Annotated in this window: 205 protein-coding genes, 6 tRNA genes and 1 riboswitch (2 of these 212 cut by a window edge); of the genes, 119 read left to right on the top strand and 92 right to left on the bottom strand. The window is 66.4% G+C overall.

What is annotated here, in order from left to right:
- On the bottom strand, positions 1–697 hold the 5' portion of the coding sequence (locus IP91_RS05905) for a hypothetical protein (protein WP_145647788.1). The gene continues 299 nt to the left of window position 1, outside the view; the window shows 697 of its 996 coding nt (coding positions 1–697); its start codon is at positions 695–697; its stop codon lies off the left edge, out of view.
- Positions 698–836: 139 nt separating this feature from the next.
- Between IP91_RS05905 and IP91_RS05900 the strand changes: the two genes are divergently transcribed.
- Positions 837–1,538, top strand: a complete 702-nt coding sequence (locus tag IP91_RS05900) for a YjjG family noncanonical pyrimidine nucleotidase (protein ID WP_145647787.1) — start codon at positions 837–839, stop codon at positions 1,536–1,538.
- Positions 1,539–1,568: 30 nt separating this feature from the next.
- Here IP91_RS05900 and IP91_RS05895 read toward each other — a convergent pair whose 3' ends face one another.
- The 5 genes from IP91_RS05895 to ppc form a co-directional block, all read right to left on the bottom strand.
- Positions 1,569–2,129 carry a sugar O-acetyltransferase gene (locus IP91_RS05895; RefSeq protein ID WP_145647786.1) on the bottom strand — a complete coding sequence of 187 codons (561 nt, stop codon included), beginning with the start codon at positions 2,127–2,129 and terminating at the stop codon, positions 1,569–1,571.
- A gap of 27 nt (positions 2,130–2,156) precedes the next feature.
- Positions 2,157–2,495, bottom strand: coding sequence for a zinc ribbon domain-containing protein YjdM (locus tag IP91_RS05890; RefSeq protein WP_145647785.1), 339 nt, complete (start codon positions 2,493–2,495; stop codon positions 2,157–2,159).
- A gap of 105 nt (positions 2,496–2,600) precedes the next feature.
- The gene (locus IP91_RS05885; protein WP_145647784.1) at positions 2,601–3,536 is read right to left on the bottom strand and encodes an SMP-30/gluconolactonase/LRE family protein; all 936 of its coding nucleotides are present in this window, start codon (positions 3,534–3,536) and stop codon (positions 2,601–2,603) included.
- 40 nt (positions 3,537–3,576) lie between these two features.
- Entirely contained in the window at positions 3,577–4,218 is a 642-nt protein-coding gene (locus IP91_RS05880; protein ID WP_145647783.1) for a GIN domain-containing protein, read from the bottom strand.
- Between the two features lie 184 nt (positions 4,219–4,402).
- Positions 4,403–7,255 (bottom strand): phosphoenolpyruvate carboxylase, encoded by a 2,853-nt coding sequence (ppc, locus tag IP91_RS05875; RefSeq protein WP_145647782.1) that lies wholly within the window; start codon positions 7,253–7,255, stop codon positions 4,403–4,405.
- 194 nt (positions 7,256–7,449) lie between these two features.
- On the opposite strand from ppc, the gene hemC reads away from it, so the two are divergent.
- The 8 genes from hemC to IP91_RS05835 all read left to right on the top strand — a co-directional run bounded on the left by hemC (position 7,450) and on the right by IP91_RS05835 (position 16,348).
- The gene (gene hemC, locus IP91_RS05870) at positions 7,450–8,412 is read left to right on the top strand and encodes a hydroxymethylbilane synthase (protein ID WP_145648046.1); all 963 of its coding nucleotides are present in this window, start codon (positions 7,450–7,452) and stop codon (positions 8,410–8,412) included.
- A 28-nt stretch (positions 8,413–8,440) separates the two neighbouring features.
- A complete protein-coding gene (locus IP91_RS05865; RefSeq protein ID WP_145647781.1) occupies positions 8,441–9,217 on the top strand; it encodes a uroporphyrinogen-III synthase in 777 nt (258 codons plus the stop codon).
- Entirely contained in the window at positions 9,214–10,386 is a 1,173-nt protein-coding gene (locus tag IP91_RS05860; RefSeq protein WP_145647780.1) for a uroporphyrinogen-III C-methyltransferase, read from the top strand. The genes IP91_RS05865 and IP91_RS05860 overlap by 4 nt, the downstream gene beginning before the upstream one ends.
- Positions 10,386–11,582, top strand: a complete 1,197-nt coding sequence (locus IP91_RS05855) for a heme biosynthesis protein HemY (protein WP_145647779.1) — start codon at positions 10,386–10,388, stop codon at positions 11,580–11,582. The genes IP91_RS05860 and IP91_RS05855 overlap by 1 nt, the downstream gene beginning before the upstream one ends.
- Positions 11,583–12,002: 420 nt before the next feature.
- Positions 12,003–12,536 (top strand): inorganic diphosphatase, encoded by a 534-nt coding sequence (gene ppa / locus IP91_RS05850; RefSeq protein WP_145647778.1) that lies wholly within the window; start codon positions 12,003–12,005, stop codon positions 12,534–12,536.
- Positions 12,537–12,715: 179 nt separating this feature from the next.
- Positions 12,716–14,800 (top strand): DUF3500 domain-containing protein, encoded by a 2,085-nt coding sequence (locus tag IP91_RS05845; protein ID WP_145647777.1) that lies wholly within the window; start codon positions 12,716–12,718, stop codon positions 14,798–14,800.
- 44 nt (positions 14,801–14,844) lie between these two features.
- Positions 14,845–15,963 (top strand): HupE/UreJ family protein, encoded by a 1,119-nt coding sequence (locus tag IP91_RS05840; RefSeq protein WP_145647776.1) that lies wholly within the window; start codon positions 14,845–14,847, stop codon positions 15,961–15,963.
- A 76-nt stretch (positions 15,964–16,039) separates the two neighbouring features.
- Entirely contained in the window at positions 16,040–16,348 is a 309-nt protein-coding gene (locus IP91_RS05835; RefSeq protein WP_145647775.1) for a hypothetical protein, read from the top strand.
- Here the strand turns inward: IP91_RS05835 and IP91_RS05830 are convergent.
- Entirely contained in the window at positions 16,317–16,982 is a 666-nt protein-coding gene (locus tag IP91_RS05830) for a hypothetical protein (protein WP_145647774.1), read from the bottom strand. The two genes, IP91_RS05835 and IP91_RS05830, sit on opposite strands and share 32 nt — an antisense overlap.
- Before the next feature lie 172 nt (positions 16,983–17,154).
- Positions 17,155–18,297 carry a GNAT family N-acetyltransferase gene (locus IP91_RS05825; protein ID WP_145647773.1) on the bottom strand — a complete coding sequence of 381 codons (1,143 nt, stop codon included), beginning with the start codon at positions 18,295–18,297 and terminating at the stop codon, positions 17,155–17,157.
- 229 nt (positions 18,298–18,526) lie between these two features.
- On the opposite strand from IP91_RS05825, the gene IP91_RS05820 reads away from it, so the two are divergent.
- The 3 genes from IP91_RS05820 (at position 18,527) to IP91_RS05810 (ending at position 23,222) form a co-directional block, all read left to right on the top strand.
- Complete coding sequence (locus IP91_RS05820) at positions 18,527–20,698, top strand: TonB-dependent receptor plug domain-containing protein (RefSeq protein ID WP_145647772.1); 2,172 nt, start codon at positions 18,527–18,529, stop codon at positions 20,696–20,698.
- Positions 20,699–20,805: 107 nt separating this feature from the next.
- Complete coding sequence (locus IP91_RS05815; protein WP_145647771.1) at positions 20,806–22,857, top strand: NAD(+) synthase; 2,052 nt, start codon at positions 20,806–20,808, stop codon at positions 22,855–22,857.
- Positions 22,858–22,883: 26 nt separating this feature from the next.
- Positions 22,884–23,222: a P-II family nitrogen regulator gene (locus IP91_RS05810; RefSeq protein WP_145647770.1), complete on the top strand. Its 339-nt coding sequence runs from the start codon at positions 22,884–22,886 to the stop codon at positions 23,220–23,222.
- Between the two features lie 182 nt (positions 23,223–23,404).
- Here IP91_RS05810 and IP91_RS05805 read toward each other — a convergent pair whose 3' ends face one another.
- From IP91_RS05805 to trxB, 3 genes are all read right to left on the bottom strand, one after another.
- Positions 23,405–24,037: a trimeric intracellular cation channel family protein gene (locus IP91_RS05805; RefSeq protein WP_145647769.1), complete on the bottom strand. Its 633-nt coding sequence runs from the start codon at positions 24,035–24,037 to the stop codon at positions 23,405–23,407.
- A 440-nt stretch (positions 24,038–24,477) separates the two neighbouring features.
- Complete coding sequence (locus tag IP91_RS05800) at positions 24,478–25,182, bottom strand: Smr/MutS family protein (RefSeq protein ID WP_145647768.1); 705 nt, start codon at positions 25,180–25,182, stop codon at positions 24,478–24,480.
- An 18-nt stretch (positions 25,183–25,200) separates the two neighbouring features.
- Positions 25,201–26,151, bottom strand: coding sequence for a thioredoxin-disulfide reductase (trxB, locus tag IP91_RS05795; protein WP_145647767.1), 951 nt, complete (start codon positions 26,149–26,151; stop codon positions 25,201–25,203).
- Between the two features lie 207 nt (positions 26,152–26,358).
- On the opposite strand from trxB, the gene IP91_RS05790 reads away from it, so the two are divergent.
- The 7 genes from IP91_RS05790 (at position 26,359) to IP91_RS05760 (ending at position 32,800) form a co-directional block, all read left to right on the top strand.
- Entirely contained in the window at positions 26,359–28,752 is a 2,394-nt protein-coding gene (locus IP91_RS05790) for a DNA translocase FtsK (protein ID WP_145647766.1), read from the top strand.
- Between the two features lie 11 nt (positions 28,753–28,763).
- On the top strand, positions 28,764–29,387 hold the full coding sequence (gene lolA, locus IP91_RS05785) for an outer membrane lipoprotein chaperone LolA (RefSeq protein ID WP_145647765.1): 624 nt from the start codon (positions 28,764–28,766) through the stop codon (positions 29,385–29,387).
- The gene (locus tag IP91_RS05780; RefSeq protein ID WP_145647764.1) at positions 29,387–30,694 is read left to right on the top strand and encodes a replication-associated recombination protein A; all 1,308 of its coding nucleotides are present in this window, start codon (positions 29,387–29,389) and stop codon (positions 30,692–30,694) included. Before lolA ends, IP91_RS05780 begins: the two co-directional genes overlap by 1 nt.
- A 221-nt stretch (positions 30,695–30,915) precedes the next feature.
- Complete coding sequence (locus tag IP91_RS05775) at positions 30,916–31,749, top strand: alpha/beta fold hydrolase (RefSeq protein ID WP_145647763.1); 834 nt, start codon at positions 30,916–30,918, stop codon at positions 31,747–31,749.
- Positions 31,715–32,023, top strand: a complete 309-nt coding sequence (locus IP91_RS05770; RefSeq protein WP_145647762.1) for a YciI-like protein — start codon at positions 31,715–31,717, stop codon at positions 32,021–32,023. The genes IP91_RS05775 and IP91_RS05770 overlap by 35 nt, the downstream gene beginning before the upstream one ends.
- A 148-nt stretch (positions 32,024–32,171) precedes the next feature.
- Positions 32,172–32,384 carry a hypothetical protein gene (locus IP91_RS05765; RefSeq protein ID WP_145647761.1) on the top strand — a complete coding sequence of 71 codons (213 nt, stop codon included), beginning with the start codon at positions 32,172–32,174 and terminating at the stop codon, positions 32,382–32,384.
- Positions 32,385–32,599: 215 nt separating this feature from the next.
- Complete coding sequence (locus tag IP91_RS05760) at positions 32,600–32,800, top strand: hypothetical protein (RefSeq protein ID WP_145647760.1); 201 nt, start codon at positions 32,600–32,602, stop codon at positions 32,798–32,800.
- Between the two features lie 43 nt (positions 32,801–32,843).
- Here the strand turns inward: IP91_RS05760 and IP91_RS05755 are convergent, their stop codons facing one another.
- Positions 32,844–33,683, bottom strand: coding sequence for a hypothetical protein (locus tag IP91_RS05755; RefSeq protein ID WP_145647759.1), 840 nt, complete (start codon positions 33,681–33,683; stop codon positions 32,844–32,846).
- Positions 33,684–33,914: 231 nt separating this feature from the next.
- Here IP91_RS05755 and IP91_RS05750 point away from each other — a divergent pair, with 231 nt between their 5' ends.
- The 4 genes from IP91_RS05750 (at position 33,915) to IP91_RS05735 (ending at position 35,798) form a co-directional block, all read left to right on the top strand.
- Positions 33,915–34,115, top strand: coding sequence for a hypothetical protein (locus IP91_RS05750; RefSeq protein ID WP_145647758.1), 201 nt, complete (start codon positions 33,915–33,917; stop codon positions 34,113–34,115).
- A 99-nt stretch (positions 34,116–34,214) separates the two neighbouring features.
- On the top strand, positions 34,215–35,504 hold the full coding sequence (gene serS, locus IP91_RS05745; protein ID WP_145647757.1) for a serine--tRNA ligase: 1,290 nt from the start codon (positions 34,215–34,217) through the stop codon (positions 35,502–35,504).
- Between the two features lie 64 nt (positions 35,505–35,568).
- Positions 35,569–35,658: transfer RNA gene (locus IP91_RS05740), tRNA-Ser, on the top strand.
- Between the two features lie 50 nt (positions 35,659–35,708).
- Positions 35,709–35,798 (top strand) — tRNA-Ser (locus tag IP91_RS05735).
- Between the two features lie 532 nt (positions 35,799–36,330).
- On the opposite strand, the gene IP91_RS05730 is transcribed toward IP91_RS05735, so the two are convergent.
- Entirely contained in the window at positions 36,331–36,783 is a 453-nt protein-coding gene (locus IP91_RS05730) for an Lrp/AsnC family transcriptional regulator (RefSeq protein WP_145647756.1), read from the bottom strand.
- Between the two features lie 109 nt (positions 36,784–36,892).
- Between IP91_RS05730 and IP91_RS05725 the strand changes: the two genes are divergently transcribed.
- Positions 36,893–37,408, top strand: coding sequence for a YbaK/EbsC family protein (locus IP91_RS05725; protein WP_145647755.1), 516 nt, complete (start codon positions 36,893–36,895; stop codon positions 37,406–37,408).
- Positions 37,409–37,422: 14 nt separating this feature from the next.
- Complete coding sequence (locus IP91_RS05720) at positions 37,423–37,587, top strand: hypothetical protein (protein ID WP_199754495.1); 165 nt, start codon at positions 37,423–37,425, stop codon at positions 37,585–37,587.
- Between the two features lie 48 nt (positions 37,588–37,635).
- Here the strand turns inward: IP91_RS05720 and IP91_RS05715 are convergent, their stop codons facing one another.
- On the bottom strand, positions 37,636–38,538 hold the full coding sequence (locus IP91_RS05715; protein WP_145647754.1) for an AraC family transcriptional regulator: 903 nt from the start codon (positions 38,536–38,538) through the stop codon (positions 37,636–37,638).
- Between the two features lie 196 nt (positions 38,539–38,734).
- Here IP91_RS05715 and IP91_RS05710 point away from each other — a divergent pair, with 196 nt between their 5' ends.
- The 3 genes from IP91_RS05710 to IP91_RS05700 are packed head-to-tail and all read left to right on the top strand — an operon-like array spanning position 38,735 to position 41,619.
- The gene (locus tag IP91_RS05710) at positions 38,735–39,859 is read left to right on the top strand and encodes a zinc-binding alcohol dehydrogenase family protein (protein ID WP_145647753.1); all 1,125 of its coding nucleotides are present in this window, start codon (positions 38,735–38,737) and stop codon (positions 39,857–39,859) included.
- Positions 39,860–39,862: 3 nt separating this feature from the next.
- On the top strand, positions 39,863–40,948 hold the full coding sequence (locus tag IP91_RS05705) for an MBL fold metallo-hydrolase (RefSeq protein ID WP_145647752.1): 1,086 nt from the start codon (positions 39,863–39,865) through the stop codon (positions 40,946–40,948).
- Positions 40,945–41,619, top strand: a complete 675-nt coding sequence (locus tag IP91_RS05700; RefSeq protein ID WP_199754494.1) for a DUF2306 domain-containing protein — start codon at positions 40,945–40,947, stop codon at positions 41,617–41,619. The genes IP91_RS05705 and IP91_RS05700 overlap by 4 nt, the downstream gene beginning before the upstream one ends.
- Positions 41,620–41,668: 49 nt before the next feature.
- Here IP91_RS05700 and arsH read toward each other — a convergent pair whose 3' ends face one another.
- From arsH to IP91_RS05675, 5 genes are all read right to left on the bottom strand, one after another.
- The gene (gene arsH, locus IP91_RS05695; protein WP_145647751.1) at positions 41,669–42,394 is read right to left on the bottom strand and encodes an arsenical resistance protein ArsH; all 726 of its coding nucleotides are present in this window, start codon (positions 42,392–42,394) and stop codon (positions 41,669–41,671) included.
- Positions 42,387–42,815 (bottom strand): arsenate reductase (glutaredoxin), encoded by a 429-nt coding sequence (gene arsC / locus IP91_RS05690; protein ID WP_145647750.1) that lies wholly within the window; start codon positions 42,813–42,815, stop codon positions 42,387–42,389. The genes arsH and arsC overlap by 8 nt, the downstream gene beginning before the upstream one ends.
- Positions 42,816–42,824: 9 nt before the next feature.
- Complete coding sequence (locus tag IP91_RS05685; protein WP_145647749.1) at positions 42,825–44,105, bottom strand: arsenic transporter; 1,281 nt, start codon at positions 44,103–44,105, stop codon at positions 42,825–42,827.
- Entirely contained in the window at positions 44,099–44,413 is a 315-nt protein-coding gene (locus IP91_RS05680; protein ID WP_145647748.1) for an ArsR/SmtB family transcription factor, read from the bottom strand. Before IP91_RS05680 ends, IP91_RS05685 begins: the two co-directional genes overlap by 7 nt.
- 525 nt (positions 44,414–44,938) lie before the next feature.
- On the bottom strand, positions 44,939–45,934 hold the full coding sequence (locus IP91_RS05675; protein ID WP_145647747.1) for an alpha/beta hydrolase: 996 nt from the start codon (positions 45,932–45,934) through the stop codon (positions 44,939–44,941).
- 244 nt (positions 45,935–46,178) lie between these two features.
- Here IP91_RS05675 and paoC point away from each other — a divergent pair, with 244 nt between their 5' ends.
- The gene (gene paoC / locus IP91_RS05670) at positions 46,179–48,383 is read left to right on the top strand and encodes an aldehyde oxidoreductase molybdenum-binding subunit PaoC (RefSeq protein WP_145647746.1); all 2,205 of its coding nucleotides are present in this window, start codon (positions 46,179–46,181) and stop codon (positions 48,381–48,383) included.
- 79 nt (positions 48,384–48,462) lie between these two features.
- On the opposite strand, the gene IP91_RS05665 is transcribed toward paoC, so the two are convergent.
- Positions 48,463–49,356, bottom strand: coding sequence for a LysR family transcriptional regulator (locus IP91_RS05665; protein ID WP_145647745.1), 894 nt, complete (start codon positions 49,354–49,356; stop codon positions 48,463–48,465).
- 68 nt (positions 49,357–49,424) lie between these two features.
- On the opposite strand from IP91_RS05665, the gene IP91_RS26390 reads away from it, so the two are divergent.
- Positions 49,425–49,706, top strand: coding sequence for a carboxymuconolactone decarboxylase family protein (locus IP91_RS26390; RefSeq protein WP_229473907.1), 282 nt, complete (start codon positions 49,425–49,427; stop codon positions 49,704–49,706).
- Between the two features lie 317 nt (positions 49,707–50,023).
- Entirely contained in the window at positions 50,024–51,172 is a 1,149-nt protein-coding gene (locus IP91_RS05655; RefSeq protein ID WP_145647744.1) for a glutathione-independent formaldehyde dehydrogenase, read from the top strand.
- A gap of 265 nt (positions 51,173–51,437) precedes the next feature.
- Here the strand turns inward: IP91_RS05655 and IP91_RS05650 are convergent, their stop codons facing one another.
- Entirely contained in the window at positions 51,438–51,677 is a 240-nt protein-coding gene (locus IP91_RS05650) for a hypothetical protein (protein ID WP_145647743.1), read from the bottom strand.
- A 180-nt stretch (positions 51,678–51,857) separates the two neighbouring features.
- Between IP91_RS05650 and IP91_RS05645 the strand changes: the two genes are divergently transcribed.
- The 3 genes from IP91_RS05645 (at position 51,858) to IP91_RS05635 (ending at position 54,490) form a co-directional block, all read left to right on the top strand.
- Positions 51,858–53,258 (top strand): aminotransferase-like domain-containing protein, encoded by a 1,401-nt coding sequence (locus IP91_RS05645; RefSeq protein WP_199754493.1) that lies wholly within the window; start codon positions 51,858–51,860, stop codon positions 53,256–53,258.
- A 305-nt stretch (positions 53,259–53,563) separates the two neighbouring features.
- Positions 53,564–54,028, top strand: coding sequence for a hypothetical protein (locus IP91_RS05640; RefSeq protein ID WP_145647742.1), 465 nt, complete (start codon positions 53,564–53,566; stop codon positions 54,026–54,028).
- A 141-nt stretch (positions 54,029–54,169) separates the two neighbouring features.
- Entirely contained in the window at positions 54,170–54,490 is a 321-nt protein-coding gene (locus IP91_RS05635) for a hypothetical protein (protein ID WP_145647741.1), read from the top strand.
- Here the strand turns inward: IP91_RS05635 and IP91_RS05630 are convergent.
- Positions 54,476–55,183 (bottom strand): hypothetical protein, encoded by a 708-nt coding sequence (locus tag IP91_RS05630; protein WP_145647740.1) that lies wholly within the window; start codon positions 55,181–55,183, stop codon positions 54,476–54,478. The two genes, IP91_RS05635 and IP91_RS05630, sit on opposite strands and share 15 nt — an antisense overlap.
- Positions 55,184–55,303: 120 nt before the next feature.
- Positions 55,304–55,675: a winged helix-turn-helix transcriptional regulator gene (locus IP91_RS05625; protein WP_145647739.1), complete on the bottom strand. Its 372-nt coding sequence runs from the start codon at positions 55,673–55,675 to the stop codon at positions 55,304–55,306.
- A gap of 150 nt (positions 55,676–55,825) precedes the next feature.
- Between IP91_RS05625 and IP91_RS05620 the strand changes: the two genes are divergently transcribed.
- Positions 55,826–56,560: an SDR family NAD(P)-dependent oxidoreductase gene (locus tag IP91_RS05620; RefSeq protein WP_145647738.1), complete on the top strand. Its 735-nt coding sequence runs from the start codon at positions 55,826–55,828 to the stop codon at positions 56,558–56,560.
- Positions 56,561–56,585: 25 nt separating this feature from the next.
- Positions 56,586–57,185 (top strand): NADPH-dependent F420 reductase, encoded by a 600-nt coding sequence (locus IP91_RS05615; protein WP_145647737.1) that lies wholly within the window; start codon positions 56,586–56,588, stop codon positions 57,183–57,185.
- A gap of 33 nt (positions 57,186–57,218) precedes the next feature.
- Here IP91_RS05615 and IP91_RS05610 read toward each other — a convergent pair whose 3' ends face one another.
- The 3 genes from IP91_RS05610 to IP91_RS05600 form a co-directional block, all read right to left on the bottom strand.
- Entirely contained in the window at positions 57,219–59,198 is a 1,980-nt protein-coding gene (locus IP91_RS05610; RefSeq protein ID WP_145647736.1) for a ferritin-like domain-containing protein, read from the bottom strand.
- A gap of 270 nt (positions 59,199–59,468) precedes the next feature.
- Positions 59,469–59,999, bottom strand: a complete 531-nt coding sequence (locus IP91_RS05605) for a cytochrome b (RefSeq protein WP_145647735.1) — start codon at positions 59,997–59,999, stop codon at positions 59,469–59,471.
- The gene (locus IP91_RS05600) at positions 59,996–61,063 is read right to left on the bottom strand and encodes a catalase family peroxidase (protein WP_145647734.1); all 1,068 of its coding nucleotides are present in this window, start codon (positions 61,061–61,063) and stop codon (positions 59,996–59,998) included. Before IP91_RS05600 ends, IP91_RS05605 begins: the two co-directional genes overlap by 4 nt.
- 214 nt (positions 61,064–61,277) lie before the next feature.
- Here IP91_RS05600 and IP91_RS26620 point away from each other — a divergent pair, with 214 nt between their 5' ends.
- Both IP91_RS26620 and IP91_RS25955 read left to right on the top strand, forming a co-directional pair.
- Positions 61,278–61,403, top strand: a complete 126-nt coding sequence (locus tag IP91_RS26620; protein ID WP_259772440.1) for a hypothetical protein — start codon at positions 61,278–61,280, stop codon at positions 61,401–61,403.
- Between the two features lie 250 nt (positions 61,404–61,653).
- Complete coding sequence (locus tag IP91_RS25955) at positions 61,654–61,812, top strand: hypothetical protein (protein WP_158643093.1); 159 nt, start codon at positions 61,654–61,656, stop codon at positions 61,810–61,812.
- Positions 61,813–61,854: 42 nt separating this feature from the next.
- On the opposite strand, the gene IP91_RS05595 is transcribed toward IP91_RS25955, so the two are convergent.
- From IP91_RS05595 to IP91_RS05580, 4 genes are all read right to left on the bottom strand, one after another.
- The gene (locus tag IP91_RS05595) at positions 61,855–62,514 is read right to left on the bottom strand and encodes a hypothetical protein (RefSeq protein WP_145647733.1); all 660 of its coding nucleotides are present in this window, start codon (positions 62,512–62,514) and stop codon (positions 61,855–61,857) included.
- Positions 62,515–62,606: 92 nt separating this feature from the next.
- The gene (locus tag IP91_RS05590) at positions 62,607–63,935 is read right to left on the bottom strand and encodes a PQQ-dependent sugar dehydrogenase (RefSeq protein ID WP_199754492.1); all 1,329 of its coding nucleotides are present in this window, start codon (positions 63,933–63,935) and stop codon (positions 62,607–62,609) included.
- Complete coding sequence (locus tag IP91_RS05585) at positions 63,922–64,371, bottom strand: DUF2231 domain-containing protein (protein ID WP_145647732.1); 450 nt, start codon at positions 64,369–64,371, stop codon at positions 63,922–63,924. The genes IP91_RS05590 and IP91_RS05585 overlap by 14 nt, the downstream gene beginning before the upstream one ends.
- A 237-nt stretch (positions 64,372–64,608) precedes the next feature.
- Positions 64,609–65,316 carry a DUF2059 domain-containing protein gene (locus tag IP91_RS05580; RefSeq protein ID WP_145647731.1) on the bottom strand — a complete coding sequence of 236 codons (708 nt, stop codon included), beginning with the start codon at positions 65,314–65,316 and terminating at the stop codon, positions 64,609–64,611.
- 126 nt (positions 65,317–65,442) lie between these two features.
- Between IP91_RS05580 and IP91_RS05575 the strand changes: the two genes are divergently transcribed.
- Positions 65,443–66,219 carry a nuclear transport factor 2 family protein gene (locus IP91_RS05575; RefSeq protein ID WP_145647730.1) on the top strand — a complete coding sequence of 259 codons (777 nt, stop codon included), beginning with the start codon at positions 65,443–65,445 and terminating at the stop codon, positions 66,217–66,219.
- Positions 66,220–66,249: 30 nt separating this feature from the next.
- Here IP91_RS05575 and IP91_RS05570 read toward each other — a convergent pair whose 3' ends face one another.
- Positions 66,250–66,498, bottom strand: a complete 249-nt coding sequence (locus IP91_RS05570; protein ID WP_145647729.1) for a hypothetical protein — start codon at positions 66,496–66,498, stop codon at positions 66,250–66,252.
- Positions 66,499–66,692: 194 nt separating this feature from the next.
- Between IP91_RS05570 and IP91_RS05565 the strand changes: the two genes are divergently transcribed.
- From IP91_RS05565 to IP91_RS05550, 4 genes are read left to right on the top strand one after another with little or no spacing between them, the layout of a single operon-like run.
- Positions 66,693–67,301 (top strand): DUF2239 family protein, encoded by a 609-nt coding sequence (locus IP91_RS05565; RefSeq protein ID WP_145648042.1) that lies wholly within the window; start codon positions 66,693–66,695, stop codon positions 67,299–67,301.
- Between the two features lie 22 nt (positions 67,302–67,323).
- Positions 67,324–67,686 carry a GIY-YIG nuclease family protein gene (locus tag IP91_RS05560; RefSeq protein WP_145647728.1) on the top strand — a complete coding sequence of 121 codons (363 nt, stop codon included), beginning with the start codon at positions 67,324–67,326 and terminating at the stop codon, positions 67,684–67,686.
- Entirely contained in the window at positions 67,683–68,063 is a 381-nt protein-coding gene (locus IP91_RS05555; RefSeq protein ID WP_145647727.1) for a MarR family winged helix-turn-helix transcriptional regulator, read from the top strand. Before IP91_RS05560 ends, IP91_RS05555 begins: the two co-directional genes overlap by 4 nt.
- 39 nt (positions 68,064–68,102) lie before the next feature.
- Positions 68,103–70,304: an OsmC domain/YcaO domain-containing protein gene (locus IP91_RS05550; protein ID WP_145647726.1), complete on the top strand. Its 2,202-nt coding sequence runs from the start codon at positions 68,103–68,105 to the stop codon at positions 70,302–70,304.
- A gap of 24 nt (positions 70,305–70,328) precedes the next feature.
- Here the strand turns inward: IP91_RS05550 and IP91_RS05545 are convergent, their stop codons facing one another.
- Positions 70,329–70,874, bottom strand: coding sequence for a hypothetical protein (locus tag IP91_RS05545; RefSeq protein ID WP_145647725.1), 546 nt, complete (start codon positions 70,872–70,874; stop codon positions 70,329–70,331).
- A gap of 132 nt (positions 70,875–71,006) precedes the next feature.
- On the opposite strand from IP91_RS05545, the gene IP91_RS05540 reads away from it, so the two are divergent.
- From IP91_RS05540 to IP91_RS05530, 3 genes are all read left to right on the top strand, one after another.
- Positions 71,007–71,474 (top strand): hypothetical protein, encoded by a 468-nt coding sequence (locus IP91_RS05540; protein ID WP_145647724.1) that lies wholly within the window; start codon positions 71,007–71,009, stop codon positions 71,472–71,474.
- A gap of 215 nt (positions 71,475–71,689) precedes the next feature.
- Positions 71,690–73,603 (top strand): ligand-binding sensor domain-containing protein, encoded by a 1,914-nt coding sequence (locus tag IP91_RS05535; protein WP_145647723.1) that lies wholly within the window; start codon positions 71,690–71,692, stop codon positions 73,601–73,603.
- 39 nt (positions 73,604–73,642) lie between these two features.
- Positions 73,643–74,710 carry an ATP-binding protein gene (locus IP91_RS05530; protein ID WP_145647722.1) on the top strand — a complete coding sequence of 356 codons (1,068 nt, stop codon included), beginning with the start codon at positions 73,643–73,645 and terminating at the stop codon, positions 74,708–74,710.
- Positions 74,711–74,904: 194 nt separating this feature from the next.
- Here IP91_RS05530 and IP91_RS05525 read toward each other — a convergent pair whose 3' ends face one another.
- Entirely contained in the window at positions 74,905–75,399 is a 495-nt protein-coding gene (locus tag IP91_RS05525) for a PEPxxWA-CTERM sorting domain-containing protein (protein ID WP_145647721.1), read from the bottom strand.
- Between the two features lie 271 nt (positions 75,400–75,670).
- Here IP91_RS05525 and IP91_RS05520 point away from each other — a divergent pair, with 271 nt between their 5' ends.
- Positions 75,671–76,777 carry a branched-chain amino acid aminotransferase gene (locus tag IP91_RS05520; protein WP_145647720.1) on the top strand — a complete coding sequence of 369 codons (1,107 nt, stop codon included), beginning with the start codon at positions 75,671–75,673 and terminating at the stop codon, positions 76,775–76,777.
- Between the two features lie 117 nt (positions 76,778–76,894).
- Here the strand turns inward: IP91_RS05520 and IP91_RS05515 are convergent, their stop codons facing one another.
- Positions 76,895–77,173 carry a hypothetical protein gene (locus IP91_RS05515; protein ID WP_145647719.1) on the bottom strand — a complete coding sequence of 93 codons (279 nt, stop codon included), beginning with the start codon at positions 77,171–77,173 and terminating at the stop codon, positions 76,895–76,897.
- A gap of 129 nt (positions 77,174–77,302) precedes the next feature.
- Here IP91_RS05515 and IP91_RS05510 point away from each other — a divergent pair, with 129 nt between their 5' ends.
- Positions 77,303–78,571, top strand: a complete 1,269-nt coding sequence (locus IP91_RS05510; protein ID WP_145647718.1) for a homocitrate synthase — start codon at positions 77,303–77,305, stop codon at positions 78,569–78,571.
- A gap of 88 nt (positions 78,572–78,659) precedes the next feature.
- On the opposite strand, the gene IP91_RS05505 is transcribed toward IP91_RS05510, so the two are convergent.
- Entirely contained in the window at positions 78,660–79,904 is a 1,245-nt protein-coding gene (locus IP91_RS05505) for a Gfo/Idh/MocA family protein (RefSeq protein ID WP_145647717.1), read from the bottom strand.
- Between the two features lie 181 nt (positions 79,905–80,085).
- Here IP91_RS05505 and IP91_RS05500 point away from each other — a divergent pair, with 181 nt between their 5' ends.
- From IP91_RS05500 to IP91_RS05490, 3 genes are all read left to right on the top strand, one after another.
- Positions 80,086–81,162 carry a PKD domain-containing protein gene (locus tag IP91_RS05500; protein ID WP_145647716.1) on the top strand — a complete coding sequence of 359 codons (1,077 nt, stop codon included), beginning with the start codon at positions 80,086–80,088 and terminating at the stop codon, positions 81,160–81,162.
- A 129-nt stretch (positions 81,163–81,291) separates the two neighbouring features.
- On the top strand, positions 81,292–82,674 hold the full coding sequence (locus tag IP91_RS05495) for an oligogalacturonate lyase family protein (protein ID WP_145647715.1): 1,383 nt from the start codon (positions 81,292–81,294) through the stop codon (positions 82,672–82,674).
- 87 nt (positions 82,675–82,761) lie between these two features.
- Positions 82,762–84,510, top strand: a complete 1,749-nt coding sequence (locus IP91_RS05490) for an FAD-dependent oxidoreductase (RefSeq protein WP_145647714.1) — start codon at positions 82,762–82,764, stop codon at positions 84,508–84,510.
- A gap of 16 nt (positions 84,511–84,526) precedes the next feature.
- Here IP91_RS05490 and IP91_RS05485 read toward each other — a convergent pair whose 3' ends face one another.
- Entirely contained in the window at positions 84,527–84,925 is a 399-nt protein-coding gene (locus tag IP91_RS05485) for a RidA family protein (RefSeq protein ID WP_145647713.1), read from the bottom strand.
- 112 nt (positions 84,926–85,037) lie between these two features.
- Between IP91_RS05485 and IP91_RS05480 the strand changes: the two genes are divergently transcribed.
- From IP91_RS05480 to IP91_RS05465, 4 genes are all read left to right on the top strand, one after another.
- A complete protein-coding gene (locus IP91_RS05480) occupies positions 85,038–85,961 on the top strand; it encodes a LysR family transcriptional regulator (protein WP_145647712.1) in 924 nt (307 codons plus the stop codon).
- A gap of 177 nt (positions 85,962–86,138) precedes the next feature.
- Positions 86,139–86,347: riboswitch (cobalamin riboswitch) on the top strand.
- Between the two features lie 107 nt (positions 86,348–86,454).
- Positions 86,455–90,777 carry a cobaltochelatase subunit CobN gene (locus IP91_RS05475; RefSeq protein WP_229473905.1) on the top strand — a complete coding sequence of 1,441 codons (4,323 nt, stop codon included), beginning with the start codon at positions 86,455–86,457 and terminating at the stop codon, positions 90,775–90,777.
- Entirely contained in the window at positions 90,774–91,217 is a 444-nt protein-coding gene (locus IP91_RS05470; protein WP_145647710.1) for a MotA/TolQ/ExbB proton channel family protein, read from the top strand. The genes IP91_RS05475 and IP91_RS05470 overlap by 4 nt, the downstream gene beginning before the upstream one ends.
- Positions 91,214–91,618, top strand: coding sequence for a DUF2149 domain-containing protein (locus IP91_RS05465; RefSeq protein ID WP_229473902.1), 405 nt, complete (start codon positions 91,214–91,216; stop codon positions 91,616–91,618). Before IP91_RS05470 ends, IP91_RS05465 begins: the two co-directional genes overlap by 4 nt.
- A 172-nt stretch (positions 91,619–91,790) precedes the next feature.
- Here IP91_RS05465 and IP91_RS05460 read toward each other — a convergent pair whose 3' ends face one another.
- The 5 genes from IP91_RS05460 to IP91_RS05440 all read right to left on the bottom strand — a co-directional run bounded on the left by IP91_RS05460 (position 91,791) and on the right by IP91_RS05440 (position 98,682).
- Positions 91,791–93,296 carry a DUF3526 domain-containing protein gene (locus IP91_RS05460; RefSeq protein WP_158643092.1) on the bottom strand — a complete coding sequence of 502 codons (1,506 nt, stop codon included), beginning with the start codon at positions 93,294–93,296 and terminating at the stop codon, positions 91,791–91,793.
- The gene (locus IP91_RS05455; protein WP_158643091.1) at positions 93,293–94,741 is read right to left on the bottom strand and encodes a DUF3526 domain-containing protein; all 1,449 of its coding nucleotides are present in this window, start codon (positions 94,739–94,741) and stop codon (positions 93,293–93,295) included. Before IP91_RS05455 ends, IP91_RS05460 begins: the two co-directional genes overlap by 4 nt.
- Positions 94,725–95,429, bottom strand: coding sequence for an ABC transporter ATP-binding protein (locus IP91_RS05450; RefSeq protein WP_145647707.1), 705 nt, complete (start codon positions 95,427–95,429; stop codon positions 94,725–94,727). Before IP91_RS05450 ends, IP91_RS05455 begins: the two co-directional genes overlap by 17 nt.
- A 27-nt stretch (positions 95,430–95,456) precedes the next feature.
- Positions 95,457–97,766, bottom strand: a complete 2,310-nt coding sequence (locus IP91_RS05445) for a TonB-dependent receptor (RefSeq protein ID WP_158643090.1) — start codon at positions 97,764–97,766, stop codon at positions 95,457–95,459.
- A 532-nt stretch (positions 97,767–98,298) separates the two neighbouring features.
- Positions 98,299–98,682, bottom strand: a complete 384-nt coding sequence (locus IP91_RS05440; RefSeq protein WP_145647705.1) for a hypothetical protein — start codon at positions 98,680–98,682, stop codon at positions 98,299–98,301.
- A gap of 301 nt (positions 98,683–98,983) precedes the next feature.
- On the opposite strand from IP91_RS05440, the gene IP91_RS05435 reads away from it, so the two are divergent.
- The gene (locus IP91_RS05435) at positions 98,984–100,261 is read left to right on the top strand and encodes an aminotransferase class V-fold PLP-dependent enzyme (RefSeq protein ID WP_145647704.1); all 1,278 of its coding nucleotides are present in this window, start codon (positions 98,984–98,986) and stop codon (positions 100,259–100,261) included.
- A 232-nt stretch (positions 100,262–100,493) separates the two neighbouring features.
- Here the strand turns inward: IP91_RS05435 and IP91_RS05430 are convergent, their stop codons facing one another.
- Positions 100,494–101,978, bottom strand: coding sequence for a PepSY-associated TM helix domain-containing protein (locus IP91_RS05430; RefSeq protein WP_145647703.1), 1,485 nt, complete (start codon positions 101,976–101,978; stop codon positions 100,494–100,496).
- 53 nt (positions 101,979–102,031) lie between these two features.
- Positions 102,032–102,793: a transposase gene (locus tag IP91_RS05425; protein ID WP_145647702.1), complete on the bottom strand. Its 762-nt coding sequence runs from the start codon at positions 102,791–102,793 to the stop codon at positions 102,032–102,034.
- A 326-nt stretch (positions 102,794–103,119) separates the two neighbouring features.
- Here IP91_RS05425 and IP91_RS05420 point away from each other — a divergent pair, with 326 nt between their 5' ends.
- From IP91_RS05420 to IP91_RS05395, 6 genes are all read left to right on the top strand, one after another.
- Complete coding sequence (locus IP91_RS05420; protein ID WP_145647701.1) at positions 103,120–103,569, top strand: MarR family winged helix-turn-helix transcriptional regulator; 450 nt, start codon at positions 103,120–103,122, stop codon at positions 103,567–103,569.
- Positions 103,570–103,579: 10 nt separating this feature from the next.
- Entirely contained in the window at positions 103,580–105,622 is a 2,043-nt protein-coding gene (locus tag IP91_RS05415; RefSeq protein WP_145647700.1) for an FUSC family protein, read from the top strand.
- Positions 105,619–105,828 (top strand): DUF1656 domain-containing protein, encoded by a 210-nt coding sequence (locus tag IP91_RS05410; RefSeq protein WP_145647699.1) that lies wholly within the window; start codon positions 105,619–105,621, stop codon positions 105,826–105,828. Before IP91_RS05415 ends, IP91_RS05410 begins: the two co-directional genes overlap by 4 nt.
- Positions 105,818–106,762, top strand: a complete 945-nt coding sequence (locus tag IP91_RS05405; RefSeq protein ID WP_145647698.1) for an efflux RND transporter periplasmic adaptor subunit — start codon at positions 105,818–105,820, stop codon at positions 106,760–106,762. The genes IP91_RS05410 and IP91_RS05405 overlap by 11 nt, the downstream gene beginning before the upstream one ends.
- 3 nt (positions 106,763–106,765) lie before the next feature.
- Positions 106,766–108,199 (top strand): efflux transporter outer membrane subunit, encoded by a 1,434-nt coding sequence (locus IP91_RS05400; RefSeq protein ID WP_145647697.1) that lies wholly within the window; start codon positions 106,766–106,768, stop codon positions 108,197–108,199.
- Positions 108,200–108,460: 261 nt separating this feature from the next.
- Entirely contained in the window at positions 108,461–108,658 is a 198-nt protein-coding gene (locus IP91_RS05395) for a hypothetical protein (protein ID WP_145647696.1), read from the top strand.
- A gap of 54 nt (positions 108,659–108,712) precedes the next feature.
- On the opposite strand, the gene IP91_RS05390 is transcribed toward IP91_RS05395, so the two are convergent.
- The gene (locus IP91_RS05390) at positions 108,713–109,573 is read right to left on the bottom strand and encodes a 2OG-Fe(II) oxygenase (protein ID WP_145647695.1); all 861 of its coding nucleotides are present in this window, start codon (positions 109,571–109,573) and stop codon (positions 108,713–108,715) included.
- A 127-nt stretch (positions 109,574–109,700) separates the two neighbouring features.
- On the opposite strand from IP91_RS05390, the gene IP91_RS05385 reads away from it, so the two are divergent.
- Genes IP91_RS05385 through IP91_RS05375 form a run of 3 tightly spaced genes read left to right on the top strand, consistent with a single transcriptional unit; the run spans position 109,701 to position 114,230 of the window.
- Positions 109,701–111,734, top strand: coding sequence for a TonB-dependent receptor plug domain-containing protein (locus tag IP91_RS05385; RefSeq protein ID WP_158643089.1), 2,034 nt, complete (start codon positions 109,701–109,703; stop codon positions 111,732–111,734).
- Between the two features lies 1 nt (position 111,735).
- On the top strand, positions 111,736–112,320 hold the full coding sequence (locus IP91_RS05380) for a TOL_0243 family YfiR-like periplasmic protein (RefSeq protein WP_145647693.1): 585 nt from the start codon (positions 111,736–111,738) through the stop codon (positions 112,318–112,320).
- Positions 112,320–114,230, top strand: a complete 1,911-nt coding sequence (locus IP91_RS05375) for a sensor histidine kinase, YfiR-like protein-associated (RefSeq protein ID WP_145647692.1) — start codon at positions 112,320–112,322, stop codon at positions 114,228–114,230. Before IP91_RS05380 ends, IP91_RS05375 begins: the two co-directional genes overlap by 1 nt.
- A gap of 18 nt (positions 114,231–114,248) precedes the next feature.
- Here IP91_RS05375 and IP91_RS05370 read toward each other — a convergent pair whose 3' ends face one another.
- Together IP91_RS05370 and IP91_RS05365 are read right to left on the bottom strand one after the other, a co-directional pair.
- The gene (locus IP91_RS05370; protein ID WP_145647691.1) at positions 114,249–114,992 is read right to left on the bottom strand and encodes an FAD-binding oxidoreductase; all 744 of its coding nucleotides are present in this window, start codon (positions 114,990–114,992) and stop codon (positions 114,249–114,251) included.
- Positions 114,989–115,597, bottom strand: coding sequence for a sulfite oxidase-like oxidoreductase (locus IP91_RS05365; protein ID WP_145647690.1), 609 nt, complete (start codon positions 115,595–115,597; stop codon positions 114,989–114,991). Before IP91_RS05365 ends, IP91_RS05370 begins: the two co-directional genes overlap by 4 nt.
- Before the next feature lie 117 nt (positions 115,598–115,714).
- Between IP91_RS05365 and IP91_RS25950 the strand changes: the two genes are divergently transcribed.
- The gene (locus tag IP91_RS25950; RefSeq protein ID WP_158643088.1) at positions 115,715–115,888 is read left to right on the top strand and encodes a hypothetical protein; all 174 of its coding nucleotides are present in this window, start codon (positions 115,715–115,717) and stop codon (positions 115,886–115,888) included.
- A 60-nt stretch (positions 115,889–115,948) separates the two neighbouring features.
- On the opposite strand, the gene IP91_RS25945 is transcribed toward IP91_RS25950, so the two are convergent.
- Positions 115,949–116,116 (bottom strand): hypothetical protein, encoded by a 168-nt coding sequence (locus IP91_RS25945; RefSeq protein ID WP_158643087.1) that lies wholly within the window; start codon positions 116,114–116,116, stop codon positions 115,949–115,951.
- 200 nt (positions 116,117–116,316) lie between these two features.
- Between IP91_RS25945 and IP91_RS26615 the strand changes: the two genes are divergently transcribed.
- Positions 116,317–116,439, top strand: a complete 123-nt coding sequence (locus IP91_RS26615) for a hypothetical protein (protein WP_259772439.1) — start codon at positions 116,317–116,319, stop codon at positions 116,437–116,439.
- Between the two features lie 102 nt (positions 116,440–116,541).
- The gene (locus tag IP91_RS05360; RefSeq protein ID WP_145647689.1) at positions 116,542–116,901 is read left to right on the top strand and encodes a hypothetical protein; all 360 of its coding nucleotides are present in this window, start codon (positions 116,542–116,544) and stop codon (positions 116,899–116,901) included.
- 304 nt (positions 116,902–117,205) lie between these two features.
- On the opposite strand, the gene IP91_RS05355 is transcribed toward IP91_RS05360, so the two are convergent.
- Entirely contained in the window at positions 117,206–118,609 is a 1,404-nt protein-coding gene (locus IP91_RS05355) for a M16 family metallopeptidase (RefSeq protein ID WP_145647688.1), read from the bottom strand.
- Positions 118,609–119,943: a M16 family metallopeptidase gene (locus IP91_RS05350; protein WP_229473899.1), complete on the bottom strand. Its 1,335-nt coding sequence runs from the start codon at positions 119,941–119,943 to the stop codon at positions 118,609–118,611. The genes IP91_RS05355 and IP91_RS05350 overlap by 1 nt, the downstream gene beginning before the upstream one ends.
- Positions 119,944–120,040: 97 nt before the next feature.
- Between IP91_RS05350 and IP91_RS05345 the strand changes: the two genes are divergently transcribed.
- Positions 120,041–120,529: an acyl-CoA thioesterase gene (locus IP91_RS05345; RefSeq protein ID WP_371860587.1), complete on the top strand. Its 489-nt coding sequence runs from the start codon at positions 120,041–120,043 to the stop codon at positions 120,527–120,529.
- Between the two features lie 10 nt (positions 120,530–120,539).
- Here IP91_RS05345 and IP91_RS05340 read toward each other — a convergent pair whose 3' ends face one another.
- Both IP91_RS05340 and IP91_RS05335 read right to left on the bottom strand, forming a co-directional pair.
- The gene (locus IP91_RS05340) at positions 120,540–123,443 is read right to left on the bottom strand and encodes a bifunctional diguanylate cyclase/phosphodiesterase (protein ID WP_145647687.1); all 2,904 of its coding nucleotides are present in this window, start codon (positions 123,441–123,443) and stop codon (positions 120,540–120,542) included.
- 153 nt (positions 123,444–123,596) lie between these two features.
- Complete coding sequence (locus IP91_RS05335; RefSeq protein WP_145647686.1) at positions 123,597–124,367, bottom strand: spermine/spermidine synthase domain-containing protein; 771 nt, start codon at positions 124,365–124,367, stop codon at positions 123,597–123,599.
- Between the two features lie 190 nt (positions 124,368–124,557).
- Between IP91_RS05335 and IP91_RS05330 the strand changes: the two genes are divergently transcribed.
- From IP91_RS05330 to IP91_RS05310, 5 genes are all read left to right on the top strand, one after another.
- Entirely contained in the window at positions 124,558–124,833 is a 276-nt protein-coding gene (locus IP91_RS05330; RefSeq protein WP_145647685.1) for a hypothetical protein, read from the top strand.
- A gap of 1 nt (position 124,834) precedes the next feature.
- Complete coding sequence (locus tag IP91_RS05325; protein WP_145647684.1) at positions 124,835–126,046, top strand: GGDEF domain-containing protein; 1,212 nt, start codon at positions 124,835–124,837, stop codon at positions 126,044–126,046.
- A gap of 147 nt (positions 126,047–126,193) precedes the next feature.
- Positions 126,194–127,648, top strand: coding sequence for a Ppx/GppA phosphatase family protein (locus IP91_RS05320; RefSeq protein ID WP_145648038.1), 1,455 nt, complete (start codon positions 126,194–126,196; stop codon positions 127,646–127,648).
- Positions 127,649–127,725: 77 nt separating this feature from the next.
- Positions 127,726–128,562: a substrate-binding periplasmic protein gene (locus IP91_RS05315; protein ID WP_145647683.1), complete on the top strand. Its 837-nt coding sequence runs from the start codon at positions 127,726–127,728 to the stop codon at positions 128,560–128,562.
- A 31-nt stretch (positions 128,563–128,593) separates the two neighbouring features.
- Positions 128,594–129,808 carry a PAS domain S-box protein gene (locus IP91_RS05310; protein WP_158643086.1) on the top strand — a complete coding sequence of 405 codons (1,215 nt, stop codon included), beginning with the start codon at positions 128,594–128,596 and terminating at the stop codon, positions 129,806–129,808.
- A 94-nt stretch (positions 129,809–129,902) separates the two neighbouring features.
- Here the strand turns inward: IP91_RS05310 and IP91_RS05305 are convergent, their stop codons facing one another.
- Positions 129,903–130,613, bottom strand: coding sequence for a hypothetical protein (locus tag IP91_RS05305; RefSeq protein WP_199754490.1), 711 nt, complete (start codon positions 130,611–130,613; stop codon positions 129,903–129,905).
- Between the two features lie 10 nt (positions 130,614–130,623).
- Here IP91_RS05305 and IP91_RS26175 point away from each other — a divergent pair, with 10 nt between their 5' ends.
- Positions 130,624–130,830 (top strand): hypothetical protein, encoded by a 207-nt coding sequence (locus IP91_RS26175; RefSeq protein ID WP_199754489.1) that lies wholly within the window; start codon positions 130,624–130,626, stop codon positions 130,828–130,830.
- 134 nt (positions 130,831–130,964) lie between these two features.
- Positions 130,965–131,735, top strand: coding sequence for a GNAT family N-acetyltransferase (locus tag IP91_RS05300; protein WP_145647680.1), 771 nt, complete (start codon positions 130,965–130,967; stop codon positions 131,733–131,735).
- Positions 131,736–131,827: 92 nt separating this feature from the next.
- On the opposite strand, the gene IP91_RS05295 is transcribed toward IP91_RS05300, so the two are convergent.
- The 6 genes from IP91_RS05295 to IP91_RS05270 form a co-directional block, all read right to left on the bottom strand.
- Positions 131,828–132,115, bottom strand: a complete 288-nt coding sequence (locus IP91_RS05295; RefSeq protein WP_145647679.1) for a hypothetical protein — start codon at positions 132,113–132,115, stop codon at positions 131,828–131,830.
- Positions 132,116–132,253: 138 nt separating this feature from the next.
- Entirely contained in the window at positions 132,254–132,934 is a 681-nt protein-coding gene (locus IP91_RS05290) for an ABC transporter ATP-binding protein (RefSeq protein WP_145648037.1), read from the bottom strand.
- 25 nt (positions 132,935–132,959) lie between these two features.
- A complete protein-coding gene (gene phnE, locus IP91_RS05285; RefSeq protein ID WP_229473896.1) occupies positions 132,960–133,739 on the bottom strand; it encodes a phosphonate ABC transporter, permease protein PhnE in 780 nt (259 codons plus the stop codon).
- Positions 133,740–133,741: 2 nt separating this feature from the next.
- Positions 133,742–134,587, bottom strand: a complete 846-nt coding sequence (locus tag IP91_RS05280; protein WP_145647677.1) for a PhnE/PtxC family ABC transporter permease — start codon at positions 134,585–134,587, stop codon at positions 133,742–133,744.
- Positions 134,587–135,435: a phosphonate ABC transporter ATP-binding protein gene (locus tag IP91_RS05275; RefSeq protein WP_145647676.1), complete on the bottom strand. Its 849-nt coding sequence runs from the start codon at positions 135,433–135,435 to the stop codon at positions 134,587–134,589. Before IP91_RS05275 ends, IP91_RS05280 begins: the two co-directional genes overlap by 1 nt.
- Before the next feature lie 25 nt (positions 135,436–135,460).
- Positions 135,461–136,321 carry a putative selenate ABC transporter substrate-binding protein gene (locus IP91_RS05270; protein WP_145647675.1) on the bottom strand — a complete coding sequence of 287 codons (861 nt, stop codon included), beginning with the start codon at positions 136,319–136,321 and terminating at the stop codon, positions 135,461–135,463.
- 150 nt (positions 136,322–136,471) lie between these two features.
- On the opposite strand from IP91_RS05270, the gene egtD reads away from it, so the two are divergent.
- Both egtD and egtB read left to right on the top strand, forming a co-directional pair.
- On the top strand, positions 136,472–137,482 hold the full coding sequence (gene egtD / locus IP91_RS05265; RefSeq protein ID WP_145647674.1) for an L-histidine N(alpha)-methyltransferase: 1,011 nt from the start codon (positions 136,472–136,474) through the stop codon (positions 137,480–137,482).
- Between the two features lie 9 nt (positions 137,483–137,491).
- A complete protein-coding gene (gene egtB, locus IP91_RS05260) occupies positions 137,492–138,829 on the top strand; it encodes an ergothioneine biosynthesis protein EgtB (RefSeq protein ID WP_145647673.1) in 1,338 nt (445 codons plus the stop codon).
- A gap of 304 nt (positions 138,830–139,133) precedes the next feature.
- On the opposite strand, the gene leuA is transcribed toward egtB, so the two are convergent.
- The 3 genes from leuA to senB form a co-directional block, all read right to left on the bottom strand.
- A complete protein-coding gene (gene leuA, locus IP91_RS05255; protein ID WP_145647672.1) occupies positions 139,134–140,831 on the bottom strand; it encodes a 2-isopropylmalate synthase in 1,698 nt (565 codons plus the stop codon).
- A 579-nt stretch (positions 140,832–141,410) separates the two neighbouring features.
- Positions 141,411–142,460 (bottom strand): selenide, water dikinase SelD, encoded by a 1,050-nt coding sequence (gene selD / locus IP91_RS05250; protein WP_145647671.1) that lies wholly within the window; start codon positions 142,458–142,460, stop codon positions 141,411–141,413.
- A gap of 4 nt (positions 142,461–142,464) precedes the next feature.
- Positions 142,465–143,445: a selenoneine biosynthesis selenosugar synthase SenB gene (senB, locus tag IP91_RS05245; protein ID WP_145647670.1), complete on the bottom strand. Its 981-nt coding sequence runs from the start codon at positions 143,443–143,445 to the stop codon at positions 142,465–142,467.
- Positions 143,446–143,471: 26 nt separating this feature from the next.
- Between senB and senA the strand changes: the two genes are divergently transcribed.
- Positions 143,472–144,674 (top strand): selenoneine synthase SenA, encoded by a 1,203-nt coding sequence (gene senA / locus IP91_RS05240; RefSeq protein ID WP_229473894.1) that lies wholly within the window; start codon positions 143,472–143,474, stop codon positions 144,672–144,674.
- A gap of 36 nt (positions 144,675–144,710) precedes the next feature.
- On the opposite strand, the gene IP91_RS05235 is transcribed toward senA, so the two are convergent.
- From IP91_RS05235 to IP91_RS05215, 5 genes are all read right to left on the bottom strand, one after another.
- Positions 144,711–146,609 carry a GmrSD restriction endonuclease domain-containing protein gene (locus IP91_RS05235; RefSeq protein ID WP_145647669.1) on the bottom strand — a complete coding sequence of 633 codons (1,899 nt, stop codon included), beginning with the start codon at positions 146,607–146,609 and terminating at the stop codon, positions 144,711–144,713.
- A gap of 201 nt (positions 146,610–146,810) precedes the next feature.
- On the bottom strand, positions 146,811–148,865 hold the full coding sequence (locus tag IP91_RS05230) for a S9 family peptidase (RefSeq protein ID WP_145647668.1): 2,055 nt from the start codon (positions 148,863–148,865) through the stop codon (positions 146,811–146,813).
- Between the two features lie 82 nt (positions 148,866–148,947).
- The gene (locus tag IP91_RS05225; RefSeq protein WP_145647667.1) at positions 148,948–150,036 is read right to left on the bottom strand and encodes a catalase family protein; all 1,089 of its coding nucleotides are present in this window, start codon (positions 150,034–150,036) and stop codon (positions 148,948–148,950) included.
- 176 nt (positions 150,037–150,212) lie between these two features.
- Positions 150,213–151,544: a Glu/Leu/Phe/Val family dehydrogenase gene (locus IP91_RS05220; RefSeq protein WP_145647666.1), complete on the bottom strand. Its 1,332-nt coding sequence runs from the start codon at positions 151,542–151,544 to the stop codon at positions 150,213–150,215.
- Between the two features lie 137 nt (positions 151,545–151,681).
- Positions 151,682–152,638 carry a LysR family transcriptional regulator gene (locus IP91_RS05215; RefSeq protein ID WP_145647665.1) on the bottom strand — a complete coding sequence of 319 codons (957 nt, stop codon included), beginning with the start codon at positions 152,636–152,638 and terminating at the stop codon, positions 151,682–151,684.
- A gap of 271 nt (positions 152,639–152,909) precedes the next feature.
- Here IP91_RS05215 and mepK point away from each other — a divergent pair, with 271 nt between their 5' ends.
- Positions 152,910–153,458: a peptidoglycan L,D-endopeptidase MepK gene (gene mepK / locus IP91_RS05210; RefSeq protein ID WP_145647664.1), complete on the top strand. Its 549-nt coding sequence runs from the start codon at positions 152,910–152,912 to the stop codon at positions 153,456–153,458.
- A 6-nt stretch (positions 153,459–153,464) separates the two neighbouring features.
- Here mepK and IP91_RS05205 read toward each other — a convergent pair whose 3' ends face one another.
- The 5 genes from IP91_RS05205 to IP91_RS05185 all read right to left on the bottom strand — a co-directional run bounded on the left by IP91_RS05205 (position 153,465) and on the right by IP91_RS05185 (position 159,863).
- A complete protein-coding gene (locus IP91_RS05205) occupies positions 153,465–154,169 on the bottom strand; it encodes a M23 family metallopeptidase (RefSeq protein ID WP_145647663.1) in 705 nt (234 codons plus the stop codon).
- A 21-nt stretch (positions 154,170–154,190) separates the two neighbouring features.
- Complete coding sequence (locus IP91_RS05200; RefSeq protein WP_145647662.1) at positions 154,191–155,141, bottom strand: L,D-transpeptidase family protein; 951 nt, start codon at positions 155,139–155,141, stop codon at positions 154,191–154,193.
- 284 nt (positions 155,142–155,425) lie between these two features.
- The gene (locus IP91_RS05195; protein WP_145647661.1) at positions 155,426–156,922 is read right to left on the bottom strand and encodes a DEAD/DEAH box helicase; all 1,497 of its coding nucleotides are present in this window, start codon (positions 156,920–156,922) and stop codon (positions 155,426–155,428) included.
- Positions 156,923–157,341: 419 nt separating this feature from the next.
- Positions 157,342–158,133: an enoyl-ACP reductase FabI gene (fabI, locus tag IP91_RS05190; RefSeq protein WP_145647660.1), complete on the bottom strand. Its 792-nt coding sequence runs from the start codon at positions 158,131–158,133 to the stop codon at positions 157,342–157,344.
- A gap of 365 nt (positions 158,134–158,498) precedes the next feature.
- Positions 158,499–159,863: a transglycosylase SLT domain-containing protein gene (locus IP91_RS05185; RefSeq protein WP_145647659.1), complete on the bottom strand. Its 1,365-nt coding sequence runs from the start codon at positions 159,861–159,863 to the stop codon at positions 158,499–158,501.
- A 253-nt stretch (positions 159,864–160,116) separates the two neighbouring features.
- Here IP91_RS05185 and IP91_RS05180 point away from each other — a divergent pair, with 253 nt between their 5' ends.
- Entirely contained in the window at positions 160,117–160,674 is a 558-nt protein-coding gene (locus IP91_RS05180) for a DUF1415 domain-containing protein (RefSeq protein WP_145647658.1), read from the top strand.
- On the top strand, positions 160,667–160,876 hold the full coding sequence (locus IP91_RS05175) for a DUF1289 domain-containing protein (RefSeq protein WP_145647657.1): 210 nt from the start codon (positions 160,667–160,669) through the stop codon (positions 160,874–160,876). Before IP91_RS05180 ends, IP91_RS05175 begins: the two co-directional genes overlap by 8 nt.
- Positions 160,877–160,975: 99 nt before the next feature.
- Here IP91_RS05175 and IP91_RS05170 read toward each other — a convergent pair whose 3' ends face one another.
- On the bottom strand, positions 160,976–161,488 hold the full coding sequence (locus IP91_RS05170) for a DUF1993 domain-containing protein (RefSeq protein ID WP_145647656.1): 513 nt from the start codon (positions 161,486–161,488) through the stop codon (positions 160,976–160,978).
- A gap of 192 nt (positions 161,489–161,680) precedes the next feature.
- On the opposite strand from IP91_RS05170, the gene IP91_RS05165 reads away from it, so the two are divergent.
- Together IP91_RS05165 and IP91_RS05160 are read left to right on the top strand one after the other, a co-directional pair.
- Positions 161,681–164,833, top strand: a complete 3,153-nt coding sequence (locus IP91_RS05165; RefSeq protein WP_145647655.1) for an EAL domain-containing protein — start codon at positions 161,681–161,683, stop codon at positions 164,831–164,833.
- A gap of 13 nt (positions 164,834–164,846) precedes the next feature.
- Positions 164,847–167,102: a xanthine dehydrogenase family protein molybdopterin-binding subunit gene (locus tag IP91_RS05160; RefSeq protein WP_145647654.1), complete on the top strand. Its 2,256-nt coding sequence runs from the start codon at positions 164,847–164,849 to the stop codon at positions 167,100–167,102.
- A gap of 109 nt (positions 167,103–167,211) precedes the next feature.
- Here the strand turns inward: IP91_RS05160 and IP91_RS05155 are convergent, their stop codons facing one another.
- Entirely contained in the window at positions 167,212–167,634 is a 423-nt protein-coding gene (locus IP91_RS05155; protein ID WP_145647653.1) for a thioredoxin family protein, read from the bottom strand.
- Positions 167,635–167,800: 166 nt separating this feature from the next.
- Between IP91_RS05155 and tsaB the strand changes: the two genes are divergently transcribed.
- From tsaB to IP91_RS05135, 4 genes are read left to right on the top strand one after another with little or no spacing between them, the layout of a single operon-like run.
- Positions 167,801–168,514, top strand: coding sequence for a tRNA (adenosine(37)-N6)-threonylcarbamoyltransferase complex dimerization subunit type 1 TsaB (gene tsaB / locus IP91_RS05150; RefSeq protein WP_145647652.1), 714 nt, complete (start codon positions 167,801–167,803; stop codon positions 168,512–168,514).
- The gene (gene rimI, locus IP91_RS05145; RefSeq protein ID WP_145647651.1) at positions 168,511–168,993 is read left to right on the top strand and encodes a ribosomal protein S18-alanine N-acetyltransferase; all 483 of its coding nucleotides are present in this window, start codon (positions 168,511–168,513) and stop codon (positions 168,991–168,993) included. Before tsaB ends, rimI begins: the two co-directional genes overlap by 4 nt.
- Positions 168,990–169,994 (top strand): uracil-DNA glycosylase, encoded by a 1,005-nt coding sequence (locus IP91_RS05140; RefSeq protein ID WP_145647650.1) that lies wholly within the window; start codon positions 168,990–168,992, stop codon positions 169,992–169,994. Before rimI ends, IP91_RS05140 begins: the two co-directional genes overlap by 4 nt.
- Entirely contained in the window at positions 169,978–171,000 is a 1,023-nt protein-coding gene (locus IP91_RS05135) for a DUF1853 family protein (protein WP_145647649.1), read from the top strand. The genes IP91_RS05140 and IP91_RS05135 overlap by 17 nt, the downstream gene beginning before the upstream one ends.
- Here the strand turns inward: IP91_RS05135 and lplT are convergent.
- Positions 170,997–172,244 carry a lysophospholipid transporter LplT gene (gene lplT, locus IP91_RS05130; RefSeq protein WP_145647648.1) on the bottom strand — a complete coding sequence of 416 codons (1,248 nt, stop codon included), beginning with the start codon at positions 172,242–172,244 and terminating at the stop codon, positions 170,997–170,999. The two genes, IP91_RS05135 and lplT, sit on opposite strands and share 4 nt — an antisense overlap.
- Before the next feature lie 245 nt (positions 172,245–172,489).
- On the opposite strand from lplT, the gene alr reads away from it, so the two are divergent.
- The 4 genes from alr to fliD all read left to right on the top strand — a co-directional run bounded on the left by alr (position 172,490) and on the right by fliD (position 176,934).
- Positions 172,490–173,578, top strand: coding sequence for an alanine racemase (alr, locus tag IP91_RS05125; protein ID WP_145647647.1), 1,089 nt, complete (start codon positions 172,490–172,492; stop codon positions 173,576–173,578).
- A 6-nt stretch (positions 173,579–173,584) separates the two neighbouring features.
- The gene (radA, locus tag IP91_RS05120) at positions 173,585–174,958 is read left to right on the top strand and encodes a DNA repair protein RadA (protein WP_145647646.1); all 1,374 of its coding nucleotides are present in this window, start codon (positions 173,585–173,587) and stop codon (positions 174,956–174,958) included.
- A 171-nt stretch (positions 174,959–175,129) separates the two neighbouring features.
- Positions 175,130–175,426 carry a PilZ domain-containing protein gene (locus IP91_RS05115; protein ID WP_229473889.1) on the top strand — a complete coding sequence of 99 codons (297 nt, stop codon included), beginning with the start codon at positions 175,130–175,132 and terminating at the stop codon, positions 175,424–175,426.
- 122 nt (positions 175,427–175,548) lie between these two features.
- Entirely contained in the window at positions 175,549–176,934 is a 1,386-nt protein-coding gene (gene fliD / locus IP91_RS05110; protein ID WP_145647644.1) for a flagellar filament capping protein FliD, read from the top strand.
- A 646-nt stretch (positions 176,935–177,580) separates the two neighbouring features.
- Here the strand turns inward: fliD and sixA are convergent.
- Together sixA and ppk1 are read right to left on the bottom strand one after the other, a co-directional pair.
- Positions 177,581–178,042 (bottom strand): phosphohistidine phosphatase SixA, encoded by a 462-nt coding sequence (gene sixA, locus IP91_RS05105; RefSeq protein ID WP_145647643.1) that lies wholly within the window; start codon positions 178,040–178,042, stop codon positions 177,581–177,583.
- Between the two features lie 41 nt (positions 178,043–178,083).
- Positions 178,084–180,189, bottom strand: a complete 2,106-nt coding sequence (gene ppk1, locus IP91_RS05100; RefSeq protein ID WP_145647642.1) for a polyphosphate kinase 1 — start codon at positions 180,187–180,189, stop codon at positions 178,084–178,086.
- A gap of 291 nt (positions 180,190–180,480) precedes the next feature.
- Between ppk1 and pstS the strand changes: the two genes are divergently transcribed.
- From pstS to IP91_RS05025, 15 genes are all read left to right on the top strand, one after another.
- A complete protein-coding gene (gene pstS, locus IP91_RS05095) occupies positions 180,481–181,524 on the top strand; it encodes a phosphate ABC transporter substrate-binding protein PstS (RefSeq protein ID WP_145647641.1) in 1,044 nt (347 codons plus the stop codon).
- Positions 181,525–181,636: 112 nt separating this feature from the next.
- Entirely contained in the window at positions 181,637–182,650 is a 1,014-nt protein-coding gene (gene pstC / locus IP91_RS05090; RefSeq protein ID WP_145647640.1) for a phosphate ABC transporter permease subunit PstC, read from the top strand.
- Entirely contained in the window at positions 182,647–183,501 is an 855-nt protein-coding gene (gene pstA, locus IP91_RS05085; protein WP_145647639.1) for a phosphate ABC transporter permease PstA, read from the top strand. The genes pstC and pstA overlap by 4 nt, the downstream gene beginning before the upstream one ends.
- Before the next feature lie 62 nt (positions 183,502–183,563).
- Positions 183,564–184,355, top strand: a complete 792-nt coding sequence (pstB, locus tag IP91_RS05080; RefSeq protein ID WP_145647638.1) for a phosphate ABC transporter ATP-binding protein PstB — start codon at positions 183,564–183,566, stop codon at positions 184,353–184,355.
- 26 nt (positions 184,356–184,381) lie between these two features.
- Positions 184,382–185,092 carry a phosphate signaling complex protein PhoU gene (gene phoU, locus IP91_RS05075; protein WP_145647637.1) on the top strand — a complete coding sequence of 237 codons (711 nt, stop codon included), beginning with the start codon at positions 184,382–184,384 and terminating at the stop codon, positions 185,090–185,092.
- Positions 185,093–185,108: 16 nt separating this feature from the next.
- A complete protein-coding gene (gene phoB, locus IP91_RS05070) occupies positions 185,109–185,801 on the top strand; it encodes a phosphate regulon transcriptional regulator PhoB (protein WP_145647636.1) in 693 nt (230 codons plus the stop codon).
- A gap of 6 nt (positions 185,802–185,807) precedes the next feature.
- On the top strand, positions 185,808–187,127 hold the full coding sequence (gene phoR, locus IP91_RS05065) for a phosphate regulon sensor histidine kinase PhoR (RefSeq protein ID WP_145647635.1): 1,320 nt from the start codon (positions 185,808–185,810) through the stop codon (positions 187,125–187,127).
- Positions 187,128–187,184: 57 nt separating this feature from the next.
- Positions 187,185–188,207: a patatin-like phospholipase family protein gene (locus tag IP91_RS05060; RefSeq protein WP_145647634.1), complete on the top strand. Its 1,023-nt coding sequence runs from the start codon at positions 187,185–187,187 to the stop codon at positions 188,205–188,207.
- Positions 188,208–188,237: 30 nt separating this feature from the next.
- On the top strand, positions 188,238–188,642 hold the full coding sequence (locus IP91_RS05055) for a GlcG/HbpS family heme-binding protein (RefSeq protein WP_145647633.1): 405 nt from the start codon (positions 188,238–188,240) through the stop codon (positions 188,640–188,642).
- 157 nt (positions 188,643–188,799) lie between these two features.
- Positions 188,800–189,525 carry a PEP-CTERM sorting domain-containing protein gene (locus IP91_RS05050; protein WP_229473887.1) on the top strand — a complete coding sequence of 242 codons (726 nt, stop codon included), beginning with the start codon at positions 188,800–188,802 and terminating at the stop codon, positions 189,523–189,525.
- Positions 189,522–190,277 carry a PEP-CTERM sorting domain-containing protein gene (locus IP91_RS05045; protein ID WP_229473885.1) on the top strand — a complete coding sequence of 252 codons (756 nt, stop codon included), beginning with the start codon at positions 189,522–189,524 and terminating at the stop codon, positions 190,275–190,277. The genes IP91_RS05050 and IP91_RS05045 overlap by 4 nt, the downstream gene beginning before the upstream one ends.
- Before the next feature lie 292 nt (positions 190,278–190,569).
- Positions 190,570–191,733: a glutamine-hydrolyzing carbamoyl-phosphate synthase small subunit gene (carA, locus tag IP91_RS05040; protein ID WP_145647632.1), complete on the top strand. Its 1,164-nt coding sequence runs from the start codon at positions 190,570–190,572 to the stop codon at positions 191,731–191,733.
- On the top strand, positions 191,734–194,964 hold the full coding sequence (gene carB / locus IP91_RS05035; protein ID WP_145647631.1) for a carbamoyl-phosphate synthase large subunit: 3,231 nt from the start codon (positions 191,734–191,736) through the stop codon (positions 194,962–194,964). It abuts the gene before it with no gap.
- 126 nt (positions 194,965–195,090) lie between these two features.
- A complete protein-coding gene (gene greA / locus IP91_RS05030) occupies positions 195,091–195,567 on the top strand; it encodes a transcription elongation factor GreA (RefSeq protein ID WP_145647630.1) in 477 nt (158 codons plus the stop codon).
- Positions 195,568–195,578: 11 nt separating this feature from the next.
- A complete protein-coding gene (locus IP91_RS05025) occupies positions 195,579–196,040 on the top strand; it encodes a DUF4149 domain-containing protein (protein ID WP_145647629.1) in 462 nt (153 codons plus the stop codon).
- A gap of 82 nt (positions 196,041–196,122) precedes the next feature.
- Here IP91_RS05025 and yhbY read toward each other — a convergent pair whose 3' ends face one another.
- Positions 196,123–196,587, bottom strand: a complete 465-nt coding sequence (gene yhbY / locus IP91_RS05020; protein ID WP_145647628.1) for a ribosome assembly RNA-binding protein YhbY — start codon at positions 196,585–196,587, stop codon at positions 196,123–196,125.
- Positions 196,588–196,630: 43 nt separating this feature from the next.
- Between yhbY and IP91_RS05015 the strand changes: the two genes are divergently transcribed.
- From IP91_RS05015 to IP91_RS04995, 5 genes are all read left to right on the top strand, one after another.
- Positions 196,631–197,308 carry an RlmE family RNA methyltransferase gene (locus IP91_RS05015; protein ID WP_145647627.1) on the top strand — a complete coding sequence of 226 codons (678 nt, stop codon included), beginning with the start codon at positions 196,631–196,633 and terminating at the stop codon, positions 197,306–197,308.
- Between the two features lie 241 nt (positions 197,309–197,549).
- Positions 197,550–199,430, top strand: a complete 1,881-nt coding sequence (ftsH, locus tag IP91_RS05010; protein WP_145647626.1) for an ATP-dependent zinc metalloprotease FtsH — start codon at positions 197,550–197,552, stop codon at positions 199,428–199,430.
- Between the two features lie 88 nt (positions 199,431–199,518).
- On the top strand, positions 199,519–200,361 hold the full coding sequence (gene folP, locus IP91_RS05005) for a dihydropteroate synthase (RefSeq protein WP_229473883.1): 843 nt from the start codon (positions 199,519–199,521) through the stop codon (positions 200,359–200,361).
- A 24-nt stretch (positions 200,362–200,385) separates the two neighbouring features.
- The gene (gene glmM, locus IP91_RS05000) at positions 200,386–201,747 is read left to right on the top strand and encodes a phosphoglucosamine mutase (protein ID WP_145647625.1); all 1,362 of its coding nucleotides are present in this window, start codon (positions 200,386–200,388) and stop codon (positions 201,745–201,747) included.
- Between the two features lie 202 nt (positions 201,748–201,949).
- Positions 201,950–202,026 (top strand) — tRNA-Arg (locus tag IP91_RS04995).
- A gap of 41 nt (positions 202,027–202,067) precedes the next feature.
- On the opposite strand, the gene IP91_RS04990 is transcribed toward IP91_RS04995, so the two are convergent.
- The 3 genes from IP91_RS04990 to IP91_RS04980 are packed head-to-tail and all read right to left on the bottom strand — an operon-like array spanning position 202,068 to position 205,906.
- The gene (locus tag IP91_RS04990; RefSeq protein WP_145647624.1) at positions 202,068–204,389 is read right to left on the bottom strand and encodes a xanthine dehydrogenase family protein molybdopterin-binding subunit; all 2,322 of its coding nucleotides are present in this window, start codon (positions 204,387–204,389) and stop codon (positions 202,068–202,070) included.
- Positions 204,390–204,398: 9 nt separating this feature from the next.
- The gene (locus IP91_RS04985; RefSeq protein WP_145647623.1) at positions 204,399–205,382 is read right to left on the bottom strand and encodes an FAD binding domain-containing protein; all 984 of its coding nucleotides are present in this window, start codon (positions 205,380–205,382) and stop codon (positions 204,399–204,401) included.
- Complete coding sequence (locus tag IP91_RS04980) at positions 205,379–205,906, bottom strand: 2Fe-2S iron-sulfur cluster-binding protein (protein ID WP_145647622.1); 528 nt, start codon at positions 205,904–205,906, stop codon at positions 205,379–205,381. The genes IP91_RS04985 and IP91_RS04980 overlap by 4 nt, the downstream gene beginning before the upstream one ends.
- A gap of 342 nt (positions 205,907–206,248) precedes the next feature.
- Between IP91_RS04980 and IP91_RS04975 the strand changes: the two genes are divergently transcribed.
- Complete coding sequence (locus IP91_RS04975) at positions 206,249–206,431, top strand: hypothetical protein (protein ID WP_145647621.1); 183 nt, start codon at positions 206,249–206,251, stop codon at positions 206,429–206,431.
- A gap of 83 nt (positions 206,432–206,514) precedes the next feature.
- Positions 206,515–207,165, top strand: coding sequence for a zinc ribbon domain-containing protein (locus IP91_RS04970; protein WP_145647620.1), 651 nt, complete (start codon positions 206,515–206,517; stop codon positions 207,163–207,165).
- 3 nt (positions 207,166–207,168) lie between these two features.
- Here IP91_RS04970 and IP91_RS04965 read toward each other — a convergent pair whose 3' ends face one another.
- Positions 207,169–207,774: a LysE/ArgO family amino acid transporter gene (locus IP91_RS04965; protein ID WP_307724397.1), complete on the bottom strand. Its 606-nt coding sequence runs from the start codon at positions 207,772–207,774 to the stop codon at positions 207,169–207,171.
- 120 nt (positions 207,775–207,894) lie between these two features.
- Here IP91_RS04965 and IP91_RS04960 point away from each other — a divergent pair, with 120 nt between their 5' ends.
- The gene (locus IP91_RS04960) at positions 207,895–208,788 is read left to right on the top strand and encodes a LysR family transcriptional regulator ArgP (protein ID WP_145647619.1); all 894 of its coding nucleotides are present in this window, start codon (positions 207,895–207,897) and stop codon (positions 208,786–208,788) included.
- Between the two features lie 120 nt (positions 208,789–208,908).
- Here IP91_RS04960 and IP91_RS04955 read toward each other — a convergent pair whose 3' ends face one another.
- The gene (locus IP91_RS04955) at positions 208,909–209,979 is read right to left on the bottom strand and encodes a type II asparaginase (RefSeq protein WP_145647618.1); all 1,071 of its coding nucleotides are present in this window, start codon (positions 209,977–209,979) and stop codon (positions 208,909–208,911) included.
- Between the two features lie 125 nt (positions 209,980–210,104).
- Between IP91_RS04955 and IP91_RS04950 the strand changes: the two genes are divergently transcribed.
- Positions 210,105–211,082 (top strand): IS1595 family transposase, encoded by a 978-nt coding sequence (locus IP91_RS04950; protein ID WP_145647617.1) that lies wholly within the window; start codon positions 210,105–210,107, stop codon positions 211,080–211,082.
- Positions 211,083–211,218: 136 nt separating this feature from the next.
- On the opposite strand, the gene IP91_RS04945 is transcribed toward IP91_RS04950, so the two are convergent.
- Entirely contained in the window at positions 211,219–211,749 is a 531-nt protein-coding gene (locus tag IP91_RS04945; protein WP_158643085.1) for an FxDxF family PEP-CTERM protein, read from the bottom strand.
- A 347-nt stretch (positions 211,750–212,096) separates the two neighbouring features.
- On the opposite strand from IP91_RS04945, the gene IP91_RS04940 reads away from it, so the two are divergent.
- Together IP91_RS04940 and IP91_RS26170 are read left to right on the top strand one after the other, a co-directional pair.
- Positions 212,097–212,978, top strand: coding sequence for a LysR family transcriptional regulator (locus tag IP91_RS04940; protein WP_145647615.1), 882 nt, complete (start codon positions 212,097–212,099; stop codon positions 212,976–212,978).
- Between the two features lie 446 nt (positions 212,979–213,424).
- The gene (locus IP91_RS26170) at positions 213,425–213,598 is read left to right on the top strand and encodes a hypothetical protein (RefSeq protein WP_199754486.1); all 174 of its coding nucleotides are present in this window, start codon (positions 213,425–213,427) and stop codon (positions 213,596–213,598) included.
- 208 nt (positions 213,599–213,806) lie between these two features.
- Here the strand turns inward: IP91_RS26170 and IP91_RS04935 are convergent, their stop codons facing one another.
- The 9 genes from IP91_RS04935 to IP91_RS04895 form a co-directional block, all read right to left on the bottom strand.
- The gene (locus tag IP91_RS04935; protein ID WP_145647614.1) at positions 213,807–216,086 is read right to left on the bottom strand and encodes an ATP-dependent DNA helicase; all 2,280 of its coding nucleotides are present in this window, start codon (positions 216,084–216,086) and stop codon (positions 213,807–213,809) included.
- The gene (locus IP91_RS04930) at positions 216,083–217,714 is read right to left on the bottom strand and encodes a VRR-NUC domain-containing protein (RefSeq protein ID WP_145647613.1); all 1,632 of its coding nucleotides are present in this window, start codon (positions 217,712–217,714) and stop codon (positions 216,083–216,085) included. Before IP91_RS04930 ends, IP91_RS04935 begins: the two co-directional genes overlap by 4 nt.
- A gap of 108 nt (positions 217,715–217,822) precedes the next feature.
- Positions 217,823–218,383: a phasin family protein gene (locus IP91_RS04925; RefSeq protein ID WP_145647612.1), complete on the bottom strand. Its 561-nt coding sequence runs from the start codon at positions 218,381–218,383 to the stop codon at positions 217,823–217,825.
- 85 nt (positions 218,384–218,468) lie between these two features.
- Complete coding sequence (locus tag IP91_RS04920) at positions 218,469–218,666, bottom strand: hypothetical protein (RefSeq protein WP_145647611.1); 198 nt, start codon at positions 218,664–218,666, stop codon at positions 218,469–218,471.
- 3 nt (positions 218,667–218,669) lie between these two features.
- A complete protein-coding gene (locus IP91_RS04915; protein ID WP_145647610.1) occupies positions 218,670–220,979 on the bottom strand; it encodes an ATP-binding protein in 2,310 nt (769 codons plus the stop codon).
- Positions 220,980–221,147: 168 nt separating this feature from the next.
- Positions 221,148–221,232: transfer RNA gene (locus tag IP91_RS04910), tRNA-Leu, on the bottom strand.
- A 44-nt stretch (positions 221,233–221,276) separates the two neighbouring features.
- Positions 221,277–221,361 (bottom strand) — tRNA-Leu (locus IP91_RS04905).
- A gap of 113 nt (positions 221,362–221,474) precedes the next feature.
- A complete protein-coding gene (locus IP91_RS04900) occupies positions 221,475–222,566 on the bottom strand; it encodes an NF038122 family metalloprotease (protein WP_145647609.1) in 1,092 nt (363 codons plus the stop codon).
- A gap of 202 nt (positions 222,567–222,768) precedes the next feature.
- Positions 222,769–222,853: transfer RNA gene (locus IP91_RS04895), tRNA-Leu, on the bottom strand.
- Between the two features lie 315 nt (positions 222,854–223,168).
- Here IP91_RS04895 and rnr point away from each other — a divergent pair.
- On the top strand, positions 223,169–224,852 hold the 5' portion of the coding sequence (rnr, locus tag IP91_RS04890; protein ID WP_145647608.1) for a ribonuclease R. Its footprint extends 1,001 nt past the window's final position; 1,684 of the gene's 2,685 nt are visible here — the first part of the coding sequence; it begins with the start codon at positions 223,169–223,171; its stop codon lies off the right edge, out of view.

Here is a 224,852-nt window from a genome sequence, read left to right as displayed (position 1 = left end):
TGAGTGGCCGGAGAATGCCGCGGCGGACGGCCTCCTGCAGGCCCGGGGTCCCGGCCAGCGGGGCTTTCCGGTCGTGGAACGATTCGACGGGCGTATCCGCTGACGTGACATAACCCGTTCGTGGCCGGGTTGATTCCACGATCTCGATCGCTCCATTGGTGGCCTTGTCATACAGGCGGATTGCCGGCGCCCCGAAGATCTCGCGCGCCGCCGGATTGACCCATTCGGCGTGACCGCCGCCGCTGATGTAGCGATGTCCGCAAGGGCCCTTTTCCTGATAGCTGCTGGTGATCACTGGCGTGCCTTTCGGCAGACCCGCCACGGCTTGCCGATGGTAGCCGCTGGCAAAGACGGCCACCACGCGGGTACCCTTGCTCCAGCCAATGGCCCAGACGGTCGGTTCATAGGCCCCCAGCAGCAGTGCGACGGGCTGGTCCGCATGCACCGCAACGCTGATCGTGGTTGCCTGGTGGCCGCTCTGGTCGATCGCGAACGGCAGCTCCCGGCCCCGGTAGCTGCCAGCCGCGACAACGATCGTGTCCTTGGGCAGATTGGCGGCGGCAAAAGTGCAGGTTCCGGATGCTACATCGGGAAATTCGAAAGGGACGGTGGTCTGCGCCGCAGCCGGGCTGCCGAAGGTGCATGGGATGATCAAACAGGCGGCCAGGGAGGCGAGACGGGCGGCAGGCGAAGTCATGAGATTGAGCTGTGTGAATAAATGTTTCCAATTTTCACTATACAGCAGGCCAGGCCCGCAAAATTGCGCACATTGTCACAACGTGTCGATCGGCCAGCCGGATGCTAAGCTCCGGTCTCATCCATCCCTCACGAGCCACATGAAGCACACGCTTTTCCTGTTCGACCTCGACGATACCCTGCTCGATTTCCGCGCCTCCGAACAGCTCTCGTTTGCCCGCACGATGGCGACGCTGGGCGTGACGGCCGATGCCGGTGCGCTGTTCGCCCACTACCAGCCGGTCAACCTGGCGCTGTGGCGGCGCTTCGAGCGCGGCGAGGTGTCGAAGGAGTTCCTGAAAGTGGAGCGCTTCCGGCACACGTTCGCGGACCACGGCTTCGACGCTGATCCTGCCGCGGCCAGTGGCCTGTACCTGGAATCGCTGGCCGAGTCGGTGGTGCTGGTCGATGGTGCCGTGCAGCTGTGCGAGACGCTCGCTGCCATCGGCGAGGTGGGCATTGTCACGAACGGTATCGACCATATCCAGCAGCGCCGCATTGCCAGTTCCGGACTTGGTGCCTACGTGTCGTTCGTGTCGACATCGGAAGTGTGCGGCCATGCCAAGCCGGACTCGCGCTTCTTCGATTACGCAGCCGGCATGGCGCGCCGTTTCGCGAAGCACGAGGCCATCGTGATCGGCGACCGGCTCGATGCCGACATCCTTGGTGCCAACCGTTACGGCATCGACAGCTGCTGGTTCAACCCCGGGCGGCTCACGAACGACTCCGGCGCAGTGCCGACGTTCGAGGTCGCGAGCCTGCACGAGATCGTGCCAGTGTTAAGGACACTCGCCCTCGAATGATCGCATCGACGAGGACAGGAGCGTGGCCGGTTATGCCGACGCCGCGCGCGGCCGCGCCGGATTGCCCATCACCGTCACGCCGGCCGGCACGTCGCGCGTCACCACGCTGCCGGCACCGATCAGTGCATCGTCGCCGATGGTCACGCCGGGCATGATCAGGGCGCCAGCGCCGATCCACACGTTTTTGCCGATGCGGATCGGGCGCCCGAACTCCAGTCCCTGCGCGCGCAAGGCGGGATCGCGCGGATGGTCGGCCGTGAGGATCTGCACGCCGGGGCCGATCTGCGTCATGTCGCCGATCTCGACCCCCACGACGTCCAGGATCACGCAATTGAAGTTCAGGAAGACGCCATTGCCGATGCGGATGTTGTAGCCGTAGTCGCAGTGGAAGGGCGGGCGCACCACGGCGCCTTCGCCGACCGCGCCGAAGCCTTCACGCAGCAGCGCCTGCAGGTCGGCGGGGCCGTGGCCGCGCGTGCCGTTGTAGCGCTCCATCCAGTCGCGCGCGGCGGCCTGGTCGGCCTGGATCTCCGGATCGGCGGCCGTGTAGAACTCGCCGGCCAGCATCTTCTGTTTTTCGGTCAGGGCCATGCGGACGTCCTTTCAGTCAATGCGTTGTTAGACCTTGCGCACGAATTCCGTCTTCAGGCTCATCGCGCCGAAGCCGTCGATCTTGCAGTCGATATCGTGGTCGCTGTCGACCAGGCGGATGTTCTTCACCTTCGTGCCCTGCTTGATCACGCCGCCGGAACCCTTCGGCTTCAGGTCCTTGATGACCGTGACGGTGTCGCCATCCTGCAGCAGCGTGCCCACTGCATCGCGATAGACACGCGCGACTTCGCCTTGCGCTTCGGCGCCGGGCACCCACTCATGCGCGCACTCGGGGCAGACGTGGCTGGTGCCGTCCTCGTAGGTGAATTCGGAACCGCATTGGGGGCAGGGAGGCAGGGTGCTCATCGTGATCTCGGCAAAAGGCGCGAGTATACAAGATGAATGTGGACACCCGGGACATGGCCCCGGATGCCACTCGGATGCTGGCCGGATGCGCACCCGACCGGAAGATCAATACGGCATGCCCGTCACATCCAGCGGCAGCGACCAGATCGCCCGGTCGCCCGTGATGTACAAGGTGCGGCCATCGGCGCCGCCGAACGCCGCGTTGGTGACCTTGGCATCGACGGCGATCGTCGCCAGCTCGGCCCCCTTCGGCGAGAACACGCGGATGCGCTGCGCACCGTGTTCCGTCACGTACAGGTTGCCGTGGCAGTCCAGCGTCATGCCGTCGCCGCCTTCGATGCCCTTGATGAAGGGGCGGCCCGTGCCGGGCACACCACTGCGGATGGCATACGTGCGCACTTCGCCATCGCTGGCATTCACGTACAGCAGGTCGCCGGCGGCCGACAGGGCGATGCCGTTCGGGTTGCGCCGCGAACCGTCCACCAGCGTCACCTTGCCATCCGTGCCCACGCGGTAGATGCCGGTGACGGGTTGGCCGCCGGGCGCCGCGGCCAGCTGGTAGTCCGGATCGGTGAAGTAGATCGTGCCGTCCTTCGCGACGGCGATATCGTTCGGCGAGTTGAAGACCGCGCTGTTGTAGCGGGCGGCGACGGTGCTGCGTTCGCCGCCCGGCAGCGTATAGCGCGACAGCGATTTCCACTTGTGCGTGGCAGCCAGCAGGCGGCCCTGCTGGTCGATGGCCAGGCCGTTGCTGCCGCTGTCCTCGATGACGGTGCTGACGGTGCCGTCGGCGGCCAGCTTGCGGATGCGCGACGGGAAGTCGCCTTCATGGCCGAAGTCGGAGAAGTACAGCGCGCCGTCGAGCCACACGGCGCCTTCGTACAATTGCGGGCCGGTGCGGGTCGGCTCCACGGCCGCCACGCGTTGCGCGGCCAGCTTGCCCGATGGCGCCTTGCCGCAGGCCGCGCCGGTGGCTGCCGCATGCAGCGCCGCCAGGGCCAGGCCGAGCGCCGCGCTGCGCGCCAGTGTCGTCAATGTCATTGGTGTCTTCCGTTGTTGTGTCCGGAGATTGTAGCCGGGATCAATCCCCGGCCTTCACATCGCCGATGCCCTGCACGGATTTGTTCAGCGTTTTCGGCCGGCCGAAGTAGGTGAGCGAGCCCATGCCGCGCACCACGGCATTCAGCGTCTGGCTGGCGTGCACCTTCACGTCGCCGATGCCTTCGAAGTTGATGTCGGCCCGTTCCGTTTTCAGGTGCTGCGTCGTCACTTCGCCCACGCCCTGCGCCTTCATCCGCAGCCACTTCGCCGTGCCCTTCGCCTCCAGGCGGCCGGCGCCCTGGAACTGCAGGTCCAGCCGCTCTTCCTTGACATTGTCGATGACCACCTGGCCGGCGCCTTCGACGATGCATTTGACCAGCGTGGGCACGGTGATCACGATGCGGTCGCCGTCCTTCACGGAGACATTCGTCTTGCCATCGAAGTCGATCTTCAGCTCCTCGGCCTGCACGCTCGTGAGCACCTTGGCGATGAAGTCGGGCCGGCCGATCACCTTGACCGACTGGGCCTGGCCGGCATGGACCTCGATGTTGACGGGCCCACGGATGGCGATGGCGCGGAATGCGGACAACTGGCGGGCGCTTTCGGCGCCATGGGCCAGCGGCGTGAGGAAGAAGGGCATGGCGAGAAACAGCAACGGAAACGGAAAGGCGAGACGGCGCATGACGGAACCTTTTTGTGATGTTGTACGGTGATGCGATTCTAGAACGCCGCGCGGCATGAGCCACCCCACGTGCGACGAAATGCGATTTTACGGCGCCGAAATGCAGATGAAACGGCGGCCGCATAAAAAAAGCGGGCCCGCAGGCCCGCCCGTCACGCCATCGATACAGGCAGCGACGAAGCCTCTACCCCGTATTGCGCAGGCCGGCGGCCACGCCGTTGATCGACAGGTGGATGCCCCGGTGCACGCGCGGATCGGCCCGGCTTTCGCCATCCGGCTCGGCGGCCAGCGCGCGGCGCCGCTTGATCAGCTCCACCTGCAGGTGGTTCAGCGGATCGAGGTAGGCGAAGCGGTTCTGGATCGACCGGGCCAGCAGCGGATTGCCGGCCAGCCGTTCGGTGGCGCCGGTGACCGCTTCCAGGCATTCCAGCGTCTGGCGGTATTCGTCGCCGATGCGCTTGAAGATACGTTCGCGCAGCTCCTTGTCCGCCACCAGTTCCGCGTACCGCGAGGCGATGGCGAGATCGGTCTTGGCCAGCACCATGTCCATATTGGACAGCAGCGTGGCGAAGAACGGCCAGTGGGCCGACATCGCCTGCAGCTGCGCCAGGCGCGCTTCTCTTCCCCCTTCGCGGTCGCCATCGGCCAGCCAGCCGTTGATGGCGCTGCCGAAGCCGTACCAGCCCGGCAGCAGCAGGCGGCACTGGCCCCACGAGAAGCCCCAGGGAATCGCGCGCAGGTCCTCGATGCGCTTCGTCGACTTGCGCGAGGCGGGGCGCGAACCGATGTTCAGCTCGGCGATCTCGGCGATCGGCGTGGCGGCAAAGAAGTAGTCCGTGAAGCCGGGCGTTTCGTACACCAGGTTGCGGTAGGCTTTATAGGCCCGGTCCGACAGCTCGGCCATCACCGTTTCGAAGCCGTCCAGCTGCTGCTTCTGCTCGGGGTTCGACAGCGGCGGCGCCAGGCTCGCTTCCAGCGTGGCCGCGACCAGCAGCTCCAGGTTGCGGCGGCCGATCTCCGCGTTCGAGAATTTCGAGGCGATGATCTCGCCCTGTTCCGTCAGGCGGATCTGGCCGTTCACGGTGCCTTTGGGCTGCGCCAGGATGGCTTCGTAGCTCGGGCCGCCGCCACGGCCCACCGTGCCGCCGCGGCCATGGAACAGGCGCATCTTCACGCCCGCTTTCGCAAAGACCTCGACCAGCGCGATCTCGGCCTTGTACAGCTCCCACGTGGACGTGAGGAAGCCGCCATCCTTGTTCGAATCCGAATATCCCAGCATCACTTCCTGGATCTGGCCGCGCTGTTCGATCAGCCCCTTCACCAGCGGCAGCGCCATCACCTCCTGCATGATGCCGGCGGCGCGCTGCAGGTCGGGAATGGTCTCGAACAGCGGGATCACCATCAGGTCCGCCGTGGCATTGCCTTCGCCGTCACGGCGCAGCAGCCCGGTTTCCTGCTGCAGCACGAGCACTTCCAGCAGGTCGGACACGGTTTCGGTGTGCGAGATGATGTAGTTGCGGATGGCCCGCTCGCCGTAGCGGTGACGGATTTCGCGGGCGGCGCGGAACACGCCCAGCTCGGACTGCGTCTCGTCCGAATACTCGATGTACGGCGAGTACAGCAGGCGCGGTTGCGCCAGCTCTTCCAGCAGCAGCTTGACCTTCGCGTCCTCGTCCAGCGACGGGTAGTCGGCATGCGCACCGGCGCGGGCGAACAGCTCGGCCAGCACGCGTTCGTGCACGTCCGAACTCTGGCGCATGTCCAGCGAGGCCAGGTGGAAGCCGAACACCTCGGCGGCGCGTTTCAGGGTCGTCAGGCGCGGGCGGGCCAGCAGGCCGCCGTGGTTGGCTTCCAGCGAGTCGACCAGCACCTGCAGGTCCTGCGAGAACGCGGCGGCATCCGGGTATGGCTCGGCATGACCGACTTCCTTGCGCAGGATGTTGGCGGCGCCCAGCGCCCGGGCCGTGCTGGCCAGGCGCGCGTAGATGCCGATCAGCGCGCGGCGGTACGGCTCGTCCGCGCGGTGGTCGGACTGGTCCGGCGACGCATCGGCCAGCGCCTTCAGCGCGGGCGTGCACGGCACCATCAGCGTGGAGACGGACAGGTCGGCGCCCAGCGCATGGGCTTCATCGAGGTAGAAATCGAGGATGGTCGTGGCGTGGCGGGCCAGCGCGTGCTGCATCGTGTCCGCGTTCACGTTCGGGTTGCCGTCGCGGTCGCCGCCGATCCAGCTGCCCATCTGCAGGTAGGCGCGGTCGATGTGCACCGGTGCCGCATCCTCGCCTTCGTACTGGCGCGCGATGTCTTCTTCCACGTCGTCGTACAGGGCCGGCACTTCGCGCAGGAAGGTGATGCGGTAATAGGACAGGGCGTTCTCGATCTCGTCGGCCACCGTCAGCTTCGTATAGCGCAGCATGCGGGTCTGCCACAGCGTGGCGATCTTCACGCGCAGCATGTGCAGGTTGGCCGCCGCTTCCTTCGGCGTGAGCGGCTGCTCCCGCTCGGCCAGCAGGCGGGCGATCGCGTGCTCGGCATCGAGCGTGGACTTGCGCTGCACCTCGGTCGGGTGGGCCGTCAGCACCGGCGCGATCAGCGCTTCGCCGAAGAACGTTTCGACGGTGGACTTGTCCACGCCGGCGTCCTTCAGCTTGGCCAGCGCATCGAGGATGGTGCCGCGCTGCGGCTTCGAGCCGCGCAGCAGGTGCGCGCGGCGGCGGCGGATGTGGTGCTGGTCCTCGGCGATATTGGCCAGGTGCGAGAAGTAGGAGAACGCGCGCACCACCGTGATCGTCTGCTCGCGCGTGAGGATCTTGAGCATGCCGTCGAGCTCCTTCGCCGCACCGGCATCGGCCTCGCGCCGGAAGCGCACGGCGGTCTGGCGGATGGTCTCCACCACGGCAAACACTTCTTCGCCTTCCTGTTCGCGCAGCACGTCGCCGAGCAGGCGGCCCAGCAGGCGGATATCTTCCTTCAGCGGCGCGTCCTTGTCTTCGCCGGGCTGTTCTTCGGTTGCAGTTGCATTGACTGAATTGATCATGATTGAACGGAGCAAAATGAAAAAACCAAAGGCGGTGCAGGGCGGGGTGGTCCCATGCTGCGTGAATGGCGCATGCTAGAATTTATGGTTCGAGCCTGCTCCGGTAACTGGCCGGCACGGATACGTAGCGGCGACAGCGAAAACATCAGTAGAACAGTGAAAGACAACAGTTGAATACTACGGCTTCGAATACAGTGGAAGTGAACATCCCGTCCCGACTGGTGATCGCCTCGCGCGAGAGCCGGCTCGCCCTCTGGCAGGCCGAGCACGTGCGCGATCGCTTGTCACAATTATATCCGCAGTGCAGCGTTGAAATTCTCGGCATGACGACGCGCGGCGACCAGATCCTCGACCGCACGCTGTCGAAGGTGGGTGGCAAGGGCCTGTTCGTGAAGGAGCTGGAGGTGGCGATGGCCGAAGGCCGCGCCGACCTGGCCGTGCACTCGCTGAAGGACGTGCCGATGGAGCTGCCGGACGGCTTCGCGCTGGCCGCGGTGCTGGAACGGGAAGATCCGCGCGATGCCTTCGTCTCCAACGATTACGCGTCGCTGGCCGACCTGCCGGCCGGCGCCATCGTCGGCACCAGCAGCCTGCGCCGCCAGTCCCTGATCGCCGCACGCTACCCGCACCTGGTGATCAAGCCTCTGCGCGGCAACCTCGACACGCGTCTCGGCAAGCTCGATCGGGGCGATTACGCGGCCATCATCCTGGCCGCCGCGGGCCTGAAGCGCCTGGGCCTGCCGCAGCGCATCCGCGCACTGCTCGATCCGGACGACAGCCTGCCGGCCGCCGGGCAGGGTGCCATGGCGATCGAGATCGCCGAACGCACGGACGGCGTGGACATGATCGCGCTGCTGGCGCCGCTGAACCACGTGGTCACGTCGCAGGCCGTCACCGCCGAGCGCCGCGTGTCGAAGGTGTTCGGCGGCAGCTGCCAGGTGCCGCTGGCCGCGCATGCCACCATCGAGAACGGCACGATGCACCTGCGCGCGATGGTTGCCACGCCGGACGGCAAGCGGGTCGCCAGCGCCGAAGTGCACGGCCCGGCCACCGATGCCACGCAGCTGGGCGACCAGGTGTCGGACAAGCTCCGCGAGCAGGATGCCGTGGCGATCCTGCAGTCCTGCCTGGCCGAGGCAGACGGGGCGGACGACTGAGTGGCCCTCAGTGTCGACTAGCGGCGCGATGCCGGGCACCGTCGTCATCACCCGTCCCCGCGCGCAGGCGCTGCCGCTGGCCGAACGGGTGGCGGCGCTGGGCCGCACCGTGGCCGTGCTGCCGCTGCTGGACATCACCCCCTTGCCCGACCCGGCGCCGCTGCGCGCCGTGCTCGCCCGGCTGCATGAATTCGCGCTGGTGGCCTTCGTGTCGCCGAACGCGATCGATGCGGCATTCGCCCACATCGATGCCTGGCCGCCCGGCGTGACGCTGGCCGTGCTGGGCGAGGGCAGCCGCATGGCGCTGGCCGCGCATGGCATCACGGACGACAAGGTCCACATCGTCAGCCCGGCCGATACGGCGCACAGCGATTCCGAACACCTGCTGGAAACGCTCGACCTGGCCGCGCTGAACGGCCGCGAGGTGCTGATCGTGCGCGGCGAAACGGGCCGCGAGCTGATGGCCGATGGCCTGCGCGCGGCCGGCGCCCATGTCACCACGGTCGCTGCCTACCGCCGCGGCGTGCCGCCACTCACGCCTGAACTGGCGGCCCGGCTCACCGATTTGCTCACCGTGCAGAACGACTGGATCGTCACCAGCTCGGAAGCCCTGCGCGGCCTGCTCGGCCTGCTGGCAGGGATGCAGCGTCCGGAACATGACGTTGTTGCAAAGATGCAACAACAACATCTGATCGTGCCGCACGCCCGGATTGCCGAAACGGCGGCCGCGCTGGGTTTCACCCGGATTACGCTCACCGGTTCCGGCGACGAGCGCCTGCTCGCCGCGTTACAATCACGCCCATGAACGAACTGCCTACCTTACCCGACCCGGCCGCACCGCAGGGCGCCCCCCAGGGGGCAGCCCAGGGGACAACCCATGCAGCCCAGGCCATTCCCGTCGCACCCGAGCCGGCGGCTTTGCGGCATGCGGGCCTGACGAACCGCTCGCTCACGATCGCTTCCCTGCTGCTGGCCGTGCTGCTGGCCGGGCATGCGTTCAACACGCACACGCAGATGCGCAAGCTGCGCGAGGAAATGGCGCAGCGGCTGCAGAAGGCCGATACGGTGAACGTGGAGAGCAACCAGATCGTCAAGTCGGTCCAGGAAGGCACCCGCGAGCTGCAAGTGAAGGTGGGCGTGCTGGAGAACCGCCAGCAGGAAGCGCAGTCGCAGCAGCTGGCCCTCGAGCAGCTCTACAACGACATGTCGCGCAACCGCGACGACTGGGCGCTGGCCGAGATCGAACAGGTGCTGTCCACCGCCAGCCAGCAGCTGCAGCTGGCCGGCAATGTGCCCGGTGCGCTGATCGCGCTGCAGAACGCCGACCGCAGCCTGTCCCGCTCCGACAAGCCGCAGTTCATCACCATCCGCCGCGCCATCGCGCGCGATGCGGAAAAGCTCAAGGCACTGCCGAGCGTCGATTCGGTGGGTCTGGCCGTCCGCCTCGACAACGTGATCGCGCAGGTCGACACGCTGCCGATGCTGGCCGATGCCACGCCGGCACCGGCCGCGCCGCTGCAGAAGAAGGGCGCGCGCGGCGGCAAGCCCGCCAGCCCGGCGCCGCAGATGGAACCCGTGGTGCCGCAGGATACCTGGGTGACCCGCCTGCAGGGCGCCTGGAACGGCTGGAGCAGCGAGATGTGGACGGACGTGCGCCAGCTGGTGCGCGTGCGGACCGTGGACAATCCCGAGTCGATGATGCTGGCGCCGGAGCACGCGTACTTCCTGCGCGAGAACCTGAAGCTGCGCCTGCTGAATGCGCGCATGGCGCTGTTGTCGCGCAACGAAGGCGCCTTCCGTACCGACCTGCTGGCGGCGCAGGAAACGCTGCTGCGCTACTTCGACACGCGCGCGCGGCAGACGCAAACGGTGCAGGCGCTGCTGCGCCAGGTCCAGGGCAGCAACCTCGCCATCGAGATGCCCACGCTGGCCGACAGCCTGAACGCGGTGCGCAACTACAAGGCGAAGCCCTGATGCGCGTCTTCCTCTGGTTACTGGCACTGATGGCCGCGGCCATCGGCGTGGCCGTGACGGCCCGCTACAACCCCGGCAACGTGGCGCTGTTCTATCCGCCGTACCGGATGGACCTGTCGCTGAACTTCTTCGTGGTGCTGCAGGTGCTGCTGTTCGTCCTGCTGTATGCCGTGGTGCGTGCCGTGCGCGCCACGATGCGCATGCCGGCGCGCGTGGCCGAGTACCGCCAGCGCAAGCGTGAACGCGATGGCAACAAGGGCCTGCGCGATGCCTTGAAGGCGCTGTTCGAAGGCCGCTTCGGCCATGCCGAGAAAGCCGCGTTGCGTGCCGCGGACCTGCCGGAAAACGCCGGCGTGGCCGCGCTGATCGGCGCCCGCGCCGCGCACCGCATGCGCCAGCACGCCCGCCGCGACCAGTGGCTGGCCCGGATTGCCGACGACAACGTCATGAAGACCGCGCGCCTGATGACGGTCACCGAACTGCTGGTCGACGACCACCAGCCGGAAGCGGCACTGGCCGCCGTGCGCGAACTGAACGCCAGCGGCACGCGCCACATCCATGCGCTGCAATGGTCGCTGAAGGCCGAGCAGCAGGCCAAGAACTGGCCGGAAGTGCTGCGCCTGGTGCGCTCGCTGGACAAGCACCGCGCCCTGCATCCGGCCCTGTCGGCCCGGCTGCGCGAGCTGGCCTACGAAGACCTGCTGTCCGACAAGACGCATGACGCCGAGTCGCTCAAGCGCGTCTGGTCGACGATCCCCACCGTCGACCGAGTGAAACCCTATGTGGCCTGCCGCGCCGCCACGGCACTGAACGCCCGCGGCCTGCACGACGATGCGCGCCAGGTGGCCGAGGAATCGCTGCGCGCCAACTGGGATGACCGCGTGGTGCGTGCCTACCGGGAGGCCGCAGCGCCGGCGGGTTCGGCCGCGCTGCTGGCCCAGATCGAGCACTGCGAAGCGTGGCTGCTGGAGCGTCCCGCCGATGCCGAGCTGGCGCTCACGCTGGGCGCCCTGTGCCTGAAGCAGAAGCTGTGGGGCAAGGCGCAGCGCTACCTGGAACAGGCGCTGTCCGACGCGACCGACCCCCGCATGGTGCGCGACGCCCACCTGAAGCTCGCCCAGCTGCACGAAGCGCTGCAGCAGCCGGAAGCCGCCGCCAGCCACTACCGGCAGTGCGCGCTGGCCACGATCCTGTAGCGAGCCACGCACGGCCGGGCCCCGGGATGCATCAGCAGCCAGGGCCTGAGCCACAGCGCCCGTATCGTTGATCTTTGCCCGGGACAGCTGGACGGCCGGGGTCCGACCCACGGCGCCGGGGACATCGATCTTTGTCGTAGCCCGCATCGCGGGTCTGACCCCAGCCTTTTGCCGGCATTGACGCAATGCCTGCAAACGGCTGGGGTCAGACCCGCGGCAAAGTCAACAATGCCATCCCCGGTCCCGGGCGCTGCGGGCCAGACCCCGGCCGCACGCCGGTCCCGGACTTCGCAGGCAACGTCAGCTCGCTGGCAGAGCTGCCCACACTCCCAGCGCCGCACCAGCTAGCATTTCGCTATAATTGCGCGGTTTAGCATTTTGATAAAGCTGTATTGATAAGCCGTACTTACGAGGAAAACCATGAGCCTGAATAACGTCCCAGCCGGCAAGGATGTGCCGAACGATTTCAACGTCATCATCGAGATCCCGATGAATGCCGATCCGATCAAGTACGAAGTGGACAAGGAATCGGGCGCCATCTTCGTCGACCGCTTCATGGGCACCGCGATGCACTACCCGTGCAACTACGGCTATGTGCCGAACACGCTGTCCCAGGACGGCGACCCGGTGGACGTGCTGGTCATCACGCCGTTCCCGCTGTTCCCCGGCGTGGTGGTGCGCTGCCGCGCCATCGGCGTGCTGAAGATGACGGACGAATCCGGCGTCGATGCGAAGGTGCTGGCGGTGCCGATCGACAAGGTCCTGCCGATCTACAAGCACTGGCAGAAGCCGGAAGACCTGCAGGACCTGCGCCTGCAGCAGATCCAGCACTTCTTCGAGCACTACAAGGACCTGGAGCCGGGCAAGTGGGTGAAGGTCGACGGCTGGGAAGGCCCGGAATCGGCGCGCCAGGAAATCCTGGACGGCGTGGCCGCGTACAAGCCGGCCGTGTAAGTCTCGTCAGCACCAGCACCAGCAATAAAGGCAGCTCCGGCTGCCTTTTTTACATCTGTAAGCTTCCACCTGCACAGCTGTAAAGCCGCGTAAAACCCCGCAAAACCGCCGCGCGAAACGACCGCCGGACGGCAGGTTTGGCTAGAGTCCGCGTACTCTAACAACCACGGGGCACAACCATGCAATCCTCCACCCGGGCGGTCGTCATCGCCACTTCGTTCGCAGTGCTGTTATGGGGCTGCGGCAGCAGCTCCGATTCCGCGGACAGCGCCAGCGGGCCCGTCATCCTTGCGCAACCCGCATCGGCGATGGTGATCGCCGGCTCGAACGGCGTGCTGTCCGTGATCGCCAGCGGCACCGGCCTGGCCTACCAGTGGTACCTGGATGGCAGCGCGATCGCCGGTGCCTCGTCGGCCACCTACACGGCCACCGCCGCCGGCACCTACTACGTGGTGGTGACGAGCACCGAAGGGTCCGTCACCAGCGACAACGCGGTGATCTCGCTGACCAGCGCGCCGGTGATCACGGCGGATCCATCCTCGGCCACGATCCTGACCGGCACCAGCCAGGTGCTGGCCGTTGCCGCGGACGGCAGCGATCTGGCGTACCAGTGGTACCGCGACGGCAGCGCGATCGACGGCGCGACGCAGGCGACCTGCGCGGCGTCCGCGGCCGGCAGCTATACCGTCGTTGTCAGCAATGCCGCCGGCTCTGCCACCAGCGTCGCCGCGCTGATCGTGGTGTCGTCGCAGGTCACGGCCCCGGTGATCGCCACCCAGCCGGCCGCGCAGACGGTCAATGCCGGTACCGGCGTCACGCTGTCGGTGGTCGTCAACGGGGTCAGCGTGGCTTACCAGTGGTACCGCAACGATGTGGCCATTGCCGGGGCCACCGAGCGTACCTACGCCATCACCACGGCGAACGCCAGCAGTGCCGGCACCTACAAGGTGGTGGTGACGAATACGGCAGGCAGTGCCACCAGTGCGGCCGTGCCGCTGACCGTGAACGTCACCAGCGCGGGCGCCAACACGGCGGGCGTCGTCAGTGCGGCGGAAGCGTTCCTCGCCACGCTGTCGACCGCGCAGAAGACCGTCGCGACGGATGCCACGTCCGCCACCACGGTGCTGTTCGACTACGCGCTGGCGAACGCCAACCAGTGGACCAACCTGCCGGGCAGCCGCCATGGCCTGCGCCTCAATGCCGCCACGCTGAGCACGGCGCAACTGGCCGCCGCCAATGCCGTGATCGCGAAGGCGCTGAGCGCCACCGGCATCACGCTGCTCAACGAACTGCGCGCCGCGGACACCGTGCTGGCCACGGCGCAGGGCACCGCCGGCGGCAGCGGCATGCCCGGCGGCGGCACGGCGCCTGCCGATGGTACCGGCGCGCCACCCACCGGTGCGATACCGGCGGACGGTACCGGCACGCCACCCACCGGAACCATCCCCACCGATGGCGGCGGCACCCCGCCCACCGGCACCGGGGGCATGGCGGCACTGGGCTACGGCAGCGACCTGTATTCGATTGCTTTCGTCGGCACGCCGTCGGCCACGTCGCCATGGATGCTGCAGGTGGCGGGCCATCACCTGGCCTACAACATCACCTACAACACCGGCAAGGTCAGCGCCACGCCGGCGTTCATCGGTGTCGAGCCGCCCAACTGGACGGTCGCGGCCGACGGCACGGTCACCGTCACCAGCCCGGCCGGCAGCGCCGGTACCGCGCACGCCCCGATGGAGAGGCAGCGCGCGGCCGTATACAACCTGGCGGAATCGATCTACGCGGAGGCCACGACGAAGGCGGCGGCGAAGCTGGCCGGCACCTTTACCGACGTGATCATGGGCGCCTCCGGCAACAGCGACGCCAATTTCCGTGCGCTGGTGTACCCGACCAGCGGCCGTGGCCTGCAGTATGCGGCAATGAACGCCACGCAGAAGGGCTATGTGCGGGCAGCGATCGCGGCCTGGGTCGATACACAGCAGGCCGACGTGGCGGCCGCGCTGCTGGGCGACTACCTGGCCGACGACGCGCTGGCCGATACCTACGTGGGCTACGGCGTCGGCCAGAACGGCGTGAAGGCGGACTTCAGCGCCTACCCGAATTCGCTGTCGTCGCCGCTGGAAGCGCAGCGCTCGTACCTGCGCATCGACGGGCCGCGCGTGTGGATCGAGTTCGTGGTGCAGCAGGGCGTGGTGTACGGCACCAACGTGCACTACCACACGATCTGGCGCGACAAGACGGCCGACTACGGCGGCAGCTTCTGATGGCCCACGGTCGGGCGGGGTGGCTGCGGTGGCTCGCTGCGCCGATGCTGGCGGTCGCTCTGACGTCGGCTGGTGCGCATCCGTCGCCCCAGTCGGAAGTGCTGCTGACGGCACAGGGCAACGCGCTGCAGGCCGACGTGACGCTGCAGGCAGAGGTGACGCTGCAGGCAGAGGTGACGCTGCCGCTGGACGAGCTGCAGCTCGCGTTCGGGCGGGCGCTGGTCGAGCTGCCCGCCAACCGGGTGCTGGTCGACGATGCGCAGATCGCCGCCTACCTGGCCGCGCACGTCAGGCCGGTGGCGCCGGACGGGCGGGCCTGGCTGGTGAAGGTGACGGCAGTGCGCTGGATGCTGTGGCAGCGCCCGGCCGACGTGGTGGCGACGGTGATGCTGCGCCCGCCGCCCGGTGCCTCGCCCGACCGCTTCACGCTGGGCTTCGATGCGATCGGCCACCAGGTGCAGAGCCATGTCACGGTGGTGGCCTGGCGTGCCGGACCCGGCGTGGCGCCGCGCGTGATCGGCACGCTGCGCTTCGGCCGGCACACGCTGGCGGTGAAGGGCGCCGATCCGCGCTGGTGGGCCGGGAGCCTGGACCTGTTCAGGCTGGGCATGGCCCACATCGCCGAAGGCACCGACCACCTTCTGTTCCTGCTGACGCTCCTGCTGCCGGCCGCGCTGCTGGCCCGGAACGGGCGCTGGCAGGGCTATGGCGGCGCGCGCCACCTGGCCGTCAATCTGCTGAAGGTGGTGACCGCATTCACGCTGGGCCATTCGCTGACGCTCATGCTGGGCGCGGTCGGCGCCGGGCAGGTGCCGGAGCAGCCGGTCGAATTCGCCATCGCGGCATCGATCCTGGTCTCCGCCGTGCATGCCTGGCGCCCGCTGTTTCCGCGCCGGGAAGGCCTGGTCGCGTGTGCGTTCGGACTGGTGCACGGGCTGGCCTTCGCGGCGACGCTCCGCGAGCTGGAGCTCACCGGGGCTCGGCTGGTGGCCAGCGTCCTGGCCTTCAACCTGGGCATCGAGGCCGTGCAGGCCGTCATCGTCGCGGTCGCGGCGCCGCTGCTGGTGCTGCTGGCCCGGTCCCGCCGGCAGGAAGCGCTGCGCCGGATGGCCGCCCTGGCGGCCGGTGCGATGGCTGTGCTGTGGATGGGCCAGCGTCTGTAGGGGAAGGGCCATGTGCCGTTTGCGTGGCCGGCACTATTCTTGCATCAAGAACAGGATCAAACTGGAGGTGTCCACGATGACTCTGCAATTCACCGCACTGCGCTGCTGCGCCACGGCTGCCCTGGTGCTGCTGGCAGCGCCCGCCTGGGCCGCAGGCCCCCTGGGTGTCGCTGTCGCGGGCGCCCCATCGCTGTTCGTGCTGGCCGTCGCGGAAGCAACGGAGCCGGATGCAAAAGTGGCCGAGGCAAGGCCCCGGCCACCAATGGAAAAACCGAAATCGGATCCCGCCCGGCCGGACCGTTCGAAGCAGACCGCCGAGCGCAGCGGACCGCCGGACCGCACGGACGCCGACGTCAGTGCGCTTGAGCGAGTCTCACTGCGCTGACGGCCGCCGCGTGGGCGCGGAAGATCAGCGCCTGCGCAAACACGATCGAACCGTACGCCACCAGTTCCACCAGTTCCTCCAATGCCTCCTCGTGTTCGGGCACGATCACCAGCCCGCACGACAGGTGGCCTTCGGCGCAGCCCGAACCCACCATGGCCACCGCCGCAATCGCCAGCGCAAACCACGGGAACATCCCGCCCGCGATCATGCGGAGCACCAGCTTGTCCACGCGGTGGCGCCATGCCACCCAGCCGGACCAAGCCAGCAGCAGTGCAACCGTTGGCGTCACCAGCGGCTTGTACGCCAGCATCTTCGACGAGAACACGGGGCCGTCATGCGTGTATTCGAGGGGGGGGAGGAACACGGCGCCCCAGCTCAGTTCGCGCGCGGCCAGGATCGCCCAGATCGGCATCACGCACAGGGCCAGCATGGCGATGCGGCCGCGGCGCTCGTGCCGCCAGGTGAGGAACGCGCTGACGAGACCGCCCAGCAGGATCACGACCTGGCTGTCCTCGATGACGCCGTTCTCCCACGCCCACCGGGCGGGCGTGATGAAGGACAGCGGATAGCAGGCCAACAGTGCGACGAGCAGCAGCCATTGCGCGGGTTTCAAGTTGGTGGTGGGGTAAGACATTGTTGTTTTTCTCGATTAAGTACACGTTAAAAACGCGAACATACACCCGATGTGCAGAGCTTGCTTGAAGTAAACCTCTAATGAATCAGCGGTTGCGCGGGCTCGCACTCGGGCTGCACCCAGGCTGTGCACGGATGCCCCAAAGTGGTCCTGATGAGCGGTACCGATGAGGTCAGGCCTTGAACGGATTGCGCTCGTTCAGCTCATCCATATAGGAAGCGATGCCACCCCCTTCGCGCGCCAGGAAGCGTTCGATCGCGTCCGAAAATGCCGGATGGGCCAGCCAGTGCGCCGACCAGGTCCGGGTGGGCAGGAAGCCGCGCGCCATCTTGTGCTCGCCCTGGGCGCCGCCCTCGAAGGTGGCGATGCGCTGCTCGATGCAGAATTCCAGCGGCTGGTAATAGGCCGTTTCGAAATGCAGGCAGGGCACGTGCTCCAGCGCGCCCCAGTAGCGGCCATACAGCGTGTCCACCGTGTGGATCAGCAGGGAGGCGGCGATGGGCCGGCCTGCGCGTTCGGCGATCACGAGCAGGATATTGTCCGGCATCGTGGCGCCGATCCGCTGGAAGAAGTCCAGGTTCAGGTAGGGCGACGAGTGATGCTCTTTATAGGTGTTGCGGTAGCAGCGGTGGAAGAAGCGCCAGTCGGCGTCCGTGGCCTCGCTGCCGCGCACACGACGCAGCGTGACGCCCGCTTCCCGCACCTTGCGGCGCTCGGCGCGGATGTTCTTGCGCTTCTTGTGTTCCAGCGAGGCGAGGAAGGCATCGAAGCTCTCGTAGTCCTGGTTCAGCCAGTGGAACTGCACGCCGCTGCGCAGCAGGAAGCCCGCTTCGCGCAAGGCGTCTGCCTGCGCTTCCGGCGGATACAGCACGTGTGTCGACGAGGTGCCGGCCGCCGCCTGCTGCTCGCACAGGAAGGCGACGAGGGCGGCGCGGGCGGCAGCGTCGCGGGCCATCAGCCGTGGTCCCGTCACGGGCGTGAAGGGGATCGCGGACAGCAGCTTCGGGTAGTAATCGACGCCATTGCGCTCGTACGCATCCGCCCAGGCCCAGTCGAACACGTATTCGCCATACGAGTGCGATTTGACGTACAGGGGCAGGGCGGCGGCCAGTTCGTCGCCATCCCACAGCGCCAGGTACTGCGGCTGCCAGCCGGTGTCGGCGCTGGCACTGCCCGATTCGTGCAGCGCGTGCAGGAACACGTAGGAAAGGAAGGGATTCGGGGCGCGGTCGCTGTCCTGGCGCGCCAGCAGTGCGGTCCACGCGGCCTCGCCGGCCTGCGACAGCGAGGAGAGAACGGCGGTTCGGTAGCTCATCGCGGCATTGTACGCAAATTCCCGGGGCGCCGCCGGAGGGTGCGGAACACGTGCCGGCGCAGTATTCTCCTGCGGGTCCGGCGCATTCAAGCTGGCGAATGCCGAATTAATAACTCGCTGTCGGTATTAATATGAATGTCTGCTCACCGGGCTGAGCATTTACTGCGCGATGATTATCCGGGGTTGAAAGCCGGGATAATCGCGGCATTCAAATCACCGATTATCCGCAATGAACGTTCGCCTGATTCCCATCCTGCTGCTCGCCACCGGGAGCGCCGCACTGGCCCAGCAGCAGGGGAAGGACGCCCCCGTCAAGGCACAGCCTGCCGAAGAGACGGCGGCCAAGGCCATCCAGCAGGTGGAAATCAAGGCGCAGGTCGAGGAATACGACCCGCGGCGCGACGATACCGCCAGTAAAACCGTGCTGACCAATGCCGAGATCATGAAATACGGCGACACCAATGTGTTCGACGTATTGAAGCGGGCGCCCGGCGTGACGGTCGTCGGCAATTCGATCCGCATGCGTGGCCTGGGCAATTACACGCAGATCCTGGTGAACGGCGAGCGGCCGCCACCCGGTTTTTCGCTCGATAACCTGCCGCCGGAGCAGATCGAGAAAATCGAGGTGATCCGCGCCGCCTCGGCGGAATATTCGATGCAGGCGATTGCCGGCACGATCAATATCGTGCTGAAGAAGGTAGTGGCGAAGGCGCAGCGGGATGTGCGCCTGTCCATCAACCATGGCGACAACCAGCGTGACGGGCTGTTCCTCGGCACGCTGGCGGACCGTACCGGCAATCTGTCGTGGTTCCTGAACACGGTCCTGGGGCGCAACCTGCGCCAGACACCGGGCCGCGGCAGGGACAACTTCACGACGCCGCAGGGCACGGTCGTGCAGCTGCGCGACTGGCGCCGTCTGAACCGGAACGACGGCACGTTCGCCGGCCTGCAGCCGCGCCTGAGCTGGAAGCTGCCCGGCGACGACCAGCTGCTGCTCAGTGGCTATGCCCAGTTTCTCCGTTCCGGCGGCGACTCGGTCTACCATTACGACGTCCCCATCGGCAGCTTCGGTTCGCCCGACTACGTGGATTACCGGTCCGGCAATGCCGGCCGGTCGGCCTTCTACGGCGCCGAAGCCAACTGGATCGCGAAGCTCAAGGGCGGCAAGCTGGATGCGAAGATCGGCGTTTCGCGTTCGCACTCGACCAATGACAGCCGCTCGTTGGCCAGCACGGTGGACCGGGTGGTGGAACTGCGCCGCGATGCGGACACTTCCAGCGATGCGTCGACCGTCAGCAGCACCGGCAAGTACACCCGCTCGCTGTTCGACGGCCACGCGCTGGCCGCCGGCTGGGAAATCAACCGGCAGGAAAGCGAGGACGACATCCTGCGCGTGGAAGGCATTCTCGGCACCGCGCCACGCAACATCCCGGAACACTTCAAGCCGCGCGTGCTGCGCTATGCCGCGTATGCGCAGGACGAATGGAACGTCACGAAGAACTGGTCCGTGTACCTGGGCGCGCGCTGGGAGGCGATCCGCACCGACAGCGAAGGCACGGGACTCGATGCCACGCGCTCGCGGAACCATGTGCTCAGTCCAGTGGCGCAGACGCTCTACAAGTTCCCGGACAAGAGCGGCCGCCAGCTGCGCCTCGCGCTGACCCGCACCTACAAGGCGCCCACCATGCAGCAGCTGACGGCGCGCCGCTACGAGGCCATCGAGAACACCCGCTTCAATCCCGATTCGAGCGGCAATCCGGACCTGCAGCCGGAGCTGGCCAACGGCATCGACCTCACGTACGAACACTTCTTCGCGCCGAGTGCGCTGTTCTCGGTGGGGACGTCCCAGCGCCGCATCCGCGACTACATCCGCACGCGGCTCACGCAGGATGCCCGCGGCCTGTGGCTGAACCAGCCCCTCAACGATGGCAATGCCACCGTGCGCACGCTGGACTTCGAGCTGAAGTTGCCGTTGAAGCTGCTGCTGAAGGATGGGCCGAACGTGGACCTGCGCGCCAGCGTCAACCGCAACTGGTCGCAGGTCGAGACGGTGCCGGGACCGCAGAACCGACTGGACCAGCAGGTGCCGCTGTCGGCCAACCTGGGCATCGACTACCGCGCGGACCGGCACAACGTCGGCACCAGTTTCGCGTACCGGCAGGGCACGCCGGTGCGGACCTCGGCCGAGCAGACCATCCGCCTGTTCCAGCGCCGCGACCTCGATGCCTACTGGCTGTACAAGTACACGCCCGGCGTGCAGCTGCGCGTGTCGGCCAACAACCTGCTGGGCGAGGACAACGACGGCTTTTCCTGCTACGAGGATGCCAATGGCGTGAGCCGCCAGACGAGCCGCACTCCCGACTCCGTGCGCATCGGCGCGAACCTCGAACTGAAATTCTGAGAGGGGGACAGGCACCTATGCATGCGCGCGAGTTCTCTGGACCCGCGCTGCCGTAAGGGCAATGTTAAAATCTTCGCCATCGAAGCGAAGAGCACTGACCCCAGCCCATGCCGCACACCTTCCACAACCTGTATTCCCATGACTTCGTGCGGGTCGCGGTCGGCGTGCCGCGCTGCCGCGTGGCCGATCCGCTGTACAACGCGGAGCAGACGGTCGCGCTGGCCGAACAGGCTGCGGCGAAAGGCGCGCTGCTGGTGGCGTTCCCGGAACTGGGCCTGTCCGCCTATACCTGCGACGACCTGTTCCACCAGCGCGCGCTGCTCGAAAGCGTGCAGGCCGCGCTGGCGAAGATCGTGGAAGCGTCGATCCGGCTGCCGGTGGCGATGATCGTCGGGATGCCGCTGAAGGTCGATCACCGGCTGTTCAACTGCGCCGTGGTCGTGTCGAACGGCCGCATCCACGGCGTGGTGCCGAAGATCTACCTGCCGAACTACAACGAGTTCTACGAGGTGCGCCAGTTCAGTTCCGCGGACGAAGCGCTGTCCACCGAGATCGAACTGCTGGACCAGCGCGTGCCATTCGGCGCCGACCTGCTGTTCCAGGTGGCGAACCTGCCGCTGCTGCGTTTCCATGCCGAGATCTGCGAGGACGTGTGGGTGCCGATTCCGCCGTCCTCGTATGCGGCGCTGGCCGGCGCCACGGTGCTCGTCAACCTGTCCGCTTCGAATATCGTGGTGGGCAAATCGGATTACCGCCACCAGCTCGTCGGCCAGCAGTCGGGACGCTGCATGGCGGCCTACCTGTACTCGTCGGCGGGGCGGGGCGAGTCGAGCACGGACCTGGCGTGGGACGGCCAGGCGCTCATCTACGAAAACGGCGAGCTGCTGGCCGAGGCGGAACGCTTCCAGGACGATTCGCACGTGATCTTTGCGGACGTGGATCTGGAGCGGCTGTCGCGCGACCGCATGCGCACCAATACCTGGGGCGATTCGATGCGCCGCCACGCGCCGCAGATCGAGGCCTTCCGCGTGGTGAAGTTCGTGCTGGAGGTGCCGTCGCAGGACGTGCTGCCGCTGCAGCGGAGCGTGGCGCGCTTCCCGTACGTGCCGGCCAACCCCGCCGTGCGCGACAAGCGCTGCATGGAGGTCTACAACATCCAGGTGCAGGCGCTGGTGCAGCGGCTGTCCGCCATCGGCATGAAGAAGGTCGTGATCGGCATCTCCGGCGGCCTCGATTCCACGCACGCGCTGCTGGTGTGCGCCAAGGCGATGGACCGCCTGAACCTGCCGCGCACGAACATCCTGGCGTACACGATGCCGGGCTTTGCCACCAGCCGGCGCACGCTGGAACAGGCGCGCAAACTGATGGACTTCGTCGGCTGCACGGCGCACGAGATCGACATCCGCCCGAGCTGCATCCAGATGCTGAAGGATATCGGCCACCCGTACTCGGAAGGCGCGGAGCAGTACGACGTGACGTTCGAGAACGTGCAGGCCGGCGAGCGCACCAGCCACCTGTTCCGCCTGGCGAACCACCACAACGGCATCGTGATCGGCACGGGCGACCTGTCCGAGCTGGCGCTGGGCTGGTGCACCTACGGCGTGGGCGACCACATGTCGCACTACAACGTGAACGCCAGCGTGCCGAAGACGCTGATCTCGCACCTGGTGCGCTGGGTCGCCGGCAGCCGGCAGTTCGGCGCGGCCGATTCGCAGGTGCTGCTGGACGTCGTCGATACCGAGATCAGTCCCGAGCTGGTGCCGGGCAAGGCCAGCGACACGGCGCCGGCGCAGAGCACGCAAAGCTACATCGGCCCGTACGAGCTGCAGGACTTCAACCTGTACTACCTGCTGCGCTTCGGCTTCGAGCCGAGCAAGATCGCCTTCCTCGCGCTGCATGCGTGGAAGGATGCGGCCACCGGCGCATGGCCGGACGATGCGCATGTCGTGCGCAACGACTATTCACTGAAGGACATCAAGCACAACCTGGGCATCTTCCTGCGCCGCTTCTTCCAGAGCCAGTTCAAGCGCACCTGCGTGCCGAATGCGCCGAAGGTGGGCTCGGGCGGTTCGCTGTCCCCGCGCGGCGACTGGCGCGCGCCGAGCGACGCCGAATCGGTGCTGTGGCTGGAAAACCTGAAGACCGTGCCGGATGCCTGACCACCCATTTCTATAAGGAGAATGCGATGAAACAGATTACCGCCGTTATCAAGCCGTTCAAGCTGGACGAAGTCCGTGAAGCGCTGGCGGACGTCAACGTCACCGGCCTGACCGTCACGGAAGTGAAGGGCTTCGGGCGCCAGAAGGGCCATACGGAGCTGTACCGCGGCGCCGAATACGTCGTCGATTTCCTGCCGAAGGTGAAGGTGGAGGTGGTGGTGGACGACAGCGTGGCCGAGCAGGTGGTCGACGCCATCATCAAGGCCGCCCGCACCGGCAAGATCGGCGACGGCAAGATCTTCGTGCAGGATGTGGAGCAGGTCATCCGGATCCGTACCGGCGAGACGGGGCCGGACGCGGTGTAAGGCAAGCCGGCGCCTGCTGACTCGCTTCCGGGGGAATCGTCCAGGAAGGCTGTCAGACGCAGTCGCTGGCGGTTGCGATGCGTGCCAGGTGCGCACACGCCAACCACCGGCGCCTGCCAGGTGTCCGCCATCGGCCTTGCCGCTGCCGGACACCGGTTTTTACGCGGCGCCAGGAACTGCGCCTATCCACCCGGCCTGCCCACCCGCAGATCGAACTTCCACGTCACCAGCCGCAGCGCGGTGATGGTCGCCGCCGACGTCCACAACGCCGTATCCGCCGGCACCTGCACGTACTGCAGCAGGATGTACATCCAGCAGCCGAAGAACGCGCAGATCGCGTAGGGCTTGCCATCCCTGAATACCATCGGCACCTCGTTGCAGACGATATCGCGCAGCACGCCGCCGAAGATCCCCGTGATCACGCCCATCATCGCCGCGATAAACACCGGCATCTGTGCCGCCTGCGCCTGCGACACGCCCGCCACGGCGAACAGCCCCAGCCCGACGGCATCGGCCACGACGATCATCCGCTCGGAGACGATGTGGCGGATCTGCTTCAGGAACGGGGAGACGGTGAGCGCCAGCACGAACAGCAGGATCGTGTATTCCTGGTGCTGCACCCAGAACAGGGGCCGTTTATCCAGGAGGATGTCGCGCAGCGTGCCACCGCCGAACGCGGCGATGAAGGCGACGATGATGACGCCCACGATATCCATCCGCTTGCGCCGCGCCTCGACGAACCCCGAGAACGCACCCACCATGATCGCGACGACTTCGATGACGGTAACGAGGGAAACGTGCGGAACGATGATCATGCGGGCCGATGGAGTAATGATAGCCAGAGGCTACCATGCACCCCCGCGCACGAGAAGAGCCCGGCGGCAAATGCCAATCCCCACCTGAAAATATTTCCAAAAACCGGGGACTGTCCCCAATTCCAGGAAATATTTCCAAAAAACGGGGACTGTCCCCGATTGATGGAAACAATTCCAGTCAAAGGGACTGTCTCCAATTTACAAAAGGCCGTCCCCGCTTTTCAGGATAGATTGCCGTGGAAAGGGAGCAGTGCCCGGTGGGATTTAAACGCTCGGGCTGCAGGGGGCAGCAGGACCATCAAAATGAATCGTCTATCTGAGGAAATATTTCCAAATAACGGGGACTGTCCCCGATTTCAGGAAATGTTTCCAAAAAACGGGGACAGTCCCCCGTTTTCAGGAAAGATTGCCGTGGAATGGGGACAGCCCTGAGGGGGAGGTCAGCGTTCGGGCCGCAGCGCGGCGCGCAGCAGCACCATCAGCGCGCCTTCGCCGCCATCGACGGCATTGGCCTGGCAGAAGGCGATCACGCCATCCGTTTGCACCAGCCAGCTGTGCACCATCGATTTGAGCACCGGTTCGCCGCCGCGCGAGCCGAAGCCGCGGCCGTGGATGACGCACACGCAGCGCGAGTTGCGGCGGTTGGCCTGCTGCAGGAAGCGGCCCAGCGCATCGCGCGCATCGTCGCGGCGCAGGCCGTGCAGGTCCAGCTCTTCCTGCACCGGCCAGTAGCCCTTGCGCAGGCGCTTCATCACGTCGTTGCCCACGCCGGGAGCGAGGTAGTTCAGCGACGGTTCTTCTTCCATGTAGTGCTCGACGCCGAACAGGTCCGACAGCGATTCGCGCAGCACGGCCGCATCGTCCTGCTTCTGTTCGGCCGCATCGAGCTTGCGCCTGACGACGGGCGGGGTGGCCACCAGCTTCGGCGCCCGCTCGACGTAGCGGTTCGACTCCGGCAGCTTGTTCACGCCCTTCATATTGGTGCGGAAGATGCTCGCCTCGGCCACCCGCTGCTTCTCGCGCTCGAGGCGCGCGGCTTCAGCGGCAGCGCGTTCTGCCTCCGCCGCCTCGCGCTGCGCCGCATCGTCCTTCAGCTGCTTGCTGAGGACCTTCAGCGCCTCAAAACTTTTCAGACCACCAGCCATGCGCGGTTCCCCTTCACCTTACTCCTGCGCTTCCAGGTAGCGCTGGGCATCCAGCGCCGCCATGCAGCCCGTACCGGCGCTGGTGATGGCCTGGCGATAGATGTGATCCTGCACGTCGCCGGCGGCGAACACGCCCGGGATCGACGTGGCCGTCGCCATGCCTTCGGTGCCGGAGCGCGTTTTCAGGTAGCCGTTGTGCATGTCCAACTGGCCCTCGAAGATGCCCGTGTTCGGCTTGTGGCCGATCGCCACGAACAGGCCGTGCACGGAGATCTTCGACTGTTCGCCGTCGGTGGAGTTCAGCGTCAGGCCCGTCACGCCGCTGTCGTCGCCATTCACTTCGTGCAGCTGGTGGTTCAGCTTCAGCTCGACCTTGCCCTCGGCCACCTTGGCCATCAGGCGATCGATCAGGATCGGCTCGGCGCGGAACTTGTCGCGGCGGTGGATCAGCGTGACCTTGCTGGCGATGCCGGCCAGGTACAGGGCTTCCTCGACGGCCGTGTTGCCGCCGCCGATCACGGCCACTTCCTGGCCGCGGTAGAAGAAACCGTCGCAGGTGGCGCAGGCCGACACGCCGCGGCCCATGAACGCTTCCTCGGACGGCAGGCCCAGGTACTGGGCGGATGCGCCGGTGGCCAGGATCAGCGCATCGGCGGTGTATTCGCCGGCATCGCCGATCAGGCGGAACGGCTTTTCATCCAGCTTCGCCGTGTGGATATGGTCGAACACGATATCGGTATTGAAACGTTCGGCGTGCTGCAGCAGGCGCTGCATCAGCTCCGGACCCTGCACGCCCAGCGGATCGCCGGGCCAGTTTTCCACGTCCGTCGTCGTCATCAGCTGGCCGCCCTGTTCGACGCCGGTGATCAGCATCGGCTTCAGGTTGGCGCGTGCGGCGTAGACGGCGGCGCTGTAGCCGGCCGGGCCCGAACCGAGGATCAGAACGCGGGCGTGTTTGGTAGTGGTCATGAGCTTCTCTGAGAATGAGGGATATAGACCGGATATGGAGTCGCCGGGCGCCTGCACAAGTATCCGGTAAGCAAAGGTAGATTATAAGCGAGGGTCCGATTTTGCGTGAATCGGGAGGGCAGCGGGGGCATGGATGCCTTAGAATAAGCGCAATACAAAAAATTCCCTTTGCGCAACACCGCACCCCCAGTTTCCCGACGCAGTCAAATGAGCAAATCCTCCCCCCAGGCGGCCGCCAGCTACCGCCGCACGGCCACCGAGCGGCAGCCGCTGCCGAACCGCCTCGTGCGCCTGTTATCGGAAGCGCGCTGGTTCGCGCTGGCCGCCGTGTGCCTGTACTTCGTGCTGATCCTGGCCAGCTACCACAAGACCGATCCGGGCTGGTCGCACGAAAGCGCCGTGCCGGCCGTGGCCAACCTGGGCGGCCGCGGCGGCGCCTGGCTGTCCGACCTGATGCTGTACGTGTTCGGCTGTTCTGCCTGGTGGTTCTGCTTCTACCTGGTGCGGTTCGTGTGGCGCGGCTACCGCCGGCTGACCAACAAGTTCGTGCTGGAGCAGGAGGAAGAGGAGGAGCACAGCCACGAACGCAAGATCCGCATGGTGGGCTTCATCTTCATGCTGATCGGCAGCATGGGCCTGGAATACCTGCGCATGCACTCGATGCGCATCGCGCTGCCCCGCGCGCCGGGCGGTGTGCTGGGTGAACTGATCGGCCACTCGGCCCACGTGGGCCTGGGCTTCACGGGGGCCACGCTGCTGCTGCTCCTGCTGTTCGGCATGGGCTTCTCGCTGTTCTTCCACGTGTCGTGGATGACGGTGGCCGAGCGCATCGGCGAGGCGATCGAGATGGCCATCGACTGGGTGATCCTGCGCTACGAGGACCGCGAAGACCGCCGCCATGGCGCGGCGGCGATGGTCAAGCGCGAGGAAGTCGTCGTCAAGGAACGCGAGAAGCACGTGGAGAAGCATCCGGCCGCCGAGCCGACCCTGCGCGTCGAACCTCAGGTGACCGTGGTGCCGAAGTCCGAGCGCGTGGAAAAGGAAAAGCAGGGCAAGCTGTTCAAGGAAACCGAGCTGCCGAAGGAAAAGCCGGTCGTCTACCGCAACACGGACAACACCGACCTGCCGCCGCTGGCGTTGCTGGACGAGGCGCCGCCCGTGCTGGAGACCGTGTCCGTCGAGACGCTGGAATTCACCAGCCGCCTGATCGAGAAGAAGCTGTCCGACTTCGGCGTGGATGCCAAGGTGGTCGCGGCCTATCCGGGCCCCGTCGTCACGCGCTACGAGATCGAGCCGGCCACCGGCGTCAAGGGCAGCCAGATCGTCAACCTGGCGCGCGACCTGGCCCGTTCGCTGTCGCTCACCTCGATCCGCGTCGTCGAGACGATCCCTGGCAAAAACTTCATGGCGCTGGAGCTGCCGAACTCGAAGCGGCAGATCGTGCGCCTGACCGAGATCCTGGGCTCCAAGGTCTACAACGACAGCGCCTCGTCGCTGACCGTCGCGCTGGGCAAGGACATCGCCGGCAAGCCGGTGGTGGCCGACCTGGCGAAGATGCCGCACCTGCTGGTGGCCGGTACCACGGGCTCCGGTAAATCTGTGGGCATCAACGCCACCATCCTGTCGCTGCTGTACAAGTCCGATCCGCAGGACGTGCGGATGATCCTGATCGATCCGAAGATGCTGGAGATGTCCGTCTACGAAGGCATTCCGCACCTGCTGGCGCCCGTCGTCACGGACATGCGCCAGGCCGGCCACGCGCTGAACTGGGCCGTCAACGAGATGGAACGCCGCTACAAGCTGATGTCGAAGCTGGGCGTGCGCAACCTGGCCGGCTACAACGCCAAGATCGCCGAGGCACACAAGCGCGAGGAGCTGATCCCGAACCCGTTCTCGATCACGCCGGATTCGCCCGAGCCGCTGGAGAAGCTGCCGACCATCGTCATCATCATCGACGAACTGGCCGACCTGATGATGGTGGTCGGTAAAAAGGTGGAAGAACTGATTGCCCGTATCGCCCAGAAGGCCCGTGCGGCCGGCCTGCACTTGATCCTGGCCACGCAGCGCCCATCTGTGGACGTGATCACGGGCCTGATCAAGGCGAACATCCCGACCCGCATCGCGTTCCAGGTGTCGTCGAAGATCGACTCCCGGACCATCCTCGACCAGATGGGCGCCGAAACGCTGCTGGGCATGGGCGACATGCTGTACATGCCGCCGGGGACGGGCCTGCCGGTGCGCGTGCACGGCGCCTTCGTCTCGGACGAGGAGGTGCACCGGGTGGTGGCCCACCTGAAGCTGCAGGGCGAGCCGAACTACATCGACGGCATCCTGGAAGGCGGCACGCTGGAGGGAGAGGGCGGTGGCGACGGCGCCGCGGCGGGCGAGGGCGGCGGCGAAGCCGATCCGATGTACGACCAGGCCGTGCAGGTGGTGCTGAAGAATCGCCGCGCCTCGATCTCGCTGGTGCAGCGCCACCTGCGCATCGGCTACAACCGCGCGGCGCGCCTGCTCGAACAGATGGAAAACAGCGGCGTGGTCTCGCCGATGCAATCGAACGGCAACCGGGATATCCTGGTGCCCGCGGCTTCCGCAGAATAAGGATAAACAGTATGAACCGTTTCATGATGGCCGCCGCCCTGGCAGTGGCATTCGCCGGCACCGCGCACGCTGCGGCGCTGGACCAGTTCAAGACCTTCGTGGGCGCCACCAAATCGGCGCGCGGCGAATTCACGCAGACGCTCACCAAGACCGTCGATGGCGCGAAGAAGACGTCCGCCCCATCGACCGGCACTTTCGTGTTCGCGCGCCCCGGCAAATTCATCTGGACCTACCAGAAACCGTATGAGCAGGTGCTGCAGGCCGATGGCGACCAGCTGTTCATCTACGACAAGGACCTGAACCAGGTGACGACGAAGAAGCTGGGCGATGCGCTGGGTTCCTCGCCGGCCGCCATCCTGTTCGGCTCCAACGACCTGGAGAAGAATTTCACGTTGTCCGAAGCGGGCACGCGCGACGGCCTGGAATGGTTGAAGGCCGTGCCGAAGGCGAAGGACACCAGCTTCGAGCTGATCTCGATCGGCCTGAAGAACGGCCAGCCGGAAGCGATGGAGCTGAAGGACAACTTCGGCCAGGTCTCCACGCTGGCCTTCCGCAAGTTCGAGAAGAACCCGCCACTGGGCGCCACGGCGTTCAGGTTCGAAATTCCCAAGGGCGCGGACGTCGTCAAGCAATAATGGCCGACCTGTTCTCCGCGGAGCCCCGCCAGCCGCTGGCCGAGGCGCTGCGTCCCAAGACGCTGGACGAAGTGATCGGCCAGCAGCACCTGCTGGGCGAAGGAAAACCGCTGCGCCTGGCCTTCCAGGCCGGCAAGCCGCACTCGATGATCCTGTGGGGGCCGCCGGGCGTCGGCAAGACCACGCTGGCGCGGCTGACCGCCAATGCGTTCGACTCGGCGTTCATCGCCTTGTCCGCCGTGTTCGCCGGCGTGAAGGATATCCGCGCCGCGATGGAACAGGCGCAGCAGAACCTGGACCAGTACGGCCGCAACACGATCCTGTTCGTCGACGAGATCCACCGTTTCAACAAGGCCCAGCAGGATGCGCTGCTGCCGTTCGTGGAATCCGGGCTGGTGACCTTCATCGGCGCAACGACGGAGAACCCCAGCTTCGAGGTCAACTCGGCACTGCTGTCGCGCGCCCAGGTCTACGTGCTGAAGTCCTTGAGCGATGCGGAGATGCGCCAGCTGCTGGACAAGGCGCGCGCTTCGGCCCTGGGCAACCTGACCTTCGATGACGTGGCGGTGGACACGCTGGTGGGCTTTGCCGATGGCGATGCGCGCCGCTTCCTGAACCTGCTGGAGCAGGCCGATACGGCGGCCGCTTCGTCGCACATCACGCACATCGACGCGAAGTTCGTCGAGAACGCGATGACCTTGAACGCGCGCCGCTTCGACAAGGGCGGCGACAATTTCTATGACCAGATCTCGGCGCTGCACAAATCCGTGCGCGGCTCGCATCCGGATGCCGCGCTGTACTGGTTCTGCCGCATGATCGACGGCGGCGCGGACCCGCGCTACCTGGCGCGCCGCATCGTGCGCATGGCCTGGGAAGACATCGGCCTGGCCGACCCGCGCGCGCTGACGATCGTGAACGACGCGGCCGAAACCTATGAGCGGCTGGGCTCACCGGAAGGCGAGCTGGCGCTGGGCCAGGCCGTCATCTACCTGGCCATCGCGGCAAAGTCGAATGCCGGCTACAACGCGTTCAACGCGGCCATGGCGGCGGTCAAGAAGGACAAGTCGCGCGAAGTCCCGGTCCACCTGCGCAACGCCCCGACGAAACTGATGAAGGAACTGGGCTACGGCCACGAGTACCGCTACGCGCACGACGAGCCGAACGCCTACGCCGCCGGCGAAACCTATCTGCCCGACGGCATGCCCGAACCCCGCTGGTACAAGCCCGTGCCGCGCGGGATCGAGGGGAAGGTGGCCGAGAAGCTGGCGTGGCTCCGGGAGCTGGATCGGTTGGCGGGCGAGGAGTGAAGCCGGGCTGGCTGCACTGACGGCCATAAAAACCGGTGCCTGACACGGATGAAGCAGGTGGCTGGAGCTTGCGCACCTGGCACTCATCGCGACCACCGGCAGCGACTGGTGTCTGACATTCTCTGGATGCTTCACCCAGAAAGAGTGTCGGACACCGGTTTTTTGCAAGAAGCATCCGCAACGCCAGCAGCACCCGTACCACCCGACCCAACGGAGACAGCGTGCCCACCACCCAGATTGCCAACACCGACATCCACATCGACGGCACCGGCCCCGACACCATCCTGATGCTGCACGGCTGGCCCGACACGGCCGCGCTATGGGACTTCCAGGTCGCGGCACTCTCGCCGCACTTCCGCTGCGTGCGCTTCACCTGGCCCGGCTTCGAGCCCGGTGCGCCGCGCAAGGAACACTCCCTGGATGAGCTGCTCGCGCTGTGCGAGCAGGTCGTCCGCACCACCAGTCCCGACAGGCCGGTGACGCTGCTGCTGCACGACTGGGGCTGCCTGTTCGGCTACCAGTTCGCGCTGCGACATCCTGAGCTGGTCGCGCGCGTGATCGGGGTGGATATCGGTGACGCCGGCTCGACCGCGCACCGCAAGGCGATCGGCCTGAAAGGCAAGCTGGGCACCGTGGCCTATCAATGGTGGCTGGCGGCGGCGTGGTGCATCGGCGGCGGCCTCGGCGAATCGATGTCCCGTTACATGGCGAAAAAGATGGGCGTGCCGGTGAGGCCCGACCAGATCACGGTGGCCAAGAACTATCCGTACTACTCGCTCTGGACGGGCGGCTACCGGGCGGCGAAAATCTTCCGTCCCGCATGCCCCATGCTGTTCATCTACGGCACCCGCAAGCCGTTCATGTTCCATTCGCCGGTCTGGGAACGGAAGCTGAACGAGCAACCCGGCAGCCGCGCCGTGGCGTTCGACACGGACCACTGGCCCATGGAGCGCCAGCCGGAACACTTCAATAAAACCGTGCTGGACTGGCTCGCGCCGGCCGGCCGCAACGAGGATATCGATGACAAATCCAGCGCACTACCTGCTGACTTATGAGTACTCGGCCGACTACCTGCAGCGCCGCGACGAGTTCCGCGCCGCGCACCTGAAGCTCGCGTGGGAAGCCGTCGAGCGCGGCGAGATCCTGCTGGCCGGCGCGGTGGGCGAGCCGATCGACCAGGCACTGCTCGTCTTCACGATCGACGGACCCGCGATCGCCGAAGCGTTCGCGCGTAACGATCCTTACGTGACGAACGGCCTGGTCACCGCCTGGAAAGTGCAGAAGTGGCACACGGTGGTGGGCGAACTGGCCAGCACGCCGGTGCGCTGAGACCGGCCGCCGGCTCCGGTATCGTTTTCATTCCGGCCCGCCGCTCGGCTGGCCTCGCTTCTCCCTGTGCGATTGCGCTGGCGCAATCCGTCAAGCGCTCCGACGCCTAAGCTGGGCCGGTTGCCATTCACCGGTCCAGGAGCTCATCATGCAAGCGTTGAAGGAAGCGAAAGCTTCAAAACACATGGAAGCCATTTTCGTGGCGGCCGCGCTGGTCGGCGTCGGCATTTCGGTCGCCACTTCCGAGACGGCGCCGCTGCAGGTGGCGGCAGAACGATCGCCCGTCATCCACGACAATATCCCGGTGGTGACGATCACCGCCAAGCGCCCGGCGCCGGCCGCCAAAGCCGTCACGCGCTAGGGCCAAAGCACAGCTCTCCGACGGGCACTGGCGATTGCCGGTGCCCGCAGCACGCTCCCCGCCGCATCGCTTCGATTCCGCCTTCCACGCATTTCATCACGCCTTTTTTGCGCTTCGTCGCACGCCGGTGGAATCGCATAGCGCCTGTAGGTACAGTTCAATCATCGCAGGACACCTCAAAAAACCTTCACCCGAACCGACGACAGGAGCCCATCATGAAAGCACTGAAACACATGGAAGTCATCTTCGTTGCCGCCGCCGCCATTGCGCTCGGCACGTCCTACTTCACCACCGAAACGAAGCCGCTGCTGGTGGCCGCCGACCGTCCGCTGTTCGTGCATCCTGACGTGAAAATGCCGGTGGTGACGATCGCCGCGAAACGCCTGACGACCGCCGAAAAGCAGGCGCTGATCTGATACGTCCGCTGCGTGGCGGCTGAACGCGAACCGCCCCGCCAGCTCAGATTGCCGATGCAGCCGGATGCGCGCGCATCCACCCCCGCCGCTGCAAATGGCAGACACTGCTGCACAGGACCGCCGGCACGAGCAGGTTCAGCACCGGCACCAGCATCATCAGGCACAGCAGCAATCCCAGGATGACGATCGCCGGCCGCTGCGCCTCTGCCAGCGCGCGCTGCTGGTCCGTGTCGAGCAAGCCTGCCGCAGCAGGCGCATACAGCGACCGCACACTGAACGCGATCAGCGAACGCAGCACCACGATTGCCGCCCACACCGGAATAAATAAAGCCAGCAGCGCCAGGAAACGGCGCCAGCCGCTGCGTGCAGCCGGTAGAGCCGCGGGCACCTGCCAATTCGGATAGCGGCGCCCTGCGACTTCCCGTGCTCGACGCAGATACATCCATGGTGCCAGCACTCGCAGCGTGCCCAGCGCACAAGCGACAAAGATCAGCAGGTAAACGAACGCCACGAGCGCGATCGCGGCCAGGGCAACCTGCGCGACCGCCAGCAGCGTCTGGCCCAGTCCAGCGAGCGCATGCACGTTCAGCACGCTACCCATGTTCGACAGCGTGGCCGGCCCGCTCGCCAGACCCGGTCCGAAGTCCAGAATGCCCAGGCTGAACAGGCCGCCGACGCCGAGCAGCGCAGCCACGACGCTTAGCTCCTGGAAGAATCCGGCGAAGCGGCAATACAGCCACATCCAAAACAGCACGACGGCAATGCTGCCCAGCGCGGAGCGCCACCACAGTCCGGCATGGCGGCTGTCGCGCAGGCCGAGGCCGAGGCAGGTGAGGGCTTCGCGCGAGGCGCTGGACCAGGTGTGGAACGCATTCTTCGGCATCGTGAAAGTGAGCTCATGGCGGAGTGCGCCGACGACGCATTATAAGGCGGTGGACAGGGCAGGGCGGGGCGATCGACAGCCGGACTCGGCGCGAACTGCGGCTCGTTTTCACGCAGTTCATGCCGCCTTTTTTGCGCTTCATCGCATCCCGGTGGAACACCAGACCGCCTGTAGGTACAGTTCAACCATCGCAGGACATCACTTGAAATACCCCACACACAGGAGCCCGTCATGAATGCACTGAAACACATGGAAGTCATCTTCGTTACCGCCGCCGCCATCGCGCTGGGCACGTCGTTCTTCACCACTGAAACCCAGCCGCTGCTGGTTGCTGCCGACCGTCCGCTGTTCATCCACCCCGACCTGCACGTGCCGGTCGTCACCATCGCCGCCAAGCGCCTCACGCCGGCAGAAAAACAGGCGCTGATGTAAGCCTCACGGCCTGTGCAAGGCCTGCGCCGGAGGGCGTAAAACTCGAAGAACGGAGCGTCGTCTTGGTACAATTGCGCTTTCGACATAGCGCCAATTCCCATGATAGACATCCAACTTCTCCGCAAAGACATCGACACCGTCGCCGCCCGCCTGGCGACCCGCAAGTTCCAGCTGGACGTCGCTGCCTTCAACGCCCTCGAAGCCGAGCGCAAGGCGATCCAGACGCGCACCGAGGAACTGCAGGGCAAGCGCAACACGCTGTCCAAGCAGATCGGCGTGCTGAAGGGCAAAGGAGAAGATGCTTCCGCGGTGATGGCCGAAGTGGCCGGCATTCCGGACGAGCTGAAGAACAACGAAGCCGCGCTCGCCGCCGTCCAGCACAAGCTGTCCACGTTCCTGCAGGCCGTGCCGAACCTGCCGCACGAGTCCGTGCCGGCCGGTACCGACGAAGCGGGCAACGTGGAAGTGCGCAAGATCGGCGCGCCGCGCACGTTCGAATTCGAAGTGAAAGACCACGTGGACGTTGGCGCACCGCTGGGCCTGGACTTCGACACGGCCACCAAACTGACGGGCTCGCGCTTCTCCGTGATGAAGGGCGGCATCGCCCGCCTGCACCGCGCGCTGGCGCAGTTCATGCTGGACACGCATACGGACCAGCACGGCTACACGGAATGCTACACGCCGTACATGGTCAATGCTGATTCGCTGCTGGGCACCGGCCAACTGCCGAAATTCGAAGCCGATCTGTTCTCGGTAAAAAAGGGCGGCGTGGAAGGCGAGGGCGAGACCTTCTACCTGATCCCGACGTCCGAAGTCACGCTGACGAACACCGTGCGCGACGAGATCCTGGCCGCCGATGCGCTGCCGCTGAAGATGACGGCGCACACGCCATGCTTCCGCTCGGAAGCCGGCAGCTACGGTCGCGACACCCGCGGCATGATCCGCCAGCACCAGTTCGACAAGGTGGAGCTGGTACAGGTCGTTCACCCGGAAAAGTCGTACGAAGCGCTGGAAGAGATGGTCGGCCATGCCGAGACGATCCTCCAGCAGCTTGGCCTGCCATATCGCGTGATGTCGCTGTGCACCGGTGACATGGGCTTCGGCGCCGCCAAGACGTATGACCTGGAAGTGTGGCTGCCGGCGCAGAACACGTACCGCGAGATTTCGTCGCTGTCGAACTGCGAAGCGTTTCAGGCGCGCCGCATGCAGGCCCGCTTCCGCAATGCCGGCGGCAAGCCGGAACTGGTGCACACGCTGAACGGTTCCGGCCTGGCCGTGGGCCGCACGCTGGTCGCCGTTCTGGAGAATTACCAGCAGGCCGATGGCACGGTCGAGGTACCGGAAGTGCTGCGTCCGTACATGGGCGGCCTGGCCGTTCTAAAAGGTTAAAGAAAGCCCTTCCATTTTCCGGAAGGGCTGCTATAATCTTGCCTTCTCGCAGCAATGTGAGAAAGGAGAGGTGGCAGAGTGGTCGAATGTACTTGACTCGAAATCAAGCGATGGGGCGACCCATCCGTGGGTTCGAATCCCACCCTCTCCGCCAGAATAAGGAAAGAATCCCCTGCAAAGGGGATTTTTTTCGAGTAAAGACCAGGAAAGGTGGCAGAGTGGTCGAATGCACCGGACTCGAAATCCGGCGTACGTTTAGGCGTACCGTGAGTTCGAATCTCACCCTTTCCGCCAGTAAAAAGATAATCGCTCTTCGGAGCGATTTTTTTTTGCTGACGGAAAGGAGGGAAGTCCCTGCGGACTTCCTGTGGGGGATTCAAAAGTTCGCCCTGCAGGGCACAGCGGGGCGGCGGGGCGTGGCCGAATCTCACCTCTTTCGAAAAGTAGACTGAACAGAAGCCCCGCACGTCGGGGCTTTTTGTCTTGGCTGGGCAACAGTCAAGAAGTACCGGGGCGGCGATACCCCGGCGCGATGGCGCGGGCATCTGAAACCTGCTGGCTGATCCCAGCAAGATCGCGCCGGTCAAAATCCATCAAGCAATGCAACGAGGCGACGTAGGAAGCTTCATGTCAGCCCTGCGCAAGCGCAAGGGGCTCTCGGCGCGTGCTGTCGAATTCGCGATCCAGACGGCGTGCAGCCCGGGCGACGTGCGACGCGCCACAGGTGACGCATGAATATGCGAGCCAAGCTCTGGAAGCTCCCGTCGGAGCGTGTGAAAGCGAGACAAAGTTGCAGCTTGTTAGAAGTTACTAACCGGCTATGCGATCAAAACGGCAGTGCACGATTCTGGACAATGGTTTTCATCACAAGCGTGGAGCGCAGACGCAAGACGTTCGGCAATGTCGACAGGCCCTCATCATAAAGCCGCTGATATGCCGCCAGATCCGTAGTAATGATATGCAGGATAAAGTCGGGGTCGCCGAATAGCCGCTGTGCCTGGATGATCTCCGGAACTGCCGGGACGGCTTCTTCGAATGCCTGCACACTGCGCCGGTCAGTGTTCGACAGAGTGACGAATACGATGGACGCAAAGTTGAGCCCGATAGCGGATGGGTTGATGGTAGCCCGATAGCCCGAGATTATTCCAGCGTCTTCCAGAGCGCGCACACGCCGGTGGCACGGCGACAGGCTCAGCCCGATACGTTCTCCCAGGTCGGTAAGGGAAAGCCTGCCGTCTTTATGCAGTTCCGCAAGAATCTTTCGATCATATTCATCCATAAGGAAGATATTGCCGCACCTAAACCTATTATGGCAAGACTTGGCAAGCACATTTCGTCGCCCACACCGTATCCTTAGCTGATGGAAATAAAATATCAAAAGGAGCTACATGAGCCTGTCTTCCGTTAAACAGTTCTTCGCCGAGGCCGCACCGGATATCACTGTGATCGAACTCGGCACGAGTACGGCAACCGTCGCACTGGCGGCGGACGCCTTGGGGGTGACACGCGGCCAGATCGCCAAGACGCTGTCGATGCGGCTGCCCAATGAAATCGTGCTACTGGTTACGCGGGGCGACGCCCGCCTTGATAATCGCAAGTACAAGGAACACTTCGGGACAAAGGCGCGCATGTTGGAATCGGCCGCGGTTGAGGCGCAGACAGGTCATCCGATCGGCGGCGTTTGCCCGTTCGGATTATTGCAACCGCTCCGGGTGTTCTGCGACGTGTCACTGCGCGCTTTCGAAGAAGTACTGCCGGCAGCCGGGACGCCGAACTCGGCATTACGCATCGCGCCCGAGAGGATGGCGCAGCTGACCGGGGCACAATGGATCGACGTGACGGCGAATGACGCCAGTTTGGACGCAGATTCGTCTGTCAATCCGGGCACCAGCCTTGTCCTCTGACCAAAGGAGTCCGCATGGCTCGCACCCGTCCTGCTTGTCTGCAACACACCGCAGGTATCGGCATAGATCGCATGGGCGCCCTCGCTGATCGAAGCAGCGTTGACATGTTGCGTCTTGAGAATCTCGATACCGCTATTCCCCTGGGCGACAAGGTGCGCGCCGTGCTAGATGGCGCGTGACTCAGAGCGGGCTGCTCCAACTCCAAGCCCGGAGGATCACACGACGTCTTATGACGCGTCACTCACCTTCCGAGGCGAGGCCCCAAGCACGCGCTTGAACGCGGCACCAAACGCACTGTCCGACTCATAGCCGAGCGATGCCGCGACGCGGCTGATGGTGGCCCCCTTTACGGCCAGGCGCTCGCAGGCCAGCAGCATGCGCCAGCGTGTGACGTAAGCCATCGGTGCCTCGCCCACCGTCTCGGCAAAGTGCGCGGCAAACGCCGAGCGCGACATGCCGGCGGTTGCGGCCAGCAGGGCAACGGTCCAGGGGTGCCCCGGTTCGGCATGGATGGCGCCGAGGGCCGCACTCAGCTTGCTGTCCTGCAGCGCGTACAACCAGTTGCCCTGGCCCGACGGCGCGCCGTCCAGGTGATGCCGCAGGGCTTCGATGAGGAGGGCCTGCGCGAAATGGCTGGCCATCAGCTGCCCGCCGGGACGTGGGCAGCGCAGTTCTTGCATCAGCCGTGCAATGGACAGCCGCAAGGCTTCACCCGCGGCGGACGCGACGTGCAATACCTCCGGCAGCATGGCGAGCAGGATGCCTGCATGGGTATTGCCAAAGCCGAAGTAGCCACCCAGTCCGGCGCAGTCGATGCCGGTTCCGATCCGTGCCACATTCCCTGGTCCGACGACCGTCAATGCCTCGGCGACATCGACTGGTCGACTTTCCAGGTCGCTGCACAAGCGGAAGGCGGTCCCGCCCGACACCATCACCACATCGCCTTGCTGCAGCCGGCGCTGGCCGATCGGCGCGTCGCCATACAACCAGCAACTGCCCAGCGTGATGGCGAAGCACTTCAGGGAGCCGTCGGCGGGATAATGGAGAGACCAGCTGCCGCCCGCTTCCAGCCCGCGAAAGGCATAGTCCGTGGGGCGCAACATGGACAGCACATCGGACAATGGATCCATCAATCGGGTCTACGCGAGCATTTAAACCATGCATGATAGCCGCTCCCGATAGCGCTCGCGGGCTGCCACCAACACGCCCTGCAAATAATTCGCGATGGGCTCGGCCTGGACGAATGCGACGAGTTCAGGGAGCTTTGCGCATTGTTCGTCCGTTCTCCTATTCATAAAATGTGCGTTCGTCATCCCGGAGCGCATCATGCAAGATCCCCTCAACCACGCCTTGTGGCTCCCTGCCAGGCAGGCGGCGTTCACCGTGGCGCCGGCGCCCTATACCGCGCCGCGCGGCCGTGAAGTGGTCGTGCGCACGCGCGCCGTCGCACTCAATCTGTTCGATCGCCATCTGCAGACCATCGGCTCCCTGGCTTGTCCGTGGCTGAACTATCCCATGGTCGTGGGTCACGACCTGGCGGGCGATGTCGTCGAAGTGGGGGAGGACGTGACCCGCTTCCAGCCCGGCGATCGTGTGCTGGGCCTGGCCGGCGGTGTGGACAAGGGGCGCAATCGCGCCGCGGAAGGCGCGTTCCAGCACTACGTCGTGCTGCTCGAACACATGGTGACGCCGTTGCCCGCCGCGATGAGCTACAACGAGGCCAGCGTGCTGCCGCTTGGCGTGTCGACAGCGGCCTGTGCCTTGTTCCAGGACGGATTCCTGGGTCTCGCGCCGCCCCGGGTGCAGCGGCAGCCCCGCAGCGAAACCGTCATCGTCTGGGGCGGCTCGACCAGCGTCGGCGCCAATGCGATCCAGCTGGCGGTCGCCGCCGGCTACGATGTCCTGACCACCTGTTCGCCCGGGAATTTTGAATACGTCCGAACATTGGGGGCACGCCAGGCATTCGATTACCGCAGCGCCACCGTCGTGGCCGATCTGGTGAGCGCACTGAAACATTCGCGCTGTGCCGGCGCGGTGGCGATCGGTCCGGGCGCCGCGCTCGCCTGCCTGGACGTGGTGGTTGCGGCGGGCGGCGCGCGGACCGTGGCGGTGGTCACGCCACCCGCCACCTTCGACGGCATCCCCGTCGGCCGCGGACGCTTGCGCAAGCTGCTGCCCATCCTGGTCAAGAACGCCACCGGCCTGCTGAAGTTGATGTGGCGTGCCAGGCGGCGCGGTGTCGCAACGCCCTTTGTCTGGGGCACGGCACTGATCCACAACGAGGTGGGGCCGCTGATTTTCCGGCAGTACCTGCCCGAGGCGCTGGCGCGCGGCGCATTCAAGCCCAGTCCGCCCTGCCAGGTTGCCGGCCACGGCCTGGAGGCGATACCGGCGGCGATGGCCATGCATGCAGCAGGCGTGTCTGCCGCCAAACTGGTCGTGACGCTCTGACCCATGCGCATGAAAAATTTATCGCGCGGTGTACTCAGCTTGCCTTTGCTGGCGGGCTGTACGTCCAACCCCGTCCACGTCGCCGAGTCGCCTTACGCCGCATCCGCCCAGTTTGCCGACGGCGTGTTCCATAACCAGGAGGGCTTCCCCGGCATGGCAGGCGCGGGCAATTGGCGGGCTGGGCTGCGCACGCTGTTCCGGTCCAAGGTCGATACCGTGCCGAAGATCGCCATTCCGGTGCGGCAGCTGTCCGCGCAGGTGCTGGACGCGCTGGACGAGAACGCCAACCACCTGGTCCGGCTCGGCCATTCGTCGCTGCTGCTCAAGCTGCAGGGGAAGTACTGGCTCGTCGATCCCGTTCTGAGCGAGCGCGCGTCGCCGGTGCGCTTCGCCGGTCCGCGCCGGTACAGCGAACCACCCCTGCGGCTGGAAGGGTTGCCCGATATCGAAGGTGTCGTCATCTCGCATGACCATTACGATCATCTGGATGCGCCCACGATCGCCTTCCTTGCCAACCGTGCGCGGCGTTACCTGGTGCCGCTGGGCCTCAAGGCCCGCCTGGTCGGCATGGGGGTGCCGGCAGAACGTGTCACTGAGCTGGACTGGTGGCAGTCGGCCACGCCCGATGGGCTGGTCGTCACGGCGACCCCGGCGCAACACTTTTCCGGTCGCAGTCCCTGGGATACCAACCGCACCTTGTGGGCCTCCTGGGTGTTCGAATCGGCCGGTGAACGCATCTTCTTCAGCGGCGACTCGGGGTATTTCGGCGGCTTTCGCCAGATCGGCGAACGGTTCGGCGCCTTCGATGCCGTCTGCATCGAAAATGGCGCGTACGACCCGGCATGGCCAGGCATTCACATGCGCCCGGAAGAAACCCTGCAGGCTTTTCTGGACCTGCGCGGAAAAGTGCTGGTGCCGGTTCACAACGGCGCCTTCGATCTCGCCTTCCACCCGTGGGGCGAGCCGCTGGACGCCATTGCCCGGTTGGCCGAGACGCAGGGCATTGCGTTGGCAACGCCACAGCTGGGTGAGCCGATCACCATCGGCCGCGCCAGGGTCAATCTGCATTGGTGGGAGGGCATACGATGAGCGGCACAACGCGCGCACTCGACATGAAACCGGCATCGACGTTAGGGAAAGCGCTTCGCTACGGCGGCACATTCCTCGCCGTGGGTGTCGGACTGGTTTCCTATCGCTATATCGCCAAGGTCGGACCCGTGCCGCCGAACGTGCTTGGCAACCGGTTCTTCGCCCCCTGGATCGTCGTGCATGCTGCCGCGGCGTCGACCGCCCTGATCCTGGGTACCATCCAGCTGTCCAGCGGCGTGCGGCAGCGCTGGCCCGCACTGCATCGCGCGAGCGGGTTGGTGTATGTCGCCGGTTGCATCGTCGGCGGTGCCTCGGCGCTCGTCCTGTCGGCGGGCCTGACGACGGGCCCTGTGGCGACGGCAGGTTTCGGCGCGCTTGGCGTGCTGTGGCTCCACGCCACGCTGCAGGGCTTGCGCACCGCGCGGGCACGCGATTTTGCGCGGCACCGGGCCTGGATGATCCGCTCCTACGCGTTGACGTTTGCGGCGGTCACGCTCAGGATCTACCTGCCGGTGTCCCAGATCATCGGCATCGATTTCGACTTTGCGTACCAGTGCATCGCCTGGCTGTGCTGGGTGCCGAACCTGGTGATTGCCGAAGCCTGTCTCCGGCGTGGCGCCCGGCCACGTGCCGATCCGCGAAATGAAGCCTCATTTCGCGGGCAAGAATAGGACTGAAGCCTGATGAACGCGTTTAAACCAGCGGCATACGAGCGCTTCCTCAGATCTTCCCGATCTGCTGATCGATCTTCTTCATCGCCCGCTCATTGCGCTCGCTGTACCGGTCCGTCAGATAGTCCACGCGGCCGCGCATCAGCAACGTGAACTTGAACAGCTCCTCCATCACATCCACCACGCGGTCGTAGTAGGCGGAAGGGCGCATGCGGCCGGCGTCGTCGAACTCCTTGTAGGCCATCGGCACCGAGGACTGGTTCGGGATCGTCACCATGCGCATCCAGCGTCCCAGCAGGCGCAGCGTGTTGACCACATTGAACGACTGCGAACCGCCGCAAACCTGCATGACGGCCAGCGTGCGGCCCTGGCTCGGGCGCAGCGCGCCCTGTTCGAGCGGGATCCAGTCGATCTGGTTCTTCATCACCGCGGTGATGGCGCCATGGCGTTCGGGGCTGCACCAGACCTGGCCCTCCGACCAGAGGCACAGTTCGCGCAGCTCCACGACCTTGGGGTGATCCTCCGGCACGCTGCCCGCCATCGGCAGCTCCGTCGGATCGAAGATCTTGACGTCGCCGCCGAAGTGCGTGAGGAGGCGCGCCGCTTCCTCGATCAGCAGGCGGCTGAAGGAGCGCTCGCGCAGCGAGCCATACAGCAGCAGGAAGCGTGGCGGATGGTCCATGTCGCCGGCCGGTGCGAGCTTGCGCTGGTCGGGTACATCGAGCTGGTCCGCGCGTATGTTCGGCAGCTTAGGTAGATTCAGCAGCTTATCCATGGCGCACGTGCTCCCCGTGTTCATCGATCACCGGTTCGCCGTCTTCCTTCGTGAACGCGCCGCGTTGTGGCGCGTCCAGGATCTCCAGCACCAGTTCCGATGGACGGCACAGGCGCACGCGGGTGGGCGTCACCACGAACGGGCGGTTGATCAGGATCGGGTGCGCGAGCATCGCGTCGAGCAGCTGGTCGTCCGTGATGGACGGGCTGTCCAGTCCCAGTTCCGCGTAGGGCGTGCCTTTCTGGCGCACCGCTTCACGCACCGTCAGTCCTGCGCGGGCTATCAGGTCGGCCAGCGTCGCGCGGTCCGGTGGCTGGTGCAGGTACTCGATCACGGTCGGTTCGATGCCGGCATTGCGGATCAGGGCCAGCGTGTTGCGCGACGTCCCGCAGGACGGGTTGTGGTAGATGGTGACGCTCATGATGTCTCCTCAGGTTAAACGGATGGCCAGGGCAGCAAGGGTGACCAGCAGCACTGGCAGCGTGAGCACGATCCCGACGCGGAAGTAGTAGCCCCACGAGATGTGGATGCCTTTCGTGTCGAGCACATGCAGCCAGAGCAGCGTGGCCAGGCTCCCGATGGGCGTGAGTTTCGGACCCAGGTCGCTGCCGATCACGTTCGCAAAGATCATCGCCTCGCGGACGGCGCCCTGCGTGCTGGTCGCATCGATCGACAGCGCGCCGACCAGCACCGTCGGCATGTTGTTCATGACCGAGGACAGGAAGGCCGTCATGACGCCGGTGCCCAGCGCGGCGCCCCACACGCCGTAGTCGGCACAGCGGTTCAACAGTGCCGTCAGATGGGCCGTCAGGCCCGCATTGCGCAGGCCATACACCACCAGGTACATCCCCAGCGAAAACACGACGACCTGCCACGGCGCGCCGCGCAGCACCTCGCGGGTGGCGATGCGATGTCCGCGTGCCGCGACGATCAACAGGATCACGGCACCGCTGGCGGCGACGGCGCTGATCGGCACGCCCCATGGTTCCAGCCAGAAGAAGCCGACCAGCAGCAGGACCAGCACCCACCAGCCCGCGACGAAGGTGGCGCGGTCGTGGATGGCATCGCGTGGCAGCGTCAACTGCGCCACATCGTAGTTGGCAGGGATGTCCTTGCGGAAGAAGAGCAGCAGCGCGCCGAGGGTCGCGGCAACGGCGACGACGTTCACCGGCACCATCACGGCCGCGTAGCGCGCGAAGCCGATGTCGAAGTAATCGGCCGAGACGATGTTGACCAGGTTCGACACCACCAGCGGCAGGCTGGCCGTGTCGGCAATGAAGCCGGCCGCCATCACGAAGGCCAGCGTGGCCCGGGCATGGAAGCGCAACGCGCGCAGCATCGCGATGACGATCGGCGTGAGGATCAGTGCCGCGCCATCGTTGGCGAACACCGCGGCGACGGCAGCGCCCAGCAGGACGAGCATCGCGAACAGACGTTTGCCATTGCCTTTTCCCCAACGCGCCACGTGCAGCGCCGCCCATTCGAAGAAGCCCGCCTTGTCCAGCAGCAGGCTGATGACGATGATGGCCACGAAGGCACCGGTGGCGTTCCAGACGATGTGCCAGACCACCGGGATGTCGGCCACGTGGATCACGCCTGCCAGCAGTGCGACGCTGGCGCCGGCCGTTGCGCTCCAGCCGATACCGATGCCGCGCGGCTGCCAGATGACCAGGGCCAGCGTGGCGACGAAGATCAGCGCCGCGATCAACATGTCTTCTGTCCCACGCCGCATGGCACGCCACCGCAGCAGTTCTCGGTGAGGAAGCCGATGAGGTCATTCATCGTGCCGATGTTTGCCGAGTAAAACACGAAGCGGCCTTCCTGCCGTGACAGCAGGAGCCGGGCATGCGTCAGCTCCTTCAGGTGGAACGACAGGGAGGAGGGCGCGATGTCGAGATGTTCGGCAATCCTGCTTGCGGCCAGACCCTCGGGGCCCGCCTGGACCAGCAGGCGGAACACGGCGAGGCGGCTTTCCTGGGCGAGGGCGGATAACGCGGGCAGGGCGGTGGCGGTCTGCATGGTGCGTGGATTCGATAGTTCGATAATTATCGAATTATAGGTGATTTCGTGCGACTTGAAGCAATCAATGTCTGCTCCACTGCGGGTGTTGAACCTGCAGCCGCCAGCATTGTCCAAGGATCGACACTGGGAGGACATATGAGTGAGCACACGTTATCGGTCGAGGCCGCCGAACGATTGGCCGACGAGTTGCTGGACGCTGCACGGCGCGAGAGAAGGCGCCGCCTCGCACCATGGCTGTCCTGGTACAGGATGGCGGTGACACCATACTGGACAGGTATTTACGAATTTCCGTCGCCCTTCTCGCCGCTGTGGAGCAGCCTGGAGCATGCGCGCCGGAGCAGTAAAGCACGGCATTAAGGAGGAACCAGACCGAGCCGGTAATTCCTTCCAGGAGATGTTACGGACAACCTTGCCGCCAGCAAAGAAATCGCCTTGGGAGCGATTTTTTCCCGAAAAAAGAAGAAAGTCCTCGATCCTGCCCAGGAGAGATTCCAGAGAGTGACGCGCGCTGCCGAGCCCACTTCAAAGCGCAGCAGTGACGCCCGCACGGCGGTCGTTGTGCACTACCGAAATCCGCTGCCGTATCCACGCGTGGGTATGCAACTGCACAACACGCCCCAGCGGCGTCGGGAAATGCAGGAAGCCATGCGGCGCCTCCGGCAGCACGTGCAGCTCGACATCGGCAACCGCGCGCCAGCGCTGCGCCATCGACGTCGTATCGTCGAGCAGGGGGTCGCGTTCCCCGCCATACATCAGCGCTGGCGGCATGCCGGCCAGATCGCCATACAGCGGGGAGTGCGGCGCCGCGCGGCGTTCGGCGTCGCTGAATCCGGGCGTCAGCATACGCAGTGCCTCCGCCATGCCGGGGCCATCGAGCACGAGCGTCGTGGCATCCGCCGCGTGTACCTTCGGCGTGCCGGCGAGGTCGTACACGCCGTAGTACAGCACGGCGCCCGCTACCCGTTCCAGGCACTGCGGCTGGTCCTTCAGTCGCAGCAGCACCGTGCCGGCAAGGTGTGCGCCGGCCGACTCGCCGACGAAGAAGACGGGCAGGCCATCGACGTCGCCGGGTCCGCCCGCAAGCAGCCAGCGCGCAGCCGCCAGGCAATCGTCCATTGCCGCCTGCAGCGGAAAGCGCGGGACCAGGCGGTAGTCCACGGACACCACCGTGACCTGGCAATCGGCAACGAGCGCCGCGTTCAGCGCATCGTTCATTTGCGGATTGCCGATGACCCAGCCGCCGCCATGGAGGTCGAGGACCACGCCGCACGCAGCGCCGGCGGGGCGCAGCACACGTACCGGAACCGACAGGCCGCCATCCTTGGCGATGTGCTGTTCCACCCGGACGTTGGCGCGCGCCAGCTTCCGGTCGGCGCCGAGTTGCGACATGCGCAGGAGGGACTGGATGAGGCGCGGCGTGAACCGGTTGCGGATCTTGAAGCGCGGCATGCGCGCCAACAGGCCGTTGAAGCGTCTCACTGCCTGTATCACGTGTTCGTCGAGAAGCAGCTTTGTCATCGAGCTCGGTATCCTGCGTTGTAGTTGGCTGCTCACATTGTAATGAGTCGGTACGGCGATTGCCCGGCGTGCCCGGGACCGATTTCACGGGGTATACACGGGGCGGCCCGCTGCGCAGGCGCGGGTTGGTGGAGTGCAGCCATTCATGAATCTTCCTCATAAGCCCCAATAATCAACCGTCCACGTGCACGGTCCGTATCGCCTTAAAGTTCTCCCGTGAGCAATAACCAACAGGTAGAACCGCATGAAATTCGACACCCCGGCGGGCCGGAACCCGATCGACAATCTCAACGTGGTGGGCAAGCCCGTCGATCGTATCGAGGGGCCGCTCAAGGTCACGGGTACCGCCACCTACGCTTATGAACAGCACGCGGCCGCACCCAACGCCGCCTATGGTTACGTGGTCGGCGCGGGCATTGCAAAGGGGCGTATCGTTTCCATCGACGTCACGCGGGCGCGCGCCGCGCCCGGGGTGCTGGCGGTGGTCACGGCCGACAATGCCGGCAAGCTCGACAAGGGCGAGTTCTATGCCGCCCGGGCGCTGGCGGGACCGGACATCGACCACTATCACCAGGCCGTCGCGCTGGTCGTTGCCGAGACGTTCGAGCAGGCACGCGCGGCCGCGCAACTGGTGGCAGTGCGAAGCGAGCGCTCGGCGGGCGCATACGATCTGGATGCGGCACGTGCCACGGCGCGTGCCCCGAAGCAGGGCGCCTTCGGGCCGCCGCCGGAAACGTCGGTTGGCCAGTTCGCGGAGGCATTCGAAAGGGCGCCGGTGAAGCTCGACGCAACCTTTTCGACGCCGGACCAGGCGCACGCGATGATGGAGCCCCACGCCACCATCGCTGCGTGGGACGGCGACAAGCTGACACTGTGGACCTCCATCCAGCAGATCAACTGGGGTGTGCGCGATATTGCGAAAACGCTCGGGATCAGGAAGGAGAACGTGCATGTCGTGTCGCCCTATATCGGTGGCGGCTTTGGCGGCAAGGGCACCATCCTGTCCGATGCGGTGCTGGCCGCCCTGGGCGCGCGGCATGCCGGGCGACCGGTGAAGGTGACGCTGCAGCGTACGCTCATGTTCAACAACGTGACCCATCGTCCGGCGACCATCCAGCGCATTCGGATCGGTGCTGCACGGGATGGCAAGATTGTCGCGATCGGGCACGAGAGCTGGTCCGGGAACCTCGCGGGCGGGCGGCCGGAGGCAGCCACGGCCGCAACGCGGCTGCTGTATGCGGGACGGCACCGGATGACGCGCCTGCGCCTGGCGCACCTCGACCTTCCGGAAGGCAGCGCCATGCGCGCGCCGGGTGAAGCCCCGGGCATGATGGCGCTCGAAATCGCCATGGACGAGATGGCGGAAAAGCTCGCACTCGATCCTGTCGCATTCCGCATCCTGAACGATACCCAGGTCGATCCCGAAGACCCGCGGCGTCCTTTTTCGCAGCGTGCTTTCGTCGAGTGCCTGCGCGTCGGCGCCGAACGCTTCGGATGGCGCGAACGGTCGAACGTCCCGGCCGGCCGGCGCGAAGGGCAGTGGCTGGTGGGCATGGGCGTGGCCGCCGCGATCCGTGGCGCGCCTGTCACGAAGTCAGCGGCCCGGGTCAGGCTCGATCGCAACGGCGTTGTGACGGTAGAGACCGACATGACGGACATCGGCACCGGCAGCTATACGATCATCGCGCAGACAGCGGCGGAAATGATGGGCCTTCCGCTCGACCAGGTGAACGTGCGCCTTGGCGACTCGCACTTTCCCGAGTCGAGCGGCTCGGGCGGGCAGTGGGGGGCGGCGTCGGCAACGGCAGGCGTGTACGCGGCTTGCGTGAAGCTGCGCGAGGCGGTGGCCCGCAAGCTTGGCTTCGATCTGGCCGATGCGCAGTTCGAGCGTGGCCAGGTCAGCCAGGGCGGGCGTAGCGTACCGCTGGCCCGGGCGGCGGGCGAGGGTGCGCTGGTCGCCGAAGACACGATGGAGTATGGCGAGCTCGACAAACGATATGCGCAGCAGACGTTCGGCGCCCAGTTCGTCGAAGTGGCAGTCGATGCCGCGACGGGCGAGATCCGCCTCCGACGCATGCTCGCAGTGTGCGCTGCCGGCCGCATTCTCAATCCCAAGACGGCGCGCAGCCAGGTGATCGGCGGGATGACGATGGGCGCCGGCGCCGCACTGATGGAGGAGCTCGTGGTCGACAAGCGGCATGGCTTTTTCGTGAACCATGACCTGGCGGGCTATGAAGTGCCCGTGCATGGCGACATCCCCCATCAGGATGTGGTCTTCCTCGACGAGACCGATCCCACCATCGCGCCCTTGAAGGCGAAGGGCGTCGGCGAGCTAGGCATCAGTGGCGTGGCGGCGGCCATTGCCAACGCGGTGTACAACGCAACGGGCGTTCGGGTGCGGGATTATCCGATCACGCTGGACAAGTTGATCGATCGGCTGCCGGCATGACGCGCTGCCTGGTGGTGGTGCCAGCGTGTAGGCCGGCACCGGTCGGTGATGATCCGCCAGCGGTTCCCCGCAACGGTGTTCACACCCTGAGCCGCAGCGCATCGATCACCACCTGCACTGCGCGCGAGGTGTGGCGGCGACTGGTGTAGTAGGCATACAGCGCCGGGAAAGGCGGACACCACGCCGGCATCACGCTGAGGAGTCGCCCTTCGCGCACGTGGGTCCCGGCCAGGCTTTCGGGGAGGAAGGCCAGGCCGGCACCACTCAGCGCGGCACTCAGGATGGCATAGGAACTCGTGAACACGGCCTGCCCGCGCACCTTGGTTTCCAGGGGCTGTCCCTGGTGCTGGAGCTCCCAGGCGTACAGGCCGCCGCTGGTGGCCAGGCGCAGCGTGATGCAGTTGTGCTTCATGAGGTCCTGGAGCGACGCCGGCTTGCTGTGCCATTCGAAGTAGGCGGGCGAGCCCACGATCATCATCGGCTCCCCGGGCGTCAAGCGCACGGCGACCATGTCCTGTTCGATCAGGTCGCCGTAGCGGATGCCGATGTCGTAGCGTTCGGCGGCGATGTCGACCATGCGGTATTCCGACCCGATTTCGATGTTCAGGTCGGGATATTGCCGCAGCAGGGGCGCGATACGTGGCCACACGACGTGGTCCACCACATGTTCGATCGCCGTGATGCGCACGGTGCCTGCCGGGTTGTCGCCCATGTCGCTGATGGCCGCGATTTCGGCTTCGATCTCGTCCAGCCGCGGTCCCACGTTGTGCAGGAGGCGCTCACCGGCTTCGGTCGGCGACACGCTGCGGGTGGTGCGCGTCAGCACACGCACCCCCAGCCTGCTTTCGAGCGTGCGGATGGCGTGGCTGAGCGCCGACTGGGTCATGCCGAGCTTGGCGGCTGCGCGGGTAAAGCTCCGTTCCCGTGCCACTGCGAGGAATACCTGAATGTCTTTGATGTCGTCGCGGGCCATCGATGGATCCTGAAGAAACACTGGAGAAGCCGCTGGCGGCAGGCAAGTTGAAATGGTCGAGAAGGTAAATGATGAAGAATAAGCTCGATAAGTACCGAGTAGCAAGGAAGTCGCTCGCCGTCGCTGTCCTGTTGTGCTGCGCGGCGGTGCCGGGCCTGCAGGGTCGCGCGCACGCGCAGGCAAGCGCGCCCGTCCGCAGCACATCACCACCCACGAAGGAGGATCAAATGGTTGCACCCGCATTGGAACATTACACCCAGGACCCGCTGCTGGGCGACGTCTGGAAGCGCCCCGGTCTCGCGCCGCGCGACCGCAGCATCGTGACTGTCGCAGTCCTGGCGAAACCATGAACCAGCGGTGAACCGTGCCGTCGTGGGCCTGGCCGCTCCCCGCGCGTGTGCCGCATGCGTTGCATCCCTCTCGACCGGCTGCAACGACGAGCGAGCTTTCATTTCCGCGCTGCCAATTCCCCATCCCCACTATCCTTACGCCAGCTAGCGTACTGTGCTCTAGCCCGCATTGGGATCAACCTGTTTGCCCGCCCCCGGTGCCCAGCTGGTCAAACCTCCCGCAGGTACCGATGCGGGCTCACCGAACGACCGCCGCGCCGCAGCCTTGCCCTTTCCCTTCGCGCAAACTCCGTGCTGGCGGACTACAGGAGTACACCATGAAAGCCGTTGTCTATCGCGGGCCGCACCAGGTTGCAGTCGAAGAGGTGCCGGACCCCAGGATCGAACGTCCCACGGACGCCATCGTCAAGATCACCACCACCAATATTTGCGGTTCCGACCTGCACATGTACGAAGGCCGCACCGACTTCGAGCAGGGCCGGGTGTTCGGCCATGAAAACCTTGGCGTGGTCATGGAAGTCGGGCCGGCAGTCGAGCGACTCAAGCCCGGGGACTGGGTCTGCCTGCCGTTCAACATCAGCTGCGGCCACTGCAAGAATTGCGAGCGCGGCCTGACAGCCTATTGCCTGCGGGCGAACGAGCCGGGCGTGGCCGGCGGCGCCTTCGGGTTCGCCGACATGGGACCATGGACGGGCGGCCAGGCCGAATACCTGCGGGTGCCATGGGCCGATTTCATGGCACTGAAACTGCCGCCGGACGCCGAGGAGAAGCAGACCGATTACGTCATGTGCGCCGACATCTTTCCCACCGGCTGGCATGCGACGGAACTGGCCGGCATGAAGCCGGGCGATGCGGTGGTGATCTACGGTGCCGGCCCGGTGGGCCTGATGGCCGCGCACTCGGCGATGATCAAGGGCGCCTGCAGCGTGATGGTGGTCGACTGCCATGCGGACCGGCTCCAGCTGGCCGAATCGATCGGCGCGGTGGCGATCAATTATTCGAAGGAGGATCCGGTGCAGCGCGTGATGGACCTCACGCACGGGAAGGGCGCGGACGTGGGGTGCGAATGCGTCGGCTACCAGTGCCACGACCACCACCATCACCGCCAGGAGCGCCCCAATCTCACGATGAACAACCTGATCAACTCCGTCAAGTTCACCGGCGGGATCGGGGTGGTGGGCGTGTTCGTTCCCGAGGACCCGAACGGCCCGGACGAACTGGAGAAAGAGGGCAAGCTGGCGCTCGACTGGGGCAAGCTCTGGTTCAAGGGGCAGCGCGTGGCGACCGGCCAGTGCAACGTCAAGGCCTACAACCGGCAGCTGCGCGACCTGATCCACGCTGGCCGTGCCAACCCCTCGTTCATCGTTTCCCATGAGCTGACGCTCGACCAGGCGCCGGATGCCTACCAGCACTTCGACGTCCGCGACCATGGCTGGACCAAGGTCGTGCTGCACCCGGGATCCTGACGCCGGGCATTGACTGCATCACGAGGCCACGTTCCCGCACGGCGACGGCAGGTGCGGGAGCGTGCCATCAGAATTCAGCATTGGCTGCACGCCGCGCTCACACGAGCTCATCGGCGGCGCCGGTCGACATAACGCACCTGCCTGCTTCATCGCCACGCCCAGCTCGCCGAACTGGTCTCCGATGGCGGCGTGTCTGCGTGGGAGTGTCGGATCCGAGCCCAGCCAGCTATCGGTCGCGATGCCGGCTACCCAACCGATACGGTCCCTACAAATTCAGGTTCAGGCCGGTTTTCTGGACCAGGAAGTAGGTAAACAGCCCGAGCGCCACAAGCGCCAGGAGGAAGATCGCAGCCACCTTCCCGGCGGCACGCAGCACCGCGCGCCGCTCCTTTTCCTTGTCCTCCTCCTTTGTCCCCTGGTCGTAATGCCACTTGACGGCAAAGAACATGCCCGTGCCCAGCACGAGAAGCTTGAACGTCACCAGGACGATGGGAATCCATTCCATGATTTCAGTATTTCCTGGCTATTGTTTGACTATCTACGTTGGCAATGCAATTGCATTCGACGGCGCGCTTCGTAGAGGGCGGGTGGGGGAGCAACCGTAACGGCGACCGCCACTCGGGATGGAATTGCTGCTCGTTATGAGGCATTCTACGCAAAAGCAATCTCCATACATCGAGACATAATGTCCCAGTTAAAAACCATACAAGATGGCGATTTACCTATCTGGTTGCCGCGCCTGGCACCGCAAGGCGGGCCGCGTTTCCTGCAGATTGCGGATGCGTTGCAGGCAGCCGTCGTCGACGGCTCGCTAACGCCGGGTGACCGCCTGCCGCCGCAGCGCCGGCTGGCGGCACAGCTCGAAGTCGACCTGACGACAGTCACGCGCGCCTACGACGAAGCCCGGCGCCGCAATCTGCTGGAGGGCCGCGGCGCCCGAGGCACCTATGTCGCCGCGCCGAAGGCCGAACTGACCGCGATCCTCGACCTGAGCATGAATACCCCGCCACCGCCGGACGGCGTGGACTTCGACGACATGCTCAAGCAGGGCTTGTCCCAGGTGCTGCTGCGTGCCGATAGCGCGTTGCTGATGACGTACCACCTGGGCGGTGGCAGCGACTCCGACCGCAAGGCCGGTGCCCAATGGCTCGCACCGATGTTCGGCCAGCTGGACTTCCGGCAGGTCGTCGTCTGTCCGGGCGCGCAGGCTGCGATCGCCGCATTGATCCTGGCGCTGACGGAGCCTGGCGACGTGATCCTGGCCGAGCCGGCGAGTTATCCCGGCCTGCGCGCCGCAGCGACCCAGTTTGGCCGGCGCATCATGGCCGTGGAAGCGGACCAGCACGGGATGGTGCCCGAGATGCTCGAGGAAGCCTGCCGCCAGCAAAAGCCCAGGCTGGTGTACCTCAATCCCACCCTGCAGAACCCGACCGCCGGCACCATGCCGGAACGCCGGCGCAAGGCGCTGGCCGGTATCGCCAGGCGCTGCGCTGTACGCATCGTCGAGGACGATCCCTACTGGCTCCTTGCCGATGCGCCGCCGCCACCGATCGCCACGTTTGCTCCGGAGCAGGTGTCGTACATCGCGACCTTGTCGAAATGCCTCACGCCCGGCTTGCGCGTGGCCTTCGTGGTAATGCGCAGCCCGCAGGAACGCGAACGGTTCCTGGTCGCGCTCAGATCCTTTGCGCTGATGGCGGCGCCTCTGACGGCCGCACTGGCCACGCAGTGGATCCTCGACGGTACGGCCGATGCATTGATGGCAGGTGTACGCCGCGAGGCGCGCCTGCGCCACCGCATGGCGCGGGATCTACTGGCAGGGCGGTACAGCGGCGGCGGAGACGGGCTGCATGTATGGCTCGCGTTGCCGGCATACTGGACCGCCTCGCAGTTCGCGCTGGCCGCCGACAGCGCGGGCATCGCCGTCACGCCCGCGGAAGCATTCGCCACCGGCGACGTTTCCGTGAATGCCATCCGGATCTGTCTGGGCAGCATCCAGGACCGGGAACGCTTGAAGGCGGGGCTGCAACGGCTGTCTCATCTGCTGGCATCGCGGCCCGAATCGTTCAGCGCTGCGGTGGTCTGACTGATCGTGAATGCGGTGAAGGAGGGGCGTGCCGGAAAGTCGCCAAGCGAGCACGTCTCCGAATGCCACCAGGGTTATATCGCTCATCTGAAAATCCGCATGGATGGAATCGTCGCACCTGAAGCGATACCAGCCCATCGCGTGAAACACCGAAAAATGAACTTTTAGTCGTTCTTTTCCTGGTACTGAATGGTTGGCGGTCTGGTAAATTGACGTATTTTTCCGAAGGCCGCGGGGCCAAAAGGTCGGCCCACGGTTGCACTGGTCGGTGCAAGGTTTCCTGTTAATTTAATGGAGCTGTCGCGATGAAAATTGATACTGCAACCGGCCACCTCTATGCGAGTCGAAGCGTGCAGTCATCCACGACTGCCCGCGTTAACCCGGCATCGTTTTCGGCCGCGCTGACCGCAGCCGCGGCAGGCGTGTCCGAATCGGTTGCGCAGGGCACCAGACAAGCCGACTTTACCAGCATGACCCGCCAGGAAATGCAGGACTGGAGCAATGACCAGATTCGCAGCGGGAAAATGTCGCTGGATGAAGGCCGGCCCTTCATGGCGATGTCGATGAAAATGCCGGTGGTTGGCGGCACCGGCGGCGGGCTGCAGGCTTCCAGCGATGGCGAACGCCTGGATTTCATGCAGAAGGTACGTGCGGGCATCGAGGGCGCGCTTTCGCGTAACGACGATATCACGCGCCAGATGCTGGAGTCGGCCATGAAGATCATGCAGCAATCCCAGGGCGAAACCATCGGCGTCGACACCCGCGCGTAAAACGAAATGGCCGGATTTCCGGCCTTCCCGTATCGAGCTGCGTTCAGCGGCAGGTCTATTCCAAGACGGTCTCGCGATAAGAGCGGCAAGGACGGTCGGTATATTCCGACAGTTGTTTCAATCTGAAGCCAGGATCGAACGATGAACAGAACCGGGCTGGCAAACGCATTCGGGTTTTTCATGCTCATCGGCGGCGTGCCGTGTGTACTCGCTATCGCCGTATTCTTCCGGATCGGTGCCGCGCACGAGTCGGGAATCTCTTCGGGTGGTAATGCTCTCGGACTGATGATGATGTCGCTGTGGGCGTATGGTATCGCTCTGGCCAGTTGTGTCGCCGGGCTTCTCTACTTCGGCTATGCCGCGCTCAAGTATCGGATGTTTCCCACGTCGTGGCACAGGCTTGTCATCTGCTGGTCCATTTGCCTGGTGATCGGCCCGGTCCTCTATCTATTTGCCACGTAGCGCAGGCCGCGCAGCGATGGCCTCGCCCAGCGACCGGGCTTCCGGCGCACCTGCCTGGATGGCCCATCCCGCGCCAGCGACGATCAGCGTCGTCAGTGCGAACGGAATGACCGTGCGTTTCACGGCGGCGACCATCCAGTGGCGTGCATCGAGCAGCCGGAGCTTTCGATACAGACCGGCCGCCAGTAGCGCATCGACCAGGATCTCGGCAAACAGCACGGGCGCCGACCAGACCACGAAGAGCGACGACAGCAGAACGCCCAGCAGAAGCAGGATCACGGCGAGCGGGATTGTCCCTTCGTCGACCGCGCCGATCGCTGCCGACGAGTTCTCTGCGGCAGCACCGATCCCTTCCTCCGCCGATCCGAAGTCCACGTTTGCACTGGCGCCACCGCCGTCGAAGGTCCCGCCACCACCCGCGAAGTCCGGTGCCGCGCCAGCGTGGCCTTCACCCGTCGATGGGGTGGGGACGATATCGATGTAATCCGCGGCGCTGGTGCGCAGCCACAGCCACAGCAAAGCAAGGAACACCATGTACGCGACACCCATCGCCAGCAGGTAGCGCAGGCCCATCGCGTGCAGCCCGGCCGCGAGCATTCCCGCCGAGGCACAGAACCCCGCCACGCCGGTCAATACAACGAGAATCAGCATCTGCAGGCGAGGGAAGCCATCGCGCAGCAGCCTGGCGCGCATGCGCTCCACGGCCACGGCACGGGTGACCCGACGCGGGCCTGGCCGTGGTGGCGCGGTAGAGGACGATCTTCCAGAGGGGCTTGCGTCGGGCAGGCTCATCGCTGTCAACCCCCTGTCACGTCAAGCCGAGGCTTCCTGCTTCGCGAAGATGCTCACCATCTCCGCCATGTTCTCGGTGCCCCACGTGCACAGCGGCACGATTGCATCGGCCAGGCTGCGGCCCAGCGGCGTCAGCGCGTAATCCACCCGGGGCGGCACTTCCTTGTAGTCGGTGCGGGACAGTACCCGGTCGGCTTCGAGATCCTTCAACTGCTGGATCAGCACCTTGTCGCTGACGCCGGGGATCATGCGTTTCAGCTCGCCATAACGCTTGGGTCCGTCGCGCAGGAAGAACAGCACCAGGGGTTTCCACTTGCCCGAGATGATGCGCAGCGTGGCGTCGAGCCCGCACGAAAAGCCGCCCGTGCCGCAGGTTTGGGGATGTGTCGTCATATTTTCTTACTTACCAAAAGATGCATACAGTGTAAAAGGTGAATTTCATACTTACCAAAAAGTGCATACTTGACCTTAGGTTATCAGGGCCACATAGTGAGGTCAAGAAGCGGCTCCCGCTTCCGGACAACCCAACCAGGAATGCACGACATGACCAGACTGAATGGAAAAACGGCTGTGATCACCGGCGGCGCCACGGGCATTGGCCTCGCCGCAGCGAAACGCTTCATCGAAGAGGGCGCCTTCGTCTACCTTTTCGGCCGGCGTCAGGATGCGCTCGAAGCCGCGGTGGCCGACCTCGGGCCGAATGCCCGCGCGGTGCAGGGCTCCGTCACGGAACAGGCCGATCTCGGCCGGCTCTACGCGGCGGTGCAGGACGAACGCGGCACGCTCGACATCGTCTTCGCCAACGCCGGCGCGGGCAGCCCCGTACCGCTGGGCCAGATCACGGCCGGGCATATCGACGAGATCTTCGAGACCAATGTGAAGGGTGCCATCTTCACGGTGCAGAAGGCGCTGCCGCTGATGGGCGCTGGCGGTTCGATCATCCTGACCGGATCGAGCGCGGGCACCACGGGCGCGCCGGCGTTCTCCGTCTACAGCGCGAGCAAGGCGGCCGTGCGCAACCTGGCGCGGACGTGGGCGGAAGACCTGAAGGGCACCGGCATCCGCGTCAACGTGCTGTCGCCGGGACCGACGGCCACCGAACTGGCAAAGGCCGCACTGGGGCCGGAAGGCATGCAGCTGTTTGCCGCGATGAGCCCGCTCCAGCGCATGGCCGATCCGGCGGAGATCGGCGCTGCCGCCGCGTTCCTCGCCTCGCCGGACAGCAGCTTCATGACCGCCAGCGAGCTTGCCGTCGACGGCGGCATCGCGCAAATCTGATCAGCGCTCAAGCAAAGGAGAAACCATGAGCCATGCAATCATCGGCTTCGGCCCTGTCGGCCGGGCCCTGGCCAGGGCATTTGCCCGCAACGGCATCGAAGTCTCCGTGGCCACCACGCGCGATCCGGCCAGCTTCGCCGCGGAAGCGGCCACGATCGGACCCACCATCCGCGCCGTGACTCTGGCCGAAGCGGTGGCGGCGGACGTGCTCTTCCTGGCTGTCCGGTTCGAGGCGCACAAGGACGTGGCAACAGCACTGCCGACCTGGCAGGGCAAGATCATCGTCGACGTGACCAATGCCTACGGTGTCCCGCCTGGCGAACTGGGTGGCAGGCCGTCCGCGAAGGCCGTCGCGCAGGCCTTCGCCGGCGGCACGGTGGTCAAGGGCTTCAACCACCTGGGCGCAGCCGTGCTGGCCCAGGATCCGGCCGTGCAGGGCGGCCGGCGCGTCGTGTTCCTGGCGGGCGACGACGACGGGGCGACGGAGCAGATTGCCACGCTGGCGGAACGCCTCGGCTTCGCGCCGGTGAAGCTGGGCGCCCTGGCCGAAGGCGGCCTGCTGGTGCAGGCGCGCGGCAATACCTGGGGCCAGCTGATCTTCCAGGACCTGGTCAAGTTCGATTAACCATCCGGGGCGGGTTCGTGGGGTGATGCCCCCTCAGGCGCCCCGTCCATCCGCCGCAAAACCCGCGGCGCGGTGGCTGCCATCGCAGAACGGCTTGTCCTTCGACTGGCCACAGCGGCACAGCCGGACGGACAGCGTGCGGTCGACGGTGCGGCCGGTGCCGGTAATGATCTCGGCGGCGCCGCGCACATCGAGCGGGCCGTTGCGCAGCGGCGTGACGACCATCGGCCCGGCGCGTTCTTCCAGTACCGGTGAAGGCCGCGTCGGCGCCTCGCCGGAAGCGGTGAAGCCGGCGGCGATGTGCGACTGGTCGCAGAACGGCTTGTTCTTCGACTGGCCGCATCGGCACAGTGCGACACGCAGCGGGTTTTCCTCGGCACCGTCGGCCAGCATCAGCTTGACGTCCGCATTGGCCGACAGCGGACCGTTCTCGCGCATGCGCACCAGGTTCACGGGCGGTGCCGTCTCGTTTTCGCGGCCGTCGCGGCGTTCGAAGCGGATCGCACCGGACACGCAGTTGCGCGCCACCCGCATCAGCCGCTCGGGCGTGGCCTTGTCCGGGAAGATCCACTCGCCTTCCTGGTTCGCCAGGAACACGTCCGGCTCTTCCAGCACGCAGTGGCGCGAGTGCACGCAGCGGCGGCCATGGAAGTAGATGGTGCCGTTTTCGCCATGGGCGACTTCGATCTTGTCGTCATCTTCGGCGGCCGGTTGCATCGCCTGCACCATCACCGGCAAAGCCGGTACCGGGTTGCTGGCAAATCCGGCGCCGTAGTCTTTCGCATCATGCGCCTGGCGCCATGCACCGGCTGCCTCGCGCAGCGTGTGCGCCAGCTGGCCCAGCACGGGCAGGGCGTCCACGCAGCAGTCGGCGTGGGTGGCCAGCAGCTCCATGCGTTCCGCGATGAGCCACGCGGCCGACTCCGGCGATTCGTAGCCCAGCGCCGTGCGCGACAGGCTGAATGTCATCCCCGCCATCACGCCCGGGTGGTCGGGATTGGCGGGCAGCGTGGTCAGCGTCACGCCCACGTCCGCCACGGCGTGCATCAGTGTCATTGCCTGCGCCATCACGGCCGGGCGGGGCAGCAGGCAGTTGGTCGTGTCGCTCATCAGCGCGAACAGGCGCAGCATGAGGAAGTAGGCGCTGTTGCCCACGTCCAGCAGCGACAGGGCCGGTTCGCTCACCACCTGCACGCGTTCCTCGGTGGTGACCGGCGCACGCATCACGGGATGGCGCGCCACCTCGCGGTACGGCTTGAAACCGGGCCGCCGCGCCTCCAGCGCGTGCCACTGCTCGCGAATCGTGCGAAAGCGCGCGTAGTGCGACGTCTCCAGGCATACCGCCGAGCCTTCCCCCTGTTCCACGATCAGCGTCAGTGCGCGCCGGGCGTCGGCCTCCGTAGCGATGGTGCACAGGCCGGGCAGGAACACGTCCTTCTCCGACAGCTGCGCTTCCTCGCGGCCCACGAACAGGCCTTCGGCACCGAGGCTGGCGGCCAGTGGCGTGAGGCTGTCGGCAATGGCCTGATACAGCTCGCCTACGGTGCGGTAGTCGCCGGGGATATCGGTGGCGAGGTCGTCGCGGTTCATGTCGCGCGAATAGTCCAGCTTTTGCATGGTCTCGCCATCCGGCTCGTCCGCATCGGCCGGGCGCTCGACATAGATGAAGTGGTCGAGCGTGGCGGCATCGAACGGCAGCAGCGCCACCGCCACGTCGGCCGGGAACTGGCCGGCGGTGGCGGGGAAGTTGTAGTGGCGGTAGTGCGGCCGCGAACCGACCGCGATGAGCAGGTTGTTGACGAGGGCCAGGTGCAGCATCTCCTCGGTCGCGATCGCGATGATCTCGGCGCGCCACCGTTTCACGGCGCTCAGTTCGTCGGGGAGCAGGTCCTCGTCGATGCCCTGCTTGAGCGAGAAGGCGGCGTACAGGTAGGTGCACATCAGGCAGTGTTCGACTTCAGCGGCTTCTGCCAGCATGCTGATGAGTTGATCGCGGTGGGTTGCCAGGTTCAAAGCGGTTCCGAGTGAGTGGGCGGACGACGGGGTATCCGTCGTCACGAGTATTCTCCGCGCCGGGTTGGCGCAGGCCAGCGCCTAATATAATTTAGCCAACACGGCTCTGTAAGAGCGCACACGCGAATTCACTGTCCGGAGAATACGAACAATCGAACACATTCGGATCCGATTGCGCAACGGGATCGCGACAGGCGGCCACGGTGCGCATACCGCGTTCCATCGCGCTGGCCCACGCGTGTGACGGCGCCACCCAGGCAGGCCCCGCGCTCAGTCGCCCTTCGCCATCTGCCCGAACACTTCATCGCGTCGTACCCAGGCGTGATACAGCGCTGCACCCAGGTGGGCCAGGATGGTGAAGAACAGCAGGTAGGCCAGCACGCCATGCAGCGGGCGCAGGAAGCCATACAGCACGGGGCTGTGCGGCAGGATCGCCGGCAGGTTCACGCCGTCGAACAGCTCCACCGGATAGCCACCGGCCGACAGCATGCCCCAGCCGATCAGCGGCATGGCCAGCATCAGCGCGTACAGCACCCAGTGCGAGGCCTTGGCAGCGAACACCTGGATGCGCGGCAGGTCGGCGGGCAAGGGCGGCGGCGTGTGCAGCAGCCGGTTCACCAGGCGCACGACCGCCAGCAGCAGGATCGCCAGCCCGAGCGGGCGGTGCAGGTCGAGCAGCGTGTCGCGGTAGCGCAGCGAGACGACCATGCCGGCGCCCACGAACAGCATGGCGAAGATCGCGGCGGCCATCGACCAGTGCAGCACGCGGGCCAGCAGGTTGAAGTGACGTGGACGGTTCATCGGGCGCTCCCGTTCTGGGCCTTGCCCTGGCTGATTTCACGTTCGCGACGGTTGAACGATACGGAGTAGACCGACGAGCGGGCATGCAGCACCGGATCGTCCGTGCCCGCAATCCCCTTCGGCAGGATCAGCGGATCGAAGTTCAGGTTCAGGCAGGCACCGGTGGCCTGCGGCTCGGCGCGCACCAGCGTCAGCGTGCCGACGGTCGTTTCGGGCCGCGTGTCGGGCCAGGCCTTCGACGGGTCCTCGATCGGGTCGCCCCCGGCGGCAAACTGCATCACCATGTCCCACTGCAGCGGACCGGCGGCGAGACGGCGATCGAGATCCGCCGCCAGGTAGTCGCGGTCGGCGTTCTTCAGCTGTTCCGGCGTCGCCGCCACGAACGGCGTGTGCGGGCGCATCGACCAACGCACGGCGCGGTCGGTGCCGTTCGCATCGGTGAGGCGAAACGCGTTGACGCCGTTGAAGCGGGTGTTGGCCAGGCTGTCGGGCGTCGGCGCGTTCTTCGACCACGCCATGAAGTTTTTGATTTCCGGATAGCGGGCCAGCACCGCTGCCATCCTGGCCGGATCCGGCTTGCCGGTGGCGGGGTCCGGCAGCTTGGCGGCATTCATCGCCTGGAACCCTTCCGGCGTGGACGACGCGAAGAACGGGAAGCTGTTCATCGCCACGCGCCATTCCTGGCCATCGTCCGTCTTCAGTTGCAGCGCCATGCCGCGCACCGCGGCCTTGTTGTCGGGCGAGTAGGGATCGTTGCCGGGATTGGAGAAGCGGCCCAGTACCGGCGTCGACGCCTGCGAAAACACGCGCGCGGTGGACAGCTGCGCGGCCGCCGCTGTCGGCACGAAGGTGCCGGTGATGCAGATGCCCTTGCTGTGCGCGCGGCGGAAGCCTGGATGGGGCGAACCGGAAGCTTCGGCAGTATTGATCATCGTCTGCGGCGTGACGCCCCGGTTGCCGATCCAGCCGCCGACCCAGGCAAACAGCAGGGCCAGCGCCGCCACGATCAGGGCGATCGGCAGCAGCAACAGGGGAGAACCGCGGCGCGGTGGAGGTGTGGGCATGGCGTGCTGCTTTCGTGAAATCGTTCGGTCGGCGCCGCAGGATGGCGGCAATGGATTGTCGCATGATTAACGGTGCGACGTTTCCGCGGAGGATCGCCGGGACAGTGCTTTGGTGTGCCCGACGCTCACCTCTCCCGACCTGCAGCAGCGCTGCGGCCGCCGATGAATTGGCCAGGAATGCTATTCTTGGCCGACCCGATCACCATCCGCCCGCATGAAAGCCAAGAAGCCTTCACTCGTTGCGTTGTCCATCATGACCCTTCTGATCACCGCGGCTTGGCTCGCATGGCAGCTGTTCGGCCTTGCCATGACCGAGTTCGCAAAAGGCGGCGTCTGCTAAAAACCCGGCGTGCGATTACCGCCTCTGCAGCGGGCAAGGGCGCGGGCAGGGGCTGGATCTGTCACTTGCATGGTCGCTTGCCCGCGCCCGTCGCTTCCAGCTGCGCGTCCGTCAGGACCGCCGGCATCGGCTCGATGACACGCAGACCATCAGGCGGCCGTTCGATTGCCCCGCACCTTGCATCACCAAAGCCGCGTGGCTATGCTTGAGATTGCAGCGACAAGGAGGCGCCTCGTGGCGCAATACAACCATGGATCAGGGCGAAACGATGAAAGATGTGAAAGTGGATGTGCGCGTCAATGTCGGCGTGGATGCGGCCAGTGTCATCCTGCTGCTCGGCACGGCGGCGATGGCGTTCTTGCTCTACAAGGAACACAAGCAGGAAAAACGGAAGCTGAACGGCGTGTAGGGATTGGCCCACTGGCGCTCCGTGGCGCCGGTGCGGTCCGCATCAGCACCCTTTCTTGTACAGATAGGGCAGGCCGTGCAGATCCAGGTACTTCTTGCTGAGGAACAGGAACGTGTTGGCTCCCGATGTGCGGATGCCCGCCAGCGATTTGAGGTTCGGCTCCAGCACCACTTCGTCCTGCTTCCTGGATTCCATCTGCATGCGCAGCATCGGCAGATTCAGGTGGGTCGCAGAGAACACATGCCGGATGAGCGGCACGGTTTCCACCGCCAGCAGGTCATACAGGGTGTCGGGATCCTGTTTCGGGAAGGCTCTCGCATAGCAAAGGTAGCGCGGAACGATCACCGGAATGCCCGAGTCGAGAATCGATACCGCATGCTGCAGCTTGTTCAGTTCGGTGAGTTCGTAGGAACCGTTCACCGAGTTGCGCAGCGTGAGCGACAGGGGGAATGAGCGGCATTCGCTTTCGTTGTTGTAGAGAAGCCGGCTGGCCGCCAGAAACGCAGCGGAGCTCGTCTGATATTTGACGACCAGGTCGGACGACGCGGACAGGTCGAGGACCTGTGCGACCGGCGACGCGGCTTGCGATTCGTCTTCGACACTGAACACCTCGCCGTTCAGCAGGGTTTGCAGCGGCGACTTGACGATCGATCTGAACAGCGTGATTGCCTGCAGGGAGGAGGTGATGACCTTGTCACTCATGAGCGTCGAAAGATCGGAGCGAAATAAAAATTGAGAAGCTCAGGGAGTGGATGGGGTGCGCGACTGCGTTGGCATCCACTCCCTGGCGGCCCTTACTTCTTCGCCGTCACCCGCCAGATGACATTGCCCACGTCATCGGCAAACAGCAGCGCGCCTTCGGCATCCTGCGCCATGCCCACCGGCGCGCCATACAGGTCCTTTTCATCGGCCGAATGGAAGCCCGTCACGACCGGCTGCGCCGCACCCGTCGGCATGCCGTTCTGGAACGGCACATAGACGATCTGGTAGCCGCTCAGTGGCGAACGGTCCCAGCTGCCATGTTCCGCCACGAACGCGCCGCTGCGGTATTTCTCGGGCAGGCCCGTGCCGGTGTAGAACAGCAGGCCCAGTGCCGCCACGTGCGAACCGAGCGCGTAGTCGGGCTTGATGGCTTTCTTCACCAGGTCCGGCCGCTGCGGTTTCACGCGGCTGTCCACGTGCTGGCCGAAATAGCTGTAAGGCCAGCCATAGAAGCCCCGTTCCTGCACGGACGTCATGTAGTCCGGCACCAGGTCGGCACCGATCTCGTCGCGCTCGTTGACGATCGCCCACAGCTTGCCGGACTGCGGTTCCCACTGCAGGCCGGTGGGATTGCGCAGGCCCGATGCGAACACGCGGCTGGCGCCGGTGGCCGCATCGACTTCCAGCACGGCGGCGCGGCGGTATTCCACGTCCAGGCCGTTTTCCGTGATGTTGCTGTTCGAGCCGCTGCCCACATACAGCTTCTTGCCATCCGGGCTGGCCAGCAGCGCCTTCGTCCAGTGGTGATTCACCGTGCTGGGCAGGTCGCCCAGTTCCGTGCCCGGATCGGACATCTTCGTTTCACCCGGCGTGTAGCGGTACTTCATGATGTTGCCGGTATTGGCGACAAACAGCGTATCGCCCACCAGCTGGATGCCGAACGGCGAATGCAGGTTTTCGATGTAGACGTGCTGCTCCCACTCACCGGTGGCGCCCGGCTTCTTGCGCAGCAGCGTCACGCGGTTGCCGCCCTTGCCGCCCTTGCCGGAGCGGTTCTTGACGATGCCGGCAATGACCTGCTTCGGCGTCGTGACGGCTTCCTGTCCCGGACCGTTGCCCTCGACGACCAGCACATCCTGGTTCGGCAGCACCAGCAGCTGGCGCGGATGCAGCAGGTTGGAGGCGATCTTCTCGATCTGCAGGCCGTCGGCCACTTTCGGGGCCGCATTGCCTTGCCAGCCCACGCCACCCGGCACCTGCATCGGCGGCACCAGGAAGTTCTGCGATTTCGGCAGCTCCGGATTGGCGCCGATCTGTTTCGAAGGATCCACGCGTTCGTTGTCGCCGCAGCCGCTCAATAGCAGCGACATGCCGGCAGCGACTCCCAAGGCGCACTGCCACGTTTTCTTATACTTTGCCATGGCCCGATTCCTTGAAAGTGACGATTTCGCCGGCCAGGATGATGCGGCCGATTCCCATTGCAACGACCGTCACGACGGACAGCCAGACGGCATCGGGGATGACTGCGTAGGCATCCCGGCTGTGCACGAATGCATTGATGAGTGCTGCAACGATACCGATCACGTTGAGCCAGAAGTTGATGGCCGCGCCGCGGGTGCGGACGCGCCGCTTGCTGAACCACACCCAGGCCAGATTGATCAGCTGGGGAATGATGGCAAACAGCAGCCCCATGCTGACGAGCCATGAAGCACTCTTGGCCCACATCACATTGGCATTGCTCGCGTAGATCACGTCGAAGATCAACGTGGCCACGAAAAAGCCGAACGGTATGGGGTCAAGCAGGTTAAAAACCGCCGATGAAACTCTGAAGCGGGACGAACTGGTTGATGATGTCATTGTCGCTGCCCTCGTTATTATTGACGTGATTGACGCGCTTCCATGCCACTTCGAGGCCTGGTCGAGGCATCGAAGTGGAGGGGCAGCGTAGCACAGACATTCGGGGGAACGTCGCCTTGCTGGGCTTGGCGGAAGCGGCCGTTTGCCGCACGGCCAGGGGGGGCGGGCGGGGCGCTGTTGACGGGAAGGGAGGTCGACCGCGCCACGCAGGCGCGGCCCGGGATCGACGGGAACGGCCTAGCGCTTTTCCTTGTTAATCTGCTGCAGGAGAACGAACGCCTCGTGGTCGATCGCGGCCCCAGCATCCGCAAGCTCCTTGCTGGCCTTGACATAAGCAGGCCGCTTGCGCTCCTTCTTTTCTTCGGGCGGCACGGCCGGCGTCACGCCGGACATCATGATCTGCGGTCCGCTGTTGTACTTCTTGTTGATGACCTGCTGGCCGTACGGCGTCGTGTAGAAGCGGGTCATTTCGGTTGCCGTCTCTTCGGAAATCGTGCGCGTGAGGGGCGGCGCGAGGCGCCGGTAAATCTCCGCGGGCGGCACTTTGTCGATCTTGGCAAAAACGGTCTGGCGCTGCGCATCGCTCTGGTACTTGCTGCGCGCGGCCACGCCCCGCAGGGCTTTTTCGATGTGCATGGCGCCCAGCAGAGCCTCCACGGACTTGACGTGCGCCGGGCTGGTGGCAGCGGCGGGTGCCGCGGGGGCGACGGCGAGTGCGGGGGCTTCCATGAACAAGGCTGTACTCAATATGGCCTGGACTGCGACTGCCTGGACTGCAAATTTCATGAGGTTCCCTTTTTTGAATGAGAGGTCGATGCTCGCGCTGGCGCGGGCGATCCTGCAAGGCGAATCTGTTGGTCGGTGCGAGCCGGACTTTGCTCTGCTGCCGCGCAACATGATTCTAAACCTGCCTCCGCCGATGTTCCATCCCGATTGAAAAGCCATGCAATACCACTTCCGTTTGCTTTCAAAATGAAAGCATCAAAACTCACTGCACTGAGCGGATTTAATTCCAAAGATTAAATAATCGCGGCTAGACTGGCCTTCCATTCACCAGACTTCGGAATATCCATGTCCATCGTTCGCAAGTCGTTTGCCTGCATTGCCCTGTCCGCACCGCTGTTTGCCCTGGCCCAGAATCCCGGATTATTGGCGGAAGTGAAAACCGCCGACGCGGCTTACTGGCAAGCCTATAACGATTGCGACTACGCCACGCTGGACAGGCTGACGGCCGAAAATGTCGAGTTCTATCATGACCTGGGCGGCCTGACGAGCGGCCGCGCCGCCCTGACGGACAGTGTGCGCAAGAACATCTGCGGCCGGCCCGACATGGCCATCAGGCGTACGGCGCAGGACAAGGACGTTCAGACGTACCTGCTCAACCGCGGTCCGGACGTATATGCCGCCGTCGTCACGGGCCGCCACGAATTCACCCAGGGACCGAAAGGCGTGCCGCTGCCGCCGAATGGAGAAGCGCAATTCACGATGCTGTGGCTGCGCAATGCGGACAAGACGTGGACGCTCTCGCGCGTGCTGAGCTATGGCCACAAGGCCATCCAGAGAGCGAACGACAGCAAGGCGGTCTCGCTGAACGAGGCCGACCTGGAACGATTCGCGGGTAGTTATGCCGCCACTATCCAGAAGGTCCTGGTCTTCAGGCGCGAGGGCGGCAATCTATCCGTCGAGATCGGCGGCCGGCCCGTCACGCTGTACCCGAAAGGCGCCACGACGTTCTTCATGAAGGAACGCAATATCGAAGTCGAATTCCGTGGCGCGGCCGATGGCAAGGCCACGGGCCTGGTCGTGCGCCAGGATGGCAAGCAGGTCGACGAAGGCAAGCGGATGTGACGCGCAGTAGGTCGTCCGGTCGCAGGCAGGCTAGTGCAGGATGGCGACCAGCAGGGTGACGACGGCAACCACGAACAGGACCCCGATCACCTGCGTCACTTCCATGGAAACGATGGTGGCATGGTGGTTCCCCGCGCGATTCCGATGCGCCTTGTCCACCGGTTCCTGCTTGCGCCGGGCACGGGCCCGTCCCAGCGAGCACACGAAGATGACGGCCCTGCCCAGGGAATGGAACACGACTTCCAGCAAAAAATAGAAAGCAACTTCAAGGACGGGCATGGCAATCTTCCTGGAGGAGCGCGGATTGAAAGGGCGTCGCCGACTCGGCTGTGGCAGCACGACTCTAGCTTGTCCTGCCACCGATGTCAGGTATTTTGCGCGCCGCGCAGAGACTTCTTCTAATTTTACCCGGGTAGATTGACGCGTCTTTTTTGCCCGGGTAGAATTCGGCCATGCAATCACTCATGGCCCCTATGACCACGTCCATCTCCCGCTCCGTCACCGCCTTCGCCGGCTTTCGGCGCATTGCTTACGGAACCCATGCATCCGCCATGCTGGCCGTCAAGCATGCAATGGAGGCCGGCGCCACGGAGCCCCTGCTCCTCTTCGACGACAGCACCGGCCGCGTGCTGGAAGTGGATGTTCGGGGCAGTGATGCGGAAGCACTGGCGCGTCTGCCCGTGGCATCTGCCGACGCTGCAGCGGACGCCCCGGCACCGGACGATGTCGCTTCACCACCGCGCGGAAGGGGGCGCCCGAAGCTGGGCGTGATCGCGCGCGAGGTCACGCTGCTGCCGCGCCACTGGGACTGGCTGTCGGCCCAGCCGGGCGGCGCGTCGGTCGCCCTGCGCAAGCTGGTGGACGAGGCCAGGCGTGCCAGCGCCGGGCACGACGAGCGGCGCGCGGCCCAGGAGCGCACCTACCGGTTCATCTCGGCCATCGCGGGCGACCTGCCCGGCTTCGAGGAAAGCACCCGGGCGCTGTTTGCGGACGATATCGAAACGTTCGGCGACCTTGCCGCCGCCTGGCCCGGCGATGTACGCGAGTACGCGCTGCGGCTGGCCGCCAGTCCTGCACCCTGATCACACGATCTGGATGGAAACCATGACCGACAAACGCCTCCTGAAGCAGCAATACCTCGAGACGAAGACCCGCGCCGGGGTCTACATGATCCGCAATCGCGTCACCGGCCGCGTGCTGGTTGCCGGTGCCGGCGATGCACAGGGCGCACTGAACCGCCACCGCTTCGAGTTGCGCCAGGGCAGCCATCGCAACCGGCTGCTGCGCCAGGACTGGCTGTCGCACGGCGAAACGAGTTTCACCTTCGAAGTGCTGGACATGGTGAAGCCGGGCGCGGACACCGCCGCCGACATTACGCGCGAACTGGCAGACCTCCTTGTCCTGTGGCGCCAGGAGATTCCCTGCCATGGCGCACTGGACTACGAACCGGACCGGAGCGCGCCATGAGCGATGCCGCTCTCCGGCAGTGCCTGTCCTTTCAACGGGCCTACGCGGCATTCCGCGCGCGGCTGGACGACGACCTGGGAACCTGGCACGGCATCGATTTCGATGATTTCGTGATGCTGCACGCACTCGCCGGCGCTGGCCACGAGCCGGGCGACATGCGGTCGCTCGCCACGCAACTCGGCACGTCGCGCTCCGCCCTGTTGCGGCGGGTGCGCGCACTGGAAAAGGTCGGGCTGGTGGACTACCACGGCGGCGTGGCGGACCGCCGCGTCACGCTGCGGCCCGCCGGGCGGCGCCTGGTGGCGACGGCGCGCGAGACGGTCGAAGACGCCTGGGCCCGCCATCAGCCTATGCCCGATCCCGGAAAACACGGATAATGGCGCCCACTTCGCATCGCGCGCAATTCTGGAATTCTCATGGAAATCAAGGTCAACTTTCTCGACAAGCTTCGTCTCGAAGCCAAGTTCGACGACTTCACGGTGGTGGCAGACCAGCCGATCCGCTACAAGGGCGACGGCTCGGCGCCGGGCCCGTTCGATTATTTTCTGGCGTCGTCCGCCTTGTGCGCGGCCTATTTCGTGAAGCTGTACTGCAATACCCGCAATATCCCGACCGAGAATATCCGTCTGTCGCAGAATAATATCGTCGACCCGGAAAACCGTTATCAGCAGATCTTCAAGATCCAGGTGGAACTGCCGGCCGATATTTCGGACAAGGACCGCCAGGGCATCCTGCGGTCGATCGAGCGCTGCACGGTCAAGAAAGTGGTGCAGGCCGGCCCGGAATTCGTGATCGAGGAAGTGGACAACCTCGATGCCGATGCCCAGGCGCTGCTCACGCTGAATCCTTCGCAGGATGCCAGCACGTATATCGCCGGCAAGGATCTGCCGCTGGAACAGACCATCGCCAATATGTCCGCCGTGCTGGCCGGCCTGGGCATGAAGATCGAGATCGCCTCGTGGCGCAATATCGTGCCGAATGTCTGGTCGCTGCATATCCGCGACGCGCATTCGCCAATGTGCTTCACCAACGGCAAGGGTTCGACGAAGGAAAGCGCGCTGGCCTCGGCGCTGGGCGAGTTCATCGAGCGACTCAACTGCAACCATTTCTATGGCGGTGCGTACTGGGGCGAGGAGATCGCCAACGCGCCCTTCGTGCACTACCCGAACGAGCGCTGGTTCAAGCCGGGCCGCAAGGATGCGCTGCCGGTTGAAATCCTCGACGATTACTGCCGGGAGATCTACGACCCGGATGGCGAACTGCGCGGCTCGCATCTGGTCGACACCAACTCCGGCAATGCGGAACGGGGCATCTGCTCGCTGCCGTTCACGCGGCATTCGGATGGCGCAGTGGTCTATTTCCCGTCGAACCTGATCGAGAACCTGTACGTCAGTAACGGCATGAGCGCCGGGAACACGCTGGCCGAGGCGCAGGTGCAGTGCCTCTCCGAGATCTTCGAGCGCGCCGTCAAGCGCGAAATCCTCGAAGGCGAGATGGCGCTGCCCGATGTGCCGCAGGACGTGCTGGCCAAGTACCCCGGCATCCTGGCCGGCATCCAGGGACTGGAAGAGCAGGGCTTCCCCGTGCTGGTGAAGGACGCGTCGCTGGGCGGCGTGTACCCGGTGATGTGCGTGACCCTGATGAATCCGCGCACCGGCGGCGTGTTTGCCTCGTTCGGCGCGCACCCGAGCCTGGAAGTGGCGCTGGAGCGCAGCCTCACGGAGCTGCTGCAGGGCCGCAGCTTCGAAGGCCTGAACGACCTGCCGCGGCCCACGTTCGCCAGCAATGCCGTGACGGAGCCGAACAACTTCGTCGAACACTTCATCGATTCGAGCGGCGTGGTGTCCTGGCGCTTCTTCAGCGCGAAGTCGGATTACCAGTTCGTCGAGTGGGATTTCTCGGGGCAGGGCGAAAACTCGAATGCCCAGGAAGCGGCCACGCTGCTGGGCATCCTCGAAGGCATGGGTAAGGAAGTCTACACGGCCGTGTACGACCAGCTGGGCGCCACGGCTTGCCGGATCCTCGTGCCAGGGTATTCGGAGGTGTACCCGGTCGAAGACCTGGTCTGGGACAACACCAACAAGTCGCTGCTGTTCCGCGCCGACATCCTGAACCTGCACCGCCTGGACGATGCGGCGCTGGCCGACCTGCTGGAGCGCCTGGAGAACAACGAGCTGGACGACTACGGCGATATCGCCACGCTGATCGGCATCGAGTTCGACGAGAATACGGTGTGGGGCCAGCTGACGGTGCTGGAACTGCGGCTGCTCATCCAGCTCGCGCTGAAGCAGTACGAGGACGCGCAGGAACTGGTGGAAGCGTTCCTGCAGTACAACGACAACACGCTCGAGCGCGGCCTGTTCTACCAGGCCCTCAATGCCGTGCTGGAAATCGTGCTGGACGACGACATGGCCCTGGCAGACTACGAGCACAACTTCCGCCGCATGTTCGGTAACGAGCGCATGGATGCGGTGCTCGGCTCGGTCGACGGTACCGTGCGCTTCTACGGCCTCACGCCAACCAGCATGCAACTCGAAGGCCTCGACCGCCACCAGCGCCTGCTGGACAGCTACAAAAAGCTGCACGCGGCACGGGCCAGCCGGGCGGCGGCCGGCTGAGCTCCAGGGACACGTGCGGCCGACCTAATTCCCGGGTTTGCATACTTCCAGATCGCGATTCTTCCTGCAGCCGGCGGGATCGGCCAGGTTGACGTAACGGGACACGGATTCCCGGTACCGCCTCCCGTCGAAGCGGTACTGCGTTTCGCTGTAATAGCCGGCCGTGCCGTGGGTGGTCTTCAGGTCGAGCAGGCCATTCGTTTTTCGACGGCCCACCCCCATGTCATGGCCGCCGGTGCTCAGCACCACCCGGTACCGGCTCCCGTCCCACCGAAGCACCCAGATATGGGCAGAGGACGCGCCCCATCCGCAGCCGGTCTCGGTCATCGCGATCCAGTCCTTCGGCCGTCCGTGGCCGGCCAGGTCGACGGCCGCGCCGACGAACCGACCCGACAAGCAGTCGGCATCCAAGGTCTTTTTTGCCCCGGCCCGCACCGCCGCCAGGGCCTTCGGCGGGAGAGGGCGCAACGCACCGTCTTCGATACTGAAGACCGGCTCGAATGCCGCGGCATGGCTGATCTCCGTGACGGCCAGCAGTGCAAGGGCAACGCAGCAAATCAGTCGGTCCATTGCATCTCCATCGTTTCTTTGCGTATTTCGACACTCTGCCGACTGGCGGCACGCCACTGTTGGCGCGCGCACTGAACGCGGCCGTCCCAGCCGCTATCGTAGCCCCACATTCTTCCGAACAAAGGTCCTACGATGAAATTTCCCAGCCTGCTGCCTTCCGCCCTGATCGGTGCCGTCGCGAGTGCGCGTTCCATGACCCCGATGGCCACGCTGGCCACTGCGCGCCTTGCGAACCGCGACACCCCCGGCAATCTTGTGCTGCTCGACCGCCCCGTCTTCAAATACGGCGCGCTGGCCATGGGTGCCGGCGAACTGTTCGGCGACAAGATGAAGAGCGCCCCGGACCGCACGGTCTTCCTGGGCCTGCTGGCGCGCGTGATGAGTGCCGGCATTGCCGGTGCCGCGCTGGCGCCGGAAGGACAGGAAAAGGCTGGCGCTGCCGTCGCGGTGGCCACGGCCGTGCCGCTGGCCTACCTGACGCTGGCCGGCCGCAAGAAAGCGATGGCCAGCATCGGCCAGACCAGGAGCGGCCTGATCGAGGACGCACTGGTCGTGGCCGCCGGCGCCGCGATCGTGGCACTGGCCACCCGTCCGAAATAATTCCCGCCTCATCGGGATGCGCTGGCGGTGTTCGCCACCCGGCGCTTCCCTCGTCGATCGCCATCCGCGCGATCGGTGCGTGCATGCTTTATTATCGAACTGCTAGCCGCACTCGTCAGTCCCGCTGTTGCTCGTGCATAATGTGACCACCGGCATCCACCGGTTCAGCATCCTTGCGGCCGTGCCGCCCCGTCGTCGTCCAACAGGAAATCCGAATGAACCAGCCATGGCCTTCCATGCTGCCGGCGCTTGCCGTGCGCGTTGCAGTGTGTGCGGTGATGCTTGCCACGCCGGCCCTGCATGCGGCGCCGTGGACGGCGGATCTCGTGCATGCCGGCTGGTCGAAGCGGGATGGCGCGCCCTCGGCCCTGTACTCGATGAGCCAGGACAGCCATGGCCTGCTGTGGTTCGCGGCCCGCGATGGCCTGTACACCTTCGATGGCGTGCGGTTCGAGCGGATCGACAGTATCGCCGGCAATCCGCTGCAATCGACGGCCACGCTGGCCGTCGGCACGTTTGGCGACGACATCTTCGTCGGCTACCAGTTCGGCGGCGTCAGCGTGTTCCATGGCGACAGAGTCAGGCACTATGGCGAAGCGGATGGGGCGCCGAGCGGCTCCGTGCACCGCTTCGACCGCACGCCGGCGGGCGTGGTCTGGGCGCAGGCCGGCAAGGGCATGTACCGCTTCGAACGGGGGCGCTGGCACCACCTCGATGCGGGGAGCGGCCTGCCGGCCGCACTCGTCCGCAGCTTCAACATCCTGCGCGACGGCAGCGTGCTGGTGTTCACCGCGGATGGTGTGTACCGCAATGCCCCGGGCGGCGCCACGTTCCGCCGCGTGCTGGCCGGCGACATCGATGGTGGCGAACCGCGGCCGGACGGCAGGCTGCTGATCAACAGCCGCGCCGAGGGCATGCAGCTCTACGATCCCGCAAGCGGTGCGCTGACGACGTTCCGGCCCGCGAGTGCACCGCCGCTGTTCGGCTACTACATCGATGCGAAGGGCGGCCTGTGGGTCAATGCCGGCGAGGGCGTCCAGCTGCTGGATGATGCGGGCCGCGTCCTCAAGACCTACACGCTGGCGCAAGGCTTCACGGGCAAGGGGTTCAGCGCGAACCTGACGGACCGCGAGGGCAATGTGTGGTTCGTGACGGAGGGCGGCATCGACCGGGTGCGCCAGGGCCGCCTGGCCACCGTGCCGCTGCCGGCGGGGATCACCGATGCGCCGGCCGTGCTGCCGGATGCGGAAGGGAACGCGTGGATCAGCAACGAGTTCAGCCCGGGCGACTTCCGGGTGCCGACCTTCCGCGCATCGGCCGGCGGGCAGCGCACCGAGACGGCGCTGAAAAACGTTTCGGCATCGTACCGGTCCCCGGACGGTGTGCTGTGGTTCGCGGATCCTACTTCCATCTGGCGCTACGCGAACGGCAGGTACGAGAGCTGGCCGCTGCCGCCGGAAACGACAGGCCGCCGCGTGCAGGCGATGACCATGGCGCGCGACGGCACGTTGTGGGCATCGATCATCGGCTCGGGGCTGTTCACGCTGAAGGAGGGACGCTGGCTGGCCGGCGGCGGCATCGACGGCCTGGCCAAGGCCACCGCCGTGTCGCTGGCCACCGATGCACAGGGCCGCATCTGGGTCGGCTATCCCGGCAACCGTGCCGCAGTGCTGGAAGGCGCGACCTTACGCCGCTTCGGCAGCGATGATGGACTGGACGTGGGCAATGTCCTGGCCATCACGGCCGGCAAGCGCGGCACCTGGTTCGGCGGCAACCAGGGCCTGGCGGTCTTCGATGGCAGCCGGTTCCGGCGGATGAGCGACCAGCAGGGCACGTTCCGCGGCGTGTCGGGCATCGTGGAGACAGCCGAGGGCGAATTGTGGCTGCACGATCTCGATGGTCTCGCGCGGATCGGCCGGGACGGCGTGGCCGCCGTCCTGGCCGGCGCGTCGCTGCCGGTGCACACCGAGCGCTTCAATTACCTGGACGGCTACGAGGGCACGCCATCGCAAATGCGCCCGCTGCCGACCCTGGCGCAAGGGACCGGCGGGCGCCTGTGGTATGCCTCGTCGAGCAGCATCGGGTGGATCGATCCGGCCCATATCGTGCGCAACACGCTGCGTCCGTAGCCACTGATCACCCGCATCGCCACCGACCGGCAGGGCTATTTGCCGGGCCGCCCGGCCGAGCTGCCGCCGCTGACCGGGCGCGTGGACATCGCGTTCACGGCGGCGGCGCTGTCGATGCCCGAGAAGGTGCGCTTCCGCTTCCGGCTGGCTGGGCTGGAAAGCACGTGGCGCGAGGCCGCGGCGGTGCGCCAGGCTTCCTACACGAACCTGGCGCCGGGCGACTACCGCTTCGAGGTCGTGGCCATCAACGAGGACGGCGTCGAGAGTGCCGCGCCGGCCGTCGCAACGCTGCGCATCGCACCGGCGTTCTGGCAGACCGCGTGGTTCCGGCTGCTCTCCGGCGTGCTGGCCGTCGGGCTGCTGGCCGCGCTGTACCGCTGGCGCGTGGGCCGGCTCACGGCGCGGGTGCGCGAGCGGCTCGAAGTGAAGATGCGGGAACGCGAACGCATTGCGCGCGCCCTGCATGACACGGTGCTGCAAAGCCTGCAGGGCCTGCTGCTGCGCTTCGAGGCCGTCAAGCACGGGCTGGCGCCGGACAGCGAAGTGCGCGCACGCATGGAGGAGGGCCTGCAACGCGCGGAAGCCGCCATCGCGGAAGGGCGGGACAGCGTGCGCGGCCTGCGGCACGGCACCGGCCCGGACGAGGCGCTGGACCGGGCGCTGGCCGCCGTGGCGAACGAGTGCGCTGCGCACCATCCGCTGGCCTGGTCGCAGGAGACGACCGGGCAGGTTCGGCCGCTGCAGCCGGCCATCGCGGAGGAAGTGCATGCCATCGCGCGCGAAGCGCTGCGCAACGCGTTCCAGCATTCGGGCGGCACGCAGGTGACCCTGACGGTGCGGTACGATGCCGATGCGCTGGTGGTGATGGTGGCGGACGACGGCACGGGCTTCGATCCCGCCGTCGATCCGCGGGTGGGCCGCGAAGGGCACTGGGGACTGCGCGGCATGCGCGAGGCAGCGGGAGCGATCGGCGCGGCCGTGGAGATCGGCCACCCGGCCGGCGGCGGCACCTCGGTCACACTGCGCGTGCCGGCGATCCGTGCCTACGCTGCGCGGCAGGAAAACGGCTGGATGGAACGGTTGCGGCGGCTGGTGCGCCGGCAGTGATGGCGTGTCGCCGATGGCGGGATCGGCAGCGCCGGAGGACTGGAACCTGACGCAGCCGCTGCTTACTGGATAGCGAAGGTCAGCAGGAAGGCCAGCAGGAGGGCCAGCAGGAAGGCCTGCAGGGAAGGCCAGCACGAAGGGCCAGCCGGGAAGGTCAGCAGGGAACGGCCGATCCGCGAACCGGCCGTTGCCGCTTACTGGCGCTGGCGGCGCCGCACGGCAAAGCCGACCAGGCCCATACCGGCGAGCAGCATGCCATAGGTCGCCGGTTCCGGCACTGCCGAGATGGTCAGGGTGTAGGCGCCCGGTCCCTGGTACTCCGTCAGCTGGTAGGTGCCTGCAAGGAAGGATGGTGCCTCCTCGCTGCCGCTGTACAGCTGCGGGCCGTCCGTTTGCACCAGGATCGAACCGCCGTAGTAGTCTTCCAGCGTCAGCCCGCCGCCCACATCGGCGTGGTAGAAGGTGACGTCCGCGAGCTCGCTCACGGCACCGGTATAGTTCCCTACCACATCATAGAACAGCATCCCGCCTCCCAGGCCGTACTCATCCGGTATCGTGGCCGAATCGATCTGCCAGGTTGCCGAGTAGTCGCCCGTCAGCGTGAACTGGTACCACGCGGCGTTGGCGATACCGGCCCACAGGAGGGTCGCTGCGACGGCTGCATTGCTCAAGACTTGTTTCAGTTTCATGAGTATCCCGATCAGTTAGCGTTGGTGGAGTTTCTACCCGCCGCGTTAGCGCTGCGGCGTTGTAAAGATTATCACGGTGCCTCGTTTAACAGTTTGAAAAACTTGCCTTGTTGTTAATTTGCGAATTTCATTCATGTTGGATCTCGTCGTGCATGAAGCCGGTCTGCCACAGGTCCTCGGGGGGCTCGGCGCTGCTGTCCCTGCAACTCCCGCCGTGCCCATGCTAAGCTTCGAAGATTGATCACATTCACTACCTTCACCAGTACAGACGATGGCATCCACCAGCTCCACTTTCCGCATCACCCCTTCCACCGCCCCCCTTTCGGCCGAGCAGCGGCAACAGCAGCTGCAGTCGATCCAGTTCGGCCGCGTGTTCACCGACCACATGGCCGTGGTCTCGTACCGCAACGGCACCTGGCAGGACCCTGAGGTCAAGCCGTACGGCCCCCTGTCGCTGTCGCCGGCTTCGTCCGTGCTGCACTATGGCCAGGCGATCTTCGAAGGCTTCAAGGCCTATCGCCAGCCGGACGGCTCGATCAGCCTGTTCCGCCCGGACAGCAACAGCGAGCGCTTCAACCGCAGCGCGGCGCGCCTGGCCATGCCGTCGATCCCGCAGGAGCTGTTCATCGGCGCGGCCGAGGCGCTGGTCGCCATCGACCAGGCCTGGGTGCCGTCCGGCTCGGGCGAGAGCCTGTACCTGCGCCCGTTCATGATCGCCACCGATGCGTTCCTGGGCGTGCGGCCTTCCGAGGAATACCTGTTCCTGCTGATCGCGTCGCCCGCCGGCGAGTACTTCCCGCAGGGCCTCAAGCCCGTCAGCGTGTGGGCCAGCAAGGAGTACGTGCGCGCCGCGCCGGGCGGTACCGGTGAAGCCAAGTGCGCCGGCAACTACGCGGCCAGCCTGCTGGCGCAGGCCGAAGCGAAGGAGCATGGCTGCGACCAGGTGATCTGGCTGGATGCGATCGAGCGCGAAGTCATCGAGGAGATGGGGGGCATGAACCTGTTCTTCGTCTACCGCGATGGCGGCGCGCCCGTGGTGGTCACGCCGGCGCTGACCGGCACGCTGCTGCCGGGTATCACGCGCTCCACGCTGCTGAACGTGGCTGGCGACCTGGGCTACCAGGCCGAGGAACGCCGGCTGCCGTTGACGCAGGTGCTGAACGATATCGCCTCCGGCGCCATCAGCGAAGTGTTCGCCTGCGGCACGGCGGCCGTCATCACGCCGGTCGGCGAGATCAAGGGCCGCGGCTTCGCGCAGACCATCAACAACAACGAGAACGGCCCGGTCGCGATGGCCCTGCGCACGGCGCTGCTGGGCATCCAGCGCGGCACCGCGCCGGACACGCACGGCTGGCTGCATCCAGTGGCGCTGGGCTGAGTATCGGGTGAATGCATGCGGCTGAACAGCCAGCATGTGTCGGAGAGGGCATGCGGGCCGAAAAGCCTGCATGCCGGCGGGCGCCGCGTCGGGATGACGTGGCCCGCCCGTTGAAGCTTATTTCGCTGCGTCGGCCGCTAGGCCCTGCGTCAGGATGTCCGCAACGGTGGCGTTCAGGTCGCCGCCACGTTCGGTGGCCAGCGCCTGCAGCTGCTTCACCAGATCGCCATTGAGCTTGACCGCGAACGGCATCAGGCCCAGTGCCTGGTCCAGCTTGCGCTGCTCGCGCTTGTCGATGGCGGGAGCGGCCGCCGCACCAAAGGACGGTGCGCCCGGTACTGCCATCTTGCCCATCAGTTTTTTGGCGTCACTCTTTGCCAGGCCAGTCTTTTTCACGTTGAATCCCTTTTAAAAGCGCCATTCTACGCGCCCGTCTTCCTTTCCGGTCCGCCGGGCCTCTGTTCAGCGCCCGTGCTCTGCGATATCCTTGCTGAAAAGCACTAAAGCACAGCGATCGGAGGAATCATGCACACAGAACTGACCGGCCGCGCGGCCGTCGACCGGCATCTGCAACAGGCCGAGGACAAGCTGGCGCGGCTGCGCTCGCTCGACCCCGTCTTCTTCGACATCTCCCTGCGCGAACCCTGTTTCGCCTCGCCCATCGGCCACACGCTGCAGAACAAGCTCGATCTGCTGAAGCTGGTCGACCGGTTCGGCGTGCAGAACCGGATCATCGCCACGCTGGACTACCAGTACGGCGATCATCCCGAAGTGGAAGACGACTTCTGCCTGCACCTGCAGAAGGAGGGCTACGACCTGCGCCACTCTTTCGCCATGACTTCGCTGGGCGGCCAGCAGGGCGGCGTGTTCGTGCCGGACCTGAGCATGCAGAAGCTGGTGGACTACGGCATTCCCAACACGATCCTCGAAGTGGAACCGGTACCGGGCGCGGACCTGCGGATGACGCTGGCGAACATCGCGGGCAGCATCGCCTGGCTGCGCGAACATCTGGCGCCGGTCGATGGCCAGGCGGGCCGCGTCTACCTGAATGTGCTCAACCTGATCGACGTGTTCATGGCCGACCGCGCGGGCGCCTGCGAGATCGTGGCGCTGGTCGCCACGCTGCCATTCGACGGCCTGTCGTTCGAGGACGACCGCGGCACCTATTTCCCGTTCCAGGTGGGCGCCATTGCCGCCGCGGCGAAGGCCATGCTGCGCGCGGACCAGCAGCTGCTGTGCCACGTCCACACCAATAACGGGATGGAGAACGCGTCCGTCATCGAAGCGCTGCTGCAGGGGGCGGACGGTTACTGGGGCGGGCTGGAACGCACCTCCTCGACCATCGGCCACGCCAGCCTGGGCGAGCTGATCGCCAACCTGGTGCGGGCCGGGAATCCACACGTGACCCGCTATGCTGTCGACCAGCTGGCGCCGATCTGCGATGCCATGCATGCGATCAATACCGGCGAAGCGATGCCGCAGGAATGGCCGGTCTTCGGCGCCAATGCGTACCGCTCGGTGCTGTCCGACTTCGACCAGCGCAGCAACCGGCCGATGGACCTGGCGCCGGATGCCATCGGCCGGCAGTACGTCCACCGCATCGCACCGGTCGGCAGCGACGTGCCCGTCGTCCAGGCGCGCGTGCAGGAGGCGCTGGACCTCGCCATCACCGAACCGGTTGCCAAGCGCATGATCCTGCTGATGCGCGAAGACCTGCGCAACAACCTGCGCATCGAGTACGACCAGCCCGCCCAGCTGCAGCAGCTGGTCGACCGCGCGCTGTTGCCACGGTAGAGCTCGTGTCATGGTGCCTGGCACCGTGACACGAGCTCGACCATGAATGGCACGGTGCCTGGCACCGTGACACGGACTGGGCAGTAGTTCAGGCGGCGCCATCCTCCTTCGGCGCCGGTCCGCGCGTGCGCCCCGGCGCCTTCAGCTTCACCGGGCGGTTGGTGCGGGCCGACTCGTAGATCGCCTCGATGATGCGCTGGTCCTGCAGGCCTTCCTCGCCGGGCGTGTGGACATCCCTGTTCTGCTGGATGCATTCGGCGAAGTGGTCCATCTCCGCGGCGAACTGGTTCTTTTCCTTCAGCCCGATATCGCTGGCCTGCTCCTTGCCCTCGACCACGCGCGTGATCTTCAGCTTGTTGCCGTTGTAGGCGTAGGCGGGATCCATTTCGGCCCAGGCCTCCGCGGCATTCAGGCGGAACATCTGCGACTTGTGCGCCGCGTAGCTGGTGGAGCAGCTGGCGATGAAGCCGCTGGGGAAGCGCAGGATGAACTGGCAGGATTCCTCCACTTCCCTGAACCGCGCATCGCCCGGCGTGGACCAGACATTGCCGATCACCTCGACCGGCTCCTCGCCGCTGAGGAAGCGGGCCGCGTTGATGCAGTACAAGCCCACGTCGGGCAGGGCGCCGCCGCCGGCCAGCGCCCGCTTCAGGCGCCAGTGCTGCGGGTCGCCCATGTTCTGCGAGTTCACCGAGATGAATTCCTTCAGCGCGCCCAGCTTCTTCTCCTGCACCATCTTCACCAGCGCCCGGTCCAGCACCTCGTACTGGCTGCGGTAGGCGATCATCAGCTGCACCTTCGCCTTGCGGCAGGCGTCGATCATCTGCTGGCATTCCTTCACGCTGTTGGCCATCGGCTTCTCGCACAGCACGTGCTTGCCGGCCTTCGCGGCGCGGATGGTGTACTCGGGGTGCATATGGTTCGGCAGGCCGATGTATACGGCCTTCACGTCCGCCATCTGCGCCAGTTTGTCGTATTCCTTGTAGTCGAGCACCGCGCTGTCCGGGATGTTGTACTGGCGCGCCAGCTTCAGGCCCTTTTCGCGGTCGCCCGTCACGAGTGCCACCGGTTTCGCGTGCTTGCTCTGGCCGAAGGCCGGCAGTACTTCGTTGACGGAGATGCGGCCCAGGCCGACGATGGCGATGCCCACGCGCTCGCCCAGCGGATCGGCGGGCGGCTCGGTGACTTCGGGCTTTTCCGACTTGTCGTTGATCGGCGGGAAGGTGATGCGGTCCCGTTCGTTGGCGGCGGCATGGAGCGTCGGCGCGGACAGGGCGGCAAGCGTGCCGACATAGCGCAGGAAGTCGCGGCGCGGTGGCTGGTTCTGGATCATGGATGGATTCCGTTGCGGTTGAAGGCAGTGATCCTCGCACGCTGTCCTGAACATCAGCGCCAGCTTGCTTCAATGCACGATCACGCCTCCCGATCAAAGCCTTGATCGTTCCTTCCCGGCCGCCGACCGGGCAGCCCGCGCCGTATACCATGGCGGACATCGTGCCCATTCCAGACGCCCAATGATCCGCCAAGCCATTCTTCTCGCCGTCTTCGCCTGCACCGCCGCCACCGCCCAGGAAGACCGCGGCTACAAGGTCTACCAGTTCCCCGCCAATCAAATCCCCGTCATCGACGGCAAGGCCGACGACTGGCGCGATGTCCCGGCCGACTACATCGTGGGCACCGACCAGCTGCGCGACGATGTGGGCAAGGCCGCGGGGAATCTCCGCAAGATCGATCCGAAGAGCCTCGACGTGAAGGTGCGCGTGGCCTGGGTGAAGGGCCTGAACCGCCTGTACTTCCTCTACGAAGCGTGGGACGACTACTGGGATTTCGCCGATCCCGGCCTGCACAACGACACCTTCGAGATCGTCGTCGATGCCGACCTGTCCGGCGGCCCGCTGATCGACACGCTGCACCCGAACCCGTCGCTGCCCTGGTCGCAGCGCTACTTCGATTATCACGGCGTGCACGCGCAGAACTACCACATCTTCATGCCGGCGCAGGGCAAGGACTGGGCGCTGCTGTGGGGCCCGCAGGCCTGGCTGAAGAAGCTGCCGTATTCGAACATCGCATACGCCTACGATTTCAAACCCGGCCAGCCCGGCAAGCTCACCGCCGAATTCTGGATCACGCCCTTCGACTATGCCGGCGCCGATCCTGCCCGCGCCGTGGAGTCGGTGCTCAGGGAGAACCGCAAGATCGGGCTCACCTGGGCCGTCATCGACTACGACGACCTGAAGGACGAAAAGAAGAAGGGCTTCTGGAACCTGTCCGACAACCGCAAGATGTACGGCAATTCGAGCCTGGGCACCGTCTTCACGCTGATGCCGCTGGAAGCGCAGCACCGCAAGGCGTTCGAGGCGCAGTGGTCGTTCATCGTCACCGACATGGCCCGGCGCCAGGTCACGTTCCGCGACGAGAGCGTGGGACCCGTCGAGCGCTGGCACTGGGACTTCGGCGACGGCACCAGCTCGGCCGAGCAGCATCCCGTGCACCGCTACCGGGAGGCCGGCAAGTACCTGGTGGTGCTGACGGTGGAAGGGCCGCAGGGATCGTCGCGCATGGCCAAGCTGTGGGATGTGGCGGTCGAATGACCGGGGGCAGGATCGATCATCTTTGTGACGGATCGCGCCGGCCCGCTGTCCCGTTGCGCGTGACTCCATTATCGTAGCCGTCTGGACCCGGCCGGCCACGCGGCCGGTCCGCTCACGAACGGAGATTGCATGCACTCGCTTACGCTTAGTATCCGCACCATCCTTGCCCCGTTGCTGCTGGCCGCAGCGTTCACGTCCGCCGCACTCGCCGCGGAAGCGCCGCCCCTCACCTGGGTCGACCAGGACACCGGCCACCGCGTCTGGCGCCTGACGCCGGAGCCGGATTCCTCGGCGCTGTACTTCAACTTCACGGCCATCACGCCGGACGGCAAGTCGATGGTCTACAACGCGCCGGACGGCATCCACGCCCTCGACCTGGCCACCCGCAAGACGCGCCTGCTGGTGCCGAACAATGGCGACCGCATGGCGGCGCGCACCATCGCCGTCGGCCGCAAGACCAACAGCGTATTCTTCCTGAAGGACGATCCGGCCACCAAGGTCACGTCGATCCACTCGGCCAGCTTCGACACGGGCGCGATGCGCAAGCTGGTCGACCTGCCGCAGGGCTACCACGTGGACAGCATCAATGCCGACGAAACGCTTGCCGCCGGCACCTTCGAATCCGATCCGAAGTTCGACAAGTCCGTCCTGCAGGGGAAGAAGTTCGGCGAGCCGGGCGGCCCGCTGACGGAGGCCGCGGCGAAAGGCCAGATGATGGAGCGGCGCCTGGCATCGCGCATGCCGCTGGTGCTGTTCGCGATCGACCTCAAGACCGCGAAAGTCACCGAGATGCTGCACTCGACGGACTGGATCAACCACCTGCTGTTCTCGCCCACCGATCCGAACCTGCTGATGTACTGCCACGAGGGCCCATGGCACAAGGTCGACCGCGTGTGGACCATCCGCACCGACGGCTCGCAGAAAACCCTGGTCCACCAGCGCACCATGGCGATGGAGATCGCCGGCCACGAGTTCTGGGGCGAGGATGGCAGGACGGTCTGGTACGACTGGCAGTATCCGAAGGGCGCCACGTTCTACGTGGCCGGCCGCCAGCTCGACACGGGCAAGCGCTTCGCCTACCAGGTCGAGCGCAACGACTGGTCGATCCATTTCAACGTCAACCGCGAAGGCACGCTGTTCACGGGCGACGGCGGCGACTCGGGCCAGGTGGCGAAGGCGCCCGATGGCGGCTGGATCGTGCTGCTGCGGCCCACCTCCGTGCTCGCGGAAGGCGCCACCAACGACAAGGACTACTGGCAGCCCGGCGTGATGAAATCGGAGCGGCTGGTGAACATGGCGAACCACGACTACCGTCTCGAGCCGAACGTGCGGTTCACGCCGGACAGCAAGCTGGTGCTCTTCCGCTCGAACATGTTCGGTGCCACCTATGTGCTGGGCGTGGAAGTGGACAAGGCCGAAGCGGGTGCGAAGGATGTCATGTCCACGCCGGCGCTGGCGCGCAAGTTCAAGCCGAAGGCGCCCACCCCGACGAACGTGAAGCCGACGGCCTGAACGGGTAGGCCTTCCGGCCCATGCCGGCCGGGTCGCCGATCGACTACACTGGCGGTATCCGAACGACAGTGACCTGATCGACACGCCATGGCCAACCCGAACGCAAGCGCCCCCGAATTCCTGCCCGAGACGGGGCCCGACGAGCAGGTTCCCGTGCTCGCCGCATCGATCGAGCAGCGCCGCCACCAGATCTTCCCCGTGCTGACGGAGCGGGAAGTGGCGCGGCTGCTGCGCTTCGGCACGGTGCGCACGTATGGCAACGGCGTGCGCATCCTCGAGGCGGGCTACACCCGCTTCGGCATGGTGCTCGTGCTGAAGGGGCGCATGGCCGCGTACCGGTATGACGGCCTGGGCAACTCCGCCTTCGTCATCGAGCACGGGCCCGGCGAATTCACCGCGGAGGTGTCGCAGCTGGCCGGGCGGCCCTCGCTGGTCAATGTGACGGCGGTCGGCAGCGTCGAGGCGCTCGTGATCCCGGCGGACCAGTTGCGTGCGCTGGTGATCGCCGAGGCGGAACTGGGCGAACGCATCGTGCGCGCGCTGATCCTGCGCCGCGTGAACCTGCTCGAACTCGGCTCGGGCGGCCCGGTGCTGGTGGCGCCGCCGGGCCAGCCCGCGCTGTTCCACATGCAGAGCTTCCTCACGGCGAACGGCCATCCGCACACCGTGCTCGATCCCCGCAACGACGAAACGGCGCAGGCGCTGTGCGAGCACTACCAGCCCACGGCGGACGACTGGCCCCTGGTGGTGTGCCCCGATGGCAGCGTGCTGAAGAACCCGTCGAATGTCGAGATGGGCCGCTGCCTGGGCATGTCGCGCGAGCTCCCGGCGGAGAAGGTATGGGATGTGATCGTGGTGGGCGCCGGTCCCGCCGGCCTGGCCACCGCCGTGTACGCCGGCTCCGAGGGCCTGTCCGTGCTGGCACTCGAAGCACGCGCGTTCGGCGGGCAGGCCGCGGCCAGTGCGCGCATCGAGAACTACCTGGGCTTCCCGACCGGGATTTCGGGCCGCGCACTGGCCGGCCGCGCCCACGTGCAGGCGATGAAATTCGGCGTGGAGCTGGCGATACCGCTGGCCGCCACGCATCTGGCCTGTCACGCGGTGCCGCTGGCGCTGGACCTGGTGGATGGCCAGCGCGTGCGGGGGCGCAGCGTGGTGCTGTCCTGCGGCGCGCGCTACCGCCGGCCGTCGCTGGCCAACATCAAGCAGTTCGAGGGGCGCGGCATCTACTACTGGGCCTCGCGCATCGAGGCCAACCTGTGCGTCGATGCCACGGTGATCCTGGTCGGCGGGGGCAACTCGGCCGGCCAGGCCGCCGTGTTCCTGTCCACGCACGCGCGCAAGGTCCACATGCTGGTCCGCGGCGACGGATTGAAGTCCACCATGTCCGCGTACCTGATCGAGCGCATCCGCGCCACCGCCAACATCGAGCTGCACACGCACACCGAGATCGTGGCGCTGGAAGGGGACGACGAGGGGCTGAAGGGAGTCCGCTGGCGCAACAACAATTCGCTCAGCGAGAAGGACGTGAACGTGAGCCGCGTGTTCCTGTTCATCGGCGCCGATCCGAACACGGACTGGCTGGACGGCTGCGGCGTGGAGGTCGACAAGCAGGGCTTCATCCGCACCGGCGACGCGGTGCAGGCGGCGCCATGCCGCCTCGATGCCACGGGCGCGCCGGTGCGCTCTTCCCTGGAGACGAGCGTGCCCGGCGTATTCGCCATCGGCGACGTGCGGGCCGGCTCCACCAAGCGGGTGGCGGCGGGCGTGGGCGAGGGCGCGCAGGTGGTGTCGCAGATCCACGCCTATCTCGCCAGCCTGCCGGTGGCAGGGTAGGCAAGCGCCGTGAGCGTCAGGCGGCGTCTGGGACTTTCGCGATCACCTTGATCTCGAACTGGAAGCCGTACAGCCACGTCACGCCCACCGCCGTCACGTTCGGGTAGGGCGCCTCGCCCCAGTATTCGGACACCACGTTCCAGATCGTCTCGAACTTCGATTCCGGGTCGACCATGAACACGGTCACGTCCACCGCATCGGCGAAGGTGCCGCCGGCCGCCGCCAGGATCGCGTTCAGGTTCTCGAAGGCGCGGCGCACCTGCGCTGCCAAGTCCGGCACCGGCGAGCCGTCCTCGCGGCTGCCCACCTGGCCGGACACGAACAGGAAACCGTTCGAGCGCACCGCCGGTGAGTAGCGGTTCTTTTCATACAGGGCCTGGCGGCCGGGCGGGAAGACCACGTCGCGTTTGTTCATTCTTGTACTCCTTGAAGGGGAAGGGATGCAGCCAGTGTAGGCCGCCGATCGTTATCGATAAATACGCAGATCGCGACACCACTGTTTGTATAATCAAAACAATGGAGGTGGCATGGATCGGATCGATGCGATGAACGCGTTCGTGCGCGTGGTGGAGACGGGCAGCTTCACGAAGGCCGCGCTGACGCTGCAGATGGGCCGCGCGACCGTCACGCAGCTGGTGCAGCAGCTGGAGGCGCGGCTGCGCGTGAAACTGCTGAACCGCACCACGCGGCGCGTGAGCCTGACCGTCGATGGCACCCTGTATTACGAGCGCGTGGTGCGGCTGCTCGCGGAGCTGGAAGACGTGGAAGGCAGCCTGCCGAATGCCGCCGGGCTGCCGGCCGGACTGCTGCGCGTCGACGTGCCCAGCCCCCTGGCCAGCCTGATCCTGGTGCCGGCGCTGCCCGCCTTCCACGCGCGCTATCCGGACATCCAGCTGGACCTGGGCGTGAGCGACCGCATGGTGGACCTGATCGGCGAGAACGTCGATTGCGTGGTGCGTGGCGGCGCGCTGGCCGACCAGTCGCTGATGGCGCGCCGCGTGGCGGACCTGCAGGTGGGCGTGTATGCCGCGCCGGACTACCTCGAGCGAGCCGGCACGCCGGCGCATCCGCGCGACCTGGAAGACACGCACCACCGCATCGTCGCCTTCCGCGGCTCGCGCACCGGCAAGGGCCTGCCGTATGCGATGCGGCGCGGCGACGACAGCCTGACGGTGCAGGGCCGCTACGTGCTGTCGATCGACGACGGCAATGCCTACCTGGCGGCGGGCCTGGCCGGCCTGGGCGCGTTGTGGCTGCCCGAGTACATGGCCCGCGCCCACGTCGCGCGCGGCGCACTCGTGCCGATGTTCGAGGACTGGCAGCTGGAACCGATGCCGCTGTACGTGGCCTACCGCCCGAACCGGCACGTGAGCCGCAAGCTGCGCGCGTTCATCGACTGGGTGGCCGAAGTGATGGAAGGCCTCGCGCCTGCGGCCGAGCCCGTGTCATAAGGGGGCAGTGTCATAAGGGGGGCCGTGTCACATTGGGGGCAGGCACCGTGACACGGACTCGGCCATCACAGATGAGGCCGTGTCCATGTCGGGGTCTGACCCCAGGGTGGACACGGGCTCGGCCGTTGCGGCCGCCGCCAAGTGACAATCCGTCAGCATTGCCTGTAGAATCGCGCCTTCAAGTGCACGGTGCCCGGCCACGATTCGTGGCGGGTGAAACGGGAAGCCGGTGAAGCGCGCGACATGCCTCGCGTGCCATTCCGGCGCAGCCCCCGCTGCTGTAAGCCAGACGAACCGGTCCAACCGCCACTGCGCATCGCGCGGGAAGGCAGGGGCCGGGGAGGATGACGGCGAGCCAGAAGACCGGCCGGGCACGATGGATTGCGCAGGACCCGGGGTGCGGTCTGGCGTATGACCTGCGGCGCAGTGCGGCCGCGACCGGCCAGGCCACACTTTGACATTCGTTCGTCCATTCATCGCACTGCTATGTCTTTTGGCATGCGCCGGCGCGTCCGCCGAAACGCTGTTCGCCATCGTCACCGAGCGTGCCGCGCCGGCCGCCATCGAGGCCGCGCACCGCCACCTGGCCGCCCATCCGAAGGACCGCATCGTGCTGCGCACCCCCGCGCAGTGGATGGCAGCCAGCGACCGGGAAGCGGCGAGGATGGTGGCGCAGGCCGACACCATCCTCGCCGTGTCGCTGTTTGGCGATCCGGCCCATCGCCTGAAGACGCTGCTGCCGAAGGTTGCGCGCGCCAAGACGGCGGTCCTGGCCTTCAACGGCGAAGCGACCCTCAGCCTGATGACGCGCGACGCGCACGGCACCATGCAGGATTTCCCGCCCGAGACGCTGCGCGACCTGTCGAACGAAGCGCCTGCGAAGGCCGCGCTGCAGGCGGCCCAGGCGCACCCCGCGGCACCGCACTGGCTGGCGGCGCGGCGGCTCTGGCAGGCCGGCGGCGTCGACAACACGCAGGCATTGATGAACCACCAGCTGCATCCTGCCACGCCGCTGCCGGCACCGCAGGGCGAGCCCACGCTGCGGCTGCGCATGGGCCGGAAGGAACTGACCGATGCGGCGGCCTGGAGCCATGCCGCACAACTGGGATTGCAGGACCGGCCCGCCGTGGTGGTGCTGGATTTGTCGAACATGGATGGCGACGTGCCCGCTGCCGTCTGCCGCAAGGTGGAGCAGGGCGGCCAGCAATGCGTGCAGGTGCTCACGCGCTGGGGCGGCGCCTCGCGCGCGGCGCTGGAACGCCTGCCGGAACTGGTGGCGCCCGCGAAACCGGCCGCGCTGATCGTGCTGCAGGACTTCGTGGTCGGTGCCGCGGAAGGGCGCGAAGCCGTCACCGAGGCATTCAAGCGCATCGACGTTCCCGTGTTCAAGGCCATCCGCCTGTCCGACCGCACGGCCCTGCAGTGGCGCCTGTCGCCGGACGGCCTGCCGCCCGACTCCGTGCAGTACCGCGTGGCGCTGCCGGAGCTGCAGGGCATCGGGCAGCCAATCGTCGTCGCCGCGCTGGGCCAGGCGCAGAAGGACCGGCTGACGGGCATCGAGAACCGGCCGTCGGTGCTGCTGGCGCAGGAAGTGGACCGGCTGGCCGGCCGCGTCACGCGCTGGCTGGCGCTGCGCGACAAGCCGAACCGCGACAAGCGCGTGGCGCTCATCTACTACAACCATCCGCCGGGCCGGCAGAATATCGGTGCCGACAATCTCGACGTGCCGGCATCGCTGTTCGACATGCTGCATGCGATGCAGCACGCCGGCTACGATACCGGCACGCTGCCCGCCTCGCCGGACGCGCTGCTGGACATGATCATGGCGCACGGCGTCAACCTGCCGGAGGACCGCGCCGCCCTGCGCGAGCTGTCCTCTACGGTGAACAGTGTCAGCGCGGCCGACTACCAGGCGTGGTTCCGCACGCTGTCGCCTCGCGTGCAGGGCGAGATGACGAGCGGGCTGCTGGGCCGCCTGCACGTGGACGTGCTGGAAGCGGAAGGCGCGCGCGAATGGCAGCTGGGCCGCAAGCAGGTCGATACCATCGTCAAGGAGCTGCAGCACCTGGTCGAGGGCGCCGATCATCCGCAGCGGGAAGCGGCGATCCACGACCTGGCCGCGCTAAGCGATGGCTACCACGCCTGCCTCGATGCGCAGGCGGCGCGCCCTTGTGCCACGCTCGCGCCGCTGAACCGCCGCCTGACTGGCTACGGCATCGAGGGCCTGAAGGGCTGGGGCGCCGCGCCGGGCAGGATCATGGTCGACAGCGGCAAGGTGCTGGTGCCGGGCCTCGTGTTCGGCAAGGTGTTCATCGGCCCGCAGCCGCCGCGCGGCTGGGAAGTGGACGAGGAGCTTCTGCACGCGAACACCAGCATCACGCCGCCGCACCAGTACCTGGGCTTCTATCACTGGGTGCGCGACCGGTTCAGGGCCGATGCGCTGGTGCACGTGGGGCGTCATTCGACCTACGAATTCCTGCCCGGGAAAGCGGTGGGCCTGGCCGGCGACGACTACCCCAGCCTCATCGCCGGCGACCTGCCGGGCATCTATCCCTACATCGTCGATGGCGTGGGCGAGGGCACGCAGGCCAAGCGCCGGGGTCTCGCCGTGATGGTCGATCACCTGACGCCGCCGCTGGCCAGCACGCCGCTGTACGACGAGCTGCTGGCGCTGCGCCAGATCGTGGAGAGCTATGAAGCGGCAAATTCTGAATCGCTGAAGACGCAGGCGGCCCGGCTGATGCGCGAAAAAGTGCTGGCGCTGAACCTGAAGGCGGAACTGGAAGCCTCGATGGCGGACGTGCTGGAAGTGCGCGGCATCGGCTTCGATGCGGCCGACGACGACCTGCTGGCCCACGAGGTCGGCCACTACCTGACGAAGCTGCAGGAGAAGTTCATGCCGTACGGCCTGCACATCTTCGGCCGGCAGTGGGAACAGAAGTCGATCGACCTGATGCTGGAGTCGATGAAGAAGGGCGGCATCGACGATCCGGAAGTCGCGCGCAAGCTGGGCGAGTCGCCGCGGCTGGAAATGCGCGGCCTGCTGGCCGGGCTGGACGGCCGCTTCATCGAGCCGGGCAAGGGCAACGATCCGCTGCGCTCGCCCGAAGCGCTGCCGACGGGGCGCAATTTCCATGCGGTCGATGGCGACATCCTGCCGACGAAACTGGGCTACCAGTTGGGCTCGGACCTGGCGGACAAATCGATCGCGCGCTCGCAGGATGCGCGGGGCAGCGAGGGCATCATCCTGTGGGCCTCCGACGCGGTGCGCGACGAGGGCGTGATGGTGGCGTTCGCGCTGGCCATGATGGGCGCCGAGCCGGTGTGGAATGCACGCGGCATCGTCACCGATGTGAAGCTCCGCGCGGGCAAGCCGCGGCGCGATGCGCTCGTCACCACGTCCGGCCTGTTCCGCGACCTGTACCCGAACCTGATCCGGCTGATCGACCGCGCCGGGCGGCTGGCGCTGGCCGCATCGGCGGGCACGCTGGCGGAACAGGATCCGTCGCTGAAGGAAGCGCTGGCGGCCGCATTGGCGCCGCTGAACGATGCGCAGTGGGGCAACGAGCCAGTGGCCGGCAACCGGGTGGCCGAGGAGTGGCTGGTGCGGCAGCGGGCGCTGGTCGGCACGGGCATGCCGGTGGCCGAGGCGGGGCGGGCTGCCGCGCAACGCGTGTTCGGCGATGCACCGGGCGCATACGGTACCGGCGTGAATCGCCTCACCGAGCGCTCCGGTGCCTGGCGTGAACGCGATGAAATTGGCGCCGCCTACCGCAACCGCATGGGCCATGCCTACGGCCTGGATGCGACGGGCGAGGCGAGCCACGCCGCGTTCGACGTCGCGCTGGACGGCATCACGCGCACCTATCACGGCCGCGCCAGCAATCTGTACGGCCTGCTCGACAACAACGACGCGTTCGACTACCTGGGCGGCCTGTCGCTGGCGATCGAGGGCCGCACCGGCCGCGTGCCGGAAGCGCTGATCCTGCAGCACGCGCAGCCGGGCCGCGCCGATGTGGAACCGCTGACGTCCGCGCTGCTGGGCGAACTGCGCGGCCGCTACCTGAATCCGGCGTGGCTCAAGCCCCTGATGGAGCATGACTATGCGGGCGCGCGCACGATGGGGCAGGAGTTCCTGGAAAACCTGTGGGGCTGGCAGGTGACGCGGCCCGACCTGGTGAAGAACTGGGCGTGGGATGAAGTGAAGGCCGTGTACTTCGACGACTCGCAGAAACTCGGGCTGCCGCAGTTCCTCGGCAAGGGCCACAACGCGCAGGTGAAGGCGCACATGCTGGCCATCTTCATGGTCGCCGCCGAAAAGGGCTACTGGAAGACGGATGCTGCCACCATCCGGCAGATGGGCGGCGAGCTGGCGCGGCTCGTATCTGCCAACGGGCTGCCGGGCAGCGGGCACGCGTCGCCGAATCACCCGATGTGGGGGTGGCTGGCGCCGCAGCTCGATGCCGCCGAGGCGCGCGACCTGAGCGTGGCGCTGGCCAAGGCGCGGGGCGAGATGCTGCCTGCTGCTATCCCTGCTGCTGCCGCTTCGTCTTCGGTTGCGGCGCCGGCTTCGGTGCCGGCGACGCCTGCTCGGGCGCGGCAGGCCTTGTCGGATCGGGCGCCATCGCAGCCCGCTGCGGCCGAGGCTCCCGCCCCACCACACGTCTATGAATTGCACCAGGAGCCGGCGCCCGTCGAGGCGCCCGGCTTCACGATCATCAAACTGCTGGCGATGCTGGCCACCGTCCTTGCGCTGTTCGCGCTGGGGCTGTGGCGCGGCGGCCAGGTTCCACCATCCTCACGGAGAATCGCATGAACGAAACCTTGTCCTTCGCCTGGCTGCACGGCGCCGTCAACTGGCTGCTGGTGCCGTCGCTGGTGGCGCTGCTGGCCGCGTGCGCCATCGCCGTCGTTGAAGCGGGCATCGCCGCCGGTGAACGCTTCCACGGCCTGCGGCAGCTGCGCGCCGCCGGCGACGTGCTGCAGGTGCAGAAGCTTGCCCGTCACCGCCTGGAGCGTGCCGACCTGCTGGCGCGCATCCCGCCGATGCTGGGGCTGATGGCCACCATCATCCCGCTCGGACCGGGCCTGGCCGCGCTGGGTGCCGGCGATCCGGCGAAGCTGGCGAGTGCCGTCACGGTCGCTTTCGATGCCACGGTGCTGGGCCTCGTGGCCGGCATTGGCGGCCTGGTGATCGGCAAGCTGCGGCGCCGCTGGTACGAGGAGACGCTGGACGCGATGGAGCAGGCGGCATGAACGGGGACGTCCATTCTTCGCCCGCATCGACACCTGCATCGCTGCCGGGACAGGGCTCCGTGTCTTCATCGCATGCGACCGCGCCGGCCCGCAAGCGCCTGCGGCTGTACAAGCATCTCGACGCGCGCTTCGACACGAGCGACGAAGACCCGCGCGCCAGCCTCGTCAACCTGGTCGACGTGATGCTGGTCTTCGCCTGCGGCCTGATCGCCGCCGTCGCCGGCAGCAATGGCGCGCTGAAATCGCCGCAACCGGTCGAAAAAGGCCGCCAGATCGAACGCCCCGCGGACGGCATCACGCACGACGGCAGCGGCTACGACCGCGTCGGCGAAGTGTTCCGCGACCCGAAAACGGGCAAGCTGATGCTGATCGAACCGGCCACCAGACCCGCCACCCGCTAACGGCCGAGCTCGTGTCACATGGTGGTGTCAGGCGTAGTGACACGCACTCATCTGTAGAGCGATTTCCGGGCGCTCGATGGGGCGAGGGAAGCTCGATCACGTGCTAGTGCAGAGCTCGTGTCACTACGCCTGACCCCAAGGTGTGACACGAGCTCAGCTTTAGCGAGCTTGGTCAGAGCACCGCGCGCCGCTGCATGACATAGTGGAGCAGCGCGATGGCGCCGCCGGCGGCGAGGGCGATCCAGCCCAGCAGCAAGGCGAACGAAGCGGGGATGCCGGGAGCTTCGGCGAGGGCGGGTGACGCCGTGAAGCGCGGCACGGCGCCGAAGTCGCGGAAGCCGTAGCCGCCCAGGCAGGTTTTCGCGCAGCCGGTCTGTTCGTCGCCGAGCGCGCTGCGCTGGAGGGTGGCCTGGAAGAAGTCCCGCAGCCTGGCATGGTGCTGCTGGACCTCGGCGATGAAACGCCCCTGGCGGTCGCTGTCATTGCCGGCGATGTGGGTGAGCGCCTGGTACGCCAGCGTTACGGGACTGAAGCCCATCGCACGGTCGAACAGCGCATCGCGACGTGCCCGTGCACCGTCGAAGCGCGCCTCGACATCGCGCATCGCCTTTTCCAGTTCCTGCGCCCGCTGGATGCGCGAGACGGCGGTCGAGACCTGGTCCAGCGACGTCTTCGCCGGCTTCCACTCGGGATGGCTGTCGTAGAAACGCGCCAGGCTGTTCAGCTTGTCCTCGGCCACGTGGTCGGCCGCATCGCGCAGGGCCTGCACGTAGTACTCGCGGTTCGGCACCGGTGCGCCCAGCTGCACGCCCACGTTCAGCACGCCGGGGATGACGATCGTGAAGACGAGCCACGCGCCGAAGGCGGCAAATGCGGCGCTCATCCGGCTGGCGCACACCGCGCAGAGCGCCATCGCGATGGCGCCCCAAAAGGCCGAGTACACCAGCACGATCGCGGACCACGATGCCAGTGCACGCAAGCCACTGGACGAGAAAGGCACAGCGCCGATGGCCAGTGCCAGCGCGACGCAGAACACGATCAGCGTGCCGGAAGCAGCCAGCATGCGCGCAGCCACCTGCGCCACCAGCAGCCGCGCTGGCGACAACCCCTGCAGCTGCAGGCTGCGCAGCCGGCGGCTTTCGCGGTCCTGCGTCAGCACCGAGATGCAGAGCGACAGCAGGATCAGTGGCCACAGGTAGACGACGAAGAACATCAGGTCGTAGCGGCCCGCGGCAAGACGCCCCGGGTGCTCGATCTCGGCCGCCGTGCGCACCGACTCCATCGACTCGGCCCGTACCCGGACATAGGACGGCAGGATGTCGCCCTGGCCGATCGTCAGCGCCGCACCCGGCACGCCGGGCCGCGTGGCATAGCCCACATGCTGGTAGAACGCATAGCCGCGGATGTCGACGGGTGTGCGCCACCATTTCAGGTCCGCGAACGCGGACGATTCCGGCGCCGCGAAATAGCGCTCTGCCAGTTTTCCTGCCGCCAGGCGCGCCGCGCCTTCCTGCTGGACGGCGTCCTGCCGCGCCGCCAGGCTGGCGCTCTCGAAGCGGCTGCCTTCGTACAGGCCGAAACCGGCCAGCAGCAGTGCCGCGGCCAGCAGCCACAGGGTGCCGCGCTCGCGCACCTGCATCAGCAGGTCGAAGCGGATCAATGCGAGCAGCTGTCTCATTGCAGGCTCCCCAGGCGCAGGCGGCGCACGCCGAGGCGGGCCAGCAGCGTGCTGGCAGCCAGCAGCGCCAGGAGCGGCAAAAGTCGGGTAAGCATCAGGTGGCTCCATTCGATCGGTGCATAGGTGAAGCGGAACGGCGGCACGCTGCGCCACAGCGCCGCATCCCCCTCGTATTTTTTACCGTCGCGCTCGGGGTGACTGGTGATGGCATCGTTCAATACCGTCTGGATGCGGCGGCGCTGGCTTTCCGCGCCGCGCACGAACTGGATGTGGCTGGCGGTATCGCTGCCTGCTACGTAGCTCGACAGCCCGGCCACGGCCACCGTCGGCGACAGCCAGCCGCCCAGCGCCACGGCATCGCTCTGCCGCGCCATCGCGTCGAACAGCGCGCTGTAGTGCCGGTCGAAGACGCGGTTGCCATGCGCTTCGCCACGCGCCAGGCTGATGCCGGCCCAGTTCACCGGCAGCTCGCTCACGTCGCGCACGCCGTAGTCCTTCAGGATCTGCTGCTTGTGGCGTTCCGCTTCCGCGGGATCGTCCGGCATGCCCAGATCCGTGTCGACACGTTCGCGGAACTGCTGCATCGTCGGCAGCGGCGCGGTGGACTGCGCCAGTTCGACGGCGGCACGCGGCAGCACGAGCGTCGTCGCGGCCCACAGTGCCACCAGCACCCCCAGGCTCGCGCGCATCGTTGGCGCCCAGGCGGAAACGGCCGTGACGAGGGCCGCCCAGGTGGCGAGGTACAGCAGGTAGCCGATACCGAACAGGGCGACGCGCGCCGCGCCATCCGTGAAGGGTTCGGCCCCGCCACCGCGCAGCTCGACCAGCGCCACCGCGGCGCAGGCGGGCAGCGCGATGACGCCGGCAAGGCACAGCAGCACGGCCGCCCGCGCGACGCCGATGGCCCCCAGCGGCGCCGCATTCACGCGCAGCGCCGGCAGCGTGCCCCGTTCCCGTTCCGCGGCGAACATGCCGAAGCCGAGGAAGATCATCGCCACCGGTGCCAGCACCTGCAGCAGCAACGCCGGCGTGAGGCGGAACTGCCGGCTGGCGCCCGGCTCGTCGCTGGCGGGACGGTATACCAGCTCGTTCTGCTTGTGCGCCTCCAGCCACACGCTGCTGCCGACGTAGCGTTCCACGCCGGGATCGAGCGCCGCCAGCGCGGCCAGCGGCTTGAACACGTACACGCCGTAGTGCGCGGCGGAGTGCGGATTCTTCGCGCCCTGGTGTTCCCACCGTTCCCGTTCGGCCTGCGCCGCAACCTGCCGCGCATCGAGCGTTCCTTGCAGGTCGACGGCAGCGAGCACGCCGGCGCAGATGGCCAGCAGCATGCCCAGCCCGAGGACGAGCCATACGCGCCAGTCGCGCCGCCGTTCGCGCCAGTCGGCCTGCCAGGCGCCGTGGCAGGCACGCCACCAGCGCCGGCCGCTAGACGCGGCTGGCAAGGGTGTCGAGGTAATTGCGTTCAAGTTCGCCAGCATTCAATTCTCCCAGGTTCCATTCACTGATCAGGTGCCCGCCCACGAGCATCCCGCACCGGTCCGCCAGTTCCTGCGCACGGAACAGGTCATGCGTTGCCATCAGCACCGCCGCGCCATCGTCCGCCAGCGAGCGGATCAGGGTGCCGAACGACACGCTGGCTTCCGGATCGAGGCCGGAGGTCGGCTCGTCCAGCACCAGCACCTGCGCGCCCTTGGCCAGCGCCATCACGATGCCCACCTTCTGGCGCATGCCTTTCGAGTAGCCCTGCGCCAGCCGGTGCCACGCATGTGCCGGCAGCCCCGCACGCTCCAGCAGCGTTTCGATGCGCTCGCGGGAAGGCTTCTGGCCCAGCAGCCGCATGAAGAACTCCACGTTCTCCACGCCGGTGAGCCGGTCGTACAGCGCCACGTTCTCCGCGATATAGGCAGCATGCTTCACGGCTGCCGCAGCGGGCGGCAGCGGCGAGCCGGCCAGCGTGATCGTGCCGCCGTCCGGCGGGACGAAGCCCAGCAGGCAGCCGATCGTGGTGGACTTGCCGGCCCCGTTCGGTCCCAGCAGCGCATACACTTCACCGGCCGCCACGTGCAGGTTCAGGTGGTCCACGGCGGTGCGGTCGCCGTAGCGCTTGACGAGTTGTTCGATCCTGATCATGTGATCCTCATGGTTGGAAGAAGGCGTTCAGAAGGCATAGCGCGCTTCGGCAAAGAAGGTGCGGCCCGGGAAGGGATGCGACTGGTAGGCGCGGCCGTCGTTGACGTTGTCGATGCCGGCGGCAAGCTCGACCTGCCGCGCCGGCAGGAAGCGCAGCCGCAGGTCCAGCTGTTTCTGGCGCGACAGGCCGCCGTACACGTCCGGGTTGATGTCCGAGTTGTTGATCTCGTTGAACTGGCGGCCCGAGTAGCGCCACGTGGCCGCGGCGCTCCACAGCGGCGTGGGTGCATACACCAGCGTCGTCGTCGAGCGCACGCGCGGCACGCGTACCCAGATCCTGCCGACGGAAGGCTGGTAGTTGGCGTTCTCCAGGATCACCGCCTTGCTCCAGCCGATACTGGCGTCGAGACTCAGGCCATCGATGCCCAGGCGGTCCGCCACGCCGGCCAGTTCCAGGCCGCGGGTGCGCACGCGCCCCACGTTCTGGTTGTTCGTCACGTTCGGGAAGACGGCCAGGTTCAGCTGCGTCCAGATGGTGTCGCGCACGTCGTCCTGGAACAGCGTGGCGCGCGCGCTGCCGTGGCTGAAGCGCTGGTCGGCCGTGATTTCAAGGGCGGTGGAACGCTCCGGTTTCAGGTCCGGATCGGCGACGATGATCGAGGCGCCGGATTGCGTCCCCTGGAACAGTTCGGCCACGGTGGGGAAGCGCGTGCCCTTGCCGGCGGAGACGCGCAGGTCCAGGTCCGGTGTCGTGGCCCACGTGACGGAAAGCTTGGGCGAGGTGGCGTTGTCGCTGCGGCGCGCGTAGTCGGTCGAGGGGCCATTGGTAAAGCGCTGCACGCCGTCGGACGCCTTCCAGCGTTCCAGGCGCAGGCCGAGCGTCGCGGTCCAGGCGGGCAGGAAACGCCAGGCATCCTGTGCGTAGAGGCCGGACAGTTTCGTCCTGCCGCCCATGTACTGGGTCTGGACACCGGCAGCATTGCGCCAGTCCGCCAGGTTGCGCGTCACCTGGTGCAGTGCGTAGTCGCTGGCGTGCAGGCCGACGGTCAGCGTGTGTGCGCCGCCGGTCCAGTCGCCCGCGGTGGGCACGTAGCGGGCCTGCAGGTCCAGCGTGCGAAAGCCCGTGCCGTCGCGCAGCACGGCCGAGCCGCTGCCGCCAGCCGCCGCGTACGGATCGGCAACGCCGGCATTGCGCTGCGTGTCTTCCAGGATGCGGTAGCGGGTCATCACGGCGGAGGCGTTCCAGCCGGTGCGATTCGTCGTCTTCAACGTGAGGCCGGTTTGCAGGTGGCGCTCTTCGCGATCGAAGGGGGCGAAGGTATTGGCGGGCAGGTCGAATACATTGCCTGCGCTGCTGACGCGCCCCGACCAGACGGTGTTTCCGGCCGCATCGCGCAGCAGGCTCGCATTCGTGTTGACGGAATCGTTCTGCCACCAGGCGACGAAGCCTTCCGCACTGATGCCGCTGGCGAAGTCGTAGCCGAAGGTGGCTTTCACGGTGTCCTGCTTCGTGTGGTCGATGGCGCCCGCGTTGGCGCCGAACACCGCGCGGCGCAGGCCGGTGGGACCCGTGTCGTACACGATGCCCGTCACGGGGACGGCGACGGCGTTGCCGGACGGGCGCGTGAACACGCCGGCCGCGCTGGCATTGACGCCGTAGTATTGCATCGGCTGGCTGGTGGAATCCTGGTGGTTCGCCATCAGCTTGTACCAGGCGCCGGACGCGAGCCGGTCGCCCAGTAGCAGCGAGCCCTGGTAGTTGCGGTAGCGGTCCTTCAGGCCGTAGTTGTCATACGCCTGCACCTGCGAGGCGAGGCGCGCGGAACCCATGAAGCCCGTCGGCTTGACGGTGGTGAAGGCGATCGTGGTGCCCATCGAATTGCCGGTGTAGAGCGCCGAGAAGGGCCCGTACAGCACGTCGACGCGGGCGATCTCCTCGGGCGCCACCATGTTCCAGCGCGGCGCATCGAAGCGGCCCAGGAAGTTCGACAGCAGGTAGCCGTCCATCAAGACCAGCGCGCGCGGCGCCTGCGAGGTGGAGAAGCTGCGCCCGCCCACCAATGCATTGCGGTCGCCGCTGTAGCGCTTGCGGATCGTCATGCTGGGCAGGTTTCGCAGCGCGTCTTCGGGATTGAACACGTTCTGCTGCTGGAGCAGTTCTTCGCGGGTCCTGCTGACGGAGGTGGCCGGCAGGTCCGGATCGAGCGGCCCGCGGCTGCCGGCAACGGTGACGCTCGGCACGGCATCCGTCTCGTCAGGCTCCGCGGCCTGGACAGGGAAGCAGGACGCGAGGCCGAACGAGATGGCGAGGGCGAGCGGACGGCGGAAGGTTTTCATTTTCTTTGGCATGGCATTCGATGGCTTGGAAATCGATGGACGTGACGGTCCCTGCCGGTCGTCCGGCGAATCTTGCGGTGGCACGCGGCTGACCGCGCGCCATATACGGTCGAGCTTGTGTCACGGTGCCAGGCACCAGGACACGTCATGGCACGGTGCCAGGCACCAGGACACGGGCTCAGCATTCGTGGCACGGTGCCAGGCACCAGCATGGCACGGTGCCAGGCACCAGGACACGGGCTCAGCATTCGTGGCACGGTGCCAGGCACCAGCATGGCACGGTGCCAGGCACCAGGACACGGGCTCAGCATTCGTGGCACGGTGCCAGGCACCAGCATGGCACGGTGCCAGGCACCAGGACACGGGCTCAGCATTCGTGGCACGGTGCCAGGCACCAGGACAAAGCACCAGGACACGGGTTCGGCATTCGTGGCACGGTGCCTGACCCCATGTGACACAGGCTCGGCAGTAGCAGGGACGGTCGCGTCGGCGCAGCGCCGCGGGTGGGCGGACGAAGGCGAACGGACGGGTATTACAGGGAGGAGGAGGGCGGGCCCTGCGCGCGCGGGATCGGCGCGCTGATGCTGCTGCCGGCGCTGGTGAAGGCGATGGCGGCAAGGAAGTACTGCAGCGATGCGTGCCGTGCCGAGACGGCGGCGAGGACGGGATCGGCCGGTGGTGCCGGCAACTGCGCGGCCAGCATGCAGCCCGCGCAATCGGACAGGTGGTGGCTCGCATCGTGCCGGTGCTGCGTGGCGCCGAGCAGCTGCAGGATCAGGATCGCGCCGGCCAGCCAGAGGATCATGCGCGCCACGCGGCCGGCACGCGCGGATGGCGTGCCGCGACGAAGCGCGCCAGCAACGGCGGGCGGCGCTTCGAACGATGGCGTGGAACGTGTGGCGGGCGTGGTGGACATGGCGGCGATCTTTTCGGGGTCGATCTTACCATGTTAAGTATTGGTTAAGGCAAGGGGTCGGTATCAAAAAATTGTGGCGCGCGCGGGAAAACAATGTGCGTGCGGCGCGGGCGCGATGTCTTTTGCACGGCGCGCCGCATGCAACGGGGTACCGCGCTCGCAAGCTTCGGCGAGGCGAAACATCTGTATTCGGCCGCCGCCGCGCACCGCCTGCCGGATCCGAAAGCGGGACATTTTTTGCCATGCTCCCGTCATCGTTCCGGCATATGATCTGCGGCTGGTCACCGTCCACGGAGCATCCATGAGCACCTTCCTGCCACGCCGTCGCACCCTACTGAAAACCGCCGCCAGTCTCTCCCTCGGCACCGCCACGCTGGCCGAAGCCGCCGGCGCCCCTGCACAAGGGGCTGGCGCCTCGCCCGACTGGGACGCCCTCGCCGCGAACTACGATATCGCGCCGGACTTCATCAACCTGGAGAACGCGTACTACGGCATCATGGCGCGTCCGGTGGCGGACGATTTTCGCCGCAACATCGATTACCTGAACCGCTACAACTCGCGCTTCCTGCGCCGCGAGTTCGATGTCGATGGTGTCGAGGCCGTGCGCGCCACGCTGGCCGCGCACGCCGGCGTGGCGACGGAGGAACTGGCGATCACCCGCGGCGCCACGGAGTCGCTGCAGAACCTGATCGGCAACTACCGGCTGCTGAAGGCCGGCGACGTGGTCATGTACGGCAACCTCGATTACGGCACGATGATGGATGCGATGGAGGACCTGGCGACGCGCCATGGCGCCACCGTTGCGAAAGTGCAGATCCCGGAACCGGCCACGCGGCAGGACATCATCGACGTGTACGAGCGCACGCTGCGCCAGAGTCCGCGCACGCGCCTGCTCCTGCTCACGCACATCAGCCACCGCACGGGCATCGTGATGCCGGTTGCCGAAATCGTGCGCATCGCGAAGGCGCGCAATGTGGATGTAATCGTCGACGTGGCGCAGTCCTGGGGCCAGCTCGACTACCGCATTCCCGACTTCGGCGCGGACTTCGTCGGTGCCAACCTGCACAAGTGGATCGGCGCGCCGCTCGGCCTGGGCTTCCTGTACATCCGCAAGGCGCGGCTGCAGGATATCGGCATCGAGCGGGGCAACACGCTGCATCCGGTGACCGACATCCGCGCACGCGTTCACTCCGGCACGCTGAACTACGCTGCGATCATGACGATTCCCGCGGCGCTGCGCTTCCATGGGCGCATTCCGCTGGCGCAGCGCAGTGCGCGGCTGCGGGCCTTGCGCGATCACTGGGTGAAGGGCGTGCTCGAGGTGCCGAACGTGCAGGTGCTGACGCCGGAAGATCCCGCCATGTATGGCGCCGTGACGTCTTTCCGCATCAAGGGCCGGACGTCATTCGAGGACAATGTGGCGCTGGCACGGCGGCTCCATGACGAATTCGGCATCTTCACGGTGCCGCGCAACGGGCCGGTGGGCGGCAGCTGCATCCGCGTGACGCCGTCGTTCTTCACGCGCGCGAGTGACCTCGACAAGCTGGTGGCCGCGATCCGGAAGGTGGCAAGCGCCTGATCATTACGCCACGGGGCGTGGCCGCGTGCGCATTGCCCGGGCTCGCCGGCTGCCGTCGACACGAGGATCTGCCTGACGGCCACGCCACACGGCGTTGCCGGGCGCGCGGCGACCAGACCTGATCGGCCGCTCCAGCATCCGCTGGTCTGTCACGCTACCGCGCGTGGCCGCGTGCGCCGCGACCAGGCATAGTCGGCTGCCGCTGCCGCTGCCGGCGACACTGTCATCGCGCTCAAGCCATCGTGCGTACCCGCGTGCGCAACGACCAGCCGTAATCCGCCGCCGCTGCCAGCAGCATCGAGGCGCCCAGCAACGGGAACACGATGCCGGCGATGATGGCGATGGCCAGCGCGCCCGCCATCAGCCGGTCGCCATGGCGCCGTGGCGGCGCGGCAAAGCTGCCGGCGGGGCGGCGCTTCCACCAGGCCGTCACGCCGCTCACGCACAGCGTCATCAGGGCCAGGCAGCCCAGCAGCATCATGAGCAGATTGGGCCAGCCGTACTCGCCACCCTGGTGGACGCTGACACCCCATTGCGTCACGCGGCCCACGGCGCCAATGCGGTCGGCGCCGATGTCCATCAGGATGCGGCCGCTGTACTGGTCGATGTGGAGCACGCGCTGGCCATCGAGCTGTCCCGGCATGCGCACGGCGCTGTAGACACCGCGGTCGCCGCGTGGCAGCGCGAGCTTGAAGCCGTGCGTCATCCCGGCTTCGCGGGCGATGGCGATGGCCTTGTCCACGCCGATCGCCGATGTCGCTGTCGATGCCGATGTCGATGTCGATGTCGATGTCGATGCGGATGCCGATGTCGCTGTCGATGCCGCGGCCGGTGCCGGCCTGGCGGCATCCATGTGGTGGCCGGCATGCGGGTCCTTGTCGGCCGACGCGGGGACCGGCTGCTGCTCCAGCGTCCACGGCACGTCGCCCAGCGCCGTCGATGGCAGCGTCGAGCGGGGCACGTTGCGCCACATGCCGTCCGGGACACCGAGGCCGTGCCGGCCGGCCCACTGGTTCACTTGCTGGCCCCAGAACACCGACCACGGCATGCCGGTCAGCGCGAGGAACAGGATGATGACGCCGCCGAACGCACCGGTCACCGCGTGCAGGTCGCGCCACCACGCGCGGCCGCGGGCACCAGGGCGGATCGACACGACGCCGCCCTTGCGGCCGCGCGGCCACCACAGGTAGGCGCCGGTCAGCATCAGCACGATGATCCAGCCCGCGACGATCTCGATGACGACGTTGCCCGCTGTGCCAGCCACCGTCAGCGAGTGCAGGTTCTTCACGAACGTCATCAGGCGCGCCGATTCGGCCAGCGTGCCGAGCACCTTGGCGTCCGACGGATCGACGAAGACCTGCTGCACGGCGCCGGCCGGCGTTGCCACGTCGATCTGCGCCGCGTGTCGTTCGTCCTTCGGCACGTACAGCGCCGTCGGCCGGCCGGGTTGGGCCTTCGATGCCGCGTCGATCCATTGCGCGGGAGGCAGCGGTGTCGTCGCACTGCCGGCTGGGCGGATCAGCTGGTTCGCGTAGACCGCATCGTCGATCTGGTCGTGGAACAGGTACAGCGCGCCGGTCAAGGCAAGGAGGAACGCGAACGGCACGCAGACCAGGCCGGCGAAGAAATGCCAGTGCCAGATGCGGCGGTAGAACGCTGACGCTGAGAGGGTCTGGTCCGGCGGGCTGGTTGCTGTTGTGGGGGCGGGATGGGGCATGCGGCGATTATAGCGAGGCGGGGTCGCGCGCCGGGTACGGGTGGAATGGGCACCTAGGCAGACGTTATCCTGCTGACCGTCCTGACGGAAACGCCGAAGTGGCGTGCCAGCTGCTCGCGCGTATAGCCACCGCTGGCGATGGCGGCGCGTATCGCTTCGTCCTTGCCGGCGTGCTCGTTCTCGAAGCTTTCCAGCGCGGGCATGGCGCCGTCCCGGGCAGATGGCTTGCTCTGGAAGCGTGCTTTCAACTCCTGCCTGGTTGGCGCATCGCCTGCATCGACGAAGGCCCGGTAGGCCTGCGTTCGCTCGGCTGCCGACTGGCCGTGGAACTGACCGAGCACCCATGCACTTTGCAGCCAGGACGATTGCGGAAGGAGGCCGCAAACCTGCCGATGTGTGCTCCAGCGCCAATCGTCCGCGTTCTTCGCGAGTTTCGCTCGCACCGGATTGAGAACGATGTAGCGGAGCAGTTCGATCAGGTGCGCCTGCTGCACGATCAGAAGAGCGTCGAAGCGTCCCTGGAAGACATGGCCTGTGAAGCCATGCCGCCAGTTGAACTTCTGTGCGTATTTGCCATTCAGGTAATGCATCGCTGCAGACAGGTTCGCCTCGCTTGTTTGCAGAAGCAGATGGAAGTGATTCGGCATCTGGCACATCGCATAAACCATCAGGCCATAGCGGCTGGCGGCTTCCTCCAGGGTCTGCAGCCAGATGTAGTGGTCGCGATCGTCCAGAAAGGTCTCGCCGCGCCGATTGCCCCGGGCCGTGACGTGATAGATCGCGCCTGCGAATAATTGTCGGTTTCGTCTGCTCATGTCCCTACGCTATCACCCGCCGCGCGTCCGCCCGTGAGGCAGCTCAGCCTGCCGCATGCAACTTTTTCGCGCCCCTTCTACGGTCGAGCTCGTGTCACACCATGGGGTCAGGCGTAGTGACACGCACTCATCCGTTGCGGCGGCACCGGGAGCCGTTCTCCACGAATTCAACAACTTGGACGCGCGCGGCTGCGGGGAACCCATCTAATGCAGAGCTCGTGTCACTACGCCTGACCCCATGGTGGGACACGGGCTGAGCAGTGGCGGTGCAGGGATTTGGATTTCATGCTAAAGTTTCGCATCCTAAGTATATTTTCGTGCCGCACATGTCCAATGTCGACAAGACCCTGATGTCCCTCACGCATACCCTGCTGCACGTGTCGCGCGCCTACAAGGCGGCGGCGGACCGGATGGCCAGTGACTTCGAGCTGTCCCATGCCAGCGCATGGCCGGTGCTGATGATCGGCCGGCTGGGCGATGGGGCGCGGCCGGGGGCGGTGGCCGATGCGGTGGGCGTGGAAGCGCCGTCGCTGGTGCGGATCATCGACCAGCTGGTCGCATCGGGACTGGTGCTGCGCCAGGACGATCCGAGCGACCGGCGCGCCAAGACGCTGCATCTGTCGGCCGAGGGCAAGCAGTGCGCCGCGCGGCTGGAAAAGGCGCTGGTGCCGTTTCGCCGCGAGCTGTTCGGCGATATGCCGCTGGCCGACCTGGAAGCGTGCGTGCGCGTGCTGACGCGCCTCGATGCCACGCTGGCCGCACAGTCCAGAGGCTGAGGGCAGGGCGATGAAATTGCCGACGGCGCCCCAGCCGCGCGAACTGCTGTTTTCCGCGAAGTGCTTTGCCGGCTCGATGCTGGCGCTGTACGTCTCGCTGGCGGCCGGCCTGCCGCGGCCCTTCTGGGCCATGATGACGGCCTATATCGTGGCCAGCCCCCTGTCCGGCGCGGTGCGCTCGAAGGCGCTGTTCCGCGTCTGCGGCACGATCATCGGTTCGCTGGCCACGGTGGCGATGGTGCCGAACCTGGCCAATTCTCCCGAGCTGCTGTCCCTGGCGCTGGCATGCTGGGTGGGCCTGTGCCTGTACATCTCGCTGCTGGACCGCACGCCCCGTTCCTATATCTTCATGCTGGCCGGGTACACGGCGGGCCTGATCGGCTTCCCCGCGGTCACGGATCCGGCCACCGTGTTCGACAGCGCCGTCGCCCGCGTCGAGGAGATCAGCGTGGGCATCCTGGCCGCGACCGTGGTGCACTCGCTGGTCTTCCCGCAGGGCGTGGGCCCGGTGCTGCTGGGCCGCCTGGACCGGGCGATCGGCGATGCGCGCCGCTGGATGACGGAAGTGCTGCGTCCCGCTACCGGCGGCCGCGATGCCCACGTGCGCCTGGCGCTGGCCGGCGAGATCAGCGACATGCGCGTGATGGCCACCCACCTGCCGTTCGACACTTCGCACCTGCGCTGGACGGCCGGCATGGTGCACGCGCTGCATGACCGGCTGACGGTGATGGTGCCGCTGCTGCTGGCCGTCGAGGACCGCCTGGTGGCGCTGGCCGAGACGGGGCCGCTGGAACCGGCCTGGCAGGCGATGCTGGACGACGTGGCGCACTGGGTCGAGCAGGGCAACCAGGCCGATCCCGCCGGCGCGGAGGGACTGAAGGGACGGCTGCAGGAACTCTCTCCGCCCCTGCACGCCGGCGCCTCCTGGCACGACATCCTGGAAGTGAACCTGGCGCAGCGCCTGGCGGCATTGATCGCCGCCTGCGAAGAAGGCCTGGAACTGCGCGGCAGCATCGACGCGGTGATGCATGGCGCGCCGTTCGCCGAACCGGATCACGCGAAGGATCACATCACCCCGGCGGCACTGAACCGCGACCACGGCATGGCACTGCGGTCCGCGTTGGCCGCCGTGATCGCGATCCTGGCCTGCTGCGCGTTCTGGATCGTCACCGCCTGGCCGTCCGGTGCGGCCGCGCCGATGATGGCCGGTGTGTTCTGCTGTTTCTTCGCCACGATGGACGACCCGGTCCCGGCCATCAAGAGCTTCGTCCGCTATACGCTGCTGTCGGTGCCGTTCTCGGCGTTCTACATCCTGGTGGTGCTGCCGGCGGTGCACAGCTACGAAATGCTGGTGCTGACCCTGGCGCCGATGCTGATCGTGTCCGGGGTCTACATGGCGCGCCCGGCCACGGTCGGCAACGCGCTGGCCTTCACCATCGGCATCGGCGGCACGCTGGCCCTGCAGGACACCAACCAGCTGGACATGACGTCGTTCACCAACAGCCTGCTGGCCCAGATGGCCGGCTATATCGCGGCCGGCGTCGCCTCGCGCTTCGTGCGCACCGTGAACGCGCGCTGGATGGCGGGCCGCATGCTGGAACGGTCGCGCCGCGAGCTGGCACAGATGGCGCGCGCCTCGAGCGGTGCGCCACTGGCAAAGGTGTCGGCGCGCGTGGTGGACCGCATCGGCCAGCTGATGCCGCGCCTGGCCCTGCAGCACGCGGAGCCGGAAACGCGCGCCAGCACGCTCGAGACGATGCGCGAGCTGCGCGTGGGCCTGCACATCGCCCAGCTGCGCGGCCTGGCGCCGCAGCTGGAACGCTGCGGCGTGCGGCTGCGCCCGCTGCTGGAGCGCCTCGGCGCGCATTTTTCCGGCGACGCCGACACCGGCCTGCTGGTCCAGCTGGACCGCATGCTGGGCGCCGTCTGCGCCGCCGATGCCGCCACCGGCGCGACCCGCAACACGGCCGCCGCCGCGCTGGCCAGCATGCGCCGCGACCTGTTCCTGCGCGCCGTTCCCTATCAACCGACCAACACGGAAGCCGTCGCATGACCGCCGAACTGAGCCTGCACGGGCTGTACGTGCCGACCCTCCTGCTGCTGGCGCTGGCCGCGCTGCTGTGCACCCGCGTGCTCGGCAAGCTGCTGCTGCGCCTGGGCTTCTACCGGCTGGTGTGGCACCCGGCCCTGTTTGAATTCGCGCTGTTCTTCATCCTGCTCGGCAGCTTCTCCCTCTTCGTGACGAACCATGGCTACTAAGACACTCACCCTGAAATCCTCCGCGCTGGCCGTTGCGCGCTTTGCCGTGACGCTGGCCGCCGTGGCCGCCGCGGGCGTGCTTACCTGGCGCCTGTGGCAGCACTATGAAGTGGAACCGTGGACGCGCGACGGCCGTGTCAAGGCCGACGTGGTGCAGGTGGCGCCGGATGTCACCGGCCAGGTCACGTCGGTCAACGTGCATGACAACCAGCTGGTGAAGGCCGGCGACGTGCTGTTCGAGATCGACCGCGCCCGCTTCGAGCTGGCACTGCGCCAGGCCGAGGCGGCCGTGCAGTCGGCCCGCGCGGCGCTCGACGAGGCGGACAAGGAGTCGCGCCGCAACCGCGACCTGGGCGACCTGGTGGCGCAGGAAGCGCGCGAGCAGTCGTCGTCGCGCGTCGACCAGCTGCGTGCCGCGCTGGCGCAGGCCGTCGTCAGCCGCGACGTGGCGAAGCTGAACCTGGACCGCACCCGCGTGCTGGCGACCGTCGGCGGCACCGTCACCAACCTGGACCTGCGGCCCGGCGCCTACGTCTCGGCCGGCAAGGCCGTGCTGGCCGTGATCGACAGCGATTCCTACTACGTGGAAGGCTATTTCGAAGAGACCAAGCTGGCCGCCATCGAGCCTGGCGACCCGGTGCTGGTGATGCCGATGGGGTCGAAGGCGCGGCTGCATGGCCATGTCGAGAGTTTTGCCGGCGGCATCGCCGACCGCGACCGCAGCACGTCGGCCAACCTGCTGTCGAACGTGAACCCCACCTTCAACTGGGTGCGGCTGGCGCAGCGCATACCCGTGCGCGTGAAACTCGATGCGCTGCCGGCCGGCACCCGGCTGGTGGCCGGCCAGACCGTGACGGTCGACGTGCAGCATCCCGCCCAGCACACGCCAGCGGCCACCGCCGCGGCACAACCCGCCAGGACTGCCAGGTCGTAAGCCATGAACCAACCCTTCAACTCCCTGCGGCGCCATGCCGCTTCGCTGGCCGTGCTGGCGCTGCTCGCGGCGTGCGGCACGGTCGGCCCCGACTACCGCGTGCCGCAGCAGGCGGCCGTGAACAGGCCGGCCGCCGCCGCGCCATTCCTGGGCGCGCAGGAGCCCGCGTTCAAGGCCGAGCCGCTGCCGCCGCGCTGGTGGCGCCTGTACGACGACGCCGCGCTGGCGAGCCTGGTCGACCGGGCCTTCGCGGCCAATACCGACCTGCGCGTGGCACTGGCCAACCTGGCGCGCGCCCGCGCCGTGCAGGACGAGGTGGCCGGCGCGGCAGATCCCGTGATCGGCGCCTCCGCCGCGCCGGCCTACGGGCGCGCTTCGGCCGCCGCGAAAGGCCTGCCGCAGCCGCTGGCGGATGGCTACAGCCACGATGCCGGCATCTCGGTGTCCTACCAGCTGGACCTGTTCGGCAAGATCCGCCGCGGCATCGAGGCGGCCGGTGCCGACCGCGATGCGGCCGAAGCGGCGCTGGACCTGGTGCGCGTGACGGTCGCTGCCGACACGGCGCGCGCGTATGTGGATGCCTGCGGTGCGCGGCACTCGCTGCAGGTGGCGCAGCACTCGGTCGACCTGCAGCAGAAGGCGGTCGACCTGACGGTGCGGCGCATCCGCGGCGGCCGCGGCACGGCGCTGGACGACACGCGCGCACGGGCCCAGCTGGAACAGCTGCGCGCCGCGCTGCCGCCGCTGGTGGCCCAGGCACGCACCGCGCAGTTCCGGCTGGCGGCGCTGACGGGACGGGCTCCGGCCGAGATGGCGGAGAGCGAGCTGGCATGCCAGGCCGCGCCGCGGCTGGCGAAACCGGTTCCGGTGAGCGACGGCGCCCAGCTGCTGAAACGCCGTCCGGACGTGCGGCAGGCCGAACGCGCGCTCGCTTCCAGCACGGCGCGCATCGGCGTGGCCACCAGCGAGCTGTATCCGAGCGTGAGCCTGGGCCTGTCGGCCGGCACGAGCGGCGCGCTGGAGCGCTTCGGCGCCGGCAATGCGTTCCGCTGGAGCCTCGGCCCGCTGATCTCGTGGACGCTGCCGACCAATGCGGGACGGGCCCGCGTGGCCGAGGCGGAAGCCTCGACGGCCGGCGCATTGGCCCGTTTCGATGGCGTGGTGCTCAATGCGCTGCGCGAAACGGAGAGCGCACTGACGGTCTATGCGCGGGAACTGGACCGCAATGCGGCGCTGCGCGCGGCACGCGACCAGAGTGCGCTGGCGTCCAGCCAGTCGCACCGGCTGTACGACGCGGGCAAGATCGACTTCCTGACGGTGCTCGATGCCGACCGCACGCTGGCCACCACGGACGGCGCGCTGGCCGCGTCGGACGCGCAGGTGGCCGCCGACCAGGTGGCGCTGTTCCTGGCGCTGGGCGGCGGCTGGGAGGACTGACGGGCGCCTGCCGGGTTGCCGGCCGGTCGGGTTGTTAGTTTCCAACAGATGCGTACTGCCGGGAGCCGGCGGCTTCACTTGGTGAAGCCGCGCACAGTGCGTGGCTTGCAGATGGCGCGATACTGGCAGTGCAGCACAGTTGCAGGCAGCCGTCAGCGGCGCGCGGTGTCGGCGCCGGATGCAAATCGGGCGCAGAAGCCGGCTCCAGAGAAGCCGGCGGACAGCGCTTTACAAACAAGGCTCGACTACGGGGAGGCTATCATGCTGGGTACTGAACTGATGAGTGATGCAGTGGCACGGAACAAGACGGTCGCATACAAGGGCTACGAGATCTGCATGGGCTCCGTCTACAAGGATGGCGAGCCGCTGTTCCACTACTACGTGCCGCTGGGCGAGGGCGACGGCGGCGTGGAGCAGGGCAAGCGCATCATCGACCAGATGGGCAAGGACAGCGACTGACCATTTCGGCCTCACCGGCCCGGGTGCCTGGCGACCGCCCGTGGCCCATCCTTCTTACTTGAACACGCCCTGGCGCACCCACTTCGTGGCGACCCATTTCTCGCCGCGCTCGACCGGGGCGCCGCCATGCAGGCTGGCTTCGTCGAGCTGGCCAGCTTCATTCACATATTCGAAATACACCGCAGAACCCTTGCGCGGCACGATCGACAGGCCGAGCTTCGGGAACACCGTGTCGCCGGCCGCTTCCACGTCGTTCAGGTAGATGATGAGCGTGGCCACCCGCTGGCCGCCGCGCTTGAGCGTGCCGGCAAAGCCGGGATTGGCCGGATCGAAGTAGTCGTGGTGGGGGCGGTATTCCGCGCCGACCCCGTAGTGCAGCACATGCAGCGCTTCGCCATGCTCCACGGGCTGGTTCATGATCTCCGCAATGCGCCCGTTCACGCGGTGCAGCACCGGGTCGTCGATCTTGTCCAGGAACGCGCCCTGGCTGGTACGGTGATCCTTCACCTGGTTCTCGCCGGTGGTGGGGCTGAGCGTGGCCGAAGGCTGCAGCTTGTGCCGCGCCAGCGCCACGATCCGGTCGCATTCCTCTTCCGACAGCACATCGTCCAGCAGCGCCACCACCGGCTGCTCGAAGCGCATCGCCACGCGCACCGTGCGGTCGCCGGTCGCGATCGTGCTGGCGCCGTGGCGGATGGTCGGCGTGCCGTACTTGTACGGGCTGGCAGCGGTGGCCGCAACCGTGGCCGGGCGGGCGCGCTCGTCGCGGCGCTCGCGCACCACGCGTTCGGCAAAGCCCGCATCGTAGTCCGAGGCCACCATCGCGGCCACGATATCTTCCGTGCGGCAGCCCCGTTCCAGGCTGGAGTCGAGCCACCGGTTCCATTCTTCCGACATGTAGGTATGCTTGTTCATGGTGAGGAAGTATACCGAATCCGGGCCCGGTTTCGAACCCGGCATGCGCGCTGCGCTACGGTGCGCGGCCAGAAACGGTGTCATGTTTATAATTGTTTCAGGAATTTCAACTCGTAGCGCGGAGCCTATGCGACTCACCACGAAGCGTGTCCCGATCGCCGCCGCCTGCATGACGCTGCTGTTCGCGCAGGCGTCCGCCGCCGCCGCGCCGCAGCTGCAGGACGACATCGCCGAGCTCTCGCTCGAACAGCTCAGCGATATCGTCATCACGTCCGTCTCGCGCCAGGAAGAAAAGCTCGCCAGTGCCGCCGCCTCCGTGTTCATCATCAGCGCCACCGACATCCGCCGCAGCGGCGCGCGCACGATTCCGGAAGCCCTGCGGCTGGCACCCAACCTGCAGGTGGCGCGCGTGGATTCCCGTTCCTACGCGATCAGCGCGCGCGGCTTCAACGACGTCTATTCCAACAAGCTGCTGGTGATGATCGACGGGCGCAGCCTGTACACGCCCCTGTATTCGGGCGTGTTCTGGGACAGCCAGGACGTGGTGATGGAAGACGTCGAGCGCATCGAGGTGATCAGCGGGCCCGGTGCGACCATCTGGGGCGCCAACGCCGTCAACGGCGTCATCAACGTGATCACGCGCTCGGCCAAGGACACGCAGGGCGGCCTGCTGGCGGTGGCGGCCGGCAGCCGCGAACGGGATGGCACGGTGCGCTACGGCGGCACGCTGCCGAACGGCGGCCACTACCGCGCCTACGCCCGCTATGCCGGGGCCGACGACAGCGACCGCGGCGCCGGCGACACCCGGGCCGGCACCGCGCAGACGAGCTTCTCGCGCCGCCAGGCCGGCTTCCGGGCCGACTGGGAGCGCGCCGGCGGCGGTCTCACGCTGTCCGGCGACGTCTACGACAGCGACCTGGCGCAGGCCGGCGGCCGCCCGATGCTGGTCTCCGGCGCCAACCTCGTCACGCGCCTGACGCGCCGCCTGCCGGACGATGCCAGCCTGCGGCTGCAACTCGTGCTGGACCATGTGGAACGCAACCAGCCCGGCGCGATCGACGAGCGGCTCGACATCGTGGAACTGGAAGCGCAGCACAGCCTGCGGCTCGGCGAGCGCCACAACGTGACCTGGGGCGGCACCTACCGCTACGCGCGCGACCAGCTGAGCTACGGCCGCACGTTCGCGTTCCTGCCGCCGGACCTGACGATGCACTGGGCCAGCCTGTTCGCGCAGGACGAAGTGGCGCTGGCCCCGGGCCTGCGCCTGACCGTGGGCGCCAAGATGGAGCACAACAACTACACCGGCGCCGAGTACCTGCCCAGCGTGCGCCTGGCGTGGGCGCCGCAGGGCGCCGGTGATGGAACAAATGATGGAACGGGTGAAGAAGCAGCCGGCACGGGGAACAGTGGAATCAATGGTCGGTACACTGTCAACCAGCTTTTCTGGACCAGTCTGTCGCGCACCGTGCGCGCGCCGTCGCGCATCGACCGCGACCTGTACACGCCGGTGCAGCCCATTCCCGTGCGCGGCGTGCCCCGCTATGCGTTCGGCGGCGGCCCGGATTTCCAGTCCGAGACGGCGCGCGTGGCGGAGCTGGGCTACCGCATCCAGCCGGCGCCGGCATGGACCTATTCCGCCACGCTGTTCTTTGCCGACTACGAACGGCTGCGCACGCGCGAACCGAACCCGAACGGGCCGGCCTACAGCGGCCTGGTGGAGAACCGCAACATGGCGTATGGCCGGTCGCGCGGGGTGGAGATGTGGGCGCGCTGGCAGGTGCTCGACAGCTGGCGCCTGAACGCCGGCCTGGTGATCCAGCGCGTGAACACGGCGCTGCGGCCCGGCAGCCAGGACACGGGCGCCGCGTTCGGCGTTGCCACCAGCGATCCTGGCAAGTACTGGCAGCTGCGCTCGTCGCACGACCTGCCGGCCAACATGCAGCTGGACTGGACGCTGCGCTACGTGGGTTCGCTGCCGCGCCCCGCGGTGCCGTCCTACCGCGAACTGGACCTGCAGTGGCTGTGGCGCGCGCGGCCGAACATCGACGTGGCGCTGATCGGCCAGAACCTGCTGCACGGCTCGCACGCGGAGTTCGGCACGGCCACCGGCCGCAGCGTGTTCGAGCGCTCGGCCGTCCTCAAGCTCACGGTGCGGTTCTGACATGGCCCCGTTCTCCAACCAGCGTCGCGTTGTTCGTGCCCTGCTGGCGGCCACCCTCGGTGTCGCGCTGCTGTCCCCGCTGCCGGCGAGCCTGGCGGCGCAGGGAGCGATCGGCAGCACCAGCCCCAACCTGGAGCGCAGCGTCAAGGCGGCCTACCTGTTCAAGTTCCTCGGCTACGTGGAATTCGCCGTGCCGGCCGATGCCGCGGCGCCGTTGGCCGTCGGCGTGCTGGGTGCGGACGACGTGGCCGCCGAACTGACGCGCATCACGGCCGGCAAGACGGTGGGCGGCCGGCCCGTCACCGTGCGGGCCGTGCGCGAGGGCGATCCGCTCGCCGGCCTGCACATGGTGTTCGTGGGCGCCAACACGGAGGGCGTGGCGAAGGCGCTGCGCGCCGCCATGCAGAGCGGCGTGCTGGGCGTGGCGGAAGACGACGCCGGCCTGCAGTACGGCGCGGTGATCAACTTCCGCCTGGTCGACGAGCGGGTGCGCTTCGAAGTGTCGATGCCGGCCGCCGAGCGCAGCAACCTGAAACTGAGCTCGCGGCTCCTGTCGGTGGCCTGGCACGTCCAGAAGGGGAACTGATGCCCTCCCGCCTGCGCTATCGACCCCATTCGGTGCGCGCCAAGCTGGTGGCCATGGCGCTGGCCACCACGTTCGCCGCGCTGGTGACGATGGCCGCCAGCATGCTGGCCTACGACCTGATGGCGTTCCAGCAGAACTGGGTGGACGACCTGACCACTCAGGCCGACATCATCGCGACCGTGTCCGCGCCGGCGGTGGGCTTCAACGATCCGGCCGCCGCGCGGCAGAACCTGGCGCTGCTGCGCGTGCGGCCGCAGATCGAGGCCGGCGCCATCTACGGGCCGGGCGGCCGGCTGTTCGCCTCCTATGCGGTGTCGCCTGCCGACACGCCCGTGTTCCCCGCGCAGCCAGGGCTTGTCGGCTACCGCATCGAAGGCGGCCACATGGTGGTGGTGCATCCCGTCGTCGAGAACGGCGAGCGGGTGGGCACCGTCTACCTGACGGCGCGCTACCGGCTGCTGGACCGCGTGGGCACGTACTCGCTGATCCTGGGCGGCGTGATGCTGGGCAGCCTGCTGCTGGCGGCGCTCGTGGCCGGGCGGCTGCAGCTGGCGATCACGCGGCCGCTGCGTGACGTGACGGACGTGGCGCGCAGCGTGATGGAACGGCGCGACTTCTCGCTGCGCGTGCGCCACGGCGCCAGCGGCGAACTGGGTACCCTGGTCGACGCGTTCAACAACATGCTTGCCGAGGTGGAGCGCCGCGCCCGCGCCCTGCAGGATGCCAACCGCACGCTGGAACACGAGATGACGGTGCGCCAGGGCGCGGAACGGGCGCTGCTGCTGGCGGACCGCCGCAAGGACGAATTCCTGGCCACGCTGGCCCACGAGCTGCGCAACCCGCTGGCACCGCTGCGCACGGGGCTGGACATCATGCGCCTGAGCGGCGGCGATCCGGCGGCCGGCGAGCGGGCGCGCGGCGTGATGGAGCGCCAGCTCAAGCAGATGGTGCGGCTGGTGGACGACCTGCTCGATGTCTCGCGCATCAATACCGGCAAGCTGGCGATCCGTCGCGAGGAGATCGAACTGCATGCGGTGGTGTCGAACGCGCTGGAGATCGCGCGGCCGTTCATCGACGCCCAGGGCCACACGCTGACCGTGGGCCTGCCGGCCGGCCCCGTGGTCATCCTGGGCGACGCCACGCGGCTGGCCCAGGTGCTGTCCAACCTGCTGAACAACGCGGCGCGCTACACGCCGCGCGGCGGCCGCATCGCCCTGACCGCCACGGTGGCCGACGGCCGGCTGCGCATCAGCGTGGCGGACAACGGCATCGGCATCGCGCCGCCGATGCTGGGCGCGATCTTCGAGATGTTCGTGCAGGCCGATGCCTCGCTGGAACGGCTCAATGCGGGGCTGGGCGTCGGCCTGTCGCTGGCGCGCAAGCTGGTCGAGCTGCACGAGGGGACGATCGAGGCGGCCAGCGACGGCACGGGTCAGGGCAGCACATTTACCGTGGCGCTGCCAGTGCTGGCGCGGACTGCCGCACCGGCTCCGGCCGCACCGCTCGCGCTGGGCCAGGCCGGCCCGTTCCGCATCCTGCTGGTGGACGACAACGTCGATTTCGTGACGGCGATCGGCGCGCTGCTGCGCACGCTGGGCCACACGGTGCAGGTGTGCCATGACGGCGCGCAGGCGCTGGCCGGCGCGGCAGCATTCGCGCCCGATTTCGCCTTCCTCGACATCGGCCTGCCGCTCATGAACGGCTACGACCTGGCGCGGGCCCTGCGCGCGCTGCCGGCGCTGTCGCGCACCGTGATGGTGGCTGTCACGGGCTGGGGCCAGCAGAAGGACCGCGACCTGGCTTTCGCGGCGGGTTTCGAGGAACACCTGGTGAAACCGGTGAGCGTGGAGCAGATCCTGGCGATCCTGGCCGGCCATCGCGAAGGCGTGGCGGTGGCGGACCGCGGCTGAGGCGTTGTCGAAAGAGCGCTATTGCGCGGCGGCGCCGTAACGTTCGGTGCGGATCGCCCGCGGCGGCACGCCACGCGCCACCAGCAGCTGCGCGGCCGCTTCCACGAAGGGATTGGCGCCGCACACATAACACTGCGCCGGTGCGTGGCCCCACTGCGCCAGCACCTCTTCCAGCATCGCACCGTCCAGGCGGCGCGTGTAATCCGGGCCAGGTACGGAGGGCGGCTGGCGCGTCACGGTCGTCACGAAGCGGAAGGCGGGATGGCCCGCTGCGATGGCCGTGAGCTCGTCGCGAAAAGCGAGACTGTCCCAGGCCCGGCCCGAATGCAGCAGCAGCGCGGGCACCGGCGCGCCGGCATCGCGCCAGGCGCGCGCGATCGACACCAGCGGCACCACGCCGGAGCCGCCGGCCAGCAGCAGCAGGGGACCGGGCTGCGCGGGCTGCCAGACGAAATGGCCGCCCAGCGGGCCCCGCACGTCCAGCGTGTCGCCGGGCTGCGCGGCATCGTGGAACCAGCCGGAGACTTCGCCATCGGCCAGCAGCTCGACGGCCAGCTCCAGTTCCGGCGCGCCCGGCGCCGACGCGATCGAATAGCTGCGGCGCGCCTGGTAGCCGTCCGGTGCCGTCAGGCGCACGTCCACATGCTGGCCCGCGGCGTGGCGGGCGAGCGGCGCGTGCAGGAAGTAGCTGCGCAGGCGCGGCGTGCGCGCCTCGATGCGGGTGATGGTGGCGCTGTGCCAGGCGGTGGGCGGTGGCGTCATTCGTCGTCCGTATAGCGCTGCTCGCGCCACGGGTCGCCGCGCATGTGGTAGCCGCGCAGCTCCCAGAAGCCCGCCTCGTCGCGCTCCGTGAACTTCAGGCCGCTGATCCATTTGGCGCTCTTCCAGAAGTACAGGTGCGGCACCAGCAGCCGCGCCGGGCCGCCGTGTTCGGCCGTGAGCGGTGCGCCGTTGAAGTGGGTGGCGACCATCGCCTGGCCGTCCACCAGGTCGGCCACCGGGACATTGGTGTCGTAGTCGTCGAACGACTGGGCGAGCAGGTAGGGCGTGGGCGCCTCGATGCCGGCCGCGGCAAGGATGTCGTCGAACGACACGCCTTCCCAGACGGTGTCGAACTTGCTCCACGTGGTGACGCAGTGGATGTCGCCGCGCCAGGTGGTGCGGGGCAGGGCGTTGAATTCCTCCCACGTCCAGCTGGCGACGGGGCGGGCGCGGTGGCGGATGGTGAAGCGCCAGGTGGCCAGGTCGACATGGGGCGCCGGGCCCAGGGACAGCACGGGGAAATCGTGCTCCTCGTGCTGGCCCGGCGGCAGGCGGCCCGCCGTTCCTGCGCCCGGGCGGCGCCCGGTGAATCCTCGTGTACTCATGTTTCTCCTGTCTGGCGGCCGCATCCGGAGGACGGCCGGCCGCCGCGTTACCAATCCGGCGCCATGCGGGATCGGGAAGTGCTAAGCTTTTGGCAACATTTACCAAGGAGCATCAATATGACTTCGCCGAGCGACCCGCGCACGCTGCGCGCCCATATCACGCCGGACCCCGACCTGCCGCAGCCGGAATCGGATCCGCCGGCGCAGCCGCAGCCTTCCGAGAAGCCGCCGACGGAAATTCCCCCGGTGGAAGAACCTAGCGCGCCGCCGCCGCCGATCAGGATGAGCTGATGTAAAGAGCGGATGTAAAGAGCGGCGCGACGGCGTCATCGCGTCAAGGCTTCAACGGCATCAGGCCTTGGCACCGTCCTTCGGTGTCTGGCCTGGCGGCGTGGGGATCTGGCGGATCTGTTCGTCCGTCTCCTTCTCGCCCGGCGTTTTCTCGCCGCTGCCGATATCGTCCTCGTTGATCATGTGCTGGCCTTTTTCGGACTCGTCTGGCTTATTGGTCGCGGTCATCGCGTTCTCCCGTTGGTGAATGATGACTGAATGCTATCAGGCGGCGGCGGGTTGCCGCGCCGCATTGATGACCATAAAATAATGGTGCCTGAGTGTTGTCCGTGGGATACAAAGTGTTGTTTATGTGGCGTGTGTCACGTGCCCGTCACCGAACTATTTTTATAATTGAACAATCAACTATTGAAGAGCGGGAGCGCGAGATGGGCAATTCATTACACAACAAGATCTACCTGGGCCGCCGCGTCGACCGCATGCGCTTCACGTGGGCCGGCATCGTTGCCGGCCTGGGCCTGCTGCTGCTGACGCTGAAAGCCTTCAAGTAAGCCTGCAAGTAAGCCTGCCCCCGGCCGTTGCAAAGCACCGTCCTTGCCGGGGCGGGTGCGGGCGCGTACCATGATGGCCGCAATCGCCACCATGGAACAGCAATGAAAGACGAAAAACTCAGTACCGACGAATTCAACGCGCTCGACGAAGTCCGGCGCGGCATCACGGGCCGCCCCAGCGCCTGCGTCGCCCGCAACACGAAGCGCCTGTCCGGCCTGAAGATGCTCTCCATCGCCCGCAACGGGCAGATGACGCTGACCGACAAGGGCAAGGAAAAACTCTTCCTGCGCCGCTGCATCATCGGCATGCGCGCGCTCACCACCGATCCCGCCGCAAAGCTCGATGGCGAAGTGGCGGCCTTCCTGGGCAAGAAGTCCCATATCGTGCCGGTCGAGGGCGGCTATGCCGTGACGCCGAAGGGGCTGGAGACGCTGGCCGATATCGAGGCGCAGGGGATCTGAATTTGGTCGCCGGCGCCCAGTTCTTGACGCCGGGGATCACGTGGACCGTTGACTCGGTCGCCGGCGCCGGGGTCTGACCCACGGCGCCCGGGACCTTCGCCGGCATTGCCGACATTGCCGCGGGTCTGACCCCAGCTGTTTGCTAGCGCTGTCGATGCGCCGGCAAAAGCTGGGGTCAGACCCGCGGTGACGTTAACGACCGGGATCTGCGCCGCCGGCGCTGTGGGTCAGACCCCGGTCGCGCTGCGGCCAGCGGTGCGAGCATGCGCCCCGGCTGCGGTGCGGCCAGCGTACAAGCAGGCGTTTACTTCACCGGCCGGAACCCGTCGGCCGCGATCTCCAGCTCCGTCACCTCCCCGTACTTCGCCGCGATCGGCTTGATGTCGGACGCTTTCCCGATCAGCAGCATCTGCAGGTTCTTGCGCGGGAAATGCCGGTCCACCAGCTGCTTTGCCTTGGCCGGCGTCAGGCCGTCCACGTCGCGCGTGAAGTTGTCGATCTGGTCGCGGCCCACGCCGAGGGCGAACATGTCGCCCAGCAGGCTGGCCAGCTGCTCGCCCGTTTCGAAGCGGGGCGGGAACTGGCCCTTCACGTAGGCCTTCGCGGAGTCGAGCGTGGCCTGGTCGATGCCGCGGCTCCACAGGCGGTCGTAGGTCTTCAGCGCCAGGTCCAGCGCCGCCTCCGTCTTCGGCAGCGCGGTGAAGCTGGAGATCGCGAAGGTGCCCGCCTGCGCCATCGGCGCGAAGCCGCTGTTCGCGCCGTAGGTCAGGCCCGAGTTCACCCGCAGCTCGTCGTTCAGCCAGGACGTGAAGCGCCCGCCCAGCACCGTGTTCACCACCTGCAGCGGCACGTAGTCCGGATCGTTGCGGGCGATGCCGGCGCCGCCGATCGTGAACGTGGTCTCGATCGCATCGGGCTTGTCGACCAGCCAGACGCGCGCCGTGCCGGCCTGCGGCCTGCCGTAGTCGGCGCGCTGCGGTGCTGCACCCGCCGCGCGCCACTGGCCGAACAGCGCCTCGATCTTCTGCCGCATCGCGGCCGGATCGAAGTCGCCGACCACCACGATGGCCGCATTGTCCGGCCGGAAGTGGGTGCGGTGGAATTCCCGCACGTCCGCCTGCTTCAGCGCGGACAGGGTGCCGACGGTGCCGACCGGCGGATTGGCATACGGCGCGTCGCCGAACAGCATGCTGCGGTAATACAGGCCGGCGACCTGGCGCGGGCTTTCCTTGGCCTGTTTCAGGCCGCTCACCTTGCGGGTGCGCAGCTTGTCCAGTTCGGCCGCATCGAAGCCGGGCTGCTGGACGATCTCGGCAAACAGCGGCAGCAGCGTGTCGGTATCGGCCTTCGCGAAGTTGGCCTGCACCGTCGTCTGCTCGGTGCCGCTGCCGCCGGCCAGCATCGCGCCGCGGAAGTCGAACGCCTCGTCGATGGCGGCCTTGCTGTGCTTCTCGCTGCCCAGCAGGATCGCGTCGCCCGTCAGGTTGGCCAGGCCGGCGCGGCTGCCATCGTCGACGGCGCCCGCTTTCACCACCGCGCGCACGGCCACGAGCGGCACTTCATGGCGCTCCATCAGCAGCACGGTCAGCCCGTTCGGCAGCTTCACGGTCTCGAACTGCGGCAGCTTGAATGCCGCGGCGGCGCTGGCGCCGGTCGCGGCAAAGAGGGCGGCAGCCAGCAACGGGTACTTCATGGAGGACGGTGTCATCATTGTTCCTTCGCGGCCAGCGTGCCGATCGTGCGCTGCGATTTTTTCAGGTAGCGGGCGGCCACGGCCTGGATCTCCGCAGCGGTGAGCTTTTCGTAGTCGGCCGGCGCGGCGAACAGCTTGCGCCAGTCGCCGAAGAACACCTCGTAGTTGCCCAGCTGCTGGGCCTTGCCGTTGATGGTCTCCTGCAGCCGGTACAGGTTGACGAGCTTCTTGTTCTTCACGGCCTGCAGTTCCTCGGCCTTCACGCCGTGCTGCACCACATTGTCGATCTCCGCCAGCAGGGCCGTCTCCACCTTCGCCCCATCGACGCCATTGGCAGCCACGGCGAACACGTACAGCAGGCCCGGATCGAAGCCATCCGTGGCATCCGTGCCGACCGACGTGGCCAGCCCCGTTTCCACCAGCGCCTTGTACAGCCGCGAGGTCTTGCCCTCGGTGAGCAGGCTTTGCAGCACGTCCAGCGCGTAGTGGTCCGGGCTGTCCAGGCGCGGCACCTTGTACGCCACCATCAGGTTGGCCGAGGTGGCCGACGTCTTCTCCACGAACAGCCGGCGTTCGCCTTTCTGTTCCGGCTCCACGGTCTTCACGGCCGGCGGCATGGCGCGCTTCGGGATCGCGCCGAAGTATTTCGTCGCCAGCGCCTTCACCTGCGCGGCCTTGACGTCGCCGACGATCACGGACACCGCGTTGTTCGGCGCGTAGTAGGTGCGGAAGTAGTTGACGAGGTCCTGCTGGGTCCACGCCTTGATGTCGGACTCGAAGCCGATCACGGGCCACGAATACGGATGGGCGGAATAGGCGACGCTGTTCAGGTCTTCCTGCAGCATGCGCACATTCGAGTTCTCCAGGCCCGTGCTGCGCTCGGACAGCACCACGCCGCGCTCGCTCTCGACCATCTTCGGATCGATCGTCAGGTGCGCGATGCGGTCGCTTTCCAGCCTGAAGATGGTCTCCAGCGACGCGGCGGGGAACCAGTCCTGGTAGACCGTCACGTCGCTGTTCGTGTAGGCGTTGTTGCTGCCGCCGGATGCTTCCATCGTGCGGTCGAACATCTTCGGGCCGTAGTTCTTCGAGCCGTTGAACATCATGTGTTCGAAGAAGTGGGACAGGCCGGTGGTGCCGGGCGCCTCGTTGCGCGAGCCCACCTTCCAGAACGTGTACATGTTCGCGTTCGGGATCGTGCTGCTTTCCAGGACGATGAACTTCATGCCGTTGGCCAGCGTGAACGACTGCACCTGGTCGGCCGTGAAAGCGGCCTGCGCGGACGCGGCCAGCGCCAGGCCCGCCATGGCCGCGGCCACCTGCCGCGCCACCCCTGTCTTGGATCTCATGCTGTGCTCCTCCATGTGATGAGCCGGAAGTTTTTGATGCGCAAGCATACGATATTGCCATTAGAATGCATAGAACACTCCCCACATGGAAGCAACGATGGACAGCGCAATGCACTGGTCGGCCCACGAGCTGACGATGACCGTTCTGATGACCCCGGACATGGCGAACTTCTCCGGCAACGTCCACGGCGGCACGATCCTGAAGTTCCTCGACAGCGTGGCCTACGCCTGCGCCAGCCGCTACTCGGGCAGCTATGTGGTGACGCTGTCGGTGGACCAGGTGATGTTCCTGCAGCCGATCCATGTCGGCGAGCTGGTCACCTTCCTCGCCTCCGTCAACTACACGGGCCGCACGTCGATGGAGGTGGGCATCCGCGTGGTGACGGAGAACATCCAGCAGCGGCTGGTGCGCCATGCGAACAGCTGCTACTTCACGATGGTGGCGGTGGACAAGGACCGCAAGCCGGTCGCCGTGCCGCCGCTGGTGCCGGAGACGGCCGAGCAGATTGCGCGCTGCGAGCAGGCGCAGGCCAGGAAGGCGGCGCGGCTGGCCCTGCATGGGGCGAAGGGGAATAAAGGGCAGTAAAGAAACCAGGTCACGCGCGCAGCAGCGGCAGCGGCTCGAGCGCGGTGGCGGCGCGCAGCAGCCGTTCGAACTCGGCGACGGGCAGGGGACGGCTGAAGTGGTAGCCCTGCATCTCGTCGCAGCCGTGCTCGCGCAGGAAGTCGAGCTGGGCGGCCGTTTCGACCCCTTCGGCAATCACGCGCAGCTTCAGGTTGTGGGCCAGCGCGATGATGGACACGACGATGGCCGCATCGTCGCCGTCGCTGGCGATGTCGTTGACGAAGGAGCGGTCGATCTTCAGCACGTCGATCGGGAAGGTGCGCAGGTAGGACAGGCTGGAGTAGCCCGTGCCGAAGTCGTCGATCGACAGCGCCACGCCCAGCGCCTTCAGCTGGTGCAGCAGGTCCACGGCGCGTGCCACGTCGTCCACGAACAGGCTTTCCGTCAGCTCCAGTTCCAGCGAGGCCGGCGGCAGGCCCGTCTCGGCCAGCACGCGCGCCACGTCGTCCACCAGGTCCGGCTGGGTGAACTGGCGCGCCGAGAGATTGACGGCCACGCGCAGCGGCGCGATAGGGGCGCCCGGCCATCCTGCACCCGTGCCCGCGCCTATTCCATGATCGCGCGCCGCGTCGTGCCAGGCCTTGGCCTGCGCGCAGGCGGTGCGCATCACCCACGCGCCGATCGGCACGATCAGGCCCGTTTCCTCCGCCAGGCCGATGAAGCGCTGCGGCGGCACCATGCCCAGTTCCGGGTGCTGCCAGCGCAGCAGCGCCTCCATGCCCACGATGCGGCCGCTTGCCAGGTCCACCTGCGGCTGGTAGTGCAGCACGAATTCGTCGCGTTCGAGCGCGCTGCGCAGCGCCGTTTCGATGCGCAGGCGTTCCTGGGCCTCGTCGTTCATCGTGCTTTCGTAGAAGCGCCAGCAGTTGCGGCCCAGCTTCTTGGCCGAGTACATGGCGATGTCGGCATGTTCGATCAGGTGCTGGGCAGGGGAGCCGTCGCCCGGGTAGACGGCCACGCCGATGCTGCAGGTGACGAAGAACTCCTTGCCTTCCAGCGTGGTCGGCTGCGCCAGCGCCTGCATCACGCGGGTGACCACGTCCGGCGCCAGCGTCTCGTCCTGGTGCTCGGCCAGGATCGCCACGAACTCGTCGCCGGACAGGCGCGCCACCGTGTCGGTCTCGCGCACGGCCGCGCGCAGGCGCGTGGCCACCGTCTGCAGCAGCACGTCGCCGGCCTTGTGGCCCATGCTGTCGTTGACGAACTTGAAGCGGTCCAGGTCGATCAGCAGCACCCACATCTGCTTGCCGCTGCGGTTGGCGTAGGCCACCGCCTGGGCCAGCCGGTCCTGCAGCAGCATGCGGTTCGGCAGTTCCGTCAGCGTGTCGTGGTGGGCGATGTGGCGGATGCGCTGCTCGGCCAGCTTGCGTTCCGTGATTTCGCTGCCGGTGCCGCGGTAGCCGCGGAATTCGCCGTGCGCGTCGTACACCGGTTCGCCGGTGGACTGGAACCAGCGCGTGACGCCGTCGTCGCCCCGGATCTCGTGTTCCATGTTGAAGTAGGGCAGGCGCGCTTCCAGCAGGGCCAGGTGCTCGCGGCCGGCCCGGGTGCCTTCCATCTCGGGGTGCGCCTGCAGGCGTGTACGGCCGATGTAGCGGTCGCGCGGCACTTTCGCCATGTCGAAGAAGCCGCCGGTGATGCTGGTGAAGCGGAAGTGCACGTCCTGTTCCCAGTACCAGTCGGAGGACAGGGCCAGCAGCCGGCGGAAACGGTGTTCGCTTTCCTGCAGCGCGCGTTCGGTGCGCTTCCTGGCCGCCACGTCGTCGTTCAGCCGGTCGTTGCTGCGGCGCAGGTCGGCCGTGCGCTCGTCCACCAGCCACTGCACGCGGCGCGAGCGCTGCTCCAGCGTGTGCACCAGCGCCGCCGCCATGAGGCTGAACAGCAGGCCGCCGATCAGTGCGATCAGCGAGCCCGCATGGTCGGCCAGGAAGGTGCGCGGCAGCGCCTCGGCGTGCACGTGCCAGGTCTGGCCCAGCACATCGAAGCTGGTGGTCAGCTGTTCGCGGCGGGTGGGGGAGATCCAGCGCGGCAGCGCGGACCAGGGATCCGGGGCGGGGTTCTCGGCGCCGGCGGTGTAGACCAGGTGGGCGTTCCCGATGCGCTCACCGGTGTACACGCGCAGCGTCAGGTTCGGGTCGTCCAGCAGGCCGCCATACTGGAGGATGGTATGCACCAGGTGCGGCGCGCGGATCAGGGCCACCGTCTGGCCCTGCCACGCGGCCTGGCGTTCCGCCGCCGTTTCGGTGGGCATGCCGGGGCGGTAAAAAGGCATCAGCATCAGGAACGTGTCGCGCTGGCTGGTCGACGTCACGCTGACCAGCGGCGTGGCGGCGGGCCGGCCGGTGCGCAGCATGCGCTCCACGGTGAAGCGCGTGGCGGGCAGCGGCCACACGTCCAGGCCGGCGCCCTTGCCGTGGTATTCGGGCATCATCAGGTCCGCGACCACGTACCGGTCGCGCTGCGCGGCAGGCACCAGCGAGCGGCCGTTGCGCTCGGTTACCACGAAGTCGGGATGGTCGCGGCGCATGCGCGCTTCCAGCGCCAGCCGGTCCGCATGGGTGAGCACGCGCTGCTGCGCGAACGACATCACGAAGGGGTAGCGGCGCAGCAGCGGGCCGGTGAAGTCGCGGAACTGGTGCTGCGTCACGTCCGGCATCGTGCGCAGCAGCCCGTTGGTAACGGTCAGGACTTCGACGGCATCGTCCAGGCCGCGGCGGATGGCGGCCACGCGCACGTTGGCGCGCTGGCTGAAGCCCTGCGCCATCTTGCCGTATTCCAGCGCGCCGACGGCGAGGAACAGGGCACCCGTGACACACAGGCCGGCCGCCAGCGTGCCCGCCGCCGCACGCGATACCGAGGAAAACCTGCCTGCCATATGTCTCCATGAAGTGAACGTGCGTGGGAGCGCGGGGGCGCCGGGGCGCCCGCCAGTGTGTCACAAAACCAAGAAATTTCCGATGGGAACATATCTTGGTGGAATCATCTGTTGTTTATTGACAGCAACTTTGTGCTGCAGATGGTCGTCCTGTCAATCTTGCGACGTGCGCAGCCGGTGCACCACCCAGCGTGCCAGCAGGCGGTTGCAGAACGCCAGGCCGGGCCATAGCGCACCCGTCTGCCGGACGCGCTGGACGAGGCGCGCGGCACGGCTGGGCCGGCCGCCGGCATCGTCCCGGCTCAGCGCGAACAGGATGTGGTTGTTGCCGGCGATGCCGTGGAACTGGCAGACCTCGTCCGCAAAGGCCTGGCGCAGGCGGCGCTTGATGACGTGGTAGTGCGGGTCGTAGCTGAACACGTTCGCCACCAGCAGGCCATCGGGCCGCAGGGCGCGGCGGCAGTCGGCATAGAAGCGCGCGCTGCCCAGCGCCGGCGGCAGGCCGGAGGCATCGAAGCCATCGACCAGCAGCACGTCCGCGCTGCCGGCAAGCCGCGGCATGTGGCGCGCCGCGTCGACGTGGATGACGCGGAACCGTTCGCTGTCCGGCGGCACGGCGAAGCGCTCGCGCAGGGCGATCACTTCGGCCGACAGTTCCAGCACGGTGATCCGCGCCCCCGGCAGGTAGCGGTGGCAGAACTTGGCCATCGAGCCGCCGCCCAGGCCCACCATCACGATATGGGCGGGACGGGGCTTGAACAGCGTGAAGCACATCATCGCGCGCGCATAGGCGAGTACCAGGCGGTGCGGATCGTCCAGGTCCATCGCGCTCTGCACCTCGCCCGGCACGAATTCCAGCGTCAGGCGCCGCCGGCTGCGGCTGACGAGGGGCTGGGACGAAGGGTTGTCGATGATGGAAGACATAGTGACAGCTTGTTATGGGTTCTGCTAAGCTCACGGGCCCGCCGGGAGGGTGCATCGCCGCTGCCGGCAGCGCGCGTGCGACGACGGCGCCAGTGTACCGCTGGCGCTGCATTTACAGGCATTCGTTTTGTCGGTACATTGCCTTCGAGGGGGCCGTGCATGGCCCCGGAGCTTACAGCAAGGACTCTGCATGTTTCTGGATCATCCGACCATCACCGCGACCAACAGCTTCACGGAGCCGGACCGCCTCGAGCGCCTGAACCGGGTCTATGGCTATGCCGCGGCGCTGGCCGACGCGGCGGGCAAGACCTGGTTCATCCAGAAGTTCAGCCAGCTGCATGACCACAAGGGCACGCTGATCGTGTTCTGGCACGAGCCGCCGACCGAGGACGAAAAGGCCATCTTCGCGCAGGCCTGGGCCTCCAAGATCGGCGACGGCACCACCAACGTCGAACACGAGATCTGACGTGGACGCGCGCACGCTCGTCCTCACCCTCGCACTGGGCAACCTGGCGCTGTGCGCCGCGCTGTTCTTCGCCGCCGCCGGCACGGAAGCCGACAGCCGCCGCCGCGCCGCGCTGGCCACCTTCACGCTGGCCCGCCAGTGCCAGGCCGTGGCCTGGCTGCTGCTGTACTTCCGCGGCGCGATTCCCGAACTGCTGGCCGGTCCGCTGGCCAACCTGGTGCTGTTCGCCGGCGTGGCACTCGATGCGGGCGCGCTGTGGGAGCTGGCGGGCCGCCGGCACTGGCGCCGCGTCGTGCTGCCGCTGCTGGCGGTTGCCGGTGCCGGCTGGCTGGCCTGCGCAGTGCTGGACGTGGAGGCCGGCGTGCGGGTGGCCGCCGGTTCGCTGATCGTGGCGCTGTTCTACCTGGCCGGCAGCCTGGCCCTGGTGCTGGACTGGGCCGCCGCCAGCATGCTGCGCCGCTTCGTGGCCGTGGCCACGGGCGTGCTGGCGCTGGCCATCGGCGCGCGCGGCGTGCTGGCCTTGCTGCTGCCGCAGGGCTGGCCCGGCGTCGGCCCGGCCGAGCTGCAGGCCGTGGGCTATGCCGCGTTCTACCTGATGATGATGGCCGGCAGCGCCGGCTACCTGCTGCTGGCGCGCGAAGCGCTGGCGCACGAACAGGCCCGCCTGGAAGTGCTGGACGCGCTGACGGAGGTGCCGAACCGGCGCGGCTTCTACCAGGCGCTGGCGCCCTGGCTGGCCCTGGCACGCCGCCCCGGCCAGCCGACCGCGCTGGTGATCCTGAACCTGGACCAGTTCAAGCGCGTCAACGACGACTACGGCCACGCGATTGGCGACAAGGTGCTGCAGGCGATGGTGGCCGCCTGCCGCCGCCAGCTGCGCGACAGCGACCTGATGGGCCGCCTGGGCGGTGCCGAGTTCGCGATCCAGCTGCCGCGCACGTCGCTGGCCGATGCGGTGACCGTCGCCGAGCGCATCCGGCAGTCGATCGCTTCGATGCCGGTGAAGGTGGAGCGCGCCGTCATCACGCTCACGGCCAGCCTGGGCGTGACGACGATCCGTCCGGACGATTCGAGCGTCAGCCTCTTCAAGCGCGCCGACGAGGCGCTGCAGGCCGCCAAGCTGCGCGGCCGCAACCAGGTGGCCGCGGCGCCTGCCGCTGCCGAGCCGCTGGCCGATCCGGCCGCCGATGCCGGGGCAGGGCACGTCGCCTGACTGTCCGGCAGGGCCAGCGCGCCACTGGCCCGGTTCCCTCCCATGCCCCTGCGGCAGCCCGGCCATTGCACGGCTGTCATCACTCTGTCACGAAGCCGGTCTAATGTGGTAGGATTTTCTATATAAACGATATAAATGGAATCCACCATGTATGCAGCGGTCGACCTCGGGTCGAACAGTTTCCGCCTGTCGATCGGCCGGCACGGTGGCGACACGATCAAGGTATTGAAGAGCATGCGCGAGCCGATCCGGCTGGCGGCCGGGCTGGATGCGGCCGGCAACCTGACGGAGGAGGCCATGGCGCGCGCGCTGGCCTGCCTGCGCAACTTCCGCATCGCGCTGTCGGCCTACCAGTTCGAGGCGGTGCGCGTGGTGGCCACGTCCACGATGCGGCAGGCGCGCAATATCGCCACCTTCCTGCCGCAGTGCGAGGCGGCGATCGGCTATCCGATCGAGATCATCTCCGGCGAGGAAGAGGGGCGGCTGATCTACATGGGGGTGGCGAACGCGCTGGGCCAGCCGCAGGAACGGCGCCTGGTCGTCGATATCGGCGGCGGTTCCACGGAGCTGATCCTGGGCCGCGGCGTGGACATCGAGCGCGTGGAGTCGTTCAGCGTGGGCAGCGTGAAGCAGAGCCTGTCGTTCTTCATCAACGGTGCGGTGGATGCCGCCTCGTTCGAAGCGGCCATCCTGTCCGCGCGCAGCCATTTCGAGGACGGCGCGCCGCCCTACCAGCCGCAGCACTGGAAGCGCGCCTACGGCTCGTCCGGCACGATCCGCGCGATCGCCGAGGTGATCGAGAAGAACGGCCTGGGCCGCGGCGTCACGCCGGCCAGCCTGCACGCGCTGAAGGACCGTTTCATCGCGCTCGGCCACGTCAGCCGCATCGACCTGCCGGGCCTGCGGCCGGACCGCGCCTCGACCGTCATCGGCGGGCTGGCCATCCTGATCGGCGTGATGCACGAACTGGGCGTCGAGGAACTGCAGCCGATCGAGGCGGGGCTGCGCATCGGCGTGATGTGGGACCTGTACCTGCGCGGCATGCGGCGCGACCGCCGCGACCAGTCGGTGCGCGATTTCGCCCGCAAGTTCCACGTGGACGAAGCCCGTGCCGGCCGCGTGGCGGACGATGCGCTGGCCCTGTTCGAGCAGCTCAAGCCGGGCGCGGAGCCGATGGCGCGGGTGCTGTACTGGAGCGCGCTGCTGCATGAAGTGGGGCAGGCGATCTCGCAGACGGGCCACCACAAGCATGCCGCCTACATGGTGGAAAACGCCGACCTGCCGGGATTTACCACGCGCGACCAGCGCACCATGAGCCGCCTGGTGCTGGCGCAGAAAGGCAACCTGCGCAAGGTGGCCGAATTCCTGCCGGATGCCGACGTGGCGCGCGCCGTGGTGGCCTTGCGGCTGGCCGTCGTGTTCATGCACGCCCGCATCACCGTGGCGGAAGCGCAACCGAAGCTGCGCATGAAGAACCGCATCGAGCTGGAGCTGCCGCGCGGGCTGGTGAGCGGCCATCCCACGCTGTCCTACTGGATCGAGAAGGAGCAGGAGCACTGGGACGAAGTGGGCGTGGACCTGGGGCTGCGCACGACGCCCTGACCATAGCGGTTTTGCCTGCCGCGCGGAATTTGCTTACACTAAGACGCTGGCCGCACGGGCGCGGCGTGGAGGCGGCGATGGCGACGCGAAGCGACAGGTGGGGACGGACCCGGCGGGCGGTGCTGCTCTGCTGCAGCGCGGCCTGCGGTACTTTCGCTTCGCAAGGCATTGCCGCTCCCCCTCCGGACGACCGGCCCGCGCTGGCCCTGTGCTTCGAACGCACCGACGTCCGGCCCTGGCGCACCGAGGACGGCCATGGCCTGAACTTCGACCTGCTGCGGCTGGTGGCCGAGCGCGAACACCTCCGTTTCGACTTCCAGGGCATGCCGTGGAAGCGCTGCCTCGCCCAGCTGAAGGCGAATGCGGTCGATGGCGCATTTGCCGTCAGCTTCGTGGCCGACCGCCGCGAGATCGGCGAATATCCGGGCGGTGCCACGCCGGACGCGGCCAAGCGCATGCATGTCGACCGCTACGTGCTGCTGCGCCGCAAGGGCAGCACCGTCGATTGGGACGGCAAGACGCTGCGCAACGTGGATGGTGCCATCGGTGCGCAGCTGGGCTATTCGGTGACGGCGGTGCTGCGCGGCTTGAACGTGCGGGTGGACGAAGGCAGCCAGCGTGCCGAGGAGCTGGTGCGCAAGCTGCTGGCTGGCCGGGTCGCGGCGGCGGCCGTGGGTGGCAGCGATGCGCGCACTCTGCTGGCCGGGCCGTATGGCGCGCAGATCGAGGCGCTGCCGGTGCCGCTGATCGAGAAACCGTACTTTCTCATTCTCTCGCACCAGCTGGTGGGGCGTCGTCCCGAGCTGGCGCGGCGCGTGTGGGATGCCATCGAGGCCGAGCGCAATGGCGCCGCCTATCGCAGGCTGGAACAGCGCGACGTGCCGGCGTCCGTGCGCGACCAGCAGCACCGGTAACCGGCGCATACGACCCGATGGGCGCCAGCGCATGAAACCAGCCAGCGAGCCGCTGCGCCGCCTGCTCGACATGTGGCGGCGCGACATCGTGCTGCGGCTGGCCGTCTCCGTGTTCCTGGCCGTGCTGCTGTCCACGGCTGCCTACACCACCTACGCGGTGCTGACCCTGCATGCCAGCGCCGAACGGCAGCTGCAGGAGCGCTCCGAGCGCCTGGCAACGGTGCTGACGCAGGCGCTGGCCCGCCCCCTGTTCGACATCAACGGCGCGGCGATCACCAGCGTGGTCGAGGCCATGCGCGGCACGCCGGAAGTGCTGGACCTGCGCGTGCGCGCGCCGAACGGTGCCGAACTGGCGGGTTTCACGGCCGCCGCTGCCGGCCGGGGCGGAGCGCATGATGCGATCGCCGTGCACCGCGAGATCAGCTTCCAGGATGGCGCGCGCCGCTACCTGGTGGGCGCGCTGGACCTCGCGTATTCGCGGCGCGAAGCGGACGAGGAGCTGCGCCGCCAGCTGCGGCATGCACTGGCCGTCAACCTGCTGCTGGCGCTGACGATCGTGGGTGCGATCTTCAGCGTGGCGCGCAAGGTGGCGCGGCCGTTTGCCGACATCCAGCACGCGCTCGAGGAGCTCAGCCAGGGGCGCACCAATATCGCGCTGTCCGGCATCGGCCGGGCCGACCAGGTGGGGCGGCTGTCCGCGGCCGTGCGCAGCTTCCGCGACACGCTGATGCGGCTGCGCGATGCCGAACGCGAACTGCGCGAACTGAATGGCGACCTGGAGCAGAAGATCGACGCCCGCACGGCCGCATTGAAGCAGGCCGTGCAGGTGGCGCGCGACAGCGAGACGAAGCTGCTGGCGATCGTCGATACGGCGCTCGACGCGGTCGTGACGCTCGATGGCGCCGGCCGCATCGTGGGCTGGAACCGGCAGGCCGAAGCGATTTTCGGCCATGCCCGCGAGACGGTGCTGGGGCAGCCGCTCGACATGCTGGTCATCGGCCCGCGCGGGCAGGGCGGTGGGGCCGCCGGCATGGCGGGCTACCTGGCGGCGGCGGGGACCGGCGCACCACCGGACCGGCGCATCGAAGTGGCGGCGAGGCGCGCGGACGGGAGCGCACTGCCCATCGAGCTGGCCATCACGCGCATCGACCTCGGTGGCGACGACGTGGCCTTCTGCGCTTTCATCCGTGCAGTCGCCGGCCACGAACGACGCAGCGGCGATGGCATCGACCGGCATGAAACCTGAGGAGTGCCACCTGCGCGCCACCGATTTGATGTGGCCCAGGAAGTGTAAGCGTTGGTGATCTTTTTCCTGAAATGGTATATATTATTTATATAATTCAACTTTCAGGAGATTCCATGAACGCCAGGACCGACGTCAACAAACCATCCGCCGACACCGCCAAGCCGGCCACCCCGGACGCGCCGGCTCCAAAGCCGGCCCCAAAGCCGGCCCCTAAGCCGGCCCGCAAAAGTGCTGCGGCCAAGGCCACTGCGCCGGCCGCACCCGTGACCGAAACGCAGCCTGTCAAGGCCGAGAAGCCTGCGGGCGCGCCGGCGCAGTCCAAGGCGGCTGCCACACCGAAAGCCGCGCTGGCTGCTGCCAAGGGGAGCACGAAGGCAGGCGCCAAGGCCGCTGCAGGGGAAACGGCGACGGCGAAGGACGGCAAACCTGCTGTCAAGGCACCGAAGAACGGCGCCAGACCGGCTGGCAACGTCGAAGCGGAAGCGGCGCCCGCGGTAGCAGCAAAGCCGGCAGCAAAGCCGGCTGAAAAATCGGCTGAAAAATCGGCTGAAAAATCGGCTGAAAAATCGGCTGAAAAATCGGCTACTAAGTCGGCGGCGAAATCGACCGAGAAACCGGCTGAAAAACCGGCGGCAAAGTCCACCGGGAAGTCCGCTGCCAAATCCCCTGCCACGAAAGCGGCCGCAAAGTCGGCCGCCGCGGCAGCCCCGAAAGCCGCGGCCAAGGCTGCGCCAAAGTCCGCCGCAAAACCTGCCAGCCGGTCCGCTACCAAGCCTGCCGACCCGCTGAAGGACAAGGCCGGCAAGGAACGCCTGGTGCGCGACAGCTTCACGATGCCCGAAGCGGAATACGCCGTGCTGGGCCAGGTGAAGAAGGCCTGCCTGAAAGCCGGTTTCGAGATCAAGAAAAGCGAGCTGCTGCGCATCGGCGTGGCGCTGATCAGCCAGATCGACATGGCCACGCTGCAAAGCGTGCTGGGTTCGCTGCCGCAGCTGAAGACGGGCCGTCCGAAGAAGGTCTGAGGCACTTCCGGAAGGGTAGTGTGGCGCGCCGGCAGCATGGCCGGCCTTGTCATCGGGCTGACATTTCGCTGTCACGTCCCTGAAGCAATCGGGCGCTACGCTGTGCTTCGTCTCCACTTTGCAGAGGACGAAGCATGCAGCAAGCGACCACGGTGGCGGGCAGCCGCGCTCCCCGCCTAGTAACGGGCATCGTCAGGACCGAGCAGGAGCTGCGCGAAGTGCAGCGCCTGCGCTACCGCGTATTCATCGAGGGCATGGGGCTGGCAGCGCTGGCCTGCGACGAAGGCCTCGACCGAGACGAATTCGACGCGCATTGCGACCACCTGCTGGTGCGCGATGCGGCAAGCGGCGAGATCGTCGGCACCTACCGGCTGCTGGCGCCGGCCGCGGCGCGCCGCCTCGGGCGCGTCTATTCCGAAGGCGAATTCGACCTGGGCCGCCTGAACGGCCTGCGCGGCCGCATGGTGGAAGCGGGCCGCGCCTGCATCCATCCCGACTACCGCGGCGGCAGCGTGATCATGCTGCTGTGGGCCGCGCTGGCGGACTACATGCGCAGCCAGGGCTGCGACTACCTGGCCGGCTGCGCCAGCATCAGCCTGGCCGATGGCGGCCACAATGCCGTCGCCGTCTGGCAGCAGCTGCGCAGCACGGCGCTGGCACCGGCCGAATTCCGCGTCACGCCGCACCTGCCGTTTCCCTATACGTCGATCATGCCGGCTGCCTCGGTCAGCGTACCGCCGCTGCTGAAAGGCTATATGCGTTCCGGGGCGTGGGTGTGCGGCGATCCGGCCTGGGATCCGGACTTCGACTGCGCGGACCTGTTCCTGCTGATGCCGCTGGCGAACCTGGATGCGCGCTATGCACGGCACTATGGCGTGGGCAGCGAGCTGGCGATCGCAGCGTGACGGGAAAACGGCTGGGGATTTGAAGAAGACCGGAAGGGAGGGGCGCCGGGGTTGCGATGCCGGCGCCAGGCATTGCGCGAACAGGAGCCTGTTCAGTGCACGGACGCGTTGGACAGTTCTTTCAGTTCGCGGATGCTCAGTTCCGACTTCTCGTGCATCCGTAACAGGATCGTGGCGCCAACGGCCAGCTTGCGGTGCCGGATCTTGCTGATGATGGGTGGCTGCACCTCGAGCACGCGGCACAGTTCCGCGTCATTCTTCAGGTTCAACCGCTCGATCAGCGTGTCGAGCAGCTTGTTCGGAACGAAGCTTGGCGGCTCCATTGCCCGTGCCCGGTTCATCGCCTCGATTAATTCCAGCTTTTTTTGCCTTACGCTCATTTTGCTCCCTCCCTGTCTAGAAAAATGCTGCAAGAGGCTCTGGGGCTCGCCTTCAAATGATATTAATAACCAAGCAAGTTATTTAAATCATACTACGGCTGAAAAAAAATGCGCGTCTCGTAGGCAAAAATGCGGCTTTTAATGACCGAACCGCTTGACGTGGCTAGCGTCTTGTAGTCCAGCGCGGGTAAGGATGAGCGTGCGGTCCGCCATGGCAGCGGCCGCTTCGGAATGGGTGACCATGATCGTGCAGGCACCGCTGGCGCGGATCTCCCGCTGCAGCAGCGCCAGCACGGCGTGTGCCGTTTCCGGATCGAGATTGCCGGTCGGTTCATCGGCCAGCACCAGCGCGGGCCGGTGCACCAGTGCGCGGGCAATGGCCACGCGCTGCATTTCGCCGCCCGAAAGTTCGTGCGGATACGAGCGCTCCCGCCCCGCCAGGCCGACTGCCGCCAGCATCTCCACCGCGCGCGCCTGCGGCAGGCCGTTCAGCAGCAGGGGCAGCGCCACGTTCTGCAGCAGCGTCAGATGGGGCAGCACGTGGAAGGCCTGGAAGATGAAGCCCATGCGCTGGCGCCGCAGCCTGGTCGCGGCATCGTCGTCGAGCGAAGCCATGGCGATGCCGTCCACCAGGATGGCCGGCTCGGCACTGGGATCCGGATGGTCCAGGCCCGCGATCAGGTTGAGCAGCGTGGACTTGCCGACGCCGGAATCGCCCATGATCGCCACGAACTCGCCCGCCGCGAAGCGGTACGACAGGCGGTCCAGCACCGGATGGCCGGCGGCATAGGATTTGGTGAGGGCGCGCAGTTCCAGCATGGCTTCCATGGTCTTCTCGGTTCGTTCAGCGGGTCAGCAGGCGGCGCAGGCCGAAGCTGACGGCATCGACCAGCGCGACCAGCAGCAGCATCGCCAGGATCACGGTGGCCGCCTTCGACATCTGGAATAGCGACAGGTGGAATTTGAGCATCTGGCCCAGGCCGCCGGCGCCGACGACACCGAGGATCGCGGCGGCGCGGATATTGTTCTCCCACCGGTACAGGGTGTACGACAGCATCTGCGGCAGGGTCTGCGGCAGCGTGGCATAGAAGAATGCCGCCATGGGCGAGGCGCCGTTGGTGCGCAGGCTCTGCTCCGGCAGCGGCGTGGCGTTTTCCAGCGCATCGGCAAACAGGCGGCCCAGCACGCCGGCCGTGTGGGCGCCGAGCGCCAGCGTGCCGGGGAAGGGGCCCAGGCCGGCCGCGATCAGCAGCACCGAGGCCCACACCAGTTCCGGAATCGAGCGCAGAACGTTCAGCAGCACGCGCACGCCGGCCCGCAATGGGCGGCCGAAGCGGCCCGCGGCGGGAATCGCCAGCGCCAGGCCGGCCACCACGGCCAGCAGCGTGCCGAGCGCCGACATGGCCAGCGTTTCGGCGGTCGCGATCGCGGTTTTCGTCAGGAAGCCCGGGCCCAGTTCCGGCGGCGCGAACCCGCCAAGGAATTCGCCCACGCTGTTCACGGCATCGAGCGTGAAGAATGCACCGAAGTGCAGCGGCAGGCTGGCGAAGCTGGCGATCACGAGCGCGGCCAGCAGCAGGCCGAACACGGGGCCCGACCAGTGGCGGGCAGGGGGCGTTGGCATGGTCATCCGAGCCGCTTCCTCAGTTGTTTCGACACGAAGTCGGCGGCCGCCACGAGCAGCACAAACACCAGCAGCATGGACGAGACTTCGCCGCCGGCCAGCATCTTCATCGATTCGTCCATGCGCTGGCCCAGGCCGCCGGCACCCACGAAGCCCATCACGACGGAGCCGCGGATCGCGCATTCCCACCGGTAGACCGTGTACGACACCAGCTCCGAGGCCGATTCGGGCAGCGCGCCATACAGCAGGGCACCGAGGCGCGAGCCGCCGTTCATCAGCAGCGTGTCGCTGGCATGGCGTTCGGACGATTCGAGGATCTCCGCATACACCTTGCCCAGCATGCCGCAGTAGGTGAGGGCGATGGCCAGCACGCCGGCCGTGGGACCCAGGCCGATGATGCGCACGAACAGCAGTGCCCACACCAGCTCGGGAACGCTGCGCAGCAGCACCAGCAGCCAGCGCACGGCCTGGCGGATCGCGCGCGAACCGGGTGCCATGCGGTGGGTGCCGAGCCGCGAGATGGACAGCCGTTCGGTGACGATCAGCGTGGCGGGAATCGCGCCCAGCAGCGCCAGCGTCAGGCCGGCCGTGGCGATGGCCACCGTCTGCCACGTCTCGCGCAGCAGCAGTTGCAGGAATTCGGGGGAGTGCGCCGGCGGCACGAAGTCGGCCAGGAAGCGCAGCGTGGCCGCGATGCTCTCGCGGTCGAACAGGATCGACGGGTGGAACTCGCTCGCGACGACCAGCGGCCACAGGATCAGCAGCGCGACGATCGTCCACGTCACGCGCCCGCGCCAGGCGGGATCGGGGTGAGGCGTGAAGGCGGGTGCGGCAGGAACGTTGTGCATTACAGGCAGGCGCCGACGGCCAGCTTGGCCGGCAGGTCGTCCGGGTGCGGCGGCGGCGGGGCCGGCTGCTCGCCGCGATACAGCTCGTCGACCATCGCCTGCGTGACCTGTTCGCGCGGCAGGTCGAACACGACCCGGCCTTCCTTCAGCGCGACGATGCGGGGGAAGTGCGCGAGCGCCAGCTCCACCTGGTGCAGGCTGCACACCAGCGCCGCATTGCGCGCCGCGGCTTCCCGCTGGAGCGTGACGAGCGTGAGCTGCGACAGCGCGGGATCGAGTGCCGACAGGGGCTCATCGACCAGCAGCGCCTGCGCGGACGAGAGCAGCAGCCGCGCCAGGCCGCAGCGCTGGCGTTCGCCGCCGGACAGGCGGTCGACACGGCTGTACAGCTTGTCGCCCAGGTTGAAGCGGGACAGCGCGCGCCAGGCCGCTTCCGGATCGGCCGGCTTGACGAGCGAGACGAGCGACTGCCACAGGCTCCACGCCGGCAGGCGCGCCGCCAGCACGGCCGTCACCACGCGCTGGCGCGGTGGCAGCGGCGGCGTTTGCGGCGCCAGGAACAGCCGCGCGCGCAGCTTGTGGCGCGCCCGTTCGCCGAGGCGCCAGGGATCGCTGCCGAAGACGTGGAAGGTGCCATCGCGTTCCGGCGCATGGGCGCAGGCCAGGGTGGCCAGCAGCGTCGTCTTGCCGGCGCCGGAAGGGCCGATCAGGGCGAGCTGCTCGCCGGCCTGCACGGTCAGCGTGATGTCCTGCAGCGCATACGCGCGCGTGCCACCCTGGTGGCGTGCCGACAGCCGTTCCAGTCGGTAGACCGGGCCGGCCGCGGCGGTGGTGCTGTCAGACGTCATTGATGATTCAGCTTGATGCGTCGGCTTACTTCTTCAGCAGGCCGGCGTTCTGCGCAGCCGCTTCGATGGCGGTGTAGTTCGAGGCCTTGGTCGGGATGAACCTGGTGGCGCGCTGCAGGTCCAGGATTTCCTTGCCTTCCGGGGTGTTCGGATCGAGCGTGAGGAAGGCATCGGTGATCTTCTTCTTCAGGTCCGCCGGCATGTCGGTGCGCACCGTCCAGTTGTAGTCGTAGTAGGCCGGGGTGGTGTAGAACACGCGCACCTTGCTGGTATCGACCTTCTTCTCGCTGACCAGTTTTTCCCACACCGAGATGTTCAGCGCGCCGGCATCGACCTTGCCGCCGGAGACCGCCGCCACGGTGGCGTCATGCGCGCCGGAGAAGGCGATGCGTTTCAGGTCGCTGTCCGGATCGATCTTCGCCTGCAGCAGGAACGAGCGCGGCATCAGGTGGCCGGAGGTGGAGGACTCGGAGCCGAACGACAGCGTCTTGCCCTTCAGGTCCGCCAGCGTCTTGATGGTCGGCGAGGTGGTGATGAACACGGAGCGGAATTTTTCGTCTTCCACGCGCTGCACCAGCGGCACGACTTTACCCTTGCTGCGGTCGTTGGCCTGCACGAACGTGAAGCCGCCGAACCACACCATGTCCAGCTTGTTGTTGATGAGGCCTTCCACCGATGCGGCGTAGTCCGTCACCGGCGTGAATTCCACTTTCAGGCCCGTCTTCTTCGCCAGGTATTCGCCCAGCGGCTTGAACTTGCGCTGCAGTTCGGTCGGCGCTTCGTCCGGAATGGCGGACACGCGCAGCACCTGCTGGGCATGGGCGGCGAAGGAGGCCAGCATCACGCCGGCGGCGAACAGGGAGGCAAGCTTGGTGGAGAGTTTCATGGGCAGGTAACGGTCTGAAAAAGTGAAATGGGGATGACGCACTGCTGGGTAGCGATGGCGCCCCCTGCTGCGTATTCGGCTATGATAGCAAAAGTAACTTTGCAGCACTGCCTTCATGGTCTCAGCAGTCACGCTCAATGAAAGAACGCCATGCCAACGACCCGCTCCGCAGCGCTGCGTGCGCTGACCAGCGTCTCCTCCGCAGCCCCGGCCCGTGCGGCCCCCGCACCGCAGGGCGACCGCGCCACGATCGCCGAGATCGCCGCCGGCCTGCTGGCGCGCCCGGCCGCCACCTCGCCCAAGTACCTGTATGACAGCCTGGGCTCGAAACTGTTCGAGGCCATCTGCGAGCTGCCCGAATACTATCCGACCCGCACCGAGGCGGCCATCTTCGCGCGCCACGGCGAGGACATCGCCCGCCACGTGCAGCCGGGCAGCACGCTGATCGACCTGGGCGCCGGCAACTGCGCCAAGGCGGCCGGCCTGTTCCCGCTGCTGCGGCCGCGCCAGTACGTGCCGATCGATATCTCGCGCGACTTCCTCAACGAGGCCGTCAGCCGCCTGCAGCAGCGCTTCCCTGATATCGCGATGAATGCGCTGGCGCTGGACCTGTCCGGCCCGTTCGTGCTGCCGCCCGCCGTCGAACAGCAGCGGCGCGTGTTCTTCTATCCCGGCTCGTCGATCGGCAATTTCGCGCCGCACGAGGCGATCGCCTTCCTGCGCCGCGTGCGCGAGAACACATCGCGCGATGGCGGCCTGCTGATCGGCGTGGACCTCGTCAAGGATGCAGCCGTGCTCGATGCGGCGTACGACGATGCGATCGGCGTCACGGCCGCGTTCAACCTGAACATGCTGCGCCACCTGAACCACCTGCTGGGCGCCGATTTCGACGTGCGGCAGTGGCAGCACGTGGCGTTCTTCCATGCCGAGGAAAGCCGCATCGAGATGCACCTGGAAGCCCGGGCGGCCTTGACGGTGCGCTGGCCGGACGGCGAGCGCCGCTTCGCCCGCGGCGAACGCATCCACACGGAAGACAGCTACAAGTACACCCCGGACAGTTTTGCGGACGTGCTGGCCCAGGCCGGCTTCGCAACGGACGCCGTGTGGACCGACGATGCCGGCTGGTTCGCCGTCATCCACGCCCGCGCCGCCCAGGCCTGAGGAGCCAGCATGCAGATGAACGATCCCGCGCTCTGGACGGCGCGTTTCCGCGCGGTCCGGGAACACACGCTGGCGCTGGCGGCGCCCCTGTCGGACGAAGACTGCGGCGCGCAGTCGATGCCCGATGCCAGCCCCGTCAAGTGGCACCTGGCGCACACCACCTGGTTCTTCGAGACCTTCATCCTGGAAGCGATGGAGGCGGACTTCGCGCCGTTCCATGCCGCGTTCCGCGTGCTGTTCAATTCCTACTACAACGGCGTGGGCGAGAAGCATCCGCGCCCGCAGCGGGGGCTGCTCACGCGGCCGTCGATGGCGCAGGTGCGGGCCTACCGCGCCAATGTGGATGAACGCATCGCCGCGCTGATCGGCGGCCCGCTCGATGGTGCAACGCGCATGCGACTCGGCGGTCTCCTCACCCTGGGCCTGCAGCACGAACAGCAGCACCAGGAGCTGATCCTCACGGATGTCAAACACCTGCTGGCGCAGAACGGTCTTTGTCCCGAGTACCTGGACGTGCCCCTGCCGCGCCTGGCACCGGCACCGGCCCTGGCCTGGCAGCGCTTCGACGGCGGCGTGGCGGCCATCGGCTACGACGGCGACGGCTTCTGCTTCGACAACGAGCTGCCGCGCCACCGCCAGTTCATCGAACCGTTCGAGCTGGCCTCGCGCCTTGTCACCAACGGCGAGTACCTGGCGTTCATCGAAGCGGGCGGTTATCGCGAGGCGGGCCTGTGGCTGGCGGAAGGCTGGGACTGGGTCTGCACGCAGGGCCTGGCGCATCCCCTGTACTGGCGCCGCGACGAGGCCGGCAACTGGTGCGAATTCACGCTGGCAGGTTTGCAGCCGCTCGACCCGGCCCGGCCGCTGACGCATGTCGCGCTGTTCGAAGCGGATGCCTATGCCCACTGGGCAGGCGCGCGGCTGCCAACCGAGGCGGAGTGGGAGTTTGCGGCGGCCAGTGCCGGCGCAGTGCCGGCCGCGCCGCTGGCGCGGACACATGCCGGTACCTCGGCAGCCGCGAGCCCGGCGTCGCTCGCTGGCGCCGGCAGTGCGGCCGGGCAGGATGCACTCTCCGTGCCCCATCCCGGTGGCGCGCCGGAGGAGGACGCGCTGCAGCAGATGTTCGGCGCTTGCTGGCAATGGACCAGCAGCAGCTACACGCCCTATCCTGGCTTCCGGCCCGCGGCCGGCGCGATCGGCGAATACAACGGCAAGTTCATGGTGAACCAGTACGTGCTGCGCGGCTCGTCCTGCGCCACGCCGGCCGGGCACGCGCGCGCCAGCTACCGCAACTTCTTCCCGGCCGGCGCGCGGTGGCAGTTCACCGGGATCCGGCTGGCGCGCTAGCCCCAGGTCGCCGAGCCGCCGCGCACAGGGGTCTGGCCCACAGCGCCGCAGGCTTCGATCCCGGTCGCCGGACCGATCGCGGGCCTGACCCCAGCCGTTTGCACGCGCTGACACCATCCGCCCAGAAAAAACGCGCCCCCAGGGACGCGTTCTTATCTCATCGACCGCGCCCCAGGGACGCGTTCTTATCTCATCGACCGCGCCCCCAGGGACGCGTTCTCATCTCATCGACCGCGCCCCAGGGACGCGTTTTCGTCAAGGCAGCCGCTCAGGCAGCTGATCAGGTAGCCGCTCAGGCAGCTGATCAGGCAGCCGCGTTGGTGGCCGCCACGCCCACCGCTTCCTTCTGCTTCAGCTGCCGGTTCACGGCCGACAGCACCGCCTTGAACGACGCCGTGACGATATTGCTGTCGATCGCCGCGCCGAACAGCGTGGCGCCGTTATCGAGCCGCAGCTCCACGTAGCAGGCCGCCTTGGCATTGGCACCATGGCCGATCGCGTGCTCGTGGTAGTCCATCAGCTTGATGTCCAGGCCCAGCGCATCGACGAATGCATCGATCGGGCCGTTGCCGCCGCCGTGCAGCGACAGGGGCGCCTGGCGCTGCAGCAGCGCGATGTCGATCTGCACCGACTCGTCGCTGGTCGTGTCTTCCGTCATGCGGTGCGAGACATACGCGTAAGGCGACGTCTGCTCCAGGTATTCGCGCTCGAAGATCTCGTGGATGCCCTGCGACGTGATTTCCAGCCCCGTCTCGTCGGCCACCACCTGCACGGCGCGCGAGAACTCGATCTGCAGGCGGCGCGGCAGCACCAGGCCGTAGTCCTGCTCCAGCAGGTAGCTCATGCCGCCCTTGCCGGACTGGCTGTTCACGCGGATCACGGCGTCGTAGCTGCGGCCCAGGTCCTGCGGGTCGATCGGCAGGTAGGGGATCTCCCACAGCGCGTCCGGCTGCTGCTTCGCGAAGCCCTTCTTGATCGCATCCTGGTGCGAGCCGGAGAAGGCCGTGAACACCAGGTCGCCCACGTACGGGTGGCGCGGGTGCACCGGCAGCTGGTTGCATTCCTCGACGATCTTGCGCACCGAATCGATGTCCGAGAAGTCCAGGCCCGGATGCACGCCCTGCGTGTACAGGTTCAGCGCCAGGGTGACGAGGTCCACGTTGCCGGTGCGTTCGCCGTTGCCGAACAGGCAGCCCTCGACGCGCTCGGCGCCCGCCATCACGGCCATCTCGGCGGAAGCGACGGCGGTGCCGCGGTCATTGTGCGGGTGGACGCTGATGATCAGGGACTCGCGGTTCTGCAGGTTGCGGCACATCCATTCGATCTGGTCCGCATACACGTTCGGCGTGCTGCACTCGACGGTGGTCGGCAGGTTGACGATCATCTTCTTCTGCGGCGTGGGCTGCCAGATGGCGCTGACGGCATCGACGATCTGCTTCGAGAAATCCAGCTCCGTCGTCGAGAACGACTCGGGCGTGTATTCGAAGGTCCAGTCGGTTTCCGGATGCTGGGCCAGCAGTTCCTTCACCAGCTGCGTGCCGGTCGTCGCGATATTGACGATCTCCTCGCGCGACATGTTGAACACCACCTTGCGGAACACCGGCGCCACCGAGTTGTACAGGTGGACGATGGCGTGCTTGGCGCCAGCCGCGGCGGCCACGGTGCGGCGGATGAGTTCTTCGCGCGATTGCGTCAGCACGATGATCGTCACGTCGTCCGGAATGCGGTCCTCTTCCACCAGGCGGCGCACGAAGTCGAAGTCCGTCTGCGAGGCCGAGGGGAAGCCCACCTCGATTTCCTTCAGGCCCGTCTTGATCAGCAGGTCGAAGAACTTCAGCTTCTTCTCGATGCTCATCGGTTCGATCAGCGCCTGGTTACCGTCGCGCAGGTCGGTGCTCATCCACACCGGCGGCTTGCTGATGATCTGGTCCGGCCAGGTGCGGTCGGTCAGGCGCACGGGCGGGAAGGCGGCGTATTTCGTGGACGGGTTCTGCAACATCATGATGGACTCCTGGGTTCTCGAATTCTGGAAAGCTGGCCGGCATGGCCGCTGCGACATGTGGCGTCAGGCTGCCTGGTGGGCCACGGAACGCTGGACCAGGCAACCGGGCGGTAGCAGCAGCGGCAGCAGTAGTGGAAGCAGTAGCGGTAGCAGCGTCAGTCCTCCGGTCATGCAGCGGTGCGCAATGGCGGCGGTGGGGCAATGGATGGCGGGCATCATGCGGACTTTCCTGATTTTGAGGCGGTGCGGCTTGTGGCCGCCGGGGGTAACGTCGAGTGTGGCTTCGGTTACGGCTTCTGTGCAGCGCGCACAGGGTGCGGATCAGGCGCGTGCTAGTAGGCGCGTTGCCAGCGGTAGGCTGGCAAGCGATAGCAGGAAAGCGGGTAGTTGCGGATGCATGAACATGGCAACAATGTAAGAGAATAGCTTTGCCGGTGTCAAGACAAATCGCCGCCGGCGTGGTAAGAGGACCCCAGGCGGCGCGATGCCGAGGTCGTGTCTCAGCAGGACTGCTGGGGACGGGCACCTATTCTGGGGCAACACGCGTGTTGCTCCAGAATAGGTGCCTGTCCCCAATGTTTACGCGGCGACCTGCACGCGCGGGTCGCCGGCGGCCATCTCGCCGATGACGGCGGCCGCTTCGAAGCCGCCGGCGCGGAACACGGCCAGCACCTCGTCCACGGCGGACGGGTCGCAGGAGACCAGCAGGCCGCCGGACGTCTGCGGGTCCGTCAGCAGCGTGTGCTGGGCCGGCGTGACGTTCGGCGACAGCGTGACTTCTCCGCTGTAGGCTTCCCAGTTGCGGCCGGAGGCGCCGGTGAAGTAGCCGTCATGCGCCAGCTGTTCCACGCCCGGCAGCAGCGGGATCTGCGACATCGTCAGCTTGGCCGTCAGCCCGGCGCCGCGTGCCAGTTCCAGCAGGTGGCCCAGCAGGCCGAAGCCGGTGACATCCGTCAGCGCATGCACGCCCGGCAGTTCGGACAGGGCCTTGCCCGGCTTGTTCAGCTTCGTGGTGTTGGCGATCATGGCCGCGTAGCCTTCCTCGCCCAGCACATCCTTCTTCAGCGCGGCGGACAGCACGCCCACGCCCAGCGGCTTGCCCAGCACGAGCACGTCGCCGGCCTTCGCATCGGCGTTGCGCTTGATCTTCGACGGGTGCACCAGGCCCAGCACCACCAGGCCGTAGATCGGCTCGACGGAATCGATCGTGTGGCCGCCGGCAATCGGGATGCCCGCTTCCGAGCAGATCGATTCGCCGCCCTTGATGATCAGGCCGATCGTCTCGACGGGCAGCTTGTTGATCGGCATGCCGACCAGGGCCAGCGCCATGATCGGCGTGCCGCCCATCGCGTACACGTCCGAGATGGCGTTGGTGGCGGCGATGCGGCCGAAGTCGTACGGATCGTCCACGATCGGCATGAAGAAATCGGTGGTGGCGATCAGCGCCTGCTCGTCGTTCAGTTGGTAGACGGCCGCGTCGTCCGCCGTCTCGATGCCGACCAGGAGTTCCTTCGGCACGGGGAAGCCGCTGGAGTTCTTCAGGATGGCGGACAGCACGCCCGGCGCGATCTTGCAGCCGCAGCCGCCGCCGTGGGAGAAGGAAGTGAGTTTGATGGAGTCGGAAGTCATGGTGTCAGGGAGTCGATGTGGGATGGAGCAGATTATCCACCAGCTGGCGCAAGGCTGCCCGCTCGCGCTCCGGTGCGAACAGCGGGGCCCGTGCCGCGCACTGGGCGCGCAGGGTGGCGTGGAAGGCTGCGTCGGCGATGCTGCGGTCGATCAGGCGGGCGAGGGCGGCGGCGTCGCCGACCGGGAAGTAGCCGGCATAATCGTCGCCCAGCATGCCGCGGTTGCCGCTGATGGCGCTGGCCAGCACGGGCACGCCGCTGGTGATGGCTTCGATGATGACGTTGGCGCCGCCTTCCATCGTCGAGCAGATCGCCATCGCGTGGCTGCGGCGCAGGCGCTCACGGACCGCGTCGCGCGGCAGGCCGCCCAGCCACTGGTAGCGGGGCTCGCCGGCCTGGGTCGCCAGTGCCAGCGCCTCCAGGTCGTTGTCCAGCGCCGCGCCGATGTGCTGCAGGCGCGCCTGGGGCGCCGTTACCAGCGCCGCCGCGCGCATGAAGGTGGCCGGATCCTTGACGGCGCGCAGGTGGCCCGCCATCGTGACCAGGCCCGCCTCGCGCGTCGATGGTGCGGCCAGCGTGTCGGCCGACTGGTGGATGACATGCGTCTTCGCATGGACGTCGGCCGGCAGTTCCGCGATCGCGGCAGACTGCAGCACCACGAGCGCGGTGGGGAGGTGCACGGCGCGTCGCGCATCCTCGTCGCGATGGATGTCGTGATAGACATCGGTGCCCGTCAGCGCGAGGATCGACGGATTGGCGGTGTTTGCGACGAAGGCGCGCAGCGAAGGGCAGGAGCGCCGCGCGTGCAGCGCGATCAGCAGGTCCGGCGTGGCATCGCGTGCCGACCAGGCATCCCGCACCACCACGTCGTAATCGTCGGCGAGCATGTGCTGCCAGCGGTCGGCCGTGTGCCAGTTGCCGTTGTTGTCGCGCGCCGTGCCGGGGCTGACGATACAGATCGAGGGTTTCTTGTCGGCCGCTGCCATCTCTGCATTCCGCTTACAATCGTCGTATGAATTCCGTGACCACTTCCTTCCGCACCGCGCGCACGCAGCAACTGGCCGAGGCCATGCAGGATGCGCGGCATTATACGCTCGCCCTGTTCGACTGCTTCGCCGCTGCCGGGCTGGACGTGCCGGCCAATGTACCGCAGATCCGCATCGTCAATCCGCCCCTGTGGGAGATCGGCCACACGGCCTGGTTCGCCGAATGGTTCATCCTGCGCGAGGCGCTGTCGAGCCACCCGGCCGACGCGCAGTCCCCGTCGCTGCTCACGAAAGGGGACGACTGGTTCGACTCGGCCAACGTGCCGCACCGCAGCCGCTGGACGCTCGACCTGCCGTCGACAGGCGGCGTGAAGACCTATTGCCACGAGGTGCTGGACCGCACGCTCGACAAGCTCACGCGCGAAGCAAACGTTGACGAAGCGCTGTACCCGTACCGCCTGGCGCTGGCCCACGAGGACATGCACGGCGAAGCCTTCCTGTACACGCTGCAGACGCTGGGCCTGCAACCGCCCGGGGGCCTGGCGTACCGGCCACAGGCTGTCGCCAGCCCGGGCGACATCCGCTTCCCCGGCGGCACGGTGCAGCTGGGCGTGCCGCCCGATGCGCCCGGCTTCCGGTTCGACAACGAGAAGCACGCGCACCCGGTCTACGTGGCGCCGTTCCGCATGGACGCTGGCCTCGTGACGAACGCTCAGTACATGGAGTTCATTGGCGATGGCGGCTACGACAACCGGCAATTCTGGAGCACGGGCGGCGCGGCCTGGCTGATGAAGCAGGAGCGCTCGGCGCCCCGTTACTGGGAACGCGTGGACGGCGCATGGCGTACCACCCGCTTCGGGCAGCCCGCCACGCTCGATCCGGACGAAGCGGTACGCCACGTGAGCCTGTACGAAGCGCAGGCCTACTGCGCCTGGGCCGGCCGTCGCTTGCCAACGGAAGCGGAATGGGAATATGCGGCGCTGTACGGCCACCCCGCGTTTGGCTGGGGCCAGCTGTGGGAGTGGACCGCCTCGCCGTTCGAACCCTATCCCGGCTTCACGGCCGACCGGTATCGGGAATACTCGGAACCGTGGTTCGCCACGCACCAGGTGCTGCGCGGCGCCTCGTTCGCCACGCGCGAGCGCATGGTGTCCGCCAGATACCGCAATTTCTTCATGCCCGAGCGGGACGATATCTATTGCGGCTTTCGTACCTGCAGTTTTGTATAAAAAATAAAAGCGGCTTTATCTGATTTTGAAAGTGTCTCAGCTAGCGCTGGCTAAGAGATAGCTAGGATTCCAGATAAATTCGGCAATTTGATCATACGCTGAATTTCTCTTTCTCAACGTCTCCAAATTAAATTTCCCATAAGCCTCCAGTTTTAGTTCTAACTCTTCTACTTTTTGACTTACTTTGGGATTGTTTGAATAAAAGCTGCTTGTTAATGTTTGCGCTAGAATAGATTCTGAAGTGTAGACGCCTAATTTGTAGGAATATGGCGAATCTTTGAGCGATCGATTGCGTCCGCGCGATAGAAGAATGAGGGCCCCAAGGCTATTTCGATCGCGAGCATAGTCTGTGTCATTAGGGAAATCCCAATCTGCACCTAGATCTAATTTTACTGAAGCAATATTTGTAGACAGAACATGTTCGATATCAAAGGTTTTGTTGCCTTTTCCTCGCTGAACATAAGATTCAAATCCAACCTTGTTTGTGGCCTCAAACTCGTTTTCTAGATAGTCAGCAACTCGAGCAAGAGCGTGAAGTATATCTGAAGCGTCATGATAATGATACTTCATCTCGCTTATTTTTATTGGTTGATTGTCTGTGGACTCCAGGAGTTTTTTGTTTAGGATTTCCCCTAATTCTTTCGTAGATTTACGTCTGATTTGTTTTGAAAGTTCAAACAATGGGTCACGTAAATTATTGTATGTATTGTCCTGCCTCTTCACTAAACGATGTGTCGCAAAACAGTCTAAGAAGTAGCTTACTAGCTTGATTTTTTTTGATGCTTCTGACTGAGTGTCAGATGGAGAGATGGCTGCAAGCATCAACATTGATTGGAGAGTTAAATCACGCGAGCCATTGTAGAATACGTTTGGATACGATTGCACGAGCTTTTTCTCGGCATTTTTTATCTGAGTATAGTGTCCAACGTAAAGAGGGAGTGTAGTGGTTAGCAGATTATAAAAATCGTCTGAGCTCTGCAGACCAAGTTTCTCCCTATTATCGACTACCCAACGGTGATAAGAATCGCCGATAATCTCAAAATCTCCGGGTGCAGCTCCCTTTTGCTTTCCTCGTATGGAATCCCCGTATTGCGATCGCAGCCAGGTCTTAAAAAATGTCGAATCTTCATCGGATCCGATATTAGTCAATTTGGATAGGCATTCCTTCCAGGTCTGGTGGGCAGCCACATTTTCACTATCGTCCGGGATACTTGAAAGAAGGTAGCCCTTTAGCAAGTCGATGGGACTCAGTTTGAGTCCACGATCATTCATTGTGACAAAGACTTTGTGACCATCTTGCTCGCCGGGCACGCTGATTTCAAACAATACTACGCATTGAGTAAGATAATCAACAAAGAAGGGGACTTGGGTAGGCTCTAATTTGCCAATGAGATTATGCGTATGGCAAAATAGTTCATACAGTCGACGCGATCCACTATCTAAGTTTGGAATTGAATCTACTAAAGAGTCAAGAGTTTCGTCTTCTGAATCTTCGTCGTTAGATTCTAGTAAAAGCTCAAATAGCTGTTTTCTGGAAGCGTCGAAGCTAATATTAAATTCATTTTGACCAAAAACATTCCGTCTAAGAAGTGATGCTATATCAGAGATGCCAAGCGCTGGCTCTTGCTTTGCCATCCGGGCGAAGTAAGCCACAATTATTGCAAGTGTCGTTATACGTTGCTGCCCATCAACGATAGTCCGTTGCCCGTCGGAAGCAGGTGTAGTTATGATGGTACCAAGGAAGTAACGTTCATACTTTGCGACGGCAGAGCGGCCATGTTCTGGCAGATAATTGGCGAAAAAAGCATCTAAAATATCTTGCAATAATTCCTGGAAGTGCTTGAGTTCCCATTTATATTCTCGTTGGTACGAGGGTAGCGAAAAACGCTGTTCTAGACACTGATGAACGGTACGCCGATCTGATGAAATTTCCATGATGATCCTAAATTAATATGAAAATATGGCATGGGAGTCGTCAGTTAGCTTATCAGATCGGCAGGAAAGAATTCTCTCTAAAAGTCACATTCGAATAAATTAGTGAAGTTTTTGCACGTACAGCCTCTTACCAGTAGAGCTGTGATTGTCAAAATAACATTTTTAAGTTTTTGGCGTAGTGATAAGTTAATTAAATGTTATTTATTTTTGAAGGTGCTCATTTAGCCAGTCAATGACCGTGTGGTGCCACAGGATCGAGTTGGCGGGTTTCAGGACCCAGTGGTTCTCGTCCGGGAAGACCAGCAGCCTGCTCTCGATGCCGCGCCGTTGCAGGGCCGCGAAGGCGGCCAGTCCCTGGGACGTGGGGATGCGGAAGTCGAGGTCGCCCTGGACCACCAGCATCGGCGTCTTCCAGTTATTCACGTAGTGCACCGGATTGAACTTCTCGTAGCCTTCCGGGTTGTCGTAGTATGTGCCGCCGTTTTCCCATTCCGTGAACCACAGCTCCTCGGTGGCGTAGGCCATGCCGCGCTGGTCGAACACGCCGTCGTGGTTGACTATGCACTTGAAGCCGTCGGACCACCGGCCCTGGATCCAGTTCATCATGTAGCCGCCGTAGGAGGCGCCCAGGGCGCACGCGTTCGACACGTCCAGCCACGGATATTTTTCACCCGCGGCCGCAAGGCCCTTCTGCAGGTCTTCCAGCGGCTTGCCGCCCCAGTCCTTGCTGATCGCATCCGTGAACGCCTGGCCGTAGCCCGTGGAGCCGTGGAAGTCGATGAACACCGTCGCATAGCCGGCGCCGGCATACACCTGCGGGTTCCAGCGATAGCTCCACGCATTGCCGAAGCTGCCCTGCGGGCCGCCATGGACGAGGAAGGCCACCGGATACTTCCGGCCCGGCTGCGCATTCCACGGCTTCATCACGTGGCCGTACACCGTCGCGCCGTTCGCGCCCTGGAACGAAAACTGTTCGTACTCGCCCATCTTCACGTCGGCGAGACGGGCGGCGTTCAGTTGCGTGAGCGGCGTGGCCTGCTGCTCGCTTGTGGCGCCGGCCTTCAGCTTGTACAACTGCGCGCCGTCGGCCAGGCTGTTCCGGGCCATGACGACCGTGTCGCGGCGCACGTCGAACTCGGCCACATAACCCTTGCCGGTCAGGGCACTGACCTTGCCGCTGGCGACATCGAGGGAGAACAGGCGATGGTTGCCGAGATCGTCCGCATTGGCCAGCAGCGCCTTGCCGTCCGCGCGCCAGCGGTAGTCGGCGATCGAGCGGTCCCAGCTCTCCGCCAGCACGCGCTTCTTGCCCGACGCGACATCCTGCAGGATCAGGTAGAAGCGGTCCGCTTCGAAGCCGGGCCGGCGCATCGCCAGGTAGGCCAGCGTCTTGCCGTCCGGGGAAAACTGCGGCCTGGTGTCCCAGGCCGGATTGTCGGCCGTCAGGTTGCGCGGCGCGGCGCCACCGGCGGCCGGCACGTCGTACAGGTCGAAGTTGGTCGACCAGGATTCCGATCTGCCTGCCACGCGCACCGAGAACACGATGCGCTGGCCGTCCGGGCTGAAGGTGTACTCGCCGCGGTCGCCGAAGGGTTTGCTGGTGATGTCGCCATCGAGCGTGCCGGACAGGCTGACGGCCTGCGTGGCCATGCCGTTCACGAGTGGGACGCTGTACAGCACGTTGCGGCGGCCGTCGGCCCAGGTGTCCCAGTGGCGCACGAACATCTGGTCGTACACCTTGCCGCTGGCTTTCGGCTTGTCGTCCGTGCGCTGTTTCGTGCAGGCCAGGTCGGCGCAGTCGCGGAACACGGCCAGCGTGACGGCCAGGCGGTCGCCCTTGGGTGACACATGAAAACTGTCGACATCGACGGGCAGGTCGGTGACGCGCACCGCTTCGCCGCCATTCACGGGCAGGCGCCACACCTGCGGCGAACCGGAGCGGCCGGACAGGAAGTACACGGCATCGCCGCTGGCGGACCACTCCGGGTCCGATGCGCTGGCGTCGTGCGAGGTGAGCTGCTGCGGCACGGGTGTTGCCGCGCGCAGGTCGATCATCCACAGCTGCGTGTTGCCGCGGTTTTTCTCGAGATTGGTACTGCGGACGGTATAGACGACGCGCGCGGCATCCGGCGACAGTGCCGGGCTGCCGGCGCGGTCCATGCTCGCGAGGTCTTCGATGGTCAGGCCGCGCGGGGCGGCCAGCGCACTGGTGGCCGCGGCAAGCGCGGCGCAGGTGACCAGCAGGCGTAGCTTCATTCGGTATCTCCGATCTTCGTTGGGAAGGCCGGCGCGCGCCGGCCAAGGCGCGCATGATAGCAAAGAGGCTAGCCCGTCAGCTTCAGAACGGGATGCCGTCCAGCGTCTTCGGTTCGACGATCGGCGTGCCGCCATGCTGGGCACGCAGTCCCGACGACATGGCATACGCGGCCTTGCGCACGCGGTTCAGCGCGCCCAGCGGACGGTGCGCGGCCAGGCCGTGCCATGGCGAGAAGCTGGTCTTCTCGTCGATGGCCAGCGACAGCGCCTCGCTCCAGCCGGCCTGCGGCGGGGCCGTGATGCGCGCCACCGGAATGTACGGGGAGACGTTCTCCGGCCATTCGGCGGACGCGTCCTCGATCGGCATCTCCTCGATGTTCGTGTTCAGCTGCACGCGCAGTTCCCACTCGCCGCCCTGCTGCGCGAAGTGCTGCTGCACCACGTGGCGCAGCACGTTCGGGTCGTTCAGGTCGACGGGTTCGCCCTTCAGTCCGGCCAGGCCGACGGAGACGGGCGCGATCGACACCTTGGCCATGTAGTCGCCGAACAGGATCGGCGTCTGGCTGAAGAAGCTTTCGCCCAGCGGGTGCTTGGCCGGTTCGCCGCCCATGCCCTTGATCTGCGCGCTTTCCGTGCCCACGGCTTCCAGTGCCTTCTCGGCACCGCGCAGCGCGGCGGACAGCAGCTTCTTCAGCGACGGCGCCTTGTCGGTGGTGCCGGCCAGCAGTTTCAGGCCGCCCAGGAAGCTCTTCGGTCCCGGGTTCATGAAGGCCTTGCCGTTGACGGTGACGAAGTCCTGCGTGGTGTCGCCTTCGCTGCCGGACAGGCGGGCACCTTCCACGCCCAGCACCTTGACGGCCATGCCGCGCGGCGTGGAGACGGCATCCTCCAGCACGTCGCCGGGCGAAGTGGACAGGCGGATCAGCACGGGGTAGGTGCCTTCTTTTGCGAACAGGCCCTGCGCCAGCTGGTGCGGCAGGTTGTCCAGCACCTTCAGTTCGCCGCGCAGCAGGCCGTGGCTCTTGGCGTGCACGCTGCGCAGCGGCTGGCCGCTGTCCTTGAAGGTCGTGTCCTGGATCGAGCGCAGCGTTTCCAGCAGCTCCTTCTCGGTATCGCCTTCGTTCTCTTCCAGCACTTCGTAACGTGGGTCGTACTTAATCGGAGGCAGCATGGCATTTCCTTTTGAACTGGACAATAAAGGTTTATTGTCGGATGCAGAACGAAAGCCGTCTGTGGTCCACCATACATAGTCCCCATTAACGCAAAAAGCGCAGCGTTGCCGCTGCGCCGGTGTCTCCTCCGCAGCGGTCGCATCGTGCGCCGCCGTCTCCCGAGGACCTGCCTGCTTTAAGGGTAGAGGCCGCGTACCTCGCGGGCCTGCAGCACGCGGGTGCAGGCCAGGATGAAGGTGGCGGTGCGCAGCGACACGTTCTTCTGCTGGGCCACGTCCCATACGGCGCTGAACGCTTCCTGCATGATGCGGGTGAGGCGGGCGTTGATCTCGTCTTCCGTCCAGAAGAAGCTGGAGAAGTCCTGTACCCACTCGAAATAGGAGACGGTCACGCCACCGGCGTTGGCCAGCACGTCCGGCACCACCAGCACGTTGTTGGCGGCCAGGATGTCGTCCGCCTCGGGCGTGGTCGGGCCATTGGCGCCTTCCAGCATGATCTTCGTGCGGATGCGCGGTGCGTTCTCTTCGGTGATCTGCTGCTCCAGCGCGGCGGGGATCAGGATGTCCGATTCGATGCCCCAGAATGCCTCGCGGTCGAGGCAGGCCTCGGCGCCGGCGAAGCCGCCCACGCCGCCCGTCTCGGCCACGTGCTCATGCAGCCGCGCCACGTCCAGCCCGCCCTCGTTGACGACGGTGCCCGTGTGGTCCTGCACGGCCACGATCTTCGCGCCCGCGCCGTTGAACATGGTGGCGGCCACGCCGCCCACATTGCCGAAGCCCTGCACGGCCACGCGGGCACCCTTGATCTCGACGCCGCGCTTGGCAGCGGCTTCACGGCCCACCACGAACACGCCGCGGCCGGTGGCTTCGCGGCGGCCCAGCGAGCCGCCCAGCGAGATCGGCTTGCCCGTCACCACGCCCGTCGACAGGTTCCCCTCGATCATCGAGTAGGAATCCATCATCCACGCCATCACCTGTTCGTTGGTGTTTACGTCCGGCGCCGGGATGTCCTTGGTCGGGCCGATGATCATGCTGATCTCGCTGGTGTAGCGGCGCGTCAGGCGCTGCAGTTCGCCGCGCGACAGCGTCTTCGGATCGACGCGGATGCCGCCCTTGGCACCGCCGTACGGCACGTTGACCGCCGCGTTCTTCACCGTCATCCAGGCCGACAGGGCCATCACTTCCGACAGCGTCACGTCCTGGTGGAAGCGCACGCCGCCCTTGCCCGGGCCGCGCGACATATTGTGCTGCACGCGGTAGCCCTCGAAGTGGGCGATGCTGCCGTCGTCGCGCTCGATCGGCACGTCGACGGTGAGGATGCGCTTGGGACGCTTGAGCGTCTCCACCCAGCGCGACAGGTTGCCCAGGTGCGGCGTCACGCGCTCGATCTGCTGCAGGTACTGGCCCCATGGACCGAGGTTATTGGCGTCCAGGTAGGACGGCAGGGCGTGGCTGTTCAGGTGGTTGGCGACGTTGTTTTGCACGTCGGCCGGTACGGTCTTGGTCATGGTATGGATCCTGTCTCGCATGGGGTGGGCGGTGGATTACCGCAGCGAGCGCATCATAGGATGACGCCTTCCCGGCAGGCCAATGCCGCTTGCGCATCCGGTTATGCAAAAAATGCATAGTGCGGATTTTTCGCCGGTCAGCGCTCCGAGGAACGGGTACTGCGCCTGGCGCCGGACGGCTGCTCGGCCTCGAGGTAATCCCACAGCTCCGCCACCAGCGCCTTGCCGGGTCGCGTGGCGGAGGGCCGCTCGCGGTACAGGCGGATCTCCATCTCGATCTCCCAGCTGCCATCCGCATCGGCGCGCGCGAGCTGCTTTTGCTTGACCTCGCGTGTCACCGCCGATTCGGGCAGGAAGGCGATGCCGCGGCCTTCCAGCGCCATCATCTTGAGGCCTTCGGCCATGTCGGTTTCATAGCGTTTGTCGAGGTGCAGCGCGGGCTTCGCATCGGCCAGGATCAGGTCGACCATGCGGCCCAGGTAGGCGTTCGTGGTGTACGACAGGAACGGCAGCGGGGCGCTCTTGCGGCCGGGCAGGCTGAACGCGGGCTGCCTGGCCTTGTCGCAGCGGGCATAGGCGCGCAGCGCTTCGCGGCCAAGCACCAGCATGTCGTAGCGTGCCGTGTCCAGCTGCACGGGCTGGCGCGGATGGTGGTAGCACAGCAGCAGGTCGCAGCCGCCCTCGACGAGCTGCAGCACGGCGTCGTGCACGTTCAGCGCCATCAGGCGGCTGTGGAGCGGGCCGAAGCCGTCCTCCAGCGCCGTGAGCCATTTCGGCACGAAGGTCAGGGACAGCGTGTGGGGTACGGCCAGATCGATGGTGGTGAGCGTGGCGACGCGCTTGTGGCGCAGCAGTTCGCGCACGCCGTTGATCTGGCCGAGCATCTCCAGCGCCTGCTCGTAGAACACGTGGCCGGCCGGCGTCAGGCGGGTGGGGAAGGTGGTGCGGTCGATCAGGTCCGTGCCGAGCCAGTTCTCCAGCGACTGGATGCGGCGCGAGAACGCCGGCTGCGTCACGTGGCGCAGCTGCGCGGAGCGGCTGAAGTTGTTGGTCTCCACCAGGGAGATGAAGTCTTCCAGCCACTTGGTTTCCATGCCCGTTCCGAGGTTGCGATCGAACGCGCATTGTAGCGGGCGGCAGGTGAACTGTTGAGCTCGTGTCTCGGTGCCAGGCACCAGGACATGTCTCGGTGCCAGGCACCAGGACATTGTTGAGCTCGTGTCTCGGTGCCAGGCACCGGGACACAGGCACCGGGACATGACAGCGGTGGTGCCGTTCGGCTTATCCACCACAGGTATGACGTTTTGACAAGTGGTTTTTGAGGGCATCGCTGCACGGTTACCGGAACAGGCGTATCATTCAAGGATGAACAATCGCCGATCCTTCCTCAAAAAGTCCGTGGCCGTTGCATCAGTGCTCAGCGTGCCGGCATTTGCCCGTGCCGCCGCTGTGCAAGTTACCGCCGCGCCCGGGGAGCGCATCCTGCGTTTCCAGAACACGCACACGGGTGAATCCGTGAAAACCGCCTTCTGGGCCGAGGGCGCCTTCATTCCCGAAGGCCTGGCCGAGATCAACAAGGTGCTGCGCGATCACCGCAGCAACACGATTGCCGCCATCGATCCGCAGCTGCTGCTGCTGGTCGACCAGGTTGCCTCGCGTTTCGGCAGCGGCAAGGTCGTGCACATCATTTCCGGTTACCGCTCGCCGGAAACCAATGCCAAGCTGGCTGCCGCCAGTGGCGGCGTTGCCAAGCACAGCCTGCACATGGAAGCCAAGGCGATCGACCTGCGCATTCCCGGCGTCGACCTGAAGCAGGTGCACAAGGCCGCCATGGGGCTGGGCGGCGGTGGCGTGGGCTACTACCAGGATTCCCAGTTCGTCCACATGGACACGGGCCGCAAGCGCTTCTGGTAAGCCGGTCTACTTCGTCTGGCCCGTCAGGTACGGGTACGGGTTGACGGGCGTGCCTTCCCACCATTTCTTGTCCGCGTTCAGCTCGAAGATCGCGAAGTGCAGGTGGGGCACGTTCGGATCCGAATTGCCCGTCACGCCCACGTAGCCGATCATCTGGCCGCGGCGCACCTGCTGGCCTTCCTTCAGGTCCGGCGCGTAACCATCCAGGTGGGCGTAGTAGTACGCGTATTTTTCCGATGGATCGAACTGGTAGATGGTGATGCCGCCCGGCTTGCTGTTGAACAGCTTGACGATCTTGCCATCGGCCGTCGCGTAGACCGGCGTACCCTTCGGCGCGGGAATGTCCAGCGCTTCATGGCGGCGCTCGGTGCCGCGAGGCTGCTCGAACGTGTTCGTCAGTTCCTTCGCGCTGACGCCGGCCACCGGCAGCAGCAGCGGGCCGATCGCCGGTTTCACATCGATGTCCACGCTGGTGGTGGCCGGGGAGACCGGGGCGGGCGGCACCACTTCGGGCAGTTCACTCGACGGCAGCGGTACGCCCGCGGCAGGCGCCGGGGCCGGTGCTGCGGCAGGGGGCGCGGCGGCCGGCGCTGGCGTGACGGCCGGACCTGGTGCCGCCGTGCCCGCCTCGGGAACGCCCCGTCCCAGCCACAAGACCGCGGCCACCACGCCCAGCGCTGCGCCCAGCAGCAAAGTCACGAACCATTTCATCTGCGCCTCCCTTTTATAGAATTATTCCTGCAGTGTGACGGCAAAGCCCGGCGACACGGCCGTGGCCACGAGCGCCGCATCCCAGTTCGTCAGGCGGATGCAGCCATGCGACTCCGTCTTGCCGATCATGCGCGGCTCCGGCGTGCCATGGATGCCATAGTGCTCCTTCGACAGGTCGATCCAGACGACACCCACCGGATTGTTCGGGCCCGGCTTGATGATGGCCTTGCCTTCACCCGGCTTGGCATCCCAGAACAGTTTCGGGTTGTAGCTGTAGTCCGGATTGCGGCCCACGCCATTGACCTTCCACTGGCCGATCGGCAGCGGATCGTGCTCGCTGCCCGTGCTGGCCGGGAACTGGGCGATCACCTTGTCGTCCGCGTCGAGCAGCAGCAGCACGCGGTCGGATTTGTCGACGACCAGGCGTTTCGCGGCCGGCAGCGCCGCGGCGGCGCCCGTGTTCGGCACGATGATCTGCTCGCCGGCGCGGAAGGTCTTGCCGGGGTTGAGCGCCTTCAGCAGGGCGGGGCTGGCGTGGTAGCGCTCGCCCAGGGCTTCGAAGATATTGGCGTAGCCGAGCGCGGACAACTTGGCCTTCTCGGCCATCGATTCCGGTACGGCGACGTAGGGACCGTTGACGTCCGCTTCCGTGAGGGTGTAGTTGCCGACGATCGGCTGGCGGTCGTCCAGCGCGGCCAGCGTGGCATCGTCCAGCTTGCCCGTGACGGGCAGCCCGCGCGACTTCTGGAAGCCGGCCAGTGCCTGGCGCATATTGCTGCCGTATTCGCCGTCGATCTCGCCGGGCGAGAAGTGGGCGCGGTCGAGCAGGACCTGGGCGCGCAGTTCCGGCGAGTCTTGCGGCGCGACTTGTGGCGTTTGTGGCGCCTGCGGCGCAGCGGCTGGCGCGGGCGGGGTGGTTTGGGCCTGCGCCAGCGGCGCGGCGATCAGCAGGGAAAGGATGAGTTTTTTCATGGGTCCAGTGTGCCCACTGTCCTCCTGCAACTCTGTACGGCAGCGTACAGAGGCATGCCGCCGCCGCTTGCTGATGAGTTCGTGTCGATGAGCTCATCCACACCAGCTTGCCTTTGACTGCCTGTGGCTAGCCCCGCTTTGCAGCAGGGAGTCTGGACCGTTTATCCTGCTGAAGCCGTGTCACAGGGCCTGACCCCAGGTGACACGAGCTGGGCAGTAGCGCAGGCAAAAAAAAAGCCGCCGGGCGAACCGGCGGCTTTCATGTCACGTTGGACTGGGCGCGATTAACGCTCGGTCCAAGGACGGCGTGGTGCGTCCGAACGCGGGGCGCTATCGCGGCGGGCCGGGGCGCCTTCCTTGCGGAAGCCGCCTTCGCGACGCTGGCCTTCCGGACGCGCATCGCTGCGGAACGGAGTGCCTTCGCTGCGGTAGTGGCCGCTGTCGCGGGCAAAGCCGCCGCCTTCGCGCGGTGCCGGGGCGCCGTCACGCGGGGTGAAGCTGCGCTGGCCCGGCTTGCGGCCTTCGCCTGGCTTCCAGCCCGGACGCGCGGCGGAGCGTGGCGCTGCCGTGCGTTTCGGCTCGAAGCCTTCGATCACGTTCACCGGAATCGACTGCTTGGTGAAGCGTTCGATGCGGCGCACCTGCATGTTTTCCGCATGGTTCACCAGCGAGATGGCCAGGCCGTTGCGGCCGGCACGGCCGGTGCGGCCGATGCGGTGCACGTAGTCTTCGGCGAACTTCGGCAGGTCGTAGTTGAACACGTGCGTGATGGTCGGCACGTCGATGCCGCGGGCGGCCACGTCGGTGGCGACCAGCACCTTCACGGAGCCGCGACGCATGCTGTCCAGCGTGCGGTTGCGGGCGCCCTGGTGCATGTCGCCATGCAGTGCGGCGGCCGAGAAACCGGCGATGTTCAGGCGGTCGGCGATCGTGTCGGCATCGCGCTTGGTGGCCGTGAAGACGACGGCCTGGTCCAGGCTTTCATCGCGCAGCAGGTGGTCCAGCAGGCGGTTCTTGTGCGACAGGTCGTCCACGAAGTGCACGCGCTGCGTGATGTTCTCGTGCTTGTTGGCGGCCTGCAGGATCTGGATCGTCATCGGATCCTTCGTGATGCGGCGGGCCATGTTGCCGACCGTGCCTTCCAGCGTGGCCGAGAACAGCATCGTCTGGCGCGAGGCCGGCGTGGCGGCGACGATCTTCTCGATGTCGTCGATGAAGCCCATGTCCAGCATGCGGTCCGCTTCGTCCAGCACCAGGATCTGCAGCTCGGAGAAGTCGATCTTGCCCGACTCCATGTGATCGATCAGGCGGCCCGGCGTCGCCACCAGGATTTCAGGATTGCGCGACAGTAGTTGCATCTGCTTCGGGTAAGGCATGCCGCCCAGGATGGAGACGGCCTTGATGCGGCGCAGGTTGACGCTGTACTTGTCGGTGTTCGTGGTGACCTGCAGCGCCAGTTCGCGCGTCGGGGTCAGCACCAGCATCTTCGGACGGGCCGGCTGGAAACGGGGACGCTCGCCGCGCGCACCGGCGGCCTGGCGTTCCTGGTTCGGCGTGCGGCCGGTCGGTGCGCCTTCCGGCGTCATTTCGGCCAGGCGGTGCAGGGATGGCAGCATGAAGGCGGCCGTCTTGCCCGAACCCGTCTGCGACGAGACCAGCAGGTCCTTGCCGGCGATCGCCGCAGGAACTGCCTGTGCCTGCACGGGCGTCGGCGCGGTGTAGCCGGCGTCGGTCAGGGCTTTCAGGATGGACGGATTCAGGCCAGTTGCTTCAAAACTCATGTATTTCTTTCGTAAAATTGCGCGTTTCCACACCAACGGTGGAACGCAACATAGCAACGCCAACCAAACGAAATGACTCTAGACTTCAAGAATAGAAATTTCGGCACAAAAGCTTTGCGCCGGGACGGTGTCTGGATGCGACACGCTGGGGCGGGGGGCTTTTAATAAGCGCTATTCAGGGCAACTGCTCTGGCTACCGAGTGAGACGAGGTGCCCTGCAGATGAAACCGGGAAGCGCGAAGGCTTGCGATGCTGATTATAGGGACGGGGCCCTGGAATTTTTTATTGCTCTTTGGTGCTTCTGCGATGTCGCTTGCGCGCCCATCATGCGCCGCATATTGCAACGCACAAACGACATCATACCCGATTTCGGCTGACACTGCACGGCTATCTGAAGCGCGCAGCCGAAGCGGGCGGCATTACAGGTAATCGCTGGCGTTCAGGCCCATCACGTGCGAGAAGCCGCCGTCCACGTAGACGATGTCGCCGGTGATGCCGGAGGACAGGGGCGACAGCAGGAACGCGGCCGTGTTGCCCACTTCCTCGATGGTGACGTTGCGGCGCAGGGGCGCGTGGTTGGCGGCAAAGCCCAGCAGCTTCGAGAAATCCTTGATGCCGGAGGCCGCCAGCGTCTTGATCGGGCCTGCGGAAATGCCGTTCGAGCGGATGCCGTGCTGGCCCAGGTTCTCGGCCAGGTAGCGCACCGAGGCTTCCAGCGATGCCTTCGCCAGGCCCATCGTGTTGTAATAGGGGATCGCGCGCATCGCACCCAGGTAGGACAGCGTCAGCACCGACGAGCCTTCCTTCAGCAGCGGCAGTGCGGCCTTCACCATCGCCGGGAAGCTGTAGGCGGAGATGTCATGGGCGATGCGGAAGTTCTCGCGCGACAGGCCGTCCAGGAATTCGCCGGCGATCGCCTCGCGTGGCGCGAAGCCGATGGCGTGCACGAAGCCGTCCAGGCGGTCCCACTGGCCGGCCAGGTCGCGGAACAGCGCTTCGATCTGCTCGTCGCTGCCCACGTCGCAGTCGAAGATCATCTTGCTGCCGAACTCGGCGGCGAAATCGGTAATGCGGTCCTTGAATCGCTCACCCACGTACGTGAAGGCCAGTTCGGCGCCTTCGCGGTGGCAGGCCTGTGCGATGCCATAGGCGATCGAACGGTTCGACAGCAGGCCGGTGATGAGGATTTTTTTGCCTTGCAAGAAAGCCATGATTACTCCAGGTGGCTGTGCGCGCTTCCGGCGCAAGCATGGGTTGTTGTTTTAGTAGGGTATTACCGCAGGATCGAGATTGTATGGCTTGGCCGCGATGCCTGCAAGCTTGGCAAGGTTTTACGCCGCCTCTACAGCCGAGCCCGTGTCCACCTTGGGGTCTGACCCCGACAAGGACACGAGCTCGACAATAAGCCCGAGCAATAGCACGCTCTTTCCGCAACTAACCGATATACGGCCAGCGCCATTCAGGGTCGGTAAAGATGGGTCCGTGTCCATGTCGGGGTCTGACCCCACGGTGGACACGGGCTGGGCCGTAATAAAAAAGGCTGCCGGGGCAGCCTTGGGGTGGCGATGCCGACGAATCAGTTGCGCCGCTTCTTGCCCGCTTCGCTGCGCGAGACGCGCGCCTTGACCAGCTTGATCGGCGACTTCGACTTGCTGGCCGACGACTTCGCCTGGCGGTAGTTGCTGCGCTTGGCGACCGGTTCGTCGACCACGTCGACGGTGGCGTTCTCGGCGATATTGGTGGGAATGTCCAGGTTGGCGCTGGTGGAGATCTTCGGCACCAGGATCGTCGAGCCGGCCACCAGCATGCCGCGCGACGGCAGGTTGTTGGCCTGGCGGATGACTTCCGGCGTGGTGCGGAACTTCGAGGCCAGCGAGGCGATGTTCTCGCGCGCGCTGGTCACCTTGTGCGTCGTCCACGAGGACAGCGCGCGGCCCCACTGCGCCAGGTTCAGGTGGAACTTCTCGGCGTTCGCTTTCGGCAGCAGGATCTGGGTCTGCTCGCCGCCGGTGATCACGGGACGCTTGAACTGCGGGTTCAGCGCCTTGAATTCGTCCAGCGACAGTTCGGCCAGCTGGGCGGCGACGGCCATGTCGATGTCGCTCGTCTTGTCGACGGCGGTGAAGTACGGCTCGTTCTGGATCGCCGGCAGGGCCAGGCCGAAGCGGGCCGGGTTGGCGATGATGTTCTTCACGGCCTGCAGCTTCGGCACGTAATTGCGCGTCTCGGCCGGCATCAGGTACGCCAGGCTGTCGAAGTCGACCGGCTTGCCGGCGGCGCGGTTGGTGGCAATGGCTTTCTGCACGGAACCGTAGCCCCAGTTGTACGCGGCCAGTGCCAGCTGCCAGTCGCCGAACATGTCGTACAGCTTCTGCAGGTAAGTCAGGGCGGCATCGGTCGAGGCCAGCACGGAGCGGCGGTCGTCCTTGAAGCCGTTCTGCTTCAGGTTCAGGTCGCGGCCGGTGCCAGGCATGAACTGCCACATGCCGCCGGCGTTGGCGCTGGACACGGCCACCGGGTTGAACGCGGATTCGATGAACGGCAGCAGGGCCAGTTCGGTCGGCATATTGCGCTTTTCCAGTTCCGTCACGACGTGGAACAGGTACAGCGAAGCACGTGCCGAGGTACGCGCCATGTGGTCGGGACGCTCGGCATACCAGTTCGTATGCTTCGTCACCAGGGCATTGTTCAGGTCGGGGATCGCGTAGCCGGAGCGGATGCGGTTCCACACGTCCGTTTCGCGGAACGCGTCTTCGGACTGGGCCGTTTTACTGGCGCTTTTGACAACGGGAGGAGTGGGTGTTGCGAGGTCGGGTGCAGAAGCCCGGGTGGTGGCGGACAGAGGAATCAGCGGAAGGTTCGTGCTCGATTCGATGGCCTGACTGACTGCCGGTGCTGTCGCGAGGAACGCCGCCAGCAGGGAGATTGTCTTGATATGCATAGCTTTCCATTGTGTTGTCGTCAAAATAACCCGGGCAAGCCAGGGCGGGACGGACTACCAATTTAAAGGCCGAGTGTAAGGATATTGTCCGGTCGCCGTCAAGCAATATGTCGGCGCCGTTACAAAGAAACTTTAGCGCGGCGATGGTAAAGATGATGGCGAAATAGCCATTAATCGCTGCGAAATCGCGACAATTAGCGGGAATCGCACCGCGTGCGTACAATGCCCGATTGCTGTTGAACCAGGATGCCACATGAATACCGTCGACCAAACGACCGCCATTGCCGCCACCCGCGAATGGCTGGAAAAAGCCGTGATCGGCCTCAATCTTTGCCCCTTCGCGAAAGCCGTGCACGTCAAGGGCCAGATCCGCTATGTGTACTCGGATGCCGATACGCCGGAGGCACTGCTGGAACTCCTGATGGACGAGCTGCAGTTCCTTGCCGACACGCCGGCCGAGCAGGTGGACACCACACTGATCGTTCACCCGCACGTGCTGTCTGACTTCGAAGACTACAACGAGTTCCTCGACGTGGCCGACGCAGCGCTGGAAGACATGCAGCTTGACGGCGAACTTCAGGTGGCCAGCTTCCATCCGGACTACCAGTTTGCCGATACCGGCAAGAACGACATCGGCAACTATACCAACCGCACGCCGTATCCCACGCTGCACCTGCTGCGCGAGGAGAGCGTGGAGCGCGCCGTCGAAGCCTTTCCCGAAGCGGAAGCCATTTTCGAGCGCAATATCGAGACGATGGAGCAGCTGGGGCACGAGGGCTGGGACAAGCTGTTCCCGCGTGTCCATGGCTGAGGATCCGAAAGACGGTCAACCGCTGCCGGAGCGGGCCGACACGCCCTGCGTGGCAGTGTGTTCAACGACGTTCGACGATGTCTGCCGCGGCTGCGGGCGCACCTATATCGAGGTGGCGCACTGGGTGTCCATGAGCGCCGAGCAGAAGGAAGTGGTGTGGCAGCGCATCCTGGCGCAGGGGTATCCGCGCCGGAATGGGTGAAGGCGGAACACCGCTGTCTGGCACTTTCTCCGGGTGAATCCTCCGGAAAAAATGTCGGACCAGGCATCATCCGGGGGCCTGCTGCTTCGGGCCCGGTCTTTATTCCGGCATCGCGCCGATGAAATCCTTCTTGCCGATCTCGATGCCGTTGTGGCGCAGGATGTCGTAGGCCGTCGTGGCATGGAAGAAGAAGTGCGGCAGCGCGTAATGCAGCAGGTAGTTGCGGCCGATGAAGTGGCGCGTCTTCTCGCCGCTGCCCGTCGTGATGGCGCGCTCGGCACCGTCCTCGATCGCGCCCTGCGGCAGGCTGTCCAGGAACACCAGCGTCTTCCGGATGCGCAGTTTCAGCTCGCCGAAACTCTTTTCGCCATCCTCGTAGCTCGGCACGTCCTGGCCGGCCAGGCGCGCGCCGGCGCCCTTGGCGAAGTCGGTGGCGATCTGGATCTGGCGCGTGAACGGCAGCATGTCCGGGAACAGGCGGTACTGCAGCAGCGCGTTCGGATCGATTTTTTTCGCTTCCACGTGCTGCTCGGCCTTGTCGAGGATATCGGCCAGGCTGGTCAGGATCTGGCGGAACACGGGAATGGATGCGGTATACAGCGAAAAACTCATGGCGGCTCCTCTGGTAAGAGGAAAGATCATAACAAGTTCGGCGCAGCCATGTGCGGGCCGTTGCCGCCATGCCCCGCACCACTGCCGTAACCGTGACTTTGCGGCCCCTTTGCGTGCATAATTGCACCACGATAATTTTGTGGCCGCATTCCCGATGCTTCCGACCTTCCAGGCTGTGTTGATCCCAGCAGCATGACGCACCCGCTGATCCACCGCCTGCGCGCCCGCCTCGGTACGCTGTACGGCCAATCGATCTACGGATCCCTGCTGCTGGTGGTGCTGGGCGGCCTGATCGTGCCCGCCATCGTCGGCAGCTATCTGCTGGTGGGCGTGCGGGAGCACCAGTCGGCACGCACGGCGCTCAACGAAACGCTGCAGCGCAATGTCGATATCCTGGCGCTGGGCATCCAGGAATCCCTGTGGAACATGAATGCCGAAGCGGCCCATTCGCTGGTCGAGTCGGTGATGCGCGACCGCTCCGTCGTGCAGGTGCAGGTGACGGGGCAGGATGCGACCCAGTTCATCCACCTGAAGTCGCCGGCCCGCCCGCTCGGCAACGTGCTGCGCGCCGAGCGCGACGTGGTGGTACGCGGCGAACGGATCGGCCACGTGATGGTCGAGATGGACGACGCCCGCAGCCGCCAGGAGCTGCGCGAGAAGCAGCGCTCCTACATCTTCGTGCTCGGCGCCCAGCTGCTGGTGTCGCTGCTGCTGATCGTGCTGTTCCTGAACAAGCGCGTGATCCGGCCGCTGCGCCGGCTGATGCACTTCTCCGAACGGCTGTCGCAGGGCGACTTCGAGACCGGGCTGCAGGCGCGCCGCAGCGACGAGCTGGGCCGCCTGGCCGGCCAGCTGGAGCAGACCCGCGTGGCGATCCGCCATCTGTTCGAGGACGTGCGCCAGCGCGAGGAACGCTTCCGCACCATCGTCACGCAGGTGCCGGGCGCCGTGTTCCGCTACCGGCCGGACGGCCCGATCGAGTTCGTCAGCGACGCCATCGAGGACATCGCCGGCTACACGGCGGCCCAGCTGATGCGCGGCACCACGCACTCCTGGGTCAACCTGATCACGCCGGAAGACCGCCGCATGCAGCGCCGCGCCGTCAAGGAAGCGCTGGCCGACGGCCGGGCCTACGAAACGGAATACCGCATCATCGATGCCACCGGCACCGAGCGCTGGGTGATGGAAACGGGCCAGCCGCAGATCCCGCCCGACGGCGGCGCGGCGTGGGTGGACGGCATCCTGTCCGATATCGGCGAGCGCAAGGACAACGAGATGCGCATCGAGGCGCTGCTGGCCGAGCAGAGCGCGATCCTGGACAACGTGATGTTCGGCGTGATGTTCGTGCGCCACCGGACCATCCTGTCCGTCAACCGCCGCTGCGAGGAGCTGTTCGGCTACGCGCCGGGCGAGATGGTCGGCAAGTCCACCGCGATCGTGTTCCCGACCTCGTTCGATTTCGAGGCGGCCGGCGCGCGCCAGTATCCGACCCTGGGGCAGGGCGAATACTTCAGCGAGGAGCGCCACTACCGGCGCCAGGACGGCACGCTGTTCTGGTGCCTGGTGAGCGGCTGCGCCATCGACCAGCAGCGCCCCAACGACGGCAGCATCTGGGTGTATGCCGATGTCACGGCGCGCAAGGAAGCGGAAGAAAAGCTGCGCCTGTCGGCCACGGTGCTGGAACACATCGCCGACGGCGTGATGGTGGTCGACGGGCACGGCACCATCGTGGCCGTCAACACGGCCTTCACGCAGATCACCGGCTACACGGAAACCGAGGCGCTGGGCCGCGGCCTGGAACTCACGCGCTCCGAACGCCATGACGACACCTTCCGCGCGGGCCTGTGGAAGGAACTGGTCGAGACGGGCTACTGGCACGGCGAGCTGTGGTGCCTGCGCAAGAACGGCGAGCAGTTCCTCGAGGCGCTCACGATCACCGCCGTGAAGGACACGCACGCCGGCCAGCAGCATGATGCAGCCGGACTCGCCGGCGGCATGCCGAAGCACTACGTGGGCGTGTTCAGCGACATCACGCTGGTCAAGGAATCGCAGGAAAAGCTCGACCACCTGGCCCACCACGACCCGCTGACGGCGCTGCCGAACCGGCTGCTGTTCAATGACCGCCTGCTGCATGCGATCCAGCGCGCCGGCCGCTCGCAGGAGCAGCTGGCGCTGCTGTTCATCGACCTGGACCGCTTCAAGAACGTCAACGACACGCTCGGCCACCACGTGGGCGACGAGCTGCTGACCAAGGTGGCCAGTGCGCTGTCGGCCCGCCTGCGCGACGGCGACACGCTGGCGCGGCTGGGTGGCGACGAATTCGTGGTGCTGCTGGAAGGCGTGGACGGCCAGTACGCCGCCACGCTGGTGGCGGAAAAGCTGGTGGCCATGTTCGAGCAGCCGTTCGTCGTCGGCGGCCACGAGCTGTTCGTCACCTGCAGCGTGGGCATCAGCCTGTACCCGTCCGATGCGACGGACCTGAACATGCTGATCCGGAATGCCGACGTGGCGATGTACCAGGCCAAGGCGCGCGGCCGCAACGGCTACCGCTTCTATGCGCCGTCGATGACGGGCGAAGGCGTCGAACGCCTGCGCCTGGAAACCTACCTGCGCCGCTCGATCGAGAAGGACGAGATCTTCCTCAACTACCAGCCGCAGGTGGAGATCGACACGGGCCGGCTGATCGGCGTGGAGGCGCTGGTGCGCTGGAACCATCCGGAGCTGGGCCTGGTGCCGCCGGTGCGCTTCATTCCGCTGGCCGAGGACACGGGCTTCATCAGCCAGCTGGGCGAATGGGTGCTGGGCGAGGCGTGCCGCCAGATGGTGCGCTGGGAGCGCGCCGGCCTGGTGGTGCCGAAGATCGCCGTCAACCTGTCGGTGCGCCAGTTCGAGCGCGGCACCATCGTGCGCACGGTGCGCGACATTCTCGCCGAGACGGGCCTGGCGCCGCACCGGCTGCAGCTGGAGGTGACGGAATCCGTGATCATGAACACGGGCGACGCGCTGGCCTTCATCAACGACCTGCACGCGATCGGCGTCAGCCTGGCCATCGACGATTTCGGCACCGGCTACTCGTCGCTCGCCTACCTGAAGCAGATGCCCGTGAAGACGCTGAAGATCGACCGCTCGTTCATCAAGGACATCCACCTGGACGTGAACGACGAGGCCATCGCGATTGCCATCATCCAGCTCGGCAAGAGCATGAACCTGTCCGTGATCGCCGAAGGCGTGGAGACGGACGCACAGGCCGCCTTCCTGCTGCGCCACGGCTGCAACCAGGCGCAGGGCTACTTCTACAGCCGCCCGGTGATGCCGGACGACCTGCTGCGGCGCTGGCTGCCGTAACGGGGGACCCGTGGTGACCATCACACGCCGCCGTTTCCTGCTGGCCGGGACGGCCGCGGCGGGCTCGCTCGTCGTCGGCTGGGGTGCGCTGCCGCCGCGCCAGCGGCTGCATGCCGCCGCGCCGTTTCCCGTCGGTGGCGAAGCCGTCGCCCTGAACGGCTGGGTAGCGCTCGCGCCGGACAACACGGTGACCGTGGCCATCCCGCGCGCCGAAATGGGCCAGGGCATCCATACCGCGCTGCCGATGCTGGTGGCCGAGGAACTGGACCTGCCGCTCGATGCCGTGCGCATCGTGATGGCGCCGCGCGACAACATCTATGCCAACACCGTGGTGCTGGCAGACACGCTGCCGTTCCATCCGGACGAGCCGGGCGCCGTGCCGGACCTGGCGCGCTGGACGCTGGCCAAGGTGGCGCGCGAGCTGGGCATCAACGTGACGGGCGGCTCGTCGTCGATGCGCGACCTGTGGCTGCCGATGCGCGAGGCGGGCGCCGCGGCGCGGGCGATGCTGGTCGCCGCCGCGGCCCGCGCCTGGGATGTGCCGTTGGCGCAGGTGCGCACCGCGGACGGCCAGCTGTGGCATGACCTCAGCGGCCGCAAGGCCACCTTCGGCAGCTTCGCGCGCGCCGCGGCAAGCGAAACACCGCAGGCGCCCCGGCTGAAGGCGCCGCATGCGTTCCGGCTGCTGGGCAGCAGCGTGCCGCGCCGCGATGCGCACGGCAAGAGCACCGGTGCGGCCCGCTTCGGCATCGATGCGCGGCCGGCCGGCATGCTGTACGCGGCCCTGCGCATGTCGCCCACCATCGGCGGCACCATTGCCGGCATCCACCTGGCCGATGCACTGGCCATGCCGGGCGTGCTGAGCGTGATCGACTGCAGCGGCGCGCTGTCCGGCCAGACAGGCGCGCAGGCCGGCGTGGCGGTGGTGGCGAACACGTACTGGCAGGCCAGCCAGGCCGCGGCGGCGCTGGCGATCCGCTGGGAACCGGGCCCGCACACGGCACTGTCGACGGCGGACCTGTTCGGTGCGATGGCGCGGGCGCTCGACGAGGGCGACGAGTCGCTGCACTACAGCCGCGGCGACGTGGCCGGGGTGCACGAACATGCCGCGGTGGTGCAGGCCGAGTACCGCGTCCCGCTGCTGGCCCACGCGGCGATGGAACCCCTCAACTGCACGGCCCAGGTGGCGGATGGCAAGGTGCGGCTGTGGGTGTCGACGCAGGTGCCCACGCTGGCGGTTGCGGCGGCGGCCAGGGTGGCCGGGGTCGGCACGGACAATGTCGAGCTGCATGAACACCCTCTGGGCGGCGGCTTCGGCCGGCGCCTGGAAACGGACATGATCGCGCAGGCCGTGGCCATCGCCCGCGAATGCCGCGGCCAGCCCGTGCAGCTGGTGTGGACCCGCGAACAGGACGTGATGCACGACGTGTTCCGCCCGGCCGTGCTGGCGCGCCTGGCCGCCACGCTCGATGCCGCGGGCACCGTCAAGAGCTGGGAGCTGCGCGCGGCCGGCGGCGCACTCACGCCCCAATACCTGCGGCGCAACCTGGGCCTGCGGTTTGCCGGCAAGGACCGCACGACCGTCGAAGGCGCGGCGGACATGCCCTACGAGATCCCGCACCAGCGCATCGCCCACGCGGTGGTCGACAGCGCCGTGCCCCTTGGCTACTGGCGTTCCGTCGGCCATTCCCACAACGCGTTCTTCCGCGAGAGCTTCCTCGACGAGATGGCCCATGCCGCCGGCAAGGACCCCGTGCAGCTGCGCCGCGCGATGCTGCTCGCGCACCCGCGCGAACTGGCCGTGCTGGATGCGGCCGTGCGCGGCGCCGGCACGGCGCCAAAGGGGCGCGCCCATGGCGTGGCGCTGCACGGCAGCTACGGCAGCGTGGTCGCGCAGGTGGCGGAGGTGTCGGTGGCCGACGGGGCGATCCGCGTGCACCGCGTGTTCTGCGCCATCGACTGCGGCTTCGCCGTGAACCCGAACCTGATCGCGCAGCAGATGGAATCGGCGGTGGTGTTCGGCCTGTCCGCCGCGCTGGGCGGCGAGATCACCGTGGCGGGCGGACAGGTGCAGCAGACCAATTTCGGCGACTACCCCGTGCTGCGCATGGACCAGGCGCCGCAGGTCGAGACCATCATCGTGCTGTCCGGCGAACCGCCGCAGGGCGTGGGCGAACCGGGCGTGCCGCCGATCGCGCCGGCGGTGGCCAACGCCGTGTTCAGGTTGACGGGGCGGCGGCTGCGCAGCCTGCCGTTGAAGCTCGGTTGACACCAGCCGCCGCGGTCAGTTGCAGGGCGCCTGAGCAACGGGATCCCCGGCAGGCAGTGCGGGAGACGGGACAGATGACGGGACAGAACATCCGCCTGGCGGCCTGGCCTCAGGCAGTGCCCATCAGCTGCCGCAGGTTGCAGTCCGCCTGCCACTGGCGCCGTTCGTCGTTGCTGGCGGCCTGGCGCGCCAGTTCGGTTTCGTCGATCTTCGCGATCGTTTCGATCAGGCGGTTCGCCACGTTCGGATCGGGCAGCATCGTGCCGAAGAATGCCACGGTTTCATGACGCTGGATCAGCAGGGTCGGAAAATTCACGACATCGAGGTCGCCGACGATGTCCGCATGGTCCTCGATGTCCACCCACAGAAAATATTTTTCCGGGTGCTTCATCGCCAGTTCTTCGAAGGCGTTGCGGTAGCTGGAACAGGTGCCGCACCAGGCGGCGCACAGGCAGGCCACGATCAGGCGGTCCTGCGCCAGCGCGGCGGCCACTTCGGCGCGGTTGTCGGCGTGTAGGGTTGTGCTGTGCATCGCAGCATTCTAACTCGCTTTGCGATGTGCCCGGTGCGAACCCGACGGTGGGACCTGCGGACCGGCCTCGGATCCGATGACTGGGCCTGGCCCCGGCCGCGAGGTAAAATATGCTTTGCGTACCGCCATTACGCCCACGAATCCGTACCATGCCGACCAACGCTACATGCTGACAATCCTTGCACTTGAAACTTCCTCCGAACTGGCCTCCTGCGCACTGCTGCATGGCGGCCGGGTGGCCTCGCGCAGTTCCGATGGCGTGCGCACGCATTCCGCCTCGCTGCTGCCGATGGTGCAGGAGCTGCTGACGGAGGCCGGCATCGCGCTGGCGGACTGCGACGCGATCGCGTATGGCGCCGGGCCCGGTTCGTTCACCGGCGTGCGTACCGCCTGCGGCATCGCCCAGGGCCTCGGCTTCGGTGCCGGCCTGCCGCTGGTGCCGGTGGTCACGCTCGATGCGATGGCGCTGGCCTGCCACGAGCGGCATGGCGCGGCCGAGGTGCTGCCGGTGCTGGATGCGCGCATGAACGAGGTGTACTGGGCCCAATATCGTATCGAAGACGGCCTGCCGGTAACCGTGCTGCCGCCCGCGCTGTCGGCACCGGCGGAGGTGGCACCCCGGGGCACGCCGCGCGCCTGCGGCAATGGGCTGGCGGTGTACGCCGAAACGTTTGCCAGCAGTGCCTTCGTGGCCGATGGCGACCCGGCCGTGCAGCCCCACGCGGAACAGGTGGCGCGCCTGGGCGCGGCAGCGTTCGCGGCCGGGCAGGGCGTGGCGGCGGCGGCCGCCCAGCCGCTCTACCTGCGCAACAAGGTGGCCTACACGAAGGCCGAGCGTGCCGTCATCAACGCGGCCGGTGCCGCCGGAGCGGGCGCATGACGCCGGACCGCGGCATGGCGTGGGACCTGGCGCGGCTGGTCTACGAACCGATGCAGCCGCATGACCTGGACGACGTGACGGCGCTGGAAACGAGCGTCTATCCGCATCCTTGGACGCGCACCAATTTCGCCGACTCGCTCAGGAGCGGCTACCACGCCTGGATCCTGCGCGACCAGCCGGGCGAACTGCTCGGCTATTTCCTCGTGATGGCGGTGGTCGACGAAGCGCATCTGCTGAACGTGGCCGTGGCCGCGCGCTGGCAGGGCCAGGGACTGGGCCGGCTGCTGCTGAACCAGTCGGTGGCCTGCGCGCGCGGACTCGGCATGGAGTCGATGCTGCTGGAGGTGCGCCCGTCGAACGTGCGCGCGCTGGCGATCTACCGCCGCTACGGCTTCCATGAAATCGGCCGCCGCAAGGGCTACTATCCGGCCGCCAACCAGACCCGCGAGGATGCCATCGTGATGCGGATGCCGCTATGAACGCCCGGAACAACGTCTTCCTGCAGGAGATGGGCATCGGCCCGCGCTGGCTGCTGCGCGACCGCGCCGACGACGGCGTCGACGCGGAAGTCATCGCGCCGGAAGTCATTGCGGCCGAACTCGTCGCGGTGGAATCAGTCGCTGTGGAATCAGTCGCGGTAGAGGCGGTCGCTGCAGCGCCGGTGGCCGAAGTGTCCGCGGCACGCGCACCGGCACCGGCGTCCGTTCCCGCGCCGTCCGGCTCCGGCGACGACACGGCCTGGTTCGACGAAGCGCCCGCGCCGCCACCCAGGGCGCCCGTCCACAAGGTACCGGCACCGGCGCGGCCAAGAGAGACGACGCCGGCTCCTTCCGGCGAAGACACGTCGTGGTTCGATGCCGTGCCCGCCAGCGCGGTCAGCCGCGCGCCGGCACGCAGCCGGGGCGCCACCGACGAGGAGATCGCGGCGATGGACTGGCCGGCATTGCAGGAGGCCGTGCGCCGCTGCGACCGCTGCGAACAGTGCGCCGACGGTCGCGTCAACGTGCCCGGCCGCGGCGACGAACGGGCGCGCTGGGTCGTGCTGGCCACCGCACCCACGGCGGCCGACGAGAAGGCCGGCGAGCCGCTGTCCGGCGAACCGGGCCAGCTGCTGGACAATATGCTGCGCGCCGTCGACCTGTCGACGCAGAATGGCGTCTACGTGACGACGCTGGTGAAGTTCCGGCCAACGGCCGAGGATGGCAGCGAGCGCCTGCCGAGCGCCGACGAGCTGGCCGCATGCCGCCCGTACCTGCAGCGCGAGCTGGCGCTGACGGGCGCCGGCCTGGTGCTGACGCTGGGCGGCGTGACGGCCAAGGGCCTGCTGGGCGTGGCCGCGCGCGGCAAGGTGCTGCGCCATGGCGAACTGCCGGTCGTCGCCACCTTCCACCCGGCCGACCTCCTGAAGCAGCCGGCCGACAAGGCCCGGGCGTGGGCCGACCTGTGCCTGGCCCGCTCCGCCCATGCCGGCCGGCGCTGAACCGCTGCCGGATCACCAGACGTCCTTCGAGCGCCGCTGGGGGCACCTGACGCGTCCGCACGTGCGGGCGCTGGCCTGGCTGCTCGACGCGCCGGACCTGCTCGATCCCGCCGCGCCGTACTGGCATGGCCGCATTGCCACCCTGGGTGCCGTCAACGCGGCCGATGCAGCGTGGCTGGCCGCGCTGGAGCACGATCCCGCACCGCTCGTTGCGGCCCTGGGCAGCCGCTTCTATTCGCGCCTCGGCCTGTACGCCGAAAAGCTCATGGCGTTCTACTACGCGCAGCGTGGCATGCTGGCCGCGCATGGCCTGCAGGTCCGGATGCCGCGCCCCAAGGGCGGCCAGCAGACGGTCGGCGAGTTCGACTTCCTGCTGGACGAGCCCGCGGGCCTGCGCCACATCGAATTCGCCAGCAAGTTCTACCTGCTCGACGGCCACGCCGCGAACGGCGACTTCGACGTGCTGGTGGGGCCCAACCTGGCCGACACGCTGGGCCGCAAGATGCGCAAGATCTTCGCGCAGCAGCTGGCGCTGGGCGGGCATCCCGCCGCGCAGCTCGCGTTGCAACAGGCGGGCTTGCGGCCCGTCGTGGCGGCGCAGGCGCTCGTCAAGGGCTGGCTGTTCCACCCGCCGGGCATGGACGCCGTCATCCCCGGCATCACGCCTGGCCACTGCCGCGGCACGTGGCGAACGCTGGGCGATTTTGCAGCGGTCGAAGAAGAGGGATGCTTCGTGGTGATGCCGCGCCTGCTGTGGCTGGCGCCGCTGAAGATCCGTGCGACGCCGGACGATGCGGCCGTGCCTTCGGCGCTGTCGCGTGCCGAACTGGCGGACGTGCTGGCATTGCAGTTCGCCACGGATGCGTCGCCGGTGATGGTGGCGTCCGTGCGGCAGGAAGGGGAATGGCTGCTGGAGGAGGGCCGTGCCTTCCTCGTGCCCGACGGCTGGCCGGCGCAGGCGGCCCTGCGCCGCGCGAACGACGCGAGGACCAGCGCAACCGATTAGTGCTTGTGCTCGCCGATCAGCGCGAGCGAATCGTGTTCGCGCTGGTTGGCCGCATGCAGGCGCATGATGAAGATCATCGTCCCGGCCAGGAACAGGCCGAACAGGATGATGATGGTGTTCAGGTCCAGGTGCAGGCGCAGCATCAGCGAGTACACCGCCAGCATCGTCAGGATCGACAGGTTCTCGTTGAAGTTCTGCACGGCGATCGAGTGGCCGGCGCTCATCAGCACGTGGCCGCGGTGCTGCAGCAGCGCGTTCATCGGCACCACGAAGAAGCCGGACAGCACGCCGATCATGATCAGCATCGGGTAGGCGATCCAGGTGCTGTACACGAACGCCATCGCCATCACCATCACGCCCATCGCCACGCCCAGCGGAATCACGGACAGCGAGCGGCGCAGCGTGATCATCCTTGCCGACATCACGGCGCCCACCGTCACGCCCAGGCCCACCAGGCCCACCATCGTGGTGGCCTTCTCGTACGTCATGTGCAGCGACTGCTTGGCCCATTCCAGCACGATGAACTGCAGCGTGGCGCCGGTGCCCCAGAACAGCGTGGTGACAGCCAGCGAGATCTGGCCCAGCTTGTCCTTCCACAGGATCGAGCAGCAGTTGGCGAAGTCCTCGATCAGGCGCGCCGGGTTGCGCTCCTGGTGCGGATACACGCAGCCGGTGAGCGGAATGCGCAGGTTGAACAGCGCCGCCGCGATGTACAGCACGGCCACGATCATCAGTGCGCCGCTCTCCGCGTTCGGGATGCCGATGTGCCAGCCCAGCATGATCGCCTCGGCGCGGTCGCCGACCAGGATGCCGCCCATCACGGTGCCGAGGATGATCGAGGTGATCGTCAGGCCTTCGATCCAGCCGTTGGCCGCCACCAGTTTTTCGGGCGGCAGCAGCTCCGTCAGGATGCCGTACTTGGCAGGGGAATAGATGGCGGCGCCGATGCCGACGATCGCATAGGCGGCCAGCGGGTGCACGTCATAGAACAGCAGCGCGCAGCCGAAGATCTTCACGAGGTTCGCGTAGAACATCACGCGGCCCTTCGGCAGCGAATCGGCGAACGCGCCCACGAACGCCGCCAGCAGCACGTAGAACAGCACGAACAGGAACTTCAGCAACGGCGTGATCCACGCCGGCGATTGCATCGTGATCAGCAGGTCGATCGCGACGAACAGCAGTGCATTGTCCGCCAGCGAAGAAAAGAACTGCGCTGCCATGATGGTATAAAAACCACGATTCATTGTGGAGGGCCTGAAAACTGAGATCGGCTTGCTTTATACCATGAATGGATGCCTTTCCAAAGAAACGGACGGGCTGCCGGAAATGCCCGCCGCGCGCCGTGCGCCGCACCAATTCAGGCTTTCCGCAGTGTGAACGGTCGTGCGGAATCGCCTGTCCTGCCGCGCGCCGGCCGCGGGTCCTTAAGCCCTGTCTAAGGTAAAATGCCGCCTCCCCTCCATCTACCATCAACATCTCCAGTCGACCCATGCCAAGGCCCATCGTCGCCATCATCCACCTCGCCGCGTTGCGGCACAACCTGGCACGCGCCCGCGCCTGCGCGCCGGACTCACGCGCCTGGGCGGTGGTGAAGGCGAACGCCTATGGCCATGGCCTGGAACGCGCGCTGCGCGGCTTTGCGGAGGCCGACGGCCTTGCGCTGATCGAGTTCGACAACGCCGTGCGGCTGCGCGAGCTGGGCTGGACGAAGCCCGTGCTGCTGCTGGAAGGCTGGTTCGATGCGGCCGACCTGCACACGATGGCGCGGCACGGCCTGAACGGCGCGGCCCATTGCGACGAGCAGATCGCGCTGCTGGAAAGCACGCCGCTGGCGCGCCGCATCGACGTGCATCTGAAGATGAACACGGGGATGAACCGGCTGGGCTTCCGTCCGCACGAATTCGCACGCGCGCACGCGCGGCTGCGCGCCATCCCGCACGTTGGCGAGATCACGCTGATGACGCACTTCGCCAATGCCGACGAGGCGGCGCACCGCTGCCTGCCGATCGGCGAGCAGATCCGCCGCTTCGACGCGGGCGCGGCCGGCCTGCCGGGCCCGCGCAGCCTGGCCAATTCGGCCGGGGTGTTCCGGATGCCCGAGTTGAAGGAAACGCTGGTGAGCGACTGGATCCGGCCCGGCATCATGCTGTATGGCGGCACGCCCGGCGGGGGCAGCGCGGCGGAACACGGCCTGCTGCCGGCGATGACGCTGGCCAGTGAACTGATCGGCGTGCAGGACATCGCGGCCGGCGATTTCGTCGGCTACGGCAGCCGCTTCGAGGCCGACCGCGCCATGCGCATCGGCGTGGTCGCCTGCGGCTATGCGGACGGCTATCCGCGCCATGCACCGACCGGCACGCCGGTGCTGGTGAATGGCGTGCGCACCCGCAGCGTGGGGCGCGTGTCGATGGACATGATGGCGGTGGACCTGACCGATGTGCCCGAAGCCCGCGTCGGCAGCCGCGTGGTGCTGTGGGGGCAGGGCCTGCCGATCGACGAGGTGGCCGACAGCGCCGGCACCATCGGCTATGAACTGATGTGCGCGGTGGCGCCCCGCGTGCGGATCGAGGAAGACTGAACGACCATGGCAAAAGCAAAGACCCAGTACGTGTGCAGCGAATGCGGCGGCACGAGCAGCAAGTGGGCGGGCCAGTGCCCGGCCTGCCGGCAGTGGAACACGATGGTGGAAACGGTGGTGGAGACGGCCGGCGTGAACCGCATGTCGCAGACGCCGCAGGCCCTGGCGCAGACGGCACCGGTGCTGTCGCTGCACGAGATCGAGGCGCTGGACGTGCCCCGCTTCGGCACCGGCATCGAGGAATTCGACCGCGTGCTCGGCGGCGGCCTGGTGGCCGGCGGCGTGGTGCTGATCGGCGGCGATCCCGGCATCGGCAAGTCGACCCTGCTGCTGCAGGCACTGGCCAATCTGTCGCGCATGAAGAGCGTGCTGTACGTGTCGGGCGAGGAGTCCGGCGCGCAGATCGCGCTGCGCGCCAAGCGGCTGGCCATCGACGCGAAGGAGTTCAAGCTGCAGGCCGAGATCCAGCTGGAGAAAATCCAGCAGACGCTGGCCGACGTGCGTCCCGAAGTGGCCGTGATCGACTCGATCCAGACGCTGTATTCGGATGCGCTGACGTCGGCCCCCGGTTCGGTGGCACAGGTGCGCGAGTGCGCGGCGCAGCTCACGCGCATCGCCAAGCAGACCGGCATCACGATCATCCTCGTGGGTCACGTGACGAAGGAAGGCGCGCTGGCCGGCCCTCGCGTGCTGGAACACATCGTCGACACGGTGCTGTACTTCGAGGGCGACAGCCATTCCAGCTTCCGGCTGGTGCGGGCCATCAAGAACCGCTTCGGCGCCGTCAACGAGCTGGGCGTGTTCGCGATGACGGAAAAGGGGCTGAAGGGCGTGTCGAATCCGTCCGCGCTGTTCCTGTCGCAGCACGACAACCAGGTGCCCGGCTCCTGCGTGATGGTGACGCAGGAGGGCACGCGGCCGCTGCTGGTGGAGATCCAGGCGCTGGTCGATGCCAGCCACCTGCCGAATGCGCGGCGGCTGTCCGTCGGCCTGGAGCAGAACCGCCTGGCCATGCTGCTGGCCGTGCTGCACCGCCATGCCGGCATCGCCGCGTTCGACCAGGACGTGTTCATCAATGCCGTCGGCGGCGTGAAGATCACGGAACCGGCGGCCGACCTGGCCGTCCTGCTGGCCATCAATTCGTCGATGCGCAACAAGCCGCTGCCGCGCGGCTTCGTCGTGTTCGGCGAAGTGGGCCTGGCCGGCGAGATCCGGCCCGCGCCACGGGGCCAGGAGCGCCTGCGCGAGGCGGCCAAGCTGGGCTTTTCGATCGCCATGATCCCGAAGGCCAACGCACCGAAGGCGCCGATCGAAGGCATGACGATCATCGCCGTCGACCGTATCGACGATGCGTTCAACAAGCTGCGCGAGCTGCAGTGATGCGTGGCGGGTAACGAAGTGATGGTTGAAGGAGATTGCAGGTAATTAGTTACCTTAAAGAATTTTATTCAATGCAATTTCCGCGCTCGCGCAGTAAAATGGCACAGCCGGTCACGCCGGCGGTTTCCATGCGAGCGAGGGTTTACAGTGTTAGTCGATCAAAGACAGGGAGTGCGCAAGATCCTGCGCGTACGCGCCATGGTGGTGCTGGATGGTTCCGCGCCGCTGCCGGCCCGCACCTTCGACCTGGGACTGGCCGGCATGTCCGTCACGACGGCCAGCAAGGTGGATACGGGCAAGCCCGGCCAGGTCGTCTTCGAGATGCTGGTGGACGGAAAGCCACAGATCATCACCTGCCGCGCCAAGGTCAGCCACTGCATCTTTTCCGGCAACGAGTTCAAGGTGGGCTTCGTGTTCCAGCCCCTGACGCCCGAGGCCACGGCCGCCATCACCAAATTCGTGCGCTGAACGACCGTGACGGGTGATGCCTGGAAGACAAGGACACGAACTCCGTTCAGTTCGAGCTTTTGATTCTTTGACGGGATGGCATCATAATCCCGGTTATCCGGAGTCAGCCACGCGAGGTCAACATGAACACGAGCGCTACCAGCAGCCTGCTTGCCACCTTGTATGGTGGCAGCGTCGCGAACACCGCCGGCAGTGTCACGGGCAGCACCACGCTGTCGCCCACGGTGGCCGCCAAGGTGCGCCAGGCACTCGCCGGCCAGCAGGGCAATATCGATGCGCTCAATGCCAGCCTGACGGCGGACCAGACGCGCCTTTCCGGCCTGGGCCAGCTGCAGAGCGCGCTGTCCACCTTCGAAGCGCTGGCCGAAAGCCTGTCCGGCGCCGGGCTGTCCACTTCCGCCAGCGCATCGGTCAACGGCATCGTCACAGCGGCCACCACTTCCTCGGCCAAGGCCGGCACCTACAAGGTGGAAGTGGGCCAGCTGGCGCAGGGCCAGATCCTCACCGGCGGCGCGAAGCCGACGGCGGACACCGCGCTGGGGAGCGGCACCAATGCCACCATCAAGCTGCAGTGGGGCACGCTGGCGGACGGCGAGTTCAAGGCGGCCGGCGGCAGCCAGAGCATCGCCATCGACAGCAGCAACAATACGCTGGAAGGCATCGCGGCCGCCATGAAGAAGGCCGGCGTGGACGCCTCGGTCGTCAAGGGCGATACCGGCTACTCGCTGCAGGTGAAAGGCAAGGACGGCGCGGCGCAGACGCTGTCGATCAGCGTCACGGGCGATGCGGCGCTGAAGGCGGCCATCGGCTTCGACCCGGAACATCCGGCGGCCGGCGCCATGACACAGGTACAGGCGGCGCAGGATGCCATCGTGACCGTCGACGGCACGAAGATCACCAGCCCCACCAATTCGCTGACGGATGCGGTGCCCGGCACCACGCTCACCCTCGCCGCCAAGGGATCGACGACGCTGACGGTGGCGCAGGACACCAGCCAGATCTCCAAGAACGTCAATACCTTCATCGAGGGCTACAACGCGCTGACCGAGCGGCTCGCGGCGCTGCAGAAGGGCGCGCTGAAGGGCGACACGGCATTGAGCTCGGTGACCACGCAGCTGGCCCAGGTGATGCGCATCGGCGGCGCCGGTTCGATGGCGCAGGGGCTCGCCGCGGCCGGCATCTCGCAGGACGCCAGCGGCAAGCTGGTGCTGGACCAGACGAAGCTGGACGCGGCAGTGAAGGCCGATCCGTCCGCGCTGGCCAAGCTGTTCACCAACGAAGGCAGCGGGCTGGCGGACAAGCTCGACAAGAAGATCGACTCGTGGACGGCCGAGACGGGCCTGCTCTCCCGCACGGAGACGCGCGTGACGCGCAGCCTGGAAATCCTCACGGGCAAGCAGGACCGCATGGCGCAGGCGCTGACCACCCAGGCCCAGGCGCTGGCGCAGCTGTACACGATCCAGGAGCAGATGGGCGGGACGGGGACGTTCCTCGATATGCTGGGATAGATCGTTGAAGTCGCCGCGGGCTGCCCAGCCACGGGGTCTGACCCACAGCGCCCGGGACTCTCACGTCGATCGCTGACGGCATCGCGGGTCTGACCCCAGCCGTTTGCCGGCGCCGTCGAAATACATGCCGAAGCAGGGTCGGACCCGTGGGATCGCCGACAACCGGGCTTCGCGCCGCGGGCCATGGGTCAGACCCCGTAGCTCTGCTGTCCCGCGCGGCAGCCACCAGCTGAAAACCCCGCCGGCATCCGGTCCACCGGCTGCCGCGGGGCTTCGTTGCATTTGCAGCGCTTGCTATTCGTGATAGCGGTCTGTCAGTTTCTGGTGACCACCACGGCTTTCCGAGATGATTTCATAGGCGATCAGCCCCACGGTGGCTACGAAGATGCCGATCGTCAGTAGTGCAGGCATGTCATTCCAGCCATCCTTGCGGGCGGCTGCTCCCGTTGTTGATACCCTTTGAGCGTAGCAGCCGCTGGCGGCTTTGCAAGGTCGTTGGGAAACTATTTCACATTATTTCATTTGGCGAACACTGCTGGTCATGCCATCCATCACCGGCAGGACAGCGATGGCTACGTCATGGACGGCGACCTGATGGACGGCTACGTCATGGACGGCGATTTGATGGACGGCTACTTCTGGACGGCTATTTCACCACCAGGTCCGCCGACATCACCGCCTTCAGCGTCACCGGTTCCTCCGGCTCGCGCTGCACGAACCACCAGGCGCCGGCCTTCTTCATTTCCCAGTCCAGCTCCTCGCCGGCCAGCAGCAGCGCCGCCACCTGGCCCAGCGTGGGCTGGTGGCCGACGATCACCACGGTTTCCTTCGATGCCGGCCAGTTGGCCGCCTTCAGGATGGCGGCCGCTTCGGCACCCGGCGCCAGCGCCGGCACGGTCTTGTACTTGCGGCCCAGCCCTTCGGCCGTCTGCACCGTCCGCACGGCCGGGCTGACGAGGATGCGGCAGCTCTCGGGCAGCTGCGAATCGAGCCACTGGCCCATGCGCTTCGCCTGCTTCTGGCCTTTCGGCGTCAGGGCGCGCTCGATGTCCGGCAACCCTTCGTCGCCCGGTTCCGCTTCCGCGTGGCGCCACAGTATCAGGTCCATGCTTGCCTCCTCAGTGGTCTTCAATTTCAATCATTGCCTGCCTAGTCCGCGCTGGTGCCCAGCGATGCCATCAGGTGCTGCTGGGCGCCGTAGGGCGTGCCCTTGCCGCGCGGCTTGCGGCGGTGGTAGTGGCCATCCGGCTCCAGTTCCCAGGCATTGGCGTTGTCCTTCAAATAGGGATTGAGTCCCTCGGCCATCACGCGCCGCTTCAGCGCGCGGTCCAGTACCGGGAAGGCCACCTCGATGCGGCGGAACAGGTTGCGGCTCATCCAGTCGGCGCTGGCCAGGTAGACGTCGTGCGCCAGGTCGTTGCGGAAGTAGTAGATGCGGCTGTGTTCCAGGAAGCGGCCGATGATCGAGCGCACGCGGATATTGTCCGACAGGCCCGTCACGCCAGGCCGCAAGGTGCAGGCGCCGCGCACGATCAGGTCGATCTTCACGCCGGCCTGGGACGCTTCGTACAGCGCGCGGATCACGGACTCGTCCACCATAGCATTGACTTTGACGATGATGCGCCCGGCCTTGCCGCCCTTGGCGATCTTTGCTTCGTTGCGGATCGCCTTGATGATCTGGTCCTGCAGCGCGAACGGCGCCAGCCACAGGTGCGTGAGCTTGTGCGGCTTGGCCAGGCTGGTGAGGTGCATGAACACCTCGTTCACGTCGCGGCCCATCTCGGGCTGGCTGGTCAGCAGGCCGAAGTCCGTGTAGAACTTGGTGGTCGTCGGATGGTAGTTGCCCGTGCCCAGGTGGGCGTAGTAGCGCAGTGCCGCGCTGCTGCCCGTGCCTTCGCGGCGGATCACCAGCGCGATCTTTGCATGCGTCTTCAGGCCGACCACGCCGTACACCACCTGTGCGCCGGCCTGTTCCAGTTTGTCGGCCCAGTTGATATTGGCTTCCTCGTCGAAGCGCGCCATCAGCTCGACGATCACGGTCACTTCCTTGCCCAGCCGGGCCGCCAGGATCAGCGCCTCCATCAGGTCCGAATTCATCCCGGTGCGGTAGACGGTCTGCTTGATCGCGACGACGCAGGGATCGGTGGCGGCGCTGCGGATGAAGTCGATGACGGTCTGGAACGACTGGAACGGGTGGTGCAGCAGGATGTCCTGCTTGCGCAGCGTGGCGAAGATGTCTGACCCGGCCGTCGCCATGCCCGGCACGAACGGCGGGAAGCGCAGTTCCGGCAGCTTGGTGTACTCGATCATCTCGTTCAGCCGCACCATGTTGACGGGGCCGTCCACCTGGTACAGGCGGGTGGGGTCCAGGTCGAACTGGTCGAGCAGGAACTGCGACAGCTCCGGCGGGCAGTTCTTGGCCACCTCGATGCGCACGGAGCGCCCGAACTGGCGGCCCTGCAGCTCGCCCTTGAGCGCCTGGCGCAGGTTCTTCACCTCGTCCTCGTCCACCCACAGGTCCGAATCGCGCGTCACGCGGAACTGCGAATAGGCCATCACCTCGCGGCCGGCGAACAGGTCGGAAATGTGCGCGTGGATGATGGAGGAGAGCAGGCAGAACGACACGCCCGGTGCCGCGCCGTCGGCCCTGTCCGACAGCTCGGCCGGCAGCTGGATCACGCGGGGCAGCACGCGGGGCGCCTTGATGATGGCGATGGCCGTGCCGCGCCCGAACGCATCCTTGCCGGACAGCGCCACGATGAAGTTCAGGCTCTTGTTGACGACCTGCGGGAACGGGTGGGCCGGGTCCAGGCCGATCGGCGTGAGCAGCGGGCGCACCTCGCGCTCGAAATAATCCTTCACCCAGGCGCGCTGCGCTTCGTTGCGCTCGTTATGGCGCAGCAGGTGCACGCCGTGCTCCTTCAGTAGCGGCAGCACTTCCGTGTTGAGGATTTCGTATTGGCGCGCCACCATCACGTGACATTCGGCGGCCACGCGGTTCAGGTTGGCCGTCAGGGCAGGGTGCTCGGACAGCTTGCCGTCCACGCTGGCCGCGGCCAGCAGGCTGGCCACGCGGACCTCGAAGAACTCGTCGAGGTTGCTGCTGACAATACATAAATAGCGCAGCCGTTCCAGCACGGGGATGGCGGCATCTTCGGCCTGCGCCATCACACGGCGGTTGAACGCGAGCTGGGACAGCTCGCGGTCCAGGAACAGGCCGGGGCGGTTGGCTTCCGCTCGCGTCTCGGGCTTCATGGGATCGTCTTCTTCTGGTCGTGCATGCAAGATACTAACGCGACAACACTCGCGCTGGCGCTCATGACAGTGTAGAGGGGAAATATGACAAGGCCATGACCACCTGAGGGCAGATTATGACATGGAGAATTCCTTTGTAATTCAGTGACTTGCAGCGTGCGAGGACGATCCGGCAAAAAGTGCAAAGGGGGCGGAACGCAAATATTTCAAGCCGCGTCAAAGATGTCATAAAGCCGTCATATTCCGTCATTAGACTGCGCAGCATCATCCAACCCCTAGAGGAACTTTGATATGCGTATGAAACAGTTGATGGCCTCCCTCGTCGTAGGCGCGTCCGCCGCAATGGCCTTCACTACCGCGCTGGCTGCGGATATTACCGGCGCTGGCGCTACCTTCCCTTACCCGATCTACGCCAAGTGGGCCGAGCAGTACAAGGCTGCCACGGGCAATGGCCTGAACTACGCTTCCGTCGGCTCCGGCGCAGGCATCAAGCAGATCAAGGCCAAGACCGTCGACTTCGGCGCGTCCGACATGCCGCTGAAGGCAGAGGAACTGGATGCCGAAGGCCTGATGCAGTTCCCGGCCATCATGGGCGGCGTGGTCACCGTGGTCAACCTGGCCGGCATCACCCCGGGCCAGCTGAAGCTGACCGGCCCCGTCGTCGGCGACATCTACCTGGGCAAGATCACCAAGTGGAACGACCAGGCGATCGCCGCCCTGAACCCGGGCGTGAAGCTGCCGGACGATGACATCACCGTCGTGCACCGCGCCGACAGTTCGGGCACCTCGTTCCTGTTCACCGACTTCCTGTCCAAGACCAATGCCGAATTCAAGACGAAGGTCGGCGCCAACTCGGCCGTGAAATGGCCGGTGGGCATGGGCGGCAAGGGCAACGAAGGCGTCGCCGCCAACGTGCAGCGCATCAAGGGTTCGATCGGCTATGTCGAATGGGCCTACGCCAAGAAGAACAAGATGTCGCACACCCAGCTCAAGAACAAGGACGGCATGTTCCTGCAGCCGGACGACGAGAACTTCAAGGCCGCCGCCGCCAACGCCGAGTGGACCAAGACGCCGGGCTTCGGCGTGGTGCTGACCGACCAGGCCGGCAAGACCTCCTGGCCGATCACGGGCGTGTCGTTCATCCTGGTGTACAAGCAGGGTGCTGACGCGGCCAAGAGCAAAGAGGTCATCAAGTTCTTCGACTGGGCCTACGCCAATGGCGACAAGGCTGCCGTGGACCTGGACTACGTGCCGATGCCTGACTCCGTCGTCAAGCAGGTGCAGTCGGCCTGGAAGGCCAACCTGAAGGATGCTTCGGGCAAGGCGCTGTACTGATAGCCACATGCTCCCTCGGCACCCGCCGAGGGGGTTAGCCGGGGGTTCCCAGTCAGGGACTCCCGGCTAGCCTTTATTAAAACAGCCTCCAACCCATCCAGAACCCATGTCCATGAGTGCAGAAATCACATCCGTCCCCGCGGCGGCGCCGCAGATGGAGCCGTCCATCTCGCACGCGGCGATGCAGTCCGTGATGCGCCGCCAGCGCATCCAGGACTTCTTCTTCCACAAGGTGACGATGCTGTTCGCCCTGTCCGTGCTGTTCGTCCTGGTCGGCATCATCATCTCGCTGATGATCGGCGCCTGGCCGGCCCTGTCGCACTTCGGCCCGGGCTTCATCACGCGCGTCGAATGGGATCCGATGAACGACGAGTACGGCGCGCTGATCGCCATCGTCGGCACGCTGGGCACGGCCGGCATCGCACTGCTGATCGCCTTCCCGGTCAGCTTCGGCATCGCGCTGTTCCTCACCGAGATCTGCCCCGTGTGGCTGAAGCGCCCGCTGGGCACGGCCATCGAGCTGCTGGCCGGCGTGCCGTCGATCATCTACGGCATGTGGGGCCTGTTCGTGTTCGCGCCGCTGTTCGGCGACTACGTGCAGCCGTTCCTGAAGGCGACGCTGGGCCACATCCCCTTCATCGGCGTGCTGTTCTCCGGCCCCACCATGGGCATCGGCATCCTGACCGCCGGCCTGATCCTGGCGGTGATGATCATCCCCTTCATCTCCTCGGTGATGCGCGACGTGTTCGAGATCGTGCCGGCCGTGCTGAAGGAATCCGCGTACGGCCTGGGCTGCACGCGCTGGGAAGTGGTGCGCAAGATCGTGCTGCCTTATACGAAAACGGGCGTGGTGGGCGGCGTGATGCTGGGCCTGGGCCGCGCGCTGGGCGAGACGATGGCCGTTACCTTCGTGATCGGCAATGCCAACAAGCTGTCGGCCTCGCTGTTCGCACCGGGCAACTCGATTGCCTCCACGCTGGCCAATGAATTCGGCGAAGCCGCGACGCCGCTGCACGTGTCGTCGCTGTTCTCGCTGGCCCTGATCCTGTTCGTGATCACCTTTATCGTCCTGTCCGCCGCGAAGCTGATGCTGGCCGGGATGTCGCGCAAGGAAGGCGTCAAATGAATACCGTGAATCCTGTCTACCGCAAGCGCCTGTGGCAGCACCGCGTGGGCATCGCCCTGTCGGTGGCCGCCATGTCCGTCGGCGTCATCGTGCTGCTGTGGATCCTGGCCACGCTGCTGATCAACGGCTTCTCGGCGCTGACCCCGGCGCTGTTCACGCAGACCACGCCGGCCCCCGGCAGCGAAGGCGGCGGCCTGATGAACGCCATCGTCGGCAGCCTGATGATGGTCGGCCTGTCGACGCTGGTCTCCACGCCGATCGGTATCCTGGCCGGCATCTACCTGGCCGAATACGGCGAAGAGAACAAGCTGGCCCAGGTCACGCGTTTTGTGACCGACATCATGCTGTCCGCGCCGTCGATCGTGATCGGCCTGTTCGTGTACGCGCTGTATGTCGCCAACGTCAACCACTTCTCGGGCTACGCCGGTTCGCTGGCGCTGTCGCTGATCGCCGTGCCGGTGGTGGTGCGCACCACGGACAACATGCTGCGCCTGGTGCCGAACTCGCTGCTGGAAGCGGCGTTCGCGCTCGGTGCGCCGCGCTGGAAGGTGGCCATGCTGGTGCGCCTGCGCGCCGTGAAGGCCGGTGTCGTGACCGGCGTGCTGCTGGCCGTCGCCCGCGTGTCCGGCGAAACGGCGCCGCTGCTGTTCACCGCGCTGAACAACCAGTTCTTCAATGCCGACATGAACAAGCCGATGGCCAACCTGCCCTACGTGATCTACCAGTTCGCGATGAGCCCTTACGACAACTGGCGTTCGCTGGCCTGGGGCGGCGCACTGCTGGTGACGTTCAGCGTGCTGGCACTGAACATCCTGTCGCGCACGGTCTTCACGCAAAAAGTCCCGAATTGACCGAACGAACACTGATCGGCTGAACCATCTATCCAATGAACACGATCCGCCTCCAAGAGACCATGATGAACGCTCAACCGAATGCCGCCGCCAAGACGGGCGCCAAGATCATCGAGATCAAGGGCCTGAACTTCTACTACGGCAAGACCCGCAGCCTGCACAACGTCAATCTCGACATCCACGAGAAGCAGGTGACGGCCTTCATCGGCCCCTCCGGCTGCGGCAAGTCGACGCTGCTGCGTACGCTGAACCGCATGTACGACCTGTATCCGGGCCAGCGCGCCGAAGGCACCATCGCCTACCGCGGCACCAACATCCTGGAAGGCAACCAGGACGTGAACATGCTGCGCGCCAAAGTGGGCATGGTGTTCCAGAAGCCGACGCCGTTCCCGATGTCCATCTACGACAACATCGCCTTCGGCGTGCGCCTGTACGAGAACCTGTCGAAGGGCGAGATGGACGAGCGCGTGGAGTGGGCGCTGAAGAAGGCCGCGCTGTGGACCGAGGTGAAGGACAAGCTGGGCAAGAGCGGCCTGTCGCTGTCCGGCGGCCAGCAGCAGCGCCTGTGCATCGCGCGCGGCGTGGCGGTCAAGCCCGACGTACTGCTGCTCGACGAGCCGACGTCCGCGCTGGACCCGATCTCGACGTCGAAGGTGGAAGAGCTGATCAGCGAGCTGAAACAGGACTACACGATCGCGATCGTCACGCACAACATGCAGCAGGCGGCGCGCTGCTCCGACTACACGGCGTATATGTACCTGGGCGAGCTGGTGGAATTCGGCGAGACGGACCAGATCTTCATGAACCCGGCCCGCAAGGAAACCCAGGACTACATCACCGGCCGCTTCGGCTGATCTGAGACATTAAAAGGACCACAGCCATGATGGGCGAACATTCATCCAAAGCTTACGACCACGACCTGGAAGCGATCCGCTCCAAAGTGCTGCTGATGGGCGGCATGGTGGAGACGCAATTCCTCGACGCGATGACCTGCTTCCGCATCGGTAACGCCGAACGGGCCGAGCGCGTGATGCGCGAGGACGATGCCGTCAACCAGCTGGAAGTGCAGCTGGACGACCAGTGCAGCCACCTGATCGTGCGCCGCCAGCCGGCCGCCAACGACCTGCGCACGATCATGGCCACGATCAAGGTCATCACGGACCTGGAGCGCATCGGCGACGAGGCCACCAAGATCGCCCGCACGGCGAAGAGCCTGCACGGCCGCGGCGCCGTCACCGTCAACCACTACGAGATGGTGCGCAATATCGCCACCGCCACCAGCGACATGCTGCACGACGCGCTGGACGCCTTTGCCCGCAACGACCACAACCAGGCACTGGCGCTGATCGCCCAGGATGCCGTGATCGACCATGAATTCCGCACGATCATGCGCAACCTGATCACGTTCATGATGGAAGATCCGCGTACAATTTCGGCTGCGCTCGATACGATGTGGGTCGCCAAGGCGATCGAACGCATCGGCGACCATGCGAAGAACATCGCCGAGTACGTGATCTACGTGGTGGAAGGGCGCGACATCCGCCACAGCCGTCCGGCCGTCACGGAGCCGCTGGAAACGAAGGAAGACTAAGAGTTCAATCCAAGAAATGGCAGCTGACAAAACGACAGTATTGATAGTGGAAGACGAACCGGCGATCGTGGAGCTGGTCACGTTTTCCCTGCGCGAATCGGGCTGGAACGTGAGTTCCGTGCAAAGCACGCAGGAAGCCTGGGAGTTCATCCACGAACGCAAGCCGCAACTGATCCTGCTCGACTGGATGCTGCCCGACCAGAGCGGCCTGCGCCTGCTGGCGCGCATCCGCGGCGACCGCCACTTTGCCGACATCCCCGTCATCATGCTGACGGCGAAGAGCATGGAAGAGGACAAGCTGGCGGGCCTGAACAGTGGCGCGGACGACTACATCACCAAGCCGTTCTCGCCCCGCGAGCTGCTGGCCCGCTCGCGCGCGCTGCTGCGCCGCAAGAGCCCGGAGCATGCGGATACGGCGATGCGCGCCGGTCCGATCACGCTCGATCCGGTCAGCTGCACGGTGTCGATGGGCGAAGCGAAGATCGACATCGGCCATGCCGAATACAAGCTGCTGAAATTCTTCCTGGCGCATCCGGAGCGCGTGTTCTCGCGCAGCCAGCTGCTCGACAAGGTGTGGGGCGACCACGTCGTCATCGAGGAGCGCACGGTCGACGTGCACGTGCTGCGGCTGCGCAAGGCGCTGAAGGAAGCGGAACACCTCATCAAGACCGTCCGCAGCGTCGGCTACATGCTGTCCGAGAAAGCGTAATCCTTCATGAATCCGAAGCTGCTGTTCTGGGTGCCGGTGGCGCTGCGGCTGGGCATTGGCGCGGTGGGCATCGGCCTGCTGTGGTGGTGGTTCGGCGCGCTACCGGCGCTGTGGGTGGCGCTGGCGGCCGTGACGGCGCTGGTGGTGGCGCAGCTGCACTATCTGTACGACCTGTCGGCCTGGCTGGACGATCCGCAGAGCGCGAAGCTGCCCGATGGCTGGGGCGAGTGGACGCCGGTGTTCTCGCGGCTGTACCGCCTGCGGCGCGACGACGAGAAGAACCAGCGCGAGCTGACCGAATGGCTGGCGCGCTTCCGCCAGGCGATGCACCTGCTGCCGGATGGTGTCGTCATCATGGACGACGTGCTGTTCCTGGAATGGTGCAACCCGGCCGCCGAGGAGCACCTGGGCCTGCGCCAGGATCGCGACAAGGGCATGCGCGTGACGAACCTGGTGCGCAGCCCGGACTTCATGGACTACCTGATCCTGGGCCGCTACGACCAGCCGCTGACGCTGTCGTTCCGCGGCCGCAAGCTGATCGTCCACATCATCCCGTTCGAGAACCGCCGCCAGATCCTCGTCACGCACGACATCACGGAAACCGAACGCACGGACATGATGCGGCGCGACTTCATCGCCAACGCGTCCCACGAGCTGCGCACGCCGCTCACCGTGATCCTGGGCTTCCTGGAGATCGCCGCCTCGGAACCGCTCGATGCCGACACCCGCCAGGCGCACCTGAAGCTGATGGTCGAGCAGGCCTACCGCATGCAGCACCTGATCGAGGACATGCTCACGCTGTCGCGCCTGGAATCGATCGACCACCCGATGCGTCCCGAGCGGGTCGACATCGGCAAGATGCTGGACCGCGTGCAGCGCGATGCGCAGGCCCTGTCGGCGGGCAAGCACGAGATCACGCTGGAGATCCGCGGCGGCGACGTGATGGGCAGCGCCGACGAGCTCTACAGCGCCTTCGGCAACCTGGCCGCCAACGCGGTGCGCTACACCCCGGCCGGCGGCACGGTGCGGCTGCTGTGGGAAGACACGGCCTCCGGCGTGCGCCTGTCGGTACGCGACACGGGCATCGGCATCAGCCCCGAGCACATCTCGCGGCTCACGGAACGCTTCTACCGCGTCGACAAGAGCCGCTCGCGCGAGACGCAGGGCACGGGCCTGGGCCTGGCCATCGTCAAGCACGTGCTGCTGCGTCATAACGGCACGCTGACCATCACGTCCGAACCGGGGCAGGGCAGTACCTTCACCGTCAATCTGCCGAAGGCGCTGTCCGCGGCGCCGCAGCCGGCCCCTGCACTGGCCGCGAAGTGAACTGATACAATCTGGCGTTTGCCCGCACCCGCTGCGGGCGCCACCCAGACTGAATCGATGGCATTCCACAGATTTTTCAAGCGCCTGGCCGGGCCGGCTGTGCGGGCCGCGCTGACGGCGACCGCCCTGGCCACCTTCCTGGCCGCGTGCGGCTCCACGCCGACCGCCCCCTCCACGCCCGAAGTCATCACGCCGGCCACCACCGTGCCGCCGGCGATCCCGCCCGCGCTGGCCGATTCCACGCCGACCCTGCAGCCGCCCGCGCCACCGCAGCGCAAGGTGAGGATCGGCCTGGCCCTCGGTGGCGGGGCGGCGCGCGGCTTCGCCCACATCGGCGTCATCAAGGCCCTGGAAGCGAACGGCATCGTGCCGGACATCGTCGTGGGCACCAGTGCCGGCAGCGTGGTCGGTGCCATGTACGCGGCCGGCAACAACGCGGCCGCGCTGCAGAAGATGGCCTACGCCATGGACGAGGCGGCGATCTCCGACTGGGCGCTGCCCCTGTTCGGCAGCAAGTCCGGCGTGCTGAAGGGAGAAGCGCTGCAGGCCTACGTCAACAAGGCAGTGCAGAACCGGCCCCTGGAAAAGCTCAAGCTGCCGTTCGGCGCCGTCGCGTCGGACCTGAAGACGGGCCAGCCGATCCTGTTCACCCGCGGGAACACGGGCATGGCGGTGCGCGCCAGCTCGGCCGTGCCGGGCGTGTTCCAGCCCGTCTCGATCGGCAACCGCACCTATGTCGATGGGGGCCTGGTGGCCCCGGTGCCGGTACGCTTCGCGAAAGAGATGGGCGCCGAATTCATCATTGCCGTCAACATCAGCACGCAGACCGATGCCCAGGCCGCCGTGTCGTCGCTGGAAGTGATCATGCAGACCTTCTCCATCATGGGCCAGCGCATCAACCAGTACGAGCTGCGCGATGCGGACATCGTGATCCAGCCGCCGCTGGGCACGATGGCCAGCAACGATTTCGCCAACCGCGCGAAGGCCATGCAGGCCGGCGAGAAGGCCACGCTGGCATTGATGCCACAGCTGAAAGCAAAACTGAAGGCGCGCCGCGAGTCGCCGGCCGTGCTCCGCTAAACCCGTTCATTAGTCCAACCAGGAAACCCGATGCAGACCAAGCCTTACCTGACCCTCGCCGATGTGAAGAAGATTGCCGCCGCGGCCGAAGCCGAAGCGCTGGCCAACGGCTGGGCCGTGTCGTTCGCGATCGTCGACGACGGCGGCCACCTGCTGTGGCAGCAGCGCCTCGATGGCGCCGCGCCGCTGACCTCGCACATCGCCCCGGCCAAGGCCAAGACGTCGGCGCTGGGCCGCCGTGAAACCAAGGTGTACGAAGACGTGATCAACAACGGCCGCTACGCCTTCCTTACGGCGCCGGAAGTGGAAGGGCTGCTGGAAGGCGGCGTCAATATCGTCGTCGACGGCCACACCGTGGGCGCCGTGGGCGTGTCGGGCGTGAAGTCCAATCAGGATGCCCAGATCGCCAAGGCGGGGATTGCCGCGCTGGGCTGATTCCGGGGCCTGCCTCCCGGGCCGCATGCATGCGGCCCGGCCTTCGTCAAAAGCCGGCCGAAACTGCTTTTGTTTCCGCCACCGGCTGCTAAGCTGAAAGCCGGCCCTGCCGACCAGGCCGGAGATGGTTTCGGTCAACTTTCCGACGGAGGTTCCCATGCAATCAGGCATCCCGGCCGCGCTCGCGCTCGGCATCGTGCTGTGCTCCGCGGCGATGCGTCCCGCGGCGGCGGAAACCAGCATCGACACTGCGGCATTCACGCTCAGCTATACCGATGGTCCGAATCCGGAAGACTGGAGCATCACGCTCGTGGACCAGGACCCCGGCCACTACAGCTTCTCGCTCGACACGCTGAACCGGGATCTGGCGCTGGCCGAGGCGCGCGACCTCACCGGTGCCGGCAGTTTCGATTCGAAATACCACTACAGCACGCTGTTCCTGGACCTGAAACCCGCGTACCGCGTCACGGGCATCACCGTCACCGGCACGGCTTTTGGCGAACTGGGCCTGGGATACGTGCCCGACTTTCCGCCCGGCCAGGCGCACAATGGCGCCACCTTCTACATGACGGTCTGGAAACCCACTGGGCCGGTCGGCTATGGCCACATGTTCGACGACTTCCAGGCCGAGCAGTCGCTGGCGGGCGGCGAAACGGACCTGGACCTGGTCACGGACACGATCCTGGGCTTCTCCGGCAGCCTGTTCGCGCAGGCCTGGGGCGTCAATGGCGACGGCGCGTTTGCCGAATCGATGGCGCGTGCCTCGGTCCGCGACGTGACGCTGCACGTGACGGTGGCGGCGATTCCGGAGCCGGGCACCTGGCTGATGCTGGCAGCCGGGCTCGGCGCGCTCGGCCTGTACGCGCGCCGGAGGGAATCGTGAGCCGTGCCCTGGCCTGGCTGGCCGCCCTGGCCACCGGCATGCTGCTGGCGCTGGCAGGCCCGGCCAGCGCCGCCGTCACGCTGGAGACAGAGGCGTTCATCCTCACCTACGTGAATGGTTCCAGTCCGGGCGACTGGCGGCTGAGCGTGGCGGCGCAGACGCCGCTGACCACCAGCATCTCCCTCGATACCCTGAATGGGGAACTGCAGTACTGGCCCGCCATCGACGAGACCGGTACCGGCACCGTCAACGGCAGCGCGCACTGGAGCGTGCTGGCGGTGGACGTGAAGCCGGGCTACCGCGTGACGGGCGTTTCGGTCCATGCGCTGGCATATGGCGAACTGGTCGCCGGCCAGCTGGAGGGCTACCCGCCCGGCAGCGCGGACAACCGCGCCAGCCTGGCCTGGACCCTGACCGCGCCGGGCGGCGTGCAGCCGTTCGGCTACCAGGCGGCCACGTTCCAGGGGCTGCGGCCGTTCGCCCTGGACAGCGGACCGCTGTCGCTCGACGGCAGCTTCCGGCTCGACCTGTCGGCCAGCGTCTGGTCACAGGCATACGGCACGGGAACGGACGGCAACTACGCCGCTTCGATGGCGCTGGCGTCGATCGGCAACGCGCTGCTGAACGTGCAGGTGGCCGCCATTCCCGAGCCGGCCACGTACGCGATGCTGCTGGGTGGGCTGGGGCTGCTGGGCGGCGCCGCACTCCGGCGGGGCGAGCGGCGCCCGGCGGACTCACCGGCCCGCTTGTAGGTCACCTTATAGGCTAACTTATAGGCCAGCTCATCAGGGCGCAGCCCGCATGGCGGCGCGATCTCGCGCGCCGTGCGCATAAAAGGGCGCAGAATAGGCGGACCATGGCGCCTCCGGCATTGCCGGGAAGGCCCCTTTGCGGTACAATTCGAAGGTTTAGCCAATCCATATCTACCGTAGCGCCTACCACATCAATCCATACTCATTCGACCCGCAGCCAGGCTCCGCCCGGCTTATTTTTTATGCGGATCGCTGACGTGGCGCGGCTACGGTAACTTTACAGGAGTTGCCCTTGCCGCCATTTCTTTCTGGCCCTGCCGTTCCAGCCATCCTGGCTCTCGCCGACGGCACCGTCTTCAAAGGTTATTCGATCGGCGCCGCCGGTCACACGACCGGTGAAGTCGTCTTCAACACCTCCATGACCGGGTACCAGGAAATCCTGACCGACCCGAGCTATACGCGCCAGATCGTCACGCTGACGTACCCGCACATCGGCAACTACGGCATCAATGCCGAGGACGTCGAAGCGGGCAAGGTGGCCGCGGCCGGCCTGATCATCCGCGACCTGCCGCTGCTCGCGTCGAACTTCCGCTCCACGCAGTCGCTGGGCGACTACCTGAAGGCCGAGAACGTGGTCGCCATCGCCGGCATCGATACCCGCAAGCTGACGCGCCTGCTGCGCGAAAAGGGCGCGCAGGCCGGTGCCATCCTGACCGGCACGCAGGGCAACGAGCCATCCGTGGCGCAGGCCGTCGAACTGGCCCGCTCGTTCCCGGGCCTGACAGGCATGGACCTGGCGAAAGTCGTGTCCACCACGGCCGCCTACGAGTTCACCGAGACCGAATGGCAGCTGGGCGAGGGCTATGGCAAGCAGGACAAGCCGCGCTTCCACGTCGTCGCCTTCGACTACGGCGTGAAGCGCAATATCCTGCGCATGCTGGCCGAGCGCGGCTGCAAGGTCACCGTGCTGCCGGCCCAGTCGACGGCCGCCGATGCGCTGGCCCTGAATCCGGACGGCATCTTCCTGGCCAACGGTCCGGGCGATCCGGAACCCTGCGACTACGCGATCAACGCCACGCGCGAACTGATGGCGAAACAGATCCCGACCTTCGGCATCTGCCTGGGCCACCAGATCATGGCCCTGGCATCCGGCGCGAAGACGCTCAAGATGAAGTTCGGCCACCACGGCGCCAACCACCCGGTGCAGGACCTCGATTCGAAGCAGGTGCTGATCACGTCGCAGAACCATGGTTTTGCCGTGGACTCGGCCACGCTGCCGGACAACTGCCGCGTCACCCACGTGTCGCTGTTCGACGGCTCGCTGCAGGGCTTTGCCCGCACCGACACGCCGGCGTTCTGCTTCCAGGGCCACCCGGAAGCGTCGCCCGGCCCGACCGACGTCTCGTACCTGTTTGACCGCTTCATCTCGATGATGGAAGCCGCGGAGAAAAAATAAATGCCAAAACGTTTAGACATCAAAAGCATCCTGATTATCGGCTCCGGCCCGATCGTGATCGGCCAGGCCTGCGAATTCGACTACTCCGGCGCGCAAGCCTGCAAGGCCCTGCGCGAAGAGGGCTATAAAGTCATCCTCGTCAACAGCAATCCGGCCACCATCATGACGGACCCGGAAATGGCCGACGTCACCTACATCGAGCCGATCACGTGGCAGGTGGTGGAACGCATCCTGGCGAAAGAGCGTCCGGACGCGATCCTGCCGACGATGGGCGGCCAGACGGCGCTGAACTGCGCGCTGGACCTGCACAACAACGGCATCCTGGCCAAGTACAACGTCGAGCTGATCGGCGCCACGCCGGAAGCGATCGACAAGGCCGAGGACCGCTCCAAGTTCAAGGACGCGATGACGAAGATCGGCCTCGGTTCGGCCCGTTCCGGCATCGCGCACACGATGGAAGAAGCGTGGAAGGTGCAGCGCGAGATGGGCTTCCCGACCATCATCCGGCCTTCGTTCACGATGGGCGGCAGCGGCGGCGGCATCGCCTACAACGAGGAAGAGTTCGAGCAGATCTGCAAGCGCGGCCTGGAAGCCTCGCCCACCAGCGAGCTGCTGATTGAAGAGTCGCTGCTGGGCTGGAAAGAGTACGAGATGGAAGTGGTGCGCGACAAGGCGGACAACTGCATCATCATCTGCTCGATCGAGAACCTGGACCCGATGGGCGTGCACACGGGCGACTCGATCACGGTGGCACCGGCGCAGACGCTGACGGACAAGGAATACCAGATCATGCGCAACGCCTCGCTGGCGGTGCTGCGCGAGATCGGCGTGGACACGGGCGGCTCGAACGTGCAGTTCTCGATCAACCCGGCCGATGGCCGCATGATCGTCATCGAGATGAACCCGCGCGTGTCGCGTTCCTCCGCGCTGGCCTCGAAGGCCACCGGTTTCCCGATCGCGAAAGTGGCGGCCAAGCTGGCCGTGGGCTTCACGCTCGACGAGCTGCGCAACGAGATCACGGGCGGCGCCACGCCGGCCTCGTTCGAACCGTCGATCGACTACGTCGTGACGAAGATCCCCCGTTTCGCGTTCGAGAAATTCCCGACCGCCGACGACCACCTCACCACGCAGATGAAGTCCGTCGGCGAAGTGATGGCGATGGGCCGCACGTTCCAGGAGTCGTTCCAGAAGGCGCTGCGCGGCCTGGAAGTGGGCGTCGATGGCCTGAACCAGAAGACGGTGGACCGCGAGAAGCTGGAAGAGGAACTGGGCGAGCCGGGTCCGGAACGCATCTGGTACGTGGGCGACGCGTTTGCCCAGGGCTTCACGCTGGAGGAAGTGCACCAGCTGACCAAGATCGATCCGTGGTTCCTCGTGCAGATCAAGGAGATCGTCGACATCGAGCTGTGGCTGGATACACAAAAACTCGAGGGCCTCGACAAGAACACCCTGTACCGGCTGAAGCAGAAGGGCTTCTCGGACCGCCGCCTGGCCTACCTGCTGCAGACGACGGACGTGGAAGTGCGCAACAAGCGCCGCGAGCTGGGCATCCGTCCGGTGTACAAGCGCGTCGATACCTGCGCGGCCGAATTCGCGACGAACACGGCGTACATGTACTCCACGTACGACGAAGAGTGCGAGTCGAACCCGACGGACAAGAAGAAGATCATGGTGCTGGGCGGCGGTCCGAACCGCATCGGCCAGGGCATCGAGTTCGACTACTGCTGCGTGCACGCCGCGCTGGCGATGCGCGAGGACGGCTACGAGACCATCATGGTCAACTGCAATCCGGAGACCGTGTCGACCGACTACGACACGTCCGACCGCCTGTACTTCGAATCGCTGACCCTGGAAGACGTGCTGGAAATCGTCGACCTGGAAAAGCCGGTCGGCGTGATCGTGCAGTACGGCGGCCAGACGCCGCTGAAGCTGGCACTGGACCTGGAAAAGTACGGCGTGCCGATCGTCGGCACCTCGCCGGACATGATCGATGCGGCGGAAGACCGCGAACGCTTCCAGAAGCTGCTGCAGGACCTGGAGCTGCGCCAGCCGCCGAACCGCACCGCGCGTACCGAAGCGGAAGCGCTGGCACTGGCCCAGGAAATCGGCTACCCGCTGGTGGTGCGTCCATCGTATGTGCTGGGCGGCCGGGCGATGGAGATCGTCCACGAGCAGCGCGACCTGGAGCGCTACATGCGCGAGGCCGTCAAGGTCTCGCACGATTCGCCGGTGCTGCTGGACCGCTTCCTGAACGACGCGATCGAGTGCGACGTGGACTGCATCTCCGATGGCGAAACCACCTTCATCGGCGGCGTGATGGAACACATCGAGCAGGCCGGCGTGCACTCGGGCGACTCGGCCTGCTCGCTGCCACCGTACTCGCTGTCGCAGGACACGATCGATGAACTGAAGCGCCAGACCGCGCTGATGGCCAAGGGCCTGAACGTGGTCGGCCTGATGAACGTGCAGTTCGCGATCCAGAAACAGGAGATCGATGGCCAGCAGAAGGATGTCGTGTTCGTGCTGGAAGTGAATCCGCGCGCGTCGCGTACCGTGCCGTTCGTGTCGAAGGCCACGGGCCTGCAGCTGGCCAAGATTGCCGCGCGCTGCATGGTCGGCCAGACCCTCGCTTCGCAGGGCATCACGCAGGAAGTCGTGCCGCCTTACTACAGCGTGAAGGAAGCCGTGTTCCCGTTCGTGAAATTCCCGGGCGTGGACACGATCCTCGGACCGGAAATGAAATCGACGGGCGAAGTGATGGGCGTAGGCCAGACGTTTGCCGAAGCCTTCGTCAAGTCGCAGCTGGGCGCCGGCGTGAAGCTGCCGAAGTCCGGCAAGGTGTTCCTGTCCGTGAAGGCCTCCGACAAGCCGCGCGCCGTGAAGGTGGCGCGCGACCTGGTCGATGCCGGCTTCTCGCTGGTGGCCACCAAGGGCACGGCGGCCGTGATCGCGGCGGCGGGCATTCCCGTCGCGCCGGTGAACAAGGTGGTGGAAGGCCGGCCGCACGTGGTCGACATGATCAAGAACCACGAGATCGCGCTGGTCATCAACACGGTCGAGGAAAAGCGCAGCGCCATCGTCGATTCGCGGGCGATCCGTACCTCGTCGCTGCAGTCGCGCGTGACAACCTACACGACGATCGCGGGCGCCGAGGCCGCGGTGGCGGGTATCCGTCACCTGGACGAGTTACGCGTGTACGATTTACAAGGCCTGCATAAAACCTTACACTAAGCCTTGACTGCACCTTGCGGGGTCTCTCCCGCAAGGCGACTGCAAGGTACCCGACGGAGCCCGCGCCGAAGCATGGCGCGGGCTCCGTGCTTTTTCATACGTTAGATCCAACCCCAGAGACGAAACATGAATTCTGTTCCACTCACCAAATACGGCGCCGAGCTCCTGAAAGAGGAACTGCACCAGTTGAAGACCAAGGAACGCCGTATCGTCATCGATGCGATCGCCGAAGCGCGGTCGCATGGCGACCTGTCGGAAAACGCCGAGTATGACGCCGCCAAGGAACGCCAGGCCTTCGTCGAAGGCCGTATCGCCGAGCTGGAAGGCAAGCTGTCGACCGCGCAGGTGATCGACCCGACCACGCTGGACGCGGAAGGCCGCGTGGTGTTTGCCGCCACGGTCGACCTGGAAGACCTGGAGTCGGGCCAGAAAGTCACCTACCAGATCGTCGGCACGGACGAGGCGGACATCAAGGTGAACAAGGTCTCCGTCACGTCGCCCATCGCGCGTGCCCTGATCGGCAAGTCGGCCGGCGACGTCGTCGAAGTGCAGGCCCCGAGCGGCCCGCGCGAGTACGAAATCCTCGAAGTACGCTACATCTGATGCAGCCGGCGATGCCGCAGCACCCCGGCCTTCTGGAGAAGGTCCGGCTGCTGGTGGCCGTGCTGTGGGCCGGCAGCCTGTGGGCGGTGGGCTACCTGGTGGCGCCGATGCTGTTTGCCACGCTGTCCGACCGGATACTGGCCGGCACGATCGCCGGCGCGCTGTTCCATGCCGAGGCGCTGCTCTCGCTGGGCTGCGCGCTGGCGCTGCTGGTGCTGCTGAAGTTCGCCACGCCCGGCTGGACGCCGGCGCGCCGCCGCACCGTGCTGGCCCTGATCGCGGCAATGGCGCTGTGCACGGTGGTCAGCCACTACGGCCTGCAGCCTCTGATGGCCGAGCTGCGCACCGCGGCAGGGCCGGATGGCGTGCTGGCCTCCGCCGCCAGATCGCGCTTCGGCATGCTGCATGGGGTGTCGAGCGTGATCTACCTGGTGCAGAGCATCCTGGCCGGCTGGCTGGTCCTGAAACAATAGTTGCCTCAAAAATGGGGACAGACCCCATTTTTGAGGCAACAAAAAAGCGGGCAGGGCCCGCTTTCGGCAGCGCGAACGACGATCAGCCCAGGCTCTTCTTCGGGCTGCTCTGGCGTTTCTTGGCGCGCTTGATGGTGCCGCCTTCGGTCACGCGCTCGTTCCCCTTCAGCATGACCTTGCTGACGGACGGCTTCTTGGTGCCGCTGGCGCTCGGCTTGACGATGGTGACCATGCGCATGCCCTTGCCGGTCTTGCCGGTGCGGGCTTTTTCCGCTTCCTTCTTCGGGCGGTACAGCACCAGCAGCTTGCCGATGTGCTGGATGGGTGCCGCGTCCAGCTGTTCGCAGATGGTTTCGTACATGGCGATGCGGGCTTCGCGGTCGTCGCCGAACACGCGGACCTTGATCAGGCCGTGGGAATCGAGGCCCAGCTCGATTTCCTTCATCACGGCTGCGGTCAGGCCGGCTTCCCCAATGAGGACGATAGGCTTGAGCGCGTGGGCTTCTGCGCGCAGGGCGCTGCGCTCAACAGGGGTCAGATTCAACATAATGATTTATAGGTAGCTCTCTTAAAGGCAGTATTCTACGCGAATGGCAAAGAACAAATTAAACAAAAACTGGTTGCACGACCATATTAACGACCCTTACGTGAAGGCTGCGCAGAAGGACGGCTACCGCGCACGCGCGGCCTACAAGCTGAAGGAAATCGACGAGGATGAAAAACTCGTCAAGCCGGGCCAGGTGATCGTCGACCTGGGCTGCACGCCGGGCAGCTGGGGCCAGTACGTGCGGCGCAAGCTGGCGGGCAAGGAGGGCGGCGGCATCAATGGCACCATCATCGGCCTGGACATCCTGCCGATGGAGCCCATCGCGGACATGCATTTCCTGCAAGGAGACTTCCGCGAGGAAGAAGTGCTGCACCGCCTCGGCGAGGTGCTGCAGGGCCGAAAGGTGGACCTGGTACTGTCGGACATGGCGCCGAACCTGTCGGGCATCGCCTCGGCCGACGCGGCGCGCATGGAAGACCTGATCGACCTGGCCATCGAATTCTCGCAGCTGCACCTGAAGCCGGGCGGTTCATTGCTGGTGAAATGTTTCAAGGACATGGGTTTCTCGCAGATCGTCGAGAAATTCCGCCATGAATTCAGGACCGTCACGCAGAAAAAGCCGAAGGCCAGCCGTGTCAAATCGTCCGAGATTTTCCTGCTGGGGCGTGGCCTGAAGCATCCGGCCGACGCCGGTGGCGCAAATGCCACGGCTGACGATTGACTATCGAGTCCCCGCTGCCGGGGAAAAATACCTATAACGGACTTGTAATTCCTGCCAAAAGCCGCACATCGACCAGCGGAGAAGCAGTTTTTATGCTTTTCGCGCATTGGGAGTGGACCGGCGGTGCATGCCAGCACCGTCCCCGCACCTTTACGGCACTTTGTAGCGCGTGTCGATGTAATGCGGGTAAAATCGGATTTCTGCTACAGGTAACAGGTGCGCAAGCATCCAAGGAGTTTTCGTGAATAACATGTTTTCCAAATCCGCCATCTGGGTCGTGGTTGCCCTGTTGCTGTTCATGCTGTTCAAGCAGTTCGATCACAACAGCGTGTCCGGCGGCGCCAAGACGATCGCCTATTCCGATCTGCTGGACGAGATCAAGGCAAAGCGGATCAAGGACCTCGTACTCGAGGGCAGCACGATCACTGCCACGAAGACGGATGATTCGCGCGTGCGCACCACCGCCACCGGCCTCGACCGTGGCCTGATCGGCGACCTGCGCGAAAACGGCGTGCGCTTCGATGTGCGTCCGCCGGAAGAGCCATCGTTCCTGCAGCAGGTGTTCGTGTCGTGGTTCCCGATGCTGCTGCTGATCGGCGTGTGGATCTTCTTCATGCGCCAGATGCAGGGCGGCGGCAAGGGCGGCGCTTTCTCCTTCGGCAAGTCGAAGGCGCGCATGCTCGATGAAACGAACAACACCGTCAATTTCGCCGACGTGGCCGGTTGCGACGAGGCGAAGGAAGAAGTCACGGAAATCGTCGACTTCCTGAAGGACCCGACCAAGTTCCAGAAACTGGGCGGCCGCATCCCGCGCGGCGTGCTGATGGTGGGCCCACCGGGTACGGGTAAAACGCTGCTGGCGCGCGCCATTGCCGGCGAAGCAAAAGTGCCGTTCTTCTCGATCTCCGGTTCCGACTTCGTGGAGATGTTCGTCGGCGTGGGTGCGTCCCGCGTGCGCGACATGTTCGAGAACGCCAAAAAACACTCGCCTTGCATCATCTTCATCGACGAGATCGACGCGGTCGGCCGTCACCGTGGCGCCGGCATGGGCGGCGGCAACGACGAACGCGAGCAGACGCTGAACCAGCTGCTGGTCGAGATGGACGGCTTCGAGGCTTCCTCGGGCGTCATCGTGATCGCGGCCACCAACCGGGCGGACGTGCTGGACAAGGCCCTGCTGCGTCCGGGCCGTTTCGACCGCCAGGTCTCCGTCGGCCTGCCGGACATCCGCGGCCGCGAACAGATCCTGAACGTCCACATGCGCAAGGTGCCGATCAGCACGGACGTCAAAGCCGACATCCTGGCCCGCGGCACGCCCGGCTTCTCGGGTGCGGACCTGGCCAACCTGGTCAACGAAGCGGCGCTGTTTGCCGCCCGCCGCAGCAAGCGCCTGGTGGACATGGCCGACTTCGAGGATGCCAAGGACAAGATCTTCATGGGTCCGGAACGCAAGTCGATGGTGATCCGCGAAGAGGAACGCCGCAACACGGCCTACCACGAGTCCGGCCACGCCGTCGTCGCCAAGCTGCTGCCGAAGGCCGATCCGGTGCACAAGGTCACGATCATGCCGCGCGGCTGGGCCCTGGGCCTGACCTGGCAGCTGCCGGAACATGACCGCATCAGCGGCTACAAGGACAAGATGCTGGAAGAGATCTCGATCCTGTTCGGCGGCCGTATCGCCGAGGAGCTGTTCGTCGGCCAGATGTCCACCGGCGCGTCGAACGACTTCCAGCGCGCCACCAAGCTGGCCCGCTCGATGGTGACCAAGTTCGGCATGTCCGATTCGCTGGGCGTGATGGTGTACGAGGATGAAGCGAACGAAGGCTTCATGGGCGGCACCAACAAGACCATCTCGGAAGCCACGCAGCAGAAGGTCGATGCGGAAATCCGCAACATCCTCGATTCGCAGTACGCCCTGGCGCGCAAGCTGCTGGACGAGAACCGCGACAAGGTCGAGATGATGACCAAGGCGCTGCTGGACTGGGAAACGATCGATGCCGACCAGATCAACGACATCATGGCCGGCCAGGAGCCGCGTCCGCCGAAAGCCGGCGTGACCATCCGCAAGCAGCCGAGCGGCGACGGTCCGACGGCATCGCCGAGCGCCACCGCACCGGCCTGATCCAGGCCCGCGGCACGCCAGTGCAGTCACAAGGGTGAGGAGCGATCCTCGCCCTTTTCATTTTCCGCTACCGATTCCACACCGATCCATGTCTTCCATCGCTTTCGGCCGGCATCGCCTGCCGGCCAACCGGGCCCTCGTGATGGGCATCCTGAACGCCACCCCTGATTCCTTCTCCGACGGCGGCAAGTTCGCCGCACTGGACTTCGCCATCACCCATGCCGAGCAGATGATCCGCGACGGCGTCGACATCATCGATGTCGGCGGTGAGTCCACGCGCCCCGGCGCGCCGGTCGTGCCGCTGGAAGAAGAGCTGCGCCGCGTGCTCCCGCAGCTGTACGCACTGCGCGATACCGGCGTCGCCATCTCCGTCGACACCTACAAGCCGCAGCTGATGAAGGAGGCGGTGCTGGCCGGCGTGGACATGATCAACGACATCAATGCCTTCCGCGCGCCGGGTGCGATCGAGGCCGTGCGCGACAGCGACTGCGCGCTCTGCATCATGCACATGCTTGACAAACCTGCAACAATGCAGGATAAACCTGCCTACGCCGATGTCGTCCGCGACGTGACGGAGTTCCTGCGCGAGCGCATCGCAACCCTGGTCGAAGCCGGCATTGACCGCGATCGGCTGTGGATCGATCCGGGCTTTGGTTTCGGCAAGACCGTCGAGCATAATTACACTTTGCTGCGCGCCGGCCGCGAGATGGTCGCCGCGCTGGGCGTGCCGCTGCTGGCCGGGCTGTCGCGCAAGTCGATGATCGGCGCCGTGACCGGCAAGCCCGTCGAACAGCGGCTGGCCGGCAGCATCGGCGGCGCCCTGGCGGCCGTGGCGCACGGCGCACGCATCGTGCGGGTGCACGACGTGGCCGAAACGGTGGACGCGCTGAAGGTCTGGCAGGCGGCCTGCAACCCGGCATCCGCTAACTGAATCAATTTGATGGAAGAGAAGAACATGGCACGTAAATATTTCGGTACCGATGGTGTGCGTGGCCTGGTGGGCGAAGCGCCGATCACGCCGGATTTCGTGATGCGCCTGGGCTACGCTGCCGGCAAGGTGCTGGCCAAGACGGCGCAGGCGGGCACGGCCCGTCCCACCGTCCTGATCGGCAAGGACACGCGCATTTCCGGCTACATGCTGGAAGCGGCGCTGGAGGCAGGCCTGGCCGCCGCCGGCGTGGACGTGCGGCTGGCCGGCCCGATGCCCACCCCGGCAATCGCCTACCTGACGCGTGCGCTCCGCCTGTCCGCCGGCGTCGTCATCTCGGCTTCGCATAACCCGTTCCATGACAATGGCATCAAGTTCTTCTCGTCCCAGGGCACCAAGCTGCCCGATGCCGTCGAGCTGGACATCGAGGCGCTGATCGACCAGCCGATGGGCTGCGTGCCCTCCGAAAAACTGGGCCGCGCCAAGCGCCTGGACGATGCCCAGGGCCGCTACATCGAATTCTGCAAGAGCACGTTCCCGAACGAGCTGGACCTGCGCGGCCTGAAGATCGTCGTCGACAGCGCCCATGGCGCCGCCTACAACATCGCCCCGCACGTGTTCCATGAGCTGGGCGCCGAGGTGGTCTCCATCGGCAACAAGCCCGACGGCTTCAACATCAACGACGGCCACGGCGCCACGGCACCGAAGGCGATGGCCGCCGCCGTGCTGGCCCACGACGCCGACCTCGGCATCGCCCTCGATGGCGACGCGGACCGCCTGATCATGTGCGACGCCAACGGCCGCCTGTACAACGGCGACGAGCTGCTGTACGTGATGGTGATGGACCGTCTCGCCACGGGCGAAGTGAAGGGCGCCGTTGGCACGCTGATGACGAACATGGCTCTCGAGGTCGCGTTCAGGGAGAAGGGCGTCGGCTTCGCGCGCGCCAAGGTGGGCGACCGCTACGTGCTGGAAGTGATGAAGGAAAAGGGCTGGATCCTGGGCGGCGAGGGCAGCGGCCACCTGCTGGCCCTGGACAAGCACACGACGGGCGACGGCATCGTCTCCGCGCTGCAGGTGCTGTCCGCACTCAAGCGCAGCGGCCAGACGCTGGCGCAGATCGCCAGCCACCTCGTGCTGTTCCCGCAAACGCTGATCAATGTGCGCGTGCCGGCCGGCTTCGACTGGCAGAAGAATCCGGCGATGGTGGCCGAGAAGGAAGCGGTCGAACGCCAGCTGGGCGACAGCGGCCGCGTGCTGATCCGCGCCTCCGGCACCGAACCGCTGATCCGCGTGATGGTCGAAGCCCGCGACGAGCTGCTTGCCCAGCAATGCGCGCGCCGCATCGCCGACCTCGTCGAGGCACCGGCAGCACAGAACGCCGCCTGACCTGCTCCTTCCGGCCGCCGCTCCGCCGCAGTGGCCGCACCAGCCCCGTGGCAGCTGGTGGCGCCTGTCACCGGTTGCACGCCACCACCGCCCCCGCACCGATTTGACGCCCCCGGAGCCAGCGGTTATCATTTTGGCCTGACAGCGGGCACAGACCCGCTGTTGTCTTATCCGGCTCGCCCATCGCGGCGCACCGTCCCGACTGCCCATAGCTCAGCTGGATAGAGCAACGGCCTTCTAAGCCGTAGGTCGCTGGTTCGAACCCAGCTGGGCAGGCCAGCCGCGCCGTGCAGCGCGCGGCCAGAGCCATCCTTCCTGCATCACCCCATCAGCTTGTCCAGCGTGATCGGCAGGTCGCGCACGCGGATCCCGCAGGCGTTGTACACGGCATTGGCCACCGCCGCCGCCGTGCCCGTGATGCCGATCTCGCCGATGCCGCGCGCGCCGGCCGGCGCATGGGGATCGGGGATATCGGTCCAGATCACGTCGATCTCCGGCACGTCCAGGTGCGCGGCCACGTGGTAGTCGGACAGGTTCGGGTTCATGATGCGGCCGTTGCGCTCGTCGAATTGCGTTTCTTCCAGCAGCGCCATGCCCAGGCCCATGATCATGCCGCCGCGGAACTGGCTGGTGGCCGTCTTCGCGTTCAGGATGCGGCCGCAGTCGAACGAGCCCAGCAGGCGGTTGACGCGCGTCTCGCCGGTGACCTGGCTGACCCGCACTTCGCAGAAGATCGCGCCATACGAATGCATCGACCAGTGCGCCAGTTCCAGTGGCGGCGGTGCCTTGCCCTCGACCTGGATGGCCGTGCGTCCGGTGCGGCCCATCAGCGCCCCATAGCTTTCGAACCGCGACGGATCGGCAATGCTGCACAGGCCACCGTCGCGGGCGCGCACCTCGTCCGGCTTCAGGCCGGCCAGCGGCGATTTTTCTCCGGCCAGCGCCAGCAGGTCGGCAAACAGGGCATCCTGCGCGGCGATGATGGACCGGCCGATCGATGCCGTCTGCTGCGAACCGCCGGCCAGGATCACGCCGGGGAACTTCGTGTCCGCATAGTCGAACGTCACCTGGTCCAGCGGCACGCCGAGGCGGGCAGCGATCAGCTGGGACTGCACGGTGGCGGTCCCCATGCCCATCTCGTGCGCGGCCACTTCCGCATGCACCCGGCCGTCCGGCGTGAGCGTCAGGCGCGCGGCGCCGCCGGGCATGCGGTAGTAAGGATAGGTGGCGGTGGCGCAGCCCATGCCGATCAGCCATTCGCCATCGCGGCGCATGCGGGGCAGGGTGCGCGCTTCCCAGCCGAAGCGTTCCGCGCCGGCCCGGTAGGCTTCCAGCAGGTAGCGCGACGAGAACGGCGTGCCGGTCGTCGGGTCCTTCGCCGGCTCGTTGCGGCGCCGCAGCTCGATCGGATCGATGCCGAGGCGGTCGGCCAGCTCGTCGATGGCGCTTTCCAGGCCGAACGAGCCGACCGATTCGCCGGGCGCACGCATGAAGGTGTTGGCGATCATGTCCATCTGTGCGGCCTGCACTTCCAGGTGGAAGGCGCCGACGCCGTACAGGCACTTGGCCGGCATGATGAACGGCTCGGGCATATTGTTATGTTCCGTCATCACGGCGAGACCCGTGTGGATCAGCGCGTCGAAGCGGCCGTCTGCCTGCGCGCCGATGGCCACGCGCTGCTCGGTCAAGGTGCGGCCGCCAACGACGCGGTACACGCCTTCGCGCGACAGCACGATCCGCACCGGCCGGCCGGACACCTTCGATGCGGCGGCGGCCAGCACCTGGTGCTGCCACAGCGCCTTGCCGCCGAAGCCGCCGCCGACGAAGGGCGACGTGATATGCACCTGTTCTTCCCGGATGCCGAACACCTGCGCCAGCGACCAGGCCGTGTGGGCGACCCCCTGCACGGCGTCGTGGACGCGCAGCTCGTCGCCGTCCCAGGCCAGAGTGGCCGCATGCAGCTCGATGGCGTTGTGGCTGTGGCGCGGCGTGCTGTACACGGCATCGACCTGGAACGGCGCGGCCACCAGTGCCGCTTCGGCATCGCCGCTTTCGACCTTCAGCGGTTCGCCCTGGAACACGCCGGTCTTGCTGCCGCGTGCCTTCGCCGCCGCCAGCGACGTGACCGCCTCGGCCGTCTCGTAGGTCACGCGCACCAGCGACTTCGCATGGTCGGCCTGTTCCTGCGTCTCGGCCAGGACGATGGCCACGGGCTGGCCGTTCCAGTGCACCTGGTCGTCCTGGAACACGGGCAGGTCGGCACCGCCTGCCGCCTTCGGTTTGCTGAGGAAGACAGGCACCTTGTTCATCTTCGGCGCGTTCCGGTGTGTCATGACGAAGACCACGCCGGGCGCCGCCTCGGCAGCCGTCGTGTCGATGTCGGCAATGCGGCCCTTCGGCACGGTGCTGTAGACCAGCGCGGCATACGTCATGCCGGCCAGCGGGATCTCGGCGGCGAACCTGGCTTCGCCGCGCACCTTCAGCGGCCCATCGACGCGCGAGACGGGCGCGCCGATCAGCGGATCGCCCCGCGCAATCAATGGATCGGCGATGCCGCCGGGGATCAGCGCATCGGGCGCATGCTCGACGGCCTTCTTCATCACGGCCTGGCCGGCCTTCTGCAAGGTCTGGACGATGTTCATGGGTTCTCCTCAGGGCCGCGCCGCCAGGCTGCCCAATACGGCAACGACCGTGCGCGTGGCCAGTTCGATCTTGAAGCCGTTGTCGCGCAGGGGACGGGCATGGGCCAGCTCCGCCGCCGCGGCCGCGTGGAAGCGCGCTTCCAATGCCGGCCGGCCCTTGAGCATCCCCTCGGCGATGCGGGCGCGCCAGGGCTTGTGGGCCACGCCGCCCAGCGCCAGCCGCACGTCGCGCACGATGCCGTTCTCGATCTCGATGGCCGCCGCCACCGACACCAGCGCGAACGCATAGCTGGCCCGGTCGCGCACCTTGCGGTAGGCGGAATTGGCGGCGAACGCCAGGGGCGGCAGCTCGATCGCCGTGATCAGTTCGCCCGGCTGCAGCACGGTCTCCACCTCCGGGTGGTCTTCGGGCAGCAGGTGGAAGTCGGTCAGCGGCACGGTGCGCGTACCTTGCGCGCCCTGCAGGTGCACGATCGCATCGAGTGCGGCAAGGGCCACGCACATGTCCGACGGGTGCGTGGCCACGCAGGCCTCGGAGGCACCCAGCACGGCGTGCATGCGGTTGAAGCCGTCCAGTGCGTCGCAGCCCTGCTGCGGCGTGCGCTTGTTGCAGCGGGAGCCGGCGTTGTCGTAGAAGTAGGCGCAGCGGGTGCGCTGCAGCAGGTTGCCGCCCACGGTTGCCATGTTGCGGATCTGCGCCGAGGCGCCTGCCAGGATGGCGCGGGACAGCAGCGGGAAGCGCGCGCGCACCGCGCGGTGCTCGGCCACGGCCGTGTTCTTCGCCGCCGCGCCGATCAGCAGGCTGCCATCGGCGCGCTCCTCGATCGTGTCCGGCAGGCCCGTCACGTCGACCAGGCCGGCCGGCTGTTCCACCGTCTCGCGCATCAGGTCGACGAGGTTGGTGCCGCCGCCCAGGTATTTCGTGCCGGCCGTGCCGGCCAGGTGCACGGCATCGGCCACGTTGGCCGCGCGGGCAAAGGTGAAGGGCGTCATGGTGTCTCCTGCGTGTGGAATTCGGTGACGGCGGCCACGATGCCGTTGTAGGCGCCGCAGCGGCACAGGTTGCCGCTCATGCGCTCGCGCACCTCGTCCTGGCTGAACGCGACGCCGTCGGCCGCGAGGTCCGCCGTCACGTAGCTGGGCACGCCGCGGCGCAGTTCCGCCGCCATGCCCAACGCCGAACACAGCTGGCCGGGCGTGCAGTAGCCGCACTGGAAGCCGTCGTGCTCGACGAAGGCGCGCTGCAGCGGGTGCAAGGTGCCGTCCTGCGCAAGGCCTTCGACGGACGTGATGGTGCGGCCCTGGTACTGCACGGCCAGCGCCAGGCAGGACAGGATGCGTTCGCCATCGACGAGCACGGTGCAGGCACCGCAGGCACCCTGGTTGCAGCCTTTCTTGGTGCCGGACAGGTGCAGGTGCTCGCGCAGGAAATCCAGCAGCGACACGCGCGGGTCGGCCGGCAGGGGCAGCTCGGCACCGTTGATGGTGATCGTGCTGCGGGTGAAGGTATCGGGCATGGGGCTCCTTTCGGACCGGCAGAGGGTCGACATTCGTGCTGAATTCTGTGCTGAAAACGCGTGCTGAAAGTTCGTGCTGAAAACTCGTGCTGAAAACTCGTGCCGGGATTGCCGAGCTGGAAACGCGAGCAGACGGCGGCGCCTAGCGGACGGAAAGTCAGTCATTGAACTTTTACCAAGTTTATCGTCGAGCGCCGGCCCGCGGCGCGCGCTTGCCGGGCCTTGCAAAACCGCACGCTCGTTCACATTTGCTTACGAACGAAACATCGGCGTTGCGCATCGGAGCGCCTTCCAGCCTTAAGCTGGTTCTGCCGGATCGACACCGGCTTTCGAGGAGACCCCATGCAGGAGGACCCAACCATGTGTGAACACCGCACCGACCATACCACCGCCGCCGTCATCGACCGCGCGCTGCGGCTCTGCGATACCGAAGGCATCGATGGGGCCATCCGCTACATGGAGTCCTGCCGCCTCGACCGGCAGGTGATCCTGCGGGTGCTGTGCGGGCCGCGCTTCCACCGTTGAAAGATGTTGTTTTTCCGATAAATCTTTACTGGCTGAACCATTCCCTTCGTATAATCGGTGGCTAGCCAAAACGGAGGAATGGTATGTCGGCGGAAATCCGATTCTCGAGCAATGTCCAGGACCTGAGCAATTCATCGGGGGTCGACGCGGGCTTCCAGTTCGAGTTCTACTGCCAGCGCTGCAACGACCGCTGGCGCACCCGCTTCAGGCCGTATCGCAGCGGCCAGGCGTCCGGCTGGATCCAGAAGGGCGCGAACATGTTCGGCGGGCTGCTGGGTAATGCCAGCACGGTGCTGGGCGGGCTGGCGGAGGCGGGCTGGCATTCGGCGCGCGACGAGGCCTTCACGCAGGCCGTCGCGGACGGCAAGGCGCACTTCAACCGCTGCGGCAACTGCCACGATTACGTCTGCGAGCCGTGCTTCGACAGCGCCAACGGCCTGTGCTTCAATTGCGCGCCCAACGTGCAGGTGGCGATCACCAAGGCGCGCGCCCAGGGCGAGGTACGCAGTGCCTCGGAACGCGCCGGCGTGGAAGGCGAGAGCCGGGGCACGCGTCACGACGTGCAGCAGGAGATGCAACTGGTCTGCTCGCAGTGCCGGGCCGAGACGCATGGCGCGAAATTCTGTCCCGAATGCGGCCACAAGACGGCCCAGCTGACGGCCTGCACGGCCTGCTCCACGATGCTGCAGCCCGGCACGAAGTTCTGCACGGAGTGCGGGCACCGGCAGGCCTGACGATCAGGCGGCGGCGATGCCGTCGAGGATCAGGCCGGCGGCCAGCGTCAGCATGACGGCGCCTGTCAGCGCCTCGATGCATTTCCAGACCAGCGGCCGCGCCAGCACACGGGAGAAACGCGCAGCGCCGAACCCCAGCAGCGTGAACCACAGCAGCGAGGCCGTCATCGCCCCCGCCGAGAATGCCAGCCGCTCGGGTGCCGGGTAGCGGCCGCCGATCGATCCCAGCAGCACCACCGTGTCCAGGTACACGTGCGGATTGAGCAGCGACATCGCCAGCACGGCTGCCAGGGCCGCCGCGGCGGAGGGCAGCGGGGCGTCGGCATCGATCTCCAGGCGGCTGTCCGCCAGCAGGCCGCGCCAGCTGCGCAGCCCGTACCACAGCAGGAAGGCGGCGCCGCCCCAGCGCGCCACGCCCATCAGCGCCGGCGATCCGCCGATCAGCGCGCCCGCCCCGGCCACCCCGGCCGCGATCAGCAGCGCATCGACGAGGATGCAGGTTGCCACCGTCAGCGGCACATGGCTGCGCCGCACCCCCATCCGCAGGACATGGGCATTCTGTGCACCGATCGCCATGATCAGGCTGGCGCCCAGTGCCAGTCCGCTCAAAAATACCGTTCCCGCCATCCTGTCGTCTCCCGTTCAATGGCGGTCATTCTGCAGTAGCAGACCAGTTAAATGAAGCTGCATTAAAATATCTACGGCTTCATTAAATTGACTAAGGTAACGATGGGACTCGACGCCAGGCAATGCGATGCCTTCCTCGCGACGGCGGAGACGGGCAGTTTCGACACCGCGGCATTGCAGCTGCGGATCACGCCCTCCGCTGTCTCCCAGCGCATCGCAGGGCTGGAAATGGCGCTGGGTGCGCCCCTGCTGGTGCGCAGCCGGCCATGCCGTCCGACGGCCACGGGCCAGCGCCTGCTGGTGTACCTGCGCCGAACCCGGCTGCTGGAGCAGGAGTTCCAGGCCGATTTGCGCACCGACCAGTCGGGCCCTCTGCAGATACCCGTCGCAGTCAATAACGACACGCTCGCAACCTGGTTACTGCCGGCCATCGCGCCATTCCTGGCGGCGCAGCGCATGACGCTCGATATCGTACTGGACGAGCAGAATTACACTTATGCGCTGCTGGAGAAAGGACTGGCAGTGGCCGGTATATCGAGCGCGGCGACGGCAATGCGCGGCTGTACCGTCGCGCCATTGGGTTTCATGCGCTACCGGATGGTCGGATCGCCGCAATTCGTGCAACGCTGGTTTTCCGCGGGATTCAATCGCGAAGCGGCAATCCGCGCACCGGTGCTGGTTTTCTCGCGCAAGGACACATTGCAGGCCGATTTCCTGCTGAAGGAATTGGGATTAATGGCGGGCGCCTATCCGGTGCATTATCTGCCCGCCAGCGATCCTTTCCTGCAGGCGGCCCGGCTGGGCATCGGTTACGGCATGCTGCCGTCACAGCAATGCGATGCGCTGGTGGAAACGGGCGAGCTGGTGGATGTCGCCCCGGGCCGCTTCACGGACGTGCCATTGTTCTGGCACGCATGGCGGGTACAGTCGCACGCCCTGGAATTGCTGGGGCGGGAAGTCATCACGGCGGCGGCCAGCCTGTTGCAGCAAGCTTGATACTGGTTCGCTCATGCCAGGGGTTGGCTTGGCAAGCACTGGCGTGTTCCAAATAAAACTTCAAATAAAAAATGCCTGCTGACTTCGGAAGCCGGCAGGCATTTTCATTATCGGTTTACTTCAATACGTATAGAACATGCGCTGGATTTCCGCGGTATTGGTGGTCCTGGTCAATGCCAGCATCAGCAGGATGCGGGCCTTTTGCGGATTGAGCGTATCGGCGGCGATAAAATCCAGCTCGTCGTCATTCGCTTCGCCATTGCGCGCCAGGATACCCTGGCCCACGCGGCTGGCGCGCACGATGATTGTCCCCTTTTTACGCGCGGCAATCAGTGCCGGCTTGACGCGGGCGGCCAGGCTGCCATCGCCGACACCGGCATGGATAATCCCTTTCGCACCGGCAGCCACGAATGCATCGAGGGCGACGGTATTCATGCTGGCATAGCCGTACACGATATCGACCTGCGGCAGCGTATTCACATTGGCGATATCGAATTCCGTGTCGGCCGTATGCCTGCGCGTCGAAGCGCGATAGAAGAATGGCTTGCCGCCCTGGATATAGCCGAGCAGTCCCAATTCCGGCGTGCGGAAGCTGTCCGGTGTGGAGGTATTGGACTTCGTGACGTCACGCGCGGCGTGGATCTGGTCGTTCAGCGCCACCAGCACGCCCTTGCCGACGGCATCGCGGCTGCCGGCCACCAGCACGGCATTGAACAGGTTGATCGGGCCATCGGCGGACAGCGCGGTGGAAGGGCGCATCGCGCCGACCAGCACCACCGGCTTGCGGCTCTTCACGACGAGATCCAGGAAGTAGGCGGTTTCTTCCATCGTGTCGGTGCCGTGCGTGATGACGATCCCGTCGACATCATTCTGCGCCAGCAGCGCATTGACCCGCTTGCCCAGCGTGAGCCAATGCTCGTTCGTCATGCTTTCGCTGGCGATCTGGAAGACCTGCTCGCCCTTCACGTTCGCCACCTCTGCCAGCTCCGGTACCGCTCCGATCAGCTGCTGAACGCCCACCGTCGCGGCCGTGTAGCCCACGGTGGTGGTGCTGCTGGCACCCGTGCCGGCAATCGTGCCGCCGGTGGCAAGGATCATCACATTGGGCAGCTTCTGTGCCTGGGCCGCGGCAGCCAGGCACAGGCAGGTCGCAAGCAGCAGAAAGTGACGGGAAAGCGTTTGGCGCAGCATGGGCATCCTCTCAGAACTTGGCAAAGCAGCATCTTAGCGCATGGCGCTGTCACCCGTACCTGTAGAATGAACTGAACCATTCGCCGGAATACCTGTCTCAACCAATGTTGATGACGGAGGTTCCCATGAACGACGGTGGTTTCATCCACTTTCTCACGCACGTCAAGCAGCAACTGGAGCGCCTGACGGCCGCCCAGCTGGCAACATTGCAGGCAAGCCTGGTGCCTGCGACGATGCTGGCGGCCTGCTTGCAGTTGATCGAGCAACATGGCAACGACTGCCGCATCTGCCCGCACTGCAAGCACCCGCGCACGTATCGGCATGGCTTCTCCTACGGCCTGCAGCGGTATCGATGCTGCGCCTGCCACCGCACCTTCAACAAGCTGACCAACACGCCGCTGGCGTATCTGCGCCTGCGCGGCAAGTGGCTGTCCTTCCTGCAGTGCCTGCTCGATGCCGTGACGGTGCGCGCTGCCGCGGACAAGGTGGCCATCCATCGCAACACCAGCTTTCGCTGGCGCCACCGTTTCCTGCAGTGGGCGAAGGACGACCGGCCCGCCAGGCTGCAGGGCATCGTCGAAGCGGATGAAACCTATCTGCTGGAATCACAGAAGGGCAGCCGGCACCTGACCCGTCCCGCACGGCGCCGCGGCGGCAAAGCCAGGGGGCGCGGCATTTCAAGGGAACTCGATTGCATCCTGGTGGCGCGCGACCGCGGCGGCCGGACGCGCGATTTCGTATGCGGCCGCGGGCCGGTGACGGCGCAGCAATTGCACCAGTATCTGGGGCCTATCCTCCCCGAGGACGTCATGCTGGTCACGGACAGTGCGGCGGCCTATCGCGCCTTCGCCAGCGCAGCCGGACTTCGGCATGAAACCGTGAACCTGCGCGCCGGCGTGCGGGTGCGTGACGCCGTCCACCTGCAAAACATCAACGGCTATCACGGCCGCTTCCATCGCTGGCTGGCGCGCTTCAATGGTGTGGCGAGCCATTATCTGCCGAATTACCTGGGCTGGCGACATGGACTCGAAGGGGCGCGCTGGGCCACCCCGGCCGACTGTCTCGTCGCAGCCCTGGGCCATAATACGGTCGAGTCGGGTTAAGACGGGAGACTTCCACAGGTGCCAGTGACAGCGCCTAGGGCTTAGACGGGTGCGGGTATCCCGCCTGTTTTCATCCGCAGGAGATCCGGACGAAAAAAACCCGCCCGAAGGCGGGTCTTGCGAACGGACCGTGCGATCAGCCCAGTTTGTTGTTCGATTTGCGGCGTGCCGTGAAGGCCAGCAGGCCGATACCGACGCCCAGCATGGCGTAGGTTGCCGGTTCCGGCACCGGCGCCAGCGTCAGGTTGCCGCCATAGGAGCCGCTCTCGGTGCCCGAGATGGTGCGGCCCGTGATGCTGAAGCCGTAGTTGCCGGCGGTCAGGGCGCTGTCCGCCTTGAACGTCACGAAGACGCCTGGCAGGAAGGTCGTGGCGATATCGGTGTGCGAACCGTCGGCGCCCACGGAGAAGAACTGGATATCCGTGATGCCGTAGTTGAACAGCATCTTGCTGTCGAAGCCGGCCAGCGCATTGCCGTAGGCATTCTGGGCGACCGAGTCATCGATCGAGAACAGGAAAGTGTCCGTGAAGCTGGAGGCGCTGTACTCATGCTGGGCGCTGAAGCCGGCACTCGTGCCCTTGAATTCGAGGGTCGACGTGTCGGCCGATGCCGCGCCTGCTGCCAGCATGCCGGCAGTCAGCAGGAGGGAGCCGGCTACCTTGCTCATAAAAGCTTTCTTCATTGTATTACCCCTTGATTCGATTGTTGTGACGAAAGTGTGATTTCGCGTTAGCCACAGGGCAACCGGGATCCGAAGGCCTGTTGAAAATATCAATTTTCATTGTTGCTAACATTGTCAATATAACCTTGATGTCACGTCCTTTTGTTTATTAATGAAATGTGCGACGCAGCAGTTTTGCGGCTTTCAAGGGCAGAGCTGAGGCGACAGCAAAGGTCAAGAAAATATTTTTATTGCTGAGTCGCAGTTTGTTAACAAGAGTGACTGGCTGGCACCGGGCTGTGCCGGGGAGGCGGGCCAGCGAACTCCCGTCACGGCCGTCTTATAATCGCGCCATGCAAATCAATTCGGACGACCTGCACACCTTCGTGGCCGTGGTCGACAGCGGCTCGATCAGCGGCGCTGCCGCCCGGCTGGGGCAAACGACCTCCGGCGTGAGCCGTGCCCTGGCCCGGCTGGAACAGAAACTGCAGTCGTCGCTGCTCACCCGTACCACCCGCCGCATGGAGCTGACGGAGGAGGGCCACCTGCTTCTGGACCAGGCTCGCAGCATCCTCGCCGCGCTCGGGCTGGCCGAGGAATCGCTGCTCGACCGGGACCGGCAGCCGTCCGGCCGGTTGGCCATCGATGCCGCATCACCGTTCATGCTGCACTGCGTGGTACCGCACGTGGCGGAGTTCCGGGCCATGTACCCGGCGATCCGCCTGGAGCTCACCTCCAACGACCGGATTGCCGACCTGATCGAACATCGGACCGACATCGCGATACGTATCGGTGCACTGGCCGATTCGACGCTGCATGCGCGTCCCCTGAGCGCCAGCGCGCTGCACGTGCTGGCCAGTCCCGCTTATCTGGCCAGCCACGCCGTGCCGTCCACTCCTGCGGATTTGGCGCAGCACGCGCTGCTCGGTTTCGTGCAGTACGACGCCGGCAACGTGTGGCCGCTGCGCCATGCCGGCGGCGACAGCCTCGCCGTGACGCCCGCGCTCGCGGCATCGTCGGGTGAAACCCTGCGCCAGCTGGCGCTGGCCGGCCAGGGCATCGCCTGCCTGGCGGATTTCATGACGCGCGCCGACATCGCGGCGGGCCGGCTGGTCCCGGTGCTGGCCGACGCCAACAGCGGCTACCGGCAGCAGATCCACGCTGTTTATTACCGCAACACGCGGCTGGCCCGGCGCATCGGGTGCTTCCTGGAATTCCTGCAAGCGAAGCTGTGAGGCGCTCCGGACGCCTGGTAGGCGCAGTCCCACAGCGGCGCGCGTCAATCCGCCAGGGCTTTTGTACGCCAGCGCACTGTTGCCTGAATGATCTCTTTGTATGATGGCGTCGTGGGATTGATGCACGATGCAAGGTTCGCTGAACCGCGCTGGTTCGCTCATCCGCAGGCAGGCCGGCCGCGCCTCAAGCGCCGGCACCAGAATTCGATCCGGGCAGCGTCACAGCGCCGCTGCCCGGCGGTCCGGCTGCACACCAATGGAGGTCATCATGTTGACGACACAGACAAGCCACCCTTCGAAAGAATCGGTGCGTGCGTACCTTGAGCGCCGGACCAGCGAAGTAGCGCCCCCGCCGGCACCGGAGGAAATCCGCCGGCAGCTCGGCTGGGGTCTTGTGATGTTCGATGAAAAACACGACAGCAGGTCGTGACACCAAGGAGAAAACCATGACGCACCGTATCGGCAACAAGGACATCGCGCAAATGCGCGGCAAGGAAGAAAAAGCACGCGTCCGTGCCTCCAACAAGGCCATGGAAGCCGAAAAGCAGGCCATCGCCCGCGCCAAGTACCGCAACGAAATCAAGGGCCAGAGCCGCCGCGCGGAAGCTGCCGCCGCCTGAGTCCCGTTTCCGCCGTACCCATCAGCCTGCACGCCTCACCGCCTGCAGGCTTTTTTGCGTCCGTACAGCCGAGCCCGTGTCAACATCGGGGCCAGTCACGAAAGTTGACACGGTCTCATCCGTTACACGCGGTTGGCATGTACTGCTCAGTTCGTGTCACTTTTGGTGACTGACCCCGAAGTTGACACGGGCTGGGCAGTAAGGACGTTCAGGCAGGCACGTGCCACCAGGCGGGCAGCAGGGCGCGGATGTCCGGGCGGGCGAAGCGGTCGTCGATCAGGTGCACGGTGCCCTGGTCGGTTGTGGTGCGGATGACGCGGCCGGCCGCCTGGATGACTTTCTGCAGCCCCGGATACAGGTAGGTGTAGTCGTAGCCGGCGCCGAAGATGGCCTGCATGCGCTCGCGGATCCGCTCGTTGACGGGGTTAAGCTGCGGCAGGCCGAGCGTGGCAATGAAGGCGCCGATCAGCCGGGCGCCTGGCAGGTCGATGCCTTCGCCGAACGCGCCGCCCAGCACGGCAAAGCCGATGCCCTGGCTGTCCTCCGTGAAGCGGGCCAGGAAGGCATCGCGACCCGCCTCGTCCATGCGGCGCGGCTGGCGCCAGACCGTCACGTGCGGATGCCGCTCGGCGAACAGGTCGGCCGCCTTGTCCAGGTAATCGAAGCTGCTGAAGAAGGCCAGGTAGTTGCCCGGCGCGTCTTCGTACTGCTGCGCCATCAGCGCGGCGATCGGCGCCAGCGAGCGGTCGCGGTGCTGGTAGCGCGTGGAGATATGGCCGGCGATGTGCACCGTCAGCTGCGCGGCGGCGAACGGTGACGCAACATCGACCCACGCCGTGTTGGCCGGCATGCCCAGCGTATCGGCGTAGTAGTTCCAGGGGCTGAGCGTGGCCGAGAACAGCGCCACGGACCGGGCGGCGGCAAAGCGCGGCTGCAGGAACGGCGCCGGCACGATGTTGCGCAGGCAGAGCACCGAATTGGCGCGCGTGCCGGCACCCGACTTCGTCACGTCGAACAGCGAATGGTCGCCGAAGTGTTCGGCCAGGCGCGTGAAGGCCAGCACGTCGAAATAGAACGCCAGCACGTCGGCATCGAACCAGGCGGGATTCTCGGCCATGTAGTCGCCGATGTCGGTGGCGGCGGTCTGCAGCGCGTTGATGAATTTTTCCGGCAGCGCCGTATAGCCGGTGTAATCCTCGTCCTGCGCCTTTTCCAGTGCGGACCACTGCCGGTGCACCCGGTCGAGCGCCTTGCGCAGCACCTGCGGCGCCGTCTTGCGCAGCAGCCGCAGGCCGGTGTGCTCCAGCTCCGCCGAATACATCTTGCGCGCCCGCGAGACCATGTTGTGCGCCTCGTCGGCCAGCACGCTGACCTTCCAGTCGTTCATCACCGTCAGCGCATACAGCATGGCCGAGACGTCGAAGTAGTAGTTGTAGTCGCCCACGATGACATCCGCCCACCGCACCAGCTCGCTTTGCAGGTAGTACGGGCAGACGTCATGGGCCAGCGCCACGGTGCGCACCGCCGCGCGGTCGAGCATCGGTTCCTGCAACGCCGCACTGCGCGCCGCCGGCAGCCGGTCGTAGAATCCGCGCGCCAGCGGACACGACTCGCCATGGCACGAACGGTCCGGATGCTCGCACGCGGTATTGCGCGCTGCCAGTTCGAGCGTGCGCAGCGGCAGCAGCGGGGCGCTCGCCCGCACGGTGTCGATGGCATCGAGGGCCATCCGCCGCCCCGAGGTTTTCGCGGCCAGGAAGAAGATCTTGTCCAGCCCATGCGCGGGCGCCGCCTTCAGCAGCGGAAACAGGCTGCCCACGCTCTTGCCGATGCCGGTGGGCGCCTGGGCCAGCAGCGCGCAGGAACGAGCGCTGGCCTTGAACATGGCCTCGGACAGTTCGCGCTGGCCGGGCCGGAAATCGGCATGCGGGAAGCGCAGCGCCGTCAGCTGGGCATCCCGTGCCGCCCGGTGCGCCAGCTCCTGTTCGGCCCACGCCACGAAGCGCCCGCACTGCGCCTCGAACAGCGCGCGCAGCGATGCCGCATCATGGTCCTCGGTGAGCCAGGTTTCCTTCTGCGAGGCGACGTCGTAGTAGACCAGCGCGAGCCGCAGCCGCGCCAGCCCGCGCGCCGCGCACAGCAGGTGGCCGTAGACCTTCAGCTGGGCCCAGTGCAGCGCGCGGTGGTTGGCCGGCATGCGATCGAGGTCGCCGCGAAAGGTCTTGATCTCTTCGAGCTGGTTGCGCGCCGGGTCGTAGCCGTCGGCGCGGCCCCGCACATGCAGCGGGCCGCAGTCGCCGGACAGCGCGATCTCCCGTTCATAGGTATCGTCCCGCCGGCTCGTGACGACGCCATGGCCGGCGATGCCTTCCTGGGCCGTCGGCGAAGGCGTGAAGCGCAGGTCCAGGTCGCCCGCCTTGGCGGTGAACTCGCACAGCGCGCGCACGGCCACCGTGTATTTCGCCGGCATCGGAACGGCTGCGCTCATTGCGCCCACTGCAGGTAGCACACGGTGACGGGCATCTGGTGCAGCGCGCAGTAGTCGATCCAGCGCACCTGGTTGTCCTGCAGCCGGTCGCCCGGTCCCTTCACTTCGATCATGTTGTAGCGGCGTTCGGCGGGCCAGAACTGGATCAGGTCCGGGAAGCCCGTGCGGTTCGACTTCACGTCCTGCAGGATGCGCGCGAACGCCTGCTTCAGGTGGGCGGGCGGGATGCAGTGCAGCGCCAGGTCCAGCAGCTCGTCGTTCAGGGCGCCCCAGAACACGAACGGCGACTGGATGCCGTATTTCGTGGCCAGGTTGCGGCGGATCGTGGCCTCGTAGGTGCCGTCATCGAGCTGCGCCAGGCAGGCCGCGAATTGCGCGCTGCGGCGGCGATGGAAGTCGGCGCTGTGCAGGTCCGCCGGGCCGTGGTGGAACGGGTGGAAGAACGCGCCGGGAATCGCGGCGAACACGGCATCCCAGCACAGCAGCCCGAACAGCGAATTGATGAGCGCATTCTCGACATAGAACACCGGCGCCTCGTCCCGGGCCAGGTGGTCGCGCACCACGCCTTCCACCCACCACTCGCCGGAGGGCGGCGGCAGCGCCAGGTCGAGCCGCTGCGGCGCCACCTTGATGGCCGCACTGCGCGGATGCCCCAGCCGCCGTGCCAGGCGCGGTGCCATGCGCAGAAGATGCTGGCGTTCCGCCTCGCTCTCGGGCGCTTGCTGCGCTGCCTGCAGCAGGGCCCAGGCGGCGGCGAACTGCTCGTCCTTTTCCAGCACGCGGATGGCGCGGGCGCGCGCGCCGGGATAGGCGCAATCCCGATAGACCGTGTGGGCACCCGGCCAGTCCTGCAACCGCTCGAGCTGCTGGCCCAGCTGGAACAGCAGCTTGTGGCGGCGGCTATGCAGCCATTCGTTGTCGCCGTTCGGCGGCGGCACGTCCTGCAGCACCTCGAGCGGATGCTCGCCGGCGCCGAAACGCTCGCGGCAGGCGTGCAGCTGCAGGTATTCGTCGATGTCGCGGCGGCTGCGGAAGCCCCGCGCGGACGGTGGAAATTCCACGGTCTCGTAGCGGAACACGCCCAGGTCGGACAGCACGAACTCCGTCCAGTCCTGGTGGTAATTGCCGAAGAAGATCAGGCGCAGCCGGTCGCACAGGGGTTTCGCGACGATGCGCCATACAGAGTCGCCATCGAACCACGCGGAGAATGCCCGCTCGCCGTCATGGCGTGCGCGCAGCGCTTCGAGCTGCAGTTCCTTGCGGGCGGACCGTTCGGACGCGCTCAAGGTGAAGGCGCGGGCGATCTCGGGTTTCAGCAACAGCTCGAACAGTTCGTCCAGCGTGACGACGGGATCGGCCACGATCCACCCGGTATCGGCCAGCGCTGCGGCGGCGGCGCGGGGGCAGCCGATTTCGTCGTAGACCAGTTTGCTGGCGCGGAACAGCTGGCCCTTGCGCATGACCATCCGCACGAACAGTGCGCGCGACGGTTGGGGCAGGGCGGGGAAGGCAGCGATGAAGGCCCGTTCTTCGTCATCGAGCAGGTCGGCATAGCGGATGCCGATCCAGTCGAGCACCTGGTGGAAATTCTCCAGGTAGTAGAACGGGTTTTCCAGGACGGGTTTCATGACGGGCACTGCGGCGGGAACTTATCGTGAGGCTTTGAGGACTGTGTATATATACAGTCTATCCCGTCTCCCGCCGCTTGCCCAGCGTTTTATGGCTTCATTCCCCCTTCAAGGCGGGGTGCCGCCGCCCTGTTGTGCCGCCTTCTGGTCGGCCAGCGTGGCGGCGCGCGCCAGCTGGTCCTCGAACGCCGCCACGGCCTGGCGGGTGGCGCGGGTCACCTGCTCGTAGCCCTGGAAAGCGTTGTCGATTGCCGTCTTGACGATCTGCACGGCGTTTTCCGAACCGGGTGGCACGTTCTTCGTCACGTCGTAGATCAGTGCCGACAGGCTGCTTTTCGCTTCGGCCAGGTGGGCATCCGCCGCGCCGGTGAATTCCTTGTGGATCTCGGAGAGGATCTGGCCCAGCTGCTGGTTGTAGCTGGCCACGTTCGTGAGGTTCTGCATGCGCGCGCTGGCCGCTGCCATGGCAGCCTTCGGATCGGTGACCTGGCCCAGGTCCTTGCCGGCCGCGAGACCGCGCTCCAGGCCGCTTTTCGCGGTGTCGATATTGAGCTGAACCACCTGCTCGATGCCCTGGACCGCCTTGCTGGTCAAGGTGTTGAAGGTTTCGAGCTGGAACGCGAACAGGGTTTTCGTCGCTTGTGCAAACTGCTCGGGATTCTGGAACATGTCTCCTCCGTTTGTGGGTGATGAAAGATTGCCTGCGACTTCATCGGTCGGACGTGCGCCGATGCTTATCCTTATACTCTATTCATTATTGAGCACGAATCAACTTCTCGCAACGGGAATCCTTGTAGGGCCCCAGCAGCTTGCGCCAGCCGGGTCCGAGCGGCGTCTGCGAGCAGACCTTGGCGCCGTCGCGCACGCTCTCCCACAGCCACCAGGGAGCCGGGGCGGCCAGCGCGAGCCAGCTTGCGAGCAGGAGCAGGATGGTGAGCAGGCGTTTGGACATGGGTCAGCGTGGCGCGATGACGGGCAGGGTGAGCGTGAAGGTGGTGCCGTGTCCGACGGTGCTGGCGACGGCGATGCGGCCGCCCAGCACGCCGGTGACGATATTGTGCGCCACATGCAGGCCGAGGCCGGCGCCGCCGGTGCCGCGCCGGGTCGTGAAGAAGGGATCATACACGCGGGCCAGGTTCTCCGCGGCGATGCCGGCGCCGTTGTCCGCCACCGCGATGGCAATGGCGCCGTCGCCGGCCTCCCGTGCCGACAGCGTGATGACGCCATCCGCGCGCCCCGCCAGGCCATGCCGCACGGCGTTCTCCACCAGCGCGGCCAGCGCCTGCGCCAGCGGTTCCGGATAGCTGTCCATCGCCAGGCCCGGGGCCACCTGCTGCACCACGCGGGGCCGCGGCACCGGCATGGCGGCCGCCAGCGGCGCGGCCAGTTCGGCGATGAATGCATCCAGACGGAAGGTGCGCCGCTGCGAGCCGGCCGTGTCCACCGCCACCTGCCGGAAGCTGGTGACCAGCGTGGCGGCACGCTGCAGGTTGCGCAGCAGGACCGCCTCGGCCTCGCCGGCATGGGCCACGTACTGTTCCAGGTCGGCGCGGCGCAGGCCCGCCTCCAGCTGGCCGCGCAGTGTCGCGAGATGGTCGCTCATCGCGCCGGCGATCGTCAGGCCGTTGCCGATCGGCGTATTCAGCTCGTGCGCGACGCCGGCCACCAGGCCGCCCAGCGCGGCCAGCTTGTCGCGCCGTACCAGTTCGTCCTGCGTCATGCGCAGATGGTCCAGGGCGGCGGCCAGTTCCCCGCTGGTGCGCTCGGCACGCTCCTTGGCGCTGCGCAGTTCCGCCGTGCGCGCCGTCACCAGTTCTTCCAGGTGGTTTCGGTGGCGCGCCAGTTCCGCCTCGCGGCGCGTGCGTTCGATGGCGATGCCGGCCAGGTGCACGGCCACGCCCAGCAGGCGCTCGTCATCGGGGCGGGGCAGGCGCAGGTCACCGGTGCGGAGGTTGCCGGCGTCCGGCGCGCCGGCGAGCGATTCGCGGATGCGCATGTCGCGGTAGTACATCACGAACGTGCCCAGCACCGTCTGGCGGTCGGTCATGATCGGCATCGCCCAGCAGGCGCGCAGGCCCAGGCGTTCGGCCAGCTCGCGGTGGCTGTCGCATGGCGGCGCCTCGCGCAGGTCGGCCGCGCTTAAGTCCGCCACGACAACGGCTGCGCGCCGGTGCATGGCCGCGCAGGGCGGGCTGTCGTGCGTGGCGATCGGCTGGCCTTCGTAGGCCTGCAGGTAGTCGGCCGGCAGGCTGGGCGCCGACCCGCCGCGCACGATGCCGCCCTCGTCCAGCAGCAGCACGGCGCAGACCAGGCCCGGCCCCTGGCCTTCGATCAGCCGCAGCAGGTTGTCGAGGATGTCCTGCAAGGGCGCGCCGCGGGCGATCAGTTCGAGCAGCCGGTTCTGGCCGATGCGCAGCGCTTCGGCCACGCGCAGGCCCGTCACGTCCGCCACGCGCAGGTGCAGCAGCCGCAGGCCGTTCTTTTCCAGCACCACCAGGCGGATCTCGCCGTCGATGTGGCGCCCGCTGCTGTGCTGGAAGGTGAGGGGGAAGATGCGGATGTCGCCGCCCAGGCCTTTCGACACGAGGGCCGCCACGGCCTCGTCCGACGGCGTGCCATCCGGCTGCTGCGGCGGACACAGGTCCTCCAGCCGGGTGCGCATGAGTTCCGCGCCGCCGCGGCCGAACATGCGCTCGGCGTTGCGGTTCACGTCCACCGGCGTGCCGCGCGCGGCGTCGAACAGGATGATGGCGTCCGGCGAGCCGGCCAGCAGCGCGTGGTAGTTCACTTCCAGGCGTTCGGTATCGAGCGGCGCGCCGGCCGGCGGCACCAGCCAGGCATGGCGCGCCGTCAGTTCCACCGTCACTTTTTCCACGATGTCTTCCGGCGCGCACGGCAGCCGCAGATAGCCGGCGGCACCGGCCAGCAGAGCCTGGCCCTGCTCCAGATCGGACGGGGCGGACGACATCACCAGCACGGGCAGCCCGCGCCCGCTGACGGCCGCCGTCAGCCGCGCGCACAGCTCCATGCGCGCGCTGCCGGCCAGTGCCGCGTCCAGCAGCACCAGCGCCACGCCGCCAGCAGCCTGGCCGGTGGCGACGGCGGCCAGCGCGGCGTCGCCCCGGTGGACGACCTGCACCCGGAAACCGGCGCGCACCAGCGAGCGCTCCAGCGCGGCAAATTCGCCGGTGCTGACGATCAGCACCGTGTGCTCGCGCTCGCGGGAGGGCGTGGACGGGCGGGCGGGCGACTTCGGCTCGGACATGGTGGAAAGGCAGTGGCGGGCACGCGGCCCCGGTTCGATGAAGCGGCCAGTGTAGACCAAGCGCCGGCGGGGCGGCGCGTTGCAATGGATGAGGCAGGGAAGTACCGGCGCCAAAGAAAAAGGCCGCGAACCTTGCGGTTCGCGGCCTGCTTCAACGTATCCGGTAGATGGTGCCCACGGAGGGACTCGAACCCCCACACCTTGCGGCACATGGACCTGAACCATGCGCGTCTACCAATTCCGCCACGTGGGCACTGGTACTTCTCGATGCACAACGAACCTTCGTAAAACAAGACTTGGTGCCCACGGAGGGACTCGAACCCCCACACCTTGCGGCACATGGACCTGAACCATGCGCGTCTACCAATTCCGCCACGTGGGCCTTGTTTTACTACCTGCTGCGTTGTCTTGCTACTCTCTCCTGCTGCTTGCTGCCTTTCGGTGTTCAGCAACAGAAGGCACGCATCTTAAAGGGGGAAACCGGATCCGTCAATCTCATTTTGTTCCTTTCCGAAAGATTTTGCTCCGCCGGGCCGCGCGCCCGCCCAGCAGCAGCAGGCCGGCGCCCAGCATCGCAGTGGTGGAGGGCTCCGGAATGGGCGAGACGTCGTAGCCGATGACGTCCATCGCCAGCAGGTCGTTCGCCGAGATGGACAGCAGTTCGCCGCGGCCGGCGGTGGGGTCCATCAGGCCGATGAACAGGTCGTCCTTCCAGTGGCTGGCCTGGCGGCCGTCGCCATGCACCACGCCGTTCGAGAACAGCGGCCCCTGGGTGACGCCGCCGTCGATCGAGAAGTACTTCGGCCGGTTGTCCGCGGTCCAGTCGATCACGCCTTCGGGGCTCTGGGCGGAGTAGCGGAACAGGTCCAGCCCGGAGACGTAGGTGAACTGGTTGTCGGCGAAGAAGGTGGACGAGGAATTGTTGTCGAGGATGTCGACGCCGCTGATGAAGCCCAGCGAATGGCCGATCTCGTGCGCGGCGATGCCCACGAAATCGAAGGCGTTGCTGCCGATGCCGTCGTTGCGGTTGAAGTCGAACGTGAAATTGCTGTTGAACTGGATGAAGCCGTCGCAGGTGCCGATGCAGTTGGTGAGCGTCTGCGGCATGATGCCCAGGTTGATGGCCTTGGCCTCGGCGGTGGTGATGCGGATCGTGCGGTTGTTGGCATCGCCGTCGTTGTCCAGGTAGGGCGTGGCACTGCCGGCGCCGTTCGGACTGTTCGAGGTGCGGTTGATCAGCATGTCGAAGGTGGCGCCGGTCGACAGGCTGCCCGTCGCCGTCGTGTCGGCGCTGGAGGTGATGTCGTCCACCAGGCGCTGGCGGAAGGTGCTGTACGAGTAGGCCTGCTGGGCCGACTGGGTGGAGCCGAGCACGTTCGGTGCGAGGGGATTGAAGCCGACGGTCAGGTTGACGGTGATGTCGTCCTGGATGCGGCTGGACCAGAGCGCGGCGGCGGCGCGGAAGCCGTCCTGCGCCTGCATCGACGTGCCCGGCGTGAACGCGAACGTGAAGGCCAGGGCGGCGTCCGCGGGACCGGCGGCCGCGGCGGCAGTCGCCAGGGTGATGGCGGATAACAAGGTTTTCATGGCTCCCTCCTAGATTGGACAAGGAGGGGCAGGCAAGAAGCATGCACAGCCATGGCGCGCCCGGGCGCGTGCATGCGCATGCAAGGGGATGCGCGAGAAGCGGTCCCGAGCGTAAAGGCCGCCGACGCCGTGCCAAGGGAAGCACCAAAGAGAAAAGGCCGCGAATCTTTCGACTCGCGGCCTTTCCTGCAGATCCGGTAGATGGTGCCCACGGAGGGACTCGAACCCCCACACCTTGCGGCACATGGACCTGAACCATGCGCGTCTACCAATTCCGCCACGTGGGCACTGCGTCACAATGACTTGCAACTGCTGCTATTATAGCGAACGGGTGAGTTTTGCGCCAGATGAACTTTCATTCCACGCTGCACATCCACTCGGTACTCTTTCACAGCAACCCGCATCGCTGCGGGAGGCCGAATTATAGAGCAAGAATTCCCATTGTCAAAGGGTGAAGTGAAGGTGGCGTGAAAATGACGGCAGGGCTTGTTCATCGTGCGGCTTCACTGTCCGATTCGGACGGCCGTTAGGCAAACCGCCGCACCTCCGGTACACTACGCTGCCACCTTCGCCTACCAATAAGATCAAATCAAAGAACAGTTTTGAAACAGACGACGCATACCATTCCCAGCCGCGAGGAAATCCTCGGCATCTTCCGCAGCGCCAACGCGCCGCTCGACCTGCGCACGCTGTCCATGACGCTCGGCGTCAATCCCGAATCGCAGGAAGTGCTGACGCGGCGCCTGAACGCCATGGAGCGTGACGGCCAGATCCGTTCCGACACGGGCGGCTTCTACGTGCTGGCCGACCATTCCGACTTCGTTGCCGGCCGCGTCAGCGCGCACCGCGACGGCTTCGGCTTCGTGATCCCGGACGAGCCGGGCGACGACCTGTTCCTGTCCGAGCGCGAGATGCAGAAGGTCCTGCACGGCGACAAGGTGCTGGCCCGCGTGACGGGCTTCGACCGCCGCGGCCGTCCGGAAGGCACGATCGTCGAGGTGACGGAGCGGGGCAACACGCACATCATCGGCCGCCTGCTGAAGGACAACGGCGTGTGGATCGTGGCGCCGGAAGACAAGCGCATCGGCCAGGACATCATCCTGTCCGGTTCGCCGGGCAAGGCCAAGAGCGGCCAGATCGTCAGCGTCGAGCTGACGGAGCAGCCGGGCCGCTTCAAGCAGCCGGTCGGCCGCATCGTCGAGGTGCTGGGCGACATGGACGACCCGGGCATGGAGATCGAGATCGCGGTCCGCAAGTTCGGCGTGCCCCATGAGTTCTCGGCCGCCGCGCTGAACCAGGCGAAGAAGCTGCCGGACGTGGTGCACGAGAAGGACTGGCAGGATGGCAAGGACCCGCGCGTCGACCTGCGCGACGTGCCGCTGGTGACCATCGACGGCGAAGACGCACGCGACTTCGACGATGCCGTCTACTGCGAACCCGTGAAGGTGGGCCGTGCCAACGGCTTCCGCCTGATCGTGGCGATCGCCGACGTGTCCGCCTATGTCAAGCCGAACGACGCGCTGGACAAGGATGCGCTGGAGCGCAGCACCTCCGTGTACTTCCCGCGCCGCGTGATCCCGATGCTGCCGGAGAAGCTGTCGAACGGCCTGTGCTCGCTGAACCCGGCCGTCGACCGCCTGACGCTGGTGTGCGATGCCGTCATCACGGCCGCCGGCGAGATCAAGGCCTACCAGTTCTACCCGGCCGTGATCCACTCGGCCGCGCGCTTCACGTACAACGAAGTGGCGGCGATCCTGTCGAACACGAAGGGCCCGGAAGCGGCCAAGCGCGCCCAGCTGGTGCCGCACCTGCAGAACCTGTACGCCGCCTACCACGCGCTGCTCAAGGCCCGCGTGGAACGGGGCGCGATCGATTTCGAGACGACGGAAACGTACATCGTCTGCAACCCGGCCGGCAAGATCGAGAAGATCATCCCGCGCACCCGCAACGATGCGCACAAGCTGATCGAGGAGTGCATGCTGGCGGCGAACGTCTGCGCGGCCGATCTGCTGCTGCGCCACAAGCATCCGGGCACGTACCGCATCCACGCCTCGCCGACGAAGGAAAAGCTCACGCAGGTACGCGAGTTCCTGAAGCAGGTGGGCCTGTCCCTGGCCGGCGGCGACAAGCCGGTGGCGGGCGACTACGCCGAGCTGATGCGCAAGATCAAGGAGCGCCCGGATGCCGGCCTGCTGCAGACCATGCTGCTGCGCTCGATGCAGCAGGCCGTCTACAGCCCGGACAATATCGGCCACTTCGGCCTGGCCTACGAGGCGTATGCCCACT

The organism is Pseudoduganella lurida (assembly GCF_007830455.1).
Taxonomy (GTDB): domain Bacteria; phylum Pseudomonadota; class Gammaproteobacteria; order Burkholderiales; family Burkholderiaceae_D; genus Rugamonas; species Rugamonas lurida.
This window is presented reverse-complemented; position numbering and strand designations above follow the sequence as displayed.

Excerpts from the sequence above, each read along its gene's own strand:
- IP91_RS05900 (WP_145647787.1), top strand. The coding sequence starts at position 837 with ATGAAGCACACGCTTTTCCTGTTCGACCTCGACGATACCCTGCTCGAT.
- IP91_RS05895 (WP_145647786.1), bottom strand. The coding sequence starts at position 2,129 with ATGGCCCTGACCGAAAAACAGAAGATGCTGGCCGGCGAGTTCTACACG.
- IP91_RS05890 (WP_145647785.1), bottom strand. The coding sequence starts at position 2,495 with ATGAGCACCCTGCCTCCCTGCCCCCAATGCGGTTCCGAATTCACCTAC.
- IP91_RS05885 (WP_145647784.1), bottom strand. The coding sequence starts at position 3,536 with ATGACATTGACGACACTGGCGCGCAGCGCGGCGCTCGGCCTGGCCCTG.
- IP91_RS05880 (WP_145647783.1), bottom strand. The coding sequence starts at position 4,218 with ATGCGCCGTCTCGCCTTTCCGTTTCCGTTGCTGTTTCTCGCCATGCCC.
- ppc (WP_145647782.1), bottom strand. The coding sequence starts at position 7,255 with ATGATCAATTCAGTCAATGCAACTGCAACCGAAGAACAGCCCGGCGAA.
- IP91_RS05865 (WP_145647781.1), top strand. The coding sequence starts at position 8,441 with ATGCCGGGCACCGTCGTCATCACCCGTCCCCGCGCGCAGGCGCTGCCG.
- IP91_RS05860 (WP_145647780.1), top strand. The coding sequence starts at position 9,214 with ATGAACGAACTGCCTACCTTACCCGACCCGGCCGCACCGCAGGGCGCC.
- IP91_RS05855 (WP_145647779.1), top strand. The coding sequence starts at position 10,386 with ATGCGCGTCTTCCTCTGGTTACTGGCACTGATGGCCGCGGCCATCGGC.
- ppa (WP_145647778.1), top strand. The coding sequence starts at position 12,003 with ATGAGCCTGAATAACGTCCCAGCCGGCAAGGATGTGCCGAACGATTTC.
- IP91_RS05845 (WP_145647777.1), top strand. The coding sequence starts at position 12,716 with ATGCAATCCTCCACCCGGGCGGTCGTCATCGCCACTTCGTTCGCAGTG.
- IP91_RS05840 (WP_145647776.1), top strand. The coding sequence starts at position 14,845 with ATGCTGGCGGTCGCTCTGACGTCGGCTGGTGCGCATCCGTCGCCCCAG.
- IP91_RS05835 (WP_145647775.1), top strand. The coding sequence starts at position 16,040 with ATGACTCTGCAATTCACCGCACTGCGCTGCTGCGCCACGGCTGCCCTG.
- IP91_RS05830 (WP_145647774.1), bottom strand. The coding sequence starts at position 16,982 with ATGTCTTACCCCACCACCAACTTGAAACCCGCGCAATGGCTGCTGCTC.
- IP91_RS05825 (WP_145647773.1), bottom strand. The coding sequence starts at position 18,297 with ATGAGCTACCGAACCGCCGTTCTCTCCTCGCTGTCGCAGGCCGGCGAG.
- IP91_RS05820 (WP_145647772.1), top strand. The coding sequence starts at position 18,527 with ATGAACGTTCGCCTGATTCCCATCCTGCTGCTCGCCACCGGGAGCGCC.
- IP91_RS05815 (WP_145647771.1), top strand. The coding sequence starts at position 20,806 with ATGCCGCACACCTTCCACAACCTGTATTCCCATGACTTCGTGCGGGTC.
- IP91_RS05810 (WP_145647770.1), top strand. The coding sequence starts at position 22,884 with ATGAAACAGATTACCGCCGTTATCAAGCCGTTCAAGCTGGACGAAGTC.
- IP91_RS05805 (WP_145647769.1), bottom strand. The coding sequence starts at position 24,037 with ATGATCATCGTTCCGCACGTTTCCCTCGTTACCGTCATCGAAGTCGTC.
- IP91_RS05800 (WP_145647768.1), bottom strand. The coding sequence starts at position 25,182 with ATGGCTGGTGGTCTGAAAAGTTTTGAGGCGCTGAAGGTCCTCAGCAAG.
- trxB (WP_145647767.1), bottom strand. The coding sequence starts at position 26,151 with ATGACCACTACCAAACACGCCCGCGTTCTGATCCTCGGTTCGGGCCCG.
- IP91_RS05790 (WP_145647766.1), top strand. The coding sequence starts at position 26,359 with ATGAGCAAATCCTCCCCCCAGGCGGCCGCCAGCTACCGCCGCACGGCC.
- lolA (WP_145647765.1), top strand. The coding sequence starts at position 28,764 with ATGAACCGTTTCATGATGGCCGCCGCCCTGGCAGTGGCATTCGCCGGC.
- IP91_RS05780 (WP_145647764.1), top strand. The coding sequence starts at position 29,387 with ATGGCCGACCTGTTCTCCGCGGAGCCCCGCCAGCCGCTGGCCGAGGCG.
- IP91_RS05770 (WP_145647762.1), top strand. The coding sequence starts at position 31,715 with ATGACAAATCCAGCGCACTACCTGCTGACTTATGAGTACTCGGCCGAC.
- IP91_RS05765 (WP_145647761.1), top strand. The coding sequence starts at position 32,172 with ATGCAAGCGTTGAAGGAAGCGAAAGCTTCAAAACACATGGAAGCCATT.
- IP91_RS05760 (WP_145647760.1), top strand. The coding sequence starts at position 32,600 with ATGAAAGCACTGAAACACATGGAAGTCATCTTCGTTGCCGCCGCCGCC.
- IP91_RS05755 (WP_145647759.1), bottom strand. The coding sequence starts at position 33,683 with ATGCCGAAGAATGCGTTCCACACCTGGTCCAGCGCCTCGCGCGAAGCC.
- IP91_RS05750 (WP_145647758.1), top strand. The coding sequence starts at position 33,915 with ATGAATGCACTGAAACACATGGAAGTCATCTTCGTTACCGCCGCCGCC.
- serS (WP_145647757.1), top strand. The coding sequence starts at position 34,215 with ATGATAGACATCCAACTTCTCCGCAAAGACATCGACACCGTCGCCGCC.
- IP91_RS05730 (WP_145647756.1), bottom strand. The coding sequence starts at position 36,783 with ATGGATGAATATGATCGAAAGATTCTTGCGGAACTGCATAAAGACGGC.
- IP91_RS05725 (WP_145647755.1), top strand. The coding sequence starts at position 36,893 with ATGAGCCTGTCTTCCGTTAAACAGTTCTTCGCCGAGGCCGCACCGGAT.
- IP91_RS05720 (WP_199754495.1), top strand. The coding sequence starts at position 37,423 with ATGGCTCGCACCCGTCCTGCTTGTCTGCAACACACCGCAGGTATCGGC.
- IP91_RS05715 (WP_145647754.1), bottom strand. The coding sequence starts at position 38,538 with ATGGATCCATTGTCCGATGTGCTGTCCATGTTGCGCCCCACGGACTAT.
- IP91_RS05710 (WP_145647753.1), top strand. The coding sequence starts at position 38,735 with ATGCAAGATCCCCTCAACCACGCCTTGTGGCTCCCTGCCAGGCAGGCG.
- IP91_RS05705 (WP_145647752.1), top strand. The coding sequence starts at position 39,863 with ATGCGCATGAAAAATTTATCGCGCGGTGTACTCAGCTTGCCTTTGCTG.
- IP91_RS05700 (WP_199754494.1), top strand. The coding sequence starts at position 40,945 with ATGAGCGGCACAACGCGCGCACTCGACATGAAACCGGCATCGACGTTA.
- arsH (WP_145647751.1), bottom strand. The coding sequence starts at position 42,394 with ATGGATAAGCTGCTGAATCTACCTAAGCTGCCGAACATACGCGCGGAC.
- arsC (WP_145647750.1), bottom strand. The coding sequence starts at position 42,815 with ATGAGCGTCACCATCTACCACAACCCGTCCTGCGGGACGTCGCGCAAC.
- IP91_RS05685 (WP_145647749.1), bottom strand. The coding sequence starts at position 44,105 with ATGTTGATCGCGGCGCTGATCTTCGTCGCCACGCTGGCCCTGGTCATC.
- IP91_RS05680 (WP_145647748.1), bottom strand. The coding sequence starts at position 44,413 with ATGCAGACCGCCACCGCCCTGCCCGCGTTATCCGCCCTCGCCCAGGAA.
- IP91_RS05675 (WP_145647747.1), bottom strand. The coding sequence starts at position 45,934 with ATGACAAAGCTGCTTCTCGACGAACACGTGATACAGGCAGTGAGACGC.
- paoC (WP_145647746.1), top strand. The coding sequence starts at position 46,179 with ATGAAATTCGACACCCCGGCGGGCCGGAACCCGATCGACAATCTCAAC.
- IP91_RS05665 (WP_145647745.1), bottom strand. The coding sequence starts at position 49,356 with ATGGCCCGCGACGACATCAAAGACATTCAGGTATTCCTCGCAGTGGCA.
- IP91_RS26390 (WP_229473907.1), top strand. The coding sequence starts at position 49,425 with ATGATGAAGAATAAGCTCGATAAGTACCGAGTAGCAAGGAAGTCGCTC.
- IP91_RS05655 (WP_145647744.1), top strand. The coding sequence starts at position 50,024 with ATGAAAGCCGTTGTCTATCGCGGGCCGCACCAGGTTGCAGTCGAAGAG.
- IP91_RS05650 (WP_145647743.1), bottom strand. The coding sequence starts at position 51,677 with ATGGAATGGATTCCCATCGTCCTGGTGACGTTCAAGCTTCTCGTGCTG.
- IP91_RS05645 (WP_199754493.1), top strand. The coding sequence starts at position 51,858 with ATGTCCCAGTTAAAAACCATACAAGATGGCGATTTACCTATCTGGTTG.
- IP91_RS05640 (WP_145647742.1), top strand. The coding sequence starts at position 53,564 with ATGAAAATTGATACTGCAACCGGCCACCTCTATGCGAGTCGAAGCGTG.
- IP91_RS05635 (WP_145647741.1), top strand. The coding sequence starts at position 54,170 with ATGAACAGAACCGGGCTGGCAAACGCATTCGGGTTTTTCATGCTCATC.
- IP91_RS05630 (WP_145647740.1), bottom strand. The coding sequence starts at position 55,183 with ATGCGCGCCAGGCTGCTGCGCGATGGCTTCCCTCGCCTGCAGATGCTG.
- IP91_RS05625 (WP_145647739.1), bottom strand. The coding sequence starts at position 55,675 with ATGACGACACATCCCCAAACCTGCGGCACGGGCGGCTTTTCGTGCGGG.
- IP91_RS05620 (WP_145647738.1), top strand. The coding sequence starts at position 55,826 with ATGACCAGACTGAATGGAAAAACGGCTGTGATCACCGGCGGCGCCACG.
- IP91_RS05615 (WP_145647737.1), top strand. The coding sequence starts at position 56,586 with ATGAGCCATGCAATCATCGGCTTCGGCCCTGTCGGCCGGGCCCTGGCC.
- IP91_RS05605 (WP_145647735.1), bottom strand. The coding sequence starts at position 59,999 with ATGAACCGTCCACGTCACTTCAACCTGCTGGCCCGCGTGCTGCACTGG.
- IP91_RS05600 (WP_145647734.1), bottom strand. The coding sequence starts at position 61,063 with ATGCCCACACCTCCACCGCGCCGCGGTTCTCCCCTGTTGCTGCTGCCG.
- IP91_RS26620 (WP_259772440.1), top strand. The coding sequence starts at position 61,278 with ATGAAAGCCAAGAAGCCTTCACTCGTTGCGTTGTCCATCATGACCCTT.
- IP91_RS25955 (WP_158643093.1), top strand. The coding sequence starts at position 61,654 with ATGGATCAGGGCGAAACGATGAAAGATGTGAAAGTGGATGTGCGCGTC.
- IP91_RS05595 (WP_145647733.1), bottom strand. The coding sequence starts at position 62,514 with ATGAGTGACAAGGTCATCACCTCCTCCCTGCAGGCAATCACGCTGTTC.
- IP91_RS05590 (WP_199754492.1), bottom strand. The coding sequence starts at position 63,935 with ATGGCAAAGTATAAGAAAACGTGGCAGTGCGCCTTGGGAGTCGCTGCC.
- IP91_RS05585 (WP_145647732.1), bottom strand. The coding sequence starts at position 64,371 with ATGACATCATCAACCAGTTCGTCCCGCTTCAGAGTTTCATCGGCGGTT.
- IP91_RS05580 (WP_145647731.1), bottom strand. The coding sequence starts at position 65,316 with ATGGCTTTTCAATCGGGATGGAACATCGGCGGAGGCAGGTTTAGAATC.
- IP91_RS05575 (WP_145647730.1), top strand. The coding sequence starts at position 65,443 with ATGTCCATCGTTCGCAAGTCGTTTGCCTGCATTGCCCTGTCCGCACCG.
- IP91_RS05570 (WP_145647729.1), bottom strand. The coding sequence starts at position 66,498 with ATGCCCGTCCTTGAAGTTGCTTTCTATTTTTTGCTGGAAGTCGTGTTC.
- IP91_RS05565 (WP_145648042.1), top strand. The coding sequence starts at position 66,693 with ATGACCACGTCCATCTCCCGCTCCGTCACCGCCTTCGCCGGCTTTCGG.
- IP91_RS05560 (WP_145647728.1), top strand. The coding sequence starts at position 67,324 with ATGACCGACAAACGCCTCCTGAAGCAGCAATACCTCGAGACGAAGACC.
- IP91_RS05555 (WP_145647727.1), top strand. The coding sequence starts at position 67,683 with ATGAGCGATGCCGCTCTCCGGCAGTGCCTGTCCTTTCAACGGGCCTAC.
- IP91_RS05550 (WP_145647726.1), top strand. The coding sequence starts at position 68,103 with ATGGAAATCAAGGTCAACTTTCTCGACAAGCTTCGTCTCGAAGCCAAG.
- IP91_RS05545 (WP_145647725.1), bottom strand. The coding sequence starts at position 70,874 with ATGGACCGACTGATTTGCTGCGTTGCCCTTGCACTGCTGGCCGTCACG.
- IP91_RS05540 (WP_145647724.1), top strand. The coding sequence starts at position 71,007 with ATGAAATTTCCCAGCCTGCTGCCTTCCGCCCTGATCGGTGCCGTCGCG.
- IP91_RS05535 (WP_145647723.1), top strand. The coding sequence starts at position 71,690 with ATGAACCAGCCATGGCCTTCCATGCTGCCGGCGCTTGCCGTGCGCGTT.
- IP91_RS05525 (WP_145647721.1), bottom strand. The coding sequence starts at position 75,399 with ATGAAACTGAAACAAGTCTTGAGCAATGCAGCCGTCGCAGCGACCCTC.
- IP91_RS05520 (WP_145647720.1), top strand. The coding sequence starts at position 75,671 with ATGGCATCCACCAGCTCCACTTTCCGCATCACCCCTTCCACCGCCCCC.
- IP91_RS05510 (WP_145647718.1), top strand. The coding sequence starts at position 77,303 with ATGCACACAGAACTGACCGGCCGCGCGGCCGTCGACCGGCATCTGCAA.
- IP91_RS05505 (WP_145647717.1), bottom strand. The coding sequence starts at position 79,904 with ATGATCCAGAACCAGCCACCGCGCCGCGACTTCCTGCGCTATGTCGGC.
- IP91_RS05500 (WP_145647716.1), top strand. The coding sequence starts at position 80,086 with ATGATCCGCCAAGCCATTCTTCTCGCCGTCTTCGCCTGCACCGCCGCC.
- IP91_RS05495 (WP_145647715.1), top strand. The coding sequence starts at position 81,292 with ATGCACTCGCTTACGCTTAGTATCCGCACCATCCTTGCCCCGTTGCTG.
- IP91_RS05490 (WP_145647714.1), top strand. The coding sequence starts at position 82,762 with ATGGCCAACCCGAACGCAAGCGCCCCCGAATTCCTGCCCGAGACGGGG.
- IP91_RS05485 (WP_145647713.1), bottom strand. The coding sequence starts at position 84,925 with ATGAACAAACGCGACGTGGTCTTCCCGCCCGGCCGCCAGGCCCTGTAT.
- IP91_RS05480 (WP_145647712.1), top strand. The coding sequence starts at position 85,038 with ATGGATCGGATCGATGCGATGAACGCGTTCGTGCGCGTGGTGGAGACG.
- IP91_RS05470 (WP_145647710.1), top strand. The coding sequence starts at position 90,774 with ATGAACGAAACCTTGTCCTTCGCCTGGCTGCACGGCGCCGTCAACTGG.
- IP91_RS05465 (WP_229473902.1), top strand. The coding sequence starts at position 91,214 with ATGAACGGGGACGTCCATTCTTCGCCCGCATCGACACCTGCATCGCTG.
- IP91_RS05460 (WP_158643092.1), bottom strand. The coding sequence starts at position 93,296 with ATGAGACAGCTGCTCGCATTGATCCGCTTCGACCTGCTGATGCAGGTG.
- IP91_RS05450 (WP_145647707.1), bottom strand. The coding sequence starts at position 95,429 with ATGATCAGGATCGAACAACTCGTCAAGCGCTACGGCGACCGCACCGCC.
- IP91_RS05445 (WP_158643090.1), bottom strand. The coding sequence starts at position 97,766 with ATGAAAACCTTCCGCCGTCCGCTCGCCCTCGCCATCTCGTTCGGCCTC.
- IP91_RS05440 (WP_145647705.1), bottom strand. The coding sequence starts at position 98,682 with ATGTCCACCACGCCCGCCACACGTTCCACGCCATCGTTCGAAGCGCCG.
- IP91_RS05435 (WP_145647704.1), top strand. The coding sequence starts at position 98,984 with ATGAGCACCTTCCTGCCACGCCGTCGCACCCTACTGAAAACCGCCGCC.
- IP91_RS05430 (WP_145647703.1), bottom strand. The coding sequence starts at position 101,978 with ATGCCCCATCCCGCCCCCACAACAGCAACCAGCCCGCCGGACCAGACC.
- IP91_RS05425 (WP_145647702.1), bottom strand. The coding sequence starts at position 102,793 with ATGAGCAGACGAAACCGACAATTATTCGCAGGCGCGATCTATCACGTC.
- IP91_RS05420 (WP_145647701.1), top strand. The coding sequence starts at position 103,120 with ATGTCCAATGTCGACAAGACCCTGATGTCCCTCACGCATACCCTGCTG.
- IP91_RS05415 (WP_145647700.1), top strand. The coding sequence starts at position 103,580 with ATGAAATTGCCGACGGCGCCCCAGCCGCGCGAACTGCTGTTTTCCGCG.
- IP91_RS05410 (WP_145647699.1), top strand. The coding sequence starts at position 105,619 with ATGACCGCCGAACTGAGCCTGCACGGGCTGTACGTGCCGACCCTCCTG.
- IP91_RS05405 (WP_145647698.1), top strand. The coding sequence starts at position 105,818 with ATGGCTACTAAGACACTCACCCTGAAATCCTCCGCGCTGGCCGTTGCG.
- IP91_RS05400 (WP_145647697.1), top strand. The coding sequence starts at position 106,766 with ATGAACCAACCCTTCAACTCCCTGCGGCGCCATGCCGCTTCGCTGGCC.
- IP91_RS05395 (WP_145647696.1), top strand. The coding sequence starts at position 108,461 with ATGCTGGGTACTGAACTGATGAGTGATGCAGTGGCACGGAACAAGACG.
- IP91_RS05390 (WP_145647695.1), bottom strand. The coding sequence starts at position 109,573 with ATGAACAAGCATACCTACATGTCGGAAGAATGGAACCGGTGGCTCGAC.
- IP91_RS05385 (WP_158643089.1), top strand. The coding sequence starts at position 109,701 with ATGCGACTCACCACGAAGCGTGTCCCGATCGCCGCCGCCTGCATGACG.
- IP91_RS05380 (WP_145647693.1), top strand. The coding sequence starts at position 111,736 with ATGGCCCCGTTCTCCAACCAGCGTCGCGTTGTTCGTGCCCTGCTGGCG.
- IP91_RS05375 (WP_145647692.1), top strand. The coding sequence starts at position 112,320 with ATGCCCTCCCGCCTGCGCTATCGACCCCATTCGGTGCGCGCCAAGCTG.
- IP91_RS05370 (WP_145647691.1), bottom strand. The coding sequence starts at position 114,992 with ATGACGCCACCGCCCACCGCCTGGCACAGCGCCACCATCACCCGCATC.
- IP91_RS05365 (WP_145647690.1), bottom strand. The coding sequence starts at position 115,597 with ATGAGTACACGAGGATTCACCGGGCGCCGCCCGGGCGCAGGAACGGCG.
- IP91_RS25950 (WP_158643088.1), top strand. The coding sequence starts at position 115,715 with ATGACTTCGCCGAGCGACCCGCGCACGCTGCGCGCCCATATCACGCCG.
- IP91_RS25945 (WP_158643087.1), bottom strand. The coding sequence starts at position 116,116 with ATGACCGCGACCAATAAGCCAGACGAGTCCGAAAAAGGCCAGCACATG.
- IP91_RS26615 (WP_259772439.1), top strand. The coding sequence starts at position 116,317 with ATGGGCAATTCATTACACAACAAGATCTACCTGGGCCGCCGCGTCGAC.
- IP91_RS05360 (WP_145647689.1), top strand. The coding sequence starts at position 116,542 with ATGAAAGACGAAAAACTCAGTACCGACGAATTCAACGCGCTCGACGAA.
- IP91_RS05355 (WP_145647688.1), bottom strand. The coding sequence starts at position 118,609 with ATGACACCGTCCTCCATGAAGTACCCGTTGCTGGCTGCCGCCCTCTTT.
- IP91_RS05350 (WP_229473899.1), bottom strand. The coding sequence starts at position 119,943 with ATGAGATCCAAGACAGGGGTGGCGCGGCAGGTGGCCGCGGCCATGGCG.
- IP91_RS05345 (WP_371860587.1), top strand. The coding sequence starts at position 120,041 with ATGGACAGCGCAATGCACTGGTCGGCCCACGAGCTGACGATGACCGTT.
- IP91_RS05340 (WP_145647687.1), bottom strand. The coding sequence starts at position 123,443 with ATGGCAGGCAGGTTTTCCTCGGTATCGCGTGCGGCGGCGGGCACGCTG.
- IP91_RS05335 (WP_145647686.1), bottom strand. The coding sequence starts at position 124,367 with ATGTCTTCCATCATCGACAACCCTTCGTCCCAGCCCCTCGTCAGCCGC.
- IP91_RS05330 (WP_145647685.1), top strand. The coding sequence starts at position 124,558 with ATGTTTCTGGATCATCCGACCATCACCGCGACCAACAGCTTCACGGAG.
- IP91_RS05320 (WP_145648038.1), top strand. The coding sequence starts at position 126,194 with ATGTATGCAGCGGTCGACCTCGGGTCGAACAGTTTCCGCCTGTCGATC.
- IP91_RS05315 (WP_145647683.1), top strand. The coding sequence starts at position 127,726 with ATGGCGACGCGAAGCGACAGGTGGGGACGGACCCGGCGGGCGGTGCTG.
- IP91_RS05310 (WP_158643086.1), top strand. The coding sequence starts at position 128,594 with ATGAAACCAGCCAGCGAGCCGCTGCGCCGCCTGCTCGACATGTGGCGG.
- IP91_RS05300 (WP_145647680.1), top strand. The coding sequence starts at position 130,965 with ATGCAGCAAGCGACCACGGTGGCGGGCAGCCGCGCTCCCCGCCTAGTA.
- IP91_RS05295 (WP_145647679.1), bottom strand. The coding sequence starts at position 132,115 with ATGAGCGTAAGGCAAAAAAAGCTGGAATTAATCGAGGCGATGAACCGG.
- IP91_RS05290 (WP_145648037.1), bottom strand. The coding sequence starts at position 132,934 with ATGCTGGAACTGCGCGCCCTCACCAAATCCTATGCCGCCGGCCATCCG.
- phnE (WP_229473896.1), bottom strand. The coding sequence starts at position 133,739 with ATGCCAACGCCCCCTGCCCGCCACTGGTCGGGCCCCGTGTTCGGCCTG.
- IP91_RS05280 (WP_145647677.1), bottom strand. The coding sequence starts at position 134,587 with ATGCACAACGTTCCTGCCGCACCCGCCTTCACGCCTCACCCCGATCCC.
- IP91_RS05275 (WP_145647676.1), bottom strand. The coding sequence starts at position 135,435 with ATGACGTCTGACAGCACCACCGCCGCGGCCGGCCCGGTCTACCGACTG.
- IP91_RS05270 (WP_145647675.1), bottom strand. The coding sequence starts at position 136,321 with ATGAAACTCTCCACCAAGCTTGCCTCCCTGTTCGCCGCCGGCGTGATG.
- egtD (WP_145647674.1), top strand. The coding sequence starts at position 136,472 with ATGCCAACGACCCGCTCCGCAGCGCTGCGTGCGCTGACCAGCGTCTCC.
- egtB (WP_145647673.1), top strand. The coding sequence starts at position 137,492 with ATGCAGATGAACGATCCCGCGCTCTGGACGGCGCGTTTCCGCGCGGTC.
- leuA (WP_145647672.1), bottom strand. The coding sequence starts at position 140,831 with ATGATGTTGCAGAACCCGTCCACGAAATACGCCGCCTTCCCGCCCGTG.
- selD (WP_145647671.1), bottom strand. The coding sequence starts at position 142,460 with ATGACTTCCGACTCCATCAAACTCACTTCCTTCTCCCACGGCGGCGGC.
- senB (WP_145647670.1), bottom strand. The coding sequence starts at position 143,445 with ATGGCAGCGGCCGACAAGAAACCCTCGATCTGTATCGTCAGCCCCGGC.
- senA (WP_229473894.1), top strand. The coding sequence starts at position 143,472 with ATGAATTCCGTGACCACTTCCTTCCGCACCGCGCGCACGCAGCAACTG.
- IP91_RS05235 (WP_145647669.1), bottom strand. The coding sequence starts at position 146,609 with ATGGAAATTTCATCAGATCGGCGTACCGTTCATCAGTGTCTAGAACAG.
- IP91_RS05230 (WP_145647668.1), bottom strand. The coding sequence starts at position 148,865 with ATGAAGCTACGCCTGCTGGTCACCTGCGCCGCGCTTGCCGCGGCCACC.
- IP91_RS05225 (WP_145647667.1), bottom strand. The coding sequence starts at position 150,036 with ATGCTGCCTCCGATTAAGTACGACCCACGTTACGAAGTGCTGGAAGAG.
- IP91_RS05220 (WP_145647666.1), bottom strand. The coding sequence starts at position 151,544 with ATGACCAAGACCGTACCGGCCGACGTGCAAAACAACGTCGCCAACCAC.
- IP91_RS05215 (WP_145647665.1), bottom strand. The coding sequence starts at position 152,638 with ATGGAAACCAAGTGGCTGGAAGACTTCATCTCCCTGGTGGAGACCAAC.
- mepK (WP_145647664.1), top strand. The coding sequence starts at position 152,910 with ATGAACAATCGCCGATCCTTCCTCAAAAAGTCCGTGGCCGTTGCATCA.
- IP91_RS05205 (WP_145647663.1), bottom strand. The coding sequence starts at position 154,169 with ATGAAATGGTTCGTGACTTTGCTGCTGGGCGCAGCGCTGGGCGTGGTG.
- IP91_RS05200 (WP_145647662.1), bottom strand. The coding sequence starts at position 155,141 with ATGAAAAAACTCATCCTTTCCCTGCTGATCGCCGCGCCGCTGGCGCAG.
- IP91_RS05195 (WP_145647661.1), bottom strand. The coding sequence starts at position 156,922 with ATGAGTTTTGAAGCAACTGGCCTGAATCCGTCCATCCTGAAAGCCCTG.
- fabI (WP_145647660.1), bottom strand. The coding sequence starts at position 158,133 with ATGGCTTTCTTGCAAGGCAAAAAAATCCTCATCACCGGCCTGCTGTCG.
- IP91_RS05185 (WP_145647659.1), bottom strand. The coding sequence starts at position 159,863 with ATGCATATCAAGACAATCTCCCTGCTGGCGGCGTTCCTCGCGACAGCA.
- IP91_RS05180 (WP_145647658.1), top strand. The coding sequence starts at position 160,117 with ATGAATACCGTCGACCAAACGACCGCCATTGCCGCCACCCGCGAATGG.
- IP91_RS05175 (WP_145647657.1), top strand. The coding sequence starts at position 160,667 with ATGGCTGAGGATCCGAAAGACGGTCAACCGCTGCCGGAGCGGGCCGAC.
- IP91_RS05170 (WP_145647656.1), bottom strand. The coding sequence starts at position 161,488 with ATGAGTTTTTCGCTGTATACCGCATCCATTCCCGTGTTCCGCCAGATC.
- IP91_RS05165 (WP_145647655.1), top strand. The coding sequence starts at position 161,681 with ATGACGCACCCGCTGATCCACCGCCTGCGCGCCCGCCTCGGTACGCTG.
- IP91_RS05155 (WP_145647653.1), bottom strand. The coding sequence starts at position 167,634 with ATGCACAGCACAACCCTACACGCCGACAACCGCGCCGAAGTGGCCGCC.
- tsaB (WP_145647652.1), top strand. The coding sequence starts at position 167,801 with ATGCTGACAATCCTTGCACTTGAAACTTCCTCCGAACTGGCCTCCTGC.
- rimI (WP_145647651.1), top strand. The coding sequence starts at position 168,511 with ATGACGCCGGACCGCGGCATGGCGTGGGACCTGGCGCGGCTGGTCTAC.
- IP91_RS05140 (WP_145647650.1), top strand. The coding sequence starts at position 168,990 with ATGAACGCCCGGAACAACGTCTTCCTGCAGGAGATGGGCATCGGCCCG.
- IP91_RS05135 (WP_145647649.1), top strand. The coding sequence starts at position 169,978 with ATGCCGGCCGGCGCTGAACCGCTGCCGGATCACCAGACGTCCTTCGAG.
- lplT (WP_145647648.1), bottom strand. The coding sequence starts at position 172,244 with ATGAATCGTGGTTTTTATACCATCATGGCAGCGCAGTTCTTTTCTTCG.
- alr (WP_145647647.1), top strand. The coding sequence starts at position 172,490 with ATGCCAAGGCCCATCGTCGCCATCATCCACCTCGCCGCGTTGCGGCAC.
- radA (WP_145647646.1), top strand. The coding sequence starts at position 173,585 with ATGGCAAAAGCAAAGACCCAGTACGTGTGCAGCGAATGCGGCGGCACG.
- fliD (WP_145647644.1), top strand. The coding sequence starts at position 175,549 with ATGAACACGAGCGCTACCAGCAGCCTGCTTGCCACCTTGTATGGTGGC.
- sixA (WP_145647643.1), bottom strand. The coding sequence starts at position 178,042 with ATGGACCTGATACTGTGGCGCCACGCGGAAGCGGAACCGGGCGACGAA.
- ppk1 (WP_145647642.1), bottom strand. The coding sequence starts at position 180,189 with ATGAAGCCCGAGACGCGAGCGGAAGCCAACCGCCCCGGCCTGTTCCTG.
- pstS (WP_145647641.1), top strand. The coding sequence starts at position 180,481 with ATGCGTATGAAACAGTTGATGGCCTCCCTCGTCGTAGGCGCGTCCGCC.
- pstC (WP_145647640.1), top strand. The coding sequence starts at position 181,637 with ATGAGTGCAGAAATCACATCCGTCCCCGCGGCGGCGCCGCAGATGGAG.
- pstA (WP_145647639.1), top strand. The coding sequence starts at position 182,647 with ATGAATACCGTGAATCCTGTCTACCGCAAGCGCCTGTGGCAGCACCGC.
- pstB (WP_145647638.1), top strand. The coding sequence starts at position 183,564 with ATGATGAACGCTCAACCGAATGCCGCCGCCAAGACGGGCGCCAAGATC.
- phoU (WP_145647637.1), top strand. The coding sequence starts at position 184,382 with ATGATGGGCGAACATTCATCCAAAGCTTACGACCACGACCTGGAAGCG.
- phoB (WP_145647636.1), top strand. The coding sequence starts at position 185,109 with ATGGCAGCTGACAAAACGACAGTATTGATAGTGGAAGACGAACCGGCG.
- phoR (WP_145647635.1), top strand. The coding sequence starts at position 185,808 with ATGAATCCGAAGCTGCTGTTCTGGGTGCCGGTGGCGCTGCGGCTGGGC.
- IP91_RS05060 (WP_145647634.1), top strand. The coding sequence starts at position 187,185 with ATGGCATTCCACAGATTTTTCAAGCGCCTGGCCGGGCCGGCTGTGCGG.
- IP91_RS05055 (WP_145647633.1), top strand. The coding sequence starts at position 188,238 with ATGCAGACCAAGCCTTACCTGACCCTCGCCGATGTGAAGAAGATTGCC.
- IP91_RS05050 (WP_229473887.1), top strand. The coding sequence starts at position 188,800 with ATGCAATCAGGCATCCCGGCCGCGCTCGCGCTCGGCATCGTGCTGTGC.
- carB (WP_145647631.1), top strand. The coding sequence starts at position 191,734 with ATGCCAAAACGTTTAGACATCAAAAGCATCCTGATTATCGGCTCCGGC.
- greA (WP_145647630.1), top strand. The coding sequence starts at position 195,091 with ATGAATTCTGTTCCACTCACCAAATACGGCGCCGAGCTCCTGAAAGAG.
- IP91_RS05025 (WP_145647629.1), top strand. The coding sequence starts at position 195,579 with ATGCCGCAGCACCCCGGCCTTCTGGAGAAGGTCCGGCTGCTGGTGGCC.
- yhbY (WP_145647628.1), bottom strand. The coding sequence starts at position 196,587 with ATGTTGAATCTGACCCCTGTTGAGCGCAGCGCCCTGCGCGCAGAAGCC.
- IP91_RS05015 (WP_145647627.1), top strand. The coding sequence starts at position 196,631 with ATGGCAAAGAACAAATTAAACAAAAACTGGTTGCACGACCATATTAAC.
- folP (WP_229473883.1), top strand. The coding sequence starts at position 199,519 with ATGTCTTCCATCGCTTTCGGCCGGCATCGCCTGCCGGCCAACCGGGCC.
- glmM (WP_145647625.1), top strand. The coding sequence starts at position 200,386 with ATGGCACGTAAATATTTCGGTACCGATGGTGTGCGTGGCCTGGTGGGC.
- IP91_RS04990 (WP_145647624.1), bottom strand. The coding sequence starts at position 204,389 with ATGAACATCGTCCAGACCTTGCAGAAGGCCGGCCAGGCCGTGATGAAG.
- IP91_RS04985 (WP_145647623.1), bottom strand. The coding sequence starts at position 205,382 with ATGACGCCCTTCACCTTTGCCCGCGCGGCCAACGTGGCCGATGCCGTG.
- IP91_RS04980 (WP_145647622.1), bottom strand. The coding sequence starts at position 205,906 with ATGCCCGATACCTTCACCCGCAGCACGATCACCATCAACGGTGCCGAG.
- IP91_RS04975 (WP_145647621.1), top strand. The coding sequence starts at position 206,249 with ATGCAGGAGGACCCAACCATGTGTGAACACCGCACCGACCATACCACC.
- IP91_RS04970 (WP_145647620.1), top strand. The coding sequence starts at position 206,515 with ATGTCGGCGGAAATCCGATTCTCGAGCAATGTCCAGGACCTGAGCAAT.
- IP91_RS04960 (WP_145647619.1), top strand. The coding sequence starts at position 207,895 with ATGGGACTCGACGCCAGGCAATGCGATGCCTTCCTCGCGACGGCGGAG.
- IP91_RS04955 (WP_145647618.1), bottom strand. The coding sequence starts at position 209,979 with ATGCTGCGCCAAACGCTTTCCCGTCACTTTCTGCTGCTTGCGACCTGC.
- IP91_RS04950 (WP_145647617.1), top strand. The coding sequence starts at position 210,105 with ATGAACGACGGTGGTTTCATCCACTTTCTCACGCACGTCAAGCAGCAA.
- IP91_RS04945 (WP_158643085.1), bottom strand. The coding sequence starts at position 211,749 with ATGAGCAAGGTAGCCGGCTCCCTCCTGCTGACTGCCGGCATGCTGGCA.
- IP91_RS04940 (WP_145647615.1), top strand. The coding sequence starts at position 212,097 with ATGCAAATCAATTCGGACGACCTGCACACCTTCGTGGCCGTGGTCGAC.
- IP91_RS26170 (WP_199754486.1), top strand. The coding sequence starts at position 213,425 with ATGACGCACCGTATCGGCAACAAGGACATCGCGCAAATGCGCGGCAAG.
- IP91_RS04935 (WP_145647614.1), bottom strand. The coding sequence starts at position 216,086 with ATGAGCGCAGCCGTTCCGATGCCGGCGAAATACACGGTGGCCGTGCGC.
- IP91_RS04930 (WP_145647613.1), bottom strand. The coding sequence starts at position 217,714 with ATGAAACCCGTCCTGGAAAACCCGTTCTACTACCTGGAGAATTTCCAC.
- IP91_RS04925 (WP_145647612.1), bottom strand. The coding sequence starts at position 218,383 with ATGTTCCAGAATCCCGAGCAGTTTGCACAAGCGACGAAAACCCTGTTC.
- IP91_RS04920 (WP_145647611.1), bottom strand. The coding sequence starts at position 218,666 with ATGTCCAAACGCCTGCTCACCATCCTGCTCCTGCTCGCAAGCTGGCTC.
- IP91_RS04915 (WP_145647610.1), bottom strand. The coding sequence starts at position 220,979 with ATGTCCGAGCCGAAGTCGCCCGCCCGCCCGTCCACGCCCTCCCGCGAG.
- IP91_RS04900 (WP_145647609.1), bottom strand. The coding sequence starts at position 222,566 with ATGAAAACCTTGTTATCCGCCATCACCCTGGCGACTGCCGCCGCGGCC.